The sequence below is a fragment of the Bradyrhizobium sp. HKCCYLS3077 genome (assembly GCF_051167555.1).
In the GTDB taxonomy this organism is placed as follows: domain Bacteria; phylum Pseudomonadota; class Alphaproteobacteria; order Rhizobiales; family Xanthobacteraceae; genus Bradyrhizobium.
This window is the reverse complement of the sequence record NZ_JBNPTH010000004.1, coordinates 57,442-284,729: the sequence shown is the minus strand read 5'-3', so window position 1 is coordinate 284,729 and position 227,288 is coordinate 57,442. Positions and strand designations below refer to the sequence as shown.

Annotated in this window: 206 protein-coding genes and 2 tRNA genes (2 of these 208 only partly in view); 83 read left to right on the top strand and 125 right to left on the bottom strand. The window is 65.0% G+C overall.

The features are described 5' to 3' along the window. The 5 genes from ACQR0Z_RS17500 to ACQR0Z_RS17480 form a co-directional block, all read right to left on the bottom strand. On the bottom strand, positions 1-691 hold the 5' portion of the coding sequence (locus ACQR0Z_RS17500; RefSeq protein WP_434919480.1) for a glycosyltransferase family 2 protein. The gene continues 47 nt to the left of window position 1, outside the view; the window shows 691 of its 738 coding nt (coding positions 1-691); its start codon is at positions 689-691; its stop codon lies off the left edge, out of view. Between the two features lie 94 nt (positions 692-785). Beyond that, positions 786-1,577 (bottom strand): phosphatase PAP2 family protein, encoded by a 792-nt coding sequence (locus tag ACQR0Z_RS17495; protein ID WP_434919479.1) that lies wholly within the window; start codon positions 1,575-1,577, stop codon positions 786-788. Further along, positions 1,578-3,320, bottom strand: coding sequence for an ArnT family glycosyltransferase (locus tag ACQR0Z_RS17490; RefSeq protein WP_434858889.1), 1,743 nt, complete (start codon positions 3,318-3,320; stop codon positions 1,578-1,580). Between the two features lie 51 nt (positions 3,321-3,371). Beyond that, entirely contained in the window at positions 3,372-5,615 is a 2,244-nt protein-coding gene (gene pbpC, locus ACQR0Z_RS17485; RefSeq protein ID WP_434919478.1) for a penicillin-binding protein 1C, read from the bottom strand. Further along, on the bottom strand, positions 5,612-10,849 hold the full coding sequence (locus ACQR0Z_RS17480) for an alpha-2-macroglobulin family protein (protein ID WP_434919477.1): 5,238 nt from the start codon (positions 10,847-10,849) through the stop codon (positions 5,612-5,614). The genes pbpC and ACQR0Z_RS17480 overlap by 4 nt, the downstream gene beginning before the upstream one ends. Before the next feature lie 467 nt (positions 10,850-11,316). Between ACQR0Z_RS17480 and ACQR0Z_RS17475 the strand changes: the two genes are divergently transcribed. From ACQR0Z_RS17475 to ACQR0Z_RS17460, 4 genes are all read left to right on the top strand, one after another. After that, a tRNA-Arg gene (locus ACQR0Z_RS17475) sits at positions 11,317-11,393 on the top strand. A gap of 201 nt (positions 11,394-11,594) precedes the next feature. Next, entirely contained in the window at positions 11,595-12,092 is a 498-nt protein-coding gene (locus tag ACQR0Z_RS17470) for a hypothetical protein (RefSeq protein WP_434919476.1), read from the top strand. Beyond that, positions 12,061-12,480 carry a helix-turn-helix domain-containing protein gene (locus ACQR0Z_RS17465; RefSeq protein WP_434919475.1) on the top strand — a complete coding sequence of 140 codons (420 nt, stop codon included), beginning with the start codon at positions 12,061-12,063 and terminating at the stop codon, positions 12,478-12,480. Before ACQR0Z_RS17470 ends, ACQR0Z_RS17465 begins: the two co-directional genes overlap by 32 nt. A gap of 50 nt (positions 12,481-12,530) precedes the next feature. Next, complete coding sequence (locus ACQR0Z_RS17460; RefSeq protein ID WP_434919474.1) at positions 12,531-12,884, top strand: hypothetical protein; 354 nt, start codon at positions 12,531-12,533, stop codon at positions 12,882-12,884. A gap of 139 nt (positions 12,885-13,023) precedes the next feature. Here ACQR0Z_RS17460 and ACQR0Z_RS17455 read toward each other — a convergent pair whose 3' ends face one another. The 5 genes from ACQR0Z_RS17455 to ACQR0Z_RS17435 form a co-directional block, all read right to left on the bottom strand. Further along, positions 13,024-13,707 carry a hypothetical protein gene (locus ACQR0Z_RS17455; protein ID WP_434919473.1) on the bottom strand — a complete coding sequence of 228 codons (684 nt, stop codon included), beginning with the start codon at positions 13,705-13,707 and terminating at the stop codon, positions 13,024-13,026. Further along, a complete protein-coding gene (locus ACQR0Z_RS17450) occupies positions 13,698-14,456 on the bottom strand; it encodes a terminase large subunit domain-containing protein (RefSeq protein ID WP_434919472.1) in 759 nt (252 codons plus the stop codon). The genes ACQR0Z_RS17455 and ACQR0Z_RS17450 overlap by 10 nt, the downstream gene beginning before the upstream one ends. Continuing rightward, positions 14,450-15,106 (bottom strand): hypothetical protein, encoded by a 657-nt coding sequence (locus ACQR0Z_RS17445; protein WP_434919471.1) that lies wholly within the window; start codon positions 15,104-15,106, stop codon positions 14,450-14,452. The genes ACQR0Z_RS17450 and ACQR0Z_RS17445 overlap by 7 nt, the downstream gene beginning before the upstream one ends. Positions 15,107-15,800: 694 nt before the next feature. After that, complete coding sequence (locus ACQR0Z_RS17440) at positions 15,801-17,828, bottom strand: DUF5906 domain-containing protein (RefSeq protein WP_434919470.1); 2,028 nt, start codon at positions 17,826-17,828, stop codon at positions 15,801-15,803. Between the two features lie 114 nt (positions 17,829-17,942). Further along, complete coding sequence (locus ACQR0Z_RS17435; protein ID WP_434919469.1) at positions 17,943-18,566, bottom strand: hypothetical protein; 624 nt, start codon at positions 18,564-18,566, stop codon at positions 17,943-17,945. 331 nt (positions 18,567-18,897) lie between these two features. On the opposite strand from ACQR0Z_RS17435, the gene ACQR0Z_RS17430 reads away from it, so the two are divergent. Next, a complete protein-coding gene (locus ACQR0Z_RS17430) occupies positions 18,898-19,215 on the top strand; it encodes a hypothetical protein (RefSeq protein WP_434919468.1) in 318 nt (105 codons plus the stop codon). Here the strand turns inward: ACQR0Z_RS17430 and ACQR0Z_RS17425 are convergent, their stop codons facing one another. Next, the gene (locus ACQR0Z_RS17425) at positions 19,216-19,539 is read right to left on the bottom strand and encodes an excisionase (protein ID WP_434919467.1); all 324 of its coding nucleotides are present in this window, start codon (positions 19,537-19,539) and stop codon (positions 19,216-19,218) included. A gap of 425 nt (positions 19,540-19,964) precedes the next feature. Here ACQR0Z_RS17425 and ACQR0Z_RS17420 point away from each other — a divergent pair, with 425 nt between their 5' ends. Further along, entirely contained in the window at positions 19,965-20,648 is a 684-nt protein-coding gene (locus ACQR0Z_RS17420) for a hypothetical protein (RefSeq protein ID WP_434919466.1), read from the top strand. A 119-nt stretch (positions 20,649-20,767) separates the two neighbouring features. Then, complete coding sequence (locus ACQR0Z_RS17415; protein WP_434919465.1) at positions 20,768-21,379, top strand: PEPxxWA-CTERM sorting domain-containing protein; 612 nt, start codon at positions 20,768-20,770, stop codon at positions 21,377-21,379. Here ACQR0Z_RS17415 and ACQR0Z_RS17410 read toward each other — a convergent pair. The 7 genes from ACQR0Z_RS17410 to ACQR0Z_RS17380 form a co-directional block, all read right to left on the bottom strand. Beyond that, on the bottom strand, positions 21,342-22,040 hold the full coding sequence (locus ACQR0Z_RS17410; RefSeq protein WP_434919464.1) for a hypothetical protein: 699 nt from the start codon (positions 22,038-22,040) through the stop codon (positions 21,342-21,344). The genes ACQR0Z_RS17415 and ACQR0Z_RS17410 overlap by 38 nt on opposite strands. A gap of 329 nt (positions 22,041-22,369) precedes the next feature. Beyond that, on the bottom strand, positions 22,370-24,292 hold the full coding sequence (locus ACQR0Z_RS17405) for a DUF2793 domain-containing protein (RefSeq protein ID WP_434919463.1): 1,923 nt from the start codon (positions 24,290-24,292) through the stop codon (positions 22,370-22,372). After that, positions 24,289-24,534: a hypothetical protein gene (locus ACQR0Z_RS17400; RefSeq protein WP_434919462.1), complete on the bottom strand. Its 246-nt coding sequence runs from the start codon at positions 24,532-24,534 to the stop codon at positions 24,289-24,291. The genes ACQR0Z_RS17405 and ACQR0Z_RS17400 overlap by 4 nt, the downstream gene beginning before the upstream one ends. Before the next feature lie 5 nt (positions 24,535-24,539). After that, positions 24,540-24,707, bottom strand: a complete 168-nt coding sequence (locus ACQR0Z_RS17395) for a hypothetical protein (protein ID WP_434919461.1) — start codon at positions 24,705-24,707, stop codon at positions 24,540-24,542. A gap of 33 nt (positions 24,708-24,740) precedes the next feature. Further along, positions 24,741-25,427 carry a hypothetical protein gene (locus ACQR0Z_RS17390; protein ID WP_434919460.1) on the bottom strand — a complete coding sequence of 229 codons (687 nt, stop codon included), beginning with the start codon at positions 25,425-25,427 and terminating at the stop codon, positions 24,741-24,743. A 52-nt stretch (positions 25,428-25,479) separates the two neighbouring features. Continuing rightward, positions 25,480-25,698 (bottom strand): hypothetical protein, encoded by a 219-nt coding sequence (locus ACQR0Z_RS17385; RefSeq protein WP_434919459.1) that lies wholly within the window; start codon positions 25,696-25,698, stop codon positions 25,480-25,482. 226 nt (positions 25,699-25,924) lie between these two features. Beyond that, complete coding sequence (locus ACQR0Z_RS17380; protein WP_434919458.1) at positions 25,925-27,181, bottom strand: tyrosine-type recombinase/integrase; 1,257 nt, start codon at positions 27,179-27,181, stop codon at positions 25,925-25,927. Between the two features lie 74 nt (positions 27,182-27,255). On the opposite strand from ACQR0Z_RS17380, the gene ACQR0Z_RS17375 reads away from it, so the two are divergent. Then, positions 27,256-27,328: transfer RNA gene (locus ACQR0Z_RS17375), tRNA-Arg, on the top strand. Positions 27,329-27,530: 202 nt separating this feature from the next. On the opposite strand, the gene ACQR0Z_RS17370 is transcribed toward ACQR0Z_RS17375, so the two are convergent. Further along, positions 27,531-27,755, bottom strand: a complete 225-nt coding sequence (locus tag ACQR0Z_RS17370) for a hypothetical protein (protein WP_434858945.1) — start codon at positions 27,753-27,755, stop codon at positions 27,531-27,533. Between the two features lie 132 nt (positions 27,756-27,887). After that, a complete protein-coding gene (locus tag ACQR0Z_RS17365) occupies positions 27,888-29,018 on the bottom strand; it encodes a S8 family serine peptidase (RefSeq protein WP_434919457.1) in 1,131 nt (376 codons plus the stop codon). Between the two features lie 716 nt (positions 29,019-29,734). Here ACQR0Z_RS17365 and ACQR0Z_RS17360 point away from each other — a divergent pair. The 4 genes from ACQR0Z_RS17360 to ACQR0Z_RS17345 all read left to right on the top strand — a co-directional run bounded on the left by ACQR0Z_RS17360 (position 29,735) and on the right by ACQR0Z_RS17345 (position 32,802). After that, entirely contained in the window at positions 29,735-30,598 is an 864-nt protein-coding gene (locus tag ACQR0Z_RS17360) for a hypothetical protein (protein WP_434919456.1), read from the top strand. A gap of 215 nt (positions 30,599-30,813) precedes the next feature. Then, positions 30,814-31,632, top strand: a complete 819-nt coding sequence (locus tag ACQR0Z_RS17355) for an FkbM family methyltransferase (RefSeq protein ID WP_434919455.1) — start codon at positions 30,814-30,816, stop codon at positions 31,630-31,632. Positions 31,633-31,651: 19 nt separating this feature from the next. Beyond that, the gene (locus tag ACQR0Z_RS17350; RefSeq protein ID WP_434919454.1) at positions 31,652-32,296 is read left to right on the top strand and encodes a hypothetical protein; all 645 of its coding nucleotides are present in this window, start codon (positions 31,652-31,654) and stop codon (positions 32,294-32,296) included. Positions 32,297-32,640: 344 nt separating this feature from the next. Further along, a complete protein-coding gene (locus tag ACQR0Z_RS17345; protein WP_434858949.1) occupies positions 32,641-32,802 on the top strand; it encodes a hypothetical protein in 162 nt (53 codons plus the stop codon). Positions 32,803-33,105: 303 nt separating this feature from the next. Here ACQR0Z_RS17345 and ACQR0Z_RS17340 read toward each other — a convergent pair whose 3' ends face one another. The 3 genes from ACQR0Z_RS17340 to ACQR0Z_RS17330 all read right to left on the bottom strand — a co-directional run bounded on the left by ACQR0Z_RS17340 (position 33,106) and on the right by ACQR0Z_RS17330 (position 34,591). Then, complete coding sequence (locus ACQR0Z_RS17340) at positions 33,106-33,318, bottom strand: hypothetical protein (RefSeq protein WP_434858950.1); 213 nt, start codon at positions 33,316-33,318, stop codon at positions 33,106-33,108. Positions 33,319-33,767: 449 nt separating this feature from the next. Further along, positions 33,768-34,241 (bottom strand): hypothetical protein, encoded by a 474-nt coding sequence (locus ACQR0Z_RS17335; protein WP_434919453.1) that lies wholly within the window; start codon positions 34,239-34,241, stop codon positions 33,768-33,770. A 35-nt stretch (positions 34,242-34,276) separates the two neighbouring features. After that, positions 34,277-34,591 carry a hypothetical protein gene (locus ACQR0Z_RS17330; RefSeq protein WP_434877280.1) on the bottom strand — a complete coding sequence of 105 codons (315 nt, stop codon included), beginning with the start codon at positions 34,589-34,591 and terminating at the stop codon, positions 34,277-34,279. Positions 34,592-35,661: 1,070 nt separating this feature from the next. Between ACQR0Z_RS17330 and ACQR0Z_RS17325 the strand changes: the two genes are divergently transcribed. Both ACQR0Z_RS17325 and ACQR0Z_RS17320 read left to right on the top strand, forming a co-directional pair. Next, a complete protein-coding gene (locus ACQR0Z_RS17325; protein WP_434858952.1) occupies positions 35,662-35,817 on the top strand; it encodes a hypothetical protein in 156 nt (51 codons plus the stop codon). 268 nt (positions 35,818-36,085) lie between these two features. After that, a complete protein-coding gene (locus ACQR0Z_RS17320) occupies positions 36,086-36,361 on the top strand; it encodes a hypothetical protein (RefSeq protein WP_434858953.1) in 276 nt (91 codons plus the stop codon). A 55-nt stretch (positions 36,362-36,416) separates the two neighbouring features. Here ACQR0Z_RS17320 and ACQR0Z_RS17315 read toward each other — a convergent pair whose 3' ends face one another. Continuing rightward, on the bottom strand, positions 36,417-36,785 hold the full coding sequence (locus ACQR0Z_RS17315) for a PRC-barrel domain-containing protein (protein WP_434919452.1): 369 nt from the start codon (positions 36,783-36,785) through the stop codon (positions 36,417-36,419). 38 nt (positions 36,786-36,823) lie between these two features. Next, positions 36,824-37,000 carry a hypothetical protein gene (locus ACQR0Z_RS17310; protein WP_434858955.1) on the bottom strand — a complete coding sequence of 59 codons (177 nt, stop codon included), beginning with the start codon at positions 36,998-37,000 and terminating at the stop codon, positions 36,824-36,826. A 158-nt stretch (positions 37,001-37,158) separates the two neighbouring features. On the opposite strand from ACQR0Z_RS17310, the gene ACQR0Z_RS17305 reads away from it, so the two are divergent. After that, positions 37,159-38,172 (top strand): SDR family oxidoreductase, encoded by a 1,014-nt coding sequence (locus ACQR0Z_RS17305; RefSeq protein WP_434919451.1) that lies wholly within the window; start codon positions 37,159-37,161, stop codon positions 38,170-38,172. Positions 38,173-38,180: 8 nt separating this feature from the next. Here the strand turns inward: ACQR0Z_RS17305 and ACQR0Z_RS17300 are convergent, their stop codons facing one another. Then, on the bottom strand, positions 38,181-38,312 hold the full coding sequence (locus tag ACQR0Z_RS17300) for a hypothetical protein (protein ID WP_434919450.1): 132 nt from the start codon (positions 38,310-38,312) through the stop codon (positions 38,181-38,183). Positions 38,313-38,356: 44 nt separating this feature from the next. Further along, a complete protein-coding gene (locus tag ACQR0Z_RS17295; RefSeq protein WP_434859244.1) occupies positions 38,357-38,551 on the bottom strand; it encodes a hypothetical protein in 195 nt (64 codons plus the stop codon). 365 nt (positions 38,552-38,916) lie between these two features. Between ACQR0Z_RS17295 and ACQR0Z_RS17290 the strand changes: the two genes are divergently transcribed. Next, the gene (locus ACQR0Z_RS17290; protein ID WP_434919449.1) at positions 38,917-45,177 is read left to right on the top strand and encodes a HAMP domain-containing protein; all 6,261 of its coding nucleotides are present in this window, start codon (positions 38,917-38,919) and stop codon (positions 45,175-45,177) included. Between the two features lie 14 nt (positions 45,178-45,191). After that, on the top strand, positions 45,192-46,685 hold the full coding sequence (locus ACQR0Z_RS17285; protein ID WP_434919448.1) for an HWE histidine kinase domain-containing protein: 1,494 nt from the start codon (positions 45,192-45,194) through the stop codon (positions 46,683-46,685). A 15-nt stretch (positions 46,686-46,700) separates the two neighbouring features. Here ACQR0Z_RS17285 and ACQR0Z_RS17280 read toward each other — a convergent pair whose 3' ends face one another. Both ACQR0Z_RS17280 and ACQR0Z_RS17275 read right to left on the bottom strand, forming a co-directional pair. Beyond that, positions 46,701-48,986, bottom strand: coding sequence for an FdhF/YdeP family oxidoreductase (locus tag ACQR0Z_RS17280; protein ID WP_434919447.1), 2,286 nt, complete (start codon positions 48,984-48,986; stop codon positions 46,701-46,703). A 295-nt stretch (positions 48,987-49,281) separates the two neighbouring features. Beyond that, positions 49,282-49,842, bottom strand: a complete 561-nt coding sequence (locus ACQR0Z_RS17275) for a type 1 glutamine amidotransferase domain-containing protein (protein ID WP_434858960.1) — start codon at positions 49,840-49,842, stop codon at positions 49,282-49,284. A gap of 128 nt (positions 49,843-49,970) precedes the next feature. Here ACQR0Z_RS17275 and ACQR0Z_RS17270 point away from each other — a divergent pair, with 128 nt between their 5' ends. Further along, positions 49,971-50,360 carry a hypothetical protein gene (locus tag ACQR0Z_RS17270; protein WP_434919446.1) on the top strand — a complete coding sequence of 130 codons (390 nt, stop codon included), beginning with the start codon at positions 49,971-49,973 and terminating at the stop codon, positions 50,358-50,360. Positions 50,361-50,517: 157 nt separating this feature from the next. On the opposite strand, the gene ACQR0Z_RS17265 is transcribed toward ACQR0Z_RS17270, so the two are convergent. Both ACQR0Z_RS17265 and ACQR0Z_RS17260 read right to left on the bottom strand, forming a co-directional pair. Continuing rightward, positions 50,518-51,741 (bottom strand): acyltransferase family protein, encoded by a 1,224-nt coding sequence (locus ACQR0Z_RS17265; RefSeq protein ID WP_434919445.1) that lies wholly within the window; start codon positions 51,739-51,741, stop codon positions 50,518-50,520. Between the two features lie 6 nt (positions 51,742-51,747). Next, positions 51,748-52,977: a hypothetical protein gene (locus tag ACQR0Z_RS17260; protein WP_434919444.1), complete on the bottom strand. Its 1,230-nt coding sequence runs from the start codon at positions 52,975-52,977 to the stop codon at positions 51,748-51,750. 553 nt (positions 52,978-53,530) lie between these two features. Between ACQR0Z_RS17260 and ACQR0Z_RS17255 the strand changes: the two genes are divergently transcribed. Continuing rightward, positions 53,531-53,818 (top strand): hypothetical protein, encoded by a 288-nt coding sequence (locus tag ACQR0Z_RS17255; RefSeq protein WP_434919443.1) that lies wholly within the window; start codon positions 53,531-53,533, stop codon positions 53,816-53,818. Positions 53,819-53,837: 19 nt separating this feature from the next. Here the strand turns inward: ACQR0Z_RS17255 and ACQR0Z_RS17250 are convergent, their stop codons facing one another. Beyond that, positions 53,838-55,202 (bottom strand): glycoside hydrolase family 3 N-terminal domain-containing protein, encoded by a 1,365-nt coding sequence (locus ACQR0Z_RS17250; protein WP_434919797.1) that lies wholly within the window; start codon positions 55,200-55,202, stop codon positions 53,838-53,840. Between the two features lie 110 nt (positions 55,203-55,312). Here ACQR0Z_RS17250 and ACQR0Z_RS17245 point away from each other — a divergent pair, with 110 nt between their 5' ends. The 7 genes from ACQR0Z_RS17245 (at position 55,313) to ACQR0Z_RS17215 (ending at position 64,560) form a co-directional block, all read left to right on the top strand. Beyond that, complete coding sequence (locus ACQR0Z_RS17245; RefSeq protein WP_434919442.1) at positions 55,313-56,887, top strand: DUF4153 domain-containing protein; 1,575 nt, start codon at positions 55,313-55,315, stop codon at positions 56,885-56,887. 20 nt (positions 56,888-56,907) lie between these two features. Beyond that, a complete protein-coding gene (locus ACQR0Z_RS17240) occupies positions 56,908-57,609 on the top strand; it encodes a response regulator (protein WP_434919441.1) in 702 nt (233 codons plus the stop codon). Continuing rightward, complete coding sequence (locus ACQR0Z_RS17235) at positions 57,606-59,219, top strand: ATP-binding protein (protein ID WP_434919440.1); 1,614 nt, start codon at positions 57,606-57,608, stop codon at positions 59,217-59,219. Before ACQR0Z_RS17240 ends, ACQR0Z_RS17235 begins: the two co-directional genes overlap by 4 nt. 276 nt (positions 59,220-59,495) lie before the next feature. Beyond that, the gene (locus ACQR0Z_RS17230; protein ID WP_434919439.1) at positions 59,496-61,112 is read left to right on the top strand and encodes an ABC transporter substrate-binding protein; all 1,617 of its coding nucleotides are present in this window, start codon (positions 59,496-59,498) and stop codon (positions 61,110-61,112) included. A gap of 24 nt (positions 61,113-61,136) precedes the next feature. Continuing rightward, on the top strand, positions 61,137-62,114 hold the full coding sequence (locus ACQR0Z_RS17225) for an ABC transporter permease (RefSeq protein ID WP_434919438.1): 978 nt from the start codon (positions 61,137-61,139) through the stop codon (positions 62,112-62,114). Positions 62,115-62,116: 2 nt separating this feature from the next. Then, on the top strand, positions 62,117-62,947 hold the full coding sequence (locus ACQR0Z_RS17220; RefSeq protein WP_434919437.1) for an ABC transporter permease: 831 nt from the start codon (positions 62,117-62,119) through the stop codon (positions 62,945-62,947). Continuing rightward, positions 62,944-64,560 (top strand): ABC transporter ATP-binding protein, encoded by a 1,617-nt coding sequence (locus ACQR0Z_RS17215; RefSeq protein WP_434919436.1) that lies wholly within the window; start codon positions 62,944-62,946, stop codon positions 64,558-64,560. The genes ACQR0Z_RS17220 and ACQR0Z_RS17215 overlap by 4 nt, the downstream gene beginning before the upstream one ends. 3 nt (positions 64,561-64,563) lie before the next feature. Here the strand turns inward: ACQR0Z_RS17215 and ACQR0Z_RS17210 are convergent, their stop codons facing one another. After that, complete coding sequence (locus tag ACQR0Z_RS17210; protein ID WP_434919435.1) at positions 64,564-65,874, bottom strand: NAD(P)/FAD-dependent oxidoreductase; 1,311 nt, start codon at positions 65,872-65,874, stop codon at positions 64,564-64,566. Positions 65,875-66,023: 149 nt separating this feature from the next. On the opposite strand from ACQR0Z_RS17210, the gene ACQR0Z_RS17205 reads away from it, so the two are divergent. After that, positions 66,024-66,881 carry a VOC family protein gene (locus tag ACQR0Z_RS17205; RefSeq protein ID WP_434858973.1) on the top strand — a complete coding sequence of 286 codons (858 nt, stop codon included), beginning with the start codon at positions 66,024-66,026 and terminating at the stop codon, positions 66,879-66,881. 41 nt (positions 66,882-66,922) lie between these two features. On the opposite strand, the gene ACQR0Z_RS17200 is transcribed toward ACQR0Z_RS17205, so the two are convergent. Both ACQR0Z_RS17200 and ACQR0Z_RS17195 read right to left on the bottom strand, forming a co-directional pair. Beyond that, positions 66,923-67,957: a 2Fe-2S iron-sulfur cluster-binding protein gene (locus tag ACQR0Z_RS17200; protein WP_434858974.1), complete on the bottom strand. Its 1,035-nt coding sequence runs from the start codon at positions 67,955-67,957 to the stop codon at positions 66,923-66,925. Next, the gene (locus ACQR0Z_RS17195) at positions 67,957-69,882 is read right to left on the bottom strand and encodes an ethylbenzene dehydrogenase-related protein (protein ID WP_434919434.1); all 1,926 of its coding nucleotides are present in this window, start codon (positions 69,880-69,882) and stop codon (positions 67,957-67,959) included. The genes ACQR0Z_RS17200 and ACQR0Z_RS17195 overlap by 1 nt, the downstream gene beginning before the upstream one ends. 462 nt (positions 69,883-70,344) lie before the next feature. Here ACQR0Z_RS17195 and ACQR0Z_RS17190 point away from each other — a divergent pair, with 462 nt between their 5' ends. From ACQR0Z_RS17190 to ACQR0Z_RS17145, 10 genes are all read left to right on the top strand, one after another. After that, on the top strand, positions 70,345-70,704 hold the full coding sequence (locus ACQR0Z_RS17190; RefSeq protein WP_434919433.1) for a hypothetical protein: 360 nt from the start codon (positions 70,345-70,347) through the stop codon (positions 70,702-70,704). A gap of 232 nt (positions 70,705-70,936) precedes the next feature. Then, positions 70,937-72,688: a type I secretion system permease/ATPase gene (locus ACQR0Z_RS17185; protein ID WP_434859246.1), complete on the top strand. Its 1,752-nt coding sequence runs from the start codon at positions 70,937-70,939 to the stop codon at positions 72,686-72,688. Between the two features lie 3 nt (positions 72,689-72,691). After that, the gene (locus ACQR0Z_RS17180) at positions 72,692-74,641 is read left to right on the top strand and encodes an HlyD family type I secretion periplasmic adaptor subunit (RefSeq protein WP_434919432.1); all 1,950 of its coding nucleotides are present in this window, start codon (positions 72,692-72,694) and stop codon (positions 74,639-74,641) included. Between the two features lie 67 nt (positions 74,642-74,708). Beyond that, positions 74,709-76,823, top strand: coding sequence for an autotransporter strand-loop-strand O-heptosyltransferase (locus ACQR0Z_RS17175; protein WP_434858979.1), 2,115 nt, complete (start codon positions 74,709-74,711; stop codon positions 76,821-76,823). Positions 76,824-77,362: 539 nt separating this feature from the next. Further along, positions 77,363-80,674, top strand: a complete 3,312-nt coding sequence (locus tag ACQR0Z_RS17170; RefSeq protein WP_434919431.1) for a beta strand repeat-containing protein — start codon at positions 77,363-77,365, stop codon at positions 80,672-80,674. Positions 80,675-81,133: 459 nt separating this feature from the next. Continuing rightward, positions 81,134-82,894 carry a hypothetical protein gene (locus ACQR0Z_RS17165; RefSeq protein ID WP_434919430.1) on the top strand — a complete coding sequence of 587 codons (1,761 nt, stop codon included), beginning with the start codon at positions 81,134-81,136 and terminating at the stop codon, positions 82,892-82,894. Between the two features lie 262 nt (positions 82,895-83,156). Continuing rightward, positions 83,157-87,386: a sulfotransferase gene (locus tag ACQR0Z_RS17160; RefSeq protein WP_434919429.1), complete on the top strand. Its 4,230-nt coding sequence runs from the start codon at positions 83,157-83,159 to the stop codon at positions 87,384-87,386. 675 nt (positions 87,387-88,061) lie between these two features. Then, positions 88,062-88,655 (top strand): formyltransferase family protein, encoded by a 594-nt coding sequence (locus tag ACQR0Z_RS17155; RefSeq protein ID WP_434919428.1) that lies wholly within the window; start codon positions 88,062-88,064, stop codon positions 88,653-88,655. A 312-nt stretch (positions 88,656-88,967) separates the two neighbouring features. Next, positions 88,968-89,318: a hypothetical protein gene (locus ACQR0Z_RS17150; protein ID WP_434858984.1), complete on the top strand. Its 351-nt coding sequence runs from the start codon at positions 88,968-88,970 to the stop codon at positions 89,316-89,318. Positions 89,319-89,340: 22 nt separating this feature from the next. Continuing rightward, positions 89,341-89,808 carry a hypothetical protein gene (locus ACQR0Z_RS17145; RefSeq protein WP_434919427.1) on the top strand — a complete coding sequence of 156 codons (468 nt, stop codon included), beginning with the start codon at positions 89,341-89,343 and terminating at the stop codon, positions 89,806-89,808. A gap of 8 nt (positions 89,809-89,816) precedes the next feature. Here the strand turns inward: ACQR0Z_RS17145 and ACQR0Z_RS17140 are convergent, their stop codons facing one another. Next, positions 89,817-90,032: a hypothetical protein gene (locus tag ACQR0Z_RS17140; RefSeq protein WP_434858986.1), complete on the bottom strand. Its 216-nt coding sequence runs from the start codon at positions 90,030-90,032 to the stop codon at positions 89,817-89,819. 195 nt (positions 90,033-90,227) lie between these two features. Between ACQR0Z_RS17140 and ACQR0Z_RS17135 the strand changes: the two genes are divergently transcribed. After that, positions 90,228-91,118: a DMT family transporter gene (locus ACQR0Z_RS17135; protein WP_434919426.1), complete on the top strand. Its 891-nt coding sequence runs from the start codon at positions 90,228-90,230 to the stop codon at positions 91,116-91,118. A gap of 198 nt (positions 91,119-91,316) precedes the next feature. Continuing rightward, positions 91,317-92,777: a caspase family protein gene (locus ACQR0Z_RS17130; protein WP_434858988.1), complete on the top strand. Its 1,461-nt coding sequence runs from the start codon at positions 91,317-91,319 to the stop codon at positions 92,775-92,777. Positions 92,778-92,942: 165 nt separating this feature from the next. On the opposite strand, the gene ACQR0Z_RS17125 is transcribed toward ACQR0Z_RS17130, so the two are convergent. The 4 genes from ACQR0Z_RS17125 to ACQR0Z_RS17110 are packed head-to-tail and all read right to left on the bottom strand — an operon-like array spanning position 92,943 to position 97,478. Continuing rightward, positions 92,943-94,787: an ATP-binding protein gene (locus ACQR0Z_RS17125; protein WP_434919425.1), complete on the bottom strand. Its 1,845-nt coding sequence runs from the start codon at positions 94,785-94,787 to the stop codon at positions 92,943-92,945. A 15-nt stretch (positions 94,788-94,802) separates the two neighbouring features. Further along, on the bottom strand, positions 94,803-96,332 hold the full coding sequence (gene kaiC / locus ACQR0Z_RS17120) for a circadian clock protein KaiC (RefSeq protein WP_434858989.1): 1,530 nt from the start codon (positions 96,330-96,332) through the stop codon (positions 94,803-94,805). Next, entirely contained in the window at positions 96,319-96,642 is a 324-nt protein-coding gene (locus ACQR0Z_RS17115) for a circadian clock KaiB family protein (RefSeq protein ID WP_434858990.1), read from the bottom strand. The genes kaiC and ACQR0Z_RS17115 overlap by 14 nt, the downstream gene beginning before the upstream one ends. Next, the gene (locus tag ACQR0Z_RS17110) at positions 96,639-97,478 is read right to left on the bottom strand and encodes a response regulator (RefSeq protein ID WP_434919424.1); all 840 of its coding nucleotides are present in this window, start codon (positions 97,476-97,478) and stop codon (positions 96,639-96,641) included. The genes ACQR0Z_RS17115 and ACQR0Z_RS17110 overlap by 4 nt, the downstream gene beginning before the upstream one ends. A 25-nt stretch (positions 97,479-97,503) precedes the next feature. Here ACQR0Z_RS17110 and ACQR0Z_RS17105 point away from each other — a divergent pair, with 25 nt between their 5' ends. Continuing rightward, positions 97,504-97,821 (top strand): hypothetical protein, encoded by a 318-nt coding sequence (locus ACQR0Z_RS17105; protein ID WP_434858992.1) that lies wholly within the window; start codon positions 97,504-97,506, stop codon positions 97,819-97,821. A gap of 68 nt (positions 97,822-97,889) precedes the next feature. Here the strand turns inward: ACQR0Z_RS17105 and ACQR0Z_RS17100 are convergent, their stop codons facing one another. Both ACQR0Z_RS17100 and cysK read right to left on the bottom strand, forming a co-directional pair. Continuing rightward, entirely contained in the window at positions 97,890-98,129 is a 240-nt protein-coding gene (locus ACQR0Z_RS17100) for a BrnA antitoxin family protein (protein ID WP_315711784.1), read from the bottom strand. Positions 98,130-98,132: 3 nt separating this feature from the next. After that, complete coding sequence (gene cysK / locus ACQR0Z_RS17095) at positions 98,133-99,101, bottom strand: cysteine synthase A (protein ID WP_434919423.1); 969 nt, start codon at positions 99,099-99,101, stop codon at positions 98,133-98,135. A gap of 514 nt (positions 99,102-99,615) precedes the next feature. Here cysK and ACQR0Z_RS17090 point away from each other — a divergent pair. Beyond that, on the top strand, positions 99,616-99,834 hold the full coding sequence (locus ACQR0Z_RS17090) for a hypothetical protein (protein WP_434858995.1): 219 nt from the start codon (positions 99,616-99,618) through the stop codon (positions 99,832-99,834). A 125-nt stretch (positions 99,835-99,959) separates the two neighbouring features. Here the strand turns inward: ACQR0Z_RS17090 and tgt are convergent, their stop codons facing one another. Beyond that, positions 99,960-101,114, bottom strand: a complete 1,155-nt coding sequence (gene tgt / locus ACQR0Z_RS17085; protein WP_434877248.1) for a tRNA guanosine(34) transglycosylase Tgt — start codon at positions 101,112-101,114, stop codon at positions 99,960-99,962. 32 nt (positions 101,115-101,146) lie between these two features. Further along, positions 101,147-101,311 carry a hypothetical protein gene (locus tag ACQR0Z_RS17080; protein WP_434919422.1) on the bottom strand — a complete coding sequence of 55 codons (165 nt, stop codon included), beginning with the start codon at positions 101,309-101,311 and terminating at the stop codon, positions 101,147-101,149. A 74-nt stretch (positions 101,312-101,385) separates the two neighbouring features. On the opposite strand from ACQR0Z_RS17080, the gene ACQR0Z_RS17075 reads away from it, so the two are divergent. Next, on the top strand, positions 101,386-102,411 hold the full coding sequence (locus tag ACQR0Z_RS17075) for an aspartate-semialdehyde dehydrogenase (protein WP_434877247.1): 1,026 nt from the start codon (positions 101,386-101,388) through the stop codon (positions 102,409-102,411). A 346-nt stretch (positions 102,412-102,757) separates the two neighbouring features. Here the strand turns inward: ACQR0Z_RS17075 and queA are convergent, their stop codons facing one another. The 4 genes from queA to coaD form a co-directional block, all read right to left on the bottom strand. After that, positions 102,758-103,852, bottom strand: a complete 1,095-nt coding sequence (gene queA, locus ACQR0Z_RS17070; RefSeq protein WP_434919421.1) for a tRNA preQ1(34) S-adenosylmethionine ribosyltransferase-isomerase QueA — start codon at positions 103,850-103,852, stop codon at positions 102,758-102,760. Between the two features lie 201 nt (positions 103,853-104,053). Further along, positions 104,054-104,518, bottom strand: a complete 465-nt coding sequence (locus ACQR0Z_RS17065) for a peptidylprolyl isomerase (RefSeq protein ID WP_434859000.1) — start codon at positions 104,516-104,518, stop codon at positions 104,054-104,056. Between the two features lie 292 nt (positions 104,519-104,810). Further along, a complete protein-coding gene (locus ACQR0Z_RS17060; RefSeq protein ID WP_434859001.1) occupies positions 104,811-105,374 on the bottom strand; it encodes a peptidylprolyl isomerase in 564 nt (187 codons plus the stop codon). 74 nt (positions 105,375-105,448) lie between these two features. Beyond that, positions 105,449-105,943, bottom strand: a complete 495-nt coding sequence (gene coaD / locus ACQR0Z_RS17055) for a pantetheine-phosphate adenylyltransferase (protein WP_434919420.1) — start codon at positions 105,941-105,943, stop codon at positions 105,449-105,451. 280 nt (positions 105,944-106,223) lie between these two features. Between coaD and ACQR0Z_RS17050 the strand changes: the two genes are divergently transcribed. Beyond that, positions 106,224-106,481, top strand: a complete 258-nt coding sequence (locus tag ACQR0Z_RS17050) for a hypothetical protein (RefSeq protein ID WP_434859003.1) — start codon at positions 106,224-106,226, stop codon at positions 106,479-106,481. Between the two features lie 83 nt (positions 106,482-106,564). On the opposite strand, the gene gyrA is transcribed toward ACQR0Z_RS17050, so the two are convergent. Together gyrA and ACQR0Z_RS17040 are read right to left on the bottom strand one after the other, a co-directional pair. After that, positions 106,565-109,309 (bottom strand): DNA gyrase subunit A, encoded by a 2,745-nt coding sequence (gene gyrA, locus ACQR0Z_RS17045; protein WP_434919419.1) that lies wholly within the window; start codon positions 109,307-109,309, stop codon positions 106,565-106,567. 209 nt (positions 109,310-109,518) lie between these two features. Then, positions 109,519-110,013: a single-stranded DNA-binding protein gene (locus tag ACQR0Z_RS17040; protein WP_434859005.1), complete on the bottom strand. Its 495-nt coding sequence runs from the start codon at positions 110,011-110,013 to the stop codon at positions 109,519-109,521. A 473-nt stretch (positions 110,014-110,486) separates the two neighbouring features. Between ACQR0Z_RS17040 and ACQR0Z_RS17035 the strand changes: the two genes are divergently transcribed. The 6 genes from ACQR0Z_RS17035 to uvrA all read left to right on the top strand — a co-directional run bounded on the left by ACQR0Z_RS17035 (position 110,487) and on the right by uvrA (position 118,364). Beyond that, positions 110,487-111,245, top strand: coding sequence for an outer membrane protein (locus ACQR0Z_RS17035; protein WP_434877243.1), 759 nt, complete (start codon positions 110,487-110,489; stop codon positions 111,243-111,245). Positions 111,246-111,438: 193 nt separating this feature from the next. Continuing rightward, positions 111,439-112,194: an outer membrane protein gene (locus ACQR0Z_RS17030; protein ID WP_434859007.1), complete on the top strand. Its 756-nt coding sequence runs from the start codon at positions 111,439-111,441 to the stop codon at positions 112,192-112,194. 251 nt (positions 112,195-112,445) lie between these two features. Next, positions 112,446-113,231, top strand: a complete 786-nt coding sequence (locus ACQR0Z_RS17025) for an outer membrane protein (RefSeq protein ID WP_434919418.1) — start codon at positions 112,446-112,448, stop codon at positions 113,229-113,231. A gap of 214 nt (positions 113,232-113,445) precedes the next feature. Continuing rightward, on the top strand, positions 113,446-114,174 hold the full coding sequence (locus ACQR0Z_RS17020; protein ID WP_434859009.1) for an outer membrane protein: 729 nt from the start codon (positions 113,446-113,448) through the stop codon (positions 114,172-114,174). Between the two features lie 291 nt (positions 114,175-114,465). Further along, positions 114,466-115,101: an outer membrane protein gene (locus ACQR0Z_RS17015; protein WP_434919417.1), complete on the top strand. Its 636-nt coding sequence runs from the start codon at positions 114,466-114,468 to the stop codon at positions 115,099-115,101. Between the two features lie 269 nt (positions 115,102-115,370). Further along, positions 115,371-118,364, top strand: coding sequence for an excinuclease ABC subunit UvrA (gene uvrA / locus ACQR0Z_RS17010; RefSeq protein ID WP_434919416.1), 2,994 nt, complete (start codon positions 115,371-115,373; stop codon positions 118,362-118,364). Between the two features lie 186 nt (positions 118,365-118,550). On the opposite strand, the gene ACQR0Z_RS17005 is transcribed toward uvrA, so the two are convergent. The 3 genes from ACQR0Z_RS17005 to ACQR0Z_RS16995 all read right to left on the bottom strand — a co-directional run bounded on the left by ACQR0Z_RS17005 (position 118,551) and on the right by ACQR0Z_RS16995 (position 120,609). Then, on the bottom strand, positions 118,551-118,877 hold the full coding sequence (locus tag ACQR0Z_RS17005; protein WP_434877239.1) for a hypothetical protein: 327 nt from the start codon (positions 118,875-118,877) through the stop codon (positions 118,551-118,553). A gap of 244 nt (positions 118,878-119,121) precedes the next feature. Next, positions 119,122-119,424 (bottom strand): hypothetical protein, encoded by a 303-nt coding sequence (locus ACQR0Z_RS17000; protein WP_434859013.1) that lies wholly within the window; start codon positions 119,422-119,424, stop codon positions 119,122-119,124. A gap of 186 nt (positions 119,425-119,610) precedes the next feature. After that, positions 119,611-120,609: a lipase family protein gene (locus ACQR0Z_RS16995; protein ID WP_434877238.1), complete on the bottom strand. Its 999-nt coding sequence runs from the start codon at positions 120,607-120,609 to the stop codon at positions 119,611-119,613. Positions 120,610-120,875: 266 nt separating this feature from the next. On the opposite strand from ACQR0Z_RS16995, the gene ACQR0Z_RS16990 reads away from it, so the two are divergent. Beyond that, on the top strand, positions 120,876-121,523 hold the full coding sequence (locus ACQR0Z_RS16990; RefSeq protein ID WP_434919415.1) for an HAD hydrolase-like protein: 648 nt from the start codon (positions 120,876-120,878) through the stop codon (positions 121,521-121,523). Positions 121,524-121,579: 56 nt separating this feature from the next. On the opposite strand, the gene ACQR0Z_RS16985 is transcribed toward ACQR0Z_RS16990, so the two are convergent. The 3 genes from ACQR0Z_RS16985 to ACQR0Z_RS16975 all read right to left on the bottom strand — a co-directional run bounded on the left by ACQR0Z_RS16985 (position 121,580) and on the right by ACQR0Z_RS16975 (position 124,171). After that, on the bottom strand, positions 121,580-122,521 hold the full coding sequence (locus tag ACQR0Z_RS16985; protein ID WP_434877236.1) for a cytochrome D1 domain-containing protein: 942 nt from the start codon (positions 122,519-122,521) through the stop codon (positions 121,580-121,582). 279 nt (positions 122,522-122,800) lie between these two features. Further along, the gene (locus tag ACQR0Z_RS16980) at positions 122,801-123,370 is read right to left on the bottom strand and encodes an SRPBCC family protein (protein WP_434877235.1); all 570 of its coding nucleotides are present in this window, start codon (positions 123,368-123,370) and stop codon (positions 122,801-122,803) included. A 114-nt stretch (positions 123,371-123,484) separates the two neighbouring features. Further along, positions 123,485-124,171, bottom strand: a complete 687-nt coding sequence (locus ACQR0Z_RS16975) for a UPF0149 family protein (RefSeq protein ID WP_434859018.1) — start codon at positions 124,169-124,171, stop codon at positions 123,485-123,487. A gap of 36 nt (positions 124,172-124,207) precedes the next feature. On the opposite strand from ACQR0Z_RS16975, the gene ACQR0Z_RS16970 reads away from it, so the two are divergent. Continuing rightward, a complete protein-coding gene (locus ACQR0Z_RS16970) occupies positions 124,208-124,639 on the top strand; it encodes a hypothetical protein (RefSeq protein WP_434919414.1) in 432 nt (143 codons plus the stop codon). A 262-nt stretch (positions 124,640-124,901) separates the two neighbouring features. Here the strand turns inward: ACQR0Z_RS16970 and ACQR0Z_RS16965 are convergent, their stop codons facing one another. The 3 genes from ACQR0Z_RS16965 to ACQR0Z_RS16955 all read right to left on the bottom strand — a co-directional run bounded on the left by ACQR0Z_RS16965 (position 124,902) and on the right by ACQR0Z_RS16955 (position 128,207). Further along, positions 124,902-125,672: an AAA family ATPase gene (locus ACQR0Z_RS16965; protein WP_434919413.1), complete on the bottom strand. Its 771-nt coding sequence runs from the start codon at positions 125,670-125,672 to the stop codon at positions 124,902-124,904. A gap of 75 nt (positions 125,673-125,747) precedes the next feature. Continuing rightward, positions 125,748-126,605 (bottom strand): PCC domain-containing protein, encoded by an 858-nt coding sequence (locus ACQR0Z_RS16960; protein ID WP_434919412.1) that lies wholly within the window; start codon positions 126,603-126,605, stop codon positions 125,748-125,750. A gap of 6 nt (positions 126,606-126,611) precedes the next feature. After that, a complete protein-coding gene (locus ACQR0Z_RS16955) occupies positions 126,612-128,207 on the bottom strand; it encodes an acyl-CoA synthetase (protein ID WP_434859022.1) in 1,596 nt (531 codons plus the stop codon). A gap of 268 nt (positions 128,208-128,475) precedes the next feature. Here ACQR0Z_RS16955 and ACQR0Z_RS16950 point away from each other — a divergent pair, with 268 nt between their 5' ends. The 3 genes from ACQR0Z_RS16950 to ACQR0Z_RS16940 all read left to right on the top strand — a co-directional run bounded on the left by ACQR0Z_RS16950 (position 128,476) and on the right by ACQR0Z_RS16940 (position 129,579). After that, a complete protein-coding gene (locus tag ACQR0Z_RS16950) occupies positions 128,476-129,018 on the top strand; it encodes a DUF3828 domain-containing protein (RefSeq protein ID WP_434919411.1) in 543 nt (180 codons plus the stop codon). A gap of 8 nt (positions 129,019-129,026) precedes the next feature. Continuing rightward, positions 129,027-129,299 carry a GNAT family N-acetyltransferase gene (locus ACQR0Z_RS16945; RefSeq protein WP_434877229.1) on the top strand — a complete coding sequence of 91 codons (273 nt, stop codon included), beginning with the start codon at positions 129,027-129,029 and terminating at the stop codon, positions 129,297-129,299. A 115-nt stretch (positions 129,300-129,414) separates the two neighbouring features. Continuing rightward, the gene (locus tag ACQR0Z_RS16940; RefSeq protein WP_434859025.1) at positions 129,415-129,579 is read left to right on the top strand and encodes a DUF1127 domain-containing protein; all 165 of its coding nucleotides are present in this window, start codon (positions 129,415-129,417) and stop codon (positions 129,577-129,579) included. A 94-nt stretch (positions 129,580-129,673) separates the two neighbouring features. Here the strand turns inward: ACQR0Z_RS16940 and ACQR0Z_RS16935 are convergent, their stop codons facing one another. Beyond that, entirely contained in the window at positions 129,674-130,084 is a 411-nt protein-coding gene (locus tag ACQR0Z_RS16935; RefSeq protein WP_434919410.1) for a DUF3597 domain-containing protein, read from the bottom strand. Positions 130,085-130,485: 401 nt separating this feature from the next. Here ACQR0Z_RS16935 and ACQR0Z_RS16930 point away from each other — a divergent pair, with 401 nt between their 5' ends. Both ACQR0Z_RS16930 and ACQR0Z_RS16925 read left to right on the top strand, forming a co-directional pair. Further along, positions 130,486-131,397 (top strand): DUF2189 domain-containing protein, encoded by a 912-nt coding sequence (locus ACQR0Z_RS16930; protein WP_434919409.1) that lies wholly within the window; start codon positions 130,486-130,488, stop codon positions 131,395-131,397. A gap of 228 nt (positions 131,398-131,625) precedes the next feature. After that, a complete protein-coding gene (locus tag ACQR0Z_RS16925) occupies positions 131,626-132,447 on the top strand; it encodes a lytic murein transglycosylase (RefSeq protein WP_434919408.1) in 822 nt (273 codons plus the stop codon). A 69-nt stretch (positions 132,448-132,516) separates the two neighbouring features. Here the strand turns inward: ACQR0Z_RS16925 and ACQR0Z_RS16920 are convergent, their stop codons facing one another. Continuing rightward, entirely contained in the window at positions 132,517-132,783 is a 267-nt protein-coding gene (locus tag ACQR0Z_RS16920; RefSeq protein WP_434859248.1) for a hypothetical protein, read from the bottom strand. A 464-nt stretch (positions 132,784-133,247) separates the two neighbouring features. On the opposite strand from ACQR0Z_RS16920, the gene ACQR0Z_RS16915 reads away from it, so the two are divergent. From ACQR0Z_RS16915 to ACQR0Z_RS16905, 3 genes are all read left to right on the top strand, one after another. After that, entirely contained in the window at positions 133,248-133,400 is a 153-nt protein-coding gene (locus ACQR0Z_RS16915; protein ID WP_083839170.1) for a DUF1127 domain-containing protein, read from the top strand. Positions 133,401-133,557: 157 nt separating this feature from the next. Continuing rightward, positions 133,558-134,991, top strand: coding sequence for a methylenetetrahydrofolate--tRNA-(uracil(54)-C(5))-methyltransferase (FADH(2)-oxidizing) TrmFO (gene trmFO / locus ACQR0Z_RS16910; protein ID WP_434859029.1), 1,434 nt, complete (start codon positions 133,558-133,560; stop codon positions 134,989-134,991). Positions 134,992-134,998: 7 nt separating this feature from the next. After that, on the top strand, positions 134,999-136,099 hold the full coding sequence (locus tag ACQR0Z_RS16905) for an AMP-binding enzyme (protein WP_434919407.1): 1,101 nt from the start codon (positions 134,999-135,001) through the stop codon (positions 136,097-136,099). Between the two features lie 6 nt (positions 136,100-136,105). Here ACQR0Z_RS16905 and ACQR0Z_RS16900 read toward each other — a convergent pair whose 3' ends face one another. Next, positions 136,106-136,309 (bottom strand): hypothetical protein, encoded by a 204-nt coding sequence (locus ACQR0Z_RS16900; RefSeq protein ID WP_434919406.1) that lies wholly within the window; start codon positions 136,307-136,309, stop codon positions 136,106-136,108. A gap of 95 nt (positions 136,310-136,404) precedes the next feature. On the opposite strand from ACQR0Z_RS16900, the gene ACQR0Z_RS16895 reads away from it, so the two are divergent. Both ACQR0Z_RS16895 and ACQR0Z_RS16890 read left to right on the top strand, forming a co-directional pair. Continuing rightward, on the top strand, positions 136,405-137,292 hold the full coding sequence (locus ACQR0Z_RS16895; RefSeq protein ID WP_434919405.1) for a TauD/TfdA dioxygenase family protein: 888 nt from the start codon (positions 136,405-136,407) through the stop codon (positions 137,290-137,292). Between the two features lie 242 nt (positions 137,293-137,534). Further along, complete coding sequence (locus ACQR0Z_RS16890; RefSeq protein ID WP_434919404.1) at positions 137,535-138,227, top strand: TauD/TfdA dioxygenase family protein; 693 nt, start codon at positions 137,535-137,537, stop codon at positions 138,225-138,227. A 12-nt stretch (positions 138,228-138,239) separates the two neighbouring features. Here ACQR0Z_RS16890 and ACQR0Z_RS16885 read toward each other — a convergent pair whose 3' ends face one another. The 5 genes from ACQR0Z_RS16885 to yajC form a co-directional block, all read right to left on the bottom strand. Further along, positions 138,240-139,103: a phytoene/squalene synthase family protein gene (locus tag ACQR0Z_RS16885; RefSeq protein ID WP_434919403.1), complete on the bottom strand. Its 864-nt coding sequence runs from the start codon at positions 139,101-139,103 to the stop codon at positions 138,240-138,242. Beyond that, on the bottom strand, positions 139,100-139,477 hold the full coding sequence (locus tag ACQR0Z_RS16880; protein WP_434859035.1) for an Mth938-like domain-containing protein: 378 nt from the start codon (positions 139,475-139,477) through the stop codon (positions 139,100-139,102). The genes ACQR0Z_RS16885 and ACQR0Z_RS16880 overlap by 4 nt, the downstream gene beginning before the upstream one ends. A gap of 48 nt (positions 139,478-139,525) precedes the next feature. Then, positions 139,526-140,533, bottom strand: coding sequence for a protein translocase subunit SecF (secF, locus tag ACQR0Z_RS16875; protein ID WP_434877222.1), 1,008 nt, complete (start codon positions 140,531-140,533; stop codon positions 139,526-139,528). Between the two features lie 8 nt (positions 140,534-140,541). Then, positions 140,542-142,143, bottom strand: coding sequence for a protein translocase subunit SecD (gene secD, locus ACQR0Z_RS16870; RefSeq protein WP_434859037.1), 1,602 nt, complete (start codon positions 142,141-142,143; stop codon positions 140,542-140,544). An 88-nt stretch (positions 142,144-142,231) separates the two neighbouring features. Beyond that, positions 142,232-142,588: a preprotein translocase subunit YajC gene (gene yajC / locus ACQR0Z_RS16865; protein WP_434859038.1), complete on the bottom strand. Its 357-nt coding sequence runs from the start codon at positions 142,586-142,588 to the stop codon at positions 142,232-142,234. A gap of 203 nt (positions 142,589-142,791) precedes the next feature. Between yajC and ACQR0Z_RS16860 the strand changes: the two genes are divergently transcribed. Then, the gene (locus ACQR0Z_RS16860; protein ID WP_434919402.1) at positions 142,792-143,811 is read left to right on the top strand and encodes an ATP-binding protein; all 1,020 of its coding nucleotides are present in this window, start codon (positions 142,792-142,794) and stop codon (positions 143,809-143,811) included. Positions 143,812-143,923: 112 nt separating this feature from the next. Here ACQR0Z_RS16860 and ACQR0Z_RS16855 read toward each other — a convergent pair whose 3' ends face one another. The 3 genes from ACQR0Z_RS16855 to ACQR0Z_RS16845 all read right to left on the bottom strand — a co-directional run bounded on the left by ACQR0Z_RS16855 (position 143,924) and on the right by ACQR0Z_RS16845 (position 146,379). Then, positions 143,924-145,378 (bottom strand): peptidoglycan DD-metalloendopeptidase family protein, encoded by a 1,455-nt coding sequence (locus tag ACQR0Z_RS16855; RefSeq protein ID WP_434919401.1) that lies wholly within the window; start codon positions 145,376-145,378, stop codon positions 143,924-143,926. Positions 145,379-145,485: 107 nt separating this feature from the next. Continuing rightward, on the bottom strand, positions 145,486-146,133 hold the full coding sequence (locus ACQR0Z_RS16850; protein ID WP_434919400.1) for a protein-L-isoaspartate(D-aspartate) O-methyltransferase: 648 nt from the start codon (positions 146,131-146,133) through the stop codon (positions 145,486-145,488). A 33-nt stretch (positions 146,134-146,166) separates the two neighbouring features. After that, positions 146,167-146,379: a hypothetical protein gene (locus tag ACQR0Z_RS16845; protein WP_434919399.1), complete on the bottom strand. Its 213-nt coding sequence runs from the start codon at positions 146,377-146,379 to the stop codon at positions 146,167-146,169. A gap of 27 nt (positions 146,380-146,406) precedes the next feature. Between ACQR0Z_RS16845 and ACQR0Z_RS16840 the strand changes: the two genes are divergently transcribed. Further along, positions 146,407-146,790 carry a response regulator gene (locus ACQR0Z_RS16840; protein ID WP_434919398.1) on the top strand — a complete coding sequence of 128 codons (384 nt, stop codon included), beginning with the start codon at positions 146,407-146,409 and terminating at the stop codon, positions 146,788-146,790. 9 nt (positions 146,791-146,799) lie between these two features. On the opposite strand, the gene surE is transcribed toward ACQR0Z_RS16840, so the two are convergent. The 12 genes from surE to ACQR0Z_RS16780 form a co-directional block, all read right to left on the bottom strand. Further along, a complete protein-coding gene (surE, locus tag ACQR0Z_RS16835; RefSeq protein WP_434919796.1) occupies positions 146,800-147,567 on the bottom strand; it encodes a 5'/3'-nucleotidase SurE in 768 nt (255 codons plus the stop codon). A 95-nt stretch (positions 147,568-147,662) separates the two neighbouring features. Beyond that, complete coding sequence (locus tag ACQR0Z_RS16830) at positions 147,663-148,019, bottom strand: hypothetical protein (protein ID WP_434919795.1); 357 nt, start codon at positions 148,017-148,019, stop codon at positions 147,663-147,665. A gap of 102 nt (positions 148,020-148,121) precedes the next feature. Continuing rightward, entirely contained in the window at positions 148,122-149,522 is a 1,401-nt protein-coding gene (gene serS / locus ACQR0Z_RS16825; protein ID WP_434919397.1) for a serine--tRNA ligase, read from the bottom strand. Positions 149,523-149,650: 128 nt separating this feature from the next. Then, positions 149,651-150,484, bottom strand: coding sequence for a twin-arginine translocase subunit TatC (tatC, locus tag ACQR0Z_RS16820; protein WP_434919396.1), 834 nt, complete (start codon positions 150,482-150,484; stop codon positions 149,651-149,653). Next, the gene (tatB, locus tag ACQR0Z_RS16815) at positions 150,481-150,999 is read right to left on the bottom strand and encodes a Sec-independent protein translocase protein TatB (protein WP_434919395.1); all 519 of its coding nucleotides are present in this window, start codon (positions 150,997-150,999) and stop codon (positions 150,481-150,483) included. Before tatB ends, tatC begins: the two co-directional genes overlap by 4 nt. 109 nt (positions 151,000-151,108) lie before the next feature. Continuing rightward, the gene (locus ACQR0Z_RS16810; RefSeq protein WP_006614346.1) at positions 151,109-151,342 is read right to left on the bottom strand and encodes a twin-arginine translocase TatA/TatE family subunit; all 234 of its coding nucleotides are present in this window, start codon (positions 151,340-151,342) and stop codon (positions 151,109-151,111) included. A 281-nt stretch (positions 151,343-151,623) separates the two neighbouring features. Beyond that, positions 151,624-152,778 carry an SMC-Scp complex subunit ScpB gene (gene scpB, locus ACQR0Z_RS16805; protein ID WP_434919394.1) on the bottom strand — a complete coding sequence of 385 codons (1,155 nt, stop codon included), beginning with the start codon at positions 152,776-152,778 and terminating at the stop codon, positions 151,624-151,626. Between the two features lie 19 nt (positions 152,779-152,797). Next, the gene (locus tag ACQR0Z_RS16800) at positions 152,798-153,637 is read right to left on the bottom strand and encodes a segregation and condensation protein A (protein WP_434859046.1); all 840 of its coding nucleotides are present in this window, start codon (positions 153,635-153,637) and stop codon (positions 152,798-152,800) included. Continuing rightward, positions 153,634-154,662 (bottom strand): beta-N-acetylhexosaminidase, encoded by a 1,029-nt coding sequence (nagZ, locus tag ACQR0Z_RS16795; protein WP_434919393.1) that lies wholly within the window; start codon positions 154,660-154,662, stop codon positions 153,634-153,636. The genes ACQR0Z_RS16800 and nagZ overlap by 4 nt, the downstream gene beginning before the upstream one ends. Before the next feature lie 42 nt (positions 154,663-154,704). Beyond that, positions 154,705-156,255, bottom strand: a complete 1,551-nt coding sequence (locus tag ACQR0Z_RS16790) for an SPOR domain-containing protein (RefSeq protein ID WP_434919392.1) — start codon at positions 156,253-156,255, stop codon at positions 154,705-154,707. 95 nt (positions 156,256-156,350) lie between these two features. Beyond that, positions 156,351-158,147: an arginine--tRNA ligase gene (argS, locus tag ACQR0Z_RS16785; RefSeq protein ID WP_434919391.1), complete on the bottom strand. Its 1,797-nt coding sequence runs from the start codon at positions 158,145-158,147 to the stop codon at positions 156,351-156,353. An 8-nt stretch (positions 158,148-158,155) separates the two neighbouring features. Next, complete coding sequence (locus ACQR0Z_RS16780) at positions 158,156-159,322, bottom strand: deoxyguanosinetriphosphate triphosphohydrolase (protein ID WP_434919390.1); 1,167 nt, start codon at positions 159,320-159,322, stop codon at positions 158,156-158,158. A 110-nt stretch (positions 159,323-159,432) separates the two neighbouring features. Here ACQR0Z_RS16780 and erpA point away from each other — a divergent pair, with 110 nt between their 5' ends. Then, entirely contained in the window at positions 159,433-159,780 is a 348-nt protein-coding gene (gene erpA, locus ACQR0Z_RS16775) for an iron-sulfur cluster insertion protein ErpA (RefSeq protein WP_434859051.1), read from the top strand. A gap of 18 nt (positions 159,781-159,798) precedes the next feature. On the opposite strand, the gene ACQR0Z_RS16770 is transcribed toward erpA, so the two are convergent. The 3 genes from ACQR0Z_RS16770 to ACQR0Z_RS16760 all read right to left on the bottom strand — a co-directional run bounded on the left by ACQR0Z_RS16770 (position 159,799) and on the right by ACQR0Z_RS16760 (position 164,928). After that, positions 159,799-162,114 (bottom strand): ATP-binding protein, encoded by a 2,316-nt coding sequence (locus ACQR0Z_RS16770; RefSeq protein WP_434919389.1) that lies wholly within the window; start codon positions 162,112-162,114, stop codon positions 159,799-159,801. A gap of 811 nt (positions 162,115-162,925) precedes the next feature. Further along, positions 162,926-163,666: a metallophosphoesterase family protein gene (locus tag ACQR0Z_RS16765; protein ID WP_434919388.1), complete on the bottom strand. Its 741-nt coding sequence runs from the start codon at positions 163,664-163,666 to the stop codon at positions 162,926-162,928. A gap of 356 nt (positions 163,667-164,022) precedes the next feature. After that, entirely contained in the window at positions 164,023-164,928 is a 906-nt protein-coding gene (locus ACQR0Z_RS16760; RefSeq protein WP_434859054.1) for a LysR substrate-binding domain-containing protein, read from the bottom strand. Between the two features lie 98 nt (positions 164,929-165,026). Between ACQR0Z_RS16760 and styA the strand changes: the two genes are divergently transcribed. After that, positions 165,027-166,274, top strand: a complete 1,248-nt coding sequence (gene styA / locus ACQR0Z_RS16755; protein WP_434919387.1) for a styrene monooxygenase subunit StyA — start codon at positions 165,027-165,029, stop codon at positions 166,272-166,274. 22 nt (positions 166,275-166,296) lie between these two features. Then, positions 166,297-166,824: a flavin reductase family protein gene (locus ACQR0Z_RS16750; protein ID WP_434919386.1), complete on the top strand. Its 528-nt coding sequence runs from the start codon at positions 166,297-166,299 to the stop codon at positions 166,822-166,824. Between the two features lie 464 nt (positions 166,825-167,288). Here ACQR0Z_RS16750 and ACQR0Z_RS16745 read toward each other — a convergent pair whose 3' ends face one another. Continuing rightward, on the bottom strand, positions 167,289-168,311 hold the full coding sequence (locus tag ACQR0Z_RS16745) for an aldo/keto reductase (RefSeq protein WP_434919385.1): 1,023 nt from the start codon (positions 168,309-168,311) through the stop codon (positions 167,289-167,291). Between the two features lie 174 nt (positions 168,312-168,485). On the opposite strand from ACQR0Z_RS16745, the gene xth reads away from it, so the two are divergent. After that, entirely contained in the window at positions 168,486-169,277 is a 792-nt protein-coding gene (gene xth / locus ACQR0Z_RS16740; RefSeq protein ID WP_434859058.1) for an exodeoxyribonuclease III, read from the top strand. A 7-nt stretch (positions 169,278-169,284) separates the two neighbouring features. Here xth and ACQR0Z_RS16735 read toward each other — a convergent pair whose 3' ends face one another. The 24 genes from ACQR0Z_RS16735 to pdhA all read right to left on the bottom strand — a co-directional run bounded on the left by ACQR0Z_RS16735 (position 169,285) and on the right by pdhA (position 193,975). Further along, the gene (locus ACQR0Z_RS16735) at positions 169,285-170,130 is read right to left on the bottom strand and encodes an urease accessory protein UreD (RefSeq protein WP_434919384.1); all 846 of its coding nucleotides are present in this window, start codon (positions 170,128-170,130) and stop codon (positions 169,285-169,287) included. Next, positions 170,127-170,771, bottom strand: coding sequence for an urease accessory protein UreG (ureG, locus tag ACQR0Z_RS16730; protein WP_434919383.1), 645 nt, complete (start codon positions 170,769-170,771; stop codon positions 170,127-170,129). Before ureG ends, ACQR0Z_RS16735 begins: the two co-directional genes overlap by 4 nt. Then, positions 170,768-172,474, bottom strand: coding sequence for an urease subunit alpha (ureC, locus tag ACQR0Z_RS16725; protein ID WP_434919382.1), 1,707 nt, complete (start codon positions 172,472-172,474; stop codon positions 170,768-170,770). The genes ureG and ureC overlap by 4 nt, the downstream gene beginning before the upstream one ends. A gap of 3 nt (positions 172,475-172,477) precedes the next feature. Further along, on the bottom strand, positions 172,478-173,176 hold the full coding sequence (gene ureB / locus ACQR0Z_RS16720; RefSeq protein WP_434919381.1) for an urease subunit beta: 699 nt from the start codon (positions 173,174-173,176) through the stop codon (positions 172,478-172,480). 12 nt (positions 173,177-173,188) lie between these two features. Next, positions 173,189-173,866 carry an urease accessory protein UreF gene (locus ACQR0Z_RS16715; protein WP_434919380.1) on the bottom strand — a complete coding sequence of 226 codons (678 nt, stop codon included), beginning with the start codon at positions 173,864-173,866 and terminating at the stop codon, positions 173,189-173,191. After that, on the bottom strand, positions 173,859-174,308 hold the full coding sequence (ureE, locus tag ACQR0Z_RS16710; RefSeq protein WP_434919379.1) for an urease accessory protein UreE: 450 nt from the start codon (positions 174,306-174,308) through the stop codon (positions 173,859-173,861). Before ureE ends, ACQR0Z_RS16715 begins: the two co-directional genes overlap by 8 nt. A gap of 297 nt (positions 174,309-174,605) precedes the next feature. Then, on the bottom strand, positions 174,606-174,908 hold the full coding sequence (locus ACQR0Z_RS16705; protein ID WP_006614371.1) for a putative quinol monooxygenase: 303 nt from the start codon (positions 174,906-174,908) through the stop codon (positions 174,606-174,608). Then, positions 174,908-176,422 carry an amidase gene (locus tag ACQR0Z_RS16700; RefSeq protein ID WP_434919378.1) on the bottom strand — a complete coding sequence of 505 codons (1,515 nt, stop codon included), beginning with the start codon at positions 176,420-176,422 and terminating at the stop codon, positions 174,908-174,910. Before ACQR0Z_RS16700 ends, ACQR0Z_RS16705 begins: the two co-directional genes overlap by 1 nt. An 85-nt stretch (positions 176,423-176,507) precedes the next feature. Continuing rightward, a complete protein-coding gene (locus ACQR0Z_RS16695; protein WP_315719933.1) occupies positions 176,508-177,209 on the bottom strand; it encodes an ABC transporter ATP-binding protein in 702 nt (233 codons plus the stop codon). Further along, positions 177,206-177,934 (bottom strand): ATP-binding cassette domain-containing protein, encoded by a 729-nt coding sequence (locus tag ACQR0Z_RS16690; protein ID WP_434859066.1) that lies wholly within the window; start codon positions 177,932-177,934, stop codon positions 177,206-177,208. Before ACQR0Z_RS16690 ends, ACQR0Z_RS16695 begins: the two co-directional genes overlap by 4 nt. Position 177,935: 1 nt before the next feature. Next, the gene (locus ACQR0Z_RS16685) at positions 177,936-178,988 is read right to left on the bottom strand and encodes a branched-chain amino acid ABC transporter permease (protein ID WP_434859067.1); all 1,053 of its coding nucleotides are present in this window, start codon (positions 178,986-178,988) and stop codon (positions 177,936-177,938) included. Beyond that, complete coding sequence (locus tag ACQR0Z_RS16680) at positions 178,988-179,854, bottom strand: branched-chain amino acid ABC transporter permease (RefSeq protein ID WP_434877195.1); 867 nt, start codon at positions 179,852-179,854, stop codon at positions 178,988-178,990. The genes ACQR0Z_RS16685 and ACQR0Z_RS16680 overlap by 1 nt, the downstream gene beginning before the upstream one ends. Before the next feature lie 93 nt (positions 179,855-179,947). Beyond that, entirely contained in the window at positions 179,948-181,186 is a 1,239-nt protein-coding gene (locus ACQR0Z_RS16675; RefSeq protein WP_434877194.1) for an ABC transporter substrate-binding protein, read from the bottom strand. Between the two features lie 112 nt (positions 181,187-181,298). After that, complete coding sequence (locus ACQR0Z_RS16670) at positions 181,299-182,348, bottom strand: substrate-binding domain-containing protein (RefSeq protein ID WP_434859070.1); 1,050 nt, start codon at positions 182,346-182,348, stop codon at positions 181,299-181,301. 187 nt (positions 182,349-182,535) lie between these two features. Then, positions 182,536-183,012, bottom strand: a complete 477-nt coding sequence (locus ACQR0Z_RS16665; protein ID WP_434919377.1) for a GNAT family N-acetyltransferase — start codon at positions 183,010-183,012, stop codon at positions 182,536-182,538. 49 nt (positions 183,013-183,061) lie between these two features. Beyond that, positions 183,062-183,895: a tetratricopeptide repeat protein gene (locus ACQR0Z_RS16660; RefSeq protein WP_434919376.1), complete on the bottom strand. Its 834-nt coding sequence runs from the start codon at positions 183,893-183,895 to the stop codon at positions 183,062-183,064. After that, complete coding sequence (gene ilvD / locus ACQR0Z_RS16655) at positions 183,882-185,606, bottom strand: dihydroxy-acid dehydratase (RefSeq protein ID WP_434859073.1); 1,725 nt, start codon at positions 185,604-185,606, stop codon at positions 183,882-183,884. Before ilvD ends, ACQR0Z_RS16660 begins: the two co-directional genes overlap by 14 nt. A 236-nt stretch (positions 185,607-185,842) precedes the next feature. Further along, on the bottom strand, positions 185,843-186,814 hold the full coding sequence (locus ACQR0Z_RS16650; protein ID WP_434919375.1) for a tripartite tricarboxylate transporter substrate binding protein BugD: 972 nt from the start codon (positions 186,812-186,814) through the stop codon (positions 185,843-185,845). A gap of 90 nt (positions 186,815-186,904) precedes the next feature. Then, a complete protein-coding gene (locus ACQR0Z_RS16645; protein ID WP_434919374.1) occupies positions 186,905-188,146 on the bottom strand; it encodes a threonine synthase in 1,242 nt (413 codons plus the stop codon). A gap of 125 nt (positions 188,147-188,271) precedes the next feature. Further along, complete coding sequence (lpdA, locus tag ACQR0Z_RS16640) at positions 188,272-189,693, bottom strand: dihydrolipoyl dehydrogenase (protein WP_434859076.1); 1,422 nt, start codon at positions 189,691-189,693, stop codon at positions 188,272-188,274. 149 nt (positions 189,694-189,842) lie between these two features. Beyond that, positions 189,843-191,201 carry a pyruvate dehydrogenase complex dihydrolipoamide acetyltransferase gene (locus ACQR0Z_RS16635; RefSeq protein WP_434919373.1) on the bottom strand — a complete coding sequence of 453 codons (1,359 nt, stop codon included), beginning with the start codon at positions 191,199-191,201 and terminating at the stop codon, positions 189,843-189,845. A gap of 2 nt (positions 191,202-191,203) precedes the next feature. Continuing rightward, positions 191,204-191,509, bottom strand: coding sequence for a DUF5076 domain-containing protein (locus ACQR0Z_RS16630; RefSeq protein WP_008963957.1), 306 nt, complete (start codon positions 191,507-191,509; stop codon positions 191,204-191,206). A gap of 12 nt (positions 191,510-191,521) precedes the next feature. Then, positions 191,522-192,919 (bottom strand): pyruvate dehydrogenase complex E1 component subunit beta, encoded by a 1,398-nt coding sequence (locus ACQR0Z_RS16625; protein ID WP_006614387.1) that lies wholly within the window; start codon positions 192,917-192,919, stop codon positions 191,522-191,524. A 33-nt stretch (positions 192,920-192,952) separates the two neighbouring features. Next, complete coding sequence (gene pdhA / locus ACQR0Z_RS16620) at positions 192,953-193,975, bottom strand: pyruvate dehydrogenase (acetyl-transferring) E1 component subunit alpha (protein WP_434919372.1); 1,023 nt, start codon at positions 193,973-193,975, stop codon at positions 192,953-192,955. Between the two features lie 452 nt (positions 193,976-194,427). On the opposite strand from pdhA, the gene ACQR0Z_RS16615 reads away from it, so the two are divergent. Further along, positions 194,428-196,107 carry a methyl-accepting chemotaxis protein gene (locus ACQR0Z_RS16615; RefSeq protein WP_434859079.1) on the top strand — a complete coding sequence of 560 codons (1,680 nt, stop codon included), beginning with the start codon at positions 194,428-194,430 and terminating at the stop codon, positions 196,105-196,107. Positions 196,108-196,177: 70 nt separating this feature from the next. Here ACQR0Z_RS16615 and ACQR0Z_RS16610 read toward each other — a convergent pair whose 3' ends face one another. The 7 genes from ACQR0Z_RS16610 to eno all read right to left on the bottom strand — a co-directional run bounded on the left by ACQR0Z_RS16610 (position 196,178) and on the right by eno (position 203,197). Further along, complete coding sequence (locus ACQR0Z_RS16610; protein ID WP_434859080.1) at positions 196,178-196,495, bottom strand: FtsB family cell division protein; 318 nt, start codon at positions 196,493-196,495, stop codon at positions 196,178-196,180. Between the two features lie 68 nt (positions 196,496-196,563). After that, positions 196,564-197,355: an aldolase gene (locus ACQR0Z_RS16605; RefSeq protein WP_434877185.1), complete on the bottom strand. Its 792-nt coding sequence runs from the start codon at positions 197,353-197,355 to the stop codon at positions 196,564-196,566. Positions 197,356-197,483: 128 nt separating this feature from the next. Beyond that, positions 197,484-198,041 (bottom strand): NADPH-dependent FMN reductase, encoded by a 558-nt coding sequence (locus tag ACQR0Z_RS16600; RefSeq protein WP_434919371.1) that lies wholly within the window; start codon positions 198,039-198,041, stop codon positions 197,484-197,486. A 149-nt stretch (positions 198,042-198,190) separates the two neighbouring features. Continuing rightward, complete coding sequence (locus ACQR0Z_RS16595) at positions 198,191-199,360, bottom strand: serine hydrolase domain-containing protein (RefSeq protein WP_434919370.1); 1,170 nt, start codon at positions 199,358-199,360, stop codon at positions 198,191-198,193. A 249-nt stretch (positions 199,361-199,609) separates the two neighbouring features. Beyond that, positions 199,610-200,608 carry an MBL fold metallo-hydrolase gene (locus ACQR0Z_RS16590; protein WP_434919369.1) on the bottom strand — a complete coding sequence of 333 codons (999 nt, stop codon included), beginning with the start codon at positions 200,606-200,608 and terminating at the stop codon, positions 199,610-199,612. Positions 200,609-200,729: 121 nt separating this feature from the next. Next, positions 200,730-201,869 (bottom strand): zinc-binding dehydrogenase, encoded by a 1,140-nt coding sequence (locus ACQR0Z_RS16585; protein ID WP_434919368.1) that lies wholly within the window; start codon positions 201,867-201,869, stop codon positions 200,730-200,732. Between the two features lie 44 nt (positions 201,870-201,913). Next, positions 201,914-203,197, bottom strand: coding sequence for a phosphopyruvate hydratase (gene eno / locus ACQR0Z_RS16580; protein WP_434919367.1), 1,284 nt, complete (start codon positions 203,195-203,197; stop codon positions 201,914-201,916). A gap of 159 nt (positions 203,198-203,356) precedes the next feature. Between eno and queF the strand changes: the two genes are divergently transcribed. After that, positions 203,357-203,833: a preQ(1) synthase gene (gene queF, locus ACQR0Z_RS16575; RefSeq protein WP_434919366.1), complete on the top strand. Its 477-nt coding sequence runs from the start codon at positions 203,357-203,359 to the stop codon at positions 203,831-203,833. A 35-nt stretch (positions 203,834-203,868) separates the two neighbouring features. Continuing rightward, entirely contained in the window at positions 203,869-204,276 is a 408-nt protein-coding gene (locus ACQR0Z_RS16570) for a hypothetical protein (protein WP_434919365.1), read from the top strand. Positions 204,277-205,394: 1,118 nt separating this feature from the next. Here ACQR0Z_RS16570 and ACQR0Z_RS16565 read toward each other — a convergent pair. The 6 genes from ACQR0Z_RS16565 to secG all read right to left on the bottom strand — a co-directional run bounded on the left by ACQR0Z_RS16565 (position 205,395) and on the right by secG (position 211,139). Beyond that, a complete protein-coding gene (locus tag ACQR0Z_RS16565; RefSeq protein ID WP_434919364.1) occupies positions 205,395-206,597 on the bottom strand; it encodes an MFS transporter in 1,203 nt (400 codons plus the stop codon). Then, positions 206,597-207,460 carry a 3-deoxy-8-phosphooctulonate synthase gene (gene kdsA / locus ACQR0Z_RS16560; RefSeq protein WP_434919363.1) on the bottom strand — a complete coding sequence of 288 codons (864 nt, stop codon included), beginning with the start codon at positions 207,458-207,460 and terminating at the stop codon, positions 206,597-206,599. The genes ACQR0Z_RS16565 and kdsA overlap by 1 nt, the downstream gene beginning before the upstream one ends. A gap of 119 nt (positions 207,461-207,579) precedes the next feature. Continuing rightward, positions 207,580-207,906, bottom strand: a complete 327-nt coding sequence (locus ACQR0Z_RS16555) for an NIPSNAP family protein (protein ID WP_006611072.1) — start codon at positions 207,904-207,906, stop codon at positions 207,580-207,582. Positions 207,907-208,002: 96 nt separating this feature from the next. Beyond that, complete coding sequence (locus ACQR0Z_RS16550; RefSeq protein WP_434859093.1) at positions 208,003-208,863, bottom strand: hypothetical protein; 861 nt, start codon at positions 208,861-208,863, stop codon at positions 208,003-208,005. A gap of 96 nt (positions 208,864-208,959) precedes the next feature. Beyond that, positions 208,960-210,591, bottom strand: coding sequence for a CTP synthase (locus ACQR0Z_RS16545; RefSeq protein WP_434919362.1), 1,632 nt, complete (start codon positions 210,589-210,591; stop codon positions 208,960-208,962). 167 nt (positions 210,592-210,758) lie between these two features. Next, positions 210,759-211,139 carry a preprotein translocase subunit SecG gene (secG, locus tag ACQR0Z_RS16540; RefSeq protein ID WP_434919361.1) on the bottom strand — a complete coding sequence of 127 codons (381 nt, stop codon included), beginning with the start codon at positions 211,137-211,139 and terminating at the stop codon, positions 210,759-210,761. Between the two features lie 210 nt (positions 211,140-211,349). On the opposite strand from secG, the gene ACQR0Z_RS16535 reads away from it, so the two are divergent. Continuing rightward, complete coding sequence (locus ACQR0Z_RS16535) at positions 211,350-211,916, top strand: helix-turn-helix domain-containing protein (RefSeq protein ID WP_434859096.1); 567 nt, start codon at positions 211,350-211,352, stop codon at positions 211,914-211,916. A 2-nt stretch (positions 211,917-211,918) separates the two neighbouring features. Beyond that, entirely contained in the window at positions 211,919-212,446 is a 528-nt protein-coding gene (locus ACQR0Z_RS16530) for a GNAT family N-acetyltransferase (protein WP_434859097.1), read from the top strand. 36 nt (positions 212,447-212,482) lie between these two features. Here ACQR0Z_RS16530 and tpiA read toward each other — a convergent pair whose 3' ends face one another. Next, on the bottom strand, positions 212,483-213,238 hold the full coding sequence (tpiA, locus tag ACQR0Z_RS16525; RefSeq protein ID WP_434919360.1) for a triose-phosphate isomerase: 756 nt from the start codon (positions 213,236-213,238) through the stop codon (positions 212,483-212,485). Between the two features lie 223 nt (positions 213,239-213,461). Between tpiA and ACQR0Z_RS16520 the strand changes: the two genes are divergently transcribed. The 5 genes from ACQR0Z_RS16520 (at position 213,462) to ACQR0Z_RS16500 (ending at position 220,594) form a co-directional block, all read left to right on the top strand. Further along, a complete protein-coding gene (locus ACQR0Z_RS16520) occupies positions 213,462-215,372 on the top strand; it encodes a SurA N-terminal domain-containing protein (protein ID WP_434859099.1) in 1,911 nt (636 codons plus the stop codon). 24 nt (positions 215,373-215,396) lie between these two features. After that, positions 215,397-216,410, top strand: a complete 1,014-nt coding sequence (gene trpD / locus ACQR0Z_RS16515) for an anthranilate phosphoribosyltransferase (protein WP_434859252.1) — start codon at positions 215,397-215,399, stop codon at positions 216,408-216,410. A 15-nt stretch (positions 216,411-216,425) separates the two neighbouring features. Then, a complete protein-coding gene (gene trpC / locus ACQR0Z_RS16510; RefSeq protein ID WP_434919359.1) occupies positions 216,426-217,244 on the top strand; it encodes an indole-3-glycerol phosphate synthase TrpC in 819 nt (272 codons plus the stop codon). 6 nt (positions 217,245-217,250) lie between these two features. After that, positions 217,251-217,733, top strand: coding sequence for a cyclic pyranopterin monophosphate synthase MoaC (gene moaC, locus ACQR0Z_RS16505; protein WP_434919358.1), 483 nt, complete (start codon positions 217,251-217,253; stop codon positions 217,731-217,733). A gap of 149 nt (positions 217,734-217,882) precedes the next feature. Continuing rightward, complete coding sequence (locus tag ACQR0Z_RS16500; RefSeq protein ID WP_434919357.1) at positions 217,883-220,594, top strand: bifunctional diguanylate cyclase/phosphodiesterase; 2,712 nt, start codon at positions 217,883-217,885, stop codon at positions 220,592-220,594. 245 nt (positions 220,595-220,839) lie between these two features. On the opposite strand, the gene ACQR0Z_RS16495 is transcribed toward ACQR0Z_RS16500, so the two are convergent. Continuing rightward, complete coding sequence (locus tag ACQR0Z_RS16495) at positions 220,840-222,174, bottom strand: S41 family peptidase (RefSeq protein ID WP_434919356.1); 1,335 nt, start codon at positions 222,172-222,174, stop codon at positions 220,840-220,842. Between the two features lie 395 nt (positions 222,175-222,569). Here ACQR0Z_RS16495 and ACQR0Z_RS16490 point away from each other — a divergent pair, with 395 nt between their 5' ends. From ACQR0Z_RS16490 to ACQR0Z_RS16465, 6 genes are all read left to right on the top strand, one after another. After that, positions 222,570-223,706 carry an alpha-hydroxy acid oxidase gene (locus ACQR0Z_RS16490; RefSeq protein ID WP_434919355.1) on the top strand — a complete coding sequence of 379 codons (1,137 nt, stop codon included), beginning with the start codon at positions 222,570-222,572 and terminating at the stop codon, positions 223,704-223,706. A 44-nt stretch (positions 223,707-223,750) separates the two neighbouring features. Further along, complete coding sequence (locus ACQR0Z_RS16485; RefSeq protein ID WP_434919354.1) at positions 223,751-224,380, top strand: HAD family hydrolase; 630 nt, start codon at positions 223,751-223,753, stop codon at positions 224,378-224,380. Positions 224,381-225,183: 803 nt separating this feature from the next. Beyond that, a complete protein-coding gene (locus tag ACQR0Z_RS16480; RefSeq protein ID WP_434919353.1) occupies positions 225,184-225,426 on the top strand; it encodes a FitA-like ribbon-helix-helix domain-containing protein in 243 nt (80 codons plus the stop codon). Between the two features lie 7 nt (positions 225,427-225,433). Then, on the top strand, positions 225,434-225,868 hold the full coding sequence (locus ACQR0Z_RS16475) for a type II toxin-antitoxin system VapC family toxin (RefSeq protein ID WP_434859107.1): 435 nt from the start codon (positions 225,434-225,436) through the stop codon (positions 225,866-225,868). 254 nt (positions 225,869-226,122) lie between these two features. Next, positions 226,123-226,782: a hypothetical protein gene (locus ACQR0Z_RS16470; protein WP_434879999.1), complete on the top strand. Its 660-nt coding sequence runs from the start codon at positions 226,123-226,125 to the stop codon at positions 226,780-226,782. 1 nt (position 226,783) lies between these two features. After that, positions 226,784-227,288: the 5' portion of an alpha/beta fold hydrolase gene (locus ACQR0Z_RS16465; RefSeq protein WP_434919352.1), read on the top strand. The gene runs 305 nt beyond the window's last position; only the first 505 of its 810 coding nucleotides appear in the window; it begins with the start codon at positions 226,784-226,786; its stop codon lies off the right edge, out of view.

The following is a 227,288-nucleotide window of genomic DNA, read 5'->3' as shown; positions in this document are numbered from 1 at the left end:
GCCACCACACACCGGCGAGATCCATGATCCCGATCCAGAGCCGGTCGAAGAAGCCGTAGTTCGAGACGCCCGAATGGCGCGGACGATCGATGACGTCGACATAGGCGATGTCGTAGCCTTCGCGCCGCACCAGGGCCGGGAGAAAGCGGTGCAGACCATCGAAATACGGCATCATCAGGAACACGTCGCGGCGGACCGCCTTGAGGCCACATCCGGTGTCGCGCGTGCCGTCATGCAGAACGGCGTTGCGGATCCTGTTCGCGACCCGCGACTGGAATTTCTTGAAGCCGGTGTCCTTACGGCCGACGCGCTGGCCGGCAACGAGGCCGACACCGGCGCCGCCCTTCTCGAGCGCGGCGATCAGCTCGGGCAGGAACGCCGGGTTGTTCTGGCCATCGCCGTCGAGCGTCGCCACGACAGCTCCGTGCGCCGCGCGGATGCCGCTGCGCACGGCCGCGGATTGACCGGACGACTTTTCATGGCGCAGCACACGCAGATTGGGCCGGCGCGCCATTTCCTCGGCAAGCCGCTGTGCGGTCTCGTCGGTCGAGCCATCGTTGACGTAGATGATCTCGTAAGCCCAGAGACCATCGAGCGCGGCCGCGATCTCGGTGATCAAGGGCGTGATATTGCCGGCCTCGTTGCGCACGGGAACGACGATGGAGACGGCAACGGGGGTTTCGGTCGACAAGAGCGAGACTCGTATGGGCGTGATCGGGCCGGTTCCTGCCCCGGGCGCTCCGGCGGGGGCTTATTATGGGGCTTGGGGCCGGCTATCAACCCCTTTAGCGCGGTACGATCCGGCCGTCCTTCCCCAGGCGAAAACCGAGGCGCCGTGCGGCGAACCAGTAGCGGACCAGCATGGCGCCGGCGAGTCCAACCACCGCCCCGGCCACCACGTCGCTCGGATGATGGGCAAGCAGAACGAGCCGGCTGAGCGCGATGACGACGGCGTAGACGAACATCGCGATCCGCAGCCGCGGCCAGATGGCGGCGACGGCGAAGGCCAGCGCGAACGCCGTCACCGCATGCGCCGAGGGCATGCTGAAATAGGCCGGCGTGCCGTTGAACGGATCGAAATTGAAGGCATTCGCCTTGCCGCCGACGAACGGACGACCGCGTCCGATGATGTATTTCAGCGCCTGGGCAGCCAGCAGCGAAGTCAGCAGTGCGAAGAAGACATACTGCACATGGGTCGCGAAGTTGAGCAGGCGGCTGCGCGTGGCTTCGGGCCATAATGGCGCGATCAGGATGGTCACGACCACGCCGGCCGCCAGCAGACCGAGCACGTATTCATCCTGGCCGAACTCGGTGATGATCCGCACCGGCCACAGGCTTGGCGTGCCGCGGGGCGGCATCAAGCCGATCTCGTAGGCGTCGAAGGCAACCATCAGCACCAGGATCGTGCCAAGGCCGATGGCGCAGAGCAGGAGAAGCTCGCGCCACAGGCGCTGCCGGCCCGCGGCATCGGGCGCTGTCTGCGGACGCCGCACCAGCCGGCCGACCATGAATTTCCCGACCAGTGCGAGCTGGGCGAAATAGCCTGACGAGGACGGCGAATTGTCGGGGGCGAGCATCTATTCGGTGCCTTCCGAGCGATAGATCGCGATCGACACCGGACGGCCCTGCGAGATGTTGTAGCCGTCGATCCGCTTGGCCACGTTGTAGCGCAGGCCGATTGCCTCGGCGCGCTGCACGAACGCGCGTTCGGTCCGCTGCTCGATCAGCGCGAAACGGCAGGTGCCCTGGCTGAGGAAGTCGGCGGCCCCGGAGCCGTCGGTCAATTGCGTCGACGTTCCCGTCATGAAGACGAGGCTCGGCTCGTGGAAGCCCGCGGCCGCCGCCTTCGGCCCGACGCAGACGACGTTGCGCAGCGCGCGCGCGATCTCGGCGCTCGGGAACAGCGGCGTCAGCGCCGGCAGCACCGCGCCATAGACCACGAAGGCGAGGAACAGCGCCGCCACGCTGGCATTCAGCAGCGAACGCTCGGCGCGGCCGTCGTCATAGAGCCACCAGGCGAACAGGCCGAAGATCAGCGACGCCGCCACGAACGGCCAGGCCAGGAACACCGGCTGGTGCGTGACGATGATGGCCCCGATCACCGCGACCACCGAGGTGATGGCGGGAATGGCGAACCACCACGCCGCGCCCCGGCGCAGCCAGGAGCGCGACAGCACGCGCCGCTCCAGCGCGCCCACGGTGAGGATCGCGATCGCCGGGTACAGCGGCAGCACATAGTGCGGCAGCTTGGTCAGCACCGCCTCGAACACGATCCAGGACGGCAGCAGCCACGCCAGCAGGAACTGCGCGCCGGGCTCGCGCCGCGCCCGCCATACGGCCGGCGCGGCCATCGCGGCCAGCGGCGCACCCGGCCAGAAGGTGATGAACAGCAGCAGCAGATAGAGGCCTGGAGGCGCGCCATGCGACTCCTGCGCGCCGATCTTGCTCAGCATGTCGCCGCCGACGGAGTCGGCGAAGAAGGTGTCGCCGGCGCGCAGGAAGATCAGCACGAACCACGGCAGCACCAGCACCAGCATCCACATCAGCCCCCACAGGGGACGTAGACGCCACAGCCAGCCGGCGCCGCGATCCATGATCGCGAGCGTGACGATCGTGAGGCCTGCGAACATCAGGATCAGCGGCCCCTTGATCAGGATGCCGGCCGCGAGCGCGGTCCAGAAAATCGCGGGCGGCCCCCACGGCGGATGCTCCGGATCCTCGCCGCGCTGCCATGAGAGATAGACCCGCGCCAGCGCGCCCATCGCGGCCACCACGGTGAACAGCAGCATCGCATCGGTCTTGGCGAGCCGCGCCTCGACGCCGAGCAGCACCGAGCAGCACATCAGGAGCGCGGCGAACACCGCGCCGCGCCGCGTGACGAAGGTGAGCGCCGCCCAATAGGTCAGGAGAACCGCGCCGATCGCGCCGATCAGCGAGGGGATGCGGTACACCCAGATGCGCAACTGCGCGCGCGGCAACCCGATCGCAGAAGCGGTCTCGACGGCGGCGGATTGCAACCAGTAGATGCCGACCGGCTTCTTGTAGCGCACGTCGTCCTGGAAGCGGATGTCGACATAGTCGCCGCTCTCGACCATCTGCTTGGTCGCCTGCGCGAACCGCGCCTCGTCGCGATCGATCGGCGGGATGGTGAAGAAGCCCGGCAGAAACAGCAGCAGGCCGCAGACGAGCAGGAACGCGACCGCCCGGGCATGGCTCACGGTGACGGCATCGATCATCCGCACCAGCCGATTGCCCGGATTCACCAGGTTCTTCGGCTCGCGCGGCTCTCCAAAACGGGGGCGGGCATAGGTCTCGACCATGGGGTTCCGAATACGCTGAAACCACCATGCCGACAACCGCTTAGCGAACGGTCACTGGATTCTGACCACAACTGTGTCCGCCGCGCCCGTGGCATCGATCACGGTCAGGCGGGCAAAGCCCGGCCCGGGCGGGTCGATCAGGCGCTGGCGCCGGCTGTCGATTTCGCCGACCGGCAGGCCGTTCACCAGCATCGTCAGCGGCAGCACGCCTCCTGAGACCTTGACCGGCATGACTGAGGCTTCCGGGCCGGCGGAACGGTCGACGTCGATGCGCGAGCCGTTGAGCGGGAACTGGATGTGGGGCGCCTGCTCCGCGCCCGTCCGCACCAGCTCGCCGATCGGCCGGAACCGGCGCAGCGGCAGCGGCAACTTGGAATTGCTGGCGACCAGCGCCCCCTTGGGCGGTTTCGGCAGCGCCGCCGGCAGCTTGCCGGAGCGCGCGAAGGCATCGAACAGGATCGGCGCCGCAGAGACGCGGCCGATCAGGCCAGGCACCGGCGCGCCGTCGGGGCGGCCCACCCAGACGCCGATCGTGACGCGCCCGTCGAAACCGACCGACCAGGCGTCGCGATAGCCGTAACTGGTGCCGGTCTTGAACGCGATGCGGTTGCGCGCGGCATTTTCCGGCGGCGGTGTGCCGAGCAGCACGTTACCGACCTGCCAGGCGGCGGCCGGATCCATCAGCCGCATCGGCTCGCGCGCGTCGTCCTTCTCATCGGCCATCATGATCTCGCGCAGCGGCCGGGTGGTGCCGAGCCGCGGGAAGCCCGCATAGAGCTGCGCGAGGTCCTGCAGCGTCACACCGACGCCGCCGAGGCCCATGGCGAGGCCCGGCGCTTCGTCCTTCGGCAGCACGAGGCTGCCGCCGGCCTGCTTCAGCCGCGACGACAATCGGCTGGCGCCGACGCGGTCGAGCAGCACGATCGCCGGCACGTTCAGGGACAGCTGCAGTGCCTTGCGCACCGGCACCGTGCCCTGGAACGTCATGTCGAAATTCTCCGGCGCATAGGAGCCGAAACGCACCGGTCGGTCCTCGATCAGGCTGTCCGGATGCACAAAACCGTCCTCGAAGGCGAGGCCATAGATGAATGGCTTCAAGGTCGAGCCGGGCGAACGCACCGCGCGGGTCATGTCGACCTGCCCCGCCCGCCGCTGGTCGAAATAATCAGCCGAGCCGACATGGGCGAGCACGTCGCCGCTCTCATTGTCGACCACGATGATGCCGACCGAGACATTCGGCCCCAGCGCCATGGCGCGGTCGCGCGCCAGCGGCTCCAGCACCTTCTGCAAGGAGGAATCGAGCGTCAGGCGGATGATCGGCTGATCCTTCACCACCGCCGTGGCCTGGTCGGCCGCGTGCGGCGCCAGGATCGGCATCGGCTTGCGGAACGCCGGCACCGGTTGCGCCTTCGCCTGCGCGGCTTCGTCGGCCGAGATCACGTTCTCGGAGACCATGCGGTCGAGCACGCGGTCGCGGCCGCGGCGCGCGGCCTCGGGGTGGCGGTCGAGCCGGCGCGTCTCCGGCGATTGCGGCAGCGCCACAAGCAGCGCGGCCTCCGCCAGCGACAGCCGCTTCGGCTCCTTGCCGAAATAGGCGATCGAGGCTGAGCGGATGCCTTCGAGATTGCCGCCATAGGGCGCGAGGGTCAGATAGAGATCGAGGATCTCGTCCTTGCTGAGCTTTTGCTCGAGCTCGAGCGCGCGCACGATCTGCCTGAGCTTGGCATGCAGCGAGCGCTGACGCCGCGGCTCGAGCAGCCGCGCCAGCTGCATCGTGATCGTCGAGCCGCCGGAGACGATGTGGCCATGTGAGCCGAGCTGGATCGCGGCCCGCGCCAGCGCTTTGGGGTCGACGCCGTGATGCTCGTAGAAGCGCTGGTCCTCATAGGCCAGCAGCAGCTTCAGATAGGTCGGATCGACGTCCTTCTTCGCGCTCACCGGCAGCCGCCAGCGTCCATCCGCCATCGCATAGGCGCGCAACAGCTTGCCGTGGCGGTCGACCACGGTGGTGGAGAGGGCTTTGGCCTCCTGCAGCGGCAGCGGGCCGAGGGAGATGGTGTAGGCGGTGAGTGCGAGCGCGACAGCGACGACCATTGCGGCCGCGACCGCGACCGCGAGCAGCCGTTTGACGCCCCGCCCTTTCCTACCGTCATGGCCGGGCTTGTCCCGGCCATCCACGTCGTTCGGCGCGCGCGGAGGCAGCGTGGATGCCCGGGTCAAGCCCGGGCATGACGACTGAGTTTGGGGAGACGTCGCTCCGCCCAACTTCGTATCGCGTTCTCCACCCTCACTCATTTCGCCGCGCGGACCTCTACCGAGCCCGTCCCGGTGCGACCATAGCGCGAGGGATTGTACATGTCCTCGACATAGGCCTGCGGCAGCACGTATTTGCCGGGCGACACCGCGCGGACGACGTAAGCGACCGTGAACACCGCCTTCGAATCCGCGGCGCGGTCGAGCGCGGCAGTGAAGCGGTCGTCGCGGAACTCGGTATTGACGGGTTCCTGGCCGTCCCCGATCCAGTCGAGCGTGCCGCTGTCACCCGAGGACACCAGGCGCGGGTTGTCGATCTCGAGCCCCGCCGGCAAATAGTCCGACACCATGATGTGCCCATATTCCGGCTTGGCCTCGGTGACCTTCAGCACCACCGCGAAGCGGTCGTTCTGCTTCGCGATTCTGATGTCCGCCGGCTTGCCGTCGAGCGTGTAGTAGCTGCGCTCGATCTTGAAGCCGTTCGAGGCCGCCGGCTCCGGCGTCAGCGGCGAGCCGGACACCGAGACCACCGCCTGCACCGGCGCCTCGCCGGTGTTGGTGATCTTCAGCGGCTGGCCCGAGAGCTCGGCCGCCTTGTAGCTGCGGTACAGCGCCTGCTTCACCGCCTGGCCGTTGACATCGAGCACCAGCGTCTCCTTGGCGAGCGCACGCGCCGCCAGCACCATCCACGCATTCTCCTGCGTCGAGGTATACGGCGTCAGCCCGCGCGCGGCTTCGACGCGGGTCACCGCCTGCGTCAAGGTCGCGCGCGGCGCATTGCCCTCGCCCGCCAGCGACACCAGCGCGGCGGCGTCACGCAGGTCGGAGCCGTAGTCGGTGCGGCCGAACACCAGCACCGGCTTCGGCGCGAGGCTGTCGGCGGCGGCGCCATAGACCCGCTCCGCGCGGGCGCGGTCGCCGACCAGCGCGAGAGCCGCGGCGAGCTGCGCCTTGGCAATCGGCGTTGCCAGATTGCCGAGCTTGGTGTCGGCGAGATAGCGGAGGTCACCGATCGGCGCCGCGCCGTTGCGGGCCAGCACGTAGAGGCCGTAGGCGAGATCACGGCCGCCGGTCTTCTCCGGCTCCTCGGCATTGACGACCGAGTTCCTGACGCGGTCGAGCGCGCTCTTAAACAGCACGTCCGGCACCGCAAAGCCCTTTTCGCGGGCGCGGGTCAGGAAGTCCGTGACATAGGCGTCGAGCCAGGGATCGTCGCCGCCCGCCGACCACAGGCCGAACGAGCCGTTCGAGCCCTGACGTGCCAGCAAGCGATCGATGGAGTCGCGGATGCGCTGGTCGACCTCGGTGTCCATCGCCAGATGCGCGCCAGCCGCGAGCTCGTTGACATAGAGCAGCGGCATCGCGCGGCTGGTGATCTGCTCCGAGCAGCCATGCGGATAGCGGTCGAGCGCCTTCAGGATGGTCGCAGCATCCAGCGCGGTCGACAGCCCCGCCGACAGCGACACCGTGCCGGTGCCCGCCACGAGATCAGAGAACATGTCCGACGTCAGCGTCAGGCTCTCGCCCTTGGCCAAGGTGCGGATCGAGCGCCGCGCCAGCACCTGCGTCGCCGGCTTGACGTCGAGCTGATAGTGCCGCGCCAGGCTCAGCCCGTTCGGGCCCTTGATGTCGACATCGAGCTGCGCCGTGCCGGTGCCCGAGGCGTCGAGCGGCAGGGTCGATGATCCCCGCTGCTTGGCCGCGAGCTTCAAGGTCACATTGGCATTGCCGGACACCTTGACCGGCCCGCTCGCCTTGACGGCCACGACATAGTCGCCGGGCGCGCCCTCGACATTGTCGACATCGAACGACAGCGTGCCGCGGTCGCCAGACAGCAGGAAGCGCGGCAGGGTCGCGGTCAGCACCACGGGATCGCGGACGGTGACGTCGACATTCGCTCGCCCGACCTTGGTCGCGCTCCACGCCACCGCCATGACGCGCGCGGTGCCGGCAAACTCCGGAATGTCGAAGCTCACTTCCGCATTGCCATCAGGCCCGACCGTGACGATGCCCGAATACAGCGCCAGCGGCTTCTGTGTCGGCGGCGAGCCCTGCAGCTCGGCGCCGCCGCCGTCACCGCCGGAGCGGATCTGGCCGCGCGTGCCCTGCATGCCGTCGATCAGCTGGCCGTAGAGGTCGCGGATCTCCGCCGAGAGCTGGCGCTGGCCGAGATAATAATCGTCCGGCGCCGGCGGCTTGTAGTTGGTGAGGTTGAGAATGCCGACATCGACCGCCGCGATCACGATCTTGGCGTCCTCGCCGGGATTGAGCCCGCCGACCTTGACCGGGATCTTCAATGCCGCGCCCGGCCGCACCAGCGCCGGCGGGCTCAAGGCAACGTTCAACGTCCGCGCGGACTTGTCGATACCGAACCAGGCGAGCCCGAGCGCGCGGCCCGGCATGCGCTGCGCAGCCGCGTCGAGCGGACGGCGGAGCGTCGTCACGACATAGGCGCCCGTACCCCAGTCCTTGCCGACCGCGAGCTTGACCTGGTTGGTGCCTTCCTTGACCTCGGTGGTCTGCGTCGTCAGCAGCCGGTCGCCGAGCACATTGACCGTCAGCTTGCCGGCCGTGCGCGCGTTCACCGTCACGACCATCGTGTCGCCCGACTGGTATTGCGGCCTGTCGAGCGAGGTCTCCAAGAGGTCCGGCGTATCGGCGCTGCCCTCGGTGTACCAGCCGACGTCGAACTGCAGCGACGTCACCGGACCATCGGCATCCGCCGACTTGACGTCGAGCCGGTAGCGCCCGGCCTCCGGCTGGAAGCTCAGCCGCGCCGGCTTGTTCGCCGCGATCGTGACATCACCGTCGCCGACGCGCTTGGTCGACTTCACCGGCTCATAGGCCCAATAGGAATTCTGCCGATACCACTGATAGCGCGACTCGATCTTCAGGAGTTCATAGCGCAGGCCATTGCGCGCCAGCGTCTTGCCCTCAGGCGAGACGAACACGACGTCGAACTCGGCCTTGTCGCCCTCGCCGACGCTCTTGCCGGAGAAGGACGGCTTGATGCCGATCTGCGCCGCCTTCGGCGCCACCGGCAGGGTCAGCTTGCGCTCGACGGCGCGTCCGCCGGTCTCGGCCATGCGCACATAGATCTGCGCCTCCTGCGGCCGGCTCGACGACGGCGGCTTCGGCAGGCTGACCGGGAAGGTCGCCGTGCCCTTGTCGTCGGTCTCGGGCAGGCCCTCGATCGGCGTGCGCTCGTTGGAGGCGCTCTCCTCGTCGGCGACGCCAAACTGATAGCCCGGAAAGCCCGGCCGCTCCGACGCCGTGGTCACCAGCAGGTCGCCCTCGAGCTGCAGGTTGGATGCCGGCGCGCCATAGAGGAAATGGCCGTCGACCTTCACCTCGACCGGCGTCTCAGCCTTGATCTGCTTGTCCTTGGACGACAGGTCGAATTCCAGCCGCTCGGGGACGTAATCCTCGACCATGAAGGTGGTCTCGCCGACCGCCGCCCCCTTCGGATCGGTGAAGGCGCGCACGCGATAGGTCCCGGTCGGCACCGCCGAGTTCAGCGCCACGCTCAAGGAGCGGCCGCCCGCGCCCTGGTCGGGCAGCACGGCGCGGCGGAATTCGACGCCGTCGGGGCGCTCGACGACCAGGGTCAGCGGCACGCCGGTCATGGCATTGCCCTTGCCGTCGCGCAGCAGGGCCGTCAGGTAGACGGTCTCGCTGGAGCGGTAGACGCCGCGCTCGGAATAGACGAACGCATCCGGCCCGGCCGGCGTCTCGCGCCCGGCCACGCCGCGATCGGAAAGATCGAACGCCGTCGTCTTCAGGCTCAGGAAGGCGTAGTCCGCCTTCTCGCCCGACACCGTCAGCATCGCCGGCGACAGCCCGCCCTCGCCCTTCGCAAGTCCCGTCTCGAACAGCACGTGGCCGGCCTCGTCGGTCTTGCGCGTCGCCAGGATCTCGTTGTTGCGCGCCACCAGCCGCACCTCGGCACGCGCCACCGGATCGGTCGACGCCAGCGAGTTCACGAACACGTGGATGCCGTCATTGCCGGAGAACGCGGCGACGCCGAGGTCGGAGACGATGAACCATTGCGTGGCGAGCTGGCCGCCGCTGTCCTCGTCGCCGCTATTGCCGCTGGCCGGGCCCTTGGGCGCCGCGGTCATCACATAGACGCCCGGCTGCATGTCGCTGATCGCCTGGTCGACCGGGAACGCCGTGGTGACATCCTGGTTCAGGGTCATCGCGGTCGAGAGCTCACCGCTCCACACCTTCATGCCGCGCTGGTCGCCGAGATCGCTGAGCTGGTAGCTCGACAGCGGCCGCTGGAAGTCGCTGTCGATGACCGTGTTGATCAGATTGCGGTCGCCGATCCGGAACACCTGGACGTTCACCGCCGGCGTGTTGACGCTGACCAGCGGAATGCCCTTCTGCCCGGTGCGCGGCAGCACATAGGCCTTGCCGGTGAAGCGCACGAACGGCTTGCGGTCGCGGACATAGATGTTGAACTCGGCCGATTTCGGCAGGCTCTCCTTGACGCCCGACGGCAGCCCGGCGCGCAGATTGATGTTGTAGCGCTCGCCATGCTTAAGGCCCTCGACGCAGAGCTGCTTGTCCTCGGACGTCAGCGCCGGCCTGTCGTTGCCGGCCTGCGCCACGAAGGGCGAGAAGTCGGTGCGCTTGGCAAGGTCCTCGGAGAACTGGAAGCAGGCGCGCGGGCTCGCCGAGTCCGAATCCACGGTGTAGTCGAGCAGCTTGAAGCCGTGCTCGTCGCGCATCCGCTCATACTGCCCCCGGACATCCGCGACCTCGCGCAGCTCCAGCGACATCCGCAGCGTATCCAGCGCCGGCCGCCACAGCTTGCGCTCCGCCATGGCCTTGCCGAGCACGGCAAGCGCATCGGCCTCCTCGCCGGCATTGCCCGCGCGCTGATAGGCGATGTAGGCCGCCGTCGAGGCCCGCTCCAGCAGGAAGGTCTTCTCCGACGCATTGGACGGCCAGATCTGGTTCAGCACCGTGCGCGCCAGCCGCAGCCAGTTGCCGGAATCCTCCGGCGCCGCGGTCGCGATCTGGCCGAGGATCTGCAGGCCGGTCCGTAGATCATTGCGGCGGAGCGCCGCGTCGGCATCCGTGCGCAACGTCGCCAGCGGCTTGTTCACCGCCCCCGCCTCGCTCTTGATCTGCGCCTCCAGCTTGATCGCAGCGTCCGCGAGATCGTCGCGCTTGAACGCCTTGTCGGCGGCCAGCGCGGCGGAGCCGGCGGAGACGAGGCCAAGCGCCATGACGGCGCAGACGACGGCGGCGCGAACCAGACCGATCATGGGACAGCTCCTTGGGGCAAGGCGATGGGGGCGGCTCTTCGGCACCCCCGAGAGGGTGCCCGTGTTTGGCCGATTCGTGGCGAGAATGGACGCGAAATGGTGACGGACTGATGGCAGCGGTTGCAGCCGCCATGGCCGCGGGCCGCCGCCATTGGTCATCGGCGGGGGCGCGGGCCCGAAAATTCTGTTCATCAACGGCAATTCACAGCGCATGGCATACCGGCAAGAGCCGCGACGCCCGGTCAGGGCGCCGCCGGCGGGCAGACGGGGCCCATTGGCCCTCCTCCGCGTCCGCTTGGTCGCGGCCAGCTCGTTCCCGGTTCGCTCACTCTTGGCGAAACCGAAGATTTTTCATATGACCCGTGCTATGGAATCCGCGCCGCCCGGGCTCGCCCGACGGTGCCGATTCCCGTGGGTCGGTTGCCAAGGCCGTTCACGTCACGGCCGTTCACGTCGCTCGCGACGACGGTCCCATAGCTCAACTGGATAGAGTAGCGGATTTCTACTCCGCGGGTTGCAGGTTCGAGTCCTGCTGGGATCGCCAAAAATTTCAATGACTTAGCTGCATTATCCTAATTGATTTCGTGTCGCGCCTGCTGCGCAAAATTCCCATGTAATTCCAACAACTCCCGAGCACTCCCGGCTACTCGGCGCGACATGAGGCGCGACACGTCACCAGAGCAATGATAGAAAGAAGACAACCAGCAGGTGCGAATTAAGACTTTCTCATCTTTTGTTGACTTATATGGCAACACTACTAGATTTGGCACGCGAAGGGGCCCTTCTCAAATTCGACCCCCTTTTGGAACATCCGCAACAAGAACTGCGGATGTTCCATGCCGGCCCGAAACTTGTGTCCTGGATTCAAAATGATCTGCCTAAGCTCGAATCGAACTGGAAAATCGAACAGCGCCCCGACGAACAGCTGGACGATCTTCTGCAGTTATTTTGCTCCGGCGAGCCTCTTATTGTGGGATGGCAATTCAAAAGTCTCGTGCATCTTGCAGACGGCGTCTGGGAGCTGAAGACACCTGACCTACGGATCTTCGGATGGTTCCACCGGAAGGACTGCTTCATTGGTGTGATCGCCGACACCGCTGAACGAACAAAAACGTATAAACTCTACGCTGGTTACGCCCGCGTCGAGGTCGCCAAGTTCAGAGATGGGCTGGATTTGGACGAGCCAAAATTCGTGCCTGGAGCTGATCCTCATGATGTCGTTTCAAATTGCTATTTCCCCTAACCGGCGGGCCGCAACTCGCTTTATTGGCGAAGTTCGGCGAGAGCTGCAAAAGGCCTATGTTGAAGAGCAGCAGCAGCGAGGTCTGTCGCAGTCGGAGATCGCGCGACTCCTAAAGATCCATCGATCTGTCATCAACCGTGAGCTCAAAGGCGTAAAGGATATTACGCTTGGAAGAGTAGCAGAACTCGCTTGGGCACTCGGTCGGAAGGCTCGATTCTCGCTTGAGGAAGCTCCGGCAGTTGTTGGGAGCAACAGTGCTGGAATTATAGCTCACCCGATAGTCGCGCAAGGCGCGAATACGCCAGCTCATCCAACTTGTTCGACATCATCGGCGCTGACCTTCAATGCTCCACCAAATGTTCGCATTATTACTTCGGCGGCCGCATAATGTCAGGTCGGACAGCATCCGTAGTGGTTTGCGACGAAGCCTTGTTTTCCATGACAGGCAAAGCATACCTGAACGGAGTATATCTAACCGACATCAACATCAACTCCGACGAGTTGAAGCTTGCTCAGCTCGTCTTTTTCTTCAGCGTCAGCACCAAACTGGAGTATCCCTTCAAACAACTAACTCTCAGGGTGGTACTGCCGGGTTCATCCCCAGCTGACTTCGAGGTCCCCTTGTCTCCTCCTCCAACCGTCTCTTCGGGCCGGACAACTTTGATCGTCAAGGCACCGATGCTTCTTCAGCAGCCGATCTTGAGGCCGGGGAAGATCGAGACGAAAGTCATAACAGAATCAGAAGAGATCGATGCCGGAGGTTTTTGGATAAACTTGCTGGCCACGCAGTGAAGGTCTCCTGATGCGCCAGGCGCCTGCTCAGCCGTCGCCGCCACTCAAAGCGAAAGTAGATCCTGTCCCGCTGGGGCGGCTCAGCTGAACGCTGCGTCGTCGACGCCTGTTCGATAACCACCCTAGTCGCCCGGCATCGTCACACTCGCAATTCTTCGTGGGTGAAGGTGCCCCCCTGCGCCGCCATCCACAGCGCAATCGCAACCGACAGCACAAGGTCGTCATGCGCCCCGACCCGGGCGGCGTAGGTCGTGCGGCCGGCTTCCGAGATCTTTCGCTGAAAGTCCTTCAATTCGTCCTTGAGCGCCGCAGCGTCCTTAGCGGCAGCAGCAACACGCAGTTCGCCGCTGTGCGCGTGTGCTTCGAGGTTCGAGATCAGCAGCCCTTTCGGCACATGCCAAGATCGGCCGCCGTGCTGTGTCGCCTCGAGCCCGGCCGTGATCGTGATCCGGGAGGGATAGAGCCCGGCGGCGTCGAACATGTCGCCAACCGGTCGACCGACTCCGGTCTCGTCAATTACCAAGTGCGGGTTGAGCATATTGAGCCGCGCGAGCAGATCGGCCACATGCTGAATCTGCGCCGGGTAAGACATGTTGAGTTTGAGCCGTTCGAGACGACGGACGTCGAAATACACCGCTCGCTTCTGCCGGCTGGTCCGCGTCTTTTCGTTGCGCTCCCAATCGTCGAGGGGCACGACACGATGGTTCATCACGGTGATTGCAGTCGGGTCGGTGCTCTGACCGAGGTCGACGCCAACGAACCAGCGGTCGACAGGACGCGCGCGGATGCTGCGCCAGCCGTCGGGAGTGCGGACTATATCCATAGCGGTTGCACCTCATTGGTAAACATGGCGTCGATGATGTCGGTGGCGAACGCGGCTTCGTCGCTGTCGAGGAACTCGCACAGGTACTCCTGGCGATATTTCGTCTCGCCCAGGTTCTTGCGCTCGCGGGCGAGGAATTCGGGCGTGATGCGGTTACACGAACCGAGTTCCACGCGGATCTTGTGCCAGTCAGGATTGTCGGCGATCCACGTTTCATAGAAGGCGCCACGCTTGCCGGCGGGCGTGCTCAGATAGACCAGTTGGGCGCGCGGGTTGGTCGCCAGCATGGGACGAATGGCCGCCAACAGCTCGTCAGAACATCGGGACGCCTCGTCGATGATCGCCAGGCGCACGTTTGCCAATCCGCGCAGCGTGTCGCCGTCATTGTCGCCGGGCAGCGCCAGGATGCGACTGCCGTTAGCGAACTCCATTCGCCTCGCCGCGTCACCAACGAGCGCCGGAACGTTTTCGAGTTTGTTGTAGGTCAGGCGCGACCGACGCACGAACTCGTCAGAGAGACGCTGCGCAGGGCTTGCGATCAGAATGAGGCTTTCCCGCTCGGTGGTGCCGACCGACAGCGCCTTGATGGTCGCCGCTTCGGTTTTGCCGTGCTGGCGCGGAATGAGCATGGCGGTCTGTGGCGCGTCGGAGCGCACGAAGTCCGCCTGCCACTCGTCCAGCACGATACCCGCATCGGCGGCGAGGAGCGCCGGATCCAGCGCGCGCGCTATGTCGCGGGCCATCAGCATGGTGGTGGCACCGGGCACGGCGGTGGTGCGGGCGTCACGTCGATGATCTCCGCCGACGCCGCCGGCTTCGCCTCAATCATGCGCGCCGGCCTGGTTGCCTGCGTGATCGCCGCGGCGGCGTCCGTCTCCAGGCGGTGCAGCGCCGCGCCGACGGCTCGAGCCGCCTCCGGGAACGGCCGCAGCGTCTCGACGAGCACCTGGCGAATGGCGAGATAGTCGGCGCTGACCAGCAGATTTGTCGACCGGACGTCGTGACGCTGCACGATCATGCCGAGGAGCTTGCCAACGAGCGCCAGGTTGCCCGTTATGGCCTTCTCGGCGTTGACCGCCGCGGAGACGTCGCCATAGTCGCCAGCCATACCGGCGAGCAGCTGCAGCCGCGCCCGCTGGTGTACGAGCTGGGACAGCAAGCCTTCCTGCTCGCTCGCCTGTAGCTCGGCAAGGTCGATCTTGGTCGGCGCCTGCGCGGTCAGGATTGCCGCGCGCATGGCCGGCGTTACGTGGTTCTTGGCGTGCCGTCCGATCGCGTCGTGGCTGACGTTGAACCGCCTGGCCAATGCCTCGTGCGAAATGCCGTGCGCGAGTCCGATCTCGATTTGATGTCGGGACCTGTGGGAGCAGATAGAACACTTCGGGCCGGTCTTGCCCATTACTCAACACACCCGCGAATTGGTCACGCGGAACGCCAAAAAGCGCCCATGACCCGCATCACCGGCCAAGGGCGCAACAAAGGCGCAACACGATCAGAAAAATAGAGACCTCTTTAGCGCTTACGCTACGATTAGAAGTTTAACAATCCGCTAATCAAATCAGGAAGTGCGAAGCCGCTGGAAAATCGGTGCGAATTGGCAAACGCCTGTGAAGAAGCTTAGTCGGACCGCTCGTTGTCGCGTTTGGATTTCCAGTCCGCATATCCAGAATAAATCCATATGAGCAAGGCAACGGACGCGATGAGGAATTCAAGGGCATGCGCGCCAAAAGTGGACTTCCAGAGAGTCCAGAATATCGCCGCGATGAAAATTATCGCACCGCACCCTAGCGCACTTCCACGGCCACTTAGACCCATAGCAGCCATACCAACGCAAGCAAAAAAGAACGCCCCAAAACCGAGTAGTGCCATCAACCAATCTGGCATTCCATGTTCCCTTCAGCTCAAACGATTTCCATCGCCGCCGTGTCTAACGAAACGTCCGGGCAGGCTGGGCGGAATGGGCGCGGTTCGTCATGTATCTATATTTCTCCTACTCTCCTCTCCATTTCTTCCCTTTTTCCCTGTCTACACATTTGTGAACTCTGCTTCTGACAACATGACAAACCGTGCCCATAGTGCCCAGCCTGCCCACGTCACTGCCTAGAAGGTATCGGCGGAGGCGTAAGCGATGCAGCGCTAAGCGCCCTTGCCGCTGCCAGTCGGAACGGCTCGCTGAGTTCCTGTCGTGCATAGATCGTTGTTTTTCCGCCGAGCATGCGCCACCGGCCTCCGCTGTCCCGAGCGTCCGGGTTAGCCACGGCAACGTATCCGCACTCGGCGAGCCGCTTCGGGATCGCCCGGCGAAGCTTGGCGTCTTCGAATAGTAGCCGCAACTGACTGTCCCCTGGCGTCCGCGATCGGACCATTTGCAGCGTCAACGCATCGGGCTTACCCATGCTTTCGATCACGTCGGAGAGGTCGCCGCTTTCGGGTGCCACGCCGGCCGCAACGACCATGTGCCACGCCGCTGTCTTTGGCGGCGGCGCCTTCGCGTTGAAGGCGGTCAGGTCCAGGTTGGCCAGGTAGTGTGCAATCGCTTCATTGCCGCTGTTCTCGAACCACGCGTTGATCTCATCCCAATAGGCCGGGGAGAAGTCATCCTGCGTCCGGGTGGACACGCAAACGAAGTGCCGGCGGTCGTCGGGAGCGAGATAAAGGGCGTCGAGGTGGTTCGAGGTCATGACCACGCCGCACACGTTCACCGCCGCATATTGCGGAACGTGCTTCGTGTTGATCCGGTGCGCCTCCGGCGGATTGGTGATCACGTCCTTGGTGGCGTCATAGAAACCGTAGCGGGACTCTCCGCCGAGGTCGTGAACTTCGTTAATTCGAAGGATCACGGATTGCAGATAGTCATTCCATTCCGAGTTGAAGAACGTCTTGGCGGTGATCTGCTTGAAATTGTTCGAGCCGATCGCCGCAACGGCCGGCTTCAGGATCGTGTCCTTACCGATGCCCTGCGACCCGATCAAGACGAGCGCGTGGTTCACCTTGTCGCCGGGACGCTGCACACGGTGCGCAAGCCATTGGACAATGTGAGCGGCCTCGCCGGGATAAATGGCGCGGATATGATCCAACCACTTCGAAACGTCTCCCTCGACGTGCGCGATGTGCGGCGGGACGTACCGATTGAACGTTTTGTCGCCGGGGCTCCGGATCCAACCGTCAATGGTCAGAACCTTGTCCTCGATAATCTTCGGCTCGCCGGGCGCCCAACCCATCGACTTGACGAAACGATGTTGTGACAGCCACGTCGTCGCCAGGGTGCCCGGTCCCTCGGTTCGCATCGCATCCTTGACGCGGCCAATGTGCTTGTCGATGCTGCTAGCGCTGAACAGCTCGCCGGTCCGCTCATAGATCATTTTTCCAGAGGGCAAGTGAGCCCAATAGTCGCTGAGGGCGTGCGCCTGGTTGATCGGCAATTCAGGATGATCCGGAAGCGGCCCGAGCACGGCGGCCTCGTATTGCTCGCGCTCGCGGCGATGGCGATCAACAATCTCCGCGGGGATAGACACGGGACACACCGACGGCCTCTCCAGCAGTTCGTTGAACCGGCGCTCCGACCAGCGTTCAACCTTCTTCGCATCACTCCAGGGCCGACCGTCCGCCAGCCATTTGGCATAGCCGGAATCGTCGAGTTCGTTGAACCGACGCTCGCGCTCGCGACGGGCGTCCCGCCTCACTTGGTCGCTGGCACGCTTCGCGCCGACCTTGGCCGCGAGGTCGTTCAAAATCGCTTCTGTTTGGTCCGAGGCGCCGCCGCACGGTTCGAAGCCGCGCTCACGCTCATCGTGCATCACGTCGACGATTAGGGAGTCGGTCCAGTGCTTTGGCCGATCGTAGAGTCGCCACTGGTCGGCTAGAGCGGCTTCGTATTGCTCCATCGTCACAGGCTGGTGGACGCGAGGGATATGGCCGGGCGGCTCATACCTGAGCATGAGGTCGCGCCAAACAGCGACGCCTTGCTCGTTCGGCCAAAGCCGATGAATGTCCCAGCCGAGCACCAGCGGGGGCGACATCTCCGGTTCACTGTCACCCGCCCACCATTCCTCTAGATCGCGGACCGCTTCGATGGTGATGGACGCGGCAAGGCGGTCGGCTTCGTCGATTTCTATCAACACTACTTAGGACTCCTCTCTTGTCAGGAGCCCCGAACCAAAATCCGATTGCAAAAGCGCCGAAACGTGTTAGGAGAAGGTTGCCACACCATCCTGAAACGTTACGCGGCCCTGCGATCAGCCTTGATCCGGGGCCGTTTCGTCGTCTGCAGCCAAGCTCTCGAACACCACGCGATGCAAGCGCGTGATGCGCTCGACGGCAGCGGGTGGCTGAGCCTTCTTAGGTTCGTAGGTGAACGCTGCAGCGTTATTCGTGCCCGGCCGGTCAATCATGACCATCGCCGATCGTTGACCGTTGAACTCGACCGTGATGTCGACGCGGGCGCCGGCTTCCCATTCCTCAAACGCGCCAGTTCGGAAACCGCCGACTAAGCCATCTAGGGCTGTCCCGAGATCAGCGGAGAAGTCTATTCCGAGCCCCTGGACGAACTGGAATGCGGACCGCGCGCTATCGTAGAAATTGAGATCATGCCGCAGCGGGCCGAACACCGCGCTCGAAAGCTCCAGCCCCCGAATTTGCTTAACCAGGCTCACGCGGGATTCGCCAAACGGCGGATCAAAAACAAAGCCGAGCAGAGTGTTCACGCGGCCGGAATTGGAGATGACCACGCCGCCGTAGCGGCCTGATGAACCTTTTTCAACCAGCTTCCCGGCTTGAAGCTCGCGAAAGTAGTTGGCGGCGGTACCGACGGCAAGGGACGCAAGCTCTGCGCCCGTGGCTTTGAGCTGAATCGCTTTCATGTCAGCGACCATAGCAGCTTAAAGGTCCAAAGTAAACCTTTGGCGGTCAGCGGCGCTATTCTCGGTCCCTAGTCCCGCCTCGAGCCTTCAAGCCGATGTCGATCAATTGCCGGATTGCGTCCGATACGTTCGGAACCGGCCTTTGCTTAGCGCGCCACGTCTCAATGGCTTCCATCATTTCGTTCGTGAAGCCGATCACCTTCTTAACCGGCAAGATTTCAGGACGCGGCATCGGTACTCCTCACAAATAACGCATATGCCTTATTGACACGAACTAATAACGCATATACGTTATTCCCATCTTCAGCGCAAGGTAATTAGGAGCCGACAAATGCTTCAGTCGATCAAATTCAACGCTCTGCCGAATGCTCAATTCGCAAACCTGGCCGCGCTCTGCGACTATGCCGGCGATGCGATCCGGTACGACGCTGCAATCACCCGGTTCGAGGCAGCGGTTCGACCGGCAACGATTCGGAGCAAACTCGCCCAGGTGCGCCGGGCCGGCTATTCGATTTCCGCCGCGGACCTTCGCGAGTGCGCTCGGCTCGAGCTTGCGGCGACGCTGATCGAGATCGGCTACGATGACAGCGCGATTGAATGGCACGCCAACCGCCCGGGTCGACGCGAGCGCCGCGCATACGTCGCCTGATCAGGTCCGCCGCTGGCCGCGCTTGCGCGACGCGCAGTCCTCAAGCGCCCGATCCAGACGGATCCGAGGCAGGTCGTTTTCACTCAACCCGGGCGCCGGTTCCGGCCGGCGCGATGGCGTGATCTTTGGCTCGATGCGGCATAGCTCTCGCATCCTGGCGATAGCGGCCAGCGTTGTATAATCCTTGCCAGCAATCCGTTCGATGACCAATCGGCCGCGGGTCGCTTCTTTGCGGAGCCCGCTCGCCGTCATGCCGCCGCCGGGAAAAGCGACCTCCGCCGCCTTGGCTAAGCGCAAGGGCGTATCGGGTGAGATTTCTGTCATCGCGGGCGCCGCGCTTTCCGAGCGTCATATCGCTGCTCCCATTCCCTCTCGGCGTCGTCTTGCACCTTCCAAGCTATATAAGGATCTTCCTGCTCCGCAGGCGATGCAGGCGGCTGAATCCCCGACGCTTTGTCGAGCGCCGCGTCAATCGCCTTGCGGTCCCATCGGCGCGTGCCGGGCAACGGCTTCGGCATGGTGCCGTCGACGACCCACTTTGACCAGGTGACCGGGGTTATTCCGCAATAGACCGCAGCTTGCCGTCCGGTCATCAACCGAGGTTCGGGAGTAGCACTCATATATGCTCGATAGCATGCTCTGTACGTTCGATATGTAGACAATCAACATAACTAATTGTTTGCACAGGAAAAGTTGAGATTGCGTCGCCCCGTCTGTTGCGCTTCAATGTCTTAATTTGGGGGGAGTTCATGTTAATTCGCAATTGCACAATAACGGTCGCTTTTGTCTTCATCCTCGCCGGATGTAGTGCTCAAACGGTATGGGTAAAGCCCGGTGCAGGGACAGAGGAATTCAATCAAGCGAAATACGCCTGTCTTCAGCAAGGGCAGCAGCCCTACTCGATAGCGGTTGCGAATCGCTACGGAGGTTCTGCATCGGGCGGCATGACGACAAACCCCGCTTTGTATAGCGCATGCATGGAAGCTGGCGGCTGGGCGTTGATCGACAACGCACAAGCGACCTCGCCGGAATATGCCGCCGCCATCAAGCAGATCAATGATGACAACCGGGCACTCTGTCGGAAGCCCGAGTACTACCCATACTATGCTTGGGCACCGTGCGCAGCACGTGACGCTACAGCCGGACAGCTGAGCGACCGATCGCATATTACAGCTGCTGAAAAGACCATCTTCGAGAAATTGACAACGGAGCTAAATGATCTGAACGCAAGGGTCATCGCGGCGCACCGTCAGTACAATGCAAAAAGCGGTGAAGCACTGGCTCGAAACATTGAGCAGGCAAGAGCAACGGCCGACATTCTGCGCCAGGAGTACCTGGCCGGAAGGATAACTCGCGGCGATTACAACAGGCGGCGACGGGATATCGTCATCGGCCTTGACGCCGAAGCGATACGCATTCTGCAGGGCACCTAAGAGAGCATATAGCACGTAAGCACTGGCAGCGTGCTCGGAAGAAAAAGACTGTTGCTGCAAGTTCCCATTGACACAACCGGCGCGTGAGGATCGGATGTCGGAGTATTGTGGGGGCCGATATGTTTCGATTCGTTTTGGCGATTGCTGCACTGCTGCTTTCTTTTCAGGCTCAGGCCAGCGTAGTCGGACTTCCGACTAATGGCAGCGTCGAAATATCCGGGCCGTTCACAACCGATCCGCTTTGGGGTCCGCAACCGATATTCGTCCAGCTCTTCTTTAGCGGCGGCCCGGCGGTATCGAGCCCAGATAATGCTTGGGTCGCCTGGAGAACTTCTTCGACTATATCAACGAGCCAGTCGTCACTGTCGCTGGTCTATTGCGGCTCGTCCTTTGGCGGACCTTGTCTTTCCCCCTGGGAAAGCAATCACGGATATCTAGAGGTCTATGCCGCCTCCAATAAGTTGACGATCGATTCTCACGCCGGGCTCTCTCTTATCGAGGACAAGACAACCCTTAGCGTCTCGTATTGGGACGTACCGTACTCATTTATTTTGACGGCCGAACTGCCGGACGGCTTTTCGATTTTGGCACCTGGGGTGCCCGAGCCGTCCACGTGGGCAATGATGCTGATCGGCTTTGCTGGCATCTGCCTGCTCGGCAGACGCCGCGTTCCGGCGCCAGCTCGGTCCGGCACTATCGCCAAGCCGCCGCAACCATGCGAATGTTCGTAGCCGTTGGGCTCACGGTGAAGCTCACGTTGCTCGCCGCGTTGGTCGAAATTCCATTGGCGTAGGACGAGTCACCTGGGATGACGGTCGGGACGTTGTATCCGGGCGTGAAAGTCTCTGTCCCTGATGTAGCCACTGTCGTCTCGTTCGAGCCGCTGAACGACGCCGTGACGATGAAACCTCCGGCCGACGTGGCAAGCGTGCTCGAAATCGACGTGACCGTAGATCCGACTTGGCTCGTGGTTGTCGGTGTCGTCGAATTCAAGTTCGCAAGCGGCGCGGTATAGAACGCCATCTGCGTGTTGCCGAAGGGATTGGCGGTGTAGTTGATCGTGACCACGGCGCTCGTGGCGCTGTTGGCGTCGCTGAGGAGCGCGCCCGAATAGATCGCGGCACGGGTTTGAGCGTCAATCACGTTGCGCGTGAGTGTGACAGTCGATCCGACATTGGGCGCGACCGTGACGCTCGAAATCGCTTGCTGGAGAACGCCGCCGAACAGCGCGAGGATACAGAACTGCTGATTGCCGTCACCAGGAAGCGTGACGTTCAGAGTCTGCGTGGCGCCCGAACCGGTAGAGGCGGCTCCCGTTCGGAAGGTGACGACGGGGTTGGAGCCTCCACTGCCACCCAATATGGTATTGAAGTTCAATAGGCCCATCATCATCTGCCCAAGTTCCTTTCATATCATTGTTGCTAATTGAACACCGAGCGCGCGTCCGCGTCGGCCCTATGTCACGACCGACCAAGCGCGCGTCCGCGCCGGGCCGATCGCCGCTTTGGCTACTTTGAAGCGTCCCTCGCTGTAGCCGCCGCTTTCGCCAAGCTAAGTTCGCATCTCGCGAGTGCCTCCGCTTGGACGAATTCTTTCAATCGCGCATACTCGCCCTTGGACAACAACCCGCGCAGCTTTCCTTCGAGTAGCTTCCTGCTTTCCCGTTCAATTTGGAGTGCTCGGCGAAGTGCGCGGTTGTGGTGCTCCTGCTCGGGCGACATTTACGTCACCCAACCGGATCCAGCACTTGGTGCCGTTCCGGCTGTCGGCAGGCCAGCGACATTTCCAGGAATGGTGTTGCCGCTTCGGCTCAGCCAAGCGCCCGGTCCGACATTCCACTGTCTCGTGCCTGTGTTGGCAACGCCAAACGTGATACCACCGCCGAGACTGACCTGCACCGGGCCCGAGAGCGCGTAGAATCCTCCAGGGAAGTATGGAGATGTGGGGCCGTTGAGCGAGACCGTAATGCCTCCCGTGACATTCACGACACCAGATCCAGTTGCGCTGATGTGGCTCGACGCATTTCCGCCGGATACAATCGTGTAGCTTGCATTGATATTGTAGGTCCAACCGGCGCCATCGGTGCCGATGTGATTGCCTGTTTCGAAATTGCCAAAGACGACCCCGCCGAGCTGGTCGACGACTGATTTCTGATGTTGCTGGATCGCGACTGCGCCGCCACCGCCGCCGTTGAGAAACGTGATGTTGGCGTACAGCATGCAGCAGCCATCGCCGACCGTCCAACAAGACCCGCCGGACGCATATGTTTCAACGTAGGCACCAGGAGCCGAGCCGACCCAATAGAACGCTTGACAGCCGGGTGGTTGTCCCTGGAATTCATGGTGAGCTGCAAAGTTGCCGGTCAAGGTCACAGTCGATTGACCGCCGCAATGCAGGAAATTCTTGTTCAACGCGTTCCAGGCGCCTTGCTTCGTCTTGTAAGCTCGGAACGAGTCCGCGAGACCATCGGCGACGAGCGGATCGTCGCTACCGTTGCCCCCATGCACATACAGTTGAACCCCGTTCCTCACCCACGGCTTGAGCCCGCCCATGAGCGTGACGGTCGAACCGATCTTTGCGACGTCGTAGCTCTGACCAGGATAGAGCGTGAAGCTGCCCGCGCTAGTGCCGCCGATACCCTTACCGACGGGAGTCGTTTCCTCGTTGTGGATCGTGACCTTGAACCCGACCGGCAGCGATCCCGCCGAATCAAACAGCACGGTTTGAAATGCACCGCCGTAGAAACTCAGCGTTTTATTGTTGTCCGCCGCAGTGACGTTGTACGTACTTGCGTTGATACGCTTGACAACATTCGTTGTCGCATTCCACGCGGTGCCGTCGAACTGGTAATTGGTCGCGGACGATTTGTCGTAGACAATATCTCCAGGAGCCGGCGAGTAAATTGTAAAGAGACCGGCCTGCTCGCACCTTGCGAGCTTGCCGGGGTTCCCCGCCCATGCGCCGGTCGGCGAGGATCCGATGATGTAGCCAAGGCCGACGCTCGGACTCGCGGGCGGCGCGTTGGTGGTTTGGTTTTCGACTTTGACGATCAAGGACGCATCGACGCCAACGTTCGCACGCAGCGGAACGCTGTTCGATCCCAACGGCAGACTGCCGACGCCCTGCGTCCACACGCCGGAATTGTTGCGATGATAGAACGACGTCACGTCGCGGACGTAAATGAACCGGCCGATCGGCGCGACCGCGAACACCCATCCGCGCGCGGTATAGATGCCGATCTGACCATCCTTGCCGGCCCAATCGGTGCCGGTCGCTGCCGTTGGCAGGATGTAGGAATCGCCAACGCTCGGGCTCGCCGGCTGCGCGCTCGTGCCGATGCTCAGAACGGAAAACGGCGGCGTGACGGCGGCGGCTTTGTAGCGCTTGCCGTCATTCGTAACCAGGCACGTCACGCCATCGGCGACAGTCGTTGTGTCGGTGGCGTCGAGCTGGAAACTGATGTTGTTTTGAATGAGGTAGAGCGGCAGAACGCCCGTCGCCGGGTCGGTCGCGATGAAATTTGCGGCGCTTTCGCTGGCGTCGAGGCAATAGGCGAACCTCCGTTCCGCCATCGCGCGAATCAGAGCTTTTTGGGCTGCGGTTGAGACCGGCAGCGCGGCGACTGCCTCGTGATTGAACGTCATTTTACGTATCCGAACTCTTTGAACATCTCAGTCAGATCGATGAGCCCGATGCTTCCGTCCGGCCTGTCGACGCGGACCGGTGACACCGGCTTCCCGACGATAAGCGCCGTCTGCTGCATTCCCAGGTATTGCCACCACAGCCGATGGTACGGCGACGGCCAACGTCCGCCTTGCGCTCGAAACGCCGAGTAGTCGCGGCAAACCGCTGCGTGCAGAATGTCGAGGTCGCGCGGATCGTTCATGATTCTCAGGACTGACCGAGAGCCTTGGCCAGCGCCGCGGGCAGCGGCTTCTGTTCCGGCGGGGCCTGACGCGGGTCCGGGCTCGGCGTGAACTTCCTGTCGATCACCGGCTTACCCGCGTTGATGATCCGCTGAGCGGCCTGATTGGCATCGATCGGCTTCGGATTGGACATTGCTCTTTTCCTTTCTCGGGGCTGGTGGTGGCGTTACGACTCGGTGATCTCGCGCTCGACGGCGGCAGCCAAGTGCCGCTGGTCCTGCACGGTCTCGTTGAGGAAGACGTCAAGCGCTTTCGCGTTCGGCAGGTCGCCGAGTTCGCCGAAGACCTTGGCCATTTGAGCCGTGGCGCTCGCGAGCAGCCGGACTGCATCGCGCTCCGCGTCGAGCTGCGCCGTCATGCCTGGATGCACAAGTTCGACGGCCTGCACTCGTGCCGCCTCCACGGTCTCCGCGTCGGCGTCGAGCAGTTCAGGCGCCTCGAGGATCGTTTGTAGGTACAGTGTCGAGAGCGTCGGAATGATTCCGCGGAGCTCCTGATTTGTCTTGCCAGCGAGACGTTCCCGAACCTGGCCGCGAAGGACGGCGCCGGCCGCGTCGCTCTTGTCGATCGCAGGCAACTGCACCGCGGCCCGCTTCTCCTCAATGCGCTCGGCGAGGCGGCGCGCGGCCATGTTGGCCTTGATCACCTTCCAGGCATCCTTCGTGAGGCGCGAACGGGCTTCCTTGACCTTGCCGGCCGGGCTCAGATCACCATTGCCGCGGATCTTGCTGACGTCAGCGGCAACCGTGCTCATCAGTTCGCGATGAAGGGTAAGCACGTTGGTGAGGGCGCCCCGAACGGCGACGTTAGGCAAACTGGCGGCCTTAGTTTCCATGAAGTCGAGGTACTGCATTTGGTGGGCTGTCCCGATGTTGAGAGTTTTCGGACGATGTTGATTGTCAACGTCACGCCGCGGCGCTGGCGCGCGGCGTTGCGGTGGGCTGGCGGAAATGGTCGCGGAACGTCGGTAGGTGCAGCGTCCATCGGCCGGCGATCTTGCGCGCGCCGGGAACACGACCGCTTTCCAGGGCGCTCCAAGCGCCCTTCTCGGTGCGACCGATGATCTCGCCGATGGCTTTGGCGCCATGAACGAACTGATCGGTTTCGGTGTTGCTGCTGGACATTGGAGCGAGTCTCCGATCGGATCGGTGCTCGCTCAGGCAATAAAAAACGCCGAGGCGAACACCATTGCGGTGTTGGCTCTCGGCGTGCGTCTCGCTTGCCGTTCGACTTTCGCTTGGGCTCGGATCGGGGCTTTGCAACCCTATGACGCCATCCCGGCGCTGACCCGAAAACTACTCGTCTAGAATGTCTACTCTGAAAACTACCATATAGTTCCTTAACGAGCGGTTAACCGAACTCCCCTTCAGCCGCGGCCAGTTCGTCGGCATGATCCGCGCGCGGAATCAGGTGCGCGTAAGTGTCGATGGTGATCTGAATCGACGCGTGTCCGATGCGCTCGGATAGCTCTTTGAGGTTCAGCCCGAGCCCGATCGGCGGCCGTGCCAAGCACCAACTGGCGAAGTAGTGCCGCAAGCTGTGCGCGCCCGTATACTTCGCCTTGACGACCGGCCTGCCCTTCTCATCACGAGTCGGCTTGCCGTCCTCGTCCAGCACCGGCACGGTGACGCTGGCCTTTTCCCACGCCGGGATCAATCCGCGATCGATGATATTTGAGTGCGCCTCGACTTTCCCGGATCCATTCGGAAAGACGAAATGCAATTGCCCGTCCAGCTTTGGGCACTGCAGTTTCCACATCTTGAGCGCGGCGAGTGTCTTGGACGGTATCGGCACGGCTCGCTGACTGTCGGCAGATTTCGGGTTGCCGATTGAGTTGTATCGGTCGGCGCGCTGCCGAACATGCAGCTCGGCTTTCTTCAAATCGACGTCCTGCCATCGCAAGCCGCGCAGCTCGCTCGCGCGCAAGCCGCAGCGGACCGCGACCAGGAAGAAGGCACGCCAGCGTTCGCTATCGGTGTGCTGCAACAGTGCGTCGATCTCCCGCGGCTCTGGAATATCGCGCCCAATAACCAATTTGCGCTTCTGGCGACGTTCGACTTTCCGCTTTCGGCGCCGGTTCGCCGTCATTGACCGCACCACGTTCTGAGCCACCTGCCCGCGCTCAAGCGCGTCACTGAGCAAACTGGAAAGCGAGGTGGTGACTTTCTTGACCATCACCGCCGAGCGCGCCTCCGCCTCTCTCTGGCCCGGGGCGGGCACGCCGTTGCGGAGCTTGTCTTGCCAATCCCGGACGATTGCGACGGTTAGCGCCGTAACCTTGAGCGGTCCCAAATACGGCAAGATGTGGAATTTGAGATGCTGTCGATACTGGTCAACCGTCGATCGCTCGAGGTCACCGCATCCGTCGATCCAAAGGTCGCCGGCATCCTCAACGGTGATGCTGCGGCTCGTCGGCGTGTGGACGCCCTTTTTAACATCGATGCGAACCTGAGCCTGGAAATCCTCCGCATCCTTTTTGCGATCGAACGTCTTGATGTGGCGCCGCCGCTTGCCGCGGTCGTCCCGTTCAGCCGTCGAGTATTGAACGACATAGGCCGAACGCTCCTCACCGGCTTCCGTTTTCCATGTGCGTTTGCGGATCGACATGCGCCCTGCCCCAAGCCAGGAGTTTCAGGGAGTATACGGCAGACGCAACAAATGCGCAACACGACGCCAAATATGATAATATTTTCAATGTAAGATAGCGGATTTCTACTCCGCGGGTTGCAGGTTCGAGTCCTGCTGGGATCGCCACGCGGACGACGCGGCCCAACGATGCAAGCCTGCCTTCCCCGCATGAATGCCAGAGACGTGAATCACAAGCCGTCGTCACACCGCGGCGTAGTAGGTCGGGCTTCGAGCGCAGGATCAGCCACGAACACCTCGACATTCAAAAGCCCGGCGGGGTGATCCGGCCGGGCTCGTTCGGTGGGCAGTCGACACGCGGGCCAAGCGTTCACGTGTCGGGCGCAAGCTGAAACGCTCCCGCCTCCTCGACGCGCTTTACGCCGGGAACGGCTCGCAACGTCGACAGGTGCGACGGATCGATCGAGCCGGTCACGATCGCCAGCCGTGGCAGGACGCGATCGACCGTCACCCCGGCGCGGCTGAGCTTACCAAGCAGGACAGCGTCGTCGCCGGACACCGGCTCACCCATCAGGATCGTCACATTGAGTTTCATCGAATTGCGCCTCCTCAAGGGAGAAAACACAGAAAAGACAAGCCCTTGGAGCATGGCCGAAGGATGACGAAGCGCAGCGTGCCACATCTCTGTTTCGTCCTTCTTACGGGGCGCTCCAACGCGCCAACATCGTCAACGTTCCGTGAACGGCGATTGAACCAGTCCCGCGCCGACGTCCCCTGCGGCCGCATGCAGGGTTTTCGCATTCGCTGTCAGAGCCTTCCATAGAGCGCGGCCGCGCAAGCTAGCGTCCGTTTCGGCCCAAAGACAAGCAACGCCCGCAACGTGCGGCGCCGCCATGCTCGTTCCACGGAGCCGTCTGTACCGGCGCGGCATCGGCACTGCCGAAAAAACACCAGCGCCGGGCGCGGCGATGTCGACACCTCCGATCGCCGGCGCGCTCGCCCCAGACGCCACCCCGTTCGAAAAATTGGCAACTCGGAGACGGCTATCAACGGCTCCTACGGCCATGATCGATGGAGAGTTGGCAGGATAGTCGACAGCAGCGATGTGACCCACGTCACGACTGCTCGAGTTGCCTGCAGCTGCGATCATGAGGACACCGGCATCGAGCGCCGCGCCAGCCACGTCGTCATAGATCGAATGAGGCGATGTGCCGGTCGCGACACCTCGTCCGAACGACATCGATATCACATCACAACCATCCTCCAAAGCGCGCTCGATCCCGGCGAGAACGTCGCCATCAGTACCGAAGCCCTTGTCGTTGAGCACCTTGTAGATGTGACGATCAACTCCAGGAGCAACGCCGTAGCGCATGCGCCCCGTCGTCGCATGCGGCCCGGCCGCGGTCCCTGCGCAGTGCGTGCCGTGCCCCTGAAAGTCGTCGCCCGGGCAACCGAACGCGCTCCACACCTTGACCGGCCGCTCCGCGAAATCCGGATGCGTCTTGTCAAATCCCGAATCCAGAATGCCGAGCTTCACACCGGAGCCCGAGAGCGGCCATCGCGACGCACCTATCGCCGCGATCCCCCAAGTCACTTCACCCGTGTCCTCGTGGATCGAATCGCCGGCCTCATCATAAGAGAAGACGAAGAACTCAGGCATCACGCGTCTTATCCCCGGCATGTCCTCCAGTTCTGCCGAACGGCTCGTGACGTCCTCGGTACCTTTCAGAACGGCGACACCGAGCCGATCGAGAACGACCGCATCGGCGACCTGAACGAGACCGGTGAGGTTCAAGGCCGCAGATCGAAAATCGCTTGTTGCAGCGATATGACTGTTGCCGCCGAGCCCATGCTGCAACAAAGTTCTCCTGACAGATGGAGAAACATCCGTCTCGAACTTTACCAGCCAGTTGCCTGTTGCGACGACCGGCGCAGCCGCGCTGTGAAACCTGTACGGGTTGCCCGACGCACTATCAGAGCGAGCTTCCTCTGGTCCCTCTTGCTCCGACAATGACATAAGGAAAGCCTCATTCAAACAATCAGCACAAGCTACGGCTGGACTCCGGAGAATGGGCTCGACTCATACTACCTGTGGTAGTTTTCGAAAAGAGAAAGATAGGGCAGCATCGCAGCCATACACAGCTCTCATCTTGAGGGTAGCCGAGTGCTTTTTATACTTTCCGAACGATAATCACATGAACGACCTCTCGGCGCCTGTGGCGTCGATGACGACGATCCCGATATCATTGCAGCGTCGAGACATCGTTGTTGCAGGTATAAGCCACTAGATAACTACTCTTCTAGCGCCGGCTCCTAACAGCGCAGGTTGAACGGCATGGTTATTTCTGATAATCCGTAGTTCCCTGAACGATCTGACGGAGCCTTGCTCCGAAGCAGTGCCGCGCTCCTGCCGATGTTAGTCCGCTATCAGTCAGTCTCGCAGCAAGCGAGCATCGTGCTTCTTGAGAGCGGCAGAGCATTCCAATACCGCCCCGGCATAGGCGAGTTAGTAGCTGACTTCTACCTAAACTTGCACTAGTTTCTACCTCGACTCGTTCGCGTCGGGATGAAGATATGCTAGCAGCATTCGTGCTTGCAGTGGTGATTGCAGCGGTAGCGGTGCTCAGACGGTGGCCGGATCACCTTTGTGTTAAAGGCGAGTCGCATGTCACGTGCTTTAGGTCCTGGCTTTCTGCGGTCAGCCCAATCATAGCACTCATCGTCGCGATTGGAATCGCCCTGCCGCAGATGGAAGCAGCGCGCCACTCAGCAGAATCCGCAGAGAGGTCAGCGAACGCCGCGGACCAGTCGGCGAGTACCACAGCCAAAAGCCTTGAGCTCTCCGCAACTGGCCAAAGGGCCTGGCTCAACCCGGCCCGAATTGTCCTTGAGGAACCTCCCGCATTAGATCAAATCGTGAAGGCCGGAGTCGTCTTTACTAATAATGGCAGGGAGCCAGCATTCGATATCGGCCAACGGCACGAATTGCGAGTGATCGAAGGCTATCTCGTGAGCGCCGGTTCGATCAATTTTGACATTCCCCCGCCCAATTGCGACGGAGTCGTACCAGTCACATCCGGCATTGTGGTTTACCCATCAATGAGCGGCCTCATTGATCAGTATCAGCATCCGATCGACCCGACTCTATTGGCTGACCCCAGTCAAAAAGCCAACTATTCGAAACATGTGATGGAATCGACCGCTATCTTGGTTGCAACGGGATGCATGGCCTACCGCACCGGGCTTCGAGCCCGCAGAAGTGCTTATTGTTATTGGCTCGATCTAAGTCCGTTCATCGGTGAGCAGAGAGCGCGCAACCATTCAGATGCTGTGGGATCAATTCTTGAACAACAGCGGCTGCCTCGAACTGACTTGGCTTGGGTTAACCAGCAAAAATGGATCTGGCGAGCCTGCGAGAAAGGGCACCAAGCGACTTGACTGATTGGAAAGAGAATTGACCCACGCAGGGAGTCTTATCCGCACCATCGAGGTCTGACAACTACCCTCCAAGGCGAGCCCGCAGGCCCCTCGACTGCGCTTCGCCATGATGACGCCATGCTGCCGCCCCGCCTCGCAATCATGTCTGAACTATTCGCGAACGACCGAGCTGGGCCGCACCTGCCCTCGCCTCGCTTGCGGACATGGAGGCAGGCTTGGCGAAGAACGAAGCAGCTCGGTTTGTGGTCCGTCTCCTGCGCTCGCGCATCCGCGACCACCGGACCGAACTGTCCCAGCTTCGCCGCTACATCCGCCCCGGCGACATCGTCTGCGACGTCGGCGCCAACAAGGGCAGCTTTCTGTATTGGCTGGCGCGGTGGTCGGCGCCCGGGCGGGTCATCGCGTTCGAGCCGCAGCCGGATCTCGCCGCGGGCCTGTCGCGGCTGTGCCGAAGGTTCGCGCTGGACAACGTGGTGATCGAGCCGCGGGCGGCCTATTCCTGCACCAGCCGCAAGACGCTGTTCGTGCCCGACGGCCATCAGCCCGGCGCCTCGCTGCTGCGGCCGGCCGAGACATCGACGGCGCTGGCGGTGCAGACGGTCGCGCTGGACGACTATCTCCCGTCCACCGGGCGCGTCGCGGCCATCAAGATCGATGTCGAGGGCGCCGAGCTGGACGTGCTGCGCGGCGCCATCGGCACCTTGCAGCGCTGCCGGCCGGTGATCGTCGTGGAATGCGACCGGCGGCTGGCCACGCTGGACCGTGTCCAGCAGACGTTTTCGATGCTTGCCAGCCTCGGCTATCGCGGCGCCTTCGTGAACCGAGGCCGGCTGCGTCCGCTCTCGACCTTCGACCCCGACATTCACCAGCGCGCCGACGGCGAGTGGTTCTGGAAACGGAAGGACTATTGCAACAACTTCGTGTTCACCAGCGCCGAGCCGCGCCTGTCCGGTGAACGGGCGAAAGCGCGCCCTCTGACGGACGGCAGCAATGAGGCCAGATCGCGTCCCGTCAGGACAGCCGCCGGGCGGTGATCGCAGGCTGGCGCATCCGATGATCGGGACTTTGGCCGATACCAGCGTGGCCGAGGTCCGGCTGAACGGCGTGCTGGTCGAGACCAATGCGGAGCTTCGGCAGATTTACGGCGTCCACGGGCTTTTTCTGCTCGGGCAGGACAGCGACATCAAGATGAGATTTCCATTCGAGGTGTCCATCGTCCCCTGGGGAAGCAGCGACAAATCCTCGGTCGCGAGACGTCTCGAGCCATGGGTCAAGAAGAGGCCCGCAGCCTGGCTCGACTACACCGACAAGGACTGGTCGTTCGATCACTGCTCGGTGCGGCCGCCAGACCTCGGGCTCGGCCTGCTCGGCAAGGCGTTGCGACTGCGCGGCGGAACGTCCTGCATCAGCAGCTGGCACGGCAGGGAGGCCGGCCGCATGTTGATCGGCGCGGCGGTAGCTAACGGTGATCCCTGGATGCGCCCGTTCAGCCGCTGGATCTGCCGCGCGATCACGCAGGCGTCGTTGCGGCAACTGGCGGCGACCGGGGCTGCCCGGCCGACCCACGCTGCATGCATCCTGGTGGATCGCCCCGCCGCCCGATCCGCGCGAAAATCGCTCGTCGTCGATGCCTATGTGGTCGCGGAGGACGGCGCGCTCGGCCGGATGGACTTCAGCCTGCTTCCGCCGACGCCTTGATCCGCGCCCGGATGCGCAGCTCCGCCGCCGACGACATCCGTCACCCGCCTCTCGAAACCATTTCCTGCAACGCACGACAACGTCCTGAAACAGACGGCCGGCATCCTCCCTCGCATCCGATCAAGCGGATGGGGGTTTTCCGATGACGACGCTGCTCAGCTTCATTTACGAGTCCTATTGCCTGTCCTGCCGGGCGATGTTTCCCGAGCTGGACCCGCAAGGCCCCCTGCGTTGACGCAACGTCCGTCGCCCGCAGCATTAAGCTTTCCCGTTCAGCTTAACGGCGGCTTCCGTTTGACGGCCTGCTCTCCATCCGCCACCTCGTGGGGCGATGGAGCTCCGACATGTTTGAATTAGGTGTTTTGACCGCAATCTGTTTCATCGCCGCCGTCACGCTCGCGACCATTTACCAGCGCCGCCAGGACGTTCTCTACGGGCCTTACATCGAGGATCGATCGTTGCGCCGGACACCGCGAAAGGACGGCACCGAGGCGCCGTCGTCCTGACAGGCAACGGACTCCTCCGCTAGAAAGAAGGTCTACGGTCGCAGTTTTTTGCGCGCGTTTCTTTCTACGTCGTCATGGCCGGGCTTGTCCCGGCCATCCACGTCGCCCGGCATACTGGGAGAGACGTGGATGCCCGGGACAAGCCCGGGCATGACGGAGCAACACATCGGCGGGATCGCTCGCCGATCCGGCAGCGCATCCAGATGCGATCGCCCCCTCCCCGGAAAGGTGAGACCGAAATCTCGGCGTCTGCCGCTGTCATCATCGGATCGTGGATGCGCTTCGGCTGAATCGCATCGTGCGTTAGACCAAGCCCCGGCTCCCGCCGTCATTGATCAGCGCATCGAGCCGGTCGGGGCTGACCTTCTGGCCGCCGGGCGTCTGGATGCTGACGCAGGCCGCGCCGAGGCGCAGGTAGACGTTGGCGGTCAGCAGCGCGTCCTGCGCGCTGCGGCAGCGGATCGTGGCGATCGCGCTTTCGCTCTCGGCCCTGACGGTGAAGGACGCGGCAGCCATGGAAAAATGAGCCCGTTTGCATGCGACGGCGGAATCCGCTCGGACTCTATGCAGCGGGGTGTCTACTGCTCATTGAGGTGGATCAAACCGCCCCGCCCTCGCGAGGCCGACGCATCGGCGATCGTATCTTGGGGCTGGTCTGTTCCCCGGCGACGGCCTGGCGTTTCTACCCTGGGCGGCCGAAGCCGCTTCGGCGCGGCGGAGGCCCGGCCATCCACGTCCTGCGGCTCGCGCAGCCGCCGGGGAGCGTTTCCAGTTCGCCCCCGCTGTCATCGTCCGCGAAAGCGGACGATCCAGTACGCCGTGACATCTCGGTTCAATTTCGTCTGCCACGGCGTACTGGATGCCCCGCTTTCGCGGAGCATGACGGCGGTGGAGACGGCGAGAGCTCGACCGCGACCCCGGTCTCACCCTCACCTGGAGGGGCTGCCGAGCCCGCCCTGCCCTCCTCAGCCCCTGTTCAGCGACAGGCTGATGCGGGTGACGAGGCCGTCCCAGTCGCGCTCCCAGGCGCGGGGATAGTTGATCAGGACGCAGTGCACGTAGCCGCCGGTGAAATTGCAGCGGTTGTACCAGACATAGTCGCCCTTGTAGCTCGACACCGCGAAGAAGCGCGAGGTCACGCGCTTGTACTGGATGTTCGGCGGCGGGTTCTTCTTGGCCAGGAAGCGCGCCGGCGAGTCGCCCTGATCATTGGCGGCGGACTGCACGGTGAGATTGGCGCGACCGTCGGCGGTCTGGAAGCGCTGGCCATAGCCGTCGGGACGCCCGGCGATCTCGCTGAAGACCGAAGCGGGAATGTCGACCGACGTACCGGTCTCCGGAATCCGGTAGGTGGTCCAGCGCACCGGCTCGGCCTGCGCGGCGACGGTGCAGCAGCCGAGGCTCGCGCCCAGCGCGAAAGCCTTGATCATTGAAGTCATGTGTTTCGTCCCGAACGGCGTGGAAAGCGGCCACGCTAGACCGGCTTCGCGGCCCCGCAAAGGCCGTGCGTCGGAAACGCCGGCAACAGCGGGAAGTTCACAGCTTGACGCGGCGTCCGCACGCCTGCCGCGGCGCCGTCGCGGGCCCGGTCCACGCCGGACGGGATCGTGCGCCCGACGGGCGACTCAAGGCGCGACGACACCAGCGGGCCTCGTCCCACCGCGCCGCGGACCACCGCCATCCGCCTGCGCGCGAAAACTGATTTCGTAAACGTCCTCAACGTGATTTGGGCTGTCCAGATCGTGCGGCGAAAAGATTCCTGTTTCGTTTTTCTCGAATTCGTGTTCAATACCCCTGTCCCGCCTCGCGAGAGGGGCGCATCGCGATCGTCACGAGCGTGGAGTGCGGGATGCGGTGGGCGTCGTGGGTTGCAGCATGCTGGTCATGCGGACGAACAATCCTGCGGCGCACGGTCAAGTCGCGCGGTCCTGACATCCCGATGCTGATGTCCGCGCAATGCGCTTAACGCGTGTTGTCGCCATGGTGGCCAGAAAGCCCGGCGCACCAGGGAGAACGCGAAGCAGCCGTTCAAACCATCGCGCAGGGAAGGCTGGGATTTGTCCGGCTGCACCTGTGGTTCCTGCCCCGTGCACTCTTTTCCGCACGGGGGCCGCGGGTGTCAGTGGACGCCCGGCCTTCCCTGCGCCCTCTCCTCACCGGGACGGGCCAAACGACCGCCAAGACTCGGGCATCCGTGCCGCGAGAATGCCGCCGGTCGTCCGGCAGCCACCTGCCCTGCCCGCGCCTCACCTGGGCGCGCGGCGCGACGCCAGCGGGATACGACATCGATGATTATGCGGCTGTTGTTTGATGAGCACATCTCCGACGAGAAATTCCGGACCGCCCTTCGCGGCCATCGTTCAGATGATACCGATCATGCTAGCCTCAGCGGGCGCCGTGTTGACGGGTTCGCCACAAAGGTTAACGTCCTGCCACAATGTGGCCAGGGGCAAGACCCGGCCGCTCTATACTTGAGCTACTCCTGCAACCGACTGTTGCCTTGCCGTCGAACCATGCCTGCCAGGGTTCGCAAGCTCACGGCGCTTGGCGCGAACATGCGTTTATCCCGGGAATTAAGCTTAAAAACGTGCGGCCGAGCGGTTCGCAACCTGGCAACTTCATTCGGCAGCCCGGGCGTGCAACAATACTAGGCACAACTCATATCAACCTGAGATTTATTTTACTGACCATTTACTTTCCTCAACTTCGCCCCAAATTTTGCACGATGCTGGGTTCCACTTTCATAATTAGAACTCTTCTGGGACCCCACAAAATGACCATCTCCGGAACGGGATCTAATCACTCGCCATACTTTCGTAGCTCACACTCCGTCTTCGTTTCGCGTACAGAGGTCCACCAATGACAACACTCACAAAAACCCTGCCGACCCATCTCGAAGAGACACGTATCGACACCGAGAAGCTGCGCACCATCCTGATGCTCTGCGGCGCCACCGCATTCGGCTTCATTCTTCACGCCACCTACGGTCTCGATCTCAGCTACGCCTTCTTCTGATTTGATCGGCCCTCCGGCCTCGCCCGGCGGGCTCTTCATTGCCGGACGCAAGCGTGCGTCCTCCGGGCTCGCGGGGTTCATTGATACCGCCCCGCGCGTCGCCTTCCGCGCAGCGAGACGCGTCTCGTCGAAAATGTGCCAGAGGCCGCACAGCAGGGGTCTGATCGCGTTTTGCACAGCCCGGCCGCGCTCCTCCCACAATTCCGCCGTGACGGTTCGGCACGCTGCTGGTGTCGTGAGTCAGGGTTGCTTGAGGACGAGTAGCGTCATGCGTTCGCCAGTGTATGATCTCTATCAGATGAAGCAGGATCGCTTGCCGAAGGGCGCGCGGTCGGCGTGGCTGAGGACGCGGCCCAACGAGCCGCCGCCGGCGGCCGAAGACTGGGTGTTCGTCGGCAAGGAGCGGCATCCGAGCCGCTGGACCATCGCCGAGATGAACGAAAAAGGCACCAGCTATCGCGAGATTCCGATCTGGCTGTCGAGCCGGCGCAGCATGATGGCCAGCCAGACCGCCGACGCCGGCGCACAGTCGCCGGCGGCCTGAGGTGTTGTGAGGATGTGGAGCGGTCCGCATGTCGGACCGCTGACGCATTGACGCATCAGGCGAGACGGACGCCGTAATAGTCGTCGACCTTGCGGCCGGTGGCGACATCGCCCCAATTCCATTCGCGCTCGTCCGCGTATTTGGGCGCGCCGCGCAGCTGGTCCTCGGTGACGCCGGTGACGTAGCCGCCGAGCCGCGTATCGTATTTGAGTGATTGCCACGGCAGCGGATAGTGATCGTTGCCCAGTCCGAGAAAGCCGCCGAAGCCGAGCACGACGTAGGACACGCGGCCGCTGAGCTTGTCGATCATGACGCGCTCGATCGTGCCGATCTTGGTGTCATCGGCGCCATAGACGGCGGTGCCCTCGACCTTGTCGCTGCCGATCAGATTGCCATATTCGCTGGCATCGAGCATCGGATCCATGTGAGCCTCCTGTACGAGATTAGTAGAGTTAACGGGAATCAACGCCGGCCCGCGGCCGGCCGTTCCTGCGGCAGCTCGCCATCCGGATGCCGCGTCGCCTCGTGCGAGGGCGCATCCGGCGATGTTGTCTGATGCGCGGTCTGCGCCCGCTCCTTGTCCGCCGGCTGCTCCTCGCCGCGTCCGGTCCGAACGATTCCCTGATCATGCTGCGCCATTGCGCGTCTCCTTCGATTGCTGTTCCCCGGAACGACGCCGCCCGCGCCGGTTGGTTCCCGCCTGAGCCAAGGCGCCGCAGATCACGCCGCTGTGGGCACGCCCGAACGAAACGTTGGCGATGGTCCGCCGTTGACGACGGCCCAACAGGAGACCCCGCATGGCAGACGATCGCACCACATCGATGTCCCGCCGCCAGATGGTCGGAGGCACCGCAACGCTTGCGGCTGCATCGCTGACTTCGGCAACCGCGAAAGGACGTGAAACGATGGCCGCGACTTCCACCGAGACCGAACAGCTCGTCGACCCCACCGACAAATATCCGAAACCACCGTTCGAGAAGCAGTCCCAGCCCTGGCCCGGCCTTGCCAGCAAGATGACTCCCAAGCCCGATCACGGCGAGACCAGCTACAAGGGCTCCGGCCGCCTCGCCGGCCGCAAGGCGCTGATCACCGGCGGGGACTCCGGCATGGGGCGCGCAGCGGCGATCGCCTATGCCCGCGAGGGCGCCGATGTCGCGATCAACTATTATCCGACGGAAGAACCTGACGCCCAGGAGGTCATCGCTCTGATCAAGGCCGAGGGCCGCAAGGCCGTGGCCATTCCCGGTGACCTCCGCGACGAACGATTCTGCGAGCAGCTCGTGCAGCGCGCCGTCGAGGGCCTCGGCGGCCTCGACATCATCGTCAACAACGCCGCCCGCCAGCAGGCCCGCCAATCGATCATGGACGTCTCGTCGGAGGATTTCGACGCCACCATGAAGACCAACATCTACGCCCCGTTCTGGATCATCAAGGCCGCCCTGCCCCACCTCAAGCCGGGCTCAGTCATCATCGGCACGTCTTCGGAACAGGCCTACGATCCCTCCCCGGACCTCTACGACTACGCGCAAACCAAGGCCGCGACTATGAATTACGTGAAGTCGCTCGCCAAGCAGCTCGGGCCCAAGGGCATCCGCGTCAACGCGGTCGCTCCGGGACCGATCTGGACGCCACTGCAGGTGTCGGGCGGCGCGAGCATGGAGAAGCTCGAGAAGTTCGGCGGCCAGACGCCGCTCGGCCGTCCAGGCCAGCCAGCGGAACTGGGCTCGATCTACGTGCAACTGGCGGCGGCCGATGCGAGCTACGCTAACGGACAGGTCTACGGCTCGTCCGGGGGGGCCGGTCAGCCGTGAGGCTGCGCTTAGATCCGGGTGACCGGCTGCGGAAGCGAGTAGGCTTCCGTATGCACCTGGCGGATCGTCGTGAATGCGGCGACCGCCGAGGCGAGGCTAAAGGCGGTCAGCAGCGCAATGAGAACGGTACGGGGGGTCATCGGACGCTCCTCCATTCGGGTCCATTGCAAAGGGGGTCAGGGATTCATTGATCGCGGCGCCCAACCGCGCCCCGTTCGACCGGGGCGATCTCGCCGTCGAGCCAATCCTGCTGGAGCGCAAGCGCACTCCAGCCCTGGGCCATGCGCCGGAACCGGCGATAGGCGGGCTCTCCCTGCGCGTGCTCCGCAAGCTGGAGACAATTATCGGCGTTCTCTCGGAAAAGATCTGATTGCTTCATATAAATGAGTTGGTCACCACCGCTCTCCGCTGCAACCGCCTTACGTGAGTTTAATGTCCCGCCAGTTCCACAGGAACTAACGACCACAGCACCGACGTCATAGGCTACGGTCATCGGTCCAACGCACATCCACGCTCCAATAATTTGCGCAAAAGACATTGGAACGTTTCGCTCGCAATGAAGTTGAGCCGCTTGTCCCGGTGAAGGCAGGTTCCATTTAACCGCGAAACCGGCGTCGAACTTGATTTGAGGAATTGCCACGGCTTCTATGCCGGGGTGGGCGAGACTCAGACGAGCACGCTGTCCAACGGCATGCTGCGGGGGAACTGATGAGCGATGTTGAAGCTGGTGCTGGTCCGATGCCAATGCGTCAAGGTTTGGGCCATCACGGCAACGGCGCCGGGCCGGCTGATGCCAGCCAGGACCTACTCCGCGCATTACAGGCCATGCGCTCCGGCGATTTTTCGGTCCGCATGAGCGGCGACTATCTCGGCATCGACGGCAAGATCGCCGATACGTTCAACGAGATCATCGCCGCCAACGAGCGCATGGCGCAGCAGCTCGAACGTGTCGGTCAGGTCGTTGGACGCGAAGGAAAGACGCGCCAGCGCGTGCGGTTTGGGATCGCCAGCGGCTCATGGGCCGACATGGAGAGCTCCATCAACACGCTGATCGATGACCTGCTGTGGCCGACGCGCGAGGTAACTCGCGCCGTCGCTGCCGTGGCGCAAGGCGATCTGCTGCAGACCGTGAAGCTCGATGTCGACGGCCGCCCGCTGGGCGGCGAGTTCCTGCAATCGGCGACCATCGTGAACACGATGATCAAGCAGCTCAGCGTCTTCACCTCGGAAGTGACCCGCGTGGCGCGCGAGGTCGGCACCGAGGGCAAGCTCGGCGGTCAGGCCCAGGTTCCCGAGGTGACGGGCGTGTGGAAAGACCTGACCGAGAGCGTGAACTCGATGGCCAACAACCTCACCGGCCAGGTCCGCAACATCGCCGAGGTCACGATCGCGGTAGCGAACGGAGACCTCTCCAAGAAGATCACCGTCGACGTTCGGGGTGAGATCCTGCAGCTGAAGGAAGCCATCAACACGATGGTCGATCAGCTGCGTTCCTTCGCCTCCGAAGTGACGCGCGTCGCGCGCGAGGTCGGTACTGACGGCAAGCTCGGCGGCCAGGCCATCGTTCCGGGCGTCGCCGGCACCTGGAAGGACCTCACTGACTCCGTCAACGCGATGTGCGGCAATCTCACCGCGCAGGTCCGCAACATCGCCAACGTCACGACGGCGGTAGCGCGCGGCGATCTCTCGCGCAAGATCACCGTCGACGTCCGCGGCGAGATCCTGGAGCTGAAGGACACCATCAACACGATGGTCGATCAGCTCAACGCCTTCGCCTCCGAAGTGACCCGTGTGGCGCGCGAGGTCGGCACCGAGGGTAAGCTCGGCGGCCAGGCGCAGGTGCCGGGCGTCGCCGGCACCTGGAAGGACCTGACCGACAACGTCAACTTCATGGCGTCGAACCTGACGGCGCAGGTGCGCAACATCGCCGACGTCGCCACCGCCATTGCCAGCGGCGACCTGTCGAAGAAGATCACGGTCAACGTCTCCGGCGAGATCCTTCAGCTGAAGGAGACGCTAAACACCATGGTCGACCAGCTCAACGCCTTTGCCGGAGAGGTGACGCGCGTGGCCCGCGAGGTCGGCACCGAAGGCCGCCTCGGCGGCCAGGCCAACGTGCTCGGCGTCGCCGGCACCTGGAAGGATCTGACCGAGAGCGTCAACTCGATGGCGTCGAACCTGACGGCGCAGGTCCGCAACATCGCCGAGGTGACGACGGCGGTGGCCAACGGCGATCTGTCGAAGAAGATCACCGTCGACGTGCGCGGCGAGATTCTCGAGCTCAAGGACACCATCAATACGATGGTCGATCAGCTCAACGCCTTCGCCGGCGAAGTGACCCGCGTCGCGCGCGAGGTCGGCACCGAAGGCAAGCTCGGCGGCCAGGCGATGGTGCGCGGCGTCGCCGGCACCTGGAAGGATCTGACCGACAGCGTCAACTCGATGGCGTCGAACCTGACCGGCCAGGTCCGCAACATCGCCGAGGTGGCGACCGCCGTAGCCAAGGGCGACCTGTCGAAGAAGATTACGGTGAACGTGTCAGGCGAAATCCTTCAGTTGAAGGAAACGCTGAACACGATGGTCGATCAGCTCAACGCCTTCGCCGGCGAGGTGACGCGCGTCGCGCGTGAGGTCGGCACCGACGGCAAGCTCGGCGGCCAGGCCGAGGTGCCCGGCGTCGCCGGCACCTGGAAGGACCTGACCGACAGCGTCAACTCGATGGCCGGCAATCTGACCGCTCAGGTCCGCAACATCGCCGAGGTCGCGACCGCGATCGCCGGCGGCGACCTGTCGCGCAAGATCACGGTCGACGTGCGCGGCGAGATCCTGAGTCTGAAGGAAACGTTGAACACGATGGTCGATCAGCTCAACCGCTTCGCGGGCGAGGTGACGCGCGTCGCGCGTGAGGTCGGCACCGAGGGGCGGCTCGGCGGTCAGGCGAACGTGCCGGGCGTCGCCGGCACCTGGAAGGACCTGACCGACAGCGTCAACTCGATGGCCGGCAATCTGACCGCTCAGGTCCGCAACATCGCCGAAGTGACCACCGCCGTGGCGCGCGGCGATCTCTCGCGCAAGATCACCGTCGACGTGAAGGGCGAAATCCTCGAGCTGAAGAACACCATCAACACGATGGTCGATCAGTTGAACGCCTTCGCCTCCGAGGTGACGCGCGTCGCGCGCGAGGTCGGCACCGAAGGCAAGCTCGGCGGCCAGGCAGAAGTGCCCGAAGTCGCCGGCACCTGGAAGGATCTCACCGACAGCGTCAACTTCATGGCCTCGAACCTGACGGCGCAGGTTCGCAACATCGCCGAAGTCGCGACCGCGATTGCCGGCGGTGACCTGTCGAAGAAGATCACGGTCGACGTGCGCGGCGAGATCCTGCTGCTCAAGGACACGTTGAACACGATGGTCGAGCAGCTTCGCTCGTTCGCGGCCGAAGTCACGCGCGTCGCGCGCGAGGTCGGCACCGAGGGACGGCTCGGCGGCCAGGCCGTCGTGCCCGGCGTCGGCGGCACCTGGAAGGACCTCACCGACAACGTCAACCTGCTCGCGGCGAACCTCACGACGCAAGTCCGCAACATCGCCGAGGTCACGACCGCCGTGGCGCGCGGCGACCTCTCGCGCAAGATCACCGTCGACGTAAAGGGCGAGATTCTCGAGCTGAAGAACACCATCAACACCATGGTCGATCAGCTCAACGCCTTCGCCGGCGAAGTGACGCGCGTGGCGCGCGAGGTCGGCACCGAAGGCAAGCTCGGTGGCCAGGCGCAGGTGCCGGGCGTCGCCGGCACCTGGAAGGACCTCACCGACACCGTGAATTTCATGGCAGCCAATCTGACCGAACAGGTGCGCGGCATCGTCAAGGTCGTCACCGCCGTCGCGAATGGCGACCTCAAACAGAATCTGACCGTGAAGTCGAAGGGCGAGGTCGCCGCGCTTGCCGAAACCATCAACAACATGACGGAGACGCTCGCAACCTTCGCCGATCAGGTCACCAGCGTGGCCCGCGAGGTCGGCGTCGAGGGCCGCCTCGGCGGCCAGGCCAACGTGCCCGGGGCCGCCGGCACCTGGAAGGACCTGACCGGCAACGTCAACCTGCTAGCGGCCAACCTGACGTCGCAGGTCCGCGCCATTGCCGAGGTCGCGACCGCGGTGACCAAGGGCGACCTCACCCGCTCCATTCAGGTCGATGCGCGCGGCGAGGTCGCCGAGCTCAAAGACAACATCAATACGATGATCACCAATCTGAGGCTCACCACCGACCTCAATACCGAGCAGGACTGGCTGAAGACCAACCTCGCCAAGTTCACCAACATGCTGCAAGGCCAGCGCGACCTGACCACGGTCGGACGGCTGCTGCTGACGGAGCTGACGCCGTTGGTGAATGCGCATCGCGGCGTGATCTACCAGGTCGAGACCGAGCCCGGGCCGCAACTGCGACTGCTCGCCTCCTATGCCGACGACGGCGTCTTTCCGCATCGCCAGCACGTCCAGTTCGGCGAAGGATTGATCGGGCAATGCGGCATCGACAAGCGCCAGCGTCTGGTCTCCGAAATTCCATCCGACGTGATTCCGGTCGGTTCCGCCCTGCTCCGGGCCATTCCAAAGAACCTCGTCGTCCTGCCGGTGTTGTTCGAAAACCAGGTCAAGGCGGTGATCGAACTGGCGTCGCTCAGCCCGTTCACGACCTCGCAAATGACATTCCTCGAACAGCTCACCGACTCGATCGGCATCGTCCTCAACTCGATCGAGGCCACGATGCAGACCGAAGGCCTCTTGAAGCAGTCCCAGCAGCTCGCCGCCGAGCTTCAGGCCCAGCAGCGCGAGCTCCAGCAGACCAACGAGCAGCTCGAGCAGAAGGCTCAGCAGCTCGCCGAGCGCAACGTCGAGGTCGAACGCAAGAACCAGGAGATCGAGCAGGCGCGGCGTGCTCTTGAAGAGAAGGCGACCGAGCTCGCGTTGACCTCGAAGTACAAGTCCGAGTTCCTCGCCAACATGTCGCACGAGCTGCGGACGCCGCTGAACAGCATCCTAATCCTCGGCCAGCAGCTGACCGAGAATCCGGACGGCAATCTGACCGTGAAGCAGGTCGAATTCGCCCGCACCATTCACGGCGCCGGGACCGACCTGCTCAACCTGATCAGCGACATCCTCGATCTCTCCAAGATCGAGTCCGGCACCGTGACGGTCGATGCCGAGGAGATCCTCACCGCCAATCTGCTCGAGACCGTCGGCAGACCGTTCCGGCACGAGGCGGACAACCGCCTGCTGGCGTTCAACATCGATGTCGATCCGAACCTCGCGCGCAGCATCGTCACCGACTCCAAGCGCCTGCAGCAGGTGTTGAAGAACCTGCTCTCGAACGCATTCAAGTTCACCGCCGAAGGCGGCGTGCGCCTGAAGGTTTCCGCAGCCCTGGGCGGATGGAGCAGCGAACACCCCGTGCTCAACAACGCGCCGGCGGTGATCGCCTTCGAAGTCTCGGATACCGGTATCGGGATTCCGCAGGACAAGCAGAAGCTGATCTTCGAGGCGTTCCAGCAGGCCGACGCCGGTACGAGCCGAAAGTACGGCGGAACAGGTCTCGGCCTCGCGATCAGCCGCGAGCTCGCCAACCTGCTGGGCGGCGAGATCCATCTCAAGAGCGCGCCCGGCAAGGGCAGCACCTTCACGCTGTATCTGCCGCTCAAATATTCCGGCCCGGCGACGGCGCCACGCACCAGCGCGCCCTCGACCATTCCCTACGTTTCGACGCCGTCCTTGCAGCAGGCGGCCGTTCCGGAGCGGGTCATCGAGGCGCCACCGGATGATCGTCTCCATCTCGAACCCGGCGACACGATCCTGCTGGTGGTCGAGGACGATCCGCACTACGCGCGGGTGCTGATCGATCTCGCGCGTGACAAGGGCTTCAAGGTGCTGGTCGCCAGCCGCGGCGCCGAAGCGCTCGATCTCGCCAAGCAATATCAGCCTGCCGCGATCTCGCTCGACGTCTTCCTGCCGGACATGCTGGGCTGGACCGTCCTGAGCCAGCTCAAGCACAATCCGCTGACGCGGCACATTCCCGTCCAGATCATCACGCTCGATGAGGATCGCCAGCACGCGCTCGCCCGCGGGGCGTTCTCCTTCGTCAGCAAGCCGACGACCACGGAGGGCGTCAGCGCCGCCCTGTCCCAGATCAAGGAATATGCGAAGCCGCGACGCAAGCGTCTGCTGATCGTCGAGGACAATGCGGCCGAGCAGCTGAGCATCCGTGAATTGCTCGGCCATGATGACATCGAGATCGTGGCCGCCGCGACCGGCGCCGCGGCGCTCGAGACCCTGCGCAGCGCGCCCTGCGACTGTGTCGTCCTCGACCTGCGCCTGCCGGACATGAGCGGATTCGACGTGCTCGATCAGTTGCGCTCCGACGAGCAATTGTCGAGCGTCCCCGTGGTCGTCTTTACCGGTCGCGAATTGTCGGCCGAGGAGGACGCGGAACTTCACACCATGGCACGGAGCATCGTCGTCAAGGGCGTGGAGTCGCCGGAACGGCTGCTCGATGAGACCTCATTGTTCCTGCATCGGGTGATCACGGAACTGCCGCTCGAGAAGCAGCGCATGCTGGAGAAGTTGAACAGTTCCGATGAGGATCTCATCAACAAGACCGTGCTGCTCGTCGATGACGATGCCCGCAACATCTTCGCGCTCTCCAGCGTGCTGGAACGGCGCGGCATGAAGGTGCTCACGGCGACAACCGGCAGCGAAGCGATCGAACTCGTGCAGAGCAATCCGGAGATCGCGATCGTCCTCATGGACATCATGATGCCGCAGATGGATGGTTACCAGACGATCGGCGTAATCAGGCAGAACCCTGCCTTCGTCCGGCTCCCCATCATCGCGTTGACCGCGAAAGCCATGAAGGGAGACCGCGAAAAGTGCCTCGAGGCTGGCGCCTCCGACTATCTGGCAAAACCCGTCAACACCGAGCAGCTGCTTCTTGCGATCCGCATGTGGCTGCACCGCTGAACGGCTGATTCACGATGGAACATGAGAAGGTCAACATCCTCCTGGTCGACGATCAGCCGGCGAAGCTGCTGGCTTATGAAGTCATCCTGAAGGAACTCGGCGAGCACCTCGTCGTCGCCACCTCGGGCCGCGAGGCACTCGAGATCCTGTTGAAGAACGAGATCGCGGTGATCCTCGTCGACGTGTGCATGCCGGAGCTCGACGGCTTCGAGCTGGCGCAGATGATCCGCGAGCATCCACGGTTCCAGAAGATCGCCATCATCTTCATCTCGGCCATCCAGGTCAGCGACTTCGATCGTCTGCGCGGCTACGAGATGGGCGCCGTCGACTACGTGCCTGTTCCGGTCGTGCCCGAGGTCTTGCGCGCGAAGATCAAGGTCTTCACCGAGCTCTATCGGAAGACGCGCGAGCTGGAGCATCTCAACAGAGAGCTCGAAAACCGCGTGCGCGCACGCACTGCCGAGCTCGAGAGATCGACCGCGAAGCTCGTCGAGAGCGAGCAGCGGCGCAGCATGGCCATTGCCGCCGGCCGCATGGGCTCCTGGGATTGGGATGGAGCGAACGGCGACTGGATGTGGGACGAAGGCCAATACCGCATCTTCGGTGTCTCGCCGCAGAGCTTCGAGCTGAACACGGTGAACATCATGTCGCTCGTGAACCGGGAGGATGCCGAACGGGCCCGCCAAGTGATGGCGGAGTTCAGCCGCGGCACGAGCTCCTACGAAGCGGAATTCCGGATCAACAGGCCGGATGGCGAGGAGCGATGGTGCGTGGGAACGGCAGCGGCGACCACCGACAAAGCGGGGCGCGTCGTCCGTGTCAGCGGCGTGACAATCGACATCACCGAGCGCAAGCGCGCTGAAGAACGCCAGAACCTCTTGACGCGCGAGGTCGACCACCGCGCCAAGAACGCCCTGACCCTTGCTCAATCCATCGTCCGGCTGACCAAGGCGGACAACGTGAAGACCTATGTCAGCGCCGTCGAGGGGCGGATCAGCGCCCTCGCCCGTGTCCATACGATCCTGTCGCTGTCGAGCTGGCAGGGCGCCAAGATGAGCAGGCTGGTGGCCGAGGAGCTCGCGCCCTACGCGACAGGCGGCCAGGTGGCCTTCGGCGGTGCCGACCTGCAGCTCGAACCGGCGATGGCGCAGACCCTGGCGCTGGCGCTGCATGAGCTCGTGACGAACTCGGCCAAGTACGGGGCGCTCTCGGTCCGCTCCGGTCATCTCTCGGTCGAGTGGACGATTGAGGATGACCGCATCGATCTGACGTGGATCGAAACCGGCGGCCCGCTGGTGCGCGTGCCGACGGTCCGCGGGTTCGGGACGCGCAGCCTGATGGCGAGCGTCGAGAGCCAACTGGGCGGACGGGCCAATTTCGATTGGCGTCCCGAGGGACTGGTGTGTCGGCTCGTGGTCCCGCTCCGGCCCGGCGCCACCCCGCCGGAGATCACGAGCTCCTATGCCGCCATCAGCCCCGACGGCGCGAAGCAGCGTGCGGCGGGCTGAGCCGTCGCATCGCCATCAACTTTGGGTGTCGCGCGCGACCTGAACCGGCACCGATTTCGCCGCCGGCACCTTGCTGCCTTCGGCGTAGTGCCACAACGGAATCAGACCGTTGCACTCCGGATAATACGCACCGACGCTATGACGCGGGATGTCGAACGCGACCGCCTGGAGGCCTCCGAGCGAGCGCGGCACGCCGTCATCGGCCTCCGTGGACAGCCGCACGAACTCGCCCTGCTTGATGCCGAGATCGGCCATGTCGGTCGCGTTCATGAAGATCACCATGCGGCCGCCGGTCACGCCGCGGAAGCGGTCGTCCTCGTTGTAGATCGTGGTGTTGAACTGGCCATCGGCGCGCAAGGTCATCAGCTGAAAGACGCCGTTACCCTGCTGCGGCGGAGTGAGCGCCGCCTTGGGCACGGTGAAATTGGCCTTGCCCGTCGACGTCTTCCATTTGCGCTCGCGCGCGCCGAGCGGCCGCGGAAAGCCGCCGGGCTGAAACAGGCGCTCGTTGAAATCCTTGAACTGATCGGGATAGGTACGCTCGATGGCATCCCTGACCAGCGCGTAGTTGCCAACCCAGGCATCCCAGTCGACGCGCGGATTGGTCTCCAGCGTCGCCTTGGCAAAGCCTGCGACGATCGCCGGCTCGGACAGCAAGCCGTCCGCAACCGGCTGGCGCTGGCCGCGGGAGCCGTGGATGCAGGTCGTGGAATCCTCCATCGACACCGCCTGCTCGCCGCTCGCCTGCCGGTCGATCTCGATCCGACCGAGGCATGGCAGCAAATAGGTGACCTCGCCCGGCACGACGTGCGTCCGATTCAGTTTAGTGGCGACCTGCACTGACAGACGCAGTTTCGACCAGGCCGGCTCCATCAGCGTTCGCTCAGGCACGGCACGCAGGAAATTGCCGCCGAGGCCGACAAAGCCCTTCACCTCACCCTTGATGACGCCCTCGCAGGCGTCGACGGTCGCGAGACCATCCCAGCGTGGCGGCTCGAAATCATAGAGCTGCGCCAGCTTGTCGAGCGGCACCAGCTTGGTCTTTTCCGAAATGCCGACCGTGCGCTGTCCCTGCACATTGGAGTGGCCGCGAACCGGCGAGATGCCGGCACCGGGCTTGCCGATGTTTCCGCGCAGCAGCAGCAGGTTCACAATCATCTTGGCCGTCTCGACGCCGTGGCGATGCTGCGTGATTCCCATGCCGTAGTTGGCGATCACGGCATGGGAGGCCGCATAGACCTTGGCCGCCTCCAGGATCGCCGCACGATGGAGGCCGGAGGCACGCTCGATGTCGCTCCAGGACGCCTGCCGGCAGGCGGTCGCGAAGGCATCGAAGCCGGACGTATGCTGCTCGATGAAGGCGACATCGAGAACGCGCGGGCTCTTCGAGGCGATCGCGGCATCATCCGCCTCGATCACCGCCTTGCACATGCCGAGCAGCGCAGCTGCATCGCCGCCGACGCGCAGCTGATGATACTGGGTGCTGATCCGCGTGCCGCCGGTCAGCACCATCTCGATCGGATTTTGCGGATCGGTGAAGCGCTCCAGTCCGCGCTCGCGCAGCGGGTTGAAGGTGATGATCGGGACACCTCTCTTCGCGGCCCGCTGCAACGGATGCAGCATGCGCGGCGAGTTGGTCGTCGTGTTCTGGCCGAAGAAGAAGATGCAGTCGGCCTTGTCGTAATCCTCCAAGAGGACCGTTCCCACGGGAACGCCGATCACCTCGGGCAGCGCCACCGAGGTGGACTCATGGCACATGTTCGAACTGTCGGGGAAATTGTTCGTGCCGTACATACGCCCGAACAGCTGATACATGTAGCTGGTCTCGAGCGACGCGCGGCCGGATGTGTACATCACCACGGAGCGCGGATCGAGCTTGTTCAGCTCAGCACCGATCGCCCGGAACGCCTCGTCCCAGCTGACGGGGACGTAGCGATCGGACCCGGCATCGTAGCGCATCGGGTGCGACAGACGCCCCTGCTCTTCCAGCTGATGGTCGGACCAGGTCCGCAGCTCCGCTAGCGGGCGCTGGGCGAAGAACTCCGGGCCGACCGTCTTCCCGGTGATCTCCCAGGCGGTCGCCTTGGCGCCGTTCTCGCAGAACTCGAAGGGATGCGGTTTCGCCGGCTTGGCCCAGGAGCAGCTGACGCACATGAAGCCGCCGGGCTTGTTCTGCTTGAGCAGGATCTCGCTGCCGAGCAGCGTCACCTCTTCCTGCGTCAGGATGCTGGCGACGGCATGCACCGAGCCCCAACCGCCAGCGGGAGAGTCGTAGTCCTGGATTTTTGCTTTTTCACTCACGGCACATCTCCGCGGCCCATTCACGCCCGGCCAACACGGGATGAGCAGCGAAGTTCCGGAGCCTCCACGAAGGTTGCCAAGATGTAACGGTGGCTTCCGTCTGGAGAGACGCCGCGCCGGATCAATTAGGAACGACGCCGCGCGCCGAGAGTCTGTTCCAGGCTTCCGGCGGCGTTCCCCCATCTCGCTGGAGGCACTCCGTGTGGACTGCGGCCCAGCGTCCGAACCTTCGGGCGCTGGGTCCGTCCGCGCGAGGAAGCCGGGCTTTGAGCTCGGCCTCCATCGGTCTGACCGATCAGGCCGCGCTGCGCTTGAGATGGCGGCCTTCGTTGACCTCTTCGATGATCTTGGCGCTGAACGCCTCCAGATCACCTGGATTGCGCGACGTGATCACGCCCTGATCGACCACGACTTCGGCGTCCTGCCACTGGGCGCCGGCATTGGCGACGTCGGTCTTGATCGATTTGTAGGACGTCATCTTGCGCCCTTTGGCGATGCCGGTCTCGATCAGCAGCCAGGGCGCGTGACACACCGCGGCGACGATTTTCTTGGCGTCGAAGATGTCCTTGATGAACTTCAAAGCCTTCGGCTCCAGGCGCAGCAGATCCGGATTGATCTGGCCGCCCGGCAGCACGATCGCGTCGTAGTCGGACGCCGACGCCTGATCCAGGGTCTTGTCGACCTTGACGGCACGGCCCCAATCCTTCTGGTCCCAGCCCTTGATCTCGCCGGCCTCGATCGAAACGATTTCGACGGTCGCCCCGGCCTGCTTCAAGCGGTCGCGCGGCACTTCGAGCTCGGACTGCTCGAACCCGTTGGTCGCGAGGATCGCGATTTTCTTTCCCTTGATGTCCATTGCTTTCTCCTGGTCATTCGACACCCGGCCAACCGCGCGCTTGCGCCCATGTTCCGTCGGCGGCGACGGCGGATCGTCACAACTGTTCGATCGGATTGCGGGCGGAGCGGCGTGGAACCAGCTCCCGCATGCGGCGGTTTGTGAGGTGTGGCCGCCCGCTGGGGCGGGCGCCGGCCGGCCGTGAGCCCAATGCCAAGGCCGACCGCAACCTGGAGGCGCTCGTGCCCTACGCATTGTTTGAGAATGACGAACAGCTGACCCGTCCGTTTCGGACGGAACGTGAGGTCTGGGAAGCCGCGGAGCAAGCCGATCTCATCACCTTCGGCACTCACGGCGAGAAGCTTCTCGACAACAATTTCGAGATCAAATCCTGCGAGGCCAGCCCGGAAGAACTCGCAACGGTGCCTCCGGACATCGTGCTTCCTGAGCCCCCAAAAGCGGATTTCGAGGAGCAGCACGACACAGGCCAACAGGCAACGCTGTCGGCGCTGCAAAAGAAACGGCCAGCCGAGCAGTGAATGACTGCGCTGCTCTAGCCTTCATCCCACCGGGTCAAGCTCGTCGCGTGCGGCGGGATCTTATCCTGGCACCCCATTCGGTCGACGGGCCATGAAAGAGTGCCATGAAACCTGCAGTGACAGGCTTGCGCTGATTGCAAGCGTGGACGCCCATCACTCATTCGCTGCGGGTCCATTTGCTCGCCAGAGCCCGACCGCGGACCCTCAACGGAACCTCCACGAGGCGCCAATTTGCCTCGGCCGCAAGCGCCAGGATCACGATCCACGACAGGTAGAACTTCGCCGTGGCCGAACCGGTTGGGGTCGCGCCTCCCGTCAACCGCCACCACAACTCGACAACGAACGCAATCGCGATGCAGTGGATGACGTAGATCGAGTACGAGCGCGCAGCGATCCAGAGCACGACCTTCCGGACACGTTCGTTTTGTGAAGGACCGAACCAGCCGGCCTCAAAATGAGCAATCGTGACGATTGCAACCGAAGCGATCGCCGAGATTCCGGCATTGAAGCTGACGGCTCGTCCGGTGATCATCGTCAGGATAGCAAAGAGCACCCCGATCGTGACGGCCTTCGTCGTCCACTTCGCTGCCGCCAGGGGTTCGCGAAACATGCGCAGCCCCTCCCAGGAAGACAACAGATACACCATGACTCCGCCGCACAACGCGTCGGTTCTGATATAGAGCAGAAGCGATCCGTCCGGGCGGGTCAGGAAGAGCTGGATGAAGGCAATGAGCGCCAGAAGAGGAAGGAGCCTGTCCAGCTTCTTGTACGACCACAAGGTCAGGACCAGCAGCGGAAAGCAGGCATAGAACTGTTCTTCGAGCGACAAACTCCAGAGCGGACCGAGCGGATAGACAGGATTGCTGAAGCAGAACCCTTGCGCACAGTAGCCGTGATGGAAGTTCATGATCTGGGCGAGAGCCGAAACGCCCCCGACGATCGTTTCCTTGATCGGCCCGAACGCACCCGATCGGTTGAAAGCCGCGGCGAGCACGATGTCGGCGACGACCCAGAGCAGGACGGTGGGCCAAAGCCGATAGATGCGCTTGATCCAGAAGGCGACAACCTCCCTCCACGCCGCTTCGAACGACGAGGCGGCGAGGAGTCCCGGCAGGAAGCTCCGAGCGATCACGTAGCCGGAAATGGCGAAGAAAAGGTCGACGCCGGCCTGACCGAGATTGAAGTAGCTGCCTATCGTCGCGGCCCAGGCCGGCTGCCAGACCGTCAGGTAGTTGAACGAGTGCTGAAACGCCACGATCGTGATGGCGACCGCGCGAAGCGTTTCGATTTCCTCGTTCTTCTTTTCAGTCCGAACGTGGGAGCTATGAACTGGCCCTGCCTGCTCGCTTTCGCTGCCCCCAGCCAGGGTCACGCCATGCATGCGCGCTCAGTCCCAGGGGGTCGAGCGATCGTCGAGGAAATCGGCAAATTCCTTTCCGAGCACGCTTGCGGCGCGCTTCTCGACCAGATCATTTCCGGTACCGGTAAACACCATATCGAGGTTCTTATCCATGCAAACAGTGCAGAAGCTGTGCTTCTGCTTCCGGTCGAACAGCTCGTCCCGGCTGACCTCGAGATAGTTCCTCGCAATCAGCTGCTCGTTATTGAACGTGGCACAGCACAGGGCGACCGAACCGTCATAGTTGAGCGCCGTGCGGCGGACACGGAACTCGCAATCGAAATTCTTGGGACGAATCTCGCCCAGCATCCGGCTCCGCTCCTCCATCGGCACGACAAGCTTGGCAAGAAGCGCCTTGTCGGCGTCGTTCAATGTGCCATCGCCTGCGTGAATGGCCTTCTCAAGGGGCATGAACGTCGCGATGCTCGGCATGAAGTAGAAATCAAGCTCGTCGCACAGGCGTCTGACCGCTGCAAAATCATCCGGAAAGTTGGTGCGGTAGACGTGAAATCCGACCTGGATCGGAACGCTGATCCCGGTTTCGTCCATATGATGCCGAAGCAGATACATGTTCGACTTCACGAGGTTGATGTCGCCGCCAGCATGCGTCTGCTGATAGACTGCGTTGGTGTAGCCGGACAATGAGATGCGGATGTAGCCCGGCTTCGCGCGAATGATCTCGCGCATGTTGGGAAAGGAGTTCAGGTTGGTCGACAGGCCGATGCCGATTCCATTCTCTCTGGCGAGCCGGATCATGTCCGGCAAACTCTTGTGAAGCGCCGACTCGCCCCAATTGAAGAGATCGATGTAGACCCGCTCACCGGGATGCTCGCGTTTGATCTTGTCCAGGATGTCGCGATACATCTGCATGGACATGATGCCTTTCGGCAATTGGCTCGGTGAGTTTCCTACCGGACAGGACGGACATCGCAGCGTACAGCTGCCGACGACGTCCATCGCAAAATAGTAGTCCGCTTGGGTCTCCTGCTCGATGACACGCCACAAAGCGGCTTGGCGGCGGCCGCGTTTCGCGCGCTCCTGCTCGGCGTCAATTATCGAGCTGTTGGATCCGTTAGCTGGGGACGAGTTCGCTTGAGTATTGCCGCGCGAGGCGTCCTGTGACCGACGCTGCAATCCGGCAAGCGTCTCCGACCGAACGACAGAATAACCCAATGCATTGAATGTGCGCCCCACGAGGGCTTTCAGTTGCTGCTTCAATGATCACCCACCCAACTTGCCCCGGGATCGCCTGCACAATTGACGCTTCAAGGGAGCATATAAGGCCCTCGGAAGCCCATGAACGACCGCTAAATGCCGGAAGACTTACTCTTATTCTGCACACAGAAACTGTGTCCGCAAACGATACGTTGACGGCAGTCCGACCGACCGGACCGCTGACCGTGCCCGCGTTCGAGCGATCCGTGTAAGCTACGGACGCGATTGGAGAAACGGAACTGGGGAAAACCCGATGCGCATGCGCGGACCGCATCGGGTATCCGGCCGCTCCGTTCCTCCGCGCTTTCGGCCCCCACCGCCGCTGATGGCTTGCGCGCGGGGAAATCCCGCGCGCATCCGTCGTCGTCAGCCCCCCTCCCGGAGGCGCCTTGGGCAGCTCCGCGCCCCGGTCGCCTCGCCTCATCTCGTGACAGCGCGGCGGTCATCGGCATTCTGACACCACAACGGCCCAGACCGACAAACGACGGTGCAGCCAGACGCGATCGCGAATCAGCTCATTGTTGTCTAGACTCCGCCCCCTCGCGAGGAGTCCCCCATGGTTGCGGACAGTGACAGCAAGGTTGCCTGGCATCGCGCCCAGCTCAAGAAGAACCGCGCGGCCTTGAAGCAGATCGAGACGACGCGGTTCACGGTCGGCGAAAGCGCCGATGGGAAGGCGATCGAGCGAACCAAGCGGCAGGTTGCGGAACTTCAGGTCAAGATCCGCGAGTCCGAGCAGCTCATCGCCCAGCACGACAAGCAGACTCGACGTCCCCTGGGCACGGATCTCAGGAGCCTCTCCAACGTCGCCTGGCGCAATTGGACCGGCAACGGCCCGCGTTGAACCTGGACACGCGACTCCGTCAGTCCACGATCTTTCGATGCGCACCGCCAGCCGTCTCGGATACTGTCGAAACATTCGAAGGCCGGGACGTCTCATCAGGCCTCCAGCGCGCCAGCCGCTCGTCGCTGCGACGCAGGGCATCGAGATCGATCCGTCCGTCTGACAGCGCTTGCCTGGCGCACGCAAAGACCCGGTGAAACTGAGTGCCGTCATAGGCCACGAGCAGCAGATCGGCGCCACCATTGAGAGCCTCCACGACCGCCTTGCAGAGGTCGCGGCCGTAGATTGCCCCCATCACGAGATCATCGGTGATGATGACGCCCTGATAGTGCCACTGCCCCCTGATCAGGCCGTCGAGAACCTTCCGGGAGTGCGAGGCAGGCCGCTCGGGATCGACGGCGTCGACCGTCACATGCCCGACCATCATCGCCGCCTGCGAGCGTTCCAGCACGTGACGGAACGGTCGCCAGTCCGATCGTTCCAGGGCATCGACGGGCGCATCCAGCTGAGCCGAGAAATGGTGCGTATCGGCCTCGACCCGACCGAGGCCCGGAAAATGCTTGACCGCCGCGCGAACGCCGCTGGCCTCCAGACCCTGGACATAGCCGAGCGCGATGTCACCGACCACATCCGGATCCCGCGAAATCGCACGCCGACCGATCAGGGTGTGAAAATCCAGCGGATTGCGGGTCCAATGCGGGCGAAGGTCGACGACCGGCGCCAAGTTGAAGTTGACCCCCGCGGCCGCAAGCCCCTCACCCTGGGAGCGTCCCAATTCGAACGCGGCCCGCGCGCGCCGGTTGGCGGGCAGATCGGCGAGTGTGGAGAGGCCGGGGATGTTCGGCAGCACCGGCGACAAATGCGCGACGCTGCCCCCCTCCTGATCTGCGGCGACGAGGAGCGGCGGGAGACCTGCACCGCGACGTTCGGCCTGCAAGCGGGCGAGCTCGGTGCGCAGGTGAGCTTCCGTCCGTCCGCGGATATTGTGATGGGTGACATAGACGCCCGCAATCAAGCCGCGCTGCGCCAGCGCAGCGGCATCGTCCGCGGACCTGTAGCCGGCGATGAAGTGCCGTCCGAGCAGCAGCGCCACCTCGGGCTCGGTCCGGAACGTCTCGTATTTCCGCCAGGCGAACATGAACTGGGTCGCCGTCAACGCGATGAGCGGAACGCACCAGACCAGCAGCAGGGCTCGCGCGGCGATGCCGCGTCGCCAGCTTCCGCTCAGCACCAGAAGGAGCGGAACAGCCAACCCGATCACCAGCAAGGCGGCATGACCGGGGCCGCGCAGCCGGACCAGATAGGGTTCGTTGCTGTTCAGCGTGATGAAAACAAAGAGCGCCGCAAGGATCCAGAGGATCACGGTCCTGATACGTCCGAACATGTTCGACAAGCCGATCCACACGAATGAAGACGGTGATTGCGTAACAACGACAATTGGGGTGCGCCAGCCGGAGAAGCGCGTCTGCACGAATTCTGCAAACAAATCCTGAGATGCTGCAGACAGTCTCGCGACCGACTGCACGAGCGAGCCTCATGTTGAAATCCCAGGATCGCGGCAGCCCAGCCGTAACGACTGAAACGAGGATCTTCGCAATGAGCAGCTCCGCTGAGCTGACCGGCACGCCCACCGCCGGCCAGGCCAAGTGGCTCAAATTCGTCTGCGCTCTCGGCCTGCTGTGGCTCGCCGACATCATGTTCTACAACCAGCCCATCGGCCTCTGCGTCGTGCTGTTTGCAATCGCCTTGTTCGCAGGCTGCGTCCTCGTCAATTGCGACAAGATCGACAGCCGCCGCTGGATCGTGGCGGCCGGCATCTTCGTCGCCGGTCTCGCTCCGGGCCTCGAAGGCCTGGATATGCTGTCGTTCGCGATCCTCGTGCTCACAACGATATCGGCCGTCGCGGTGTTGACCGATCCGAGCGCGGCCGGACTGCGGGTGCCGCTGACGGCCGCACGGCAGCTGCTCCTCGCCGGACCGTTCAGGCTGATTGCGGACACCATCGCCATCCTCCAAACCAACGTCCTGACCCGTTTCCTGCTGGCGTGGAGCATTCCGCTGGCGCTGTACGCCATCTTCATCTTCCTGTTCGCGGCGGCCAATCCGGTGATCGAGCAATGGCTCAATCGCTTCCGCCCCGACCACGTCGTGTCTGATGTCAGCGTGGCCAGGGTCGTCTTCTGGCTCATCGCACTGTCTCTGATCTGGCCGTTCATGCATTTGCGCTGGCGCCAGCACAAACCGGGTCCGGCCGCACCGGATGCCGTTGCGCAGGACGTGCGATCGCCGCTGGACTCCGTGCTTGGTCCGCAGGTCATCCTCCGCTCGCTGCTCATGTTCAACGTGCTGTTTGCGCTGCAGACCGTGCTTGATGGGCTCTACCTCTGGGGACATCTGGCGCTTCCGGACGGCATGAGCTACGCGGCGTATGCTCATCGCGGCGCCTATCCGCTGATTGCGACCGCGCTTCTGGCGGCCGCCTTTGTCGTCGTCGCCATCCGTCCACAAGCAGCCGATCAGTCGAGGCTCGTCCGACCGCTGGTATATCTCTGGGTTGGACAGAACGTGATGCTCGTCATGTCCTCGATCCAGCGGGTGCATCTCTACATCGAAACCTATCTGCTCACCGGCTGGCGGATCGCGGCGTTGATCTGGATGGCGCTGGTCGCCGTGGGGTTGATCCTGATCGTGATCCGTATCGCTCAGGACCGTCCGACGCGCTGGCTGATCCGCGTAAATCTCGTCGTGCTGGCAGCCACCCTCTACGGGTGCTCCCTGGTCAATTTCGACAAATTCATCGCCGACTACAACGTGGCCCACAGCCGCGAGGCCGGGCGGGGCGGCGTCGCCCTCGATCATTCCTATCTAGCGCGACTGGGGCCGCAAGCCCTGCCGGCGATCCGGCGGGCCATGTTGTTGTCGCCTCAGGCCCCAGAGCTGGCGCGTATCCATGGCGTGCTGCTGGCGGACCAGGCCAGGGACAGGGCGTCATGGCGAACCTGGAGCTTTCGCGGCTGGCGCTTGCAGCGTGATCTCGATACACATGCCGCAACGCAGACGCCAAGCTGACACTTGCCATGGAGCGCCGCTTGTCTCCCCGAATTCTCATCGTCGACGATGATCCGCACATCCGCGAGGTCGTGCGCGTCGCCCTGAGCAAGGCCGGCATGGCCGTGACGGAAGCCGCCGACGGCCGGGCCGCCCTCGCGAAGTTCGCAGATGATAGACCGGACCTGATCGTGCTCGACGTCGGCATGCCGGAGTTCGACGGCCTGGAAGTCTGCCGGCGCATCCGCCGGACCTCGCAGGTCCCGATCCTGTTTCTTTCCGCCCGGGACGAGGAGATTGATCGCATTCTCGGCCTCGAGATCGGAGGAGACGACTACGTCACCAAGCCGTTCAGCCCGCGCGAACTCGTCGCTCGTGTCAATGTGATCCTGCGTCGCGTCACCTCGGGCGGTGCCGATCGCGCGACCGAGGCGGAGGAGCTGGCTCACGGCCGGCTTCGTCTCGACCCGCAGCAGCATACTGCGCGCTTCGGCGACACCCCCCTGACCTTGACGGCGCTCGAATTCAGCATCCTACGGACGCTGATGACGCGTCCGGCGGTCGTCTTCAGCCGCGAGCAGATCATGAGCGCGGCCTATCAGCTCAACATCCAGGTCTCCGACCGCACCATCGACAGCCACATCCGCAACATCAGGGCCAAGCTCGCGGCCGCGCATTGCGAGGACGCCATCGAGACCGTCCACGGCGTCGGCTTCCGGCTGGGCCGCTGCGGCGCGCCATGATCGCGCCGAAGCCGAAGCGGAAATGGCGTCCGTCGCTGGGACAGATCGTGTTCGGCGTGCTGGCGCTGGTCGGCACCCTGCCCCTCGTCGGGCTGTTCTTCTTCCGCATCTACGACAATCAGCTGATCCGGCAGACCCAGGCCGAGCTGATCGCGCAGAGCCGAGTGCTGGCCGCTGTCTTCGCCGAAGAGGTCGCCGCGCGCCTGGCCTCAGGCATTCCTCTGGGCTTCGAAATCCCGCTTGAGGCGCGCCCCGATGCGGCCGACGAGGTCACGCCGATCCGCCCTCTGCTCGATCTGCTGGCCAACGATCTGTTCGTGCGCCGTCCCGATGCGCGCGAGGCGATCCATCCGGCCGATCCCGCCTATGTGGCCATCGGTGCGCGGCTGCTGCCGATCATCAAGGAGACGCAGAAGGTCACGCTGGCGGGCTTTCGCGTGCTCGACCCGCAAGGCGTCGTGATCGCCGGCCGCGACGAGATGGGCAAGTCGCTGGCCCATATCGACGAGGTCGCGAGCGCCCTGCAGGGCCGCTACAGTGCCGCGCTCCGCATCCGCATTCCCGACAAGGCGCCACCGCCGATCTATTCGATCAGCCGCGGCGTCGGTGTGCACGTGTTCTCGGCGATGCCAGTGATCGTCAACGATCACGTTGCGGGGGTCATCTACACCTCGCGCACGCCACGGAACATTTTCGAGCATCTCTATCAGGAGCGCGGCAAGTTCATCGCCGCCGGGTCGACCATCGTCCTGACGACGCTGCTGGTCGGCCTCATCGTGTCGCGGACGATCACGCGGCCGATGCGCGAGCTCGTTGATCGCGCCGGCCGGATCGGCCGCAACGACCCCGCGGGCTTTCGTCCCCTCGCCCATTACGGCACGCGCGACTTCGCCGAGCTGGCGGAACACTTCTTCGCCATGGCCGAGCAGCTGGCGCAGCGCTCCAACTACATCCGAAGCTTTTCGGCGCACCTGACCCACGAGCTCAAATCGCCGCTGACCTCGATCAAGGGCGCCGCAGAGCTGCTGCTCGATTCCCTTGCCAGCGGCTCGGCGACCCTGACACGCGCGGAGCAGGAAACGTTCCTCACCAACATTCTTGCCGACGCGGATCGCCTGACGGCGCTGGCCCAGCGCCTGCGCGAGCTGGCGCGGGCGGAGACCATGTCGACGATCGACCCCGGCGGCGTGGCGGAGGCGGTCGCCATGCTGCGGCAGCGCTTCCCGGCGACCACGATCGAGGCGTCCGGTCCGGTCGACCGCAAGACCTCACTCTCGAGCGAAACGGTCCTGATCGTGCTCACGCATCTGGTCGACAACGCGGTCCGCCACGGGGCGCGGCGGGTCCGGTTCGATGCTGTGGATCGTGACGGTCAACTGGTCGTCATTGCCGGCAACGACGGCGATCCCATCTCGCCCGACAATCGCGACCGCATCTTCGATGCGTTCTTTACGACCCGGCGGGACAGCGGCGGCACCGGCATGGGGCTGGCCATCGTACGCGCCATCCTCGCAAGCCACGGCGGAGAGATCCTGCTGCTGTCTCCCGAGACGGGGGTCGCGTTCGAATTGCGGCTGCCGCTGGCCGGTGATCGCGGAACATCTATCTGAGATGGCGCCGCTGGCTGCCTGCGATCCTGAAGTTGCTCCGGCGCCTCGGATGGCGACCGCCAATCCCCAGCCCAATCCCGGGGCTGGCAGCGGCGACGTTCTCCCGATCGTTTGTATACGAGCAATTTGTGCCAAGAGGCCGCCCGTCGCGCGCGCCGGACCAGGATGCCGCAGATCGGCTGCGCAATTCGCAAATGACTCGCGCGCGCGATCCGCGTAATCTCCGGCGCGATTGCACCATCGGCCAGCGTTCCATTGGCCTTTCGGGAGACCTTGATGACTTCGAGCCGTTTCGAGATCAGCCGCCGGACTGCCCTGTTGACCTCCGCCGCCATCGCCGCGAACGTGGTTAATCCTCTGCGGGCTTTCGCCCAGGAAACCCCGCGCAAGGGCGGCGTGTTCAACGTCCACTACGGCGCCGAGCAGCGCCAGCTCAATCCGAGCCTGCAGGCCTCGACCGGCGTCTACATCATCGGCGGCAAGATCCAGGAGAACCTCGTCGATCTCGATGCCAACGGGCAGCCGGTCGGCGTCCTCGCGGAGAGCTGGGAAGCGACACCCGACGGCAAGACGGTCACCTTCAAGCTGCGCAAGGGCGTGACCTGGCACGACGGCAAGCCGTTCACGTCGGAGGACGTCGCCTTCACCGCGATGAACATGTGGAAGAAGATCCTCAACTACGGATCGACCCTGCAGCTGTTCCTCACCGCGGTGGACACGCCCGATCCGCAGACCGCGATCTTCCGTTACGAGCGGCCGATGCCGCTCAATCTGCTGCTGCGCGCGCTGCCCGATCTCGGCTACGTCTCGGCCAAGCACATCTATGAGAACGGCGACATCCGGCAGAACCCGACGAACCTCGCGCCCGTCGGCACCGGTCCGTTCAAGTTCGTGAAGTACGAGCGCGGCCAGTACATCATCGCCGACCGCAACGCCGATTACTGGCGCCCGAACGCGCCCTATCTCGACCGCATCGTCTGGAAGGTGATCACCGACCGCGCCGCTGCGGCCGCGCAGATGGAGGCCGGCGAGCTGCACTACAGCCCGTTCTCGGGGCTGACGATCTCCGACATGGCCCGCCTCGGCAAGGACAAGCGCTTCATCGTCTCGACCAAGGGTAATGAGGGCAACGCCCGTACCAACACGCTGGAGTTCAACGTCCGCCGCAAGGAGCTTGCTGACATCAAGGTCCGCCGCGCCATCGCGCACGCGATCAACGTGCCGTTCTTCATCGAGAACTTCCTCGGCGATTTCGCCAAGCTCGGCACGGGCCCGATTCCGTCGACCTCGACCGACTTCTATCCGGGCGCGGATACCCCGCAATATCCCTACGACAAGGCCAAGGCGAAGGCGCTGCTCGACGAGGCCGGTTTCAAGCCCGCCGCCGGCGGCAACCGGTTCTCGCTGCGGCTGTTGCCCGCGCCATGGGGCGAGGACATCTCGCTGTGGTCGACCTTCATCCAGCAATCCCTGGGCGAAGTCGGCATCCAGGTCGAGATCGTGCGCAACGACGGCGGCGGCTTCCTCAAGCAGGTCTACGACGAGCACGCCTTCGACCTCGCCACCGGCTGGCACCAGTACCGCAACGACCCGGCGGTTTCGACAACGGTGTGGTACCGCTCGGGTCAGCCCAAGGGCGCGCCGTGGACCAACCAGTGGGGCTGGGACGACGCCAAGATCGACAAGATCATCGACGACGCCGCGACCGAGGTCGATCCGGCCAAGCGCAAGGCGCTCTATGCTGACTTCGTGCGCGAAGCCAATACCGAGCTGCCGGTGTGGATGCCGATCGAGCAGATCTTCGTCACCGTGATCACGGCGAAGGCACGCAACCACTCGAATACGCCGCGCTGGGGATCGTCGAGCTGGCACGATCTCTGGCTTTCCGCGTGAGCCGAACTCGGTCAGAATGAGGCCATGCGCATCCTGAGCCTAGCGGGGCGGCGACTCGTCGCCTCGATCCCGACCCTGTTCCTCATCCTGATCGGCGTCTTCCTGCTGCTGCAGCTCGCGCCGGGCGATACGGTCGACGCCATGATGGCCCAGATGGGCGGCGGCGACGCGGCCACCGCCCGCGAGTTGCGCCGGTTCTACGGCCTGGATCTGTCGGTGCCGATGCAGCTCGCCAATTATCTGTGGCGGCTGGTGCGGCTCGATCTCGGCTTCTCGGCGATCTACGGCAAGCCGGTCGCGGCCGTGATCCTGGAGCGGCTGCCGCCAACCTTGCTGCTGATGATCTCGTCCCTGTCGTTCGCGTTCTTTTTCGGCCTGATCTTCGGCGTCATCGCCGCGCGCAACGTCAACCGCTGGCCTGACACGCTGATCTCGACCCTCGGGCTCGTCTTCTACGCCACGCCGTCGTTCTGGTTCGGCCTGATGGCCATCGTCGTGTTCTCGATCTATCTGCAATGGCTGCCGGCCGGCGGCTTCGAGGATATTGGCGCGGTCGGCACCGGGATCTGGCGCGTGCTCGACATCGCCAGCCACCTCGTGCTGCCATCGCTGACGCTCGGCCTGATCTTCCTCGCGATCTATTTGCGCATCATGCGCGCCTCGATGCTCGAAGTTCTCAATCTCGACTTCGTCCGCACCGCCCGCGCCAAGGGTCTCGACGAGACCCGCATCATCACCCGCCACGTGCTCCGCAACGCCTTGCTGCCCATGGTGACGTTGATCGGACTGCAGGCAGGAACGATGCTCGGCGGCTCGGTCGTGGTCGAGACGGTGTTTTCGCTGCCCGGCCTTGGCCGCCTTGCGTATGAGTCGGTCGTGCAACGCGATCTGAACACGCTGCTCGGGATCGTCTTCGTCTCGGCGCTGCTCGTGATCCTCGTCAATTTCATCACCGACCTGCTCTATGCCCGGCTCGATCCGCGCATCGCGGCGGAGAGCTGAGCATGGATGCCGTCAAACGCTACTTCCGCAGCCCTCCGGCCGTGCTCGGCCTGATCCTGCTGCTGATCGTCATCGGCATGGCCGTCAGCGCCGGTTATTTCTATCCGCGTGATCCGCTCGCGCTCGCCGGCCGCCCCCTCGTGTGGCCGTTCGCCAACCCGCGCTTCCTGCTCGGCACCGACAATTCCGGCCGCGACATCGCAGCCCAGATCTTCCACGGCGCCCGCATCTCGCTCCTGATCGGCGGCGTCGCCACGCTGATCGCCGTGGTGATCGGCGTTATGGTCGGCGCGCTCGCGGGCTATTATGGTGGATGGGTCGACAACATCCTGATGCGGATCACCGAAGCGTTCCAGACGCTGCCGAACTTCGTGCTGCTGCTGGTGCTGGTCGCCGTCTTCGGTTCGACCTTGACGACGGTGACGATCGCGGTCGGCATCGTCTCCTGGCCGGCGCCGGCGCGGCTGACGCGCGCGGAGTTCCTGTCGCTGCGCAGCCGGGAGTTCGTCCAGGCCGGACGGACCCTCGGCATGCGCGACACGCAACTGATCCTGCGCGAGATCCTGCCGAACGCGCTGCCGCCCGTGATCGTCTATGCCGGAGTCGTGATGGCGGTCGCGATCCTGCTCGAAAGCGCGCTCGCGTTTCTCCGTCTCTCCGATGCCAACGTCGCCTCGTGGGGCAATCTGATCGGGCTCGGGCGGGACGTGCTGCGCGTGCAGTGGTACGTCTCGGCGATTCCGGGCGTCGCCATCCTGATCACGGTGCTCGCGGTGTCGCTCGTCGGCCAGGGCCTCAACGATGCCTTGAACCCGCGGCTGAAGCAGCGATGAGCGAACCCATCCTCACCGTCGATCGCCTCAGCGTCCGTCTGCCCAAGGGCGCCGATCGAACGCATGCGATCTCCGAGCTGTCGCTCTCGGTCGCCGAGAACGAGATCGTCTGCATCGTCGGCGAGTCCGGCTCGGGCAAGTCGATGATGGCCAATGCCGTCATGCGGCTGCTGCCGGACAACGTCAGCATCGATGGCGGCCGCATCCTGTTCGCCGGGCGCGATCTGTGCACGACCCCGGCAGCCGACATGCGCCGCATCCGCGGCGCCGAGATTGCCATGGTTTTCCAGGAGCCGATGACGGCGCTCAATCCGCTGCGCACGATCGGCGATCAGATCGGCGAGGTCCTTGAGATTCACACCGATCTGTCCAAGGCCGAGATCAAGTCGCGCGTGCTGGCGCTCCTGACAGACGTTCACATCCCCGATCCGCCGCGCGCCGCCAAGGCTTATCCGCACGAGCTGTCGGGTGGCCAGCGCCAGCGCGCCATGATCGCGATGGCGCTCGCGCTCGACCCGAAGCTCCTGATTGCCGACGAGCCGACCACCGCGCTCGACGTGACGACGCAGGCGCAGATCCTGAAGCTGATCCGCGAGTTGCAGCAGCGGCGCAAGACCGCGGTGCTGTTCATCACCCACGATTTCGGCGTCGTCGCCGAGATCGCCGACCGCGTGGTGGTGATGCAGCATGGCGTCGTGGTCGAACAGGGTCCCGCGCGAGACGTGCTGCGCAAGCCGCAACACGCCTACACGCAGCAGCTGATCGCCGCCGTGCCGCCGGTGGCCGCGCCACCGGCGCGCCAGCTCTCGGACGAGACCATTCTCGCGCTCTCCGGCGTTGCCAAGACCTATCGCACAGGCGGCTTCCTCGGCCGCGGCGTGCGTGTAACTCACGCGGTCAAGGATGTCTCGCTTATGCTGCCCAAGGGAGCCACGCTCGGCATCGTCGGCGAGTCCGGCTCAGGCAAATCCACCCTCGCCCGCTGCATCATTCGCCTGATCGATCCCGATGCGGGATCGATCCTGCTGCAAGGCGAGGACTGGGCCAAGCTGTCGCGCAATGACATCAGGCAGCGGACCCAACGGATGCAGATGGTGTTTCAGGACCCGTTCGCCTCGCTGAACCCGCGGCGCAAGGCGGTCGATCTCGTGGCGCAGGGGCCGATCATCCACGGCACGCCGCGCGATCAGGCGCTGCGCGAGGCACGCGAGCTGTTCAGTCTGGTTGGCCTCGATCCGTCAGCGGCCGATCGCTTTCCGCACGAATTCTCCGGCGGTCAGCGCCAGCGCATCGGACTGGCGCGCGCGCTGGCGCTGAAGCCGGCGGTGCTGGTGGCCGACGAGCCGGTCTCCGCGCTCGACGTGTCCGTGCAGGCGCAGGTGCTGAAGCTGCTTACAGGACTGCGCGAACGGCTCGGCCTGTCGATCGTCTTCATCACCCATGACCTGCGCGTGGCCGCGCAGATCTGCGATCTCGTCGCGGTCATGAAGGACGGCGTCGTCGTCGAGCACGGATTGACGCGCGACGTATTCGGTCACCCCCAGCACCCGTATACTCAGGCGCTGCTCGAGGCTATTCCGGGCGGCGACTTTGCCCGGACAGCCGCGACCTAGGCGCTACGCGATCTCCCGCGCGTCGCGATAGCGGTAGAGCAATAGCATCAGTGGCGCGAACGGCCGTAACAGCGCATGCGCGGGGATCTTCACCGGCTCGGTAAACGGCAGTGCCAACTCGCCTGCCGGCACGCCGCGCACGGCCTTTGCGAGCTCGGCCCCGAGCGGGATCGTAAGCGCCACCGCGCGGCCGTTGCAGCCGGTCCAGCCATAGGCGTCTGGGCCCAGCCGATGAATGCGCGGCATGTAGTCGGTGGTCATGCCGACATAGCCGTTCCAGACATAGTCGAACCTGACCTCGCCGATCTGCGGCCACAGCCGCTGCAGGCGCTCGGCGACGCGCGCCTTCAGCCGCTCCGCCTTGTTGCCCGGACCGATCACGGCGCCACCGGTGACCAGGCGATTGCGCGCGTCGTAGCGGGCGAAATACAGCTCGCCATGCGTGTCCGACATCGCCTGCCGATCGGGAATGATCGTCTTGCGCACATTGTCCGACAGCGGCTGCGTCGCCATCTGCCACGACAGCACCGGCATCACCTCATGCGCGATGTCAGGCGCCAGCGCCTTGGAGAACTCGCCGCTATAGGCATTGCTCGCGAGCACCAGCGCGCGCGCCGACAGCTCGCCTTGCGCCGTGCGGACTACCCAGCGGTCACCCTGGCGTTTGAAATCAATCACGGGCGAGCGCGCGTAGATGCGACCACCAAGGCTGAGTACCGTCCGCGCGAGGCCACGCACCAAGGCCAATGGATTGATGTGCCCGCCGGTCTTGTTCCAGAAACCGCCATGCCAGGCGTCCGAGCCGAGCATCTCGCGCGCCTGATCGCGCGACAGCAGCTCGACTTGGGCGCCGAACTTCGACCACTGCTTGAAGCGTCGCTCGGCGATCTTGATGCGCCCCGGCGTATGCACCGGCTGCACCCAGCCGGCCTGCTCGTGCTCGGCGTCGATGTTGTAGCGCCTGACGGTGTCGAACAGCGTGGACGCGCTGTCGCGCAGCATGGCGACGAAGCGCTCGCCGGCCGCGCCGTGGCGCGCGATCAGATCCTCGGGATCGGGCCGCGACAAAGTCGGGATCACCTGGCCGTTGTTGCGGCCCGAAGCCCCCCAGCCCGGCTCCATCGCCTCGACGATGGCAACGTCGGTGCCGGACTCGCGCAGGTGCAGCGCCGTCGACAGGCCGGTGAAGCCGCCGCCGATGATGACGACATCGGCGTGCTGGCTGCCCTGCAGCGCGGGTAAATCCGGCCCCGGCGGGGTCTGGGCCGCCCACAGCGACGCAGGCCATTGAACGTGATTGGTGGTCGTGCTCATCGCGACAGCTCATTTCTGCTGATCGATACCCTGCGTGGAGATCGATCTTGCCTTGCATCTTCAGTCCGGCTGCGCCGGTTGCGGCGCATGGGTCGATTGGGCATAGTTCGGCCGCCAATATGCCAAGTTCGCTGCAAGGAGACAAACGCGTGGCCCTCAAGAATGTCATCGGTATCGATCACGCTGTCGTCGTGGTGAAGGAGCTCGACGCGGCCGCCGAGACCTGGAAGCGGCTCGGCTTCACGCTGTCGCCCCGCGGTACCCACAGCGCCAAGATGGGCTCGGGCAATTATACCATCATGCTCGATCCCGATTACATCGAGCTGCTCGGCATCCTCGCCGAGACCGACCACAACGTGCCGACGCGCAACTTCATCGCCCAGCGCGGCGAAGGCATCGAGCGCATCGCTTTTACGGCCATCGATTCGGCTGCCGGCGCCGAGGAGATCCGTGCCAAGGGTTTCGAGCCGATCGGCCCGATCGACTTCGAGCGCCCGGTGCCGCTGCCTGACGGCACGATCTCTGCCGCCAAATTCCGCGTGTTTCAGTGGCCCGTCGCCGAGGCCCCTGGCGGCCTGCGTATCTTCGCCTGCCAGCACAAGACGCGCGAGACCGTGTGGATTCCGGAACTGATGAGCCATGCAAACGCAGCCAAGCAGCTCAAGCAGGCGCTGATCGTCACGCCCGACCCGGCCAAGGACGCCGCGCATCTGTCGCGCCTGATCGACCGTGACGGCCGCAGCGAGAGCGACGGCGCCGTGACCGTCGCCTCCGGTGGTGACCGCGCCGATTTCGTGTTCCTGACCCGGGAGCAGCTGGCGGCGCGCTATCCCAGCGTGTCGCTCGCCGGCCTGCCTGAGCGCGGCGGCGCCGGCCTCGTGCTGGCCTCGCATGATCTGGCGAAGACTGAGACAGCGCTCGGCACGGCGGGCGTGCGCAGCGGCGCGAGCATCGTCGTGCCGCCGGCATTCGCGACGGGAACGCTGCTCGCCTTCGTGGCCGGCTAAAACGTTGAAAACTCGCGGCCGCGCCAAACGCGGCCGCGACGTCACTCGGCCGGCTGGAACATCGCCGGCCGGCCGCGCTGGCTATCGAGCCAGCCCACCAGTTTATCCATCAACCCGCCGCTCGACTCCGACGGCTGCGCCGACGAGACGAACGGATCGCAATGGCACTTCGCGCCGGCCGCGCGCGACATCTTCGCCACCGCCTCCGTCATCGCCGGCGCACCGCAGGTGTAGACGACGTCGTTCGGCGTCAGCTCCGGCATGTGCTCAGTGGGACGGCCGCTGCGAATCGCCGGCGACACGTTCTGCGGCTCCGAGACGATCGGGATGATCTTCACGTTCGGAAAGCGCGCCAGCCGGCACAGCGCCTGGTGCATGTAGAACGACTGCAAGGTCCGCGACACGACGATGAAGACGATCTCGCGCTTCGGATTCTCCGTGATTGCGGCGACCGCGATCGCCCACATCGGCGCAAAGCCGGTGCCGCTCGCGACCAGGATGATCCGGCCGCGATGCTTCTGCCGGAAGAACGCAGTGCCGAGCGGCGCCGTCAGCTTGACGCGATGTCCGACCTGGATGTCGCGACCGAGCGCCGACGACACAAGGCCGTCCTTCAGGATGCGGATGTGCAGATACAACAGATGGCTGTCGGGCGCGCCGACCATCGGATAGGTCGGGCTGTAGCAGCGCGTCGGAAAGCCGCGATACTGAACCTTGGCGTACTGGCCGGGAAAGAACCGCAGCGGCTTCGGCATCTCGATGGTGACGCCGACCACGTCGGGCGCCAGCCGCACGAGATCGCCGACCTCGCAGTTCATCGTCACGGTGTCCGGCACCGGCTCGGTGATGATCTTCAGATCGGAGACGACGCGCGCCTGGCACGCATGCGCCATATCGCCTTCCATGCCGCCGAACAGCTTGCCGTCGACGACGGTCACCTTGCACGATCCGCAGATTCCGCTGCGGCAGTCATGGGGCAGATCCACGCCGCTGTTGATGGCGCCGTCGAGCAGGATATCGCCCACATTCGCGTAGAACGTTTCCCTGTTGTACTGGATCTTGCAAATCTTACCCATTACTGCACCTCAAGTCGCATCGGCCGGATCTGCCTCGTATGTCGGATCTGGGTGTGGTCGAACGCAGCGACTCGCATGAAGACACCGTTCTTGATCGGTACGTCGTACTTGCTTTTCGTGTCCAATTTGCGGGCAATCTCGAGAGTCCAATGGCCCGCCGCCCAACGCGCCGCACAACGGATGTCGGCGCGGTCTCCTGTGAACTCGCCACTGACGAGTACACCCGGTACGACCGTCCCGATCGGCGTCTGCGCGTCGGCTTCCGCGGAATAAGGCACCGATTCCGCTTCCGTCATGAACCAGCGCGATCCCTCGCTCTCGCCGATATTGGGATCGAGATTGATCTCGCCCATCGCCGCGGTCATCGCCGCGACGTCCTTCGGCAGACGCTTCGGCCTGACGCCGCGATTTCCGAGCCGGGCCGCCTCCCTGTCGAGCACGAAATTGTCCGTGTAGTTCGCGGTGCCGGGATCGGCGGCGAATCCCCCCTTGTAAGGCGCGAGACCCTTGATCTGATCCGGCGTCGGCTCGGCCGGCGGGCCGAAATAATTGTCGTCCATCCATCCCGTCGGACCGCCGCTGGTCGCCTTCCAAAGCCACGCATCAGCGTAGAGATTCGGCGCAGGCGTGTAGTGAATGCCGCGTCCCGACAGCGTCGCCGGCTTGTCCGGCATCGGCTGTGAGCTCATGTGGAATGTTCGGTCAGCGGCCAGAGTGATCGGCAGGGTCGTGAACAGCAGCGAGAACTTGTCTTCGTTGTAGTCGTTCTCGTCGCCCTTCTCGAAGCCGTTGTGCAGCAGGTGCCAGCCGTCGGCCTTCTTGATCAGCGGCAGCTGCTTCAACGAGCGCGTCGGGTCTTCCCAGATCACGAGGAAGTAGACCCAGGTGCCGTCATGCGCCGCCTTGATCCAGACGCGCGATTCGCCGGTTCCGTCGAAATTGTCACCCTGATTGGTGGTCACCATGTGCGGTTGGATGTTGCGCCAGACGCGATCGGATGAATCGCCGTCCAGCGTCGGCGCGTCCGAACTCGCGATCCGATAGACCGTCACGGAGTCCTCGGCATAGTAGTCCGCGGCGAACATCGCAGAGCCGATCACGATGGCAGCGGCCGTCGCGACCATGAACGGGTTGGCCTGAAAGCTCGGATTTCGACGCCGCGTATTGCCCTTTGCCGGCGGACGCATGCGGCCGGGCGGCGGCATGCGCGGCTCTGGTCGTGCCCGCATCGGCTCTTCCATGCGGCGCGGTGCCGGCATCGGTTCACGCCCAGGCGGTCGCGCAGCAGGTGCAGGCTTCTTAGGCGGCGCCTCGGCCTCCTCCAGCTTCTCAGACTGCTCGACCAGCAAGGTGAGCAGTTCAACCGGATCGAGCTTCGGTGGCGGCGGCGGCAACGGCGCCGGCCGGAAGACGCGATAGAGCTGCATCTTTCCGCCGATGCTGAAATGAACCAGGACGTGCAGCACGACGAAGGCCGGGATCACCCATGTCGCGTACCAGTGGATCATCATGGTGACGTAGCCGGAGGCGACGCCGAAGAACAGCATGCCGCCGGTGACGATGAGCGTTGCCATGGAGATGAAGAGAATCCAGTGCAGCATCACGCTGATCGACCCGAGCCGCGCCGGACGCTTACCCAGCAGGCCCTTGAATCGCATCTTGTCGATGGTGACACGACGGCCGAGGCCGGATTTGGCGATGTAGATCATGTAGGCGACCGCAACGCTTGCGAGCACCACGCCGGCCGGCATGTGCCAGGTCCAGGTCCGGTGCCGCGGCAACAGCCAGTCGAGATTGTTGGCGATCCAGGCGTGGCCGGGCGCTTCGGTCGCCATGCGCAGGCCGGTCAGGAACGCGATCACCGTGGCGGCGACCAGGGTCCAGTGCAGGATGATCGTTCCATAGTCGGTCTTTCGAATCTTCATGCGTGCGCCTCCAGAGCTGCGCGCACGCTATCGGCGCGATACACCGCCGATCCGGCGACCAGATTTCGCTTCAGCGGGGCCGTTCGGCGCAGGATCGTCGCAGACGCCCCCCTGCAGACCGTTCCTCGCCCCGATTTCATTCCCGCATCACGCGTCGTGGTGGTGATGTAGTCCAGCAACTTGTCGTCCCCCGGATACTCTTACTGTGAGCAACTTCATCTGATTTATGCCGACTGCGCCCCTCGGCTTGGTGGTCGTTGCCCCGCTACGTTTGGGAGTGATCGGTTGGATCACGCCACGCTCTGATCAGTTGTTGCGGGCCGAGCCGGTGACGAGTTGCTCGGATCGCACGCGAACTGGCCCTCTTGTTCCTCCCTGCTCTTGTTCGAACGTGGTCTTCAGACCGTCTGCTGGATCCAGAGCGGCCGCACGTTCGTTGACAGAACGCGCCGCTGGCCCCGGATGCACATCGAACTCATTGCAACCGCCTTGATGGTGCGCGGAACCCGCCTTTCCAGTGTTGCCGCGTCCATCATGATCGTCCTCCGCACCGCTATCGAGTCCTGCATCGATCGAGATGACAATGCCTGTGCGTTGCACCGCAGGAAGATTTATTCGGCTTCGTGGCGTCATTCGGCCCGGACGACGACCAATGAGTGCGGAACGAAGGTGATAGACAGACGAATGTGTGACGCGCGCGCTGCATGCGTGTTCGTCCTGCCGCTGCAACTATCGATGATCGCGATCGGATTTGCCGCGGAGCTGATCGCGCCGAGCAATGCCGCAATCTCTTCCCGCGAGTTAGTAGCATCTGGCAGATGATGGCGTAGCCACCCGCGCTGCTGCGACAGATTTGCCCATGCGTCGCATTGTTGCCGGAAAATCGTCGGCATCGGCTGTCAAGAGCGCTTGGTGAAGCACTGCCTTTGGGAGACGCGCCTGGATGAGTCTGGCTCAAGACCGCCCGAGAATGAAAGCCGCGGCTGCCATCACTGACCTTCTCTCGGGAAGCGATGACCCGGTGACGCGCGGATTGCGCCAGGCCGTGAAGCGCATGGCGGGCATCGGCGTGTTCAGCGGCGTCATCAACGTCCTGATGCTCTCGGGTTCCGTCTACATGATGCAGGTCAACGACCGCGTCGTCCCGAGCAAAAACCTGGCGACGCTCATCGGCCTCTCCGTGATGATTCTCGTGGTCTACCTGATCCAGGGCTATTTCGACGCGCTGCGCACCCGCATGCTGTGCCGGGTTGCAACCGTGTTCGATGCGAGCCTGCAGGACGCCATTCATCACGCCCTGGCCACGCTGCCCCTGCGCGGAACCAAGCCGATGATGATGCAGCAGCCGCTGCGCGATCTCGATCAGTTGCGCGCCTTCATGTCCAGCATGGGACCGACGGCTTTCCTCGACATGCCCTGGATCCCGATCTTCCTGATCGGCATGTTCCTGTTCCATCCATTGATCGGCATCACCGCGATCATCGGCACGGTGGCGATCATCGGCATGACCCTGGTGACCGATCGCCTGGCGCGTCAGGCCAGCAGATCGGCGAGCGACACCAGCGCCGCGCGCCAGGTTCTCGCCGATGCCACGCAGCGCAATGCCGAGGTGATTCGCGCGCTCGGCATGCTCGACCGCTTTTCGGCGCGCTGGAATGCCGTCAATGAGAAGTATCTGAAGGACAACATCCGCGCGAGCGACGTCTATGCCAATCTCGGCGCCGCTGCGAAGGTCCTGCGCTTCATCCTTCAATCAGGCATGCTCGGAATCGGCGCGGCCCTGGTCGTCTCCGAGCAGGCCTCCGGCGGCGTCATGATGGCTTCGTCGATCCTCATGGGCCGCGCCCTCGCGCCGATCGAGATCGCGCTCGGCAGCTGGAAGCAACTGGTCGCCGCGCGCCAGGGCATCACGCGCCTGCGCGACATCTGCCGGGCGACCGCAAAGCCCGAAGCGCCACCGGTCGCCTTGCCGCGTCCGTACCGCGAACTGACGGTGCAGGAGCTCACGGTCGCGGCCCCCGGTACGGATCGGCCGATCGTTCAGAACGTGTCGTTCTCGATCAAGGCAGGCACGGGCCTCGCGTTGCTCGGCGCGAGCGCCTCGGGCAAGACGTCGTTGTCGAAGGCGCTGGTCGGAATCTGGCCTGCGCTGCAGGGCACCGTTCGCCTCGACGGTGCGGCGCTCGATCAGTGGAGCAACGAGGATCTCGGCCGCCACATCGGCTATCTGCCGCAGGACGTCGCGCTGTTCGACGGCAGCATTGCCGACAACATCTGCCGCTTCGACGAGAATGCCAATTCCGACGCCATTCTGAAGGCTGCGCAGATCGCCGGCGTGCACGACATCATCCTGCGGCTGCCGGAGGGCTACGCGACGCGAATCGGTCAGGGCGGCATGTCGTTGTCGGCCGGCCAGCGTCAGCGGGTTGGTCTGGCGCGTGCCGTGTACGGCGACCCCTTCCTCATCGTGCTCGACGAGCCCAACGCGAATCTGGACACCGACGGCGAAAACGCGCTGAGCCGCGCCATTCAGATCATGCGGCAGCAGAACCAGAGCATCGTCATCGTGATCTCGCATCGTCCGAGCGCGCTGAACGCGCTCAACATGGCGCTCGTCCTCTATGAGGGCAAGGCGATCGCATTCGGCCCCTGCCAGGAGATCTTCGCCCGTGTCGCCGGCGTCAAGCCTCCGGCCGGCCCCGCCGTTGCGCACGCCGCCGCGGCGCCCAGGGTTGCCGCTCCAGCCGCGGCACAAAATCCGAACGCCCGAATGCTTCGTCGCGCGGCCCCAGCAGAAAGCGCTTGATCAATGAAACACATCAACGACTTCAGGCCCTTCGATGACCAGAACTATGTGCGGCCGAAGACCCGCGCCGTCGGCCCGCAGGGTGATGCGCTGATTCTCGAGCTGCAGCGGCTGCAGGGCGCGTTCGATGACGGCTCGGAGGCGGATCCGCGTGATCGCCGCAATGCGCGTGACGGCGCAAAGAAGCGTCGGCGTACGCCGCCGCAGCAGACGCGCGCCAAGCCGCGCAAGAAAAAGGGCAGCACGATGGGGCGCGCGCTCGACGCGTCGCTCTCGCTGTTCGGCCTCGGCGCGCCCCCTCCCCGAGCGCGGCGCGGCGAGGGCATTCGCGAGATGGAGTGGCAGTCGCCCGCACAGACGCGCTCCTACGAGCCGGAGTTGTCGCCACCTTCACGGCAGCCTGCCGGACGGCTGCCAGCCCACAATGCACCGGTTCTGGATCTCAGAGACGCACGCCGGGATCCCGACTTCGGCGGCGCGACAGCACGGACGATGGGACAACAGAACCTCCCCGCCCGCATGATGAATGCGCCTGCCGTGTCGCAGACCCGGACCGGGCGGCTGGTGAACACGGCCGGCACCGCGCTCACCACCGGAATGACGTTCATCGCCGCCCAGGGAACGGCGGCCGATCTCGACGACGATTCGGACGAGTCGCTCGTTCCACGCGTCGGCCGCATGTTCGAGAACGAACTGCGCCTCGGCCTGCGCGTGCTGCTCGTGTTCGGCGTGCTCGTCGGCGGCTGGCTGACGCTGGTGCCGCTCGCGGGCGCGATCGTCGTGCCCGGCAATCTCGTGGTGCAGTCCAACGTGAAGGCGATCCAGCATCCGACCGGCGGCATCGTCGCGGAGATCAAGGTCGACAACGGCAAGCGCGTCGCCGCCGGTGATCTTCTCGTGCGGCTCGACGCGACCCAAAGTCAGGCCCAGTTGCAGTCGATCACCAAGCAGCTGAACGAGCAGCGCGCCAAGATCGCGCGGCTGTCGGCCGAGCGGGATGGTCTGGAGCAGCCGGAGTATCCGGCCACGCTGACGTCACGTCCCGACGATCCCCATGTCCGCGCGGTGATTGCCTCGGAAAACGCGCTGTTCAAGGCCCGTGCGATCACGCGCAAGAGCCAGAAGGACCTGCTGCAGGGACGCATCGTCCAGCTCAACAACGAGATCAGCGGCATGGAGTCCCAGCTGGAGTCGAAGAACAAGCAGATCGACCTGATCAAGGGCGAACTCGCCGGCGTGCAGGATCTCTACGACAAGCGCCTCGTGCCGTTGACGCGACTGACGACGCTGCAGCGCGAGGCCGCGCGCATCGATGGCGAACGCGGCCAGCTGGTGTCCAGCGTCGCCGAGACCAGGTCCAAGATCAGCGAAGCCGAGTTGCAGACCGTCAAGATCGATCAGGACTTCCGCAGCGAGGTCGTCAAGGATCTCGGCGAAGCTCAAGCCAAGGAAGGCGATCTGGTCGAGAAGGGCGTCGCCGCACGCGATCAGCTCGACCGCATCGAGATGCGTGCGCCCAATTCCGGCACCATCCACCAGCTCGCCGTTCACACCATCGGTGGCGTCATCAAGCCCGGCGAGACGGTGATGGAGCTGGTGCCCGACTCCGACGAGTTGCAGGTCGAAGCGCATGTCCAGCCCAAGGACATCGACCATGTCCACACCGGCCAGGATGCGATGGTCCGCTTCAATGCGTTCAACCAGCGCACCACGCCGCAGCTCAATGGCCAGGTGTCGTTCGTGTCACCCGACATCACCAACGACCAGCGGTCGGGCTCGACCTACTACACGGTCCGGATCACGTTGTCAGACGAGGAGCGGAAGCGGCTCGGCAACCTCAATCTGATGCCGGGCATGCAGGCCGAGGTCTTCGTCCAGACCGGCAGCCGTACGATGCTCAGCTATCTGATGAAGCCGGTACTCGATCAATGGCGCCGCGCCTTCGTGGAGTAGGAGGTTCGACACATCGCGGTCTGCGAGATCTTCAACGCAAAGCGCAGACCGCAGCCGCGATATCAGCATGAACGTCGCAAGCTTTCCCCGCACCTCCGATCCCGCGATGGTGCCCCTGGCTGCGCGAGCGCCGGACGCCGGGCCAAGCGTCACGCCCGAGGCTGCCGATCGCCTGGAAACGCCCCGGCTATCGCCGCCTTCGGCGCTGCCGACCCAGGAGGGGCCACGGGGGCTTCGCTTCGACTTCAATGATGGCTGCCGCGTCATGCTGCCGGACAACGGACAGCCCTGGCGCGTGCGGATGAGCGATCTCGAGACGGCCAACCTGCTGTTCGACATCGACCTGCGGTCCGGACACGTCAATAGTGCCAAGCGCTATTTCATTCCGTTCAGGCTGGAAGTCTGGTCCGGATCCGAACGCCTGCTGTGCCACGATTACGACGCCACCGACCGTGACGTGCTGATCCAGTTTCCGGTCGGCACCATCGGCGACGTGATCGGCTGGATGAGCTACGCGGTGAAGTTCAAGGAGCAGCACTCCTGCCGCCTCAGCTGCGCGCTGGGCGAAGCGTTGATCCCGCTGTTCGCTGCCGCCTATCCGGACATCACCTTCATTGCGCCCGATGCAATCCAGGCCGAGCGATACTACGCCACCTACTCCGTCGCCCTGTTCTTCGACGACGCCCAGTCGGTCTACCAGCCCTGCGATTTCCGGCAGGTCGGCCTGCATCGCACGGCCGCCTATATCCTCGGCGTCGATCCTGCCGAACGGCCGCCGCGCGTGGCGCTCGACGACGACAGCCGGCCGATCGAAGCGCCCTATGTCTGTATCGCCGTGCAGGCCACGACCGGCTGCAAGCACTGGAACAATCCCGGCGGCTGGGACCGAATCGTCTCCTTCCTCAAACAGACCGGCTATCGCGTGGTTTGCATCGACCAGCACGCCAGCCGCCACCACGGTGCGTTCCGGACACAGATTCCCGCCGAGGCCGAGGATCAGACTGGCGACCGGCCGCTGCCCGAGCGCGCGCGCTGGCTCAAGCATGCCGCCTTCTTCGTCGGCCTCTCCTCCGGCCTGTCGTGGCTCGCCTGGGCGGTCGGCACGCCGGTGGCGCTGATCAGCGGCTTCACCCATCCGATCAACGAATTCGCAACGCCCTACCGCGTCATCAACCATCATGTTTGCAATGGCTGCTGGAATGACGGCCGTCATCGCTTCGACCATCAGGACTTCTTCTGGTGCCCGCGCTGGAAGGGCACGCCCCGACAGTTCGAATGCACCCGCCTGATCACCGCTGACCATGTCGAAGGCGTGCTGCGGCGGATTCCCGGCTTCGGAGAAGGACTGCCGCCCCAAACGGAAGCGTCTTCCCATCCGGCGGCCGCCGAGCCGCATCAGCCCCCTGAGTTTCCAGACGGGCGGCCGGAGCATGACCAGCCGATCGCCTTGTCGTCCCTGCTGGCGCGCCGGACCGGCGACGTGCCAAGCGGCGGCCTCGCCGTCGGCGTGACGGTCGCCGCCGGCCGATTGTTGGATCAGGCGACTGCTCGGATCGCGGCAGGAGACCAGGCAGCCACCGCCGGTGATCTCCCGACGGCGCTGCAGAACTACAAGGACAGCATCGCGATCGTCAGGCATCTGACCACAGCCGATCCTGACAATGCCGGCTTTCAACGCAACCTGTCGATTGCCTTGAACAGGATCGGCGCGGTCCTGTTCGTTCAGCGAAATCTCGAGGCTGCACATGCCGCCTACTCCGCGAGCCTGGCGATCATTCGGAAGCTCACGGCCGCGCATCGCGGCAATCTCATATTTCACCGCGATCTTGCCTGGGGCCATGCTCTGTTGGCCGACGTGCTCGCCGCCCAGGACCGCCATGCCGAGGCCTTCGAGCAGCGACGCGCCAACACCGCGCTGATGACACATCTCTCCAACATCGCAGCCAACGATCCGTCGCTGCCGCAGGCGCTGGCCACGTCCTACCAGAGCCTCGGAGATGCCTTCGTTCCTCTCGGCAATATCGATGGCGCGCTCGCCGTCTACCGCATCAGCCTCGGCCTCACCAAGCGCGGGCTCGACGCCAACACGCAGGATCCTGGCTGGAACCAGTTGTACACCAGCCTGCTCCAGAAGATCCGTGCCGCGCTGATTGCGCAGCGCCAGGCCGCTCCGCAGTCCTGAGCAGTCGGCCGGCGCGTTCTTCCGGGCGACTTCGGCCTTCCGTACCCGGACACGTTTCTTTCGGAGCGTGGGTCTAGTCTCTCGGAGAGCGGGTCGAACCGAACGTCAGCCAAATCTCCTGACGCGTTTTCGAACGCACGCCGCATCCCCTGCAACCCATTCGCAGGAAAGCCCCGGCGCTGGCGGGATCGCGGCGGCATGTTGACGAGAAGATGCAATTCGCGTCAGATGGCCGCACCTGCATTTGTTGCTTGCCACTGAAATTCAATCACTTGGCAGCTCGGATGGCGAAGCGTTCACAGCTTCGCGATGCCCGAACAACAACATAATTGCGGACTCCCCCACGCCAGTTTTGGCCCGATTGCTGCGACCAAATAGCGCAGCTGCGACAAATCAGCGCGCGACAGCTTGGCGCATTCGCGCAAGCGCAAGTCGACCGCGCGGCGTGCTGCGGCGGGGCCGATGCATCCGCATCGCCCGGCCAGTTTCGGTAACGGCCCCTCGGCGGGGCGCCGGATGAACTTGGGGAGAGATGATCGATGGCGAACAACACCTTCAATCCGACGGCGCTGGCCAACGGAACGTCGAACCTGCTGGTGCGCGCATCCGCGCTCAACATGTCGACGGACCTCGTCCAGGCCGGCGTGGTGTTCAACGATGCCGTCCGCGCCTCGCTCGGACTGTTCACCCAGGCGGGCAGCGGCAACTCCAATCCCTTCCTCGGCAGCTACACCACCGATCTGCACGCCGTGCAGAACGACATTGCCGCGATGCTCGCCAATCCCGGGCAGGTGACGCTGGGCGGCCAGACGTTCACGCTGAACGCGACCGACACGGCCGTGCTCACCAACGTGCAGGCGCAGCTCTCGACGCTGATCACGGCCGCCGGGCAGACCACCAACGCGGCGACGATCACGGCCGCGGACCAGACGCTGCACGCCGTGCAGCAGGAGATCCTTCAGGAGATCAATGGCGATGCGCATCTCTCGGGCGCGCTGAACGGAGTCAATTTCCTTGCCAACACCGGCGGCCAGGACGTCGCCTTCCAGAACGCGCCGGCCGGAGCTGATGATGCGGCCACGCTGGCGGCTGCGACGGCCGGCAACACGCTCAAGGACGTCGGCCTCGTCTTCAACAAGGTGGTCGATCTCGCCTCCGGCGGCATCCACACCGGCAACCTGCAGGAGATCACCACGGACCTCACCGCGATCTCGCAGGGGCTGACCAACATCCTGAACAACAAGACCCAGCTTGCGCAGATCGAGAATGGCGAGACCGCGAATGCGGCGGCGCTGACCACGATCCATCTGCAGACGGTGCTCGGACAGGTCAATCTCGAGCTCACCCAATATGCCAAGGCCGAGACCACCGGCAATCAGGCGGCGTTGCGCGGCACCGCGGACAATCTGCTGGACTCCATCGACATCATCCAGGGTGACACCAATCTGAACATGGCCGCGGGCGGCAACGGCACGCCGGGCCATGCCGGCGGCTTCGCCGAGGATCCGGGCGGGCTGACCGGGACGGTCACCAAGTTCCAGGACAACCAGGCGCAAACGAACTTCTGGGCAGCCTTCCTGGCGGAGGCCAACACCATCAATGCGACGCTGCAGAAGATCTCGACCGGCGGCGCGCAAGCCAGCGCGGCACTGGTCTCGCAGATACAGAACTATCAGCAGTTCGGCGCCAATTTCGATGCGGCGCAGGGGGCCGTGTTCCGCGGCCGCTTCGACAATGAGTTGCTGAGCGGCACGCTCGAGGCCGACTCGGCGGCGGCGGTGAAGGGCCTGCAGGGCATCTTGAACGGCGACACGGGCGCGGCCCTCGCGGCCGACAAGGCGATGCTCGCAGCGGCTGGCCAAGGCTTTGCGGCCGACGCGATGGATGTCTCAGGCAACAACATCGCCATCGGCGGCGCGACCTATGTCGGCTCGGCAACGACGGTGTCGACCGCCACCTCCGTGCACGGCCTCGCCCAGGGTACGATCCCGGTGACGGCGACGCCCAACATCGCCAATGGCACGGGCGGAACCACAACGACGCCACCGAGCACGGGCGGCGGAGGGACGGGCACCGGCGGAATGCACACCACACCGGTGAACTTCAGCCCCACCGCGCTCGCCAACGGCACCTCGAACCTCTTGACCCGCGCGACCGCGATCCAGCATTCGACCGATCTGGTGCAGGCCGGCGTCGTTTTCAACGACGCGGTGCGCGCCTCGCTCGGTCTGTTCAGCCTCGCCAACAGCGGCAACTCACCCGCTTTCCTGACGAGCTATCAGGCCGACATCACGGCAGTGCAGACCGACATCGCGGCGATGCTCGCCAATCCCGGCCAGGTCACCCTCGGCGGCAAGACGTTTGCGCTCAACGCCACCGACACGGCGGTTCTCACCAATGTCGAGGGCCAACTCGGCACCCTGCTCCAGGCCGCGGGTCAATTCGCCAACGCGACCACGCATTCCGCCGCAAGCCAGACGATCCATGCCCTGCAACAGGAGATCCTGGGTGAGATCCACAACGATGCGCATCTGGCCAACGCACTCAACAACGTGCCCTTCCTCGCCAATACCGGCGGCCAGGACGTCGCGTTCCAGACCTCGCCGGCGGGCGCAGACGATCCGGCAAGCCTTGCGGCCGCGACAGCCGGCAACAGCCTGAAGGATGTCGGGCTCGTGTTCAACAAGGCTGTCGAGCTCGCGTCCGGCGGCATCAACACTGGAAATGTCCAGGAGGTTCACACCGACCTCACGGCGGTCGCAAGCGGCCTGACGGCCATCCTCAACAACCAGTCTCAGCTCGCGCAGATCGAGGCCGGCGAAACCGCGAACGCAGCGGCGCTGACGACGATCCATCTGCAGACGGCGCTCGGACAGATCAACCTGCAGCTCAACAAATATGATCAGGCGGCGACCACCGGAAATCAGGCCGCTCTCCGCGGCACCGCCGACAATCTGCTCGACATCATCGACATCGTTCAGGGCGACACCAACCTCAACACGGCCGCAGGCGGCAACGGCAATGCGGGTCATGCCGGCGGTTTTGCGGAGGATCCCGGTGGATTGACCGGGACCGTGACCAGGTTCCAGGACAACCAGGCGCAGACGAACTTCTGGGCGGCCTTCCTGGCGGAGGCCAACACCATCAACGCCACGCTGCAGAAGATCTCGACCGGCGGGGCCCAGGCCAGTGCCGCGCTGATCACGCAGATCCAGAACTACCAGCAGTTCGGCGCCAATTTCGATGCCGCGCAGGGCGCCGTCTTCCAGGGCCGCTTCGACAACGAGCTGCTCAGCGGCACGCTCGAGGCCGACACGGCGGCGGCGGTGAAGGGGCTGCAAGGCATCCTCAACGGCGACACCGGCGCGGCGCTTGCCGCCGACAAGGCGATGATCGCGGCAGCCGGCCAGGGCTTCGCGGCCGACGCGATGGATGTGTCCGGCAACAACATCCCCGTCAACGGCGGCACCTATGTCGGCACCGCAACGACGGTCTCAACGGCGACGTCGATCAAGGGCACCGCGCAAGGCACGATCGCCGTCACGGCCACACCGAACCTCGCAAATGGCACCGGCGGCACGGCGGCAGCAGGCACCAGCACGGCTGGAAGCGCGGGAGCAGGTGCTGCGACCGGACATGGCGGCACGGCTGCAGGTGGCACGGCTGGCACGTCGTCGGGCGGCACGACGGCAGCAAACAACGGCAGCGCTGCCGCGCATTCCAGCGCTGCCGCGCATTCCTGTGAGCATCAGCATCATCATGATCACAGCGCCGGAGCCCATACGAGCCAGGCCGCAGCCGCAGCGCCCGATATGTCGCAGCATCACGCGCTCTATCACATGTGGCACTGAGGGCCGTCACGGATGGCACACCTCGCCCACATCCGCGGCTTCGGATGCACACATCATTCCGCACGAGCCCGAGTCGGCTCGTGTTGGAATAATTCCAAGGAGCGTCCGCGGAACCCTCGCAAGATCGGGGCAACTTCTTGTCCGGACCGTGTGTCTTAACGTCGCGCGCAACCAATGTTGCGGAGATGCCACGACTGAAATCAACGGGTTAGAACGCTTCTATGCGGTGCCGTGACTTCGCTGCGACAGCGCGTCCATGCCCGAACAACATCATATTTGAGGACTCGGCGGCGCTTCTTTTGGCCCCATTGGAGCAAATAATTCCCAAGTGCTCTGAGGCTGCGACATTTCGCCCGCCCTGCGAAGGGGTGAACGAGACGTCGCAGCCCGATCAACGCCCGCGTGCTGTAGAGACGCCAAGCAGCTGACGCCGGGTTGAAACTTGGGGAGATAGTTCTGATGGCAGCCAATACATTCAACCCGACGGCGCTGGCGAATGGCACGTCCAACCTCCTGGTTCGCGCGTCCGCGCTGAACCTGTCCACCGACCTCGTCCAGGCCGGCGTCGTGTTCAACGACGCGGTTCGTATTTCGACCGGCCTGTTCTCGACGCCGCAGAACAGCGGCAACTCGAATCCGTTCCTTGGCAGCTACACCACCGACCTGCACGCCGTGCAGAACGACATCAACGCGATGCTTGCCAATCCCGGCCAAGTCACGCTGGGTGGCCAGGCGTTCACGCTGAACGCAACAGACACCGCCGTGCTCACGCAGGTCTCGAACGAACTCACGACGCTGATCAACGCAGCGCCGGGCACGACGAATCCGAACACGCTGGCCGAGGCCGACCAGACCATCCACAACGTGCAGCAGATGATCCTGCAGCAGATCCAGGGCGATGCGCACCTGTCGTCGGCGCTGAACAATGTGCAGTTCCTCGCCAATACCGGCGCGATGGACGTCGCCTTCCAGTCGCTGCCGGCCGGCAACGACAGCGCGGCCAATCTCGCGGCGGCGACCGCCGGCGATCTCAACGCGATCGGCCAGGTCATGAATGCGGCCGCCAATCTCATTCTCGGTGGCATCAGCGCCAACACCCTCGGACAGGCGACCGCGGACTTCACGGCCGCCCAGCAAGGCCTGAATGCGATCATCAACGACCCTGCCAAGCTTGCCGCACTCGAGGCCGGTCTGACGGCCGTCGACGCCCAGACGACAACGCTGCACCTGATGACTCTCGCAGGTCAGATCGGATTGCAGCTCAACAAGTATGACAGCCCGGAAACCCAGGCCAATCCGACCGCGTTGCGCGGCACCGCGGACAACATTCTGGACATGATCGACGTGTTCCAGAATGACGCGACCCTCAACGCGGCCGTGGGCGGCACCGGAGCGCCCGGTCACGCCGGAGGCTGGTCCGAGCTGCCGGGCGGCCTGACCGGTACGGTGACCCGCTTCCAGGACAACCAGGCGCAGACCAACTTCTGGGCCTCGTTCCTCGCCGAAGCCAATACGCTGGGCGCCAAGCTCAATGCGGTGGCCAACGGTACCGCAGCGGCCACGCAGGACATCATCACGCAGATCGCGAACTATCAGAACTTCGGCGTGCAGTTCAACAACGCCCAGGGCGCCGTCTTCCAGGGCCGCTTCGACAACGAGCTCGCCGCCGGCGCGCTGCAGTCGGACTCGGCGATGGCTACGAAGGCGCTGATGGGGATCATGAACGGCGACACCGGCGCGGCTCTCGCGACCGATCAGGCGATGCTGAAGGCCGCAGCCGCCAACTTCATCGGCAACGCCGGCGACATCGGCGGCAACAACATCGCCATTGGCGGCGTGGACTACGTGAACTCGGTCACGAGCTTCATCCAGGCAACGGCCGTGAACGGCATCGCGATGGGCACGGGCGCGCCAGCCGGCCCCAATCCGAACATCGCCAATGGCACCGGCGGCACGCCGGCCGCCACGACGACACCGGCCCCGACCACGCCGACGCCCACCACCCCTGCTCCGACGACGCCGACTCCCACGACACCGGCACCCACGACGCCGCCACCGACCACGGGCGGGGGAGCGAATGGCAACACCAACACGACCCACCACCACCATTGCCATCACAGCCACCAAACCGCAGCGGCAGCAGCGGCGGGTACGGCGGCGGCTGCAACGGCGGCGCCCGACATGTCGCATCACCACGCGATGCATCACATGTGGGCCTGAGGTTGCAAGGACGACGACGAATGTTGGCCGGCGTAGACCTCTGGTCTACGCCGGCATCGCCGTTTTCCGAGCGAGCGACGGCTGACACGGCGCTTGTTCGAAGGACCATGCGGCACGCACCAACTCCAGAGTTCCGGAGCCGATCAGCTGCGGCAGTGTCAATCTGTTCGACGCGCGCAATGCGTTTGTCCCGCTCGAGCCTCTGTTTCGCTTCAATCCGCCTCGACAACGGCTTACGTCGAACATTCAGCAAGTTGCCATCATGAACGAGCTCGCCGTTGCCATCCGCCCTCGTCTCGTCTCTGCATCGCCCGGCAGCGGCCAGACAGCGGCCGAGATCAACGCGCGGACCTTGCGCGTTGCCGAGCAGGCCTATCGCCAGGTGCTGCAGCTCCAGCCCGACCATTTCCGTACGCTCTGCAGCCTTGCGATGGTCCGCCTGCAGCTCGGTGACGCCGACGAGACGCGTGCGCTTTTGGACAGGGCCGCGGAGCAGGTGGGCGACACCGCAGAGCTGCACCTGGTGCTCGGCAAGAACTACGCGGGCGTTGGCGATCTATCAAAGTCGCGCGATCATCTGCAACGCGCGGTCACCCTCGACCCCACGGCCACCGAAGCGCGCCTGCTGCTCGCGAGCGCGCTCACGAGCCTCGGCGATCCCGCCGGCGCGGTCCAGCATCTGGAGTTGGCGCTGGCTGCAGATCCTGGCAACGCGGATGCGAACCAGGCCCTCGGCTTCGCCCTGCAGCGGTTTGGCCAACACGAGCGTGCGATATCGCATCACGAAGCCGCTCTCGCCGCGCGGCCGGACTTCGCCGCCGCCGCCGCCAGCCTGGGCGACGCCTGCCGCATGCTTGGCCGCTACTCCGAAGCGATCGGCCACTATCAACGCGCGCTCGCGATCCAGCCCAACGCGCCGATCGTACTGCTCAACATCGGCGGCTGCCAGCAAGCGAGCGGACAGCTCGACGCGGCGATCCGTACCTATCAGCAGGCGCTCGCCGTCAGCCCGCATCTGGCCGAGGCCCACTACAATCTCGGCAATCTCCACTTGGAGCTGAAGAGCTGGCCAGCAGCCATCTTCCACTACGAGCGGGCCATCGCCGAACGTCCTGATTTCCCCGAGGCCTACAACAACCTTGCCAACGCGCTTCAATCGCGCGGCCGCCAGGATGAGGCGCTGGCGCATTACGACGAGGCGCTCCGCCGCCGGCCGGACTACGCGATTGCTCACCGCAACCGCGGCGATACGCTGCGCAACATGAAGCGATATGCGGAGGCGATCGAGAGCTATCGCGCCGCCCTCCTCCACGATCCACGCGATGCAATCACGATGAATCATCTCGCCGGCGTGCTGATGATTCTTGGCCGCCTCGACGAGGCCGCGCGCGCCTACGACTCTGCGCTGGCGATCAATCCGCGCAATGTCGGCGTCCATCTCAATTACGGCGTGGTCAAGCCGTTTACGATCGACGACCAGCGCTGGGCGCCACTGCAGGACCTCGCGGCCAACTCGGAGGCGCTCACCGAGGATGGACGCATCGCGCTGCATTTCACCCTTGGCCGCGCTTTTGCCGACATCAAGGACGGCGAGCGATCTCTGCTGCATCTCAAGGCCGGCAATAGCCTTGAACGCCGGCGCATGAACTACGACGAACATCAGACGCTGCACCAGATCGAGCGCATTCGCGCTGTCGTCACCAGGGAGCTGCTGCAGGCGCGCGCCGGTCACGGCGATCCATCGAAGGCGCCGGTGTTCATCATCGGCATGCCGCGTTCCGGGACCAGCCTGATCGAACAGATCCTGGCCAGTCACCCGGCCGTCCATGGCGCCGGCGAAGTCAACTACTTCGCGGCGTCTGCCGCGCTGTTCACCGACCGCGCCCACGGCGATTATCCGGAGATGATCGCGAAACTGTCGGACGACGAGATCGGTGCCCTCGCGCGCGCCTATCTCGAACGGTTTGCCGATCTGCCGGATGGCACCACGCGAATCGTCGACAAGATGCCGTCGAACTTTCTGTTTGCTGGCCTGATCCATCTCGCCTTCCCGAAGGCGCGCATCGTTCACGTCCGGCGGAATCCGATCGACACATGCCTGTCCTGCTACACTCAGCTGTTCGCCGAGCCTCAGCCGTTCGCCTATGATCTCGCCGAGCTCGGCCGCTATTACCGCGCCTACGACGCGCTGATGGGCCATTGGCGCACGGCGCTGCCCGAAGGAGTCATGCTGGAGATCGCCTATGAGGATCTGGTGCGGGACATCGAGCCTCACGCGCGCCGGCTCGTGGCGCATTGCGGGCTCGACTGGGACGATGCCTGCCTGGCGTTCCACGCAAACGAGCGCCCGGTGAACACCGCAAGCCTGGTGCAGGTGCGCAAGCCGCTGTTCTCCGGCTCGGTCGGCCGCTGGCGCATGTACGGCGACCGACTGAAGCCCCTGCTGGACGCGCTCGGCCCCGAAGCGCTGCGGCCGGCCATCGCCGAGGCGATCGCGGGCGTCACGCCCCCGCAGCCGGCGAACGGCGCTCCGGCCATTGTCACCCCGACCGCGGAGTCGCCTCGGTTCGTCGCGGAGCAGATCGACGCGCTGCAGACGCTCTCCGAAAGCGCAACGGCGGTTGCCAAGAAGCTGCAGGCGCGCGGCGACGTCGGCGATGCCGAGACCATCTTCAGGCTGATCCTGGCGGGGCAGCCGCGCCAGTTCGATGCGCTGGTCGGGCTCGGCATGATCTGCACCACTGCCAATCGCCTGGATGAGGCCAAGGAGCTTTTCGAGCGCGCGGTCGCGGTCAACGACAAGTCCGCCGAGGCCCATGGCAGCATCGGCGCCGTCGAGGCCTCCGCCGGCCGCTATGACGTTGCGGTGCAGCACTACGAGACGGCCCTCGCGCTGTCGCCGAGTCATCCCGGCATTCTCTATGCCTTTGCGATGGTCCGGCAGAGCCAGGGTCTCGTCGATGAAGCGATGGCCCTGCTCCGCCGCGCAATCGACAACAAGCCGCAGCACCTCGATGCGCATTTCGCGCTCGGCAACCTGCTCTACACGGCAGGCAAGGACATCGAGGCCGCGCGGCACTATCTCAAGGTTCTCGACGTCAGCCCCGAGCACGCCGAGACCCACAACAACATCGCCAACGTGCTGCTGCGCCAGGGCCATCGCGAGCGCGCGGTCGAGCACTACCAGCGGGCGATCGCGAGCCGGCCCGACTACGCCGACGCCTATGGCAATCTCGGCAACGCCTTCCTCGAGCTCAACCGGCTGGAGGAGTCGATCGAGCAGAACCTTCTGGCCATCAAGATCAAGCCGGAACGGTTCGGCTCCTATAACAATCTCGGCGTCGCCTATCAGGCGCTCGGACGCTTCGAGGAGGCGACCGCGGCGTTCGCCAAGGCGCTCGAGCTGGCGCCCGACGACGCCTCGATCCATCTCAACCTGGCGAACATGAACAAGTTCAAGCCCGATGATCCCAGGCTGACCGGCTTGCGGGGACTGATCGAGCGCATCGACCAGCTCGACCAGGAGAAGCAGATTGCGGCGCACTTCGCGATGGGCAAGGCGCTGTCCGACCTGAAGGACTACGACGCCGCCTTTTCGCATCTGCAGCAGGCGAACACGCTCAAGCGCAAGAGCTTCGACTACGACTCCCATCAGCGGCTCGCCATGATGAAGAACGTCGCCGCGCGCTTCACCCCCGAGTTTTTCCGGTCCGTTGCCGGTCAGGGTGACGACTCCTGGGCGCCGATCTTCATCGTCGGCATGCCGCGCTCCGGGACCACGCTGATGGAACAGGTGCTGGCGAGCCATTCCAAGGTTTTCGGCGCGGGTGAGCTCGAGACCTTCAAGGAACTGGTCGGCGAATGCGCCGGCCGTCAGAAGGTGGCTCCGGAGTACCCCGATCTGATCGCACTCCTGCCGCCGGAGGAGATGACGCGGCTGGGGCAGCAGTACACCGCCCGCGTGCGTCCGCTGGCGCCCGAGGCCCAGCATATCGTCGACAAGATGCCGCTGAACTTCCTGTTCGTCGGCCTGATCCATGCCGCGTTCCCGCGCGCCAGGATCATCAACACAAGGCGCGACCCGCTCGACAATTGCATCTCATGCTATCAGCTGCTGTTTACCGGCGCCCAGCCCTTCGCCTATGACCTCACCGAGCTCGGTCACTACTTCCGGGGCTATGAGGGCGTGATGGAGCACTGGCACAAGGTGCTGCCGCCGGGAATCCTGATGGACGTCCAGTACGAGGATCTCGTCGATGACCTCGAAGGCGTCTCCCGCCGCGTGCTCGCGCATTGCGGGCTCGACTGGGAGGGGTCCTGCCTGGATTTCCACCGGACCGAGCGGACCGTGCGCACCGCGAGCCTGATGCAGGTCCGCGAGCCGATCTATCGCCGCTCCATCGGCAGCTGGCGGCGATACGAGAAACATCTCGGACCGCTGCGCGAGGCGCTCGGACTCGATGCCGCTTCGCCGGCGGCGGAGAGCGCATGACCGCCGGCAAATAACCGGGTGCTGTTGCCCAGGGATCGGTGACAGGCGCGGCACCCGGCTATCCGGCCGCGCGGCGGAGCGGCTCGATCATTGTGCGTCAGGCTCTTTAAGAAATTATCTTCGTCATATGCCGTCGCCTCGGTTTTACTACGCAGACGACAAACTAATTACACAATCACAGGTTGATTATATGGCGGAGCGGGTTTCTTTGGGCGATTCTCGTTCGCAGTTCGCCCAAACGCACATCGCGCTTCGAGCGAACCACCTCGCCTCCTTCTCATCAGCAGATAGTTCGTCCCGTTAGTTCGGCGTGAGCTGTCCGCGACTCCCGCCGACATGGCGCCTCACCGCACTCCATGCGATGCGCGTTCGCCTCCTGACCATCCGGCCAAACGATGCCATACGGAACCCGGGGATTGCGGCGCGCTCGGTCAATCTTCGACAACACCCTGGTTCGGACCGGGCCTTGTCTCGTCGCCCTCTCCATGCCTACCGCGGCGGGAACCGGCGTTTGCGCGGCATCGAGGCGTTGCCATCGGGCCGGGAAAGCAGGGCTGTGATGAAGCGTCAGCAGGTGCTTGACCTGGACGCCAAGGCTTGGTTTGACCCGATTGTCGCCGGTCTGGTGCCCCCAACCGGCACGACCCTGCCCCAAACCGTGGAAGATCCCTGGCCATGCGCATCACCCTCGTCGGCTCCCGCCATTTCGGTGTCGCCACACTGAACATGCTGCGCGAGAGAGACATCGAGATCGCCCGCGTGGTCGTGCATGACGGCGAGGACCGGCTTGCAGCCGCAGCGCGCGCGGCCGGGATCGAGGTGGTGGTCCAGGCCAATCCGAAGGTCGTCCCGGCCAGCGAGATCGCTCCCGGCACGGACCTGATCGTCACGGCGCACAGCCATGCCCGCGTCACCCAGGAGGCGGTTGCGGCCGCCCAGCTGGGCGGCATCGGCTACCATCCGTCGCTGCTGCCGCGCCACCGCGGCATCGCGGCGGTGGAGTGGACGATCAAGGAAGGCGACGCGATCGCCGGCGGCACGATCTACCATCTGGCCGACCGCATGGACGCCGGCGCCATCGCCGCCCAGGATTGGTGCTTCGTCAAGAAGGGCGAAACCGCGCGTGAGCTGTGGGAGCGCGCGCTGGCGCCGCTCGGCCTCAAGCTGCTCGGCGACGTCGTCGAATCAGCCAAGGCGACCGGGACGATTCCGGCCAAGCCGCAGGACGAGCAGTTCGCCACCAAGGCGCCCAGCCTGACGCCGCACTGAGCGGCCGATCGCGGCCTCGCATCACATCCTCGACGCCGCCGAGGCATGCTGCTCGGACGGTCTCACATCGTGTATGCGGGCGAAATTGCGCCTGAGCGCTGTCGGCGCAAGGCTGTGACAGCGGTATGTTCATGCGGCACGCGAAGGCACAAAACGTCCACACGGCCGCCCGAATGGCTCAAGGCCGGGTTCCGCATTAATCCTTAACAAGCTGAAACTCCTCAATAAAAATCCATTGCGGCGACGCGGCAAATTTTCGTCACAATTCGTCCAAATAAGCTTTGCATCACAGACATTGAGGGACAAAGAGACATGGGTCTCGATCGCATTGGAATGGCCTTGGCCGCGTCGATCCTGGTGGGCAGCTCGGCCGCCCCCGCATTCGCTCAGTCACCCTATGACGGCCAGTGGCAAGTCACGATCGTGACGAATAGCGGCAGCTGCGAGCCGACGGCTAGCTCGACCCTGATCGTGGCAGACGGTAAGATCTCCGCGGCGGGGGCCAACGTGTCAGGATCGATCGGGCGCGAGGGCCTCGTGAAGGTCTCGATCAATGGCGCATATGCAAATGGGCAGCTCAACGGTAATTCTGGCTCGGGCAAGTGGAACGGCGCGTCGGCAGGCATCCCCTGCAGCGGCCGCTGGCAGGCGTCCCGGCTTTAAAGACAACTTCATTTCTGTTGGAATGGCGCGGCGGCTGATGGCCGCCGCCTTCGTTTTAACCGGCGTTTTCGCCGCGTCGCCTGGTCGGGCCGATCCCGGCCCGTTCACCGGCCTGGCCGGGACCTGGGGCGGCAGCGGCACCGTGGCGCTCGAGGACGGATCGACCGAGCGGATTCGCTGCCGGGCCACCTACGGCGTGTCCGGCCCGCGCATGACCCTGGTCCTGACCTGCGCGAGCGACGCCTACAAGTTCGGGCTGCAGGCCGACGTTCTCGCCGAAGGGTCTGCCATCTCCGGCAGCTGGACCGAGACCAGCCGCGGCGTCAGCGGTGTGCTGCAGGGCCGCGGCGGCGGCGGCAATTTCCAGTTGCTCGCGACCACCGCGGGCTTCAACGCCAACATCGCGCTCAGCACCCGCGGCAACAAGCAGTCGGTCTCGATCCGGGCCGACAGCCAGTTCCGCGCCGCCAATATCTCGCTGTCGCGATAGCGGCCCGCTCAGGCGCGCTTGGCACCGGCGTTGGGCGCCGGCGCCAACTGCGCGGCGGTCCGCTTGATCGTCTTGGCGACCAGAAGCGCCTGTTCCCGGGTCATCGCAAAGTCCTGCACGCCCTTGTGAGTGGTCAGCGACAGCACCATGAGATGCGGTTCTCGCTCCGGCCAGCCGGTGGCGAAAGCGGTGACGAAGTCGGCTGAAGCGGCGCGTTCGGTCATGTCGGAAGCTCTGCCCTGGTTGTTTCGAGGCGGCGGCTTTAGGACGAAACGCGCCCACACTCCACGATTTTCTCAGCTGCGGACGGCCAAGTTCCGCTGCGCGCCTTGATGCAGCGCGGCATTCAATTCGTTTGCAATGTCGGACAGCCGAGGTGATACAGCCCGGCATTGCCAGCCCTTCCTGACAGCGAGCTAATGCACCGTCCCGCTTCGAAACTGATGGCCGCGCTGTGGATGACGGGATGGCTCAGCCTCATGCTGGTGATGGCGGTGGCCGGCCGCGAAGCCATGCGCGAGATGAACGTCTTCGAGCTGATGGAGCTGCGCTGCCTCATCGGCCTCGTGATGCTCTGGCCCGTGATCGCGCTGAGCGGCGGTTTTGCGACCTTGCGCACGACCCGGCTGAAGCTCCATGCCGGCCGCAACCTCGTGCACTACGGCGCGCAGCTCGGCTGGTTCTTCGCGCTTACATTGATCCCGATCGGCCAGGTCGTCGCCATCGAGTTCACGATGCCGATCTGGACGGCGCTGCTCGCAGCCGCCTTTCTCGGCGAACGCCTGACGCTATTCAAGCTGCTGGCAATCGTGCTGGGCCTGGTCGGCGTCGTCGTCATCGTTCGTCCCGACACGGGCGCGATCAATCCGGGCCAGCTCATCGCGCTGGCTGCCGCCGTCGGCTTTGGCATCTCGATCGCGCTGGTCAAATACCTCACACGCACCGAGCCGACCGTCTCGATCATCTTCTGGATGCTCGCCGTGCAATCCGTCGCTGGCTTCGTTCCGACGCTGCTGCTGTGGACCTGGCCGTCCGCCACGGCGTGGGGCTGGATCGTCCTGGTTGCCCTGTGCGGCACGTTCTCGCACTTCTGCATGGCGCGCGCGCTGCTCTATGCCGACGCGACGATCGTGATCCCGATGGATTTCCTGCGCGTGCCGTTGACGGCGACCGTGGGCTGGCTGGTGTACTCGGAACGGCTGGACGCATTGACCCTGGTCGGGGCCGCCCTGATTCTGGCGGCAAACCTCGTCAACCTGCGGCCACCGCAGACTAGACCCGTCGCGGTCGGCAGTTCGGCGGGGCGCTGAGCGCCGATAGATACCGTTCGGGCGTGACCGAGGTCACGAACCACGAGGGCCTACACGCGATCGGCGTGGGTGAGGCGCAACACTCGCGAACTCGTTTGTGGCAGAACGGTGATTTTTTCTTTGGGAACAAGACTTTTCGCGCCATTGAGCGACAAATGCTGCAGTGAACGCTTCGCCTGATCGTTGGGGGATCTCCTGATGCGCTACTTCACCATCGCCCTGTCCCTGCTCTGCGTGGTGCTGACCGCCCAAGCCGCCAAGGCCGACCGCCGCGTCGCCTTCGTCGTCGGCAACGGCGCCTATAAGAGCGTGGCCCAATTGCCGAACCCGCCGGTCGATGCCAAGGCCATGGCGGCAACCCTGCGAAATGTCGGCTTCGACGTCGTCGAAGGCACCAACCTCACGCGCGACAAGATGACCGAGAAGCTGCTCGATTTCGGTCGCAAGGCGCAGGGTGCCGACATCGCGGTGTTCTATTACGCCGGCCATGGCATCGCGATCGCCGGTACCAACTACCTGCTGCCGGTCGACGCCGACCTCAAGTCCGAAATGGACGTCAAGCTCGGCTCGGCGATCAACATCGATGTGACGCTCGACCAGACCATGGGTGATGCGAAGGTCAAGCTGGTGTTCCTCGACGCCTGCCGCGACAACCCGTTTGCCGCCAAGATCAAGTCGAACTCGCCGACGCGCAGCGTCTCCGTGCAGACCGGCCTGGCCGAAATGAAATCCGGCGAAGGCACGTTGATCGCGTTTGCGACCGGTCCCGGACAGACCGCGCTCGACGGCGACGCCGGTGGCAACAGCCCGTTCACCCGCGCGCTGATCTCGCACATCGCCCAGCCCGGCATCGAGATCCAGCAGGCGATGACGGCGGTCCGCGCCCAGGTCAATGAGGAGACCAGCAAGGGCCAGCTGCCCTGGGGTCACACCAACCTGATCGGCGCGGTCTATCTCAATCCAGCGGCCGCGCCTGCCGCGACGGCGGCTACCGCCGGCACCACGCCGGTGGCCGCGGCGGCCGGCCAGAGCTCTGGCGAGGCTGAACTCGAGTTCTGGCGCTCGGTGAAGGACTCCAACAAGCCGGAGGAGCTCAACGCCTATCTCGCGACCTATCCGAACGGTCAGTTCAAGTCGCTGGCGATGGCCCGCATTGCCTCGATCGAAAGCGGCGCCGTGAACACCGCGACCCGCAATGTCGGCAAGGGCGTCGATCCCGCCACCTTTACCGAGGAAGGCACCCAGGTCAGCGAGGATCAGATCGGCCTCGACAAGACCAAGCGCCGCGACGTGCAGCGCCGCCTGACGGGCCTGGGCTTCGACACCAAGATGACGGGCGTGTTCGACGACGAGACCCGCAGCGTCATGAAGCGCTGGCAGGCCGCTCGCGGCTATCCGTCGACCGGCTTCCTCACCAAGCTGCAGCACAAGGCCCTGCTGGCCGAACCGCAGCCGGCGCCGGCCACCGCGGCCGTGGGCGATGAAGCCAAGCCCCGCCGCCAAAAGCCGGCCGGCAATGTCGCCGCCGGCAGCCCGCCGCCGCAGGGAGCGCCGGTCTATCGCAATCCTCCGCCCCAGGACAACGCCGGCAACGCCGCTGGCGCGGCCTTCATCGGCGGCATGATGGGCGGAGTTCTCGGCAGCGCACTGCGCCGCTGATCGCCCGACCTTGCATGTCAGCCCGTGCCGCGAGGCACGGGCTTTTTGCTGCCTGTGACAAGACACTGGTCGGCCGCGACAGCCGATCTGATCCACGCCGATCGGCGCGTCATCCAGCCGCGACATCATGGCGCCGGATGACATCCTTTTTGCTGAGAGCGCCCGCTACGATGGAGCTCCTGCGGTCGGGGGCCCGTTGATCGGTCGGTCGAGGCGGCGGTCCTCGACGCGGCGCTTGCGTTCGATGGCGTCGCCGATGAACGCGAGCAGTTCCTCGCGCTTGAACGGCTTCATGATCGTCGGCCGGCCGCCGATCCGATTTTCGCCGGCATCGGCGATGATCGGATCGTTCGAGTAACCCGTCATGAAAACGACCGGCAGATCAGGATGAGACAGCGAGAGCTGCCGGGCGAGTTCCGGCCCGCTGAGCTGCGGCATGACCACGTCGCTCAGGACCAGGTCAACGGCATCGGCGTGATCGCGAAGAAAACGCAGTGCCTCTTCGCCATTGGCCATGGACTGTACCGAGTATCCGGCGCGCTGCAGCATCGAGGCCGTCGCGCGTTGGGCGAGAGAATTGTCCTCGACCAGCAGGATCCGCTCGCCGCCCCGGGTCTCCCGAACCAAGGGAGCCGGCGCGGCCTCGGTCTGGATCGTTCCGTTCGCGCGCGGCAACAGCACGACGAAGCTGGTCCCCTCGCCGACCACACTCCTGACGGCGATACTGCCGCCCGCCTGCTTGACGATGCCGTAGCAGGTCGCAAGCCCAAGGCCGGTGCCGCCGCCGCGCACCTTGGTCGTGAAGAACGGATCGAAGATGCGCTCGAGATCATCGGCAGGAATGCCGATGCCGGTGTCCCTCACCGTCATCATGACATAGTCACCAGGCTCGACACCCTCGTCGCTGCGCTGGATGGTCGTGTTGGCCACCGCGATCGTCAGCTGGCCGCCCGAGGGCATCGCATCGCGGGCATTGAGGGCAAGATTCATAATGAGCTGCTCGATCTGCACGCGGTCCGCGATCACCGGCCAGCACTGCTGCTCGACCTCGGTGCTGATGTCGATGTTGCTCGGCAGAAGCCGGCTGAACATCTTCTGCAGATCCGACAGGGTGGCGCCGAGATCGACGAGCGCGAGCGTTGCCGGCTGCTTGCGCGAGAACGCGAGCAGTTGCCGCGTCAGATCTCGCCCGCGATCGACCGCCTTGATCAGCTCCATCACGTCCGGCAGGCGGGGGTCGTCGCCCTGACATTCCTCGCGCAGCATCTCCGCATAGACCATCATCACGACCAGAAGGTTGTTGAAGTCGTGCGCGATCCCGCCCGCCAGCACGCCAACCGCCTCCATCTTTTGAGACTGTCGAAGCTCTTCGTTGAGCCGCTTCTGCTCGGTCACGTCCTGAATGAGATGGAGCTGGGCCGGCGCCCCCTCCCATGTGCAACGCGACGCGCGCAGCTCGCAGCGCCGGACGACCTTGCCGCGATAGACCTCGATCTCCGAGATCTCACCTTCTCGGACCGCAAAGCTCACTCTCTCACCGATGAAGTCGTCACGCGCCTTGCCGAACAGCTCGCGGGCCGCCCGGTTGACGAACGCGACTTCGTTGTCCTGATTGGTGACGATCAGCGCGTCCGGCACGGCCTCCAACAACTGGCCGAAGTGGCGGTAGTCGCGCGGCAAGGCCTGCTTCGCCGACCCGATGAGTGGCAACCCGAGCTCCGCCGGGCCGCCGGCGCGCGCATCCGCGGGCTGATTGTAGAGCAGGACTGGGCTCGCGGAGGCCAGGGCTTGCAGATCGTCCGGGAGAGCATCGATCGCCTGCGCGAAGGCCAGGTTCATCAGGATGGTGTCGTAGGAGGTGGTCTCGAGCCTGCGACGCGCCTCCGCGATCGTCGCCACCCGGCTCATGTCGATCACGGATCCGTTCTCGCCATCACCTCCTACCGACGCGGGCAAGACTGGCGCGGACTCGCCACCAATCACCAGCACTCGGTAGTGTGATGCGTGCATGAGGAACGTCCCTGCCTAGGACTCACGTTGCGGGCTGGCAAACATCTCAGCAAGATGGTCGCGCTCCCGCGTGAACATGTAGGTGGGAGCCCCGGTCAGAATGCCATGCACATCGCGGAAGGTTGCGACCAGATGCATGCCGTGGCCGTCGATGACATATTCGCGGATGTCCTTGTCATGCTGCGTGCCGCGCATCTTCAAGATCGCCAGTCCCCTCCGCATCATGCCGTAGAGCTCGACGTAGCGCAGCAGCAAGATCATGTCGGTGATGGTCGAAATATGGGTCTCCGTGATCGACTCGCCGCCCATCAGCATCGATGTCGTGTTGGTGAAGAGACCGGTGATGCCGACCTTCTTGATATGGCTCGTCAGAGCGATGACGAATTCCCTGTAGGACTTCGGCGAGCCTGCACGTTCGAACGCCGACAGGCTGTCGACCGCCAGCCGGCTCGGCTGAAACTCGTTGATCTCCCGCTGGATGTAGAGCTGGTGATCCTCCAGCCCCATGGTCTCGGGATATCTTGCGATGATGCGGAGAAGGCCTTCCTTCTCGGCTGAATCGAAGTCGACGTTCCAGTTGGAGGCATTGCGCGTCAACTGCTCGCGGCTCTCCTCGGCCGCGATCAGCAACGCACGCTCGCCGCGTTCGATGGCGGCCTTGAGGTAGTGCGTGACCATCAATGTCTTGCCGGTGCCGGTGGCACCGCTCACCAGGATGATGGAATCGCGATAGAAGCCGCCGCCGCACATCTGATCCAGCTCGGGCACGCCGGAGGACACCCGGAGGTCGCTCGAGCGCTGTTTCAGCTCGATCGACGACAGCGGAATGATCGCGACTCCCTCGGCGTGGTCGACCGTGAACGGATATTCGCCCTTCTGATGCGTGGCGCCGCGGAATTTGAGGATCTCGATCGTCCGCCGGCGCTTCTCCTGCTCGAGCCGGTTGCGCAGCAGCAGAACGTTGTCGGCGACGAACTCCTCGACGCCAAAACGCCCCAGCCCGCCGTCCTCGTTGAGACGCTCCATGGTGATGATGGTGGTGACGCCAAGAAGTCGCAGCGCGCTGGCGATCCGGTGCAGTTCTCGACGCACGACGTTGGAGTCCGAGAACTGAGGAAACAGCGCCCCGACGGAATCGAACACGACCCGCTTGGCGTTGACCCTGCGGATCGCATTCTCGATCCGGGCCATCAGCGCCGACAGATCGTAGTTGCCGGCCTCGAGCACCTCCTCGCCCTGCTCCGGGGTGGCATCGACGATCGCGATCTGGCCGTCGCGGTTCATCTTCTCGAAATCCCAGCCGAACGACGCGACGTTGCGCATCAGGTCTTCCGGAGCCTCCTCGAAGGTGACACAGACGCCATGCTCGCCGCAGGTCCTCACGCCCATGACGAGAAACTGCAGCGCAAGCACGGTTTTTCCGCTGCCGGCCGTGCCGGCGATCAATGTGCTTCGATTGAGCGGTAGTCCACCGTTCGAAATCTGGTCGAATCCGGCAATTCCCGTCCGCAACTTCTCGAGTTCGACAGCCTTAACCCCGCTCATTCCTTGTCCCCTCCTCCTTTCCAAGCTGCACCGTCGACGAATTCTGGAGGATCCCGAGTCCCAGCAGGACCTTCCTGGTGTCGCTGAGATCGCCGATGATTTTTCGCACCGGACCCGGATGGCGCTTCACCAGCGTGGGTGTCGCAACGATCTTCTCGTCTTCGGCGATCTGCGGATGTTCCAGCACATCGATGATGTCGATCTCGCAAGGGATGTTCAGCTCCTGCTGAACGATTCTGCGCAGGTTCTCCATCGCCCGCAGCGAATTCGAGGTCTGGCCGGTCACGAACAATCCGAGCTGCAGGGTCATCCCCTATCTCCCGGTGCAATGCGACGTCGGTGTCCGAGCCGGTAGTAGTCGACGAGCAGCCCCATCATCTCGATGGCGAGCAACCGGCCTTCGAACACCAGCGTGCTCGTTCGCTCGACCGTCGTCCCGCCGATCGCCTTCTCGAGTGCGACGACGTGGAGGTCGAGCAGATCGCGCGGACCACCGCCTTCATCGCCGATCCCTGTCGCAAGCCTCTCCATCGTGGGCAGCGGACGGACATGGTGGTCGGCACGCGGGTCCAGATACTCCTTGAACAGCGCCAGATATTGCTCGACCAGGCTGTCGAAGGCTCGCGGGTTGCGCTCCCGGATCGAACCGTGTCCGGCGAACTGCGCCGTGACGCTGGTGGCGCGACCGGCCGATGACATGCCTCGATCGTTGGCAAGCGAGCGCCGGTTGTCGTCGATGCGATCCTGGCGGCGCCGCCCGGTGGCATGGATCACTGCGCGCCGCAACGACGAAGGTCCGGCGTCCGCCGTCGGGAGGTAGTCGCGCGCGCCAGCCTGCACATAGGCTCTCATGGCCTCGATATCGGACGCTCCATTGACGACAATGATCGGGATGTCCTGACCGGCCGCTCTGAGATCCTGGACATCGCGGACGCCGTGCGCGTCGGACTCGCCCAGATCCAGCACGACCACATCGATCGGCTGCTGCGCCATCATGACCTGCGCTTCGGCAATTGTTGCAACGGACAACAATTCACAGCCATCCATCATCAAGTGGCCAGTGATCGCATCCCGCATCATCTGTCCGCTCGCCGGACCACTTTCAACGAGCAGCACACGAACTGGAAGCTCAGCCTCGGGACTCATGAGACGCTCCCGGAGAGGCGTCGAAATGGCTCAGTCGGGACAATTCCAGCATGTCAGACGACGCGCGGCAGAGGCCTGCTCTTCACGACATCGCCGCTTCGCCGGGTGGGAAACGCGAGAGAACTTTGAAAGACGATTTGCAGCGACGATAGATCAGGATGGGGACGATGAGAAGAAGAAGTTCCATCATCACGTGCACTGCGCCAATTTACCACTGCGCAACGGGAAAGGACGGTTCGCAAACACCGTCAGCGGCATCTCGACGTCGATGGTAATCAGGGATGACGACGCACGATTCCGCGCTTACAGCACGGTCGACCGCAACGAAAAATTCAAGCGATGAGTTCGGCAATGCCGAGCCCCGCGGACCGAGACTCGCTCCGCCGTCAGGCCCGGCACATCGTTGTTCAGCTACAGACCCGCCGCCTTGCGCAAAGCCGCGTTGATGCGGTCCTGCCAGCCAGGACCTTCGGATTGGAAATGCTCGAGCACGTCCTGATCGATCCGCAACGTCACCTGCTCCCGCACCCCCGGGACAGCCGCCTTCTTCGGCGGCGCCTCGACCGGCTTGGTGGTGACCTTCTTGAATGCCGCTTCCGCTTCGGTGCGGGCGTCGGCCAGGGTGCGGGGACGTCGCGGCTGATCGGCCATGATTCAGATCCCCTCGAACAGCGCCGTGGACAGGTAGCGCTCCGAGAATGACGGCACGATCGCCAGGATCGTCTTGCCGGCATTCTCCGGCCGCTTGCCGAGTTCGATCGCGGCCGCAATCGCCGCGCCCGAGGAGATGCCGCCGGGGATGCCCTCGTTGCGCGCCAGCGCGCGCGACGTCTCGATCGCGGTGGCGCTGTTGATCTTGACGATCTCGTCGATCACGGCGCGGTCGAGAATATCGGGCACGAAGCCGGCGCCGATGCCCTGGATCTTGTGCGGCGAATGCTGACCGCCCGACAAGACCGGACTCTCCTCCGGCTCGACCGCAACCACCTTGAGGCCCGGCTTGCGCGACTTGAGCACCTGGCCCACGCCGGTGATGGTACCGCCGGTGCCGACGCCGGCGACAAAGATGTCGATATTGCCGGCCGTGTCGTTCCAGATCTCCTCCGCCGTGGTGCGGCGATGGATGTCGGGGTTGGCGAGGTTCTTGAACTGCTGCGGCATCACCGCGTTCGGCGTTGTCCGCAACAGCTCCTCCGCGGTCGCAATGGCGCCCTTCATGCCCTGCGCGGCCGGCGTCAGCACGATCTCCGCACCGAGGAAGGCGAGCATCTTGCGCCGCTCCACCGACATCGACTCCGGCATCACCAGCTTCAGCTTGTAGCCGCGGGCCGCCGCGACGAAGGCCAGCGCGATGCCGGTGTTGCCCGAGGTGGGCTCGACGAGCACGGAGTCCGGCTTGAGCAGGCCGGCCTGCTCCATCGCCAGGATCATGCCGACGCCGATGCGGTCCTTCACGCTCGCCGCCGGATTGAAATATTCCAACTTGGCGAGGATGGTCGCCTTCACGCCATGCTGCTCGGGCAGCTTTCGCAACCGCACAATCGGCGTATTGCCAAAAGCCTCGACAATTGAATCGAAAACACGCCCGCGTCCGGGACGCTGTGTCGCAGCTTGCGAGTCCATGAAATCACTCCTTGCGCGCATCGGGCGCGCTATATCGACAATGACACTGACCATCTTCAGCGAGCCTGCTGCGCTGCGCAAGCACGTTTACGCGACCTCGCCATCGCGGCATTGCACAACAAGTCGTCGCAAAATTGCGCAAAACCAACGCATTTGTGTTGCGACAAGGTCAATGAACGCGGTGTAGGTTAGACTTCAGTAGGACGAAGATTTACGGTACTGATTCGGCGGTGGCAGAGGCTTGAGCGGAATCGGCGCGACGGCATCACAAGACCGCATCAATAGACGGCATCAGCAAGATGTCATCTTTGGAATGATACAAGCAGAACGTTCGCACCGAACGGCGCTGCAGTCATAGACAAAAACAACAGACCACCAGACAAACTCTTTGTGTGACGGACCTGATATCCGCGGACGTTCGACCTGTCGGACCTGACTCGTTCGAAGTTGCCACATGCGAAGCTGACGTCATTCAAACGCAGCTCATAACAAAGAGATCGCCCAGGAGGTCACTATGTCAGCACTCGCTGATCTCGTGTCGACCGCATCGCCCCGCCCAAATCCGCGCGGCTGCGATTTGCCGACATGCCCGGTCTGCGCCGATTCCATGATTGCCGCGGAGGCGTCCGCGTATCTGGCCGACAACGCGATCAGCTATCTCTGGACCTGCGACACCTGCGGCTACGGCTTCGTCACCAAGCATTCCGTCAAGAGCCGCTTCGTCTGCAACTGAGGCGGCGATGGACCGTTCCAGGGCGCGATGCCGCAGCCATCGCGCCGGAGCGCCGTCAGGTGTTTCCGCAAGGCCCACCCCTACCAGTTGTCCCGCGCCGTCATGGCTCCCGAACGACCACGCCATCAATTGACGCGCGGCGCGATGTCACCCCGCGCCCAATCCGCCTTGGTGCGGTCGTAGAACTCCGTGAACCGCCCTTGGGCAATGGCTTCGCGCATTCCGGCCATCAGTTGCTGGAAATAAGCGATGTTGATCTCCGACAGCAGCGTCGCCCCCAACGCCTCGCCGGCCTTGATCAGGTGATGCAGGTAGGCGCGCGCGTAGCCGCGCGCCGGCGGCCATGGGCTTTCCTCGTCCAGCGGACGCGGGTCATCGGCGTGACGGGCGTTGCGCAAATTGACCGGCCCGAAGCGCGTATAGGCGACGCCGTGGCGGCCGTTGCGGGTCGGCAGCACGCAGTCGAACATGTCGACGCCGCGCTTCACCGACTCCAACAGATCGTCGGGCGTTCCGACGCCCATCAGATAGCGCGGCCGGTCGGCCGGCAGCGCCGGCACGGTGGCCTCGATCATCTCCAGCATCACCGCCTGTGGCTCGCCCACCGCAAGTCCGCCGATCGCATAGCCATGGAAGCCGATGTCGACCAGCGCCTGCGCGCTCGCCTGGCGCAACGCCGGGAGATCGCCGCCCTGGACGATGCCAAACAGCATGTAGCCGGGAGGCGCACTCTCGAAGGCGCGGCGGCAGCGCTCGGCCCAGCGCAGCGACAGCCGCATTGCCCGCTCGATGTCGGCGGGCTCCGCTGGCAGCCGCACGCATTCGTCGAGCTGCATCGCAATGTCGGAGTTGAGCAGGCGCTGCACCTCGATGGCGCGCTCCGGCGACAGCTCGATCTTGGCGCCGTCGATATGCGAGCGGAACGTCACGGCCTGCTCGGTGACCTTGCGCAGGGCCGACAGTGACATCACCTGGAAGCCGCCGGAATCCGTCAGCATCGGTCCGCCCCAGCCGGTGAAGCGCTGCAGGCCGCCCAGCGCCGCGATCCGCTCCGCCGTGGGACGCAGCATCAGATGATAGGTGTTGCCGAGCACGATATCGGCACCGGCCTCGCGTACGTCGCGCCAGTGAATGCCCTTCATCGCGCCGGCCGTTCCCACCGGCATGAAGGCGGGGGTGCGGACCACGCCATGCGGCGTCGTCAACCGGCCGGTGCGGGCCGCGCCGTCCGTGCCGAGCAGTTCGAAATGGTTGGGGAGTGGATCGCCGGGGGAGCTCATGGCCGGCTTATTGCGTCAGGACGGCCCCCGATTCAACCGCCATCGGCGGCGTTCGGCCGATAACGGCGTTGACGGCGGTTCCGACCGCCCCTATGGTCCCTGATCATGTCGACCTCGATCAAACGCACGACGAAAACCACCAAGCCCTTGCGGGCCTCGGGAGGCGTGCGCGCGTAATCGACCTCGATCGCGATCATCTTCGAACCGAAGCCCCGCCTGATGAAGGTCCGGGGCTTTTTTTATGCCCAAATTTCAACCGGAGACTCCCCACGTGCCTCACGATCCCACCATTGCCATCGTCGGCGTCACCGGCGCCGTCGGCGCCGAGTTCATCGCCACCCTGGACCGCCGCAATGTCCGTGTCGGCAAGCTGAAGGCGCTGGCGAGCGCCCGCTCGGCCGGCCAGACCCTCAGCTTTCGCGGCCAGACGATCGTGATCGAGGAGCTCAACGAGCGCTCGTTCGAGGGCGTCGACATCGCGCTGTTCTCGGCCGGCAGCGGCATCTCCAAGAAGTTCGCGCCGATCGCGGTCCGCTCCGGCGCCGTCGTGGTCGACAATTCCTCGGCGTTCCGCATGGACCCGAACGTGCCGCTGGTGATCCCCGAGATCAACGCCCGCCGCATCCGCGACCACAAGGGCATCATCGCCAATCCGAATTGCGCCGCCATCACGGCTCTGGTGCCGCTGTGGCCGATCCACCAGCAGAACCGCATCAAGCGCGTGATCATCTCGACCTACCAGGCCGCCAGCGGCGCCGGTGCGGCCGCGATGGACGAACTGGTGCAGTCGACCCGCGCCAACCTCAACGGCCAGGTCTATGCGCCCAAGGTGATGCCGCACCCGTTCGCCTTCAACCTGTTCAGCCACAACACCGCCATCGATCCCGACACCGGCTACAACGACGAAGAGACCAAGGTCATCAACGAGACCCGCAAGATCTTCGAGGACGAGGGCATCGCCATCGGCGTGACCTGTGTCCGCGTGCCGGTGCTGCGCGCCCATTGCGAAGCCATCACCTTCGAGTGCGAAAAGCCGATCACGGAAGATGAAGTCCGCCGCATCCTCGCCACCGCACCAGGCGTGCGCATCGTCGACGACCGCGCCAAGAACTACTTCCCGATGCCGGTCGACGCCTCAGGCCAGGACGACGTGCTGGTCGGCCGCATCAGAAAGGACCTGTCGGATCCTTCCGGCCACTCCATCGCGATGTTCGTCGCCGCCGACCAGCTCCTGAAGGGCGCCGCGCTCAACGCCGTGCAGATCGCGGAGCTCTTGCCGGAGCGGGCGATGGCGTGAGTTAGCCCGGCCGCATCTCCACCCTCGCTGTCATCACCCGCGAAAGCGGGTGATCCAGTACTCACCGGCACCTGTGATCAGCTGATCCGCCACGGCGTACTGGATTCCCCGCCTTCGCGGGGAATCACAGCGGAGGTTGCCGTGACAGGCCGACTCTCACGAGCATCAATGCGCCTCTCTCCTCGCGTCATTCCGGGGCGCGCGCAGCGCGAGCCCGGAATCCATAGCCACAGGCGGTCATGGGACGGGAGATCGATGTGGCGCTTGTCTTGGCGACAACGCCTGCTCGTGGTTATGGATTCCGGGCTCATCGCTGCGCGATGCCCCGGAATGACGCTGATAGATTTTACGGCTCGACGATGCGTTCGTCCGGCTGCCGGAACAACAAACACGCATCGCCATACGAATAGAAGCGGTAGCCGCTCTCGATCGCATGTTTGTACGCCGCCTGCATCGTCTCCAGGCCGGCGAAGGCCGAGACCAGCATGAACAGGGTCGAGCGCGGCAGGTGGAAGTTGGTCATCAGGATATCGACGGCGCGGAATCGGTAGCCGGGCGTGATGAAGATCGAGGTCTCCGACTCGAACGGTGCGAGAGTGCCGTCCGGCAGCGCCGCGCTCTCCAGCAGACGCATCGATGTGGTGCCGACGGCGACGATGCGGCCGCCCTTGGCGCGGGCCTCGTTCAACGCGTGAGCCGTCTCGGCGGTGAGGCTGCCCCACTCCGCATGCATGCGGTGGCCCTCGGTGTCCTCGACCTTCACCGGCAGAAACGTGCCGGCGCCGACATGCAGGGTCACGCGCTGCAGCCCGACGCCGCGGTCGCGCAAGCGCTGTTCCAGAGCCGGCGTGAAATGCAGGCCGGCGGTGGGCGCAGCCACGGCGCCCTCCTTGGCCGCGAACATGGTCTGGTAGTCGGCCGCGTCCTGCTCGTCCGCGGGCCGTTTGCCGGCGATGTAGGGCGGCAGCGGCGGCCGGCCGAGATCGGCGATGGCCTGGTCGAGCGCCGGGCCGTGAAACACGAAGGCCAGCGTCACCTCGCCCTCCTCGCCCTTGGCCTCGACGGTGGCGTCGAGATGGCCGAGCAGGCAGACCTTGCCCTCATTGCCGAAGCGGATCGTATCGCCGGGCGCGAGCTTCTTGGCGGGCCGCACCAGCGCTTGCCAGTGCGAGCCGTCGAGCCGCTTGATCAGGGTGGCCTCGATCTTGGCCTCGGTCTCGCGGCTGATGCGGCGGCCAGAGAGCTGGGCTGCGATCACCTTGGTGTCGTTGACGACGAGCTGGTCGCCCGGCTCGAGCCAATCGGGCAGATCGCCGACGGTGCGGTCACGCAGCACGCCGTCGCCCTGCACCACCAGCATGCGCGCGGATTCGCGCGGGCTCGCCGGGCGCAGCGCGATGTTCTCGGGGGGGAGATGGAAATCGAACAGGTCGGTGCGCATCGTCGTTCTGGGACGACCATCGGCCCTTATCCTGAGGAGCGTGCGTAGCACGCGTCTCGAAGGATAAGGCCCGACTGTTGGCCTCATGGTTCGAGACGCGTGCTGCGCACGCTCCTCACCATGAGGGTCGAGCGCCGCGAGCGACGCTGCACAGAGGAGCATGAACACGCCGTGAGGCGTGTTCATGAACAGGGTCGTTCGTTACGCCGCGTCGGCGGCCATGTACGCCTTCACGATCTTGTCCGGATTCTGCACCGGCTCGCCGCGCTTGATCTTGTCGACGTTCTCCATGCCCTCGGTGACCTTGCCCCAGACGGTGTACTGCTTGTCGAGGAAGCGGGCGTCGTCGAAGCAGATGAAGAACTGGCTGTCGCCGGAATCCGGGCTGGCGGCGCGGGCCATCGAGGCGGTGCCGCGGACATGCGGCTCGGCGTTGAACTCGGCCTTCAGCTTCTTGCCCGAGCCGCCCGTGCCGGTGCCCTGCGGACAGCCGGTCTGCGCCATGAAGCCGTCGATCACGCGGTGGAACACGATGCCGTCATAGAAGCCCTCGCGGACGAGCTCCTTGATGCGCGCGACATGGCCGGGCGCGAGGTCGGGACGCATCTCGATGGTGACGGGGCCCTGGGTGGTTTCGAGGATCAAGGTATTTTCGGTCGCAGCCATTCTGGTCTCTCAGGTTCTGGTTGAATTAATGAGGGGGCAGGACAACGGACAGTCCGGTCCGGGGGTCTGAAATGTCGCGGCGCCTTCTCTTGTGCGGCCGCCACCCCTCCTGACGGCAATCCGAGCACAACGAGGCCCGGGCGATGCGGGTCCAGAATAGACCCAACCCGCTTAAAGCTGAAGCCGCCCCGGCTGTCGACCCGGTGGACGGCGCGTGGCAAAGGGTTCCTTAAGCGGCGGGAACCCGGCCGTGAGCGCCGGGTGCCCTGCTCCGCCCGCGTCTCGAGGGCGGTTACTTGATATCCGAGGCGACCTGGACCTTGACCATCTTGTCCGGATCGGTCACGGCGCCGCCCGCCGAGCCCGGAGGCGCCTTCTTGAGCTTGTCGACCACGTCCATGCCCTGCACGACCTCGCCGATCACCGTGTACTGGCCGTTCAGGAAGGACGCATCGCCGAAGCAGATGAAGAACTGCGAGTTGGCGGAATCGACGCTGTCGCCGCGGCGGGCCATGCCGACGGTGCCGCGCTTGAACGGCGTCTGCGAAAACTCCTGCTTCAGGTTCGGATATTTCGAGCCGCCAGTGCCGTCGAATTTCTGGCCGTCGCCGGTCTGCGCCATGAAGCCTTCCATCACCCGGTGGAACGGCACGTTGTTGTAGTAGCCCTCGCGCGCCAAGGTCTTCAGCCGCTCGGCGTGCTGCGGCGCCAGGTCGGTGCGCAGCTTGATGACGATGCGGCCCTTGGTGGTGTCGATGACCAGCGCATTCTGCTTGTCGAGACCGGCGGGCAGCGATTGCGCCAGCGCCGGCAGCGCGAACACGAGAGCGAAGACGAAAGCGATAGCTCGGATCATGGAAACTCCGAAAGGATGAGAGGGGAACGCGAAAGTCGACGACCCGACGTACGCGGGCGCCGGCCGACGGATCGTCAGACGAACTTGGCTTTCAGGGGAGCCACCACCGACGGCGGCACGAAGTGCGAGATCTCGCCGCCCATCGCGGCGATCTGACGGACGAGGCTGGCGTTGATCGGGCGAACCGATACCGAGGCCGGCACGAACACCGTCTGGATCGACGGTGCCATGGTCTGGTTCATGCCAGCCAATTGCATCTCATAATCGAAATCTTTGACGTCGCGCAGGCCGCGGATCATCAGGATCGCGCCGGCCTTCTGCGCCGCCGTGATCGTCAGATTGTCGTAGGTCGAGGCCTCGAACGCACAGCCCGCGGCGGCGGCGACCGGCCCGAACACCTCGTGCGCCATGGCCAGCCGCTCTTCGGTGGAGAACAGCGGCTTCTTGCCGTGGTGCACGCCGACCGCGACGATCAGCTTGTCACAGAGATGGACGGCCTGCCGGACCACGTCGAGATGGCCGTTGGTGACGGGATCGAACGAGCCTGGATAGAGCGCAATGCGTTGCATGCGTCCGTCCTATACCGGCCGGAACAGCCGGGCAAGCTGCGCGGGCCGCCGGCTGGCGCAGCTGTGATGGCCGCGGCCGCGTCTCGCACGGGCCGGACGGAACTGCAGCCGCTGACCGCGATTGTTTCGTCGGAACTTGGGCCGCGAAACACAGCCGCGGCGCCATGAAATCATTTCGGCCGGCGCGCGAAAGCATCCCGAAACCCGGAATGGTTATCAAATCCTTAACGAACGACGGGCCGCGAACGGCCCGACATCGAGACCAGGACAGGGGACCGTCATGATCAAAGCGCTTTCTGCGATTGCAGCGGCCGGCTCCGTGGCTGCCGCCCTCACCCTCCTGCCGGGCTTTGCCCCGCAGGTCGAAGCGAGCGTGCCGCGTCCGCTGGCCAAGGCTGACCGTCTGGATATCCGCCCCATCGGCCGCGACTGCTCGCAGCAGGCCTGGCCGAATTTCGAGGCCGCCTGCCTGCGCACCGCCGGCACCAAGACCGCGATCCGCGAGGCCCGCGTCGTCGGCGTCGAGCGGGCGCAGTGAAGCGAATAGCGAATAGCGAATAGCGAATAGTTTGGGACTATGATTCGTCCCCTACTCGCTACGCCCTGTTCGCCACTCGCACCTCATTCGCCATTCGCCGGTTCAGCCGCCCCGTTGCCGTTCTCCGTCTCCTCGCCGATGTGCTCGACCGAGACGACGTGCTCATCGTCAGCCGTGTTGAACACGATGACGCCCTGGGTGGAGCGTCCGGCGATGCGGATGCCGTCGACCGGGCAGCGGATGAGCTGGCCCTTGTCGGTGACCAGCATGATCTGGTCGCTGTCCTCGACCGGGAACGATGCGACCAGCTTGCCGTTGCGGTTGTTGACGGACATCGCGACGATGCCTTTGCCGCCGCGACCGGTCGTCCGGTACTCGTAGGATGAAGTGCGCTTGCCATAGCCATTGACCGACACGGTGAGCACCACCTGCTCCTGTGCCGACATCTCGACATAGCGCTCCTGCGACAGCTGGATCGCACCCGCGGCCGCCTCCTCGCTTTCGGTCTCGACCGGCTCCTCGGTCGTCGCGTCGCCCGACATCGCCCGGCGCATCTTCAAATAGGCCGTGCGCTCGTCCGAGGTGGTCTCGACATGGCGCAGGATGCACAGCGAGATCACCTTGTCGCCCTCGGCGAGCGCGATGCCGCGCACGCCCATCGAGGTGCGGCCCGTGAAGACGCGCACATCGGTGACGGGGAAGCGGATGCACTGGCCGCCGGCGGCGGTCAGCAGCACGTCGTCGCGCTCGGTGCAGATCTGGACGTTGACGATCTCCTCGCCCTCATCGAGCTTCATCGCGATGATGCCGGAGCGGCGCACGTCGACGAAATCCGACAGCTTATTGCGGCGGACATTGCCGCCGGTCGTGGCGAACATCACGTCGAGATTGGCCCAGGAGGACTCATCCTCCGGCAGCGGCATGATCGTGGTGATGCGCTCGCCCTGCTCGAGCGGCAGGATGTTGATCAGCGCCTTGCCGCGGCCGTTGGGGGCTGCGATCGGCAGCCGCCAGACCTTCTCCTTGTAGACCTGGCCGCGCGACGAGAAGAACAGCACCGGCGTATGCGTGGAGGCCACGAACAGCCGGCTGACGAAATCCTCCTCGCGGGTCTGCATGCCCGTGCGGCCCTTGCCGCCGCGGCGCTGCGCACGATAGGCCGACAGCGGTACGCGCTTGGTGTAGCCGGCGTGCGACACGGTCACGACCATGTCCTCGCGCTGGATCAGGTCCTCGTCCTCCATCTCGCCTTCCTGCTCGGCGATGACGGTGCGGCGCGGGGTGGCAAACTCGGCCTTGATCGCCGACAGCTCGGTCTTGACGATGTCCTGGACGCGGGCGCGCGAGCGCAGGATGTCCAGATAGTCGGCGATCTCCAGCGCGAGCTTGTCGAGCTCGTCGGAGATCTCCTCGCGGCCGAGCGCGGTGAGGCGCTGCAGGCGCAGATCGAGAATGGCCTTGGCCTGCTCGAGCGACAGCCGCGCGGTGCCGTCCGGATTGATGCGGTGGCGCGGATCGTCGATCAGGGTGATCATTGCCGCCACGTCCTGCGCCGGCCAGTCGCGCGACATCAGGGTTTCGCGCGCGGTGTTCGGATCGGGCGAGGTGCGGATAACGCGGATGATCTCGTCGATATTGGCGACCGCGATGGCGAGGCCGACCAGGATGTGGGCGCGATCGCGCGCCTTGTTGAGCAGGAACTTGGTCCGCCGCGTCACCACCTGTTCGCGGAACGCCACGAACACGCTCAGCAGATCCTTGAGGTTCATGGTCTGCGGCCGGCCGCCGTCCAGCGCCACCATGTTGGCGCCGAAATTGGTCTGCAGCGGCGTGAACTTGTAGAGCTGGTTCAGCACCACGTCCGGCACGGCGTCGCGCTTGAGCTCGACGACGACGCGGAAGCCGTCGCGGTCGGATTCGTCGCGCAGGTCCGAGATGCCCTCGATCTTCTTCTCGCGCACCAGCTCGGCGATGCGCTCGACCATCGAGGCCTTGTTGACCTGGTACGGGATTTCCGTGATCAGGATCGCCTCGCGATCCTTGCGGATGGTGTCGATCGTCACCTTGCCGCGCATCACGATCGAGCCGCGGCCGGTGTGATAGGCGGAGCGGATGCCGGCCCGGCCGAGAATGATGCCGCCGGTCGGGAAGTCCGGTCCGGGGATGATCTGGTTGAGCTCGTCGATCGACAGCGCCGGATTGTCGGTTAGCGCGATGCAGGCGTCGATGACCTCGCCGAGATTGTGCGGCGGGATGTTGGTCGCCATGCCCACGGCGATGCCGCCGGCGCCGTTGACGAGCAGGTTCGGAAACTTCGCCGGCAGCACCGACGGCTCTCGTTCCGAATTGTCGTAGTTCGGCTGGAAGTCGACGGTGTCCTTGTCGAGATCGTCGAGCAGCGACTGCGCGATCTTGGTCAGGCGCGATTCCGTGTAGCGCATCGCCGCCGGCATGTCGCCGTCGACCGAGCCGAAATTGCCCTGGCCGTCGATCAGCGGCACGCGCATCGAGAAGTCCTGCGCCATGCGCACCAGCGCGTCATAGACCGACTGGTCGCCGTGCGGATGGTATTTACCGATGACGTCGCCGACGGTGCGCGCCGACTTGCGGTACGGCTTGTTCCACTCGAAGCCGTTCTCGTACATGCCGTAGAGGATGCGCCGGTGCACGGGCTTCAGGCCGTCGCGCGCATCGGGCAGCGCCCGCGCCACGATCACGCTCATCGCGTAATCGAGGTAGGAGCGCTTCATCTCATCGAGGATGGAGACGGGACGAATGTCGGAAGGTCCGCCCGGCTCGCCGGGCTTCTCATCTTCTTTATCGGACAAAGGGGATACCGGTCGGTTTTGACACGCGAAAATCGCTTGGAATCATATAGCGCATCGCGTCGCGGCAGGCCACCCCTCCACGTTCCCGCGCGAAGGTTTTTATAGCCGCATTTCCAGCGACTTAACGAGATCTTACGTTGCGATCGACGGTGGCCGCGGGCGTCGCGCGCGGCCCGGCCGGAGCCGGGTTTCCCGCGCGCGTTTTCACCTCAGAACGGAATGTCGTCGTCCATGTCGCTGTTGCGGCTGGCGGCTGCCATCGGGCGGCGCGGCGCAGGCGCCGAGGACGGGCTGCTCATGCCGAAATCACCGCCGCCCGTGTCGTCGGCGAAGTTGCCCCCGCCTCCGCCGCCACGGCCACCGAGCATCGTCAAGGTCGAGTTGAAGCCCTGCAGCACCACCTCGGTCGAGTACTTCTCGACGCCGCTCTGGTCGGTCCATTTGCGGGTCTGCAGCGCGCCCTCGATGTACACCGTGGAGCCCTTCTTGAGATACTGCTCGGCGACCTTGCAGAGACCTTCGTTGAAGATCACCACGCGGTGCCACTCGGTCTTTTCCTTGCGCTCGCCGGTGTTCTTGTCGCGCCACGTTTCCGACGTCGCGATGCTCAGATTGGCGATCGGCCGCCCATCCTGCGTCCGCCGGATCTCGGGGTCCTTGCCCAGATTTCCGACCAGAATCACCTTGTTCACACTACCCGCCATCACACTCTCCCGCGGTTTTCAGATCACCGGGCCGGCTGTGGCCCACCGGCCTCTCGGCCCACGGTGGCTCACCCCTTCCTCTCGCGGCGGACCCTATACGGTTGCCGCGCCGGCCACCTGCCTTCTCGTCGCTTATCCACATATAGCAGGCCAGCGCCGATTGTTCCAGTTTTGTTCGCGCGACTGTGTATGCAACCATGCGTGGAGTTCCATGAAACCCGATGGAACCGGACGGCCGAGAAATGGAACCCTGAAAAGTTCCCGTGAATGGTCAAAAATTCTTTAACTTACATAAACTTAGATCGCCTCACTTCCTCCCCTCCTGTGGCTTTTGGGAGACGGTATTGGGGGTTGAATCGCGTATATTTTCGGATGGATTGAGGCCGCATCCGCGGTCGCACCCACTCACAGAATGTGCGCCTCCGGGGACCCTGTGGAGACGCCAAAGCGGGAGACTTGGGATGAACCTTGGGATGAAACGAATTTTTCTTGGAGCAGTCAGCTTGATGGTGTTGGGGTCGCTGACCCCCGCGAGCGCCGCTGATCTCGCCGCCCGCCCCTACACGAAGGCGCCGATGGCCGCGCCCGCGCCGCTCCCGACCTGGACCGGCTTCTATCTCGGTGTGCAGGGCGGCGGCGGCTGGGGCCGCAGCGACGAGACCTACTTCGGTGGACCGAACGTCGTCGGCTTCACCCCGACGCAGCGTTACGACTTCAACGGCGGCTTCGTCGGCGGCGTGGTCGGCTACAATTGGCAGGTCGACAACATCGTGTTCGGCCTCGAAGGCGACTACCACTGGGCCGACATCAACGGCCGTTCGGCCGAGATCAACGCCGGCTTCGGCGATTCCTACTTCACGCACCTGCGCGGCTTCGGCGACATCAAGGGCCGTCTCGGCTGGGCTGCAGGCCCCGCTTTGCTCTTCGTCAGCGGCGGTGCCTCGGTCGGAGACTTCCAGCATCGCTACGACCGTGGCCTGCTCGGACCGGCGTTCGGCGGCTCCGTCAACGATTGGCGTTGGGGTTGGACCGTCGGCGCTGGCGCCGAGTACATGTTCGCGGCGAACTGGTCGGCCAAGGTCGAGTACAATTACATCGACTTCGGCCGCAGCACGCTGCAGTACAACAACCCGCCGGTCGCCGCCAACCGCTCGGAGTGGAACGACACCATCCACACCGTCAAGGCTGGCATCTCCTATCACTTCGGCGGCCCGGCCCTGTCGCGCTACTGATCGCAACCTGAACTTGAATTTGTCGAAAGGCCGGCCTCGCGCCGGCCTTTTTTTGTGTGCTGGTCCCGACACTTGCTAGCCGGCTGTGTCGTTTGGGTGACGGCTTTTTCCGGTCAGAGGGGCTATCAAGGCGTCGCGGGTGGGCGTTGGTGAGAGCGTGCGTGCGGGCGTCGGACTAGGTTTGGGGAATGCGATGAGAAGTCTGTTGCTGGGGGCGACAACTTCGCTGGCGCTGGGGCTTGCGCCGGCCATCGCTGCCGACTTGCCCGCGCGCACCTTCACCAAGGCGCCTGCGATGATCGCTGCGATCTATGATTGGAGCGGCTTCTACGTCGGCCTCAATGCCGGCGGCGGCTTCGCCCGCACCTGCTGGACCAACAACGTCACCTTCGGCGGCGTGGCCGCCACCAACGCGGAGGGTTGCCACGACGCGACCGGAGCATTGGCCGGTGGCCAGATCGGCTATCGCTGGCAGGCAGGCGGCTGGGTGTTCGGGGTCGAGGCCCAGGGCAATTGGGCCAACCTCAAGGGCAGCAATGTCAGCCAGCTCGCCCCGGCCGTGACCAACCAGACCAAGATCAACGGCATCGGCGTGTTCACCGGCCAGATCGGCTACACCTGGAACAACGTGCTCTGGTACGTGAAGGGCGGCGCCGCGGTCGCGGGTGAGAAGTACAACGGCCTGGGCACCGCCACCGGTGCGCTGATCGACCAGTCCAGCGCCACGCGCTGGGGCGCGGCCGTCGGCACCGGCGTCGAGGTCGGCTTCGCCAAGAACTGGTCGGTGGCTGCCGAATACGAGCACCTGTTCATGGGCAACCGCACCCTCGGCTTCTCGGGAGTCCCCGGCGGCGCGCCGAGCCGGACCGACCAGGTCGGCCAGGACGTCGACATGGCCACGGTGCGCGTCAACTATCGCTGGGGCGGCCCGGTCGTCTCCAAGCACTGAGCGCCTGAGTACACAGCCTATTGACAAGCCGGGAGACCCGTCTCTGGCGGGCACGGCGGTTGCCGTCGGCGCGAGGGCATGAAGACATTTTTAATCAACTTTTAAGCATCTGCGTCAGATCCGTGGCGCCAACGCCCGCGGTCACAACTTTTAGAAAACAGTCTTCCCTACAACCAGCCCCAGGCCACGTCCGCGTGGATCCGGATCGGAGGGATCCGGCGCAAGGGATGATTTGGACTGGGGAGAGACACATGCAAAAGACGACCTTGATCTTGACCGCCAGCGCTGTCGCGCTTGGCGTGGCACCCGCCTCGGCTGCCGACTTCGCGGCCCGCACCTACAACAAGGCCCCGCCGCCGGCCTATGTGACGCCGCTGCCGAGCTGGGCCGGCTTCTATCTCGGCATCAATGGCGGCGCCGATTGGAGCCGCAACTGCTGGACCCTGAACAACGTCGCTGGCGTGCCGGTGGTCCCGACGCAGTCGGAAGGCTGCCACAGCGCGACCAGCGGCCTGATCGGCGGCCAGGTCGGCTACCGCTGGCAGGCGGCGAACTGGGTGTTCGGCGTGGAAGCTCAGGGCGACTGGACCGACCTCAAGAAATCCAACGCCAGCACCGCTGCACTCGCCGCCGGCGTGACCAACACCACCAAGACCGACGCCATCGGCCTGTTCACCGGCCAGGTCGGCTACGCCTGGGGCAACGTGCTCTGGTACGTGAAGGGCGGCGCCGCCGTGGCCCATAACAAATACACCGGCACGGCGAACACGGCCCTGATCGTCCCCGTGGGCACGCAGCTCGACTCCACCAGCGAGACCCGCTGGGGCGGCACCGTCGGCACCGGCGTCGAGTTCGGCTTCGCGCCGAACTGGTCGGTCGCGGTCGAGTACGATCATCTGTTCATGGGGTCGCGCGACATCAACTTCCCCGCCACGGCGACGGTGGCGGCGCGGACCGATACGATCAAGCAGGACATCGACATGGCCACGGTCCGCGTGAACTATCGATTCGGCGGTCCGGCGAGCACCCGCTACTGAGGCAAACTCGCCGCTCGATACCGCTTCAAGAAGGCCGGCCCCAGCGCCGGCCTTTTTCGTGTCAGGAGCCCGGCGTCGGAGCGGCCATTTCGTGATAAATATATGATTTATAACGCTTTTTTGGCCTTGTGGCTGAAGCGTTACAGCCTCATCGAAGGCCCGCGTGTATGACTTCCCCATCGCTAGTCAATCCAACTCCTTGGGGGAGAATTTGATGAAGAAGTTGCTTGTGATCACGACGGCCCTCGTTGGTATCGCAACCGCCACCTCCGCTTCGGCGGCCGACATGGCGGCCCGTCCGTACACCAAGGCGCCGCCGATGATCGTCGCCATCAACGATTGGAGCGGTTTCTACCTGGGCATCAACGGTGGCTATGGCACGAGCCGCAATTGCTGGACACTGGCGGATGGCCGTGCCGAGGGCTGCCACAACGCGACCGGCGGCACCGTGGGCGGTCAGTTCGGCTATCGCTGGCAGATGGGCCAGGTCGTGTTCGGTCTGGAGGCGCAAGGCAATTGGGCCGATCTGACCGGCAACAATGCCACGCCGCTGTTCGTTCCCGACCGCAACCGCACCAAGCTCACCGCCTTCGGCCTGTTCACCGGCCAGATCGGCTACTCCTTCGGTGACGCCCTGCTCTACGCCAAGGGCGGCGCGGCCGTGACCGACACCAAGTACGAGATCTTTTCCGGCGTGGTCAACACGGTGCTGGCCACCACGACCGTGCACAAATGGGGCGCCTCCGTCGGCGCCGGCGTCGAATACGCCTTTGCGCCGAACTGGTCGGTCGGCTTCGAATACGACCACCTCTTCATGGGCACCACGAACGTTCCGTTCCGCGGCGCGGTCTTCACCCAGAACGATAACATCAAGCAGGATGTGGACCTGTTCACGGCGCGCTTGAACTATCGCTTCGGCGGGCCAGTCGTCGCGAAGTATTGATCGGCCGTTACTCAGTTGTGTTTTGAGAAAGGCCGGCGCTCAGCCGGCCTTTTTTGTTGCCCGCACGCCACCTCCGCAGCCCTGTCACACAGGGAACCAAGCCATTGTGTGACAAAGGCTTTCGGGAACCCACCCGTAAAAACGCGGTTTCGTCCCGAGTGTGGCTTCAGGGTGACGGCAATCCGCTCGGAACCGGGCTATAGGACCCCCGTCAACTTGAACGGGTGAGTCTGTTTCGTGCGTAAGACTATCGGTGCGACGCGGACTTCAAGGACTAAACTGGAGACAACAATGAAGAAGATCCTGCTCGCGACCGTGGCCATGGCCGCCCTGGCCGCTCCCGCTGCCGCCGCCGATCTCGCTGCGCGCCCGACCTACACCAAGGCCCCGGTGCTGGCGCCGGTTCCGACCTGGACCGGTTTCTACATCGGTGCAATGGGCGGCTACGCCACCGTTGAAGACAACGGCCCGGATGGCGGCCTCGCTGGCGGCACGATCGGCTACAATTGGCAGCAGGGCGCCGTCGTGTTCGGCCTCGAGGCCGATGCCGCTTGGTCGAGCATCAAGGCGACCGGCGTGATCCCGGGCTTCCTGGGCACGTTCGAAACCAAGATCCAGGATACCGGTAGCGTTCGCGGCCGCATCGGCTACGCTTTCGGCCCGACCCTGCTGTACGCCACCGGCGGTTTCGCTTGGGCTGAAAACAAGCTGAGCAACACCTTCCTGGGTGCCACGGTGTCCGACAGCAAGTTCCACACCGGCTGGACCGTCGGCGCCGGCGCCGAGTGGATGTTCGCGCCGCAGTGGTCGCTGAAGGGCGAATACCTCTACAAGAGCCTGAGCAGCGAGAACTACTTCGCCAACAACATCCCCTCGGGCACGCTCAACCTGCACACCGTGCAGGTCGGCGTGAACTACCACTTCTAAGAACGACGCCTTCGGGCCAACGCACACAGCCTCCGCTCGCAAGGGCGGAGGCTTTTTCTTTGGCCGGAAGTCGCGAGCGGAACCGTCCGCTCCTGCCAGTCGCTGCCATTCGCCAAGCGCATTGTTGATGATTCGCCTGCGGCACTGGAAATCCGCCCTCGTTCTTCCTACGTTCCGACGATACCTTTTCCCCTCTGGCGTCCGATTGCCGGCTTCCGGCGTAACGCGCCTGCAACGATGGCGCAGCCTTGCGCCGTGGGACGATCGTCATGGATGAAGTGCTCAAGGCCAAGCAGCGCGCGCAAGCCAACTCGTCGAGCCTGCGGGCGATCACCATCCGCGGCGCCCGCGAGCACAATCTGAAAAACATCGACGTCGAGATCCCGCGCGACAAGCTCGTGGTGTTCACCGGCCTCTCCGGTTCCGGCAAGTCCTCGCTCGCCTTCGATACGATCTATGCCGAGGGCCAGCGCCGCTACGTCGAATCGCTGTCGGCCTACGCGCGCCAGTTCCTGGAGATGATGCAGAAGCCGGATGTCGACCAGATCGACGGCCTGTCGCCGGCGATCTCGATCGAGCAGAAGACGACGTCGAAGAATCCGCGCTCGACCGTCGGCACCGTCACCGAGATCTACGACTACATGCGCCTGCTCTGGGCGCGCGTCGGCGTGCCCTACTCGCCCGCGACAGGCCTGCCGATCGAGAGCCAGACGGTGTCGCAGATGGTCGACCGCGTGCTGGCGCTGCCCGAGGGCACGCGCCTGTATCTGCTGGCGCCGGTCGTGCGCGGACGCAAGGGCGAGTACAAGAAGGAGCTCGCCGAATACCTCAAGAAGGGTTTTCAGCGCGTCAAGATCGACGGCACCTTCCACGAGCTCGCCGAGGCGCCTGTTCTCGACAAGAAATTCCCGCACGACATCGACGTCGTCGTCGACCGCATCGTCGTGCGCCCCGACATCGGCCAGCGCCTCGCCGAAAGTTTCGAGACCGCACTGAAGCTCGCCGAGGGCTTGGCCGTCGTCGAATTCGCCGACGCCCCCGCCTCCGCTGCGCCGGCGGAGGAGAAGGAAAAGAAGAAGACGGCAAAAATTCACGACAAGAGCGGGCCCGAGCGCATCCTGTTTTCGGAGAAGTTTGCCTGCCCGGTCTCCGGCTTCACCATCCCCGAGATCGAGCCGCGGCTGTTCTCGTTCAACAATCCCTATGGCGCCTGCCCGGAATGCGGCGGCCTGGGCGTCGAGCAGCATGTCGATGCCGACCTCGTCATTCCCGACAAGGATGTGACCCTGCGCAAGGGCGCGATCGCGCCCTGGGCCAAGTCGTCCTCGCCCTATTATTTGCAGACGCTGACCGCGCTCGGCAAGTTCTACAAGTTCACGCTCGACACCAAGTGGAAGGACCTGCCGAAGAAGACGCAGAACGCGCTGCTGCACGGCTCCGGCGATGACGAGATCAAGTTCACCTATGAGGACGGCGTCCGCTCTTACGACACCAAGAAGCCGTTCGAAGGTGTCATCACCAACATCGAGCGCCGCTTCCGCGAGACCGAGAGCGAATGGGCGCGCGAGGAGCTCGGCAAATATTTCAACGACGTGCCCTGCGCCGGCTGCAAGGGGTTCCGGCTGAAGCCCGAGGCGCTGTGCGTCAAGGTCGGCGGCAAGCATATCGGCGAGATCTCCAACCTCAGCGTCAAGGCCGCAGGCGAATGGTTCGCCGAGGTGCCGGCCCAGCTCAACGCGCAGCAGACCGAGATCGCCACGCGCATCCTCAAGGAGATCCGCGACCGCCTGACCTTCCTGCTCGATGTCGGCCTGAACTATTTGACCCTCGCCCGCTCCTCCGGCACCCTCTCCGGCGGCGAGAGCCAGCGTATCCGCCTGGCCTCGCAGATCGGCTCGGGCCTGACGGGCGTGCTCTACGTGCTCGACGAGCCCTCGATCGGCCTGCACCAACGCGACAATTCCCGGCTGCTCGACACCCTGAAGCGGCTGCGCGACCTCGGCAACACCGTGATCGTCGTCGAGCATGACGAAGACGCGATTCGTCTCGCCGACTACGTGCTCGACATCGGCCCCGGCGCCGGCACCCATGGCGGCCACATCGTCGCCGAGGGCACGCCCGCCGAGATCATGCGCAACCCGAAGTCGCTGACCGGCAAGTATCTCACCGGCGAGCTAGAGGTCGAGGTGCCCGAGCGGCGGCCGCCGAACCATCGCCGCACCATCAAGGTCGTCAACGCGCGCGGCAACAATCTCAAGAACGTCTCGGCCGAGATTCCGCTCGGCCTGTTCACGGCCATCACCGGCGTGTCCGGCGGCGGCAAGTCGACCTTGCTGATCGACACGCTGTACAAGGCGATCGCGCGCAAGCTCAACGGCGCCAATGAGGCGGCCGCGCCGCACGACCGCATCGAGGGCCTGGAGCACATCGACAAGATCATCGACATCGACCAGTCGCCGATCGGCCGCACGCCGCGCTCCAACCCCGCGACCTACACCGGCGCGTTCACCCCGATCCGCGAATGGTTCGCGGGCCTGCCGGAGGCGAAGGCGCGCGGCTACGAGCCCGGCCGCTTCTCCTTCAACGTCAAGGGCGGCCGCTGCGAGGCCTGCCAGGGCGACGGCGTCATCAAGATCGAGATGCACTTCCTGCCCGACGTCTACGTCACCTGCGACGTCTGCAAGGGCAAGCGCTACAACCGCGAGACGCTCGACGTCCTGTTCAAGGGCAAGTCGATCGCCGACGTGCTCGACATGACCGTCGAGGAGGCCGCCGAGTTCTTCAAGGCGGTGCCGCGCGTGCGCGACACCTTCGAGACCCTGCGCCGCGTCGGCCTCGACTACATCCATGTCGGACAGCAGGCCACCACGCTCTCGGGCGGCGAGGCCCAGCGCGTCAAGCTCGCCAAGGAGCTGTCGAAGCGCGCCACCGGCCGCACGCTCTACATCTTGGATGAGCCAACGACGGGCCTGCACTTCCACGACGTCAAGAAGCTCCTGGAGGTGCTGCACGAGCTGGTGGCGCAGGGCAACACGGTCGTCGTCATCGAGCACAATCTCGAGGTCATCAAGACCGCCGACTGGGTGATCGACTTGGGCCCCGAAGGCGGCGACGGCGGCGGCGAGATCGTCGCCTGGGGCCCGCCGGAAGACATCGTGAAAGCGCCGCGCAGCTACACGGGACAATTCCTGAAACCGGTGCTGGAGAAGTCGGCCAAGCCGAAGAAGCGCGGGCGTGGCGCGGCGAGCGAGGCGGCGGAGTAATTATTGTTTGATCGTCCTCGCGAGCGAAGCGACGCGATCCAGAGCCAAAGGCGGGACTCTGGATTGCTTCGTCGCTGCGCTCCTCGCGATGACGGCTGAGTCGGCGGTGCCGTCCACCAAGAAGAAGCCCGCCGCTCAATTAAGAGCAGCGGGCTTGGTCGTCCTATCTCTCACTCAGAACTCAACTCACCAGCGGTAATACCCGCTCCGCGTGCCGTTGTTGTTGCCGCCCGGGCCGACGTCGCCCTGGGTCGAGCTCGGGGTCGGGTGGTTGGTACCGTTGTAGCCGGCGCCCCAGCCCGGGCCGTAATACGGGCCCGGCGCGACGGCGACGTAGCCTTCCTCGTAGACCGGGGCCGGTGCCCAGGCGTAGGAGTCGCGATAGGCGTAGTTGCTGGTGACCTGGCCGCCATAGCCATAGCCGCCGGGGCCGTACTCGCCGGCCGAGGCCGCCGCGGTGCCGGCAATGACCGTGACAGCGGTCAACGCCGCCAAACCAAACATGCGCGTCATGAACTTGCTCCTTCGTTCCTAATTATCGCGGAGCAAACAACGTAAGTACCTCATGGGTTCCGCGCGAGGCCGCGACAATTGCTGCGACACAGCGCATCGTTCACGTTGACGCGATCGGGTGATCCGGGCTGAGACAAGCTCTGCCTGCACAGAGGCGGACGCGACAAGCCCGCCGCTCGTGTCCGAGCGACGGGCTTTCACCTCACGCGTACTCACTCACGCGCACTAACTCACGCGATGGCGATTACCACTGGCGATAGACGCCGGTCAGCGTGCCGTTGTTGTTGCCGGACGGACCGACGTCGCCCTGGGTCGAGCCGGGGGTCGGATGGTTGGTGCCGTTGTAGCCGCGGCCCCAGGCCGCCGGACCCGGCGCGTAGACCGGCGCAGCCGCGGCGCCATAGACCGGCTCGGAATCGTAGCTCTGCGCCGGTGGCACGAAGGCCATAGAATCATTGTATCGGGCATAGCCCTGTGCCGATGCGGCGGCGGTGCCGATAACGAGGGTGGCAGCGGCCAGCGCGGCCATCTTGATCGTGCGTTGCATGTGAATCTCCTTGCTTGCGTGCGAGGTAAACGGCCGCGGTGCGGCAGACGTTCCCGCAGCGCACGCTCACAAAAGCCGTGAGGCAATCGTGATCGGACACGCGACGATCGCCTCTTGCAGATCCGAAGATTCGGGTCTGCAAGAGTCACGTCGCATGCCGGAGAATGCAGCGTCGCGCCGGTGCGATCACGCCGCCACGGCGACCGCGCGCGGACGCGCGATGCCCGTCGTGGTCGTACCGGGGAGATTCGGCCCGGCCTTGCCGACAACGTGCTTGAAGTAGACGTTCTGCATCGAGTGCATCAGCCCTGCTTCATCGGTCCACGCTGCCGCGGACTGCAGCGGCTCGGCCCAGACGTCCGGATTGCTCGGCGCGATCTGGGTGTAGCCGAGCTTGGCCACGACGGCCTCCACCGCCAGGACGGCGAGATAGATGCTGAAATCGGTGTGCTCCAGGCTTGGGTACGGCGCCGGATAGGTGTTCTGCAGCGTCTGAAGATTGGCCCAGCCCATCGGCACGGCGTCGTTGCTGTTGACCGCCGCATAATAGGTGAATTGCTGGGCGAAGCGCGTGGCGAACGCCGCGTTCCACATCGTCGGCGCAGCGAATGTGTGCGGCCACAGCTTGAACGAGACCGGCCCGGCCTTGGGCAGTTGATCCTGCAGCCACGCGGTGGCCGCGACGGCGAGCGCGCCGCCGAGACTGTGGCCCGTCACCGTCAGGTCGAGCGGGCCGGACTTCGCAAGGCCGCGCAGATAGTCCAGCAGCGAGATGTCGGTGACCGGATCGGTCAAGCCGATCGCCAGAGCCAGCGCGCCGTTCAGCCCCGACGAGATCTGCGCCTGCGCGGCACCGGCCGCGAGCGGCTGTTGCGGATACAGGAACGGCACCGTGAAGAACGCCTCGAGATCGGCGCCGATGTTCTCGAAGGTGCCGGAGACGGAGCCATCGACATCGGTGCCGCGGAAGGCGAGCCCATAGCTGCCGTCATTCCCCTTCGCGACATAGGCGAGCACGCCGTCATTCACGGCCGGGCCCCAGCACAGCGACCACGGGCCATTGGCCGGTCCGGACGGAATGGCCTGCAGATATTGCGCGAAATCGTTGGCCTGCACCGTCGCCAGCGCGTCGTCGATATAGGCGTAGTAGGACAGGTACGCGGCTGCGTTTTTGTTGAAGGGCATCTGAAATCTCTCTGATTTGAAATAAGGGAGCGACGAGACTGAAAACAAGTTTGCGACAAGGGGCGTGAGCCCCTCGGCGCACGCTCATCATACGCCAACAACCAGCGCAGACTCATCACAACACGTTCAACTCCAGGTTATCGACGATGCTCCCGGCAGCTCATGCCACAGGCACCTGCGGCGTGGACGCGCATGCTGGCGCGCAACGGCCCTCATCGGGTACCTTCGACCGCGATCGTCCTCAGCACGGCAGTGTCTCACCCGCGATGCCCTACGCTCTCGTCATCTTCGATCTCGACGGCACGCTTGCCGACAGCTTTCCGTGGTTTCGGCTGCACGTGAACACCGTCGCGAGGCGCTACGGCTTTCGCGAGGTCAGGGACGAGGACATCGACGGCCTCCGCCACGCCTCGACCCGCGAGATCCTCGACTTCCTCGAAGTGCCCGGCTGGAAGCTGCCGTTCATCGCGCGGCACGTGCGCCAGTTGAAGACCAAGCACGCCGCCAGCATCCCGCTGTTTGCGGGCGTGGACATCATGCTCGACCGGCTGGCCGCCAACGGCACGCGCCTCGCGCTGGTCTCCTCCGACAGCGAGGCCAATGCGCGCCAGAAGCTCGGCGCGCGTGCGCGGCTGTTCGCCGATTTCGACTGCTCTGCCTCGGTGTTCGGCAAGGCGCGCAAATTCCGCCGCGTCGTGAAGCGCGCGCGCGTCGCTCCCCAGGCGGCGATCGCGATCGGCGACGAGACGCGCGACATCGAAGCCGCCCACGCCGCCGGCATCGCCTGCGGCGCGGTGACCTGGGGCTATGCCGCGGAGAAGGCGCTGCGCGATCGCAGCCCGGACTACGTGTTCACGCGGATGGAGGAGATCGCGGAGCGGCTGGTGGTGTCGCCTGCGACGCCGAACGGCTGAGCGCCAGACTATCGGCTTGGCTCGCAATGACGGACATCGGTTGGAAGACCACAAGCCTACCGCCGCAGGAATGCGCCGAAGGCGCGCGGGCCGTTGCCGACCTTGATCTCGCCGGTCACCTTCAGCGTTGCGACATCGATGACGCTGAGGATGTTGCTTTCCCAATTGGCGACGATGATGCGGCGGCCGTCGGCGGTGGCTTCGATGCCTTCGGGATAGTCGCCGACAGTGATCCGCTTGAGCGGCTGCAGGCTGGCGACGTCGAACACGCTCACCGTGCCGTCATACTGGTCGGTGACGAAGCCCCTGCCCTGCGCCAGCGCCACCGCATAAGGCCGCAGGCCGGTCTTGACGCGGGCGACCTCGCGCCCCGCGGCGAGATCGATCACGGAGACGTCGTTGGAGCCGACATTGGCGGTGTAGGCGCGGCGGCCATCGGCATCGATGGTGACGCCGAACGGCCGCGTGCCGACCTTGATGGTCTTGAGCCGCTGGCGCGTGGCGGTGTCGATCACCGAGAGCTGATCGTCGTCGCGGTCGGCCGACAGCAGTAGCTTGCCGTCGGGCGTCACCGCGAGCCCCGATGGCGAGGCGCCCACGGCGATGCTGTTCGTCATCGTACGCGTTCCGGTATCGATCACCCGGATCGCCGCATTGTACCAGTCGGCGACATAGACCGTCGCTCCGTCGGGCGCCACCGCGATCCCGAGCGGGCCGCCGCCGACCTCGACGCGGCCGACGACTTTTCGTGCCGTCGCATCGATGACGCTGACCGTCTTGTCATCCGGGCTCGCCACATAGGCAAAGCGGCCGTCGGCCGCGACCGCGACACCGGCCGGCTTGCCGCCGATCGGAATCGTCGCGACCGGCGTCGAGGTCGCAAGGTCGACGATCGTGAGATCGTCGCTGAGCTGGTTGGTGACGAAGGCCTCCTCGGAGTGGAGCGGCAGGGCGCTGGATAGAAAAGCTCCGATGGCAGCTAACGCGAGACTGCGCACTCCCCGACAGACACGAGATATCGCGTCTCGGACGGTGAGCCCCCTCGCCCCGCTTGCGGGGAGAGGGTCGGGGTGAGGGGGACTCTCCGCAAGTCTGGTGTTTGAAGAGTCCTCTTCACCAGCCTCGCATCTTCGACGCGATCTGAACGAGGGACTACGAGGCCGATCGCGAATACTTCCCGTGCAGCTGCCCCTCACCCCAGCCCTCTCCCCGTAAGGACGGGGAGAGGGAGCGCAGCGCTTCCTGAGCGACATATCTGCTCTCTAGCTGGCAAGCTGTCAGCTCCCGCTCTCCACCTTTTTCTTCAGCCCTTCCAGACCGCCCTTGTACAGCCCGCTCACCGCATTCACGGCGGCTTCGTCGTTCAGCTCCGGCGGCGGGTCGTTGTTGGGGAAGCCGCGATAGAACGCGCCGGTCCATTCGACGACGCTGCCCTTGCCGTCGGCGCTCGGGGTCACCGCGATGGTCGACGAGTAGTTCGTCACCGGCAGGACCTTCACGTCGACCGATGTGATGCGGTACGAATAGCTCATCTTCTCGGCGTCGTATTTATAGAGCTCCTCGTCGACGGTCGCGCCGCCCTTCAGGGTCAGCTTGCGCGTCGCGCCGATCTCGTTGCCCTTGTCGCCCTCGGTCTTGTCGACCGGGCCGAGCCAGCTCATGTCCTGGAAGTTGCCGATCACGGCCCACACCTTGGCCGGCGCGGCGTTGATCTCGACATGCTCCTGCACCTTGCGCCGGGTGGGCCCATGCGCGTCCGCACTGGTCAGGGCCGACATCGTCAGGGCCGTCGTTGCGATCGCGAGCGCCGCCATTGCGGCCAGCGGCTTGCCGAACACCATCCTCATTGCATTTCCTCGGTCGTTCTCATTGGCCACGTCATCGGCGCGCGGCAGCCTCATCTTTGCACCGCTCCGGATTGTTGCAACAAAAAAGACCGTGTCGTGGCGGCCGGCGCCCGATCAATTCGCGCCGCAGCAGCGCTTGTATTTCCGGCCGGAACCGCACGGACAGGGATCGTTGCGGCCAGGCTTGCCGCGTGAAGCAAACGGATTGGGGATATCGACAAAGGCAGGCGTACCTGGCAATGCCGCTCCGCTATGCCGGTATTGATAAAGCGTGATCACCGCGTCGCGGATGTTTCTCGGCGCGTTGCGGCTGAGATTGCGATATTCAGCGGGGTCGGGGTTCTCGTCCAGGGTTGCACCGATCATCATCATCAGGCCCATCGCGGCGATGGCGACTTCGCCGCCCACCCGCTCATAGGCATCGAACCTTTCGCGACGCAGGTCCGTGGCCGCGGCAAAGCCGTCGATCCACAACTCCCAGACGATGTCGCCAGTCTCGGGATCGACCGGCAAACGCGGCTGGTACAGCTCCGGCGTGCGCGCCAGCGTTTGCGCGATATCGCCGTGATAGGCTCTCACGAGGTCCAGCACCGCATTGGCATGGTCGATGCTCGCGAACACCGTGCGCTGTCCCTTGCCGAACCCGAACGCGGCTGCAAACCATTCACCGGGCGGCACGTGTTCGGGTAGGATCAGAAGGCCGGCGATGAACCCATCGAGTTCCTCCAGCACCATGGCGCGATCATCGAGCGCGAGGAGCGCCTGCTCCAGCGCGTGATGAGAGTTGGTCTGCTCCGTCATCTGCACCCGACCTGATTTGCCCGACGGCCAACCGCGATGCCGTTCAGTGGTGGGTTTGACACCAAAACAGCGCTGCGCGCAAAATCTAAATTTCAACGCGCGATCAACCGCATCACCCCTGTCCAGTCGCCTGGTGAAAAATATTCCTCTTTCGCCTTTGCCGAATTTCGGTTTTCATGTCGCCGTCCTGCTCTCACGAGAGGGGCGCTTCGCGGTCGTCACGGGCGTGGAGGGCGGGATGCGATGGACGTCACGGGCCCGGTGCTTTTGCGCAAGACGACGGGTTGCGGGGCGGACGGCGAAATCGTGTGGTCCTGGCCTCCCGACGCTGAGGTCAAGCCAGCGCTGATGCTCACGCATCGCGCCGGTGACGGTGGCCAGAAAGCCCGGCGCACCGAGGAGAGCGCGTATAAGCCGGTCAAAACCGTCGCGCAGGGAAGGCCGGTTGCTCGGCCAATCCTGTGGTGACTGCCGCCTGCTTTTTTTGCTGCAGGCGGGCCATGGGTGCGGCCTGCACCCGGCCTTCCCTGCGCCCTCTCACTTGAGGAGGGCGGAATGAACAGCAAAGCTCGGATGCGGATGCATCGCGAGAACGAGGATTCATGTGTCTCCGTCATCGCGAGGAGCAACGCGACGAAGCGATCCAGAGCCACGGCGCAGCCCTGGATTGCTTCGCTTCGCTCGCAATGACGGCGGAGCAAGCAATCGGATCTTCACTGTTCAGCATACGTCACTCCGCGAGCACGCCCTGCACGAACCCGTCCGGGTCGCTGCAGAACTCGCGCATCGCCTTGAAATGATCGGTGTCCTGCACCCGCACCGGCTCCAAGCCGTGTTTTGTCAGCCGCAGCAGCGTGGCGCCCGGATAGGCCATCAACACCGGCGAATGCGTCGCCATCAGCACCTGGCAATGGCCGGCCTCGTCCATCCGCCGCATCAGCTTCAGGAACTCGATCTGCCGCGCCGGCGACAGCGCCGATTCCGGCTCGTCGAAGATGTAGAGGCCCTGGCGCTGGCAGCGCTCCTCGAAGAAGCGCAGGAAGCCTTCGCCATGCGAGTGAGACAGGAAATCGGGCGGCGGCCCACCCAGCGGATCGTCCAGCGCGGCCTCGTCAAGATAACGGGCGACCGAGAAGAAGCTCTCGGCGCGAAAGAACCAGCCCTGCGTGATCTTGGGCAGCCAGGCCGCGCGAAAGGCCTTGCCCAGCGCGCCACCCATGCGCTCGACCGCGCGGGCGTGATCGACCGGCCTGTAGCCCTTGCCCCCGCCGGCCTCGTCGTAGCCGGCGAGCGCGGCGATGCCCTCCAGCAAGGTCGACTTGCCGGTGCCGTTCTCACCGACGATGATGGTGATGGCGCTGGTGAAGCTCAGCTCGAAATCGTCCTGCAGGAACGGCAGGCAAAACGGATAAGCGACCCGATCGCCAATCTTCGCCGGATCGAGCCACAGCCGCTTCAGATAGGGTGCGCGCAGCCGGATCTCACGCTGCTTTCTCGCCATGCCGTCTTCGCAACCTCAGTGACACCATCGGCAATTTCGCACATCGAGGCGCGGTCCGCTAGCACGGCCATCGAGCTAAGCCACGACCTCCAGCACCAGCTCCATGGTCATCAGCACCGGATTGTCGCCGCGGATCAAACGGCCTTGCGCCAGCGCGCCGGTGTAGTCGACCAAAGCGATGTCGAGCGTGGCTTCGAGACCGTCAGCGCCAGGCGCGATGGCGCCGGACTTAACGGTCAGCTCGGTGGCGAACGGCTCGACGATAGGCCCATCTGCGAAGCGTGCGCCGATGGTCGAACCGACGCCGCCCCGTATCCTTGCTTCACGGATCTCCTGCGAGCGACAGAACTGTTCCAGACAGCCCGCAAAATCCTGGTTGGGCCGCAGCCGCAGCGCGAAGGCGCGTCGCTCTGCTTTCGTCTCGCGCGGCGCAGCCGCCACCGGTCCGAACAGCTTGAAGCCCGTCTCGGGATCAGGCTCGGCCGCGAAGATCGCGCCATCGAGCCCGAACGCCTCGACCTCGAACGGCTCGGCGACGATCGTCTCCTCCGGCAGAATGTGCCCGCCCCCATGACGCCCGCCCTCTTCCGTCCACAGCGCGTGGCAGTGGAAGAACGGCGCGCCGTCGCGGATGCCGAGCGTCATCGTCCCGGTCGTCAGATGCGTGACACCGGCCGGGCGATAGGTCTCGCTATAGAACGCGGCGTAGTCCGGCGTCTTCGACAAGGCCGGCATCACATAGGCGAACGGCCCGAGCGCGCCGCGCTTGAACTCGAGCACGCCGCCGGCAAAGCCTTGGGCCGCGAAGCCGCGATGCGCAGCCTGCAGCAGGGGCCGTCCCGGCTCCATGGTGAAGGTGAAGGCGCGGCCGCGCGCCTCGACGAATTGAATTCGCTCGGCGACCGGCGCGCCCGGCTGGGTGATCGATCGCATCAATGCTCAGCCTTGCTTGGTGAGATCGAGCAGCCCGCGCGCCTCGAGCTCGTCGCGCACCAGGCGCTTGGGGATCTTGCCGTAGCCAGACTTCGGCAGCGCATCCCAGAAGAAGAACCGCTTCGGCATCTTGTAGCGCGGCAGCTTGGTCGCGAGATAGCCGGCGATATCGCTCTCGCTCGGCGCTGTCGCGCCCTCGCGGACAACGCAGACGGCGACACCGACCTCGCCCCATACAGGATCGGGCACGCCGAGCACCGCGACCTCGCCGATATCCGGATGCGTCAGGATCTTTTCCTCGACCTCTCGCGGATAGATGTTGGAGCCGCCGGAGATGTACATGTCGGACGCGCGGCCGGTGATGTAGACGAAGCCATTCGCGTCCATGTGGCCGAGATCGCCGGTGCGGAACCAGCCGTCGCGAAACGCCTTCGCGTTCGCTTCAGGATTGTCGTAATAGCCAGCGAACACCGCCGGGCCGATGACGCAGATCTCGCCGGTCTCGCCGGGCTTCCGCTCGCGGCCCTGATCGTCCTGGATCGAGACCTGCATGCCCGTACGCTCATAACCACAGGTGCCGATCCGCGCGTCCGGTCCATCCTCTTCCTCATGCGCCGCGGCCGGCAGCACGGTGATGTTGCCGGTGACCTCGCCGAGGCCGAAATATTGCACGATGACCTTGCCGAGCCGCGCCAGCGCGCGCTTCTGGTCCTCCCGATACATCGGCGCGCCGGCATAGATCACGTGGCGCAGCGAGGAATGGTCGAACTGATCGACGGCGGGATGCTCGACCATCATCTTCAGGATGGTCGGCACGGTGAACAAATTGCTGACGCGATGCGTCTCGATCAGGCGGAAGGCCTCCGTGATGTCGAACTTCTCGCTCGGCAGCAGTACTGTCTTGGCGCCGCGCGCGCTCTGCATCAGCTGATGCACGCCGGCGCCATGTGACAACGGCGCAACGACCAGCGAAGCGTCGTGCTCGGTGGTGCCGGGCGTCAGATCGGCGAGATGATTGGTGATGACGAACGCCATCTGGCCGTGGGTCAGCACGGCCGCCTTGGAGCGGCCGGTGGTGCCGGAGGTGAAGAAGAACCAGCAGGGATCGTCGTGCTCGACCGCGGCGTTGGCCATCTCGGCACCCGCATGCGCGGCCATGGCCTCGGCGACGGCGCGCGTGCCGAAATGGCCGCTCTGGCCGATGCACCAGGTGAACGACGTGGTCGTCACCGCCGCGGCGTGCTCCGGAAAATCGCCGTGGCAGAGGAACGCCTTTGCACCCGACGCCGTGGCGAGATACGCGACTTCGTCCGGCATCAGACGGAAATTGGTGGGCACCCAGACCGCGCCGAGCCGGAACGCGGCGAACATCGAGACGAACATCTCCTCGCAGTTTTTCGAGTGCACGAGGATGCGATCGCCCTTGGCGATCCCCTGCTCCGCCAGCGCCGACGCCAGCGCCGAGACCATCGCGTCGATCTCGCGCCAGGTCCAGGACCGCTCGCCCCAGACGAAGCCGGCGCGGTCGCCGAGCCGGCGGCCGTTCTGGGTGACGATATGCGCGAGGTTCATGACCCGGCGGGACATCCGCAGATGCGTCATCGACGAACCCTCGTGCTGACGGCCCGGATGAAAAGACCCGTGAACAGGCTCATATGGACGCGTCCCCTCGGTCGATTTGTCGGGCGATCTCAGCCGCCCGGTCCCTTGAAGCCTGTTTATCCCGGTCCCGCGCGCCCTCGCAAGGCCGCGCGCCCCATTGCACCCATGCGGCCGTGCCATTCGAACGAATGCGGATGCCGTGCGACAAATCCGTGCCGGCCGCGCATTCCCGATTTCACCGCGCGCCGAATCTGATTTGAGGACATCCATGATCGATCGTCGTTTCCTGCTTCTCGGCTTCGCCAGCATGCTCGCCGCGTCCCCGCTTTCCGCGCAGACGCAAGCGGCCAATGATCCCGCTGCAATCATGACCGCGATCTACACCCGCGTCGCCAAGGGCAAGGGCGAGGACGGCGGCAACTTCGTCATTGAGGACAGGAAGGCGCGGACGAAATATCTGTCGAAGGCGCTGGCCGCCGAATGGGCCAAGATGGATGCCCGCACGCCGAAGGGCGAGGTGGGCGCGGTCGATTTCGATCCGATCACCAATTCGCAGGATCCAGACGTCGCCTCGTTCAAGGTGACGCCCGAGAAACAGGAGGCGGACAAGGCGACGATCGCGGTGACGATCGCCGGTCATCGCGACGACCGCAAGGAACAGGCCGACAACGTCATCCGTTACGACTTCGTGCGCGACGCCGGGCAGTGGAAGATCGACGACATCCGCGGCGCCATCGACGGCAAGCCATGGTCGATCCGCTCGATGCTGGCCGATTTCATCAAGCTGACCGATAAACCGAAACGAAAGTAGAATGCCCCATGACCGCCGTCCGCGACAACAAGGCCCGCAGCCGCTTCGAGCTCGACGTTGAAGGCAGCATGGCCTTTGCCAATTACAGGGCCACGCCGCAGGCGGTCGTCATCACCCACACCGAGACCCCGGTGGCCTTGCGCGGCCGGGGCATCGCCTCCGAGTTGGTCAAGGGCGCCCTGGAGCTGATCCGCGCCGACGGCCACAAGGTCGCCGCCGGCTGCAGTTTCGTCGCCGATTACCTCCGCGACCACCCGGAGAACCAGGACATCATGGCCTGAGAGCCCCGTAGAACTACCGGACGTGGCGTTTGCACCGCGCCTTTAACTTCATGGCTACCCGGATGGATCAGCAATCCCCCGCCGAACAGACAACCAGACCAATGGGGAGAGGCTCATGTTCATCACTGCCATTTTCGACGTTGTTAAGCGCTACATGCACTATCGCGCCCAGCTCGCCTGCCTCGAGCGGCTCGACGACCGCACGCTGCGCGACATCGGTGTCAACCGCGACCAGATGTATGCCCAGGCCTGGGCACGCGCGGCCGTCGTGCACGCCTGAGGCGTTCGCACGCAATCCCGCATCATTCGATCAAAGACGACAAAGGCCCGCACGATGGCGGGCCTTTCGCTTTTTTGCAGCTGAGCCGAGCTGCTCAGTGCTTGATCTCCGGCGGCAGCTTGCCGCCATTGGCCGCGAGCTTGCTCATCACCTGCTTGTGCAGCCAGACATTCATGCTGGCGGAGTCGTTGGTGTCGCCGCTGTAGCCGAGTTCCTTGGCGAGTTCCTTGCGCGCGGCAAGGCTCGAATCGATGTCCAGCGCCTTCATCAGGTCGACGATCGAGGTCCGCCACTCCAGTTTCTCATGCTTGGCGGCCGCGGCCTTGTCGACGATCGAAGCCACGTCGATGTTTTGCGGCGCAGCGGCGGGTGCCGTTGCCGGGGCTGCAGCCGCGCCACCGGCCGCCGGCGCGCTGCCGCCTGCAGCGGGCGCACTGCCGCCGGCCGGAGCAGCCTCGGCATGATGGCCGAAAATCGCGCTCATGATCTTTCCGAAAACGCTCATCAATGGCTCCCAAAAGATAGTGATCGAATGAAGAACTCGGCCGGCGGTGTTCCGTTGCGGAGCGGTCCGACGAAGCCTCTTCGTGCCCCGATCGCCTCCCAACCCGGACAAGGCGACGATTGTGAAGCTTACCGAAGGCGGAATGACGGCGGAATGACTTTGTCCGGGGAATGCGCAGCTTCGTGGCCTTCCCGCATCGCATCAATGCACTGCGACAGACACAGCTGTCACCGAGCCGTGAGTATGCGCGGCCACAATCGCCATTATGCTCTTCGCTTCCGTTCGCGAATGGCCGTCACCCTGGGTTCGTCGCGTCTGGCCATCCGCGAATCCTCCAACGAGAAGCGCAGCCCGCCTGCGTGGTTGGGAAGCGCCCTGTGCAAATGAGGGAGCAAACGACGATGGCCACCACCCATAGCAATGTCGCCTCTCACGTTCGGCCGGCCGGCGATGTCGCCGCCGAGATCACGATTCGCACGATCGATGTGTCGAGCTTGATGCGCGCGCTGCGGCTCGGCTGGGACGACTTCAAGGCCGTCCCGAGTCACGCCGTGATGCTGTGCGCGATCTATCCCGTGCTCGGCCTTGTGCTGGCGCGTGCGGTCTTCGGCTATGCGGTGTTGCCGCTGCTGTTTCCGCTAGCCGCCGGCTTCGCCCTGCTCGGCCCGTTTGCCGCGCTCGGCCTCTACGAACTCTCGAGCCGTCGCGATCGCGGCGAAGAACCGAGCGCCTGGGATGCGCTGGACGTGCTGCGCTCGCCGTCGTTCGGATCGATGCTCGGATTGGGCACTCTGCTCCTGGCCTTGTTCGTGACCTGGGTCGCGACAGCGCAGGCGATCTACGTCTCGGTGTTCGGCTATGGCGGCGCGGCGGGTGTCGGCGATTTCCTGCACCGCGTGCTCACGACACCGCAGGGATGGTGGCTGATCGCGGTCGGCTGTGGCGCGGGCTTCGCGTTCGCGCTGCTCGCGCTGTGCCTCAGCATCGTCTCCTTCCCGTTGATGCTCGACCGTCACGCCGGCGCACTGGACGCCATGACGACCTCGCTGCGCGTCGTGGCGCAGAACCCGGTTCCCGTCGCCATCTGGGGTCTGATCGTCGCAGTGCTGCTGGTCGTCGGCACGATCCCGTTCTTCCTGGGGCTCACCGTGGTGATCCCGGTGCTCGGTCACGCCACTTGGCATCTCTATCGCGAGGCCATTGCCGTCCACCCGGACGCGGTCACGATCGTGCCGCCGCCCGCGCGTCCGTCGAAGCCGGCGGCGGATTTTCCGGCCAACCTCTTCCCGTGGCGGTCGCGTGACGGGATGTGAACTGGCCGATGCAACGATGCCTGCCGCCGGCCTTGCGGGCCGGCGGTCGTGCTTAGGACGGACGGGAGCGGCGATGTGGAATGGTGGTTCGCGGCGGGGCGAATCTCACGAAAAGCAGACGCCAACGTGATCGAGAGGCCTTGTTGCTGCCGCGGTTGCGCCTGACACGGAGCGCGCCCAAATTCATTCGAGCGATTGCCGCCCAGCCATTACCGTCCAGGTGTTTCGATGATTGTCCGCGTCCTCTCCGCAGCCGCCTCCGCCTGCCTCGCCGTCCTGATCACGTCCTCCGCGCCCGCACTGGCGGCGGTTCCCTGCGGCAGCGGTAATTTCGATGCCTGGCTCACCGAGTTCAAGACCGAGGCCGCCGGCAAGGGGATCTCGCAGAACACGATCAACGCCGCTTTGACCGGCGTGACGCCTGACCAGAGCGTGCTCAACCGCGACAAGGGCCAGAAGGTTTTCACCCAGACCTTTGAAGAGTTCTCCGGCCGTATGGTGCCGCCGCGGATTACCCGCGGCTCCAACATGCTCAAGCAATACGGCTCGGTGCTGTCGCGCATCGAGCAGAGCTACGGCGTTCCCGGCGAGGTGCTGGTGGCGATCTGGGGATTGGAGACCGACTTCGGCGTCAACAGCGGCAAGTTCCAGACGATCCGGGCGCTGGCGACATTGGCCTATGATTGCCGCCGCGCCGAGCAGTTCCGCGGCGAGTTGCTGGATGCGTTGCGCATCGTCGATCGCGGCGACCTGCAGCCGGCCGAGATGCGCGGCGCCTGGGCCGGCGAAATCGGGCAGACGCAGTTCATGCCCTCGTCCTGGATCAAATACGCGGTCGATTTCGACGGTAACGGCAAGCGCGACCTGATCCGCAGCGCGCCGGACGTACTCGCCTCCACCGCGAATTATCTGAAAGGCTATGGCTGGCAGAAGGGCAAGGACTGGGAGCCGGGCAGCCCGAACTTCGCGGTCATCCAGCAGTGGAACAAGAGCGACGTCTATGCCCGGACGATCGCGACCTTCGCCACCCAGTTGGCGCGGGCCCCGTAGCCCCAAACCGGCAACGGCCGATCGCGCGGGGACGCGACCGGCCTGACGGCAATGAAGCGGATGCAGCCGTTACTTGATCATTCCCGCCTGCATCGCCTTGGTCAGATGCACGCTGCAGGCACCCATCTTGCCGCTGAGCAACGCATCCTGCGCCGCCGCGATCTCCTTCTGCGCCGTGAAGCGGGCGTCGCCATCGGCCATGGCCTCGATGGCCGTCTCGGTCTTTTCCAGATTGGCCCCGCTGCAGCCGGCACCATGGTGCCTCGCCGCCTGAACCGGTCCAACCGCAACAACTGCCGCAGTCATGAGCGCGGCCCCCAACAGTTTGCTGATCATTGTTATTCCTCGCTGGTGCGACGGCATCAGCATTATTGCCTGATACCGCGACAGTTTGTCGCACCTAGCGACCGTTCGCGCGAAATGAAATCCTTGCGAGCGCGGCGTGAGGAACCTGCTCGTCCAGGGGCAGCAGTAGAAGTATTGAATTATAATTCATTGCCACTTCGAGAGGACGCCAAGTGGAAATATATCGCATCGCACAATTCATCGATCGGGCCGAGGTTCGATAGGCCGGCTTTGAACGGCCGATTGAAAATCCGTATGAATACCGGGCATTTCCGAGCCGCCTCTGCGCTGGGCGATCCCTGCCCGATTCTTACCCAAGAGTTACTCAAGCTATGCGCCGACGTTTTAGCTGCATCGCAACATCGGCGCTTCCGCATCGCAACAATCTCTTCTATGTTCATTTCAACGATGAGGTTCACCCGAAGAACTGAATCGCGAACTAAAGGAGATTTTCCATGTTGCTCTCGCTCATTCGCATGGTCCAGGCGTTCCGTGAGTATCAGCGCAACGTTGCCGAGCTGTCGCAGCTCAGCGATCGCGAACTCGCCGACATCGGCCTCGACCGTTCGGACATTCCGCGCGTTGCTGCCGGCAACTACAACGGCTGATCAGCCCTCTTCCGATATCGACCGGACATCGCCCGCCTCGCTGCGGGCGTTGCCGTTTCTGGGCCTCTCCGCGGCGTCTGCCACACGTGCCCGGTTTCTCGCGCCGGGGCTCACTCGCGCATTTGCACCGCGCGGGAAAAGCGCTACCTGTCCCGCGATGACAGGGACCAAATCACCTCACCAGACCGTCCACGTGATCGGCGCGGGCCTCGCCGGCTCCGAAGCCGCTTGGCAGCTCGCGGAAGCGGGCGTGCACGTCGTGCTGCACGAAATGCGGCCGGACCGCATGACCGAAGCCCACCGGACGTCCACGCCGGCCGAACTGGTCTGCTCCAACTCCTTCCGCTCCGACGATGCCGCCAACAACGCCGTGGGGCTGCTGCATGCCGAGATGCGCCGGCTCGGCTCGCTGATCATGCGCGCGGCTGACGCCAACCAGGTCCCCGCCGGTGGTGCACTGGCCGTCGATCGCGACGGCTTCGCCGCGGCCGTCGCCCATGCGCTGGAAGCCCATCCCCGCATCGAGCTGCGCCGAGGCGAGGTCACCGGCCTGCCGCCGGTGGAATGGGAGAACGTCATCGTCGCCACCGGTCCGCTCACCTCGCAGCCGCTGGCCGAGGCGATCCGCGGGCTGACGGACGAGAGCGCCCTTGCCTTTTTCGATGCTATCGCGCCGATCGTGCACAAGGACACGATCGACATGTCGAAGGCCTGGTTCCAGTCGCGCTACGACAAGGTCGGTCCCGGCGGCACCGGCGCCGACTACATCAACTGCCCGATGACCCGGGAGCAGTATGACGCCTTCGTCGCCGCGCTGCTCGCCGGCGAGAAGACCGACTTCAAGGAGTGGGAGACCAACACGCCCTATTTCGACGGCTGCCTGCCGATCGAGGTGATGGCGGAACGCGGCCACGAGACCTTGCGCCACGGTCCGATGAAGCCGGTCGGCCTGACCAATCCGCACAACCCGACGGTCAAGCCCTACGCGATCGTGCAGCTGCGTCAGGACAACAAGCTCGGCACGCTCTACAACATGGTCGGCTTCCAGACGAAGCTGAAATATGGCCCGCAGCAGCAGATCTTCCGCACCATTCCAGGTCTGGAGAATGCGGAGTTTGCCCGGCTCGGCGGCCTGCACCGCAACACCTTCCTGAATTCGCCGAAACTGCTCGACCAGCAGCTGCGCCTGCGCGCGCAGCCGCGACTGCGTTTTGCCGGCCAGATGACGGGCTGCGAGGGCTATGTGGAGTCGGCGAGCATCGGACTGATCGCCGGCCTCTATGCCGCGGCCGAGACCCGCGGCGCCAGTCTGTCGCCGCCGCCGCCGACCACTGCGCTCGGCGCGCTGCTCGGCCACATCACGGGCGGCCATATCGAGACCATCGACGGCGCAACGCGCTCGTTCCAGCCGATGAACATCAATTTCGGCCTGTTCCCGCCGCTGGCCGTCGCGCCGACCAAGAAACCCGACGGCACGCGGTTGAAGGGCAATGAAAAGACGGTCGCCAAGAAGCAGGCGATGAGCGCACGCGCGCTGGCGGATCTCGACCGCTGGATCGCCGAGCATCTCCGCGTCGCAGCCGCCGCGTGAGAGTCCGATGAGCCTGCCGAAGACCGACTCCGCTGTGCTGGCGGCGCGCTGGAGCGAAGGCGTGCTGCTCAAGCGCGACGTGTTCTCGACCGTCGAGCGCGGCCGCTTCAAGAGCGACACGGGCGAAGTCGATGCCGTGCTGCGCCGGCTCGACGAGGTGCCGTGGTGGTCGTTCGTGCTGGCGCGGCATCTGTTCGCCCGGGAGCGCAAAGCCCTGACACGCGCGAAAGGGCTCAATGCCGGTCCCGATCTATTGTGGGCCGGAGATCGCGCCCTGGTCCGCGGCTTCATCAACGGCGTCGCGCTGCACCTCGCCAAGCCGCACGGCAACGTCGCCTATTTCCGCTCCGCCAAGCAGATGATGCGCCGGCTGCATCGCGCCGGGATCACGCACAACGATCTCGCCAAGGAGCAGAACTGGCTGGTCGGCCATGACGGCCATTGCTACGTGACCGACTTCCAGCTCGCCGCGTGCTTCTCACGCCGCAGCCGGCTGTTCCGGATCGCGGCCTATGAGGATCTGCGCCATCTCCTGAAGCACAAACGCAGCTATGCGCCGGAGGCGCTGACTCCGAAGGAGCGTAAGATCCTGGCGCGGAAATCGCTGTTCGCGCGCGTCTGGCTGATGACCGGCAAGAAGGTCTATCGCGCGATCACCCGCGGCATCTTCAACTTCACGGATCGCGAGGGCGGCGGCCGGCGTCTCGTCAACGATGCGCCTGTCCTGATGGACATGATCCGCAAGAACCCGGCGGTGCGCGACGCCGCGATCGTCGCTTTCGCCGATCGCCGGTCGGGCGTGGGCCTTTACGCCTTCGTCGAGGCGGAGCAGCCTGCACTCGAAGCGCAGTTGCAAGGCGAACTGGCCTCGGCGAAGGGGCCTAAGCCGCCCGAGCACATTCAGGTGGTTCACGCCCTGCCGCGCGACGCCAGCGGCCGGCCGCGCACGGAGCTGCTGCAACTCGTCGCCATGAACCAGATCGACCTGATCGAGCCGATGATCACGAGTGACAGCGACCGCGCGTTCCTCAAGGACATCCTGGATTCACGCAAGAACCTGCGCGACCGTTTCAATTTCGAGGCGGATTTGAACCTGCCGTCGCATTGACGACGGCTATGGCTTCCCTACCTTCTTGATACAGGTCGGGTCGCCCTTGCCATGCGAGACGCAGTCCCACTCCGGCCCAAAGCCATTGGGAACATTCGTCCGGACCGGAATGCCGAAGGCAGCGAGCCAGCCGAACACAGCCGCGAACAGGATCGCCAACAAGACGGCAATTGCATTGCCCTCGAGGTGCCAACAGAACCATCTCCACATGCGCGTCTCCCGCGATCGGCGACGAGCAATCCTGCGGGGGATCTGGTACCCTGTCCTACCCCACCGACGGACGCCCGCAACGGGAGGATCGAACCATGGATATCGAGACGAGTACTGTGCGCGAGATCACCTCGGCGACCGACGTCGTCCCGACCGGAGGTGCCCTTGGCGCCGAAGTCCGGAATATTGATCTGAAGAGCCTCGATGACACATCATTCGCCGCCCTCCTCGAGGCCTTCCACCGCCATTCGGTACTGCTCATCCGCGAACAGCATCTGACCGACCAGGACCTGATCGCGTTCAGTCGTCGCTTCGGCGATCTCGATTTCGCGCCGATCCAGGAGAACGGCCGGCGCTTCGTCGAGGGACTGCCGGAGATCTACATCGTCTCGAACGTGAAGGTGAATGGCGAGGCGATCGGCAGCCTCGGCGCGGGCGAAGCGGTCTGGCACACGGACATGTCGTATCTCGACACACCGCCGATCGCGAGCGCGCTCTATGCGCTGGAGATTCCGCCCGTGGGCGGCAACACCTCGTTCTGCAGCATGTATGCGGTCTACGACGCGCTCCCATCGGAGCTGAAGCGGCGCGTCGCCGATCTCAAGATCAAGCACGACGGCACCTACAACAGCGGCGGCTTCGTGCGCCAGGGCGTGACGCCGACCGATGATCCGCGGACATCACCCGGCGCGATCCATCCGCTGGTCTGCACGCATCCCGCGTCCGGCCGGCAGATGCTCTATCTCGGCCGGCGGCGGAATGCCTATCTGGTCGGACTCGAGCTCGCGGACTCTGAAGCGCTGCTCGATGAGCTCTGGAGCTATGTCGCGCGCCCGGAGTTCGCGTGGGAGCACGTCTGGAAGGTCGGCGATCTCGTCATCTGGGACAATCGCAGCACGATGCATCGGCGTGATCCGTTCGACGATCATGCCAGGCGAATCATGCATCGGACCCAGATCAAGGGAACTGAACGCCCGCGCTGATTCGCTGACCTGCAAGCTGCGCCTGAACGCGCAGCAAATTGCCTGCGAATGAGTTGCAGCTTGCTCCAATTTTCCGCGCACGTCGCCTTGAAGCGTCCAATTTCCGACTCAGAGCGGCAGACTGTGCCGACAATGAGCAGATGTTGGCGCGAACGTCCTGCGAATTGCCTCCGAGCCGAAACACCCCCGACAAATTGCCGTGGTTGATTTGAAGCACTGGTGAAACGCGGGAGATGACGCACGTGAGTCTCAGAAGCAACGTGGCACGACACGCCGAAAGCAGCCTCATCCAGGTCATCCCGACGGGAAAAGCGCTCGGCGCCGAAGTGTGCAACGTCGATCTCAGATCCTTCGACGATTGGGCGTTCGCCTCCTTCATGCGCGCCCTGCTCAAGCACCAGGTTCTGCTCGTGCGCAACCAGCGTCTCGGCGATCGCGACATCGCCGCGTTCAGCCGACGTTTCGGACATGCCGACCTGATGTACACGTCGCACGGAACCATGCTCGGCGACAGGCTCGCCTTCTGCAGCCTCTATGCCGCGTATGACGCCCTCTCGCCGGCGTTGCGCAGCCGCGTTGCGCATCTGAAGATTCGGCACACGACGACCGAGACATCGGATGACGGACGCCGCACCACGATCGCGGGGCCGGTTCATCCGCTGGTCGGCAACCACGCCGATACCGGCCGCCCGATGCTGGCGCTCGGGCAGCGCCGTCATTCCTATGTCGTCGGGCTCGAGCATGACGAATCCGATGCCCTGCTCGATGATCTCTGGCAGCTCGCCGAGCGGCCCGAATTCACCTGGGCCCACACCTGCCGCGGCGGTGATCTGGTCGTCTGGGACACCCGCTGCACTAGTCACCGGCAGGAAGCGCTCGGCATTCCCAGGCTGGCGCACAGCCCGCCGCTCTGGAATGCGATACCGACGGCGTAGAGGTGGGTGGACTCAGCGGCCGCGAAAGATGGAAGTCCTGGCCGCGCGCCACAACGTCCACAGCGTGGCCAGCCGTGAGCGGGGCTGCGGCTGGAACGGATCGCCGGGGCGCCGCTTGGCCACGGCGAGGTCACGGCGCACCAAAGCAAGTGTCAGCAGAGCGGGCCGCACGGCCGGCGGCGCCTCGCGCGCAAGCTCCAGCGTATGATCGAGATGCTGGCCGGCCTGCTCGCGCAATTCGGCGACAACAACGTCGATCGCCGGCGTCGGCTTGGCGGCAAACATCTCCTCCTGCCCCACGCCGTGGCGCTCGAGGAGCTCGAGCGGGACATACAGCTGACGGTGCGCGGCATCCCTTGGCAGCGACGAGATGACCTGCAGTAGGCCGAGCGCGACGCCGGCGTGGTGCGCGAGATGATCGATGCCCTCGAAGCCGCCGCCGACGAGCCGCGCGGCCAGAGCAAACAGCGCCCCATTTGTGTCGCTGAGATACCCGTCCAGCGCGGCCATGGTCGGCATCGGATCGTTGTAGAGATCGAATTGATGCTCGTCGATCAGGCGCGTGAGCCGCTCGGCCGGCAGGCCGAAGCGCTGCACGGTCAGCAGCAGTTCGGCGGCGACGGGATTGCCTTCGACGCCACCATGTTCGTGCCCGGTCAGCGTATCGCGCCACCATTGGAGGCGAACCTCGCCCGGCAAGGGCTGGGTGACGAGATCACGGATGCGCGTGACCTCGACGTTGAAGGCGTACAACGACAGCAAGGCGCGGCGGATCTCCGGCGCGACGAACAGTGTCGATGCGTAGCGGTCGAAATCATGCTCGCGGACGAGCCCCGCGCAGAACGCGGCGTCGCCGGCCTCGTCCATCTCGCTCATGGCACCGCGATGAGCGCAGCCGCCACGCGCCTCCGCTCGCCGATCATGACGTTGTAGGTGCGAATGGCGGGCCCCGTCTGCATCGAGTCGAGCACGACGTTGACACTGCGGAGCGCCGCGCGCAGCGGCGCCGGCGCGATCCAGACTTCTGTGCCGGTGCCGATGATCAGCGTATCGATCCTGTTCGCGGCATCGAACACGCGCTGCAGCGAATAGCGGTCGATCTGCCCTGGCTGCGTGACATCCCAGGCCCAGATCGAATCCGGCAGGCACAGCAGCGAGCCGCGATGCGACATGTCGGCGAAGGCGAAGCCGCCCTTGCCGTAGCCGTCGATCGGCGCCGACCGCGGGAAATGCGGGGTATCAGCTGACATGCGAGATCAACCTCTCAGCCCCGATCCGGGTCCAATGGCTGATCCCGATCAAGGCTTCTTCTTCGGCTCGTCGACCTGATCACCCCGAACGGTTCCGACGCCGAGATAGATCAGGATCGGCGCGGCGATGAAGATCGAGGTATAGGTGCCGACCAGCACGACGCCGAACATCATCACCGCGGTGAAGCTGTGGATGGCCGTGCCGCCGAACAGCAAGAGCGCGAGCAGCGCCAGCGTCACCGTGACGTGGGTGATGATCGAGCGCGACAGCGTCGAGTTGATCGACTCGTTCAGCAGCTGCGGCATCGGCATCTTCTTGTAGCGCCGCAGCATCTCGCGGATGCGGTCGTAGATGACGACGGTGTCGTTCAGCGAATAGCCGAGAATGGTGAGCAACGCCGCGATGCTGGTGAGGTCGAAATCGACCTGGCTGATCGACATGAAGCCGATCGTCAGCACGATGTCGTGGACGTTGGCAATCATGGCGCCGAGCGCGAACTGCCACTCGAAGCGGAACCAGAGATAGATCAGGATCGAGACGATCGCGAGCATCAGGCCAAGCATGCCCATCGCCAGCAGTTCGCCCGACACGCGCGCACCGAGCACCTCGACGCGGCGATAGTCCACCGTATCACCCAGCGCGCCGCGCACCTTGTTGACGGCCTCCTGCTGCGCGCTGTCACCGCCCGGCTGCGCGGCGAAGCGGATCAGGACGTCGGCAGGGCCGCCGAACTGCTGCAGCTGGACTTCGCCGAGATTGAGCTTCGACAGCTCGTTGCGCATGCTGGCAATGTCGGCGGTACCGGATTTCGCGCGGACTTCGAGCAGCGTGCCGCCCTTGAAGTCGATGCCGAAGTTCAGGCCGTGCGTGAAGAACAGCACGATGGCGATGATCGACAGCGTCGCCGAGATCGGGAAGCTGATGCGGCGGAACTGCGTGAAGTCGAAATGCGTGTCGTCGGGGACGATGCGCAGCGACGGCAGCAGGCCGAGCGCGCTGACCACCGTCAGCACCGCGATCAGGATGCCAAGCCCGATGAGAACCCAGTGTGTCACAGTAGCTCCTAGATTGGCACGCTTTGCGGCCGCTTCCAGCGCACCCACGCCGCGACGATCAGGCGGGTCAGCGTGAAGGCGGTGAAGACCGTGGTGAGGATGCCGACGCCCAGGGTCACGGCGAAGCCGCGGACCGGGCCGGTGCCGATGTAGAACAGCACGGCGGCGGCGATGAAGGTGGTGATGTTGGAGTCGAGAATGGTCGCGAGCGCGCGCTTGAAGCCGGCATCGATCGCCGAGATCGCGTTGCGGCCGCCGCGCAGCTCCTCGCGGATGCGCTCATAGATCAGCACGTTGGAGTCGACGGCGATGCCGACCGTCAGCACGATGCCGGCGATGCCCGGCAGCGTGAGCGTGGCATTCAGCAGCGACAGCACGCCGAAGATCATGGCGACGTTGACGATCACGGCGATGTTGGCGAACACGCCGAACAGGCGGTAGGTCACCAGCATGAACACGATGACCAGGATCGAGCCGACATAGGAGGCGAGCTCGCCCTTGGCGATCGAGTCGGCGCCGAGGCCGGGACCGACGGTGCGCTCCTCGATGACAGTCAAAGGCGCTGGCAGCGCGCCAGCACGAAGCAGGATCGCGAGCTCGTTGGCGGACTGCACGGTGAAATTGCCGGAAATCTGGCCCGAACCGCCGGTGATCGGCTCGCGGATGACGGGCGCCGAGATCACCTTGTTGTCGAGGATGATCGCAAACGGCTGGCCGACATTCTCGGTCGTGGCCTGCGCGAATTTGCGCGAGCCGGACGAATTGAAGCGGAAGCTGACGATCGGCTCGTTGGTGCGCTGGTCGAATCCGGTCTGCGCGTCCGAGAGATCACCGCCGGAGACCAGCACCTGCTTCTTCACGACATAAGGCTGGTTCGGCGGCGTGGCGCTTTGCAGCACTTCGGAATCCGGCGGCACCCGCCCCTGCAGCGCCTGCTCGGGCGACACCGTGGTGTCGACCATCCGGAACTCCATCTTCGCCGTCCGGCCGAGCAGGTTCTTCAGCTGCGTCGGATCCTGCAGACCCGGGACCTGCACCAAAATACGGTCGGTGCCCTGGCGCTGGATCACCGGCTCGACGGTGCCGAGCTCGTTGACGCGGCGCTCGACGATCTGGATCGACTGCTCGATCGTCTGGCGGACGCGCTCGGTGATCGCGGCCTGCGGAATCGTGAGCCGGATCAGGCCGCCGCCAGCATCGCTGACCTCGAGGCTGCGCTGTCCACTGGAGCCGAGCAGGCCGCCGAGCGGCTGGGACAGATCGCGCAGCTTGGACAGCGCGGTCCCGGCATCGGTGTCCTTGGTGATGCGAACCTCGACGCTGTCGCCACGGCTGCTCAGCCCGGTATAGCCGATCTTGGCGTCGCGCAGCGTCCGGCGGACGTCATCGCGAACCGAATCGAGCCGCTCCTTCTTGACGTAATTGGAGTCGACTTCGAGCAGCAGATAGGATCCGCCCTGCAGGTCGAGGCCGAGAACGATATGGCGCTGCGCCCAGGCGGGCCAGGTCTTGACCGTCGCTTCGGAGAAGAAGTTGGGCACCGCGCACAGGCACACCACGAGCGCCGTGAGAATGATGCCCAGCGCCTTCCACCGCGTGAAATACAACATGGAGGTTGTCCGTAGGGGCCGCGCGCAGCCCGGAAAATCACAACATCAGATCAGACGAAAGCCGGGATTGGTCCCGGCCGGACAGCGATCAGCTGGCCGCCTTCTCGTCCTTGGCGTCCGCCTTCGCCGGCTCGCCCTTGGCGCGGACGCCCGCGATCATCTGGCGCATCTGGCGCACGCGCACGCCATCGGAGATTTCGAACTCGACCTGGTCGTCGTCGACGACCTTGGTAACCTTGCCGACCAGACCGCCCTGGGTCACGATCGTGTCGCCGCGACGGACATTCTTGACCAGGTCGGCGTGCTCCTTGACCTTCTTCTGCTGCGGCCGGAGGATCAGGAAGTACATGATCACGAAGATCAGCGCGAACGGCAGCAGCGACATCAGCATGCTGTTGGTATCGCCAGCGCCGGCGGCCTGGGCATAGGCAGGGGTAATCAGCATGCGGTCGATCCTCGTGGGCCAATGCCCGGTGAGACGGGAATAGCCGGCGATCCACGCTGCTCTCGGCGCGGGCCGGCCTCTTGCGAATTTGGCGCGGAATATAGCGGCCGCGGTCCCAATAGCAAGGCGCACCGCCCCCTCATTTCGCCCGCTTGCGGCCGCCGCCAAGCCCCGATATGGCTGCCCCATCAGGAACTTGCAGCATGTCGAAAAAGCCAGCCAAAGCCCCGGCCCGCGCCGCCTCAAAGAGCGTGTTCAGACCCGTCGCCAAAAGCTCCAAGACTACGGTAAAGCCCGCAACGCGAGAGCCGTCCAAGATCGCGGCAAAACGTCCCGCTGGCCCGTCTGGGGACGATGACACGGCGGGCCGGATCGCCCGCGCGCTCGAAGCCATTGCGGCGCATCTGGCAGCAACCGGTGCGGGTGCCGTCCCCGCGCCGGACTTCGACGCGGCCGATGCGTTCGTGTGGCATCCGAACGGGCGGCTCGCGACGGTGCCGCGCGTCAGCCGCGTCGAGATCGACCTGCTCAAGGGCATCGACCGGATGCGCGACATCCTGATCGAGAATACCGAGCGCTTCGCCAACGGGCTGCCGGCCAACAACGCGCTGCTGTGGGGCGCGCGCGGCATGGGCAAGTCGTCGCTGGTGAAGGCCGCCCACGCCAGCATCAACGTCGCGCGCAAGCCGGCCGACCGGCTGAAGCTGATCGAGATTCACCGCGAGGACATCGAAAGCCTGCCGGCGCTGATGGACATCCTGCGCGCGGCGCCCTTCCACTTCATCGTGTTCTGCGACGACCTCTCCTTCGACGGCAATGACGCGTCCTATAAGTCGCTCAAGGCCGTGCTCGAAGGCGGCATCGAGGGCCGCCCCGAGAACGTCATCCTCTACGCCACCTCGAATCGTCGTCACCTGCTCGCCCGCGACATGATCGAGAACGAACGCTCGACTGCGATCAACCCGGGCGAGGCGGTCGAGGAGAAGGTCTCTTTGTCCGACCGTTTCGGCCTGTGGCTCGGCTTCCATCGCTGCAGCCAGGACGAGTACCTCGCGATGGTCCGGGGCTATTGCAGCCATTTCGACATCGCGGTGGCAGATGACGAGCTGGAGCGCGAGGCGCTCGAATGGTCCACCACGCGCGGCTCGCGCTCGGGCCGTGTCGCCTGGCAGTTCACGCAGGATCTCGCCGGCCGCCTCGGCGTGCGGCTCAGCGCGAAGTAAGACGCGCTGAGCCAGCCCCAGTTTCCGTCATTGCGGCAAACATCGCTGCCCAAACGAAAAAGGGCCCGCCGAAAGGCGGGCCCTTGCTTGTAAGGTCAAAAGTGTCGGCGGCTCACGCCCCGTTGAGGAATTGCAGCGGGTCAACCGGCGATGATCCCTTGCGGATCTCGAAGTGGAGCTGCGGCGATCCGACTTCTCCCGATTGACCCGACTTGGCAATGACCTGGCCGCGCTTGATCGGATCTCCGCGCTTCACCATCAGCTCACTCGCATGGGCATATGCGGTGACGTAGCCGTTGGAATGCCGCACCAAAACCAGATTGCCATAACCCTTCAATTCGTTGCCCGCATAGGCGACGACGCCATCCTCGGCGGCCTTCACCGGCGTGCCCTCGGGCACGGCGATGTTGATGCCGTCGTTGGACTTGCCGTTGGTCTTGGCGCCGTAGCTCGTGATCACCTTGCCGCGCGCCGGCCAGCGGAAGGTCGGCAGCGAGCTGGTGGTCTCGGCCGGACGCGCCGGCTCCTCTTCCTTCTCGGGCGCCGGATTGGCCTGCGCGAGACGCGCGGTCTGCACGGGCCCGGCGGCCGTGGCCACGCGCGTGGTCGGCGCTGGCGCCGGCACGGTCGCAACCGCCTGGGGAACGGTTGCAACCGGAGCCACCGGCGCAGCGGCCGCCACGGCTTTGCCAGGGACGGTCAGCCTGGCACCGAGCTTCAACGGCGACGCCTGGTCGAGATTGTTGGCGCGGGCGAGCTCGGCCGGCGAGACGTGGTTCTGCCGCGCGATGCTGGCGAGCGTGTCGCCGCGGTTGACGAAATGCACCGTGGACGGCGCCGCCGCAACGGCCACCGGCTTCGGCGCGACCATCGGGGCCGCGGCGACCGGAGCCGCCGGCGGCTGCACCGCAGGCGCGGCAGCGACGGCTCCCGGATGCGGGATGATCAGTTGCTGGCCGGGAGACAGTGCGCGCGGTCCCTTGTAGCCGTTGGCGGCGAGGATCTCGGCGGGCGTCACCCGATAGCGCTTGGCGAGAATGTCCAGCGTGTCGCTGGTGCCGACGATGATCTTGGTGCCTCCGGCAGGACGCGCGGCAGCGACCGAGCGCGGCGGCACGGCGCCGGTGGTCTCGAGCTGCGGCTGCGCCGGAGGCGCATAGGCGTGAGGCGCTGGCGTGTAGGTCTGGGCCTGCGGCGCCGGCACGGCGGCCGGCGGAGCGTAGGACGCAACGCCGCGTCCGCCCCCTGAGATGCCTCCAGCGCCGCCACCCGACGGGTAGGTTTGCGGAGCGCCGACAGCCGGTGGAGGCAGCGCCGACGACGAATAGGCCGGAGCCGGCGCGGCCGGCGGCGTATAAGACTGGCTGTACTGCTGATGCTGCCGCGCCGGAGGCGCCTGCACCGAACCGGTGGAATCGGAAGCAAAGGGGTTCGAGAAAGGACTTTGCGTCTGGGACAGCCGCGTCGACATGTCGGCGCTGCAGCCGGCGACGCCGAATGACATCAGCGCCAGCGCCGCAACCTGCGGCAGGCGGCGCGAGCGAAGCAACTCGACGGTGGCGGGCATGGTTACTCACTCGTACGCAACAAACAACGAATTCGAGTAAACACAGCCGCGGTAAATAAGCGCTTAAGCCGCGAATAAAGCGTTGTCGGACTTGCTGATCCGCTGCTTTAGAGTTCGCGCGCAATGCCCGGAATTGCAGGCACAAATCGGACGTCGACGAGCTCTTTTCGCTCGAAATGATCGCCCGCCCTGACGACCTTGACCAGTGTCTGCACGCCATGCGGCGGCCCGACCGGCGCGATCAGGATACCGTCGTCCTCCAGGCGATCGAGCAGGCTCTGGGGAATTTCGTCCATCGCCGCCGTCACGATGATGCGGTCGAACTGGCCGCCGCCCGCGGGCAAGGCGTAGCCATCCCCCAGCATCACCTCGACATTAAAGCAATTGAGCTTCTCGAGGCGGTCGCGCGCCTTGTCGGCGAGGGTCCGGAATCGCTCCACCGTCAGGACGCTGGCGCACAGCTTGGAGAGGAGAGCGGCCTGGTACCCCGATCCGGTCCCGATTTCGAGCACGCGGTGGGTCTTCTGCAGCTTCAGCTGCTCCGTCATATAGGCCACCACGAAAGGCTGGCTGATGGTCTGCCCGCAGGCAATGGCCATGGCGCTGTCGCGGTAGGCATCGGGCCGATCGGCCGGCAACACGAACTCCTCGCGCGGCACCTCCTCCATCGCGCGCAGCACCGCCTGATCGCTGATCCCGCGGCGACGCAGGGTCAGCTGAAACATCATCTTCTCGGGCGGAGGGATCGGGGGCATCACGCCATTCGGGTTTGTTCGGCTGCGATCAATCTAGAGCATCATCCGCAGCTTGCGCAGCGGATTTCGGAAGGGCTCGGAGGGATACGGGGTGTCGCGCCGCCAGAAGGGCTCAACTTCGTTCCACGTGCGGAACCAACCGGCGTCAGGTTCGTTCAGCTTCGGGGCAGTTCTGCCCGCGCCGCGGCGGCACCGCAGCCGGACGACGTTGACGTTGCGCCGCGCGCCGTTATTTGCGAGCGTCATATCAGAGTATGGGCAAGGACCGACAACATGACTGCACCGCGGCCGCCGCGCGGATCTGTGTTTCTCGTTGAAGACGAAGTCATGATCAGGATGATGGTCGCCGACATGCTCGAAGAGCTCGGCTACACCGTCGCCGCCGAAGCCGGCGAAATCAGCGAGGCGATGCGGCTCGCGGACAGCACCTATTTCGATGTCGCGATCCTCGACGTCAACGTCAACGGCAAGGTCATCTCGCCGGTGGCCGATCTCATCAAGGCGCGCAACCGCCCCTTCATCTTTGCAACCGGCTATGGGTCGTCGGGCTTGCCCGAGGAGTATCGCGACCGCCCGGCGCTGCAGAAGCCCTTCCAGCTGGAGACGCTGAGCAAGGCGATCGAGCACGCGTTGCGCGGCGCCGAGCCTCAGAGCTAGCGCCCGGCTTCAGCCGAGAATTTCGCCGAGCTTGCCCGAAAACGCCTCGTCGGTGCGATCGAGGCGCAGCGGCGTGACCGAGACGTAATGCGCAGCCAGTGCGGCGAGGTCCGTGCCCTCATCGGGCACGTCGAGCGACGCCGCGCGGTCGAATCCGATCCAGAAGTAGGGATTGCCGCGTCCGTCGCGACGCTCGTCGACCTTGAGGAAGCCGAGGTTGCGCTTGCCTTGCCGGGTCACCACGATGCCCCTGACCGCGTCGGGCGCGCAAGACGGGAAGTTGACGTTGATGACGGTGTTCTCCGGCACGCCCGCGTCGAGCACCTTGCGCACGATCTGCGGTCCGAATTTGAGCGCGGTGTCCCATGACGGCTTGTCGCGGGTGGCGATACTGAACTCCTGAGACAGCGCAAACGAAGGAATGCCGAGAATCGTGCCTTCGAGCGCGCCCGCGATCGTGCCGGAATAGACCACGTCTTCGGCAACGTTGCGGCCCTTGTTCACGCCGGAGAGCACCACGTCCGGCAGCTTGCTTCCGAGAATGTGGCGGGCGCCCATGATGACGCAGTCGGTCGGCGTGCCGCGCACGGCGAAATGGCGCGGGCCGACCTCGCGCAGCCGCAAGGGATCGTTGAGCGAGAGCGAATGCGAGACGCCGCTCTGGTCCAGTTCGGGCGCCACGATCCAGACGTCGTCGGACAACGCGCGCGCGATTTCCTCGATCACCTTCAGACCCGGTGCGTGGATTCCGTCGTCATTGGTGCAGAGAATCCGCATCGTCACTCATCCATCCCGTTCGAGCCATTGCCGGGGGTGTCTTATCCGCTACGCCCCATCGAGGCAAACCTCGGGAGATCCGGTCCCGGCCGGTGTCAGGACCGGATCCGCCACTGCGGCACGAAGCGGGCCAAGCGTCCGTTTGAGCTGACCTGAAGCGGCTCGCTCGGCGCGCCGGATGCGGCAGGCGGTGGCGGACAGGCCGGCGCGGACGATTCGGGCTCACCCCGCGGCGGTCGCGCGAAGCGGGTCCGCGCGATGCTCAGCGCCTTCTCGAAATCGGCCGGGTTGAACCAGGATTGCGCGCGGAGCGCATCGGGCAGCCCCTCGTTCCACACCGCGCCTCGATCGATGTCGAATGCGCCCTTCAGGCGCTGATCGATCGCCTGGATGCCGGCGGCGGTGACCGCCCATTGCCGTCCAATCCAGAAGATGTCCCGATGCAGGGCCATGGTGCCGGTGTCCGACGAGCGATTGCTGAACGGACCCCGAGGATACGACCCGGCAGCCGCCATGCAAGGTGACGGCCGCCCCGAGTGCAATTTGCCGCGGCCTTATGGCTCCGCGGCCACGACCTTGAGGCCGCCCATATAGGGCTGCAGCACGTCGGGCACGGCGATCGAGCCGTCCGCCTGCTGATAGGTCTCCATGACCGCAATCAGCGCCCGACCAACGGCGGTGCCGGAGCCGTTCAGTGTGTGCACGAAGCGCGGCTTGCCGTCGCTGCCGCGGGAACGCGCATCCATGCGCCGCGCCTGGAAGTCGCCGCAGACCGAACAGCTCGAGATCTCGCGGAAGGCGCCGCCGTCGCCCTGCCCGGGCATCCAGACCTCGATGTCGTAGGTCTTCTGCGACGAGAAGCCCATGTCGCCGGTGCACAGCGTGATGACGCGGTAGTGCAGATCGAGCCGGCGCAGCACCTCCTCGGCGCAGGCCAGCATGCGCTCATGCTCGTCCTTGCTGGTTTCGGGTGTCGTGATCGACACCAGCTCGACTTTGGTGAACTGGTGCTGGCGGATCATGCCGCGGGTGTCGCGCCCCGCAGCGCCGGCCTCGGCACGGAAGCACGGCGTCAGCGCGGTGAGCCGCATCGGCAGTTCCTTCTCGTCGAGGATCGATTCACGCACTAAATTGGTCAGCGGGACCTCGGCGGTGGGAATAAGCCAGCGTCCTTCGAACCTTAGATTCTTCGACAACTGCGACCTAAACTTATCAGAAAAGGGGTCATCTCCATCTTTCAGTACCGCCGTACTGAGGGCTGCGATCCGATGGAGACCATCGAGAGAGTTCGTATAGAACTGATCGTCTTCGAACTTGGGCAGTTGCCCAGTGCCGAACATGGCAGCGGGATTGACCATGAGCGGCGGATTGATCTCGGTATAGCCGTGCTCGGTCGTGTGCAGGTCGAGCATGAACTGCCCGAGCGCGCGCTCGAGCCGCGCCAGACCCTTCTTCAGCACCACGAACCGCGCCCCCGACAGCTTGGCCGCCGATTCGAAATCCATGGTGCCGAGGCCGGCGCCGATCTCGTCATGCGGCTTCGGCGCGAAGGGGTAGTTGCGCTTGGCCCCGAACACATGACGCTCGACATTGTCGTGCTCGTCCTTGCCGTCCGGGACCTCGTCGAGCGGCAGATTGGGGATGGCGGCGAGCTCGCGCGCCAGCTCCTCGTCGGCCTGCTTCGCGGCGGACTCGAGCTCCGGCATCGTGGTCTTGAGCTTGGCGACTTCCTCCATCAGCGCCGATGCGCGGGCCTCGTCCTTGGCCTTCTTGGCTTCGCCGATCTCCTTGGACGCCGCGTTGCGCCGCGCCTGCGCCTGCTCGGACGCCAGGATCGCCGCGCGCCGCCGCTCGTCGATGGCGAGCAGATGCGACGACAGCGGCGACAGACCCCGGCGCGTCAGCGCTGCATCGAAACCTTGCGGATTGTCGCGGATCGATTTGATGTCGTGCATGGTCGTTCGGTCCTGGGAACGAAGAGACAGGGGGCGAGTCGCCGCGGCTGTCGCGGGCGCGCTTGCACTACCCCGAATGGCTGCCAATGGGAACAGGCGCCCGGACGAACCCGGGCAACCTCATGGGGCTATTCGGACGGATTGGCCGGCAGATTGCCCGAGTCCGACGACGAGCCCGAACCGGACGAGGAACCAGCCTTGGCCGCAGCCGCCTGCTTCTCGACGATGCCGACTGCGATGATCGCGCCCTCGTACAGCGCCATCAGCGGCAGCGCCAGCGACGCCTGGCTCAGCACGTCCGGCGGCGTCAGCACCGCGGCGATGATGAAGGCGATGACGATGAAGTAGCGCCGCTTTTCCTTCAGCATCTTCGACGTCACGATGCCGATCCGCCCGAGCAGGGTCAGGATGACCGGCAGCTGGAACGCGATGCCGAAGGCGAAGATCAGCGACATCATCAGCGACAGATACTCGCCGACCTTGGGCATCAGCGCGATCTGCGCCGTCTCAGGGCCGCCGAGCTGCTGCATCCCGAGCGAGAAGCGCACGATCATCGGCCACACCGCAAAATAGACCAGCATGGCGCCGAGGACGAAGAAGACGGGGGTCGCGATCAGATAGGGCAGGAAGGCATTGCGCTCGTGCCTATACAGGCCCGGCGCGACGAACTTGTAGATCTGGGTCGCCACGATCGGAAACGAGATGAAGCCGGCGCCGAACATCGCGAGCTTGAGCTGCGTGATGAAGTATTCGAGCAGCTGCGTGTAGATGAACTTGCTGTTCTCCGCGCCCGCGACCCAAACGAACGGCAGCACCAGGATGTTGTAGATCTGCTTGGCGAAGAAGAAGCAGAAGATGAAGGCGACGCCGAAGCCGAGCAGCGCCTTGATCAGCCGCGAGCGCAGCTCGATCAGGTGGTCCATCAAGGGGGCCTTGCTGGCCTCGATGTCTTCGACGGTCATGACGCTTTGGCGTCCTTCAGACGTTCGGCCTCGGCCGACAATTCGGGCAGCGGCTCGGCCTTGATCTCGCGCACGATCGCCAGCGGCTCATTCGCCGCCTGATGGGCTTCCGCCTCGACGAAGGTCTCGGGACGAGGAAGCTCGGGAGTGGTCGGGGTGACCGGCGTCTCGGCCGCGGCAACCGGCTCCGACGGGGTTGCAGCCGGCTCCGCGGGCTTGTCCACGCCCTCGATGTCCAACGCCTTGTCGACGTCGCGCTGCAGTGACGACATCATGCCGCTGGGGGAAAACCCGCTCGCAGCTTCCTTGACCTCGTCAAAGCTCTTCTTGAGGTCGGCCATCTCGGCCTCGCGCATGGCTTCCTGGAACTGGCCCTGGAACTCCGATGCCATCCGGCGGGCCTTGCCCATCCACTGCCCGACCATGCGCAAAACGCCGGGAAGCTCCTTGGGACCGATCGCAATCAGCGCGACGACCCCAATGACGAGCAATTCACTCCAGCCGATATCGAACATGAAACAATCCGCCTACGCGACGACGCCCCTGATCCCGCCCTGCCCGGTCCTGCCGGAGCAGGCCCCGTTCGTGCGGAGCGCGCGCCGCCCGCGCCTCATCAACAGCAGATCAAACGGCCTTGCTGCCGACATCCGTGCGGGTGGCCGAAGGCGTCGCGCCATGGTCGATCGACTTGACCGGCTCGGTCTTCTCCGGCGCCTTGTCGTCGTCCTGCATGCCCTTCTTGAAGGCCTTGATGCCCTGCGCGACGTCGCCCATGAGATCGGAGATCTTGCCGCGCCCGAACAGGAGCAGGACGACCGCGATCACCACGATCCAGTGCCAAATGCTAAGCGAACCCATCCTGCAACCCTCCAAACACCGGCGCAGCCTTCACCCGACTGCCCGTCGAAGCTACCGCCGAAACCGCGCCAAATCCATGGACTTGCCCGCGACACTTCGCTTCTAGCATTCGATTGCGAAACGGCAATACGAACGCATCTCGGCGGAGCCAAAAACGGGGCGCGGGCCGCCCGATCTGGGCGGAAGGTAGGCGTCGGCGCTCGCAAAAACAAGCACTTCGGCTCCGCCAAATCGCGGGCGGAGCTACGTAATAACGCGAGTGTTAACAGCCGCGCAGGCCGTCACCCTTCCCGGTGCTCGGAGCCGTCCTCGTCGGTATCGCGGTCGGACTCGTCAGACTCGGCCGCGTCGGATTCGGCACCATCATCGGCGTCAGCCACCGCCTCATCCTCAGCCGCAACATCGGCCAGCTCCGCGACGGTCTCCTCTTCCGACTCGGCCGCGAGCTCCTGCTCCTCGATCTCCTCGACGTCGAGTTCCTCTTCCTCGAGCTCCTCGACCTCGAGGGCCGCTTCGTCGGTTGCGGCGTCCGCCTTGGTCGTCGAGATCGTCAGATCGCCGACGGCGAGCTGCGACGACGTCTCGTCATCGACAACGTCAGCCTCAGCTTCCGCGGCTCCCAGCTCTGCGGTCTCGGCGAGCGTTTCGACCGCACCGGTTTCGACAAGGCCGGTTTCGGCCGTGGCCGTCTCGGCCTCGGATGCCTCCGCCTCGGAGGCTTCCGCTTCGCCAGGCTCGGCCTCGACTGCCGGCGCCAGCGCCAGATCGAGATCGCCCGGATCCAACGGCTCCTCATCCTCGCGCAGCGTCGGATCGTCCGACGGCGTCGGCACGGTAAAGCCGGTGGGCAGCCGCGAATCCAAAAGGCCGGTGCCCTTCAGCTCTTCGAGGCCAGGCAGATCGCCCAACGTCTCGAGGGTGAACTGGGCGAGAAATGCGTCGGTGGTGCCGAAGGTCAGGGGCCGGCCCGGCGTCTTGCGACGTCCGCGCGGCTTGATCCAGCCGGTCTCGAGGAGAACGTCGAGCGTGCCCTTGGACGTCACCACGCCGCGAATCTCTTCGATCTCGGCGCGCGTCACCGGCTGATGATAGGCCACGATCGCGAGCACCTCGATGGCGGCGCGCGACAGCTTGCGCGTCTCGGTGCTCTCGCGCGTCATCAGCCAGGCGAGGTCGCCGGCGGTGCGGAAGGTCCATTTGCTGGCGACGCGAACGAGATTCACGCCGCGATTGGCGTAGTCCGCCTGCAGTTGCGCCAGCGCGGCCTTGATGTCGACACCTTCAGGCATACGCTTGGCAAGCGTGGCCTGCTCCAACGGCTCGGCCGAGGCAAACAGCAGCGCCTCGAGGATGCGCAACGCTTCGGGGCGCACCTCGGGTTCGCTCGTCGCGATCTCGTCGGGCTCTTCCATGCGCAGTTCCGCCAAGCTAGCCATGGCAGGGTCTCCTTCTTCGTTACTCAACCGTCAAGTCCGGCGCAGCCATGGCGCCAGGCTGGTTCGGTGGACGCTTACGAAAATACAGCGGCGCGAACGCCTGCTTCTGGTTCAGTTCGAGCTTGCCTTCGCGGACCAGTTCCAGCACGGCGGCAAAACTCGAGGCGAAGACGGTGGCCTTTTGCGTCGGCTCGGGGACGTAGGTCAGCAGGTAGTCGTCGAGACATCCCCAATCGTCCGAGACCTCGGTCATGCCGACCAGCCGCTCCAGCGTGGCGCGCGCCTCGGCGAGCGACCAGACATTGCGCTTGGCCATGTGCACCGATGTCACCACCCGCGCCTGGCGCTGGATGGCGTAGGCCGACAGCAGGTCGAACAGCGTCGCCGTGAACTTCGGCTTGCGCACCTCGGCGATCGCCTCCGGATTGCCGCGTGGGAACACGTCGCGCTGGAACTGCGGCCGGTTCATCAGGCGGTTGGCGGCCTCGCGGATCGCCTCCAGCCGGCGCAACCGGTTGGCGAGCGCGGTCGCCATCTCCTCGGCGCTCGGACCTTCCTGCGCAGGCGGCTCCGGCAGCAGCAGGCGCGACTTCAGGAACGCGAGCCACGCTGCCATCACGAGATAGTCCGCAGCGAGCTCCAGCCGGATCTTTCGGGCGGCCTCGATGAACTGGAGATACTGGTCGGCGAGCGCCAGGATCGAGATCTTGGCGAGGTCGACCTTCTGCTGCCGCGCCAGCGCCAGCAGAAGGTCGAGCGGGCCCTCGTAGCCCTCGACGTCGACGACCAACGCCGGTTCGGCCTCGGCCAGCTCCGTCGTGGGACGGCCGGTTTCAAACGACAGAATTTCAGCGGTCATGCGCTCGCGGGTCCCAGCCGGTTGATCAGGGCATCGAGCTCGGCGCGCGCGGCGATCCGATCGAAGCCCGTGGGTGCTTTGCGCGCCGCCAGCGCGCGATCGGCGCGGGTCAGAGCCTCGCCTGCAAGCTCCGGCGTCTCGGCCGCGACGGCCTGCATCTCGTCGAGCTTGCCGTTGCAATGCAGAACCATGTCGCAGCCGGCGGCGACGATCGCGCGGGTGCGCTCGGCGATCGAACCGGCCAAGGCGTTCATGGAAACGTCATCACTCATCAACAAACCCTGGAACCCGATCCGTTCGCGAATCACCCGCTGGATCATTGTCGCAGAAGTCGTGGCCGGATGGGCGGCGTCGATCGCGCTAAACACAACATGTGCAGTCATCGCCATCGGCAGGTCGGCAAGCGGCCGGAAGGCGGCGAAATCGGTCGCGTCGAGCTCCGCCTCCGGCGTGTCGACCGTCGGCAGCAGGTGGTGGCTGTCGGCGGTGGCGCGGCCGTGCCCCGGGATGTGCTTGAGCACCGGCAGCACACCGCCCTCTTCCAGCCCCTTCGTCACGGCGCGAGCGATCGCCGCCACCTTGGCCGGCGTTGTGCCATAGGCCCGGTCTCCGATCACGGCGTCGGCGCCGGCGATGGGGACATCGGCGATCGGCAGGCAGTCGACGGTGATCCCGAGCTGAATCAGATCGTCGGCGATCAGGCGGGCGCTGAGCCAGGCGGCGCGGAGGCCGAGGGCCGAATCAAGGTCGTAGAGGCGGTCGAACACGATGCCGGCGGGATAGGCCGGCCAGTGCGGCGGACCGAGCCGCTGCACCCGCCCGCCCTCCTGGTCGATCAGGACGGGGGCGTCGGCGCGGCCGGCGCAATTCCGTAATTCCTGAACCAATGCAGTCACTTGGGATGGTGACTGGACATTGCGTTTGAACAGGATGAAGCCCCAGGGCTTCGCATCGCGGATGAACGCGCGCTCGGCGTCGGTGAGGTCCAGCCCGGCGACGCCGGTAATGAAAGCCCGCATGGTCATGCGGGCCGCATAGACCCCGCTTCGGGGGCGGTCAAGCAAGCCTTAATTGTTGCTAAACGGGAAACACTGTCCACCGGCAGTTTTCAACGATCCGCACATCTTGTTGGCCTCTTCCTTCGTCGCGAAGGGGCCGACAGCCGCGCGGTACTTGACACCACCCTTGTCACCCAGATCCATCCGCTTGATGATCGGCTCGTACTTGCCGAGCACCGCCGGGTACTTGTCCTGCACGGCCTTGTACGACGTGGTCGCCTCGGCCTCGCTGGCCTGCGACGAGATCGACACCAGGTAGCCGCCGGTGCGCTCGGTCTGGGTCTGCTCGGTCACCGGCACGGCCGCCGCGATCCGGGCGGGCGCCGTAGCTGGCGCAGCCGGCTGCGGCGTCAGCGGCATCGGGCTCTCCGTCGCCGAGGCATTGGCGTTGGCCGGAGACTTCTTCGCCTTGGCTGCCTGCTTGGCCGCCGGCGCGGCCGGCATTGGCGCACCGCCTGCATCGGCCGGAGGCTGGTTGCCGCCGGTCACCGACAGCGTCTTGATCGGACGCGGATCGCTGTTCGGCAAGGTGCCGTTGGCATTGGCCATCTGCGACAGCGGCACGGCGCCGGCGCTCACCGGCGGCGGAGCCCCGTTCTGGCTCATCTGCGGAAACACCACGCGCGGATTGCCGCCGCCGCGGGTGTTCAGATCCATCGGCGCCTCCTCGCGCGACACCAGCTTTTCGCCACCATCATTGCCGAGCAGGCGGTCCGGCACCTTCGGTGTCGTATCCTGCTGCGCCATGATCTTGGTCGGGCTGTTGTCGGCGCGAATGATCGGCGGTTCGCCGGTCCGCCCGGATGAAATGTAGGTCTTGTAGCCGTAGGCGCCGCCGGTCCCGACAACGGCGAGCGCCAGCACGGCAAGCACCGTGCTCATGCCGCCACGTCGCCGCGGCCGCTCCTCTTCCTCGCCCTCGTCGTAGCCGTCCTGATAGCCGTACTGGCTGTCCTGGAAGTCGTTGTCGCCCTGGAATCCCTGCTGACCGCCCATCTGGCCGAACAGCGCATCGTCGTAGCGCGACGAGTCGGGCTCGTTGTCGTCGAAACCATTGCCGCGATCGAAGTCGCGGTCGTTCTCGGCAAAGCCATGGCGCGACTCGCCGACGCTGTAGTCGAGCTTGGAGAGCTGATCGGCAAATTCGGCGTTCGGGAAACCCGGCTGAGGACGGGGCTGCGCGGGAGCAAAGTCCTGCTCCGGGAAACTCGGCTGAGCGCGCGGATCCTGATAGCCGGCCGGAAAGGACGGCGCAGGCTGCTGCGGCTCACGTCCCATGTCGGCAAACGGATTGGCCGCGGCCTGCGGCTGGGCACGCTGCATCCAGGCAGGGGCGCCGGCCGGCGGCATGCCTGCGGCCGGCTGCTCCGGAGCCGGTGCGGCGGGGCGCGCCATCGGACGCTGTTGAGCTTGCGGGGTCGCACGGCCCGGGGCCGCGAAAGGATCGTTCTGCCCGATCAGGCGCGCGAGTTCGGCGAGCGGATCGGCATCGGCCTGCTGGTTTCCACCGCGACCGAAACCATCGGCGGGAAAGGGTCTGTCCTGGTAACGATCAGCCATCGTTTTGAAGCGTCCCTGCGGGTGAGCCGCACATGCGTCCTAAGGCGGACCCTGCCAGATTGAGGCCCCCAACTGAAGTCGTGTGTTTCCCCCAATCAGCGCATTGCATCAGGAGCATTAACGCCCAAGATCGCAAGTCCCGACGCCAGAACCGAGACGACGCCCTGAACCATGGCCAAACGTGCCTTGGTCAATTCTGCATCATCATCGATAATGAAGCGTAAATAGGGCAAATCCCGCCCCCGCGTCCAGTGGGCGTGAAATTCGCTTGCAAGTTCATAGAGGTAGAAGGCGACCCGGTGCGGCTCATGCGCCAGTGCCGCGCTCTCGACCGTACGTGGGTACAGCGCGAGCTGTTTCAAGAGGCCGTGTTCGGTCGGATCCGACAGTTTTTCGAGGTTCGCGCTGCTCAGGAACGCGATTCGAGCTCCCTCCTCTTCCGGCAGGTCCGGGAACATCTCCCGGGCATTGCGGAACACCGAGTAGCCCCGAGCGTGGCCGTACTGGACGTAGAACACCGGGTTGTCGCGCGACTGCTCGATCACCTTGGCGAGGTCGAAATCGAGCACGGCGTCGTTCTTGCGATAAAGCATCATGAAACGGACCGCATCGCGCCCCACTTCATCAACAACTTCCCGCAAGGTGACGAAGTCGCCGGAGCGCTTCGACATCTTCACCGGCTCGCCATTGCGCAACAGCTTGACCAGCTGCACGACCTTGACGTCGAGCGTGGCCTGCGCCGCGGTCACCGCCTTCACCGCGGCCTGCATGCGCTTGATGTAGCCACCGTGATCGGCGCCGAACACGTCGATGAGATCGACGAAGCCGCGCTCGAACTTGTGACGATGATTGGCGATGTCGGAGGCGAAATAGGTGTAGCTGCCGTCCGACTTGATCAGCGGCCGGTCCACGTCATCACCGAACGCGGTGGCGCGGAACAGGAGCTGCTCGCGATCCTCCCAATCCTCGACCGGAGCGCCCTTCGGCGGCGGCAGACGGCCTTCATAGACATCGCCGCGCTCGCGCAGGAAATCGATGGTCTCGGCAACCTTGTTGTTGCCGCGGGTGATCAGCGAGCGCTCCGAGAAGAACACGTCGTGACGGATGTTGAGCGCGGCGAGATCATCCTTGATCTCGTCCATCATCATCGCGATCGCCTTGTCGCGCACGACCGGCAGCCATTCGGCTTCCGACATTGCCTTCAGCTTGTCGCCATGCTCCGCGACGAGCGCCTGCCCGACGGGCTTCAGGTAGTCGCCAGGATAGAGCCCGTCCGGAATCGCGCCGATGTCCTCGCCGAGCGCCTCGCGATAACGGAGGAACGCGGAGCGCGCGAGCACGTCGACCTGCGCGCCGGCATCGTTGATGTAGTACTCGCGGGTGACGTCACGGCCGGCGAACTGCAGCAGGCTGCACAGCGCATCGCCGAACACGGCGCCGCGGCAGTGGCCGACATGCATCGGGCCAGTTGGATTGGCGGAGACATATTCGACGTTCACCTTCGGCGCACCTGGCACCGGCGCGACACGGCCGTAGGTGGCGCCTTCGCGCAGGATGGTCGCGAGCGCCCTCGCCCACACCCCCGGCTGCAAAGTGAGGTTGATGAAGCCCGGACCGGCGACGTCGACCTTGGCGACGAGTTCATCGGCGCGCAGCCGTTCGGCGATCTTTTCAGCGAGATCACGCGGCTTGGCCTTTGCCTCCTTGGCGAGCACCATCGCGGCGTTAGTGGCCATGTCGCCATGGCTCGGGTCGCGCGGCGGCTCGACGACCACGCGCGAAAAATCGATGCCTTCCGGCCAGCCGCCCTCCGTGGCGAGCGCGGCGCAGATGGCGTGCACGCGGGCCAGCACGTCGGCAAAAAGATAGGGTGTAGACGCTTGTTCGACCATGCCGCCGCCTAACGCAAATCCGGAGTCGAGTCAAAAAGCCGGTGGTGTTCGGTTAAGGCAAAACGGTCCGTCATTCCGGCGATAAAGTGGCCGATCCGGCGCGCGCGATCGCCGTCGCCCTCGCAGCCATCCAGCCAGCCGGCTGGCAGCGATCCGGCATCGTCCTGGTAGCGGCCGAACAGGTCGGCCACGATACGCTCGGCATCACGCATCACGCGCATCACCCGCTCATGCCGATACATCCGCTTCCAGAGGAACGCCTTGACCGTCGCCTCGTGCTCGGCCACGTCGGGCGGAAAGGCCACCAGCGCGCCGGCATGGCGGCGGACGTCATGGGGCGAGACCGGCTGCGCCCGCTCGATTCGCCGCTGCGCTTCGGCGGCCACGGCGCCGATCAGATAGGAGATCAGCTCGCGGACCAGCTCGGCCCCCCGCCGGATATTGTCCAGGCCGGGATAATGCCGGTCGATCTCGGCGATCATCGCCGCGAGCAGCGGGACCTCCTCGAGGTCGTCGAGCGTGAACAGGCCCGCGCGCAAGCCATCGTCGATGTCATGCGCATCATAGGCGATGTCGTCGGACAGCGCCGCGACCTGGGCCTCGACCGAGGCGTAGCTCCACAGCTCCAGGTCGAACCGGGCATTGAACTCGACGATTCCGGCCGGGATCTGCCCCTGCAACGGCCCGTTGTGCTTGACGATGCCTTCAAGCGACTCCCAGGTCAGATTGAGGCCGTCGAAATCGGGGTAGCGCTGCTCGAACGACGTCACGATGCGCAGGGTCTGGGCATTATGATCGAAGCCGCCATGGTCAGCCATGCAGCGGTTCAGCGCCCGTTCGCCGGCATGGCCGAACGGCGGATGGCCAAGATCATGCGCCAGGGCCAGCGTCTCCGTCAGGTCCTCGTCGAGCCCGAGCTGGCGCGCCAGCGCGCGGGCGATCTGGGCAACCTCGAGGGAATGGGTCAACCGGGTGCGGTAATGGTCGCCTTCGTGGAAGACGAACACCTGGGTCTTGTGCTTCAGCCTGCGAAAGGCGGTGGAATGGATGACCCGGTCGCAATCCCTGCGAAAGGCGCTCCGGGTGCGCGAGGGCGGCTCGGCGAACAACCGGCCCCGGCTGCGATCGGGGTCGCAGGAATAGGGAGCGCGGGAAGCAGCCATTCCGACCGACACGGGCGATTGTTCCTTTTGAGGTTTGATTCCAGGCCGGAGCCCACTTAACTATGGGGAGTGCCCGATGCCAAATGAAGTGGGCATGACGCGCCTTCCGGAGACCCTTCGCCATGACTGATGCCATGACTGATGCCACCCCTGTCACCATCAGCGAACGTGCCGCCCGCCGCATCGGCGAGATTCTCGGCAAGGAGACGGCTGGCGCGATGCTGCGCATCTCGGTCGAGGGCGGCGGCTGCTCGGGTTTCCAGTACAAGTTCGACATCGACCGCGCCAAGGCCGATGACGACCTCGTCATCGAACGCGACCGCGCCGTGGTGCTGGTCGATCCGGCCTCGGTGCCGTTCCTGGCCGGCTCCGAGGTCGACTTCGTCGACGACCTGATGGGCGCCTCGTTCCGGATCAACAATCCCAACGCCACCGCCTCCTGCGGCTGCGGCACCAGCTTCTCGGTCTGATCCCTCCCCGGCCCGCCTCTAGGCCTCCGCGGTCACGGCCGGATCTTCCGACGGCGCGAGCGCGGGCGCGTCCACGCTTGGGGTAGCCGTTCCCAACGCCTTCAGCATGGCCGCCACCATCGCGGGCTTTCGCAGCGGCTTCGCCAGGAAGTCACTCATGCCCGCCTCGCGGCATTGCTTGATGTCATCCGGGAAGGCATTGGCCGTCAGCGCGATGATCGGCAGCTCGGCCAGCCGGCCGCCCTTGGCGCGAATGGTGCGCGTCGCCGTGATGCCGTCCATCTCGGGCATGCGCACGTCCATCAGCACCAGGTCGAACGCCTGCTCGGAGGCGGCGTTCACCGCCTGCAGGCCATCCGGCACGATGCATTTGTCGACCGCGAACTCCTGCAGCATCTTCGACACGACCATGCGGTTGGTGGCATCGTCCTCCGCGATCAGCACGCGCAGCGGACGGCCGAGCGCCTCGATGCGCGTCTTCAGATCGCCGGCACCGACGCGGTCGCCGCGCTGATCGGAGATCTGCTTGTCGCTCCACGGCAAGGTCAGGCTGAAGCGGAAGGTCGAGCCCTCGCCCTGCACCGAGGACACCGCGATCGATCCGCCCATCTGCTCGATGATGCGCCGGGAGATCGCAAGCCCGAGCCCGGTGCCGCCGAACCGGCGGTTGATCGAGGCGTCGGCCTGCGCGAATTCGCTGAACAGCCTGCCGACGCGATCGGCGGGAATACCGATGCCGGTGTCGGAGACGCGCCACTCGATCGTGGCCTTGTGATCGTCGCGCGTGCGGCAGGCCACCGCAATGGTGACGCCGCCCTGCTCGGTGAACTTCACCGCATTGGACGCGAGGTTGATCAGCACCTGGCGGATGCGCGCGACATCGCCCTTGAGCGACGGCGGCAGTTGCGGATCGATGTCGGCATTGACCAGCAGGCTCTTCGATTTGGCGTTGACGCCGATGATCGAGGTGACCGCCTCGACCAGCGCCGCCGGCGAGAAGTCGACCGTCTCGAATTCGAGCTTGCCGGCGTTGAGCTTCGACAGATCGAGAATGTCGTTGAGGATGCGTTGCAGATTGTCGCCGGATTCGCGGATCGTCATCACGGCGTGACGCTGATCCTCGTCGAGCTTGGTCTCCAGCAAGGTCGAGGCGAGGCCGAGCACGCCGTTCATCGGCGTGCGGATCTCGTGGCTCATCATGGCCAGGAAGTCGGACTTGGCGCGGCTCTCGGCCTCCGCCTGCTCGGCGCGCCAGCGCTCGGTGACGTCGCGGCCGAAGCCGCGATAGCCGGCGAACTTGCCGTCATAGTCGCGCGCCGGCCGGGCGGTGATCGCCCAGCGGCGGCGCTCGCCGCCCGCGACCACGACATGGATCAGGCTCTCCGGGATCGACAGCCGCTGCGCCATCCGGTCGGCGAGCGTCTTCAGGGTCGCCGTGTCGGTCGGACAAAGATATTTCAGCGTGTCGATCAGCCGCTCACCCTTGAGCTGATCGAGCGGCAATTGCGCGACGTCGGCAAAGCGCTGCGGCGCGTCGATCAGCCGGCCCTCGGCATCGGTCTGCCACAGCCAGCTCGAGGCGTTCTCCTGGAATTCCTTCAGGAGCAGCGAGATCGTCTCGTTCTGCCGCTCATGCCGGATCTGCGCCTTCAGGTTCTCCAGGAACACGTTGCCGTGCGACACCAGGTGCCGCACCATGAACGACGTGTAGAGCAGCAGGAAGACGACGAGCACGAGATAGGTCGCCCCGCCGCACAGGAACAGCGACGCGACCGAGCACAGCATCAGGCTCCAGGTGTAGGCCAGACCCGCCCGCGGCACGCTCGACATCGCGAACGCGCCGCCGGAGATCATACCCGTCATCAGCGAGCCGACGATGATCTGCAGATGCGGCTCGACCTGCGGCATCACGATGAGCGGCAACGAACCCCACACGACCGAGAGGAAGAACGCCTGCAGCGTCATGCGGTTGATGGCGCGCTCCGAAGCCTCCTGCGGCCGCGCCTTGCGCGCGCGCCACCAGCCCCGCAGCGCCAGGCCGCCGGCGAGGGCGATGGCCGCGCCCCAGGCGACGAGGAAAGCATTCGAGACGATGTTCCAGAAGACGCCGAGGACGATCGCCGCGTTCGCGAAATTGATGCCGATCGTCACAGGCACGAGGCGCGCCACGGCATCGACCTGCCGGGCCCGAATGCGCCGGCGATCACGCTCCATCAGCGCTTCGTCGTCGAGCGTCTCGATCGCCCCGAAACCGCTGATCCAAAGGAAGAAGGCACTGAGCGGGCTATGGCCGTCCGCTTGCTTCGCGCGCGAGGGATCCCCAGACCAGATCATGTGGGCGTCGAACCTTCCTGATGATCCCCAGCCATGCCTGATCGGCTGCTTCAGCCGCGTTAATTGCCCCGCCCGTAGAATTACGGATCGCTCTTCCCGGGCCGCACACATCGCGCGTCGGGCCGTTGGCCGGCAGGGTCGGATGGGTACGATCAGGCGTTCTCGCGGCATCCTCAGCCCGAGTCATGATGATCAGTTTCACCCTCGTTGAGGTCGAGGGCGCAGGGAATGCCGGGTGCTGGCCGCAACCCATGGCCCGCCTGCAGAAAAAGTAGCAGGCGGCAGTCACCACAGGTCCAGCCGGTCAACCGGCATTCCCTGCGCGATGGCGTTACGCCTTATACGTCCTCTCCCCGGGGACCGGCTGTCTTGCCCCCGTCACCAGCGGATCATCGTCACCACCGGCTTGACCTCAGCATCGGGAGGTCAGGACCTTACGATTTCGGCGTGCGCCGGAGCCGTTCGTCCGCACGGCACGAGGCCATGCTGCGGCTCACGACGCCCATCGCATCCCACCCCGCGTGCCGTGACGATCGCGATACGCCCCTCGTGCCGGGACGGGACAGCTCATAGAAACATGATTTCCGAAATTTCGAAACAAGGAAATTTTTCGTTTCAGGACTGGACAGGCCAAATCAGCTTGATGCGGCTCGCGAAATCCGTTTTTGCGCGCAGGCGGTTGCGATGCCGCCGGCGCGCCCCCGCGCGAACAAACAAGCGCGATGGTCCAGACCGATTTGCCCGACGGCCATCGGGACATGCGGTCGAGCGCCTTCGCTCTCCTTGGCTCTCCTTGGCTCGCGTCCGCGTGTCAGATCACGGCGCCGGAGGCGTAGGCGCCCGCCCAGTGCGGAAAGCCGGTCTCGACGGCGCGCGCGGCGGCGTGGTCCCAGTCATAGGTCAGCGCCAGCAGCTCGGCCTGCCAGTGTCCACGCCGCTCGGTCAGCACAGCGTAACGGGCGTGCGGCGAGCGATGTTCGAGCTGAGCCGCGATCGGAATGTCGGCGAACACCGGACAGCCGACGCTGCCGGGATTGACCACCATGGGACCGCGCGGCACCTGCACCACCGCCTGCCGATGGCTGTGACCGCACAGCACGAGCGTCGCGCCGCCGAGATCAACGAGACGCGAAGCCAGCACGTCGCGGCGCGCCGGGACATAGCGGCCGTCGTCCGTCATCTCTTCCAGCAACATCGCGCAGTCGTCGTTCGGCGTGCCGTGAACGGCGAGGATGCCCTGCTCCAGCGCAATCCGCGGCGGCAGCGCATGCAACGCGCGGCGCTGCTCGGCGCTCAGCGCAGCGCGCGTAAACCGACCGGCCGGCGAAAGCTTCTCCTCCGGAAACTCCTCGATCCACCGGTCATGATTGCCGCGCACCGTGGGCAGCGCCAGGGATTGCAGCAGCTCGAGGGTTTCCAACGGCCACAACGGGCTGGTCACGCAGTCGCCGAGATTCACAGTCGTATCGACGCCGCGCGCCTTGATGTCGTCGAGCACCGCCTCCAGTGCCGGCAGATTGCCATGCACATCGGAAATCACAGCCAGCCGCATCGGTCGTTCCCTTGCAGTCCTGTCTCAGCGAACATTCACTTGTGGCAGACTGTACCATCCTCGTCATTGCGAGCGAAGCGACGTGTCCGCCTTAGCCCGCAGAGCGACGGCGGAAGCAATCCAGGGTCGCGCGCTGCCCAATACAGCGCCCTCGCCCCTTGTGGGAGAGGGCATGTAGGACAGCGCCTCGAACTCGGTTGGGTGAGGGGTTCTCTCCACGAGCAACGTCTGTCGAAAGGGCCCCCTCACCCAACCGAGTGCGCCGATAGGCCGTACATGCCCTCTCCCACAAGGGGCGAGGGCGCAGTCATGCACACCGATAGTGCTGCGCGTCTTCTCCTTGTTGCTACGGATCATCACTGCGGCGCACCGATCGCAAACACATCAGCGCGCTCGATGATGAGGTCGCGGAACAGGCGGGCGCGGTGGGACATCCATTGCGGGTCGGGATAGACGACGTGGAGCGGCAGCGAGGGGACGTCGTAGTCGGGCAGCAGGTGGACGAGCTTGCGGGATGCGATATGAGCCACCGCGCACCAGTCCGGCAGCACGGCGGCGCCCAGCCCCTCCAGCGCGGCCAGCGTCATGATGTCGGCGTCGTCACAGGTCAGCGACGGCGTGATGCCGACGACGTGGCGGCCGGTCTCGGATTCGAAGCTCCATTCGTTCTTCGGCGACAGCCGCGAATAGGTCACGCAGGGCAGCTGGCGCAGATCGTTGGGCAGGCGCGGCGCACGGTGCCTGGTCAGCAGCGCCGGCGATGCGACCAGCAGCCGCTTCACGGTACCGACGCGGCGCGCGACCAGCGAGCTCGACGAGAGCACGCCGATGCGGATGGCGAGCTCGGTGCCGGTCTCGACGAGGTCGACGAACTGCTCGGTGAAGCGGATGTCGAGCCGCACCTCGGGATAGCGGCGGCCATACTCCGCAAAAATGTCGGCGAAGAAGAAGCGGCCGAACGAGGTCGGCACCGTCATCCGCAACGTGCCTGAGGGCGCGCCGACGCGGCGCGGCGACGGCACGCCGGCGCTCTCGAACAAGGTCACGATGTCCTTGGCGAGCTTGAGCACCCGGTCGGCATCGGGCGTGGGACGCAGCTTGCGCGTGGTGCGGACGAACAGCCGGCAGCCGAACTGCTCCTCCAGGAGCGCGATGCGCTTGGTGATCGCCGGCTGGCCCAGGCCGAGATCGGCCGCCGCCTGGGTGAAGCTGCCGGCCTCCATGACCCGGATGAAGGTCTGCAACGCGTCGATCCGGTCCATCCATTCCTCCCCGGAATGAGTTTTATTCTTGCCATTCCGTATACGTGATCGGGAGGACTGGTCTAGCCTCTCAAAAAAATCACGAGGGAGGGAGACCCATGGAGAAGTCGATTGGCATCGTCGGCGCCGGCATCGGCGGACTGCATCTCGCGCTCTATCTGCAGAAGCACGGCATCCAGGCCACTGTCCTGACCGACCGCGAGCCCGAGCAGTATGCTGCAACGCGCCTGATGAATACCGTGGCGCACCACGGCATCACGGTGGCCCGGGAGAACGAGCTCGGCGTCAACCATTGGGACGATCCCGAATTCGTCTATCACCATCACGATCACTTCTTCAATTTCCCGGGCAGCCCCCTGCTCTTCCGCGGCGCGTTCAAGCAGCCGAGCCGCGCGGTCGACTACCGGATCTATTTGCCGGCGCTGATGAAGGATTTCGAGGATCGCGGCGGGACCATCGAATACGCCAGCATCCAGGACGACGACATCCCGGCGCTGGTGGCGCGGTTCGATCTGCTGGTGGTGTCGACCGGCAAGGGCGCGCTCGGGCGGATGTTCAGCCACCGGCCGGAGCTGTCGCCCTACAATCAGCCGCAGCGCCTGCTCTGCGTCGGGCTGTATGACGGCGTCGATCACGGCAGCCCTGACGGCGACGATCCGCGCGGCGTGACGCTGTCGGTGTCGCCCGGGCATGGCGAGATGATCGTGATCCCAACGCTCACCTTCGGCGGCATGAAGACGGCGCTGCTGATGGAGAACATCCCGGGCGGCGACATGGCCGATCTCGTCTCGCTCAACTACGATGCGGACCCGGCGGGCTTCCGCCAGACCATGCTCGACAAGCTCGAGAAACATCATCCGCACACCTACAACAAGATCGATACGCACCGCTTCGACCTGCAGCCGCTGGACCTGCTGCAGGGCGCGGTGGTGCCGACGGTGCGGCGCTCCTCGGTCAGCTTCGACGACGGCAAGATCGCCATCGCACTCGGCGACGTGCATTCGGTGGTCGATCCGATGATGGGCCAGGGCGCCAACATGGCCTCCTACGCCGCGTTCGAGCTCGGCAAGGCGATCGTCGAGGCCGTGGCGTTCGACGACCGCTTCGTCGAGACGGTCGACCGCGCGCGCGAGAACCGCGTGATCGCGGCGGCGCGCTGGACCAACCTGATGCTGCAGCCGCCGTCGGAGGCGATGGGCCGGCTGATCTTCACGATGGCGCAGAACCGCGCGCTATGCGACGAGTTCACCGACAATTTCAACTATCCGGAACGGCAGTGGGACCGGCTCGCCAGCGACCGGCGCATCCATGCCTGGATCGACGAGCGCACGCCGCTGGCGGCCTGAGACGGAGGAAGCGGAGCAGCTCATGAGCCATCATGCCGATCCCGCGAGTTTTCGCGCAGCCGCCTCGCGGTTCTCAACCGGCGTGACGGTCGTCACCAGCAGCGATGCCGACGGCGCGGCCGTCGGCATGACCGCCAACAGCTTCACCACGGTGTCGATGCAGCCGCCGACGGTGCTGGTCTCACTGAAGCGCGGCCGCACGTGGCAGGCGGTGAGCGAGACGCGGCGCTACGCGGTGAACGTGCTCGCGGCCGATGACGTCGCGATCGGCCGGCACTTTGCGGGGACGCCGCTGGCGCAAGGCGCGCCGATGCTGGATGCGCGTGACGGCTTCTTCCTGCTGCCGCAGGCGATCGCGCAATTCGGCTGCGATGTGGTGAGTTCGGTCGAGATTGCCGACCACACGCTGTTCATCGGCGAGGTCCGCTGGTGCCGCCACCGCGACGGCCTGCCGCTGGCGTTCTATGCAAGCCGGTTCCGGAATGGGGTGGGCGCGGAGATCCTGCCGGGCGATGCGCTGGCTTATCCGGCGGAGGGGTGGAGTATTTGATCGCGCGGCGCGGCACCAATTCGCCAGTCGCTGCTGCGGCTGCTCACCCTCATGGTGAGGAGGCGCGTAGCGCCGTCTCGAACCATGAGGCCCGATTAGCGGGCCTCGCCCTTCGAGACGCCCGCCTCCGGCGGGCTCCTCAGGGTGAGGGGCGAGAGTTCTCTCTTGAACAAAAACCCGATGCGGTTAGCCGGAACAAAAACCCGATGCGGTTCGCCGGGACGACTTAGTGAGCCAAACATCGTCACATTGAAGACTGCGGGTCCGGCACAGTCGTGAGGCTCAACCGCCGATCGGTCCGGGGTCGACGCCCCCCGTTGTGGCGGCTCCAGAATGACCGGAGCGCGGCCACGTCACGATCGAAGCCGGATGTTACTGCCCAGCCGCCTCCGCCGTCAAATGCATCGGCGCCGCAGGCGCGCGGCCCGCGGCTGAAGATCCACAGCCGTTCCGCCGGAGCGAGATCAGCGCCGCTCGTTCAGCATCGGGAAGCCGCGCTGGTGCCAGACCGGATAGGCCGCCGGAATGTCGCTCGCGGCATCGAGCGTGGCCACCTGCTCGGCCGTCAGGTTCCAGCCGACCGCGCCGATGTTCTCGACCAGCTGGTTCTCGTCGCGGGCGCCGACGATGATCGTCGACACGGTCGGGCGCTGCAGCAGCCAGTTCAACGCCACCTGCGGAATGGTCTTGCCGGTCTCCTTGGCGACGCCGTCGAGCGCGTCGACGACGCGATACAGCCGCTCCTCCTCGAAATGCGGACCCGTACCGGCGATGTCGTGGGCGCGCGTGCCGGGCTTGGCCGGCTGTCCGCGGCGGATCTTGCCGGTCAGCTTGCCCCAGCCGAGCGGGCTCCAGATCACGGCGCCGACCCCCTGGTCGATGCCGAGCGGCATCAGCTCCCACTCATAGTCGCGGTTGAGCAGCGAGTAATAGGCCTGGTGCGCGACGTAACGCGGGTAACCGTAACGGTCAGCGGCCGACAGCGACTTCATCAGGTGCCAGCCCGAGAAGTTCGAGCCGCCGATGTAGCGGATCTTGCCGTCGCGCACGAGCTGGTCGAGCGTCGAGAGCGTCTCCTCGACCGGCGTGTTGTAGTCCTGGCCGTGCAGTTGATAGAGGTCGATGTGATCGACGCCGAGCCGCTTGAGCGAGCCGTCGACCGCTTCGATCAAATGCTGGCGCGACGAGCCATAATCGTTGGGACCGTCGCCCTTCGGGAACGTGCCCTTGGTCGAGATCAGGAGCCGGTTGCGCTTGCCCTTGATGGCCTGGCCGAGAATGGTCTCGGAGAGGCCGCTCGAATAGACGTCGGCGCTGTCGAACATCGACACGCCATGATCGAGGCAGACGTCGATCAGCCGGCTCGCGCCATCGGCGTCGGTCGCGCCCCAGGCCTTGAAGAAGTCGTTGCCGCCGCCGAAGGTAGCGGTGCCGAAGCTGAGCGCGGGCACCCGCAGGCCGGAATGGCCGAGACGTCGATGATCCATGATGGTCTCCCTGTTGAAAGCATGAATACGCGGACACGCGGCCGGCCGCCATGGGGCACCTCTGCATGGCCCGGCTGCGCCGGCCTGTGAGTCTGCCGGCCAATCGCCTTGACCCGGGGCCCTGCCGCTTGGTCTAACCGGGACCGATCGTTTGAGCCTGCTGGGAACCCGCCGATGCGCATCGCCACCTGGAACGTCAATTCCGTCCGGCAACGGATCGAGCACCTCGTGACCTGGCTCAAGGAGTGCTCGCCTGACATCGTCTGCCTGCAGGAGATCAAGTGCACCGACGATGCCTTCCCAAGGCTCGAGATCGAGGCGCTCGGCTACAACGTCGTCACCCACGGCCAGAAGACGTTCAACGGCGTCGCTCTGCTGTCGAAGCTGCCGTTCGACGAGACCAAGTCCGGGCTCGACGGCGATGCCGAGGACGTGCATGCGCGGTTCCTGGAAGGCGTGGTCAGCTTGAAGACCGGCGTGGTCCGCATCGCGTGCCTCTATCTGCCCAATGGCAATCCGGCGAACACGGATAAATATCCCTACAAGCTCAAATGGATGTCGCGGCTTCGTGACTATGCGCGTGAACGGCTGAAGACCGAGGAGCCGTTGATCCTCGCAGGCGACTTCAACGTGATCCCGGCCGCCGCTGATGTCTCCAATCCCGAAGCCTGGGTCGACGATGCGCTGTTCCGGCCTGAAACGCGCGAGAGCTTTCAGTCGCTGCTCGGCCTCGGCCTGACCGACGCGCTACGCGCCGTCAACGACGCGCCGGGACAGTACACGTTCTGGGACTACCAGGCCGGCGCCTGGCAGAAGAACATGGGGATCCGGATCGATCATCTGCTGCTGTCGCCGCAGGCCAGCGACCGGCTGGTCGAGGTCGGCATCGACAGCTATGTGCGCGCCTGGGAGAAGCCGTCGGATCACGTGCCGGTGTGGGCGGATTTCGATCTGGAAACGGCGTAGGCCGGGTTCAAGCGGCGCCGGCGACGGGGCCGCTCCGCAACGTCGCTCGCGCGTTGATCTCGATTTCGCGATAGACCCCGGCTATGGCGTCGAAGCCGGCGCGCAGCGCGCGCATCTCGCGTCCGGCCAGCCGCACACCGATGCCGACGCGCCCGGGCAGCACGCTCGCGGCCGCGTAGAGGCCCTCAACCGGCGCGATCGCATGCGACAGCAGCTGGCCGATCGCCCCGGGATCGTGCGAAGGCAGCAGCAGCGTGGCCGAGCCGAAGGCGCGGCGCCCGTTGAAGCGGGCGATGTCCGGTTGGCGCAGATGCATGCGGTCGATCAGCAAGGACTCCGCATCCGGCCGCCGGACGATGAGGGTGGAGTCGAGTTCGCGGAACAGCCGGCCCTGCCCGTCCGGATCGTGCATCGTGAACGCGTCGGTGACGAGCGCAGACGCATCGCCGGCGCAGTCGAGCTCGAGCACTTGGCGCAGCGCGGCGTCGGGAAACAGGATGCGCGGCTCCGGCCGGTAGTCGAGCGACGCGCCCGCCGCGACGCGCAGCAGCACGTGTTCGACGGCGCGCGTGCCTGGCTCGGCCCGATGCACCGCGGTCGCGCCCTGCGTGGTGATGCAGACTGCCGCCGCTTCCGCCAGCGTGAAGCGCTGCGTCAGCCGGTCCTCGCCATGCACGGCGCCGCTGCCGGTCTGGAGGATCACGCTGAGCTGGTCCGGCCGCGCCGCGTCGGTGTGGAAGCTGCGCGTGAGCACAAAGGGCCAGGCAAACAAGCGCCGGTCGATGACGGTGCGGCCGCCGCGGCGGACGAAGGACAGATCGAGGCGCGGCTTCTCTGGGCCAAGATCGCTCACGAGCGGAACAGCACCTCGCGCTCCAGCAGATCGACGACCGCGTCGATCCCCTCGCCGCGGCGGCAGTTGGTCAGCAGCACCGGCCGGCCGCCGCGCACCTCCGTGGCCTCGCGCTGCATGCGCGCGAGATCGACGCCGACATGCGGCGCGAGATCGACCTTGTTGATGACCAGCAGATCGGCGCGGATCACGCCGGGGCCGCGCTTGCGCGGGATGTCGTCACCGCCGGCGACGTCGATTACGAACATCCAGAAATCGGTGAGGTCGCGCGAGAAGGTCGAGGCGAGATTGTCGCCGCCGCTCTCCAGCAGGATCAGCTCGACGCCGGGAAAGCGCCGCTCCAACTCGTCGGCGGCCTCGATGTTCAGCGTCGGGTCCTCGCGGATCACGGTGTGCGGACAGGCGCCCGCTTCCACTGCCGAGACCCGCTCGGGATCGATGAGCCCGGAGCGGCGGACGCGCTCGGCATCTTCAGCCGTGACGAGATCGTTGGTGATGACAGCGATGTCGATGCCGCGCGCCTGCAGCGCGGGGATCAATTGCTCGACCAGAGCGGTCTTGCCGGAGCCGACAGGGCCGCCGATGCCGACGCGCGCGGCGGTCATCGGAGCATCGGTGCGCGTGAGAGCGAGACGGCTCATCGCAGCATGAACCTCCTGGCGAGCGGCACGGTCGTGGCCGGCGGACACATCAACAGCTTGCCGTCGGCGCGGACCTCGAAAGTCTGCGGATCGACCTCGACATGCGGCATCGCGGCGTTGCGGACCATGTCGGTCTTGCGCAGGCGGCGGACGTTCTTGATCTGCACGGTTTCGCGACCCAAGCCGAGCCTGTCGCGAACGCCGGCGTCGACCGCGAGCTTCGACATGAAGTTCACGCCGAGCCGCTGCGGCGCGCTGCCCAGCGCGCCCCACATCCGCTTCTGGATCATCGGCTCTGACAGCCCGAGGCTGCCATTGCCGTCGCCCATCGCGGCCCACACCGGGAAGCCGTTCTTGATCACCATGTACGGCTTGAGCCCGAACGAGGCGCGTGGCCACAGCACGAGGTCGGCCATCTTGCCGACCTCGATCGAGCCGACGACATGGTCGATGCCGACCGCAATGGCCGGGTTGATCGTGAGCTTGGCGACGTAGCGCTTGATGCGCTCATTGTCGGCGCGAACAGTCGTCTCCTCCGCCAGGCGGCCGATGCGGTCCTTCATGACGCTCGCAAGCTGCCAGCATTTGGCGACGTTCTCGGCGAGCCGGCCCATGCCCTGCGTGTCCGTGCCGAAGATCGAGATCGCGCCCATGTCGTGCAGAAAGTCTTCCGCCGCCATCGACTGCCCGCGCACCCTGGACTCGCCGAACATCACATCTTCCGGGGCGTTGTAGTTGAGCTGATGACAGATCATCGTCATCGGCACGCCCTCCTCCATCCCATAGGAGGTGTAGGGATTGGTCGGGTTGGTCGAGGACGGGATGACGTTGGGCCAGGACACGACTTTGAGCAGGTCCGGCGCGTGGCCGCCGCCGGCGCCCTCGACGTGATACATGTGGATGGTGCGGCCATCGACCGCCGCCATCGTGTCCTCGCAGAAGCCGTATTCGTTGATCGAGTCCGTATGCAGATGGACCGCGAAATCATGACGATCCGCTGCGATCAGCGTCTTGTCGATGACGTCGGGCGACGCGCCAAAATCCTCGTGGATCTTGACCGACATGCCGCCGGCCGCGACCGCCTCCTCGACCGCTGCCGGATCGGAGCCACCGCGGCCGAACAGCGCGTAGTTCAGCGGCGAGAACTCGATCGACTTGAGGAAATGGCCGAAGTTCGGCCCCGCGCCCGAGCCGACGTCGAACACCGGTCCCGAGCCGTTGCCGACCATGGTGGTGGTGCCGCCGGCCAGCGCATGATCCGACTGCTCCGGCGAGATCAGATGGGCGTGGCTTTCGATCGCACCCGCGGTGACGATGAACGGGCCGCCGGCAATCGGCGCGGTGGTATGGCCGACCACCATGTCCGGATGCACGTCCGGCATGATGTCGGGATTGCCGGCCTTGCCGATGCCGACGATGCGGCCGTCGCGAATGCCGATGTCGGCCTTCACGATGCCGATCACGGCGTCGACGATGGTCGCATTCTTGACGACGACGTCGAGCGCCTTGTGATTGGACGTCCGGTGCGCGGCGACGGCCTCGCCATCGCGGATGTTCTTGCCGGCGCCGACCAGAAGCTCATGGCCGTAGGTCGTGTAGTCGTGCTCGATCTCGGCGAACAGGCTGGTGTCGGCGAGCCGGATCAGATCGCCCTTGGTGGGGCCGTACAGCTCGGCATAGGCTTTCCGGGTGAGCGTGGCCATGGCTCAGGCTCCGAGATAGCCGCGCGACTGCGCAAGCTTCAGCGCGGCGTCGCGCGCGCCGGGGGCATCGAGCGGACCGTTGACCAAGCCGGCCTGGCCGCGCACGATCCGGTCGCCGGTGATCGGGATCAGCCGCACGGACTTGATCACGCCCGGCTCGAAGCGGACACCGAGGCCCGCGGGTCGGTCGATCTTCATGCCCCAGGCCGCGGCGCGGTCGAAGCGCAGCGCCCGATTGACCTCGAAGAAATGAGTGTGGCTGCGCACCTGGATGTCGCGGTCCCCGGTATTGACGACGTCGATGGTGACCGCCGGCAGATCCGTGAACATCGAGATGTCGTCGCCGCCCGCGATGATCTCGCCGGGCACGACGTCATCACTCGCAGCGCCCTCGGCGGGCTGGATCGGCTCGAACAGCGCCATCACCTTGGTGCCCTCGGCGAACATCAGCTCGACATAGAGCATCGGAATCATCTGGGCGACGCCGGGCTCGACGTCATCGGTGGTGAGCAGCCGTCCCGCCATGTCGCGGATCTCGGCATAAGGCAGATTGCGGCGCGCCGCGGTCATCACCTCATCGGTGATGTAGGCGACCGCCTCGGGATGGCTGAGCTTGATGCCGAGCTGGCGATTGCGCCGCGCCATCTGCGCGGCGTTGAAGATGACGAGACGATCGAGCTCCGTCGGCGACAGGTTCATCATGGCCAGGGCACCTCAGGTCGTGAACATGCGCACGTGCCGCAGCGGCCCGCGCGACACGGCGATATCGATGAAGGGCGTGAAGCTCGACGGCATCGCGTCGTCGTCGGGCGCATCAGTGAGCAGATCAGCGAGCAGCGCGCGGGCACGCGCCAGGCTCTGCTGCGAGTCGATGTGACCGATCAGGCCGAGCCGGACGGCGGCGCTGACGAGGCCAGTGATCAAGGTCCAGCCTGAGACCAACTCGGCGGCATCAAGGCTCAGGCCGGCGTCACGGCCGGTGATCGCCTGCACGACGGCAAGATGGCCAAGCCGCGCATCCGCCGAGACACGCGCGCGATAGGACACAGACAGCGGGCCCGCGAGCTTGACCCAGACGCCGAGCAGCGCCCTGCCCGCCCGCCGCGATCCCTCGCGCATCTCGGCCGACGGCGTGGTGGCCTCCGCGAGGCGGTCGACGGAAGCAATCGCGTCGCTGTCGCTCGCGTACCACGCGCGGCGCAGCAGAATGCGATCCATGCTGGCCCAGCGCTGCGCGAGATGGTCTGCGATGACGCCGTCGAGATCGCTGCGATCGGACAGCAGCCCATCGGCCGCAAGGCCCTCGATGCCCCAGGAAAACGCGAAGCCGCCGGCGGGAAAGGCGCTGTCGCCAAGCTGCAGCAGCGCGAGCGCCTCGCCGCGGTCAAACATGCGCGCGCTCCACCACCTCGCCGGAGTCGAGCAGCGGCTGGATGCGGGCGCGATAGGTGGCGAGCGGTGCATCGAGCAGCACGACGAGGTGATCGCCCTCGAACCTGACGCGCCAGTGCAGATTGCCGGCGTGCCAGCCGAGCTTGAGCGCGCTCGCATCGTCGCGGGCCTTCAGGCGCAGCACCTGCTGCTCGCCGAAGCGGGCGATGATGGCGCGGTCGGAATCGAGATGCAGCAGCGCGCCGTCGATGAGTTCCTCGTCGCGGTCGAGGCTGACCGCGCAGTCAGTGCCGTGATCGGTGGTCAGGCGGAAGCGCTTGCGGCCGGCGTCCTCCGGCGGCACGAACAACAGCTCGATGCCGCCACGATGCTCCAACGTATGCAGTTGCCGCGCATAGATCTTGTCGTCGGCGCGTCCCATGATGCCGTGCAGACGGAGCATCGGCGGTGGTCCTCTTTGTTGTTCAGCGCTCGTGGTTCGATTGGGGCCTCGTGGTTCGAGACGCCCGCCAAGCGGCGGGCTCCTCACCATGAGGGTTGAGATCGTGTGCGGGACTTCCATGCGATGTGGCTGCAAGCCCATAGGAGTTCTTGCGGAGCTCGCTCTTGCAAATTCTTGCAGAGCAAGCCCTGGCAACAGACGCTCATCTCGCCACACCCACCGCCCTCGTCCTGAGGAGCCCGCCGCTTGGCGGGCGTCTCGAAGGACGATTGGCGAACTCGCCTCTCTCGCCTCGCCCTACCGCATCGTCGCCGACACCTCCTGCGAGGTCACGAGAATGACCTCGCCGTCGAGGATCGGCTTGGCGATGCCGAAGAAGGTCGCCACCGCGGCGGAGCCGTTGTGGCGGTCCATCGCGGCCTTGTCGGCGAAGCGCTCGTAGGTGGTGAACAGACCGGGCTCGGTCTCGCTCTGCGAGATGAAGAACCCGATCGTCTCCGGCTCGTTGGCCGCAACATGGGCCGCGACGGCGACGAGGGCGTCGCGCATCGTGGCCTCGTGTCCCGCCTTGGCCCTGATGACCGCGGTGATGGTGATCATTAGAACTTCTTCCAGTCGCCGTCGGCCTCGAACGCCGCCGCCGCCTGGTAGATGGTGGACTCGGCGTAGTCCTTGCCTATCAGCATCAGGCCGACCGGGAGACCGTCGGAAAGGCCGCACGGCACGGTCATCGCGGGATGACCGGTGACGTCGAACGGGCTCGTCGTCGCGGTCATCTCGAAGGCGCGCTGCACGACTTCGGCGAGCGGCGCATCCTTGGCCGGGATCGGCGTCGCGACGCAGGGCAAGGTCGGCATCAGCAAGAGGTCGTAGGAGCCGAACATCGCGTCATAGGCCGCCTTGGCCTGGATCGCGATGTTGCGCGACTTGGCGTAATAGCGGCCGCGATAGTGCTCGAGACCCCACTGACCGACCAGCATGGTCAGCTTCAAGGTCACCGAGAGATCGTCGGCGCGGTTGCGCCAACCGGAATGCGCGTCGAGCAGGCCGACGTCATAGAGGCCCTTCCAGTTGAAGCCCATGCCGTTGCCGAGCATCATCTGCACCAGGAAGCCTTCCAGCGTGATCGGATTCCACGCCGCCAGCGCATGCATGTGCTCGGGGATCGAGACCTCCGACACGGAGGCGCCCATCTTGGCGAAGCGCTCGGCGCCGGCCTTGACCTTGCTGACCACACCCTCCTGCATGTTCGGCGCGCTGAAGCCTTCCTTGAGCACGCCGATCTTCAGACCCTTCACGCCCTTGCCGAGCGCCTCGGTGTAGGCCGAGACCTTCGGCGCGTATTGCCGCGGATCGAGGCCGTCGGCGCCGGCCAGCACTTCGAGCAGCAGCGCGTTATCCTTGACGTTGGCGGTCATCGGTCCGGTGTGGTCGATCGTCGACTCGATCGGCATCACGCCGGTGTAGGGCACGAGGCCGTGGGTCGCCTTCATGCCGTAGATGCCGCAATAGGATGCGGGGATGCGGATCGAGCCGCCCTGGTCGCCGCCGATGGACATATCGACCTCGCCGGCCGCCACCAGCGCGGCGCTGCCCGAGGACGAGCCGCCGGCCGAATAGCCCATCTTCCAGGGGTTGTGCACCGGCGCCGGATCGGAGGTGTGGCTGCCGCCGGACAGGCAGAAGTGCTCGCACACGGCCTTGCCGACGATGGTGCCACCGGCATCGAGGATGCGCGAGACGATGGTGGCGTCCGCGGCGGGAATGAAGCCTTCGAGCGTGGTCGAGCCGTTCATCATGGGAACGCCGGCGAGCGCGACGTTGTCCTTCAGCACGACGGTACGGCCGGCGAGCTTGCCGGAGCCAGCGCCCTTCACCTCGGTCTTGATCGCCCAGGCGTTATACTTGTTCTCCTTCGCCGGCGGCTTGGCGCCCGGCGTGCGCGGATATTTCACCGGCGGCAGCGGGTTCGGCAGCTCATCGATGATGTCGTACTGATCGAACATGCCGCCCATCAGCGCGAGATATTCGGCGGCCTCCTCGACCGTCATGTTCATGTGCAGGCTGGCGGCGAGATCGGCGACTTCCTCGGCATTCGGGCGTTTGATTGACATGAGTCATCCTTTCTTGTGAGGACAAGCTGGAGCAAAGACAGGAGTGTACAGTTCAGTTGCGCCGGCGCAGCCGCGCCGGAATTCGCTAGCTCGGAATCATCTGACCTTCCCGGGCCAACAAAGTCTCACGGTCGAGTTCCTCGGTGATGCGTCCCTTCTGGATGTGCAGGATGCGGTCCGATAACGACGTGATGAATTCGAGGTTCTGCTCGACGACGATGAGGGACATCTTCCAGCGCGTCTTCAGCGCCAGCAAGGTCTCGATGATCTCCTCGATGATCGAGGGCTGGATGCCTTCGGTCGGCTCGTCCAGCAGGATCAGCTTCGGCTTGGTGCAGAGGCAGCGCGCCAGCGCCAGCAACTGCTGCTCGCCGCCGGACAGCGCGCCGCCGCGGCGGTCGAGCAGCCGCACCAGGCGCGGGAAATCCTGCAGCACGGCGTCGATGACGCCGCGATCCTCCTTGGGCGCCGCGGCGAGGCCCATGCGGAGGTTCTCCATCACCGAGAGATCGGGGAAGATCTCGCGGCCCTGCGGCACCAGGCCGATGCCCAGCCGCGAGCGCTCGTGCGGCTTGAGATGGGTGATGGTCTTGCCGGCGAACACGACGGAGCCGTCGGTGGTCGGCAGATGCCCCATCAGGGTGCGCAGCGCGGTTGTCTTGCCCATGCCGTTATGGCCGAGGATGCCGAGATACTCGCCGTCGGCCACCGTGAGGTCCACACCGAACAGGATCGGGATTCGGCCATAGCCGGACTTGAGGCCCTTGACCTCGAGAAGCGCGCTCATGCCGCCACCTTCTTGCCGAGATAGACGTCGCGCACGCGCTGATCGGCGAGCACCTTGTCGACGGTGTCCTCGACCAGCACGCGGCCCTGGTGGAACACGGTGACGCGCTTGGCGATCTGCTTGATGAACTCCATGTCGTGCTCGACGACGACGATGGCGCGGGTCTGGTTGATCTCGCGAATGATCGCGGCCGTATGGAAGGTTTCCTCGTCGGTCATCCCTGCGGCGGGCTCGTCGAGCAGGATCAGTTCAGGTTCGGCGGCGAGCACCATGCCGATCTCGACCCACTGCCGCTGGCCGTGCGAGAGCGTCGCGACGATGCTTTCGGCATAGTCGGTCAACCGGATCATCTCCAGCACCGCGTCGACGGCAGGTCCCTGCTGCCGCGGCGTCGCCTTGCGGCGCACCGCCATCCAGATGTTCTCGCGCACCGAGAGACCGTTGAACACGTTCGGCACCTGGGTCTTGATGCCGATGCCCATGCGCGCGATCTCGTGCGAAGCCTTGCCCGCAATCGGCATGCCGCGGAACGCGATGGAGCCGGAGGTCGGCACCAGCTGTCCCGTGAGGGTCTTGAAGAACGTGCTCTTGCCGGCACCGTTCGGGCCGATCAGGCAGCGCAGCTCCATCTCCTGCAGCGTGAAGGTGATGTCGTCATTGGCGACCACGCCGCCGAAGCGCATCGTCAGGTGCTCGGCCTTGAGCAGAGGGACGAGTTCCGCCATGTCATTCGGCTCCTGCGGGATGCGGCGCTGCCGCTGACGGCACGGGGCCATTGGTCTTCGGCTTCTTATCCGGGATCAGCCGCATCACCAGATCACGCGCGGTCGGGAAGATGCCTTTCGGCAGCAGCAGCACGAACACGACCAGCACGCCGCCGAGCACGAGGTTGGAGTTGAGAAGCTGCTGCGAGCCAATATAGGCGACGATGTATTCGATGACGACGCAGCCGATGATCGGTCCGAGCAAGGTGCCGAGGCCGCCGACCGTGATCCAGATGATGATCTCCGCCGAGAGCGACAGGCTGAAGATGGTCGGGCTGACGAAGGCGCCCCAGTTGACGTAGAGCGCGCCGGCAAGGCCGGCGATGGCGCCGCCGAGAATGAAGGTCAGGCACTTCACCAGGCGCGGATCATAGCCGAGCAGCGACGCCCGCACCTCGTTCTCGCGCACGGCGACGATGATGCGACCGGCCGGCAGAGCCAGCAAGAGCCGTAGCAGCAGGAACACGCCGAGCAGCACATAGGCGGTCGTCCACCATGACTGCTCCGGCGACAGCACCGTCGACGGATCGAACGGCATGTTGAAGGTCGGCACCGCCGGCATGCCGTTGAAGCCGCCGAGCAGCGCCTTGCCGATCTTGTAGGCGTCGCCCGAGGTCGAGTTGACCGAGTTGAACAGGATCAGGGTGACGGTCAGCGTGATGACGCCGAGATAGACGTCGGAGATGCGGCCGAAGAAGATGAAGTAGCCGAGGATCGCCGCGAACAGCGCGGGCACCACGATCGCCAGCAGGATTGCCGGGGTGGAGTCCTGGAAGTTCACGGCCGCGATTGCATAAGCGTAGCCGCCGAGGCCGAAGAAGGCGGTCTGGCCGAACGACAGGATGCCGCCATAGCCCCAGATGAAGGCGAGGCTCAGCGCCAGCACCGACATCGCGGCAAACAACGTCAGCTGCATCAGGCCGAACAGCTCGATCACGCTCGGCACGATCGCGATCACGCCGATGGCGACAACGGTGCCCGCGGCCTGGAGAGCGAAGCGAAGGCGCTTGTCCATCACAGGTTCCCCTTGAAGAAGCGCCCGGAGATACCCTGCGGCAGCAGTCGGATGAGCACGATCGCGGTGGTGAAGACGATGACCTCGCCATAGACCGGCGTGGTGAAGTAGGCGCCGACCTGGTTGACCGAGCCGAACAGGCTGGCTGCCGAGAGCGTGCCGGAGAGGATCGCGGCGCCGCCGCCGACCACGGTCATGAACGCCTTGGCGACGTACGCTCCGCCCATCACCGGCGTGATGCCGGAGACCGGCGCGAGCAGGCCGCCGGCAAGGCCGGTGACGGCCGCACCAAGCGCGAAGGTGCTCATATAGACCCGGGCCGGGTTGACGCCGAGCGTGGCGGCCATGGCGGGGTTCTGCATCGTGGCGCGCGCGACCAGGCCGAAGCGGGTGTAGCGCATCACGCCGTAGATGATCGCCATCATCACCGCCGCCATAAGTGCGAGGAACAGCGTGTAGTAGCTCGACTGGTAGGAGCCGATCGAGAAGCCGCCGAGCGGCGTCGGCACGCCCTGCTGGGTGTTGCCGTAGATGGTGGTGATGATGCCGATGATGAGAAGACTGAGGCCCCAGGTCGCGAGCATCGAATCCACCAGCCGCCCGTAGAGGAAGCGGATCAGGCAGCGCTCGATGACCAGGCCGACCAGGCCGACGAAGACGGGCGCGATGACCAGCATCGCAATCCAGATGTTCACCCCGGCATTGGCCGAGATCACGGTCGCATAGGCTCCCAGCATGATGAACTCGCCATGGGCGAGATTGATGATCTTCATCATGCCGAAGATGATCGCCAGCCCCAGGCACAGCAGGAACAGCGAGGAGATTCCGTTGAGAACGTCGAGCGCGAGGATGACGTAGATCGCCATGCGGGGTCTTTCCGGGCAGTCCAGTTCAGGGCAGTCCAACTCAGGGCAGTCGAGGAAACCGGGCCCCGCCGGACGGCGGGACCCGGAAGCGCGTCAGAGATTGATGATGTACTGCTTGACGTCGTTCGGGTTCTTGACGAGGTCGCAGACGCTCGCGGTGTCCGCCGGCTTGGCGTCGGTGTAGGTCTCCAGCACCGACCATTTGCGATCCTTCACCTCGGCGAGGAACGCGTTGCGGACGGTGTGGTGGGTCTGCTTGTCGAGCGAGACCTTGCCGCTCGGACCATCGAACACGAGACCGCTCTCGAGCGCCTCGATCACCTTCATGCGGTCGATGCTTCCGGCCTTCTTGACGCCGGCGGCCCACAACATCACGCCTTCATAGGTGCACGAGGCGAGCTCGCTGATGTAGGGCGAGTCCGGATGCGCCTTCTTGATCTTCTCGACGAAGCTCTTGGAGGCCGGCGTGGTCAGCTCCTCGAAATAGCCGTAGGCGCCGATGACCCCATCGCTCTCCGCCGCGTCCAGGGTCGAAGGCTCATTGACGAGACCGAAGGTGGTGGAGGCGATCGGGATCTTCCCCTTCATGCCGGCCGCGGTCCACTGCCGGTAGAACGCGGTGTGGTTGCCGCCGACCAGCGCCGACAGGATCAGGTCGGGCTTGGCCGCCTGGATCTTCGAGATGGTGGAGCCGAAATTGGTGACGTCGAGCGGGAAGAAGTCGGTCGAGAGGATCTCGCCGCCATTGTCCTTGCAGTATTTGGTCATCCACTTCGCGGTGATCTGACCGTAATTGTAGTCGGCCGCGATGATGTAGGCCTTCTTGCCGGCCTTCTTCATCGCGCTCGGCACCAGCTTCTCGACCGTCTGGGCCGGCGTGGTGCCGGTGCAGAAGGTGTTGCGGTCGCAGACGCCGCCTTCGTACAGCGTATTGTAGAAGTACAGCACCTTGAAGCGGTCGAAGGTCGGACGGATCGCCTCGCGCGAGGCCGAAGTGATGCCGCCATGGACGACGTCGACCTTGTCCTTCACGGCCAGCTGTTGGGCGTATTGCGAGTACAGCTGGATGTTGGACTGGGTGTCGTAGTGCATGACCTTCAGCGGCCGCCCGAGCAGGCCGCCGCCGGCGTTGATCTCATCGACGGCCAGCTGCAGCGCGTAGACCATCGGCGTGCCGGAGGTGCCGATCGGACCGGACTGGTCGTGCAGGCTGCCGACCGTGATCGGGTTCTCCGCCGCGAGCGCTCCCGAACGGAACACCGCAGGTGCTGCGATCAAGGTCGACGTCGCAATGGCCGAGCGTTGCAGGAAACGACGGCGAGAAAGAGTCATCAGAGGTCCCCATGGGTTGGTGATGCGGTTTCACGAGTTGGCCAAAGTTTAAAATTACAATATTTGAAATGGCAAGTTATTTTTTGCCGCGCCGTGTTGCTTTGGCGCGATCCTATCGCGACGCGACGACTGCAAAGTCGTAACCGTCCAGCTCGGCGAGGTGGATCGGATGGCGGCCACCAACCACGGGCTGCGCCTCGTTGCCGCGGGCCGTTCGCCGCTGCAGGGTGCGACCGAAGACGCGCCGCAGATCGCGCGCGTCGAAGCTCTCGGCGCGCTCGATCAGCGCGGCGAGCGCATGGATGCCTTCGTAGCAGGACTCGCCATAGCCGTTGGCCGGCGGCGGATTGTCACCATAGGCCGTGTAGTAGCGCTCCAGGAACGCGCCGTTGTTGCGCGACCGCAGCGAGGCGAAATAGCTCGAGGCGACGAAGACGTTTTCCGTCTCGCTGCTGTCGAGACCGTAGATGATGGTCTCGTCGAACGCGGAGGAGAAGCGCAGCACGTGGCGGCTGAGGCCGGCTTCGCAGAACGCGCGGTTGAAGGCGATGCAGTCAAAGCCGAGGAAGACCGGCAGCACGACGTCGCTACGCGTCGCCTTGATGCGGTCGAGCATCGCGTCGAAATCGTGCACGCCGACCGGCACGTAATGCTCGCCGGTGACGATGCCGCCGTAGCGCGCGATCAGCCGCTTGGCGATGGCGAGCGAGGAGCGCGGCCAGATGTAGTCGTTGCCGCACAGGAAGAAGCGGCGCGCATGTTTGCTTTCGGAGAGCCACTGGATGGCGGGGGCGAGCAGTTCGCCGGCGGTCTCGCCCGTGGTCATGACGTCGCTGTCCGGGGCGAGCCCCTCGAACTGCGGGGTGTAGAGGAACGGCACGCGGCCGCGGGCCGCCTCGGCGACCGGATCGCGCGCATAGCTCGGCAGCATGCCGACCAGGCCGTCGACCGCGAGCTCCTCCACCGCCTCGGCCGCCGCCCGTCCCGCGCTGACGCCGTTGGTCCCGGCGTCGATCACGACCAGTTCCACCGGCCGGCGGCGGATTCCGGCCGCCTGGTTCAGCTCGTTCACGGCCAGCCGACCGCAGGCTTCGGCGGAGGGTGCCCACAACCCTGCCGAGCCGCACTGAGGAATGATCAGGCCGATCCGAACGCTGCGCAAACGTGCCGCCTCTGCTGTCGCAGAGCATTTGCACTCACAAATCGTGCCAAGCGCGATTCGCGGTCTTCAGGGTCGTTTATGGAGCAGAGATCGACTATTTTGATCAGGGATCGCAGCGCTGATCAAAAGACCGGCGACACCCCGCTCAATCCATAGGCAGTCGCCGCGGAAGGCCTGTGGGTCCGACTCAGGGTCCACGGACCAGTGTCTTGCGCATCGAATAGGACGCCGCGGTGCCGAACTTGCCGACGGGCACGCCGACATCGACATAGCCGCGGGCGAGGTAGAATCGGTGCGCGGTCTCGGTGCTGAGCAGCGCGATGTCATGCGCTCCATGCACGATCGCCCGCCGCTCGAGCTCAGCGACAAGCGCCGAGCTCACGCCGCGGAAGCGCGCCTGCGGCGAGACGTAGTTCAGCGTGATCTCGTTGGGATGAGCGAGCCCGCCCGCGCCGAGAATCGTCCCCTCCTCGACGGCGACCAGCAGCGACCGGCCCTGCCCGTCGGCCCAGCCAGCGACGGTCTCGGGCGTCTTGTTGGCGAGCCAGCGAGCGAGGATGTCCGGATTGCCGCGGTGATCGGCGGCGCATAGATCGATGATCGAGGCGCGCAGCACGGCGCAGATCGCCGCGGCGTCATCAGGGGTGGCATCGCGGATCATCATCCTTCGTCCCTCCGTCACGCGGAGGGAACGCGATGCATTCCGCTGCCGCCTACTCGCGCTTGCCCTGCACCCAGCTCTCGAGCATCTGCAGCGCCGTGGCGCGGTCGTCGTCCGAGGCCTTGGCGAAGGCGCGGTTGTAGCTCTCCTTGATCCAGGCTTCGTCCGGACCGGCGCTGTCACGCGCCAGAGTGAGCCACATCAGGCCGCGCGCCGGCTGGCGCGGCAGCCGGTCGCCGTTGAACAGCATCTGGCCAAGCAAGGCCTGGGCCTGATGCTGGCCCTTCTGCGCCGCGAGGCCGAGCCAGCGGGCACCATAGCGGAAGTCCTCGCGCGAGGCGTCGGCGGTCTTCAGATACAGCCGCGCCAGATCGTACTGGGCGTCGGCATTGCCGAAATAGGACGCCGCATACGAGAACATCTCGCGGGCGCGGTCCGGGTCGGCCTTCACCTTCGAGTTCGGAATACCGCTCAGATAGTACCGCCCCAGCGCCACGAAGGCATTGGCGACGATCTGCGCCTGCGGCGCCGACGGGCTGTCCTCCGCATGCGCATTGGCGATGCGGCTGAAATAGTCGAACGCGCGCATGTCGTCACGCGCCACGCCGTCGCCGGCGGCATACATCCGCCCGAGCTTGAACTGCGCGACCGGGTGACCTTCTTCCGCGGCATATTGCAACGCAGTCAGGGACTGCGTCGGATTGGTCGTGGCGGTGGTCGCGGGCATCGACTTGCGCAGCGCACCGGCGCCGGCCTGCGGCCCTGCCACGGGAATCGCCGGCTCCTGGTTGACCGGAGCGCCGTCGAACGCGAGCGACGGCGTCGGCAACGCGAGCGGGGCAATCCCCAGCATCAATGCAAAGATGATCCGATCAGATGTCCGCATAGCAATACTTCTCTTGCGCACCACCTGGGTGGGTGACGGCACCCGCCACGGCCGGCCCGACCTGCTGGGCATATTTCCAAAGTGCGCCCGACGTGTGATGTGTCTCACGCGGCGTCCACTTGGTTCTGCGTGACGCGAGTTCGGCATCGCTCAACTTGACGTTAAGGATGCCAGCCTCGGCGTCGATCTCGATGATGTCGCCATCCTGGACCAGGGCGATCGGCCCGCCGATGGCCGCCTCCGGTCCGATATGGCCGATACAGAATCCACGGGTCGCGCCCGAGAACCGGCCGTCGGTGATGAGCGCGATCTTGCCGCCCATGCCCTGCCCGGTCAGCGCCGCCGTGGTCTGCAGCATTTCCCGCATGCCCGGACCGCCGCGCGGCCCCTCATAGCGAATGACGATGACCTCGCCTTCGCGATAGGTCCGCTTCTGGACGGCCTCAAAGGCATCCTCTTCCCGATCGAAGCAGCGGGCCGGCCCGGTAAATTTCAAGTTCGACATGCCCGCGACTTTCACGATCGCGCCCTCTGGCGCGAGATTGCCTTTCAGACCGACCACACCTCCGGTTGCGGTGATCGGCTTGTCAGCCGGCATCACCACGTCCTGGTGCGGGTTCCACTTCACGCCTTTGAGGTTTTCGGCGATCGTCCGGCCGGTGACTGTGAGGCAGTCGCCGTTCAAATAGCCATGGTCGAGCAACGTCTTCATCAACAGCGGAATGCCACCAGCCTCGAACATGTCTTTGGCGACATAGCGGCCACCTGGCTTCAAATCCGCGATATAAGGTGTCTTTTTGAAGATTTCGGCGACGTCGAACAGGTCGAACTTGATACCTGCTTCGTGTGCAATCGCAGGTAGATGCAGGGCCGCGTTGGTCGAGCCGCCGGAGGCCGCCACCACCGCAGCGGCATTCTCCAGCGCAGCGCGCGTCACGATGTCACGCGGCCGGATGTTGGCTTCGATCAGCTCCATGACCTTCTCGCCGGCGGTCATGCAGAACGAGTCGCGGATCTCATAAGGAGCCGGTGCGCCCGCCGAGTACGGCAGCGCCAGCCCGATCGCTTCCGAGACGGTCGCCATCGTGTTCGCCGTGAACTGGGCGCCGCAGGCACCGGCGGACGGACAGGCGACGCGCTCGAGCTCGTCGAGGTCCTCGTCGGACATCGCGCCCACGGAGTGCTTGCCGACCGCCTCGAACATGTCCTGGACGGTGACCTGCTGGCCACGGAAGTTGCCCGGCAGAATCGAGCCGCCATAGATGAAGATCGACGGCACGTTGAGCCGGACCATCGCCATCATCATGCCCGGCAGCGATTTGTCGCAGCCGGCGAGCCCCACCAGCGCATCGTAGGAATGGCCGCGAATCGTCAGCTCGACCGTGTCGGCGATGGCTTCGCGCGACGGCAGCGACGAGCGCATGCCGTCATGGCCCATCGCGATGCCGTCGGTCACGGTGATGGTGCAGAACTCGCGCGGCGTGCCCCCGGCATGCGCGACGCCCTTCTTCACGGCCTGGGCCTGCCGCATCAGCGCGATGTTGCAGGGCGCGGCCTCATTCCAGCACGAGGCGACGCCGACGAAAGGCTGATGGATCTGGGCCGTGGTCAGGCCCATCGCGTAGAGATAGGACCGATGCGGCGCACGCTCAGGCCCTTCCGTCACGTGACGGCTGGGCAGCCTGCGCTTGATGTCGGTCTTCGCGTCCATCGCTGTTCTGGCCTCCCGGTGCTGAGGAGAACGCTCAAAATCCTAAAGGTGGATTTCCCGCAGCCTCACACGCACTGGTTATATTCTCATCAAAGTATTTCACGACCAGGTGTGGCCAAAAAGCGGCGCGTTTGCGGAGCGCCAGAGATCGTTACCAAAACTTGGTAAACTGTGGCGAGGCCGCAACATTCGTGGCCGCGGCGCCACCATTTCTTACAGAATTCAATACCGTCCGCTTACTCGGGCACCACCCCAGCCGACCTGATCATCGGCCACCACTTCTCGATTTCGGCGTGCTGCACGGTTCCGAGCGCCTGGGGCGTGCGCTGATCCGCCGCTGGCATCTGCAACCCCAGGTTCTTCATCTGATTCTGTACGTCGGGCTCCTCCAGCGCCGCGACGGCGGCGGCGTTCAGCGTCTCGACGATTGCCCTGGCGGTGCCCTTGGGCAGCCAGAGACCGGACCACAACGTCATGTGGAAACCGGGCAGCCCCGCTTCGTCGGCGGTCGGAATCTCCGGCGCCGATTCGAGACGCTTGCTGTCGGTGACGGCGTAGGCCCGGATCGTGCCCGCGCGAACCTGGGTGATGGCATTCGACGTCTGGTCGACGATGAGATCGATCTGGCCGGCGACCAGATCATTCATCGCAGGGCCCGTGCCGCGATAAGGCACGTATTGCAGCTTGATGCCGGTGACCTGCTGGAAATACAGCCCGGCGATGTGGCTGCCGGAGCCGTTGCCCGCGGTGCCGGCGGAGGCCGGGTTCGGCTGCGCCTTGAGCCAGGCCAGAAACTCGGGCAGCGACTTCGCCGGGATGTTGTTGCGGCTGACGATGATCATCGGATTGCTCGGCAGCAACACGACCGGCTCGAGATCGGCTTCGAGGTCGTAGCCGAGCCGATACACCGCGCCGTTGGCGACGTGCGTGCCGAGATGGCCGAAACTGACCGTGTAGCCGTCGGGCCGGGCGCGCACCGCTCTCCCCACGCCGATCGAGCCGCCCGCGCCGGTGACGTTCTCGATCAGGATGGGCTGCCCCAGCGTCCGCCGCATGTGCTCGGCCAGGATGCGCATCATCGCGTCCGAAGGTCCGCCGGCGGCGAACGGCACGATCACGGTGATGGCGCGCGAGGGATAGGTGTCCGCGCGTGCCGGCACAGCCAGCATGACGCACGCAAACAGCACGGCGAAAACAGCTCGTCGCATCACGTCCTCCCTGGTGTCGCATGCGCCGGCCGCAGACGCCGAAGCGTCTGCACCGGAACACATGCCCGAGGCCGCGGTGCTGCTTGTTAGTTAGAACTGCCCGAAGTCGATCGGCTGGTGACGATCGAGCGTGCGGGTGACCGGCGGCAGCGGATATTTAAGTCCTGTCGCGCAATTGAACAGCATGACGCGATCGTTTTTCGTCACGCGGCCGTCGGCGAGGCTCTGCTTGTAGGCGGCGTAGGTCGCGGCGCCTTCCGGACACAGCAGGAAGCCCTCCTCGCGCGCGACCTCGTTGAGCGCAGAAGAAATCTTCTCGTCATCGACGGCGATCGCGAAACCCTTGCTCTCGCGGACAGCGCGCAGGATGAGAAAATCCCCCACCGCCTGGGGCACGCGGATGCCGGAGGCAATGGTGTGGGCGTCCTCCCAGCGCGTCGCATGTTCGACGCCCTGCTCGAAGGCACGCACCATCGGCGCGCAGCCCGAGGCCTGCACCGCGACCATGCGCGGGCGCTTGGCGCCGATGAAGCCGATCTTCTCCAGCTCGTCGAACGCCTTCCACATGCCGATCAGGCCGGTGCCGCCGCCGGTCGGATAGAAGATCACGTCGGGCACGTCCCAGCCGAGCTGCTCGGCCAGTTCCAGGCCCATCGTCTTCTTGCCCTCGATGCGGTACGGCTCCTTCAGGGTCGAGGTGTCGAACCAGCCGACCTTGGCCTTGCCCTCGCCGACGATCTTGCCGCAATCGTCGATCAGCCCGTTGACGCGGTAGACGGTCGCGCCCTGCAGCTCGATTTCGCTGACGTTCACCTCCGGCGTGTCGGCCGGGCAGAAGATCGTGGTCTTGATGCCGCAGGAGGTCGCATAGGCGGCGAGCGCAGCACCCGCATTGCCGTTGGTCGGCATCGCCATGTGTTTGATGCCGAGGGCCTTGCCCATCGACACGGCCATGACCAGGCCACGCGCCTTGAACGAGCCGGTCGGCAGCCGGCCCTCGTCCTTGACGATGATCTCGCCGCCGCCGAGCTTCTTGGCAAGCTTCGGCAGGTTGATCAGCGGCGTCATGACTTCGCCGAGACTGACGATGTCCTGGCACTTGCGCACCGGCAGCAGCTCGCGATACCGCCACATGTCGGCGGGCCGCTGCGCCAGCGCGTCCTTGGTCAGCGCCTGCTTCACCCCGGCCAGATCGTAGCGCACCAGCAGCGGCTTGCCGGCCTTGGAGAGGTTGTGGACCTGGTCCGCCGGATAGTGATCGCCTTCCATCGCGCATTCGAGATGGGTGACGAAGGTCGGGCGCTCGGTGGTGAGGTTGTCGCTGGATTTCATGTTGTTGTTCTTTCCTGCAGCGATCGGAGTTTGTTGTTCGTCATTGCGAGGAGCGAAGCGACGAAGCAATCCAGAGTCTCACCCTGGGCCCTGGATTGCTTCGCTTCGCTCGCAATGACGGCGACTCACATGTTCAGCACACGCCCGTATGCGTCGAGCACGGCTTCCTTCATCATCTCCGACAGGGTCGGATGCGGGAAGATGGTGTGCATCAGCTCTTCCTCGGTCGTCTCGAGGTTCATCGCGACGACATAGCCCTGGATCAGCTCGGTCACCTCGGCGCCGACCATGTGGGCGCCGATCAGCTGGCCCGTCTTCTTGTCGAAGATCACCTTCACCAGGCCCTGGTCCTCGCCGAGCGCGATCGCCTTGCCGTTGCCGACGAAGGGGAAGCGGCCGACGCGGATGTCGCGGCCCTGCTCCTTCGCCTTGGCCTCGGTGAGGCCGACGGAGGCGACCTGCGGGTGGCAATAGGTGCAGCCCGGGATCAGGCTCTTGTCCATCGGGTGCGGATGCAGACCCTTGATCGCCTCGATGCAGACCACGCCCTCATGCTCGGCCTTGTGCGCCAGCATCGGGGGCCCGGCGACATCGCCGATCGCGTACAGGCCGGGCACGTTGGTCTTGCCGTAGCCGTCGATCACGATACAGCCGCGGTCGGTCTTCACGCCAAGCTTCTCGAGGCCGAGATTCTCGATATTGCCGACGACGCCGACTGCCGAGATCACGCGATCGAACTCGGTCGTCTCGATCTTGCCCTTGCCGTCGTCGATCGTCGCCACCACGCTGTCGCTCTTCTTGTCGAGCTTGGTGACCTTGGCCCCGGTCATGATCTTGAGGCCCTGCTTCTCCAGCTGCTTGCGGGCGATGCCGGCGATCTCGGCGTCCTCGACGGGGAGGATCTGCGGCAGCACCTCAACCACCGTCACCTCGGAGCCCATGGTGCGGAAGAACGAAGCGAACTCGATGCCGATCGCGCCGGAGCCGACCACGAGCAGCGACTTCGGCATCTTGTCCGGCACCATCGCCTCGAAATAGGTCCAGACCAGCTTCTTGTCCGGCTCCAGGCCCGGCAGCACGCGCGGCCGCGCGCCGGTCGCCACGATGATGTGCTTGGCCTGGTAGCTGCCCTCGCCCAGCGCTCCCTTCGGCGCGTCCACATTGGACTTGGTCACGGTGATCTTGCCGGGCGCGTCGATGTTGGCGCGGCCCCAGATCACCTGCACCTTGTTCTTCTTCATCAGGAAGCCGACGCCATCGGCGAGCCGCTTGGAGACGCCGCGCGAGCGCTGCACCACGGCCTTCGGATCGTAGGAGATGTTCTCCGCCGACAGGCCGTAGTCCTTGGCGTGCTGCATATAGTGATAGATCTCGGCCGAGCGGAGCAGCGCCTTGGTCGGGATGCAGCCCCAGTTCAGGCAGATGCCGCCGAGATGCGTCTTCTCGATGATCGCGGTCTTGAAGCCGAGCTGCGCGGCGCGGATCGCGGTGACGTAGCCGCCCGGACCGGAGCCGATGATGATGACGTCGAAGGATGTGTCGGCCATGGCTATGCAATCATTCTCATCGTTAGCCGGTTCGTCGAACTCTTTCCGTCATTGCGAGGAGCGTAAGCGACGAAGCAATCCAGGGTTCCGGCGGGACTCTGGATTGCTTCGCTGCGCTCGCAATGACGGTGGATGCGTTTGCTGCGTGCTCACACCATCATCATCACGGGGTTCTCGATCAGCTGCTTGAAGGCGCCGATCAGCTCGGCGCCGAGCGCGCCGTCGATGGCGCGGTGGTCGCACGACAGGGTCACGCTCATCATGCTGGCGATCTCGATCTTGCCGTTGCGCACGACCGGCCGCTCCTCACTGGTGCCGACCGCGAGTATCGTCGCGTGCGGCGGATTGATCACGGCGGTGAAGTGCGTGATGCCGTACATGCCGAGGTTCGACACGGCCGTGGTGCCGCCCTGATATTCCTCCGGCTTCAGCTTGCGCGAGCGGGCGCGTGCGGCAAAATCCTTCATCTCGCCGGAGATGGCCGACAGCGTCTTGGTCTCGGCCTTGCGGATGATCGGGGTGATCAGGCCGCCGGGCATCGCAACCGCAACGCCGACGTCGGAATGCTTGTGCTTGACCATGCCGCCTTCGGTCCAGCTGACGTTGCAGTTCGGGATCTTCTGCAGCGCCACCGCCATTGCCTTGATGACAAAGTCGTTCACAGAGAGCTTGTAGAGCGGCTTCTTGTCCTTGTCCTTCGGCGCTGCCGCATTGATCTCCTCGCGCGCGGCCAAGAGCTTGCCGATGTCGCAGTCGATCGTCAGGTAGAAGTGCGGGACCGTCTGCGTCGCCGCGGTCAGGCGCTGCGCGATCGTGCGGCGCATACCGTCATGCGGGATGACCTCGTAGGAGCCCGGCTCGAACAGCGCCAGGATCTGCTTGTCGGACATCGACGGCGCCACGGCCGGCGCGCCTGCCGCCGCGGGAGCGGCCGACGGCGCGGCCTTCAGGCCCTTGCCGGACTTGGCCTCCTCGACGTCGCGCGCGACGACGCGGCCATGCGGGCCGGTGCCGGTGATGCGGCCGAGATCGATGCCGGCGTCCTTGGCGAGACGCCGTGCCAGCGGCGATGAGAAGACGCGCGCGTGGCCGTTGACCTGGGGTGCAGCGGCCGCAGGAGCGGACGGCGCGGGAGCCGCAGCCGGCTTCGGCGCGGGCGCGGCAGCAGGCGCTGGCGCAGCAGCGGGAGCCGCAGACGCCGTCGGCTTGGCTTCAGCCTTCGGCGCAGCGGCCGCCGGCGCGCTGCCGGCAGCCTTGACGTCCTCGCCTTCGCCGGCGAGCACCGCGATCACGTCGTTGACCGGCACGTCCTGGGTGCCCTCGGGCACCAGGATCTTGGCGAGCGTGCCTTCGTCGACCGCCTCGACTTCCATCGTGGCCTTGTCGGTCTCGATCTCGGCGATGACCTCGCCCGACTTGACCTGGTCGCCTTCCTTCTTGAGCCAACGAGCGAGGTTGCCCTTCTCCATCGTCGGCGACAGCGCGGGCATCAGAATGTTGATCGGCATGATCAGTGACCTTGTTTCGACCTGGGGCTGGTGGTGCCCATATCAGTCGGCCGAGCCAGCTCGGCTTCGAACATCTCGACGATGCGCTGCAGCGCCTCGTCTTCGGAATAATCGCTCTCGCGCGCATAGGCGCGCGCAGCATGTCGGGCGACGTCGACCAGGAGCAGCCCCCACACGTCGGGCTCCTCGAACGCGCGCTGGAAGGCGATCGAGAGCCCGCCGTCGAGCACGAAGGCGCGCAACACTTCGGTGGCGTCCTCGCGGCCGACGACGTCGGGCGGCAGCGGCTGCTCCTTGGGTCCGGCCATCTGGGATGTCCCTTAGCGGTAGCAGACGGATTTTGCGGCCTGCACGACCTCCGCAGCCGACGGCAGCGCGAGCTTCTCGAGGTTCGCGGCATACGGCATCGGCACGTCCTTGCCCGACACGCGGGTGACAGGCGCATCGAGATAGTCGAAGGCGTGCTCCATGATGCGCGCGGCGATCTCGGCGCCGACGCCGCTCTGCGCCCAGCCCTCTTCCACCGTGACCGCGCGGCCGGTCTTCTTGACCGAGGCGATGATGGTGTCGGTGTCCATCGGACGCAGCGTGCGCAGGTCGATCACCTCGGCCTCGATGCCCTCCTTGGCGAGCTCGTCGGCGGCCTTCAGCGCATAGGTCATGCCGTTCGACCAGGAGATGATCGTGACGTCCTTGCCGGTGCGCGCGATGCGCGCCTTGCCGATCGGGATGATGTAGTCGTCGAGCTTCGGCACCTCGCCGGAGTGACCGTACAGCACCTCGTTCTCGAGGAAGATCACCGGGTTCGGATCGCGGATCGCGGCCTTCAGCAGGCCCTTGGCGTCGGCCGCCGAATACGGCGCGACGACCTTGAGGCCCGGAATGTGCGAGTACCACGACGAGTAGTCCTGGCTGTGCTGCGCGGCGACGCGGGCGGCGGCGCCGTTGGGCCCGCGGAACACGATCGAGCAGCCCATCTGGCCGCCGGACATGTACAAGGTCTTGGCCGCGGAGTTGATGATCTGGTCGATCGCCTGCATGGCGAAGTTGAAGGTCATGAACTCGACGATCGGCTTCAGGCCGGCCATCGCGGCACCGACGCCGATGCCGGCGAAGCCGTGCTCGGTGATCGGCGTGTCCATCACGCGGCGGGCGCCGAACTCCTGAAGCAGACCCTGGGTGACCTTGTAGGCGCCCTGATATTCGGCGACCTCCTCGCCCATGATGAAGACGTCGCCGTCGCGGCGCATCTCCTCGGCCATGGCGTCGCGCAGCGCCTCGCGGATGGTCTGCGTCACCATCTCGGTGCCGGCGGGGACTTCCGGATCGGGCTCAGCGACGCTCTGCGGCGCGGCTACGCCGGTCGGCGCGGGCGAGGCCTGTACGGAGACGCCAGCGTCCGCCGGCGGCGCCGATTGCGCGGCCTTCATTTCGGCGGCCGGCGCCGAGGCCTTCCCGAGATCGGCCGCCGTTTCGCCATCGGCGAGAATGGTCGCGATCGGCGTGTTCACCGCGACGTCGGCGGTGCCTTCGGGGATCAGGATCTTGCCGAGCGTCCCTTCGTCGGTCGCTTCGACTTCCATCGTCGCCTTGTCGGTCTCGATCTCGGCGATCACGTCACCCGACTTGATCGCCTCGCCTTCCTTCTTCAGCCATTTGGCGAGGTTGCCCTTCTCCATCGTGGGCGACAGCGCAGGCATCAAAACTTGAATAGGCATATCAGCTCCAGAGAAATCAGCTTGCGCGCGCGATTAGCGATAGACGTCGGTGTAGAGCTCGGCGGCATCCGGCTCGGGATCGGCCTGCGCGAAATCGGCGGCCTCGTTGACGATCTTGCGCACATCGGCGTCGATCGCCTTGAGATCCTGCTCGCTGACCTTGGCCGCCAGCAGGCGGTTGCGCACCTGCTCGATCGGATCCTGGTCGTGACGGACCTTCTCGACCTCTTCGCGGGTGCGATACTTCGCCGGATCCGACATCGAGTGGCCGCGATAGCGGTAGGTCTGCATTTCCAGAATGTAGGGGCCCTTGCCCTCACGGCACCAGGCCACCGCCTTCTCGCCCGCGGCCTTCACGGCGCGGACGTCCATGCCGTCGACCTGCTCGCCCGGAATGTTGAAGGAGATGCCGCGCTTGGAGAAGTCGGTCTGCGCCGAGGCGCGCGACACCGCGGTGCCCATGGCGTAGCGGTTGTTCTCGATGACGTAGATCACCGGCAGCTTCCAGAGCTCCGCCATGTTGAAGCTTTCATAGACCTGGCCCTGGTTGGCGGCGCCGTCGCCGAAATAGGCCACGCTGACCGAATCATTGCCGCGATAGCGGTTGGCGAGCGCCAGCCCCGTGCCGAGCGAGACCTGGGCGCCGACGATGCCGTGGCCGCCGAAGAAGTTCTTCTCCATGCTGAACATGTGCATGGAGCCGCCCTTGCCCTTGGAGTAGCCGCCGCGGCGCCCCGTAAGCTCGGCCATGACGCCCTTGGCATCCATGCCGCAAGCCAGCATGTGGCCATGGTCGCGATAGCCGGTGATGACCTGGTCGCCGTCCTTCAGCGCCATCTGCATGCCGACCACCACGGCTTCCTGGCCGATATAGAGGTGGCAGAAGCCGCCGATCGCACCCATGCCATAAAGTTGACCCGCCTTCTCCTCAAAGCGGCGGATCAGCAGCATGTCGCGCAGCGCGGCCAATTCCTGCTCTTTGGTGAATTCCGGCGGCGGGCCGTTGTCCCTGTCCTGCCCGTGTTCCTTTGCGGCGGTCTTCTTCGGTGCGGCCATGGCAATTCCGGATTGCGAGAAAAAGTAGCCCTCTCTAGCTCAACTCCAGGGGACGTAAAAGGACCGCGTGAACCCAGGTTCATTTTGCTTTGCCGCAGTGCAAACGGCCGCGAAATTTTAGAAATCGAACCGCTGGATTTTTGAAACGATCAATGGATGGCTGCCTATCGGAGCGTCAGGCTCGAAGGCTTGGGTCGACCAAGTCCCAGCGCCGCTTCGCCCCGGCCCAAGCCAATCGCTGCAGCGCCATTGACGAGATGCCGCGGGGACTGGAGCTTCTGGAGCACGCGGCGGATGAAGGCTGCGCCGCCTGTCCTCGCGGGACGCCAGCCGGCCGGGCATTTTCGCCGCCGACTGCGTAGTCCTACTGAGACAAATTCAGCAGGCTTAAACCATCGGTCCGCACGGTGTGCCATGCAGCAATGGCGCTGCTGGCCTTCCGGAAGTGCACCATGGTCCTGACGATTCCCCGCCGCTTCGGCATCCTTGTCGCCGTCTCGATTGCAGTCTGTATCGCGGCCATCGCAAGCCAGCTATTGAGCGCCCGCTCCGCGCTTCTGGATGAACGCAAAACGGCCATCGTCGGCCAGGTGCAATCGGCCGTGTCGATCGTGAAGGCGCTGGCCGCCGAGGTCCAGAAGGGATCGCTGACGGAAGCGGAGGCGCAGAGCCGCGCCAAGGCCACGCTGCGCGGCATCCGATACGGCAAGAACGACTACATCTTCGTCTACAAGCCGGATGGAGAGAATATCGTTCTCGGTCCCCGCCCCGATTGGGAAGGAAAGAATCTCAGCAACGAAAAGGACGCCAACGGCCTGCCATTCGTGCGCGAGCTGGTGGCCGCGGGTCTGCGCGACGGCGGCGGCTTCACCGACTATATGTTTGCCCGCGCCGGCAGCACCATTCCCGTCGCCAAGCTGGGCTACACGCTGAAGGCCGACCCGTGGAATTGGATCGTCGGTACCGGCGTCTATGTCGATGATCTCGACGAGATGTTCTACGCGTCGGTGAAGACGGCGCTGGTCTGGGCCGCCGGCCTGATCGCCCTGCTCTGCGTGATCGCCCTGACCATTGCGCGAGGGCTAGTCCGCCCGCTGCAGGCCATCACCCGGGTGATGACCGAGCTCGCCACAGGCAATCTGGCCGTACAGGTCCCCGGCGCCGAACGACGCGACGAGCTCGGCGAGATGGCGCGGGCGGTCGAGGTGTTCAAGGTCAATGCCGAGGCCCGCCAGAGGCTCGAAGCCGAGCAGAAGGAGCAGGAAGGCCGCCTCGCCGCACAGCGCAAGGCCGACACCGAGCGCCTCGCCAACGAGTTCGAGAGCTCGGTCGGCAGCATCATCAACACCGTCTCGTCGGCAGCCGCCGCGCTCGAGACCTCGGCCAAGTCCCTCACCTCGACCGCCGACAGGTCCCAGGGCCTTGCGACCGTGGTCGCCAACGCCTCCGGCGACGCATCGAACAACGTTCAATCCGTGGCGGCCTCGACCGAGGAAATGTCGTCCTCGGTCAACGAGATCAGCCGGCAGGTGCAGCAATCGGCGGCGATCGCCAACGAAGCCGTGGCGCAGGCGCGGCGGACCAACGAGCGGGTCGGCGAACTGTCGCAGGCCGCAGCCCGCATCGGCGATGTCGTCGAGCTGATCAACACGATCGCGGGCCAGACCAACCTGCTGGCGCTGAATGCGACGATCGAGGCGGCGCGGGCCGGTGACGCGGGCCGCGGCTTCGCGGTGGTCGCCTCCGAGGTCAAGGCGCTGGCTGAGCAGACTGCCAAGGCCACCGACGAGATCAGCCAGCAGATCGGCTCCATCCAGGCGGCCACGCAGCACTCGGTGTCCGCGATCCGGGAAATCGGCGATACGATCGGGCGCATGTCCGAGATCGCCTCGACCATCGCCGCCGCCGTGGAGGAACAGGGCGCGGCAACGCAGGAGATCTCCCGCAACATCCAACAGGCCGCGCAGGGCACGCGCCAGGTCTCGGCCAACATTGCCCAGGTCCAGCGCGAGGCCAGCGAGACCGGATCCGCCTCGTCTCAGGTGCTCAATTCCGTGCAGTGTCTGTCGCAGGACAGCCAGCGGCTCAAGCTCGAAGTCAGCCGGTTCCTGGCGTCGGTGCGCGCCGCCTAGCAACCGCTCACGCACGGGCTCCCGAACGCCGGCCAGACTGCGGGCCGGCGTTTCGGCGCCGACGGACCGGTCACTGCGGCCGGTTGATGCGGATCAGGTCACGCGGATTGGCGTAGCCGAGCTGGAAGCGCGCGCGCTCATCGAGCATGTCGGGATCGACGCGGTCGGAGCGCAGCAGCGACACCCGCTTCTCGCCTTCCGCGCGCTCCTGCTTCAGCCGCACCAGCTCCGAGGTCAGCGACACGATCTCCTGGTCGAGCTCCTGGCGGGCATTCAGGCCATAGCGGCCGGTATAGGCATTGATGCCGAAATAGCCGATGATGGCCGCCGCCATCGTGTAGAGGGCGAGCCCGGTCAGGAAGGATTTCAGGCGTGCGCGGGAGACCATGCGCCGGAGAATGCTGCGGCGCCGGTTAAGGAATCGCTAACCTTGCGCTCCCCGGCCCGCTTGCACGTCTAAGTCCGGTAGGCCGGCTCCTCGGCGTCCAGCATCCGCTTGACCGCCTCGAGATGCAACCGCGCCGATTCCGCATCTCCGTCGCGCATCTGGCGATAGGCCGCCTCGGCAATCTCCGGCGCGACCGGCGCCACCTTGCGGCCGGTCGAGAGCGCCAGGCACTGCACCTCGCAGGCGCGCTCCAGGTAGTAGAGATCGTCCCATGCCTCGGCGATGGTCGGCGCCAGCACCATCACGCCGTGATGCTTCATGAAGACGATGTCGGCGTCGCCGATCGCACCCGCAATGCGGTCGCCCTCGCGGTTGTCGAGCGCCAGGCCGTTGTAGTTCTCGTCGACAGCGGTGCGGCCGTAGAATTTCAGCGCGGTCTGCCCGGCGAAAATCAGCGGCGGCCCCTCGGTCATGGAGAGCGCGGTGGCATAGGGCATGTGGGTGTGGAAGGCGACCTTGGCGCGCGGCAGCGCCTTGTGGATGCGGGCATGGATGTAGAACGCGGTCGCTTCGGGCTGGCCCTCGCCGGAGACGACGTGGCCGTCGAAGTCGCACACCAGGAGCTTCGAGGCTGTCAGTTCGCGGAAGGCGTAGCCGTAGGGATTGACGATGAAGAGGTCGTCATAGCCGGGCACCAGCGCCGAGAAGTGGTTGCAGATGCCTTCCTCGAGCCCGTGCCGCGCGGCCATCCGGAAGCAGGCGGCCAGATCGACCCGCGCCTGCCAGACCGCGTCGGTGTCGAGAACAGGCTGGTTCGGTCCCGGCTTTGACGAGCTGGCGGGCGTGAAGGAATGGGCCATGGCGTGTCCTATCGGGTTGCGCTTCGTTGCGCAGGTGACCAGCCACGCCTTGAAAACGGATCGGGCAAGGCGCGTCAACGCCCTGCCCGTTATACCCGTCATGTCCTGGCGACAGTGTGCCCAGAATCTCAGCCGTCCTGCTTGGCCACGAAGGCCGCGAAGGCGTCGAGATATTGCTGCAGCACGGTCTTGAGCGACTCCTTGGTCAGCTCGCCATTGCCGTCGAAGGCGTCGCCGACGCCATTCAGGTAGATCTCCGGCGTGCCCATGACGGGGCCCGAGATGCCCGGCATGATGTTCTGCAGATGCTTCGCGGCAGCGACGCCGCCGAGCGGGCCGGGCGAGTTGGAGATCAGGCCGACCGGCTTGCCCAGGAACGAGCTCTGGCCATAGGGGCGCGAGGCGATGTCGATCGCGTTCTTCAGCACGCCGGGAATCGAGCGATTGTATTCCGGGGTCAGGATCAGCACGCCGTTCGACGCCTTGAGCTTGTCGCGGAACGCGAGCCACTCGGCCGGCGGATTGGCTTCGACATCCTGGTTGAAGAACGACAGGCCTTCCAGCGTGACCACCTCGATCTTGAGGCTTGCGGGCGCGAGCTTGGCCATCGCCTTGGCGATCTTGAGCGTGAAGCTCTCCTTGCGGAGGCTGCCGACGAGCGCGACGATGGAATACGGGGCGGGCATGGGAAAAATCCTCTTGAGACCGGGATGGCGCGGCACTTAAGGCGCGCCGGCAGGAACATGCAAGTGCATGGAATAGCGCTTCGCGAAACTCAGCGTTTCATCGCGGAGCCCGCCTGAGCGGTTCCGCCTGCGGCTCGCCCCCGCCGGAATCAACCTGTCCCCTTGAGACAGCGGGTGAATTCCGCGACCGCCTGGTGCGTCAGCCAGATCGCCTGGCCGTCGACCGGCTGCGCCCAGCTCGACAGCTTGGCGATCACGATTTTGTTGGCGGCGTCGACGAACAGATTCTGGCCGTGGATGCCCATCGCGAACATCAGCTGCGGCTGATCATTGATGACGTACCAGCCGCTGCGGTAGTGCATGTTGCGGCTGATCGCGGCGAAGCTGTCGCGCCATTGGCCGTCGCGCCAGGCCTGGGTATCGCCGTTGTGCCTGATGTCATCGAGCCAGGCTTCTGGGACGATCGCGTGCGAGCCGCGCCGGCCGCCCGACAGCACGAGCTGGCCGAGCCGGGCGACATCGCGCAACGTCGCGCAGAAGCCGCCGGTGCAACGCGGCGCGCCCTTGCGGTCGACCGTGATGAACGCCTCGCCGCTGGCTCCCATCGGCTGCCACAGCAAGGTGCCGACGAGGCTCGCGAAGCTGCGGCCGGTGGCGCGCTCGATGGCCCAGCCCAGGAGATCGGTGTTCGACGAGACATAGCTGAAGGCGCCGCCATGCGGCTTGGCCTGCGCCCGCATCGTCGCAAAGAAGTCGTGCAGGTTCGGCGTCGTACCCGGGGCGACCGGCTCCCAGCCGGCGGCGTCGGCATAGGCCTGCAGGCCGACAGCGTCGAACACGATGCCGGCCCGCATGTCGGTGAGCTGGCGAATGGTGGCGCCGCGATAGGCCGTGCCTTCGACCTCCGGCACGTAGCGCGTCACCTCGGCGTCGATGTCGATCTCGCCACGGTCCACGAGGATGCCGAGCATCAGGCCGGTGATCGACTTGGTCGCCGACATCAGGATGTGCGGCGTGTCGCGATCGGTGCCGCCCTCATAATGCTCGAACACGATGCGGCCGTCGTGCAGGATCAAGAGCCCGTCGGTCGCCGTCGCCTTCAGGAAACCATCGAGGTCGAGCGTGCCGCCCTTCGGAAGCTTCAGGCTGAAACCATCGAACGAGGCCGGAGCCGCCGGCAGCGGCCAGGCGCTACCCGGCGCGCTCGCGATGTCGGCGACCGGCAGGAGCGAGCGGATGTTGTGAAACGCCCAGCGGCTATACGGCGCGGTGCGCCAGTTGGAGAGATCGGCGCTGGCGGGAGACGGATCGGTCGACATGCGGGGCCCTGCGGATGGCGGAGCGTCCGACATAGGCCGTCACGGCGGCGGGGGAAAGTCCGCTCTATCGCATATGCAAAAACGAACAGGCCGCCCTGAGGCGGCCTGGCACAGTCTCTCCTCCGTCATTGCGAGGAGCCCCCGGGTCTCGCCTCCGGCGAGCCCGAGGACAGGCTCCGCGACGAAGCAATCCAGAGTCCCGACCGAGCCCCTGGATTGCTTCGCTTCGCTCGCAATGACGAAGAAAACTTACAGCACCGGATTCCACGGTGCCGGGATCAGCCGGTACTTGGCGCCGTCCTTCTCGACATAACCCACCGACGGGAACGAGAAGTGGAAGCCGATCACCTTGGCCTTCTCGGCGGCGACCATGTCGTAGAACTTGTGCCGGGTCTCCTGGGCCTGCGCCGCGTCGGTGTCGAACATCACGTGCCAGTCCGGATTGCGCAGGAACAGCTCCGGCACGTTGGTGACGTCGGACTGGATGAACACCTTGGCATTGCCCGAAGCGACCGCGAACGAGGTGTGGCCCGGCGTGTGGCCGGGGGTGGCCAGCGCGGTGACTCCGGGCGCGACCTCCTTGTCCCACTCGTACTGGGTGACCTTGTTCTCCAGCCCGCCGAACACCTTCTTGAAGTTGGCGAAGTTGCCCTTCATCAGCTCGGAGGACGCCTTGGCGGCGTTCTCGTCGCTGTTCCAGAACGCCCACTCGACCGAGGGCACCTTGAGCTCGGCGTTCGGGAACGCCAGCGAGCCGTCGGCGAGCTTGAGGCCGTTGATATGGTCGCCATGCATGTGCGAGAGCACGACGACGTCGATCGCCTTCGGATCGATGCCGGCGGCGGCGAGGTTCTGCTGCAGGCGGCCGACGGCGCCCTTGCTGGCCTCGAAGGCGCCCGCGCCGTTGCCGGTGTCGATCAGGATCAGCTTGGAGCCGGTGTTGATCAGCTGCGGATTGAAGGGAATGGTGATCATGCCCTTCGGCATGTAGGCGCTCTCGGCCGCCGCCAGCGCCTCGTCCTTCGGCGTGTTGACGACGAACTTGTCGGGCATCGGGAAGGTACGCGCACCGTCATTGATCGAGGTGCACTCGTAGTCGCCGACCTTGTAGCGATAGAAGCCGGGCGCCTGGGCGGCGGCCGGCGCAGTGGCCGCGCGGGCCTCGTTGCCGGCGAGCGACGGCAGCGTGCCGGCGGCGCCGGCGAGCGCGGCACCGGCCAGGAATCGACGGCGATCCAATTGGGTCATCAGAAATCTCTCCTCAGAGGTGTCAGCGGCCAACACCGCCCGGAAACCAAGACGGCGCGGATTGTCTTCGGCCGCAGGCCAAAGGCAAGCCCGTCCGCAACGTTCGGGACGCGGCGTTAGGTCACTTATCTTTGTTGGGGTCGATAAGGAATTTTTCGCCAGTGGCCCGTTTGGCGTACACGGCGAGGTTCGCCGGATCGAGCGCCTCGGCCAGCGACACCACCTTGGTATAGTGGCTGGCGAAGGTGGTCTTGAGCTCGTCGACGACGCGCTGGCGCAGCCGCTCGCTGTCGGCCTTGCCGATCTTCATCAGGAACGGAAATAGCAGCCAGCCGCCGACGCTCCAGGTCATGCCGAAGCCGCGCGTGATCTCGGTCGGCCGGAGGTCTAGACCGCCGTAGATGTAGACCTGCTTGTGCACGGCCGAGCCGTAGCGGCTGTAGGGATACTTGCCCGACTTGTTGATGGCCGCTTCCATCGCATTGAGGATCTGGCCGGCGAGCTTACCGCCGCCGATCGCATCGAAGGCGATGGTCGCGCCGGTCTCAACCAGCGCCGCCGTCAGCTCATCCATGAAATTCGGCGACGTGGAGTCGACGACGTACTTCGCACCGATGCCGCGCAGCAGTTCGGCCTGCGCCTGGCTGCGCACGATGTTGACCAGCGGGATGCCGTCCTTGAGGCAGATCTTGTTCAGCATCTGCCCGAGATTGGAGGCGGCCGCGGTGTGCACCAGCGCGGTGTGGCCCTCGCGCTTCATCGTCTCGGTCATGCCGAGCGAGGTCAGCGGATTGACGAAGCAGGAGGCGCCCTCCTCCGGCGTCGTGCCCTCAGGCAGCGGCAGGCACTCGGAGACCTTCAGGCAGCGATACTGGCTGTACATCGCGCCGCCGATCGCCGCGACCGTGCGGCCCATCAGCGCCTTGGCGGCGTCGGACGATCCGGTCTTGACGACGACGCCGGCGCCCTCGTTGCCGATCGGCAGGGACTCGTCAAGGCGGCCGGCCATTGCGCGCATGCCGGCCTCCGGCACCTTGGCGGTGATCACGGGGCGATCCTTGCTGCCCGACGCCTGCATGGTCGACAGGTCAGCGGCACCGACGAGCAGGCCGAGATCGGACGGGTTGATCGGCGCCGCCTCGATGCGCACCACGACCTCGTCCGGCCCCGGCTCAGGGGTCGGCACGTCGACCAGCGACAGTTCGAGCTCACCGCTGCGCTTGATCAATGTCCGCAGTTGCAGGCCGGTCTCGCCACTCATCTGTGCCTCCCCTGTTCTCTTGGCTCTTGTCGTGTCGTCAGCGATCAGGCCAGCGCCTTCAGCGCCGCACGGCCGGCATATTTGGCCTGCGAATCCAGCTCCTGCTCGATGCGCAGCAGCTGGTTGTACTTCGCGGTGCGGTCGGCGCGCGCCAGCGAGCCGGTCTTGATCTGCCCGCAATTGGTGGCGACCGCGAGATCGGCGATGGTCGAATCCTCGGTCTCGCCCGAGCGGTGCGACATCACGGCGGTGTAGCCGGCCTTGTAGGCCATCTCGACCGCGGCGAGCGTCTCCGTCAGCGTGCCGATCTGGTTGACCTTGATCAGGATCGAGTTGGCGCGGCCGTTGCGGATGCCGTCCTCGAGCCGGTTCACATTGGTGACGAACAGATCGTCGCCGACCAGCTGGCACTTGGCGCCGATCAGGTCGGTCAGCTCCTTCCAGCCGTCCATGTCGTCCTCGGACATGCCGTCCTCGATCGAGACGATCGGATAGCGCGCGACGAGGTCGGCGAGATACTTGGCCTGCTCCGAGCGCGAACGGCTCTTGTTCTCGCCCTCATAGACGTATTTGCCGTCCTTGAAGAACTCGGTCGCGGCGCAGTCGAGCGCCAGCATCACGTCCTCGCCGGCGGTGTAGCCGGCCTTGCCGATCGCGGCCATGACGAAGTCGAGCGCCGCGTCCGCCGACGGAATGTTCGGCGCGAAGCCGCCCTCGTCGCCGACATTGGTGTTGTGGCCGGCCTTCTTCAGCTCGGCCTTCAAGGTGTGGAAGATCTCCGAGCCGCAGCGCAGCGCTTCCGCGAAGCTCGGCGCGCCCACCGGCATGATCATGAATTCCTGGAAGTCGATCGGATTGTCGGCATGCACGCCGCCATTGAGGATGTTCATCATCGGCACCGGCAGGGTGCGGGCCGAGGTGCCGCCGACATAGCGATACAGCGGCATGTCGTAGGAGATCGCGGCCGCCTTGGCGCAGGCCAGCGACACGCCGAGGATGGCGTTGGCGCCGATCCGGCTCTTGTTCTCGGTGCCGTCGAGCTCGATCAGGATCTGGTCGATCTGGACCTGGTCGTGCGCCGACATGTCGCTGAGCGCCTCATAGACCTCGTCATTGATGGCCTCGACGGCCTTGAGCACGCCCTTGCCGAGATAGCGGCGCTTGTCGCCATCGCGCAGCTCGACCGCCTCATGGGCGCCGGTCGAGGCGCCGGAGGGAACCGCGGCGCGGCCGACCGAGCCGTCCTCCAGCACGACGTCGACCTCGACCGTGGGATTGCCGCGGCTGTCCAGGATTTCGCGGCCGATGATGTCGACGATGGCGGTCATGGGGGTCCTCGTGAGACGTTTCTGGGTGGGCTTTGCTGCGCCGCTTCTACCGCATGGTCACGGGGGCGAAAAGGCCACCCGGGGCCGAAATCACGAACCGGATGACGCACGGCCGGCGATTGGCTAAAGGGGCGCCAATTGCGACGGATGACACAAAACATGGCGAAGAAATCTACCCCTGCCCTGACATCGGCCGGCCTTCAGCTCGGCCGCGAGGTGGCGGCCCCGGACAGTCCGGAGGCGGCCAGGCTCGACCGCGTCCCCAACCCGCAGAAGGACACCGATTACCTGGCCCGCTTCACGGTCCCGGAGTTCACCTCGCTGTGCCCGGTGACCGGCCAGCCGGACTTCGCCCATCTCGTGATCGACTACGCCCCCGGCCCCTGGCTGGTGGAATCCAAGTCACTCAAGCTGTACCTCGCGAGCTTCCGCAACCACGGCGCCTTCCACGAGGACTGCACCGTCGCCATCGGCAAGCGCCTGGCGTCAGAGATCAAGCCGAAATGGCTGCGCATCGGCGGCTACTGGTACCCCCGCGGCGGCATCCCGATCGACGTGTTCTGGCAGACGGGAAAGCTGCCGAAGGGAATGTGGGTGCCCGACCAGGGCGTGGCGCCGTATCGCGGGCGGGGGTAAAAACCGAAAGGGATCGAGCGATCGGAGACCGCGTCATGTATTTTCCTGATCTCACACCCTACACGTATGGAGGGGAGCTGGAGCCGAAGGTCCTGAACATCGGATGGCTCTCGGCCACTCACCCGTTCACGACCGGTCCTCGGGACGATCAATTGACCGATGCGCTCCGGCAGCTGAGGGGATCTCCAGTCAATCTCTATCGCGGGTACCATTGTTGCGAATTCTGCGACCCGCCGCCTCTCCTTGCCGGTCCCAACGGGATGCCAATAGTCGAAGCGCCGCCGGAGATATTGGGCAACGGTGAAATCCGGATAACCGGTCCCGATGGAACACGATACGCAGCACCCGTTCTGATCCTTCACTACGTGACGGCACACGGCTATCGGCCGCCGCAGCCGTTTATCGAGGCTGCAATTGCCGCAGCAGCGCAGCAAACACGCTAAGTCACCCGGGCAAATACCAACCAAATCACCCGATGACCACGCCAAAAACGGGGGAGCGCTGGACTGACGCGATCATGGCCGACCTCATGCTGAGCACGCCCCAAGGCCATGCAAGTAATCACAGTGCATTTAATTAGTCTCTCGCCGACAGACATATTGAGTGCAGTCCAGCACTGTGGTCACCAGAGCGAGCCAGAACTGACGCTCAGCGCCTCGCGCGCCCTGGAGCGGCAGTTGCGCAGGCCCGCATCGCCGGCCATGTGCCCTGAGTCGCCCGACGGGTGCGCCCCAGCCGCGGCTCTCAGTCTTTGCGATCCATCATGCGGCGGCGCCCTAAGCTCACTTTTCGCCGTGATTTCAAATCGATTCCCGCCAACACCTTCCGATAAAAAGATTTCTATTTGCATTTTTTCGAATTTATGATTGACTCCCTCCGTCCCGTCTCGATCTGAGGGGCGCTTCGCGGTCGTCACGGACGTTGAGGCGGGATGCGGTGGGCGTGTCGGGTTCGCAGCGTGATCCATCATGCGGACGAACGGGCCTGATGCGCCGGCGAAGTCGTATGGTCCTGGCCTCCCGACGCTGAGGCTACGCTGGTGGTGATGATCCGCCGGTCACGGGGGCAAGACAGCCCGGTCCCCGGGGAGAGTACGTATAAGCCGCCCAACCATCGCGCGGGGAATGCCGGGATGTCTCGGCTGAACCTGTGGTACCTGCCGCCTGCATTTTTTTCCGCAGGCGGGCCATGGGGGCGGCCAGCTCCCGGCATTCCCCGTGCCCTCTTCGAAGGTAAGAGGGCAGGTCCAAGGCAAAGCTCGGACGCAGATGCGCCGCGAGAGAGTGAGCTCATGTCTCACAGCCGTCATTGCGAGCGAAGCGACGTGTCCGCCATAGCCCGAAGGGCGACGGCGGAAGCAATCCAGGGGCTCGGGTGGGACTCTAGATTGCTTCGCTTCGCTCGCAATGACGTCGGAGCAAACTTCGAATGCACATGCGCCGCGAGACGGAATCGCGTCGGCCAGCAACGAAAGTGCCCCCGGGTCATGTTTAAGCCGGGCAGACCCAGCACCGCGAACGACGACCACTTCGCCGCTCAGATGCGCGCTCGATCGGACGTGCTACGCCGCATCCGCCGGCGGGCGCTGCCGCAGCAGCGTGGCGCAGGCGAAGCCGAGGGCGATCATCAGGGCGCCGGCGATGAACAAGGTCGGCTGCTTGCCGCCATGCACCACGCCGAAGCCATAGGCAATCGGGCCGACGGTCTGGCCGAGGAAGAAGAAGAACGAGTGCAGCGACATCGCGGTGGCGCGGGCGCCGATCGACAGCTCGCTGGCGAACACCTGCAGGCAGCCATGGATCATGTAGAAGCCCCAGCCCATCATCAGCATGCAGGCGAATTGCAGCTTCCAGGACGGGCCGAACGACAGCGCGGCAAGCTGCACGCCGACCAGCGCGGCGCCGACGATCATCATGCCCTTGACGCCGAGCCGCGGCAGGAAGTTCGACACGGTGGCCGTATAGAACAGGCCGCCGACCGCAAAGCCCGCGATCACGATGCCGGCGATCGACAGCGAGGTCTCGCCGAGATCGAACAGGAACGAGGCGATGAACGGAAACAGCCCGAACACGCAGCAGCCTTCGACGAACACCGCCGAGTAGCAGAACCGCGTGTTGGGGTTCCTGAAGATGATGCCGTAGCCCTTCTTCAAGGTGGCGAGATCGGTGGTCGCCGCGTGCGTCACCTTGGCGCCGCGGAAGCCGGCGGCGACCGCGAAGGAGGCGATCAACCCGAGCGCGCCGAGGATCGCGAGCACGCCGCGCCAGCCGATGAAATCGCCGATGATGCCGGACGCGGTGGCGCCGAGCAGATTGCCAGCCATCGAGCCCGCCAAGGTGCGGCCGATCGCGACCTGGCGCTTATCGGGCGCGACGAGATCGGCGGTCAGTCCCAGCGCCACCGGAAACACGCCGCCGGAGGCGATGCCGGCGAGGATGCGGGTCGCGAACAGCAGCGGAAACGAGGTCGCGAGCGCGCCGAGCACGCTGGCGACGCCGAGCAGCGCGAGGCACAAGGTCATCAGCCGCGCCTTGCCGAACAGGTCGGCGGCGGCGCCGATCGCCGGCTGGATCAGCGCGTAGATCAGCGCATAGCCGGCGGCGATGCCGGCCGCGGTGGCGATGCTGATCGAAAAATCCTCGGCGACATGCGGCAGCACCGGATCGAGCGCGCGCGTCGACAGCGCCGCGGAGAAGCCCGCCAAGGCGATGATGTTGACGGCCGGCGGAAACTTGTTGTCTGGCTTGACGACGGGCTGGTGCATCAACTGATGGCGTCCGCCGCCTGCCCCTTGGCGAGCGCATCGAACGCCATCAGCGTCCGCAGCAGTCCCTCGAACTGCGCCAGCGGCACCATGTTCGGGCCGTCGGAGGGCGCATGATCGGGATCGGGATGTGTCTCGATGAACACGCCGGCGACGCCGACCGCCACGGCCGCGCGTGCGAGCACGGGGACGAATTCGCGCTGCCCGCCCGACGAGGTGCCCTGCCCGCCCGGCTGCTGCACCGAATGCGTCGCATCGAAGATGACCGGCGCGCCCGTCATCTTCGCCATGATCGGCAGCGCCCGCATGTCGGAGACCAGCGTGTTGTAGCCGAACGAGACGCCGCGCTCGGTGGCGAGCACATTGGGATTGCCGGCGCCGGTGATCTTGGCGACCACATTCGCCATGTCCCAGGGCGCCAGGAACTGGCCCTTCTTGACATTGACGACCTTGCCGGTCGCGGCCGCAGCGAGCAGCAGGTCGGTCTGCCGGCACAGGAAGGCCGGGATCTGCAGGATATCGACGGCCTGCGCCACCTCGGCGCATTGGCTGGCGTCATGCACGTCGGTCAGCACGGGGAGACCGAGCGAGGACCGGATCTCGGCGAAGATCGGCAGCGATTGCGCAAGCCCCAGCCCGCGCGCGGCAGAGCCGCTGGTGCGGTTGGCCTTGTCGAACGACGTCTTGTAGACGAGGCCGATGTTCAGCCGGCCCGCGATCTCCTTGAGCGCGGAGGCGACCTCCAGCGCGTGGGCGCGGCTTTCGAGCTGACAGGGACCTGCGATCACCGCGAGCGGCAGCTGATTGCCAAAGCGCACGGAGCCGGCAGTCACGACCGGCGCGGCAGAGATCGAAGCGTTCAAGACATCATTCCTCTCGTGAGCGCGCGACCATGACCCGGGGCAGGCCGCCCAATCAACCCGGCGCATGGGCGCGAATAGCAGGGTTGCGGGGACCGGTCATCCCCGCCCCTGCCCGGCCTCTATTTCAGCGCCGAGAACGCCGTCGGCACCAGGAACTGGCTGGTGATGTTGGCGACGATCTGGCCGTCCTCCTCGCTCTTGGCGCGCGCCGCAATCCACTCCGGATTGGTCATGAAGGCGGTCCATTTCGTCTCGCGCTCAGCCAGGGATTCCCAGGCGAGGAAATAGGTCAGGTCCTGGTTGGATTCGCCGATCAGGGTGGTGAAGAAGCCGACGGGGCGGATGCCGTGGGTCTCCCACAGCTTCAGTGTCGTGTTTTCGAAGCGCTTCAGCAGCGCCGGCAGCCGGCCCGGAATGCAGCGATAGATGCGGCTCTCGTAGATCATTGGCGATCCCTCCCTGATTTCGTTTCACGTCGAATGATCAAGCGGGTTCTCGCAACAATCCCGGTCCGCGTCAAAGCCGACCGCTTAGGGCATCTTTCAGGGCATTTTGGGCGGCGGAATTCGGCCGGCGTTCTGCGCGATGTTCGGATCGACGAGATCGATCTTGTCGCCGGGATCGATGCCGAACACGGCCTTGAAATCCGCCGGGCCGAGCACGCGCGCCGCTTCATCGAGCATGTGCTGGTTGCGCGCATTCAGCGCATCGGCACTCGGCTGTCCGGTTCCCGGCCAGGCCCGCGCGGCGAACTGGTGCACGTCGGATCGCAGCCGCAGCAATTCGAGCAGCTTGGGATTGCCGGGCCCGAGAACGCGCTGGGCGTGGGCTTCGAACTCGTCCGCGCCACCCGGGCCAGGGGATGCCGAAACCGTCATGGAGCCTCCTGCCGTCGCCGGCGGCGCAAGCCTCATGCTGCTGCACGCAGCAATCCTGGCGGCCCACGCCGCGTGTTGCAGCCCGTATGTCCCATAGATGAACGTACTCGCTGCATAGCCTCGGGCCAAGTTCACGGTCAGCGGCGAGCCCCCGCCAAGTCCGGTCGCATACAGGACCTGGTTGGCAAGCTGGTGGCAGACGCCGTCGACGCCGTAGACGTAGACGGTCCCGCGCGCCGCAGGCGTCGTCGCCGAATCCGCATTCGCCTGCACCAGGCACTGCGCCAGAGCCAGATCGCCCGCCTGGCTGCCGAGAAAACCGCTTGGATTGATCGGCGTTCCTCCCGTGGGATGAAACGATCCCCAGCAATACCAGTAGAACTCGCCGGCAGCGGCGACCGCCGCGTCGTTTGGATAGACCGTCCGGCGATTGTCGTACGTTGTGACCCAGGTGTGATCGACCGGCGAGCCCGTCGTGAAGGCTGGCACGGCCCAAGCAAACAACGTCGCCGTCGCTGCCGCCATCGTTTCCGCCCCATCGCATGGAGGCGGCAGCATCGCCGCCTCGGGAGCACAACCTTAGCGTTTATTGAGTTCGGAGGCCAGCCTGCGATCTGGCCGTCACACCAGCCGCGACTGCACCACCGCCGCCTGGATGAACGAGGCGAACAGCGGGTGCGGCTCGAACGGGCGCGACTTCAGCTCGGGGTGGAACTGGACGCCGATGAACCAGGGATGGTCCTCGTACTCCACGATCTCGGGCAGCACGCCGTCCGGCGACAGGCCGGAGAACTTCAGGCCGTGCTGCTCGAGCCGGTCCTTGTAGGCGGTGTTGACCTCGTAGCGATGGCGGTGCCGCTCCGAGATCTCGGTCGCGCCGCCATACACCTCGGACACACGGCTGCCGCGCTTGAGCGCCGCGGGATACGCGCCGAGCCGCATCGTGCCGCCGAGATCGCCGCTCTGCGAGCGCTTCTCCAGCTCGTTGCCGCGCAGCCACTCGGTCATCAGGCCGACGAGCGGCTCCTTGGTCGGGCCGAACTCGGTCGAATTCGCTTCCGCGATCCCGACCAGATTGCGCGCGGCCTCGATCACCGCCATCTGCATGCCGAAGCAGATGCCGAAATACGGCACGTCGCGCTCGCGGGCGAACTGCGCCGCGCGGATCTTGCCTTCCGCGCCGCGCTGGCCGAAGCCGCCGGGCACCAGGATGCCGTTGACGTGCTCCAGGAACGGCGCGGGGTCCTCGTTCTCGAACACCTCGCTCTCGATCCAGTCGAGCTTGACGCGAACCTTGTTGGCGATGCCGCCATGCGACAGCGCCTCGATCAGCGACTTGTAGGCATCCTTCATGCCCGTGTACTTGCCGACGATCGCAATCGTGACGTCGCCTTCGGGATTGCGGACGCGCTCGTTGATCGTGTGCCAGCTGGCGAGTGCCGGCGGAATCCGCGGCTCGATGCCGAACGCCGCCAGCACCTCGTCGTCGAGCCCGGCGGCGTGATACGCCTCCGGCACGGCGTAGATGTTGTCGACGTCGCGCGCCTCGATCACGGCGCTCTCGCGCACGTTGCAGAACAGGCCGAGCTTGCGCCGCTCCTCCTTCGGGATCTCGCGATCGGTGCGGCACAGCAGGATATCCGGCTGGATGCCGATCGAGCGCAGCTCCTTCACCGAGTGCTGCGTCGGCTTGGTCTTCAACTCGCCCGCGCTCGGGATGTAGGGCAGCAAGGTGAGATGGATGTAGATCGCGTGATCGCGCGGCAGCTCGTTCTTGAGCTGGCGGATGGCCTCGAAGAACGGCAGGCCCTCGATGTCGCCGACGGTGCCGCCGATCTCGACCAGCACGAAATCGTACTCGTCGTTGCCCGACAGCACGAAATCCTTGATCGCGTTGGTGACGTGCGGGACGACCTGGATGGTCGCGCCGAGATAATCGCCGCGGCGCTCCTTGGTCAGGATGTCCTGATAGATGCGGCCGGTGGTGATGTTGTCGGCCTTGGTCGCGGGCCGCCCGGTGAAGCGTTCGTAATGGCCGAGATCGAGATCGGTCTCGGCGCCGTCGTCCGTCACGAACACTTCGCCGTGCTGATACGGCGACATCGTGCCTGGATCGAGGTTGAGGTAGGGGTCGAGCTTGCGAAGCCGGACCTTGTAGCCACGGGCCTGCAGCAGCGCGCCTAACGCGGCTGAAGCCAGACCCTTTCCGAGCGAGGAAACCACGCCGCCGGTGATGAAGATGTACCGCGCCATGGGACCCTACCTTTAATGCCGCGCGCTCGATTCGCCAAAACGAATCGTGGTCGGCCCGCAACGCTGTCGCGGGCCTGTGGGTTACGTCGAAATATGAATGGTCTCAGGACCTTGAGACCGCCTCCTGATGCAGGACGCCAATTGCGTTCCTGCATGGCATCCCCGCGTTATTGCGACTGCGGGGCGGACGGCGCGCTCGGCGCCGCGGGCGCCTGCTGCTCGTCGGCCTTCTTGAGCTGGTCGAGCAAACCACCGCCACCCGGCGCTACCGGCGTTCCGCCGGACTGGGTCTGGCCGGGCACGGTGCCAAGAATCGACGTGGGCTTGCGCTCGAGGCCCGCGAGCCAGGTCAGCAGCAGGCTGGTGATGAAGAAGCCGACCGCCAGCACCGCCGTCGTGCGCGTCAGCAGGTTCGCCGTGCCGCGGCTCGACATAAAGCCGGCGCCGCCGCCCATGCCAAGGCCGCCGCCTTCGGACTTCTGCAACAGCACCGCGCCGATCAGGACGGCGACGATCATGAGGTGGATGACGATCAAGACAGTCTGCATGGTGACCTTCCGTCACAAGCCCTCGCTGGCCCCGACCGGAGGCCGGGATCGCGAGAGCTTCGCGGGCTATTCGGAAATTTGCGCGGTGTTACACGATCAAATCGGGCAACGCCACCCCGCAGATAATCGCAGCCGCGCTTCTCACAAGCGCAGTCACGAGCGGCGTCGCTTCCTCTTGAAAGCTGAACTTCATTCCATTATTAGAGACAAATGGATCAAATAATAGACGACTTCAGCCAACGGCTCGCCCGGCGCCTTCAACTGGAGCGCGACGGCCGAGGCTGGTCGCTGGCCGACCTCGCCGAGCGCTCAGGCGTCTCGAAGGCCACCATCAGCAAGATCGAGCGCGCCGAAGTGAGCCCGACGGCTGTGGTGCTCGTCAAGCTGGCGAGCGCCTTCGAGCTCAGCCTGGCAGGACTGATGCTGCGCGCCGAGGCCCAGCCGGAGCGCGTGTCCAGGGCCGATGAGCAGCCGGTCTGGCGCGACCCGGACACCGGCTACCTCAGGCGGCAGGTGTTCCTGCGTCCAGACCATCCGGTCGAGCTGGTGTCCGTCGAGATGCCCGCTCGCCGCAGCGTGACCCTGCCGGCCTCGTCCTACATCCACATCCGCCAACTGCTCTGGGTGCAGAGCGGACGCCTGACCATCATCGAAGGCGCCGAGCGCCATGAGCTTAGCCCCGGCGACTGCCTCGGCTTCGGCCCGCCGATCGATACCACCTTCGCCAATGAGACCGACGCGCCCTGCACCTATGTCGTGGCGCTTGCCCGGAGTTGAGAATGTCCACGATTCGAATTGCGCCCCTGTCCGATACACCTGCCGTTCGCGCCGGGCTGAACGCGATGCTGATCGAGACCGTGGCGAACGGTGGCTCCGTCAGCTTCATGCACCCGCTCAGCACTAACGACGCCGACGCGTTCTGGCGCGATTCGCTGTCGAGCGCCGCGCGCGGCGAGCGCATCGTGCTGGGCGCCATCGACGGCGATGCGGTGGTGGGGACCGTGACCTTGCAGCTCAAGCTGCCGCCAAACCAGCCGCATCGCGCGGAGATCGCGAAGATGATGACGCGCGTCAGTCACCGCAAACGCGGGATTGCCACCGCGCTGCTGCGCGCCGCCGAAGGCCTCGCCCGTCAGCACGGACGGACGATGCTCGTGCTCGATACCGCCGAGGACGGAGGTGCGTCGGAGCTGTACGAGGGTCTCGGCTTTCAGCTCAGCGGCATCATTCCGGACTACGCCGTGAAGCCGCATGGCGGCCTCACCGGGACGAAGATCTATTGGAAACGCCTCGGAGAAGCGGCGTGAGGCGTGAGTGTTGGCGCGCTGTCTTCAGACGGCCCTTCAACATCCCTTCGCAATTGCGAGAAAATCCGCCGCCTTCAGGCTGGCGCCGCCGACCAGCGCGCCATTCACATTCGCGACCGCCATCAGCTCGGCGGCATTGGAGGGCTTCACCGAACCGCCGTAGAGGATTCGCATCTTCGCGCCCTCCTCCTTGAAGCGATTGGTCAGCAACTCCCGGATAAAGGCATGAATCTGCTCGACATCCTTTGCTGTCGGCGTCAGCCCGGTGCCGATCGCCCAGACCGGCTCATAGGCCACGACGAGGTTGTCGGCACGCGATCCCTCGGGAAGGCTCAGGTTGAGCTGCCCGCGCAGGATATCCAAGGTCTGGCCGGCATCGCGCTGCTGCTGGGTTTCGCCGACGCAGACGATCGCCACCAGCCCGGCGCGCCACACCGCCTCGGTCTTCTGGTGCACGACAACATCGCTCTCGCCGTGGTCGGCCCGCCGCTCCGAATGACCGACGATGATGGCGCTCGCGCCGGCATCGGCCAGCATCTCCGCCGACAGATCGCCGGTATGGGCGCCCGACGCCTTGGCGTGGCAATCCTGCGCCCCGACCGCGATCGCCTTGTTGCCATGCGCCTTCTCGGCGAAGGCCGACACCAGGGTCGCCGGCGGACAGACCAGCAGATCGGCCTTCGCGGTCACGTCGGCGGCACCCGCCATCATCGCCTCGAACTCCGTCATCGAGGCCTTCAGGCCGTTCATTTTCCAGTTGCCGGCAATCAGGGGGCGGATGCGGTCGGTCATGGCAGGATTCCAGCAAGCGTTGTGACAGGAGATCGGCTAGCAGAGCCCCTGCAGGAGTACCAGAGCGGGAACGGTGTTCCCACCGCTTCAATCCGCCTCAGGCGCGAGGTTGCGACCGGGCGGCTGCCTCTTTATAAGCCGTTCCAACTCGGTGACGCCCTTCCGCGAACTTCGCTCCAAGGCGCGGCCCCTTCATCCTTTTTCCTGCAGACAGACTGGACCCATGCTTCGAGGATTACGCAAGGCCTCATCAAACTGGCTCGGCAAGACCATCATGGCGGTGGTCATGGGCGTTTTGATCGTCAGCTTCGGCATCTGGGGCATCGCCGACATCTTCAAGGGCTTCGGGCAGTCGACGGCTGCAACCGTGGGACGCACCGAGATCTCGATCAACGAGTTCCGGCAGATCTATACCGACCGCCTGCAGCAGATCGGCCGCCAGATCGGCCGTCCGCTGAGCCAGGAGCAGGCCCGCATGTTCGGGCTCGATCGTTCGGTGCTGCAGCAGACCATCGCGGAGGCCGCGCTCGACGAGCAGGCCCGCCGGCTCGGTCTTGGCCAGTCGGATGCCGAGACGATGCGCGTGATCCTGAGCGACCCCAACTTCAAGGGTCCGAACGGCGCCTTCGACCCGCAGCGCTTCCAGGCGATCATCCGCAATTTCGGCTTCACCGAGCAACGTTATCTGGCCGACCAGCGCCGGCAGTCGCTGCGGCGGCAGATCACCGGCACCATCGCGGCCGGACTCGAGCCGACCACCACGATGCTCGATGCGCTGAGCCGCTTTCAGAACGAGCAGCGCTCGATCGACTATATCAAGCTCGACGCGGCGCAGGCCGGCACCATCGAGACGCCCGCGCCTGAAGTCCTCGCGGCCTATTTCGATGCGCACAAGGCGCAGTTCAAGGCGCCCGAGTATCGCAAGCTCTCGTTCGTCGTGGTGACCCCCGAGGAGATCGGCAAGTGGACCACCGTCTCTGACGAAGACGCGCGGAAGCTGTTCGATCAGCGCAAGGGTCTGATGGGCACGCCGGAAAAGCGCCAGGTCCTGCAGATGACCTTCCCGAGCATGGAAGAGGCGCAGGGGGCACGGGCGCGGATTGCGTCGGGCGAAGTCACGTTCGACGAGCTCGCCAAGGAGCGTAACCTGAACCCCGCCGATCTCGATCTCGGATTGGTGACGAAGTCGGCCATCCTCGACCCCGCGGTCGCCGATACCGCGTTCTCGCTGCCGACCGGCGAGGTCAGCCAACCGGTCAAGGGCGCCTTCAACGTGGCGCTGGTGAAGGTGAGTGCGATCCAGCCCGGCCAGGAGCCGGCCTATGAGAGCGTGGCCGCCGACATCAAGAAGGAGATCGCCGCCGACCGCGCCAAGTCGGAGGTCGCCAATCTCCGCGACAAGATGGAGGACGAGCGCGGCGGCGGCGCGAGCGTGGCCGAGGCCGCCAAGAAGATCGGCCTCAATGCCGTGACCGTCGAGGCGGTGGACCGCTCCGGCAAGCAGCCCAACGGCCAGCCCGTCCCGAACATTCCGCTCGGCCTCGATGTCGTCTCGCAGGCCTTCAACAGCGATGTCGGCGTCGACAATGAGCCGATCTCGTTCCGCGGCGGTTATGTCTGGTTCGAGGTGCTCGGCATCACCCCGCCGCGCGATCGCACCCTCGACGAGGTCAAGGATCAGGTCGCCGCGCGTTGGCGCGACGACGAGGTCGCGGCCAAGCTGCGCGCCAAGGCGGCCGAGCTGGTCAAGAAGCTGAACGAGGGCGGCAAGCTCGCGGATGAGGCGACCACGCTCGGCGTGAAGCTGGAGAACGCGACCGCGTTCAAGCGCGATGCGAGCCTGCCCGGCGTCCCCCCTGGGGCGATCACCGCTGCGTTCCGCACGGCGAAGGACGGCGTCGGCCAGACCGAGGCCGATGGCGGAAAGCAATGGATCGTCTTCCGCGTCACCGACATTGTCGATCCCAAGGTCGATCTGGCGTCCGAGGACGTCAAGAAGCTCAAGGATCAGCTGCAGCGCGCGCTCGCCGACGAGCAGGGCACGGCCTATGTCCTCAAGCTCGAGAAGGACATCGGGACCACGATCAACGAGGCGGCCGTGGCCCAGGTGGTCGGCGGCGGCAGCAACCAATAATCGCTCGCCAGGGGTAAGCGCGTGATGGACGATCTCAAGTCGATCATTGGCAAGGTGGCGACAGGCGCTGCTCTGTCCCGCGACGAAGCCGCGTCCGCCTTCGACCGCATGATGTCGGGCGAGGCGACGCCGTCGCAGATGGGCGCGCTGCTGATGGGCTTGCGCGTGCGCGGCGAGACCGTCGACGAGATCACCGGCGCCGTGAGCGTGATGCGGGCGAAGATGCTGCGCGTCGACGCGCCGGCCGGAGCGGTGGACATCGTCGGCACCGGCGGTGACGGCTCCGGTTCGGTCAACGTCTCGACCTGCGCCTCCTTCATCGTCGCCGGCGCCGGCGTGCCGGTCGCCAAGCACGGCAACCGCGCGCTGTCGTCGCGCTCGGGCGCCGCCGACGTGCTCGCCGCGCTCGGCGTCAAGATCGATCTCAAGCCCGACCAGGTCGGGCGTTGCGTCCGCGAGGCCGGCATCGGTTTCATGTTCGCCCCCGCCCATCATCCGGCGATGAAGAATGTCGGCCCGACCCGCGTCGAGCTCGCCACCCGCACGATCTTCAACCTGCTCGGGCCGCTGTCGAACCCCGCCGGCGTCAAGCGCCAGATGGTCGGCGTGTTCTCGCGGCAATGGGTCGAGCCGCTGGCGCAGGTGCTCAAGAATCTCGGCTCGGAAGCCGCCTGGGTCGTGCACGGTTCCGACGGGCTCGACGAGATCACGCTGACCGGTCCGACCTTCGTCGCCGCTCTGGAGAACGGCCAGATCAGAACCTTCGAGATTTCGCCGGAGGAAGCCGGCCTCGGCCTGTGCGGCAGCGACGGTCTGAAGGGCGGCGATGCCGCGGCCAACGCCGTGGCGCTGCAGAGCGTGCTGGATGGCCTGCCGAGCCCCTATCGCGACGTCGCGCTCCTGAATGCTGCCGCTGCCCTGGTGGTCTCGGGCCGCGCCAAGACGCTGAAGGAAGGCGTCGCGATCGGCCGCGATTCGCTCGACAGCGGCGCGGCGGCCGCGCGTCTGAAGCAGCTGATCGACGTTTCCAACGGCTGACCTCTGGAGTCCGGCATGTCCGACATTCTGGCCAAGATCGAAGCCTACAAGCGCGAAGAGATCGCGGCCGCGAAGCGGGCATGCCCGTTGCCGGAACTCGAGGCGCGTGCGCGCAATGCCTCGCCGCCGCGCGGCTTCGTCAACGCGATCCGTGCCAAGCATTCGCACGGCAATTATGCACTGATCGCCGAGATCAAGAAGGCGTCGCCCTCGAAGGGCCTGATCCGCGCCGATTTCGATCCGCCGGTTCTTGCCAAAGCCTACGAGGCCGGCGGCGCGGCCTGCCTGTCGGTGCTGACGGATACGCCGTCGTTCCAGGGCCATCTCGACTTCATGGTCGCCGCGCGCGCCGCAACCGCCCTGCCCGTGCTGCGCAAGGACTTCATGTTCGACACCTATCAGGTGGTCGAGGCGCGCGCGCATGGCGCCGACTGCATCCTGATCATCATGGCCGCGCTCGATGACGCGGCGGCCGCCGATATCGAGGCGGCGGCGCTGGCCTGCGGCATGGACGTGCTGATCGAGATTCACGACCGCGCCGAGCTCGACCGCGCGCTCAGGCTGCGCTCGCCGATGATCGGCATCAACAACCGCAACCTGCGCACCTTCGAGACCACGCTGGCGACCTCGGAAGCGCTGGCGCCGCTGGTGCCGAAGGAGCGCCTGCTGGTCGGCGAGAGCGGCATCTTCACATGCGCGGATCTTGCGCGTCTGGCACGGGTCGACATCCAGACCTTCCTGGTCGGCGAAAGCCTGATGCGGCAGGCTGACGTGACAGCGGCGACACGTACCCTGCTCGCCCGTGATGCCGCCTCTGCCAGCGCGGCCGAGTAGCCGGCGATGACCGAGAAGCCGTCCCTCACCCATATCGACGCCCGCGGCGAAGCCCGCATGGTCGACGTGTCCGACAAGGCCGCGACGGAACGGACCGCAACGGCCGAGGGACGCGTCGTGATGAGTCCTGCGACGCTGGAGCTGATCGTCTCCGGCAATGCCAAGAAGGGCGACGTGCTCGGCACGGCCCGCATCGCCGGGATCATGGCGGCGAAGCGAACGTCGGACCTCATTCCGCTGTGCCATCCGCTGGCGCTGTCCAAGGTCACCGTCGACATCACACCGGATACTGCCCTGCCGGGCTGCATCGTCAGCGCCACCGTGAAGGTGACCGGACCGACCGGCGTGGAGATGGAAGCGCTCACGGCCGTCTCGGTCGCCTGTCTCACGATCTACGACATGATCAAGGCCGCCGAGCGCGGCGTGCGTATCGAAGGCATCCATCTGACCGAGAAGATCGGCGGCAAGTCCGGGCATTATCGCGCCTGACGGTATTTTCAATCTCAATACAACTTCAAATTAATCGTTCGCTAACTCAACTTCCTAACCTCACTTCCATCGCGGGCATGTAGCCATGGTTGTGGGAGGGGCGTCATGCGTTCCATCCCGAAGCGCCGATCGCAAGCGTATTCAGGACGATGACGACCAAGATCGACCCACGGGATGCCCTCAGAACTTCGAACGACCGCGGCGGTCCGATCCGCTGGCTGGTCGGCGGAGGACTTGTGCTCATCGCTGCCATCGCGATCGGCGCGACCATCATGGCCGACAGTTTTCGCGAACGCGCGCTGAACAGCGCGACGCGGGAACTCGAGAACACGGTGCTGCTACTGGCGCGCCATTTCGACCAGCAGATGGAGGATTTCGCCGCCATCCAGCGCGACCTCGCCAACTACGTGCGGCAGAGCCGCATCGACACCAGCGCCCGCTTCCACGACCAGATGGGAACGGCCGCCGTCAATTCCATGCTGAAGGGCAAGCTGAGCGCGATGTCCTATGTCGGCGGCCTCAACATCTTCGATGCCGACGGCAACCTGATCAATTCGGCAACGGTGTGGCCGGTGCCCGCGATCAACATCTCCGATCGTTCGTTCTTCAAGCGCCTCAAGTCCGATCCAACCGCGCCGCAACTGCTGATCGAACCGATCGTGGGCCGGATCAGCGGGACCTATGTCGCGGTCCTCGCGCTGAAGCTGACCAGCCCGTCCGGCGAATTCCTCGGCATCATCAGCCGCAGTCTCGAACCCATCAATGTCGAGCGCTTCTTCGCCTCCGTCGCGCTCGGACCCGAAGCTGCGATCTCCATGATGCACTTCGACGGCACGCTGCTGGCGCGATACCCGCGGCATGACGGCATGGTCGGCCAGAACTACAAGGATGCCCCCATCTTCCGGCAGATCCTTGCCGGCGAGGGCAACACGACGGGTATCTTCAACAGTCCCGTCGACGGCGAGCACCGCATCGGCGCCTCGCACCGGCTGACGAGCTATCCGCTGATCGTGACCGCGACGACCACCGTCTCCGCCGCGCTGGCCGATTGGCGCGAGCAGATGCGCTTCCTGATCAGCGTCGGCGTCACCTCGGTGCTGCTGATCGCCGGCATGCTCACCGTCGTTGTGCGCCGCCTGATCAGCGATCACGAGGCGTCGAACCGCCGCTTGACGCTGGAAAAGGAGCGGCTGGACAAGGCGGTCAACAACATGACCCAGGGACTGCTGCTGTTCGACGCCTCGGAACGCCTGGTTATCAGCAATCAACGCTACATCGAGATGTACGGCCTGTCCGCCGAGATCGTGAAGCCCGGCTGCACCTTCCGCGAGCTGATCGCGCACCGCAAGGCGTCCGGCTCGCTCGCCGGTGACGAGAGTGAATATGCCGAGGCCGTGCTGCGCGACGTCGGTCGCAACAGCTCTCAGATCATCGAGACCACCGACGGCCGCTGGATCCAGATCGTCAACGAGCCGATCGCCGGCGGCGGCTGGCTCGCCACCCACGAGGACATCACCGAGCGCAAGCGCGCCGAGCAGCAGATCACCCATCTGGCGCACTACGACGCGCTGACGGACCTGCCCAACCGCACGCTGTTCCACGAACGGTTGAAGCAGCACCTCTCCGATCTTGCGAGCGGACAGCGGCTGGCGCTGCACTACATCGACATCGACGAATTCAAGGGGGTCAACGATTCGCTCGGCCACCTGATCGGCGATGAACTGCTGAAATCGGTCGCGGCGAGTCTCCGGACCTGCGTCGGCGACGCCGGCTTCGTCGCGCGCCTCGGCGGTGACGAGTTCGCCGTCGTCCAGACATCGATGCGCGACCAGCAGGACGTCGAGCGGCTGATCGAGGCCATCCTGGCCGCGATCCGCGTGCCGCGCGACTGCCTCGGTCACCAGCTCACCGCAGATGCCTCGATCGGCGTGGCGCTGATCCCGGAGCACGGCACCGATCTCGACCAGATCATGAAGAACGCCGATCTGGCGATGTATGCCGCGAAGGCCGCGGGACGTCATACCTGGCGCTTTTTCGCCCCAGAGATGGACGCCCAGGTCAAGGCGCGCCGTCAGCTCGAGGTCGACCTGCGCCAAGCGATCGCCGACGGCCAGCTCGAAGTCTACTACCAGCCCTGCCTGAGCCTGCAGGACGACCGCATCGTCGGCTGCGAGGCGCTGGTGCGCTGGAAGCATCCGATGCGCGGCAACGTATCGCCGGCCGAGTTCATTCCGATCGCCGAGGATACCGGGCTGATCAACGATCTCGGCGAACACGTTCTCCAGGTCGCCTGCAGCGAGGCGGCGAGCTGGCCGGACGACATCCGTCTCGCCGTCAACGTCTCGCCGGTGCAGTTCAAGAGCGGCACGCTGGCGCTGAAGGTCGCCAAGGCGCTCGCCGACTCCGGGCTGTCGCCACACCGGCTGGAACTGGAGATCACCGAGGCGGTGCTGATCCGTGACGACGACGCGCTCGACACGTTGCATCAACTCCGTGCGCTCGGCGTGCGCATCGCGCTCGACGATTTCGGCACCGGCTATTCGAGCCTGAGCTATCTGCAGCGCATCCCGTTCGACAAGATCAAGATCGACCGCTGCTTCGTCAAGGACATCACCGAGAGCGAGGGCTCGGCGAGCATCGTGCAGGCCGTCGTCAACATCGCCGCCATCCGCAAGATGTCGACGACTGCCGAAGGCGTCGAGACCGAGGCGCAGCGCCAGGTGCTGAAACGGCTCGGCTGCTCGGAGATGCAGGGCTATCTGTTCAGCCCTCCGAAGCCCGCGGCCGACGTTCGCCAACTCTTCGCGACGCACCGCGCCGACCCCAATGCTCGTCGGCGATCCCGGTCCGACGCGGCCTGACCGCAGTTCCAAACCGATAAATACCGCTGCAATTTGAGCCTTTTCTGCAAGCCAAATTCAAACCCTATCCGCCGAATCGTACCACCTGCCGCTTGCGGTTCACCTCAGCGCCATGATCTATCGGACACAGGCGGACATACTCCGTGTTCGTCTGTACACGCTGGTCGAAAACCACGACGGGACGGCCATAACGGCCGCCCCGTCGGGTGTGAAGCATCCGGCGCCAACCGGCCGCGCCGTCCTGATCAGTTCGGCACCGCCGCCTTGGCACGCACATCCGCATTGACGGTCACGCCGCGCAACACGTTGAAGGCCGCGTGTAGCGCCTTGTCGTCCTTCTCGTCCGGCGGAACGTAGGATTGCGACCCGGTCTGCTCGGTGCCGTCGGCGGCCGACAGATGGCCGCGCATCCCCGCCTCGCCCTTGAGATCGCTGCGATCCTTCAGCTCATCCGGCACGTCCTGCTTGACTTCGATGTCTGGCGCGATGCCCTGCGCCTGGATCGAGCGGCCCGAGGGCGTGTAGTAGCGCGCGGTGGTCAGCGCCAGCGCGCCGTTGCCGGCGCCGAGCGGAATGATGGTCTGCACCGAGCCCTTGCCGAACGAGCGCGTGCCGACCAGCGTCGCGCGCTTGTGATCATGCAGCGCGCCGGCCACGATCTCGGACGCCGAAGCCGATCCGCCGTTGATCAGCACCACAAGCGGCTTGCCCTTGGTAAGATCGCCGCCGCGCGCCGTGAAGCGCTGCGTCTCCTCGGGATTGCGGCCGCGCGTGGAGACCACCTCGCCGCGCGGGATGAAGGTGCTGGACACCGACACCGCCTGATCGAGCAGTCCGCCGGGATTGTTGCGGAGGTCGACGACGTAGCCCGCGAGCTTCTCCTGCGGAATATCCTTGGAGATGCTGGCGATGGCCTTGCGCAGACCTTCGGTGGTCTGCTCGTTGAACGAGGTGATGCGGATGTAGCCGATGTCGCCGCCCTCGGTGTGATAGCGCACCGGCCGCACCTTGATGATCTCGCGGTTCAGCACGACGTCGAGCGGAGCATCCTTGCCCTTGCGCATGATGGTGAGCTTGGTCTTGGTGTTGACGCCGCCCTTCATCTTGGCGACCGCTTGTTCGAGCGTCAGCCCCTGCACGTTCTCGCCGTCGATCTTGGCGATGAGATCGCCCGAAAGGATTCCCGCCTTGGAAGCGGGCGTGTCGTCGATCGGGGCCACGACCTTGACGAGGCCATCCTCCATGGTCACCTCGAGACCAAGCCCGCCGAATTCGCCGGAGGTGGTCTCCTGCATGTCGCGCCAGGATTTGTCATTCATGTAGCGCGAATGCGGATCGAGCGACGACACCATGCCGTTGATCGCGCCTTCGATCAGCGCGGGATCGCTCGGCTTCTCGACGTAGTCGGCGCGCACCCGCTCGAACACGGCGCCGAACAAATTGAGCTGCGAATAGGTGTCGCCCATGCCGGCCGCCGCCTTGGCCTTTGCGACGAGCTGCGCGCCATCGGGCCCGGTGACCATCAGGGTCAGACCGATGCCGGTCATCGTGCCCGCCAAGAACAGCCAGTTTTTCCGCATTGTTTGCTTCCCGAGCGTTTGTTGGATGGCCGGCCGATTCACTGGTCCGCACGCATCGCCGGCGCGATTGGTGTTGCGAACTCACACCACATTTTCGGTTTCTTCAAGGCCGATATTGCGCCGCCAACCCGCGACCGCGCCCGCTTGAGCGGAAATGGACGTTTCAGGCCTGAAATCAAGATCGAAACGCAGCCTTCGCCGGATCCGATCAGACCTCTCCGGTCTTCCACGGTGACGGGCCGATCACAGCTCACCAAGTCGTGTTGAGCTGCTGCACCCTGCCCGGCCCGCGGTGAAGCGATCACTCGCCAGTTCGGAATGGCTTGCACTGGGGCTCGCCGATGGGCAATGCTCGCGAAAAGATAACGCAAGATAACAGGTGCTGGGAGGCAGGCATGAATCAACAGACCCCGATCGAGGGTGGATGGCGCAACGTCGAGCTCGGCGCCAGCGACGAGAAGTTCCAGAACCTGCACGAGTTCATCCGCAAGGCGCGCGCGCAGCTCAATCAGAACGCCTGGGACTACATCATCGGCGGCGCCGAGACCGAGACCACGCTGCGCCGGAACCGGATGGCGCTGGACGAGATCGCGTTCCGGCCGCGTGTGCTGCGCGACGTCTCGCGGGTCGACGGCTCGGTCGAGGCGTTCGGACGCAGGCTGCGCCTGCCCGTCGTGATGGCCCCGGTCGGCGCGCTCGAGATCTTCGATCCCGCGGGCGCGGCGAGCGTGGCTCGCGGCGCGGGCCGATTCGGAGCCGCGCACATGCTGAGCTCGGTGTCGGAGCCGGGATTGGAGAAGACGGCCGAGGCCGCGCCCGACGCGCTGCGCATCTTCCAGCTCTATGTCCGCGGCGACGACGCCTTCGTCGAGGATTACGTGAGCCGCGCCGTCGCCAACCGCTACGCGGCGTTCTGCCTCACCGTGGATACCGCGCATTACAGCCGGCGCGAGCGCGACATTGCCAAGCGCTATGTGCGCGAGAGCCGGCTGCGCGCAACCGGCGGCGATCACCAGAAAGCGCTGAGCTGGCACACGGTCAAGCTGATCAAGGACAAGTTCAAGCTGCCGCTGATCATCAAGGGCATCGCCACCGCCGAGGACGCGCAAATCGCGGTCGATCACGGCGTCGACTGGATCTACGTCTCCAACCATGGCGGCCGCCAGCTCGATCACGGCCGCGGCGCCATGCATGTGCTGCCTGAGGTGGTCGCGGCGGTGAAGGGCCGTGCCAAGATCATGGTCGATGGCGGCTTTTGCCGCGGCACGGATATCGTCAAGGCAATCGCCTCCGGCGCAGATCTCGTTGGAATCGGCCGACTGCAATGCTGGGCGCTCGCCGCTGCCGGCGAGGACGGCATCCTTCGGATGCTCGAATTGTTGGAGGACGAGGTCATCCGCGCGCTCGGCCTGCTCGGCGTCACCTCCTTCGCCGAGTTGAACGGCTCCTATCTGCATCCGGCGACCGCGACCAACATGCCGAGCGTCGTCAGCGCGTTTCCGCTGGTGGACATCGAGCCCTATCGGTATTGAGGAGGCGATCCTTCGCTCAACCTCAAGCCCGACCGCAGCTTCCCATGCCCTCCTCCGCTCTCCGTCCCGGCGCGGCCGATGCGCTGCTGTTCGATCTCGGCCGCGTCGTCATCGACATCGATTTTTTCGAGGTCACCTCGCGCTGGGCCGCGCATGCCGGCTGTCCCGCCGAGCAGATCGCCGTGCGCTTCGTGCGCGACGAGATCTATCACGGCCATGAGCGCGGCACCGTCTCGGATGCCGCGTTCTTCGCCAATCTGCGCAGCCAGCTCGGCATCGACATCACCGACGAGCAGTTTCTCGACGGCTGGAACGCGATCTTCGTCGGCCCGATGCCGGGCATCGCGCCGCTGCTGGCCCGCGCCGCCGAGAAGCTGCCGCTGTACGCGTTCTCCAACACCAACCAGCCGCACGTCGAACACTTCTCGCCTGTTTATGCCGACCTGCTCGGTCATTTCCGCGAGGTCTTCCTGTCGTCGACGATCGGCCTGCGCAAACCGGACCTTGAGGCCTTCGCGCATGTGGTCGCTGCGATCGGCGTGCCGGCGGAACGCATCGTGTTCTTCGACGATCTCGCGGAGAACGTCGACGGCGCGCGTGCCAGCGGGCTGCAGGCGGTGCTGGTCCGTTCGACGGATGATGTGGCGGCGGCCATGCAGGCGCTGGGGATCTGAGTGCGTTTGACTTGCAGGTTGCCATTGCCTCCCAAGTCTCTCCTCCCAAGTCTCTCCGCACGAAACGATCAATAGGTCCTTCGTCATTGTGAGCCACCCGGTCCGCGCGAAGCGCGGCCGGATGACAGGCTCCGCGAAGCAATCCAGAGTCCCGCCCGCCACCCTGGATTGCTTCGCTGCGCTCGCAATGACGGTTTTCAACCATGCAAATTTGTTCTCGCGGCATGAGATGCCCGAGCTTTGCTGAACTCATCACCCTCCTCCCTCGGAGGGCGCAGGGAATGCCGGGCTGCAGGCCGCAACCCATGGCCCGCCTGCAACAAGAAAAGCAGGCGGCAGTCACCACAGGTTCAGCCGACATCCGGCATTCCCTGCGCGATGGTCTTCACGCTTATACGCGATCTCCCCGGTGCCCGGCTTGTTGGCCACCGTCGCCAGCTGGGATCATCAGGACCCACCGGCTTGGCATCAGCGTCGGGATGCCAGGACCACGCGATTTCACGTCCACGTCATGCCGTTCGTCCGCGCGCCATCAAAGCACGCTGCGACACGTCGCGGCCACCGCATCCCGCGCTCCACGTCTCGTGACGATCGCGAAGCACCCCTCCTGTCGAGCACGGGACCAAATCAGCATAGCAGAGTATTCGGAAATATAGAAGACATTTCTTTGCTCGGCATTTGGGAGCCGGTGCGGCGCACACAGCAGGCCGAGCCAAGCTCCGAATATCCCGGTCGGCAAGGAGCCGTAGCTTGATTGCAATGCAATCAGCGCTTAGTCTCAGACGGAGGTATAAGAGGCGATCATGGCGAGTATCACCATCAGCGATGTGGACGATAGGCTGAGGCTCTGCCTCGAGGTCCGCGCAGCTCGGCACGGCCGATCACTCGAGGAGGAGGCACGCGAAATACTGCAGCAGGCGATCGGCGACGGGGTGCCGGTAGCAAACCTCGGCCAGCGGATTCACGAACGCTTTGCTGCGCTCGGTGGCGTCGAGCTTGAGCTTCCAGAGCGCAAGCCGATGCGCGACCCGTCGGGGCCGACGTGAGGCATTTTTGATCATCATCGATACCAACGTGATTTCCGAAGTTATGAGGCCTGTGCCGGCGTCGGCAGTGTTGGGCTGGTTCGCCGCTCAAGATGCAAGCGAGCTTTATTTGAGCGCGGTAAGTGAGGCTGAGCTGCGGGTCGGAGTAGCCGTCATGCCGAGCGGCAAGCGTCGCGAGGCCCTAATGGCAACAATTGATGCTATGATTGATCAGGACTTCGCCGGTCGAATCTTGCCATTCGACAGTTCCGCGGCAAAGGCTTATGCGGCCATCGCTGCAGTCCGTCGCGCTCTCGGTCGTCCGATCATGGATGCCGATTGCCAGATTGCAGCCATCGCGCAGGTCGCAGGTGCTGCCCTGGCAACGCGAAATGTTGCTGACTTCAACGGATGCGGACTCCGCATCATCAATCCATGGCAGAGTTCAGCAACGAGCGGCTGACTGATTTTGCTCGACCTGACGCGGAACGTAAATTGAACTCAGTCTTGCCAAGGTATAGCGAGCTTGCCAGCGTTTGCGGCAGCGGTCGCCACGGTGGATGAGCCTAGCCTGCGCCGATCGACGTCCGTGAAGGTTTGGTCCAGGCGCGCTCGACGGGAGGTTCAATGAACATCGACATCATCTCCTTGCGCGACCGCCCGGACTTGATCCCCTGCGTGTTCTCGCCCGAGCTCGACGCCGTCTGGCCCGAGTTCATGCGGCAGGATCGGACGGCGATGCTGTATTATGATGAGCCCGCGTTCGCTCATTACGCCGACTGCGCTTTCGCAGCTCTCGCCGGCGACGAGGTTGTCGGGCGCGCCTTCGCGGTGCCCTTCGCCTTCGGCATCGAGGGCCGCGACGAACTGCCCAATGCCGGCTGGGACGAGGTGATCCGCTGGGGTCACGAGGACCGCATGCTGGGACGGCAGCCGACGACCATGAGCGCATTGGAGATCGCCCTGCTGCCGAAGGCGCGCGTGCCGGGCAGCTCGCGCGCCATGCTCGATGCGTTCAAGCAATGCGCGCGAGCGAAGGGCTTCTCCGAGCTCTACGCGCCGGTGCGGCCGAACCAGAAGCATTTGCAACCGCGAATCCCGATGCACGCGTATCTCGATGAGCGCCGCGCCGACGGCCAGCTCGCCGATTCCTGGCTGCGCACGCACCTCGCGATCGGTGGCGAGATCGTCAAGATTGCGCCGTGCTCGATGACTATTGTCGGCACGCTTGCAGAGTGGTCACAATGGACGGGCGTGCCATTCGATCATTCAGGCGAGGTCGAGATCCCCGGCGCGCTGGTGCCCGTGCTCACATCGGTCGAGCAAGATTACGCCGTCTACGTCGAACCCAACGTGTGGATCAGGCATCCGGTGTGATATGAACTCACTTCGTCGAATTATTTCCGGCCGTGCAAAACTCGCGACGTTGGTTGCCGGCCGAGGCGAGCCCGTCGTCTTCCTGCATGCAGCGGTGTTCGACCACACCATGTGGCTTGCGCAGATCGACGACATCGCAGCCACCCACACGGCGATCGCCTACGATCGCCGCGGCTTCGGAGAGACGGTGGCAGAGATCGAAGACCATTCACCGGTTGCCGACTTGCTCGCGGTGATCGATGCGCTCGCGCCGGGCCGGCCGGCGACGCTTGTCGCCTGTTCGCAAGGCGGAAAGATCGCGCTCGACTTCGCGCTGGCGCAGCCGTCGCGGACACGTGCCCTCGTTCTGATCGCGCCCTCGATAAGCGGAGCGCCAGAGCCGGTCTACCCACCGGCCATCACGGCGCTGCTGCGCGATGTCGCCGCAGCAGAGGCGGCACGCGATTGGGACCGCGTCAGCATGCTCAAGGCGCATCTCTGGCTCGACGGTCCGCTCGCACCTAATG

Bases quoted from the DNA above. Each gene is read 5' to 3' on its own strand.
- ACQR0Z_RS17495 (WP_434919479.1), bottom strand. From the start codon at position 1,577: ATGCTCGCCCCCGACAATTCGCCGTCCTCGTCAGGCTATTTCGCCCAG.
- ACQR0Z_RS17490 (WP_434858889.1), bottom strand. From the start codon at position 3,320: ATGGTCGAGACCTATGCCCGCCCCCGTTTTGGAGAGCCGCGCGAGCCG.
- pbpC (WP_434919478.1), bottom strand. From the start codon at position 5,615: ATGAGTGAGGGTGGAGAACGCGATACGAAGTTGGGCGGAGCGACGTCT.
- ACQR0Z_RS17480 (WP_434919477.1), bottom strand. From the start codon at position 10,849: ATGATCGGTCTGGTTCGCGCCGCCGTCGTCTGCGCCGTCATGGCGCTT.
- ACQR0Z_RS17470 (WP_434919476.1), top strand. From the start codon at position 11,595: ATGGCAACACTACTAGATTTGGCACGCGAAGGGGCCCTTCTCAAATTC.
- ACQR0Z_RS17465 (WP_434919475.1), top strand. From the start codon at position 12,061: ATGATGTCGTTTCAAATTGCTATTTCCCCTAACCGGCGGGCCGCAACT.
- ACQR0Z_RS17460 (WP_434919474.1), top strand. From the start codon at position 12,531: ATGACAGGCAAAGCATACCTGAACGGAGTATATCTAACCGACATCAAC.
- ACQR0Z_RS17455 (WP_434919473.1), bottom strand. From the start codon at position 13,707: ATGGATATAGTCCGCACTCCCGACGGCTGGCGCAGCATCCGCGCGCGT.
- ACQR0Z_RS17450 (WP_434919472.1), bottom strand. From the start codon at position 14,456: ATGCTGATGGCCCGCGACATAGCGCGCGCGCTGGATCCGGCGCTCCTC.
- ACQR0Z_RS17445 (WP_434919471.1), bottom strand. From the start codon at position 15,106: ATGGGCAAGACCGGCCCGAAGTGTTCTATCTGCTCCCACAGGTCCCGA.
- ACQR0Z_RS17435 (WP_434919469.1), bottom strand. From the start codon at position 18,566: ATGAAAGCGATTCAGCTCAAAGCCACGGGCGCAGAGCTTGCGTCCCTT.
- ACQR0Z_RS17430 (WP_434919468.1), top strand. From the start codon at position 18,898: ATGCTTCAGTCGATCAAATTCAACGCTCTGCCGAATGCTCAATTCGCA.
- ACQR0Z_RS17425 (WP_434919467.1), bottom strand. From the start codon at position 19,539: ATGACAGAAATCTCACCCGATACGCCCTTGCGCTTAGCCAAGGCGGCG.
- ACQR0Z_RS17420 (WP_434919466.1), top strand. From the start codon at position 19,965: ATGTTAATTCGCAATTGCACAATAACGGTCGCTTTTGTCTTCATCCTC.
- ACQR0Z_RS17415 (WP_434919465.1), top strand. From the start codon at position 20,768: ATGTTTCGATTCGTTTTGGCGATTGCTGCACTGCTGCTTTCTTTTCAG.
- ACQR0Z_RS17410 (WP_434919464.1), bottom strand. From the start codon at position 22,040: ATGATGATGGGCCTATTGAACTTCAATACCATATTGGGTGGCAGTGGA.
- ACQR0Z_RS17405 (WP_434919463.1), bottom strand. From the start codon at position 24,292: ATGACGTTCAATCACGAGGCAGTCGCCGCGCTGCCGGTCTCAACCGCA.
- ACQR0Z_RS17400 (WP_434919462.1), bottom strand. From the start codon at position 24,534: ATGAACGATCCGCGCGACCTCGACATTCTGCACGCAGCGGTTTGCCGC.
- ACQR0Z_RS17395 (WP_434919461.1), bottom strand. From the start codon at position 24,707: ATGTCCAATCCGAAGCCGATCGATGCCAATCAGGCCGCTCAGCGGATC.
- ACQR0Z_RS17390 (WP_434919460.1), bottom strand. From the start codon at position 25,427: ATGCAGTACCTCGACTTCATGGAAACTAAGGCCGCCAGTTTGCCTAAC.
- ACQR0Z_RS17385 (WP_434919459.1), bottom strand. From the start codon at position 25,698: ATGTCCAGCAGCAACACCGAAACCGATCAGTTCGTTCATGGCGCCAAA.
- ACQR0Z_RS17380 (WP_434919458.1), bottom strand. From the start codon at position 27,181: ATGTCGATCCGCAAACGCACATGGAAAACGGAAGCCGGTGAGGAGCGT.
- ACQR0Z_RS17370 (WP_434858945.1), bottom strand. From the start codon at position 27,755: ATGAAACTCAATGTGACGATCCTGATGGGTGAGCCGGTGTCCGGCGAC.
- ACQR0Z_RS17360 (WP_434919456.1), top strand. From the start codon at position 29,735: ATGCTAGCAGCATTCGTGCTTGCAGTGGTGATTGCAGCGGTAGCGGTG.
- ACQR0Z_RS17350 (WP_434919454.1), top strand. From the start codon at position 31,652: ATGATCGGGACTTTGGCCGATACCAGCGTGGCCGAGGTCCGGCTGAAC.
- ACQR0Z_RS17345 (WP_434858949.1), top strand. From the start codon at position 32,641: ATGTTTGAATTAGGTGTTTTGACCGCAATCTGTTTCATCGCCGCCGTC.
- ACQR0Z_RS17340 (WP_434858950.1), bottom strand. From the start codon at position 33,318: ATGGCTGCCGCGTCCTTCACCGTCAGGGCCGAGAGCGAAAGCGCGATC.
- ACQR0Z_RS17335 (WP_434919453.1), bottom strand. From the start codon at position 34,241: ATGACTTCAATGATCAAGGCTTTCGCGCTGGGCGCGAGCCTCGGCTGC.
- ACQR0Z_RS17325 (WP_434858952.1), top strand. From the start codon at position 35,662: ATGACAACACTCACAAAAACCCTGCCGACCCATCTCGAAGAGACACGT.
- ACQR0Z_RS17320 (WP_434858953.1), top strand. From the start codon at position 36,086: ATGCGTTCGCCAGTGTATGATCTCTATCAGATGAAGCAGGATCGCTTG.
- ACQR0Z_RS17315 (WP_434919452.1), bottom strand. From the start codon at position 36,785: ATGGATCCGATGCTCGATGCCAGCGAATATGGCAATCTGATCGGCAGC.
- ACQR0Z_RS17310 (WP_434858955.1), bottom strand. From the start codon at position 37,000: ATGGCGCAGCATGATCAGGGAATCGTTCGGACCGGACGCGGCGAGGAG.
- ACQR0Z_RS17305 (WP_434919451.1), top strand. From the start codon at position 37,159: ATGGCAGACGATCGCACCACATCGATGTCCCGCCGCCAGATGGTCGGA.
- ACQR0Z_RS17300 (WP_434919450.1), bottom strand. From the start codon at position 38,312: ATGACCCCCCGTACCGTTCTCATTGCGCTGCTGACCGCCTTTAGCCTC.
- ACQR0Z_RS17295 (WP_434859244.1), bottom strand. From the start codon at position 38,551: ATGAAGCAATCAGATCTTTTCCGAGAGAACGCCGATAATTGTCTCCAG.
- ACQR0Z_RS17290 (WP_434919449.1), top strand. From the start codon at position 38,917: ATGCGTCAAGGTTTGGGCCATCACGGCAACGGCGCCGGGCCGGCTGAT.
- ACQR0Z_RS17285 (WP_434919448.1), top strand. From the start codon at position 45,192: ATGGAACATGAGAAGGTCAACATCCTCCTGGTCGACGATCAGCCGGCG.
- ACQR0Z_RS17275 (WP_434858960.1), bottom strand. From the start codon at position 49,842: ATGGACATCAAGGGAAAGAAAATCGCGATCCTCGCGACCAACGGGTTC.
- ACQR0Z_RS17270 (WP_434919446.1), top strand. From the start codon at position 49,971: ATGCGGCGGTTTGTGAGGTGTGGCCGCCCGCTGGGGCGGGCGCCGGCC.
- ACQR0Z_RS17265 (WP_434919445.1), bottom strand. From the start codon at position 51,741: ATGCATGGCGTGACCCTGGCTGGGGGCAGCGAAAGCGAGCAGGCAGGG.
- ACQR0Z_RS17255 (WP_434919443.1), top strand. From the start codon at position 53,531: ATGGTTGCGGACAGTGACAGCAAGGTTGCCTGGCATCGCGCCCAGCTC.
- ACQR0Z_RS17250 (WP_434919797.1), bottom strand. From the start codon at position 55,202: ATGTTCGGACGTATCAGGACCGTGATCCTCTGGATCCTTGCGGCGCTC.
- ACQR0Z_RS17245 (WP_434919442.1), top strand. From the start codon at position 55,313: ATGCTGCAGACAGTCTCGCGACCGACTGCACGAGCGAGCCTCATGTTG.
- ACQR0Z_RS17235 (WP_434919440.1), top strand. From the start codon at position 57,606: ATGATCGCGCCGAAGCCGAAGCGGAAATGGCGTCCGTCGCTGGGACAG.
- ACQR0Z_RS17230 (WP_434919439.1), top strand. From the start codon at position 59,496: ATGACTTCGAGCCGTTTCGAGATCAGCCGCCGGACTGCCCTGTTGACC.
- ACQR0Z_RS17225 (WP_434919438.1), top strand. From the start codon at position 61,137: ATGCGCATCCTGAGCCTAGCGGGGCGGCGACTCGTCGCCTCGATCCCG.
- ACQR0Z_RS17220 (WP_434919437.1), top strand. From the start codon at position 62,117: ATGGATGCCGTCAAACGCTACTTCCGCAGCCCTCCGGCCGTGCTCGGC.
- ACQR0Z_RS17215 (WP_434919436.1), top strand. From the start codon at position 62,944: ATGAGCGAACCCATCCTCACCGTCGATCGCCTCAGCGTCCGTCTGCCC.
- ACQR0Z_RS17210 (WP_434919435.1), bottom strand. From the start codon at position 65,874: ATGAGCACGACCACCAATCACGTTCAATGGCCTGCGTCGCTGTGGGCG.
- ACQR0Z_RS17200 (WP_434858974.1), bottom strand. From the start codon at position 67,957: ATGGGTAAGATTTGCAAGATCCAGTACAACAGGGAAACGTTCTACGCG.
- ACQR0Z_RS17195 (WP_434919434.1), bottom strand. From the start codon at position 69,882: ATGAAGATTCGAAAGACCGACTATGGAACGATCATCCTGCACTGGACC.
- ACQR0Z_RS17190 (WP_434919433.1), top strand. From the start codon at position 70,345: ATGCACATCGAACTCATTGCAACCGCCTTGATGGTGCGCGGAACCCGC.
- ACQR0Z_RS17185 (WP_434859246.1), top strand. From the start codon at position 70,937: ATGGCGGGCATCGGCGTGTTCAGCGGCGTCATCAACGTCCTGATGCTC.
- ACQR0Z_RS17180 (WP_434919432.1), top strand. From the start codon at position 72,692: ATGAAACACATCAACGACTTCAGGCCCTTCGATGACCAGAACTATGTG.
- ACQR0Z_RS17175 (WP_434858979.1), top strand. From the start codon at position 74,709: ATGAACGTCGCAAGCTTTCCCCGCACCTCCGATCCCGCGATGGTGCCC.
- ACQR0Z_RS17170 (WP_434919431.1), top strand. From the start codon at position 77,363: ATGGCGAACAACACCTTCAATCCGACGGCGCTGGCCAACGGAACGTCG.
- ACQR0Z_RS17165 (WP_434919430.1), top strand. From the start codon at position 81,134: ATGGCAGCCAATACATTCAACCCGACGGCGCTGGCGAATGGCACGTCC.
- ACQR0Z_RS17160 (WP_434919429.1), top strand. From the start codon at position 83,157: ATGAACGAGCTCGCCGTTGCCATCCGCCCTCGTCTCGTCTCTGCATCG.
- ACQR0Z_RS17155 (WP_434919428.1), top strand. From the start codon at position 88,062: ATGCGCATCACCCTCGTCGGCTCCCGCCATTTCGGTGTCGCCACACTG.
- ACQR0Z_RS17150 (WP_434858984.1), top strand. From the start codon at position 88,968: ATGGGTCTCGATCGCATTGGAATGGCCTTGGCCGCGTCGATCCTGGTG.
- ACQR0Z_RS17145 (WP_434919427.1), top strand. From the start codon at position 89,341: ATGGCGCGGCGGCTGATGGCCGCCGCCTTCGTTTTAACCGGCGTTTTC.
- ACQR0Z_RS17140 (WP_434858986.1), bottom strand. From the start codon at position 90,032: ATGACCGAACGCGCCGCTTCAGCCGACTTCGTCACCGCTTTCGCCACC.
- ACQR0Z_RS17135 (WP_434919426.1), top strand. From the start codon at position 90,228: ATGCACCGTCCCGCTTCGAAACTGATGGCCGCGCTGTGGATGACGGGA.
- ACQR0Z_RS17130 (WP_434858988.1), top strand. From the start codon at position 91,317: ATGCGCTACTTCACCATCGCCCTGTCCCTGCTCTGCGTGGTGCTGACC.
- ACQR0Z_RS17125 (WP_434919425.1), bottom strand. From the start codon at position 94,787: ATGCACGCATCACACTACCGAGTGCTGGTGATTGGTGGCGAGTCCGCG.
- kaiC (WP_434858989.1), bottom strand. From the start codon at position 96,332: ATGAGCGGGGTTAAGGCTGTCGAACTCGAGAAGTTGCGGACGGGAATT.
- ACQR0Z_RS17115 (WP_434858990.1), bottom strand. From the start codon at position 96,642: ATGACCCTGCAGCTCGGATTGTTCGTGACCGGCCAGACCTCGAATTCG.
- ACQR0Z_RS17110 (WP_434919424.1), bottom strand. From the start codon at position 97,478: ATGAGTCCCGAGGCTGAGCTTCCAGTTCGTGTGCTGCTCGTTGAAAGT.
- ACQR0Z_RS17105 (WP_434858992.1), top strand. From the start codon at position 97,504: ATGGCTCAGTCGGGACAATTCCAGCATGTCAGACGACGCGCGGCAGAG.
- ACQR0Z_RS17100 (WP_315711784.1), bottom strand. From the start codon at position 98,129: ATGGCCGATCAGCCGCGACGTCCCCGCACCCTGGCCGACGCCCGCACC.
- cysK (WP_434919423.1), bottom strand. From the start codon at position 99,101: ATGGACTCGCAAGCTGCGACACAGCGTCCCGGACGCGGGCGTGTTTTC.
- ACQR0Z_RS17090 (WP_434858995.1), top strand. From the start codon at position 99,616: ATGTCAGCACTCGCTGATCTCGTGTCGACCGCATCGCCCCGCCCAAAT.
- tgt (WP_434877248.1), bottom strand. From the start codon at position 101,114: ATGAGCTCCCCCGGCGATCCACTCCCCAACCATTTCGAACTGCTCGGC.
- ACQR0Z_RS17080 (WP_434919422.1), bottom strand. From the start codon at position 101,311: ATGATCGCGATCGAGGTCGATTACGCGCGCACGCCTCCCGAGGCCCGC.
- queA (WP_434919421.1), bottom strand. From the start codon at position 103,852: ATGCGCACCGACCTGTTCGATTTCCATCTCCCCCCCGAGAACATCGCG.
- ACQR0Z_RS17065 (WP_434859000.1), bottom strand. From the start codon at position 104,518: ATGGCTGCGACCGAAAATACCTTGATCCTCGAAACCACCCAGGGCCCC.
- ACQR0Z_RS17060 (WP_434859001.1), bottom strand. From the start codon at position 105,374: ATGATCCGAGCTATCGCTTTCGTCTTCGCTCTCGTGTTCGCGCTGCCG.
- coaD (WP_434919420.1), bottom strand. From the start codon at position 105,943: ATGCAACGCATTGCGCTCTATCCAGGCTCGTTCGATCCCGTCACCAAC.
- ACQR0Z_RS17050 (WP_434859003.1), top strand. From the start codon at position 106,224: ATGATCAAAGCGCTTTCTGCGATTGCAGCGGCCGGCTCCGTGGCTGCC.
- ACQR0Z_RS17040 (WP_434859005.1), bottom strand. From the start codon at position 110,013: ATGGCGGGTAGTGTGAACAAGGTGATTCTGGTCGGAAATCTGGGCAAG.
- ACQR0Z_RS17035 (WP_434877243.1), top strand. From the start codon at position 110,487: ATGAAACGAATTTTTCTTGGAGCAGTCAGCTTGATGGTGTTGGGGTCG.
- ACQR0Z_RS17030 (WP_434859007.1), top strand. From the start codon at position 111,439: ATGAGAAGTCTGTTGCTGGGGGCGACAACTTCGCTGGCGCTGGGGCTT.
- ACQR0Z_RS17025 (WP_434919418.1), top strand. From the start codon at position 112,446: ATGCAAAAGACGACCTTGATCTTGACCGCCAGCGCTGTCGCGCTTGGC.
- ACQR0Z_RS17020 (WP_434859009.1), top strand. From the start codon at position 113,446: ATGAAGAAGTTGCTTGTGATCACGACGGCCCTCGTTGGTATCGCAACC.
- ACQR0Z_RS17015 (WP_434919417.1), top strand. From the start codon at position 114,466: ATGAAGAAGATCCTGCTCGCGACCGTGGCCATGGCCGCCCTGGCCGCT.
- uvrA (WP_434919416.1), top strand. From the start codon at position 115,371: ATGGATGAAGTGCTCAAGGCCAAGCAGCGCGCGCAAGCCAACTCGTCG.
- ACQR0Z_RS17005 (WP_434877239.1), bottom strand. From the start codon at position 118,877: ATGACGCGCATGTTTGGTTTGGCGGCGTTGACCGCTGTCACGGTCATT.
- ACQR0Z_RS17000 (WP_434859013.1), bottom strand. From the start codon at position 119,424: ATGCAACGCACGATCAAGATGGCCGCGCTGGCCGCTGCCACCCTCGTT.
- ACQR0Z_RS16995 (WP_434877238.1), bottom strand. From the start codon at position 120,609: ATGCCCTTCAACAAAAACGCAGCCGCGTACCTGTCCTACTACGCCTAT.
- ACQR0Z_RS16990 (WP_434919415.1), top strand. From the start codon at position 120,876: ATGCCCTACGCTCTCGTCATCTTCGATCTCGACGGCACGCTTGCCGAC.
- ACQR0Z_RS16980 (WP_434877235.1), bottom strand. From the start codon at position 123,370: ATGAGGATGGTGTTCGGCAAGCCGCTGGCCGCAATGGCGGCGCTCGCG.
- ACQR0Z_RS16975 (WP_434859018.1), bottom strand. From the start codon at position 124,171: ATGACGGAGCAGACCAACTCTCATCACGCGCTGGAGCAGGCGCTCCTC.
- ACQR0Z_RS16970 (WP_434919414.1), top strand. From the start codon at position 124,208: ATGCCGTTCAGTGGTGGGTTTGACACCAAAACAGCGCTGCGCGCAAAA.
- ACQR0Z_RS16965 (WP_434919413.1), bottom strand. From the start codon at position 125,672: ATGGCGAGAAAGCAGCGTGAGATCCGGCTGCGCGCACCCTATCTGAAG.
- ACQR0Z_RS16960 (WP_434919412.1), bottom strand. From the start codon at position 126,605: ATGCGATCGATCACCCAGCCGGGCGCGCCGGTCGCCGAGCGAATTCAA.
- ACQR0Z_RS16955 (WP_434859022.1), bottom strand. From the start codon at position 128,207: ATGACGCATCTGCGGATGTCCCGCCGGGTCATGAACCTCGCGCATATC.
- ACQR0Z_RS16950 (WP_434919411.1), top strand. From the start codon at position 128,476: ATGATCGATCGTCGTTTCCTGCTTCTCGGCTTCGCCAGCATGCTCGCC.
- ACQR0Z_RS16945 (WP_434877229.1), top strand. From the start codon at position 129,027: ATGACCGCCGTCCGCGACAACAAGGCCCGCAGCCGCTTCGAGCTCGAC.
- ACQR0Z_RS16940 (WP_434859025.1), top strand. From the start codon at position 129,415: ATGTTCATCACTGCCATTTTCGACGTTGTTAAGCGCTACATGCACTAT.
- ACQR0Z_RS16935 (WP_434919410.1), bottom strand. From the start codon at position 130,084: ATGAGCGTTTTCGGAAAGATCATGAGCGCGATTTTCGGCCATCATGCC.
- ACQR0Z_RS16930 (WP_434919409.1), top strand. From the start codon at position 130,486: ATGGCCACCACCCATAGCAATGTCGCCTCTCACGTTCGGCCGGCCGGC.
- ACQR0Z_RS16925 (WP_434919408.1), top strand. From the start codon at position 131,626: ATGATTGTCCGCGTCCTCTCCGCAGCCGCCTCCGCCTGCCTCGCCGTC.
- ACQR0Z_RS16920 (WP_434859248.1), bottom strand. From the start codon at position 132,783: ATGATCAGCAAACTGTTGGGGGCCGCGCTCATGACTGCGGCAGTTGTT.
- ACQR0Z_RS16915 (WP_083839170.1), top strand. From the start codon at position 133,248: ATGTTGCTCTCGCTCATTCGCATGGTCCAGGCGTTCCGTGAGTATCAG.
- trmFO (WP_434859029.1), top strand. From the start codon at position 133,558: ATGACAGGGACCAAATCACCTCACCAGACCGTCCACGTGATCGGCGCG.
- ACQR0Z_RS16905 (WP_434919407.1), top strand. From the start codon at position 134,999: ATGAGCCTGCCGAAGACCGACTCCGCTGTGCTGGCGGCGCGCTGGAGC.
- ACQR0Z_RS16900 (WP_434919406.1), bottom strand. From the start codon at position 136,309: ATGTGGAGATGGTTCTGTTGGCACCTCGAGGGCAATGCAATTGCCGTC.
- ACQR0Z_RS16895 (WP_434919405.1), top strand. From the start codon at position 136,405: ATGGATATCGAGACGAGTACTGTGCGCGAGATCACCTCGGCGACCGAC.
- ACQR0Z_RS16885 (WP_434919403.1), bottom strand. From the start codon at position 139,103: ATGAGCGAGATGGACGAGGCCGGCGACGCCGCGTTCTGCGCGGGGCTC.
- ACQR0Z_RS16880 (WP_434859035.1), bottom strand. From the start codon at position 139,477: ATGTCAGCTGATACCCCGCATTTCCCGCGGTCGGCGCCGATCGACGGC.
- secD (WP_434859037.1), bottom strand. From the start codon at position 142,143: ATGTTGTATTTCACGCGGTGGAAGGCGCTGGGCATCATTCTCACGGCG.
- yajC (WP_434859038.1), bottom strand. From the start codon at position 142,588: ATGCTGATTACCCCTGCCTATGCCCAGGCCGCCGGCGCTGGCGATACC.
- ACQR0Z_RS16860 (WP_434919402.1), top strand. From the start codon at position 142,792: ATGTCGAAAAAGCCAGCCAAAGCCCCGGCCCGCGCCGCCTCAAAGAGC.
- ACQR0Z_RS16855 (WP_434919401.1), bottom strand. From the start codon at position 145,378: ATGCCCGCCACCGTCGAGTTGCTTCGCTCGCGCCGCCTGCCGCAGGTT.
- ACQR0Z_RS16850 (WP_434919400.1), bottom strand. From the start codon at position 146,133: ATGCCCCCGATCCCTCCGCCCGAGAAGATGATGTTTCAGCTGACCCTG.
- ACQR0Z_RS16845 (WP_434919399.1), bottom strand. From the start codon at position 146,379: ATGACGCTCGCAAATAACGGCGCGCGGCGCAACGTCAACGTCGTCCGG.
- ACQR0Z_RS16840 (WP_434919398.1), top strand. From the start codon at position 146,407: ATGACTGCACCGCGGCCGCCGCGCGGATCTGTGTTTCTCGTTGAAGAC.
- surE (WP_434919796.1), bottom strand. From the start codon at position 147,567: ATGCGGATTCTCTGCACCAATGACGACGGAATCCACGCACCGGGTCTG.
- ACQR0Z_RS16830 (WP_434919795.1), bottom strand. From the start codon at position 148,019: ATGGCCCTGCATCGGGACATCTTCTGGATTGGACGGCAATGGGCGGTC.
- serS (WP_434919397.1), bottom strand. From the start codon at position 149,522: ATGCACGACATCAAATCGATCCGCGACAATCCGCAAGGTTTCGATGCA.
- tatC (WP_434919396.1), bottom strand. From the start codon at position 150,484: ATGACCGTCGAAGACATCGAGGCCAGCAAGGCCCCCTTGATGGACCAC.
- tatB (WP_434919395.1), bottom strand. From the start codon at position 150,999: ATGTTCGATATCGGCTGGAGTGAATTGCTCGTCATTGGGGTCGTCGCG.
- ACQR0Z_RS16810 (WP_006614346.1), bottom strand. From the start codon at position 151,342: ATGGGTTCGCTTAGCATTTGGCACTGGATCGTGGTGATCGCGGTCGTC.
- scpB (WP_434919394.1), bottom strand. From the start codon at position 152,778: ATGGCTAGCTTGGCGGAACTGCGCATGGAAGAGCCCGACGAGATCGCG.
- ACQR0Z_RS16800 (WP_434859046.1), bottom strand. From the start codon at position 153,637: ATGACCGCTGAAATTCTGTCGTTTGAAACCGGCCGTCCCACGACGGAG.
- nagZ (WP_434919393.1), bottom strand. From the start codon at position 154,662: ATGACCATGCGGGCTTTCATTACCGGCGTCGCCGGGCTGGACCTCACC.
- ACQR0Z_RS16790 (WP_434919392.1), bottom strand. From the start codon at position 156,255: ATGGCTGATCGTTACCAGGACAGACCCTTTCCCGCCGATGGTTTCGGT.
- argS (WP_434919391.1), bottom strand. From the start codon at position 158,147: ATGGTCGAACAAGCGTCTACACCCTATCTTTTTGCCGACGTGCTGGCC.
- erpA (WP_434859051.1), top strand. From the start codon at position 159,433: ATGACTGATGCCATGACTGATGCCACCCCTGTCACCATCAGCGAACGT.
- ACQR0Z_RS16770 (WP_434919389.1), bottom strand. From the start codon at position 162,114: ATGATCTGGTCTGGGGATCCCTCGCGCGCGAAGCAAGCGGACGGCCAT.
- ACQR0Z_RS16765 (WP_434919388.1), bottom strand. From the start codon at position 163,666: ATGCGGCTGGCTGTGATTTCCGATGTGCATGGCAATCTGCCGGCACTG.
- ACQR0Z_RS16760 (WP_434859054.1), bottom strand. From the start codon at position 164,928: ATGGACCGGATCGACGCGTTGCAGACCTTCATCCGGGTCATGGAGGCC.
- styA (WP_434919387.1), top strand. From the start codon at position 165,027: ATGGAGAAGTCGATTGGCATCGTCGGCGCCGGCATCGGCGGACTGCAT.
- ACQR0Z_RS16750 (WP_434919386.1), top strand. From the start codon at position 166,297: ATGAGCCATCATGCCGATCCCGCGAGTTTTCGCGCAGCCGCCTCGCGG.
- ACQR0Z_RS16745 (WP_434919385.1), bottom strand. From the start codon at position 168,311: ATGGATCATCGACGTCTCGGCCATTCCGGCCTGCGGGTGCCCGCGCTC.
- xth (WP_434859058.1), top strand. From the start codon at position 168,486: ATGCGCATCGCCACCTGGAACGTCAATTCCGTCCGGCAACGGATCGAG.
- ureG (WP_434919383.1), bottom strand. From the start codon at position 170,771: ATGAGCCGTCTCGCTCTCACGCGCACCGATGCTCCGATGACCGCCGCG.
- ureC (WP_434919382.1), bottom strand. From the start codon at position 172,474: ATGGCCACGCTCACCCGGAAAGCCTATGCCGAGCTGTACGGCCCCACC.
- ureB (WP_434919381.1), bottom strand. From the start codon at position 173,176: ATGATGAACCTGTCGCCGACGGAGCTCGATCGTCTCGTCATCTTCAAC.
- ACQR0Z_RS16715 (WP_434919380.1), bottom strand. From the start codon at position 173,866: ATGTTTGACCGCGGCGAGGCGCTCGCGCTGCTGCAGCTTGGCGACAGC.
- ureE (WP_434919379.1), bottom strand. From the start codon at position 174,308: ATGCTCCGTCTGCACGGCATCATGGGACGCGCCGACGACAAGATCTAT.
- ACQR0Z_RS16705 (WP_006614371.1), bottom strand. From the start codon at position 174,908: ATGATCACCATCACCGCGGTCATCAGGGCCAAGGCGGGACACGAGGCC.
- ACQR0Z_RS16700 (WP_434919378.1), bottom strand. From the start codon at position 176,422: ATGTCAATCAAACGCCCGAATGCCGAGGAAGTCGCCGATCTCGCCGCC.
- ACQR0Z_RS16695 (WP_315719933.1), bottom strand. From the start codon at position 177,209: ATGAGCGCGCTTCTCGAGGTCAAGGGCCTCAAGTCCGGCTATGGCCGA.
- ACQR0Z_RS16690 (WP_434859066.1), bottom strand. From the start codon at position 177,934: ATGGCGGAACTCGTCCCTCTGCTCAAGGCCGAGCACCTGACGATGCGC.
- ACQR0Z_RS16685 (WP_434859067.1), bottom strand. From the start codon at position 178,988: ATGGACAAGCGCCTTCGCTTCGCTCTCCAGGCCGCGGGCACCGTTGTC.
- ACQR0Z_RS16680 (WP_434877195.1), bottom strand. From the start codon at position 179,854: ATGGCGATCTACGTCATCCTCGCGCTCGACGTTCTCAACGGAATCTCC.
- ACQR0Z_RS16675 (WP_434877194.1), bottom strand. From the start codon at position 181,186: ATGACTCTTTCTCGCCGTCGTTTCCTGCAACGCTCGGCCATTGCGACG.
- ACQR0Z_RS16665 (WP_434919377.1), bottom strand. From the start codon at position 183,012: ATGATGATCCGCGATGCCACCCCTGATGACGCCGCGGCGATCTGCGCC.
- ACQR0Z_RS16660 (WP_434919376.1), bottom strand. From the start codon at position 183,895: ATGCGGACATCTGATCGGATCATCTTTGCATTGATGCTGGGGATTGCC.
- ilvD (WP_434859073.1), bottom strand. From the start codon at position 185,606: ATGGACGCGAAGACCGACATCAAGCGCAGGCTGCCCAGCCGTCACGTG.
- ACQR0Z_RS16650 (WP_434919375.1), bottom strand. From the start codon at position 186,814: ATGCGACGAGCTGTTTTCGCCGTGCTGTTTGCGTGCGTCATGCTGGCT.
- ACQR0Z_RS16645 (WP_434919374.1), bottom strand. From the start codon at position 188,146: ATGAAATCCAGCGACAACCTCACCACCGAGCGCCCGACCTTCGTCACC.
- lpdA (WP_434859076.1), bottom strand. From the start codon at position 189,693: ATGGCCGACACATCCTTCGACGTCATCATCATCGGCTCCGGTCCGGGC.
- ACQR0Z_RS16635 (WP_434919373.1), bottom strand. From the start codon at position 191,201: ATGCCGATCAACATTCTGATGCCCGCGCTGTCGCCGACGATGGAGAAG.
- ACQR0Z_RS16630 (WP_008963957.1), bottom strand. From the start codon at position 191,509: ATGGCCGGACCCAAGGAGCAGCCGCTGCCGCCCGACGTCGTCGGCCGC.
- ACQR0Z_RS16625 (WP_006614387.1), bottom strand. From the start codon at position 192,919: ATGCCTATTCAAGTTTTGATGCCTGCGCTGTCGCCCACGATGGAGAAG.
- pdhA (WP_434919372.1), bottom strand. From the start codon at position 193,975: ATGGCCGCACCGAAGAAGACCGCCGCAAAGGAACACGGGCAGGACAGG.
- ACQR0Z_RS16615 (WP_434859079.1), top strand. From the start codon at position 194,428: ATGGTCCTGACGATTCCCCGCCGCTTCGGCATCCTTGTCGCCGTCTCG.
- ACQR0Z_RS16610 (WP_434859080.1), bottom strand. From the start codon at position 196,495: ATGGTCTCCCGCGCACGCCTGAAATCCTTCCTGACCGGGCTCGCCCTC.
- ACQR0Z_RS16605 (WP_434877185.1), bottom strand. From the start codon at position 197,355: ATGGCCCATTCCTTCACGCCCGCCAGCTCGTCAAAGCCGGGACCGAAC.
- ACQR0Z_RS16600 (WP_434919371.1), bottom strand. From the start codon at position 198,041: ATGCCCGCCCCGTATTCCATCGTCGCGCTCGTCGGCAGCCTCCGCAAG.
- ACQR0Z_RS16595 (WP_434919370.1), bottom strand. From the start codon at position 199,360: ATGTCGACCGATCCGTCTCCCGCCAGCGCCGATCTCTCCAACTGGCGC.
- ACQR0Z_RS16590 (WP_434919369.1), bottom strand. From the start codon at position 200,608: ATGACCCAATTGGATCGCCGTCGATTCCTGGCCGGTGCCGCGCTCGCC.
- ACQR0Z_RS16585 (WP_434919368.1), bottom strand. From the start codon at position 201,869: ATGAGTGGCGAGACCGGCCTGCAACTGCGGACATTGATCAAGCGCAGC.
- eno (WP_434919367.1), bottom strand. From the start codon at position 203,197: ATGACCGCCATCGTCGACATCATCGGCCGCGAAATCCTGGACAGCCGC.
- queF (WP_434919366.1), top strand. From the start codon at position 203,357: ATGGCGAAGAAATCTACCCCTGCCCTGACATCGGCCGGCCTTCAGCTC.
- ACQR0Z_RS16570 (WP_434919365.1), top strand. From the start codon at position 203,869: ATGTATTTTCCTGATCTCACACCCTACACGTATGGAGGGGAGCTGGAG.
- ACQR0Z_RS16565 (WP_434919364.1), bottom strand. From the start codon at position 206,597: ATGCACCAGCCCGTCGTCAAGCCAGACAACAAGTTTCCGCCGGCCGTC.
- ACQR0Z_RS16555 (WP_006611072.1), bottom strand. From the start codon at position 207,906: ATGATCTACGAGAGCCGCATCTATCGCTGCATTCCGGGCCGGCTGCCG.
- ACQR0Z_RS16550 (WP_434859093.1), bottom strand. From the start codon at position 208,863: ATGGCGGCAGCGACGGCGACGTTGTTTGCTTGGGCCGTGCCAGCCTTC.
- ACQR0Z_RS16545 (WP_434919362.1), bottom strand. From the start codon at position 210,591: ATGGCGCGGTACATCTTCATCACCGGCGGCGTGGTTTCCTCGCTCGGA.
- secG (WP_434919361.1), bottom strand. From the start codon at position 211,139: ATGCAGACTGTCTTGATCGTCATCCACCTCATGATCGTCGCCGTCCTG.
- ACQR0Z_RS16535 (WP_434859096.1), top strand. From the start codon at position 211,350: ATGGATCAAATAATAGACGACTTCAGCCAACGGCTCGCCCGGCGCCTT.
- ACQR0Z_RS16530 (WP_434859097.1), top strand. From the start codon at position 211,919: ATGTCCACGATTCGAATTGCGCCCCTGTCCGATACACCTGCCGTTCGC.
- tpiA (WP_434919360.1), bottom strand. From the start codon at position 213,238: ATGACCGACCGCATCCGCCCCCTGATTGCCGGCAACTGGAAAATGAAC.
- ACQR0Z_RS16520 (WP_434859099.1), top strand. From the start codon at position 213,462: ATGCTTCGAGGATTACGCAAGGCCTCATCAAACTGGCTCGGCAAGACC.
- trpD (WP_434859252.1), top strand. From the start codon at position 215,397: ATGGACGATCTCAAGTCGATCATTGGCAAGGTGGCGACAGGCGCTGCT.
- trpC (WP_434919359.1), top strand. From the start codon at position 216,426: ATGTCCGACATTCTGGCCAAGATCGAAGCCTACAAGCGCGAAGAGATC.
- moaC (WP_434919358.1), top strand. From the start codon at position 217,251: ATGACCGAGAAGCCGTCCCTCACCCATATCGACGCCCGCGGCGAAGCC.
- ACQR0Z_RS16500 (WP_434919357.1), top strand. From the start codon at position 217,883: ATGACGACCAAGATCGACCCACGGGATGCCCTCAGAACTTCGAACGAC.
- ACQR0Z_RS16495 (WP_434919356.1), bottom strand. From the start codon at position 222,174: ATGCGGAAAAACTGGCTGTTCTTGGCGGGCACGATGACCGGCATCGGT.
- ACQR0Z_RS16490 (WP_434919355.1), top strand. From the start codon at position 222,570: ATGAATCAACAGACCCCGATCGAGGGTGGATGGCGCAACGTCGAGCTC.
- ACQR0Z_RS16485 (WP_434919354.1), top strand. From the start codon at position 223,751: ATGCCCTCCTCCGCTCTCCGTCCCGGCGCGGCCGATGCGCTGCTGTTC.
- ACQR0Z_RS16480 (WP_434919353.1), top strand. From the start codon at position 225,184: ATGGCGAGTATCACCATCAGCGATGTGGACGATAGGCTGAGGCTCTGC.
- ACQR0Z_RS16470 (WP_434879999.1), top strand. From the start codon at position 226,123: ATGCGGCAGGATCGGACGGCGATGCTGTATTATGATGAGCCCGCGTTC.